The organism is Rhodopseudomonas sp. BR0G17 (assembly GCF_010907025.1).
Lineage (GTDB): Bacteria > Pseudomonadota > Alphaproteobacteria > Rhizobiales > Xanthobacteraceae > Rhodopseudomonas > Rhodopseudomonas palustris_H.
Window position 1 is genome coordinate 1 of the sequence record NZ_QUML01000009.1, and the last position, 170,245, is coordinate 170,245.

Consider the following 170,245-nt stretch of genomic DNA (forward strand, 5'->3'; position numbering starts at 1 on the left):
CCGGGGGGGGGGGGGTCGCTCGCGAAGCGGGCGGGGTGGGGTGGCGACGGGTTCATCCGCAGTGCCCGCGGCTCACCCCACCCCGTCCCGCAGTCCGCTACGCGGCCTGCGTGCCGACCCTCCCCCTCAAGGGGAGGGTGAACGAGGTGCGCGTGGCTCGCGGCCATCCTCATCCCCCCTGCCGCGGCGTCAGGATCTCGATTTCGTCGCCGGCGACGACCGGGGTTTCGTCCCATTTGCCGCGGGGGACGACGTCGTAGTTGAGCGCGACGGCGAAGTGGCCGCCGGTGCAGTCGAGCTCGGCCATCAGCGCGGCGACGCTGGCGGACTGAACCTCGCGCTGTTCGCCGTTGATGGTCACAAGCATCGCATCACCTGATTGTCGATTTCGCCGCGCTCGACATAGGCCACCACTTTCTCGGCCAGCGACGGCGCCATCAGGAAGCCGTGGCGATACAGGCCGTTGGTGGCGACGCGGCGGTTGCCGATGGCGATCCGCGGCAGGTTGTCGGGGAAAGCGGGACGCAGCCCGGCGCCGAGTTCGACGATATGGGCTTCGCCGAACGCCGGATGCACCGCATAGGCGGCGCTGAGCAGTTCCAGCGCCGAGCGCACCATCACCAGCTCGTCTTCGCTCTCGACGGTGGTGGCGCCCAGCATGAAGTGATTGTTCTGGCGCGGGATGACGTAGAGCGGCCAGCGCGGGTGCATCAGCCGCACCGGGCGCGACAGCTGCACCTCGGCGGTCTTGATCACCACCATCTCGCCCTTGACGCCGCGCAGCTCCGGCGCCTTGTCGCGGGCCGCGAGGCCGCGGCAGTCGATCACCAGGCCGTCGAGATCTTCCGGCGTCATTTCCGATTCGAAATGGATGGTGCCGCCGGCCTCGATCAGCCGCTCGTGCAGGCGCGCCAGCACCAGCCGCGGTTCGACATGGCCTTCGTCGGGGAAGAACAGACCTTCGCGGAACCGGCCGGCCAGCGCCGGCTCCAGCTCGGCGATGCCGTCGGCGTCGACGCGCTGATGGCCGGTGGTCATCTTGGCGAAGCGCTCGAAGTCGGCGCGGTCGCGCGGATGCGCCACCACCAGCGAACCGTTGAACACCGCGTCCGGGAATTCCTTGCGCCACATCTCCAGCGAGCGCATGCCGATCTGGCTGACCATCGGCTCGGCGCCTTCGGCCTCGCAATACGGCGCCAGCATGCCGCCCGCCCAATGGCTGGTGGCCTGTGTCATCTCGTTGTCGCCGCGCTCGTACAGACTGACCTTGCGGCCGGCGCGCGCCAGCAGCAGCGCCTGCCAGGCACCGGCGATGCCGGCGCCGATCACCGACACCGGCGCGTCCTTGCGCAGGTCCGGCTTCTCGCTGCGCAGCGCTGCGGCGGTCAGCGCCGAAGAAGCTGAAGCCGAAGCAACTGAAGCCGAAGCAACTGAAGCAAACGCGGAAAGATTGGCGGATTCGGCCCCGCCGCGGCCTTCGACTGTCTGATGCATCCCTGTCCCTTCGCCGGCATGACCCGGATCAGGTTCAAAGGGTCACCGCGGTCTCTGTGCCTCGCGAATCGAAGCGGCGAGCGTGCGGTATCTCAGCTCCTCGTCGGAGCCCCCCTCGGAACGGGCTCAATGTAGGCCGATGCCATGCCGTGTCAACGTGCCTTTGGTGCGATGCTGGTGGGCAAAGCCGCGCACCACGCCGGGTTCCTCGCCGCCGCTGGCGCGCTGCGGTGGGTGTTCCGGTTTACGCCAAATTATCCGCCGGCGTGTTGGATCGCCGCAGCCGCAACCTGCAAGCGAGCGCCGCTGCATGACCATCACCGTCGCCGACGCCAACCAGATCAGCCTCGCCAGGCCGCGGCTGTGGCCGCTGGCGATCGGGCTCGGCGTCTATGCGCTGCTGCTGATCTCCGGCGACCGGCTGCTCAACGATCCCGACACGCTGTGGCAGGTGACGATCGGGCAGTGGATCATCGACCTCCGCGCGGTGCCGTGGACCGACAGCTACTCGTTCACAATGGCGGGCCAGCCGTGGATCTCGACGCAGTGGCTGGCGCAGGTCGCATTCGCGGCGAGCTATCAGCTTGCCGGCTGGGCCGGGCCGGTGGTGATGACGGCGGCCGCGCTCGGCGGCACCTTCTATCTGCTGGCACGGCTGCTTGGCGCGCGGCTGAACGACACCGCCACCCTGATCTTCGCCGCCGCCGCCCTGGCCCTGACCGCCCCGCACATGCTGGCACGGCCGCACGTCCTGGCAATGCCCGTGATGCTGGCTTGGGTCGGCGCATTGGTCGGCGCCGCGGACCGCCGCAGCGTGCCGTCATTGTGGACGCTGCCGTTGATCACGCTATGGGCCAATCTGCACGGCGGCTTCGTATTCGGCATCGCGCTGGTGGCGCCGTTCGCGCTCGATGCGGTGCTGTCCGCGGAGCGACCGCGCCGCGTTGCGTTGCTGCTGCGCTGGGCGCTGTTCGGCGTGCTCGCGCTCGCCGCCGGATGCCTGACGCCTTACAGCTGGGATTCGATCCTGGCGTCGCGCAAGATCCTGTCGCTCGGCGAGGCGCTGAGCCGGATCGGTGAATGGGCGCCGGAGGATTTCTCCAAGATCGACGTGCTCGAGATCACCTTGCTGGGCGGCCTCGGTCTGGCGCTGCTGCGCGGCGTGACGCTGCCGCCGGTGCGGATCCTGATCCTGCTCGGCTTGATCCATATGGCGCTGAGCCACAGCCGCAATCTCGAACTCTTGGCGCTGCTGGCGCCGCTGGTACTCGCCGCGCCGCTGGCCGCTCAATGCGGCGTCGCGGCGCCGGCCGGAAGGCCATCGTCCTCGCGCGGCCTCACCGCCGCGCTGCTGGCGCTGGCGATCGGCGGCACGCTGGCGTTTGCGACCTGGCACAGCTTCGCGCCGCGCTCGCTGTTCGCGCCGCAGGCCGCGGTCGCTGAGCTGAAGCGGCTCGGAGCCAAGCGGGTGTTCAACGACTACAACTTCGGCGGCTATCTGATCGCGAACGGCGTGCCGACATTCATCGACGGCCGCACCGAACTGTTCGGCGAGACGCTGGTGGTCGATCACGACGACGCGGTCCGGCTGCGCGCGCCCGATAAGCTGTTCCGCCTGCTCGATGCTTACGCCGTCGACGCGACGCTGCTGATCCCGGGCAGCCCGGCAGCTAAGCTGCTCGACCGGACCGAGGGCTGGCAGAAGGTCTATGCCGATGACCTCGCGGTGATCCACCAGCGCAAGCCTGGCGCGCCGCCGAGCCCGGCGCCGATGGTCACTCCGCCGCGCTGGTAATTCCCGCCGCTCAGGCCGTGCGGCTCGGGGCCTGACGGGGCAGGGTGATGCGCGCGATCAGGCCGTGCGGCGTGCGGGTGTGCAGCGACAGCTCGCCGCCGTGGCCGCGCGCGATGGCGCGGGCGATCGACAGGCCGAGGCCGAACGACGAGCTATCGTCCATGTTGCGGGCGTCGTCGCCGCGCACGAACGGCTGCATCACGCTGTCCTTGTCGGCATCGGCAATGCCGGGGCCGTCGTCCTCCACCTCGATGACGATCTCGTCCTGATGCAGCTCCAGCCGGATCGTCACCTCGGTGCCGAACCGCACGGCGTTTTCGACCAGGTTGGTGACCGCGCGATGCAGGTCGCCGGGCCGCGCCATTGCCATCGCGTGCTCGGGGCCCTGATACGCGACCTTGGCGCCGATGTCGGCGAACTGATCGGTGATCAGCTGCATCGCGCTGGCCAGGTCGATCAGCGTCGGCGCGTCGCGGGTGGCGCCGTCGCGCAGGAAGGTCAGCACCGCGGTCAGCATCGCGCCCATCTGGTCGAGATCGTGCAGCGTCTGGGTGCGCTGATGATCGTCCTCGATGAATTCGGCGCGCAGCCGCATCCGGGTGATCGGCGTGCGCAGATCATGGCTGATCGCCGCCAGCATCCGGGTGCGATCCTCGATCAGCGTGGTGATGCGCTCGCGCATCCGGTTCAGCGCCCGCGCCAGCGAGCGGATCTCGGCCGGGCCGCGCTCCGGCAGTGGCGCGTCCGAACTATCCAGGCTGAAGGTCTCGGCCGCGGTGGCGAATGCCGACAGCGGCGCCGCCAGCGTACGCGCCGCCCACAGCCCGAGCAGCGCGAGGCTGACCACGCCGATCAGCAGTGACGCCATCCACGGATTGCCCAGCACCGGCCTGTGCCGCTCCGGCGGCAGCCGCGCGCTGATCGCGTCACCTTCGGGCAGGGTGATGACGATCCGGTCGCCGCCGGCGAGATCGACGCGATAGTCCGGCCCGAGATGCCGGCGCAGATAGTCGATCTGGTGCGGCGGCCAGGCGCCGTCATGCGGACGGGCCACGGCCGTGGTGCCGGCGAGTTCGAGTTCCGGGAAGGCGGCTGCGATGGTGACGATCAGCTGCGGGCGGTCCGCCGCCGGCGTGCGCCCGATCAGTTCGGCGAATTCGTAGAGCTGATGCGGCTCCGGCTGCTGCGGCGGTCGCGGCATGTCGGGCCGGTTGGCGAAGAACGCCGCCGCGATGATGATGTGGCTGGCAATGATCGACGCCAGCACCAGGATCGCGATCTGGCCGCGGATGCCTTCCGGCTTCAGGCCGAAGCCGAGCGCCGCCAGCCGCGCGCGCAGGCTCATGCCGTTTCGACCTCCGGCGTGAACACGTAGCCGCCGGCCCGCACCGTCTTGATCAGCGTGGCTTCGCGCGGATCGGGTTCGATCTTGCGGCGGATGCGGCTGATCAGCACGTCGATCGAGCGCTCGAATGCGCCGACGTTGCGGCCGTGGGTGAGATCGAGCAGTGCCTCGCGCGACAGCACCCGGCCGGCGCGCTCGCACAGCACCTGCAGCAGGTCGAACTCGGCGCTGGTCATCGCCACCAGCGCGCCGTCGGGATTGCGCAATTCGCGGCGCCGGCAATCCATCCGCCAGCCGAGGAAGCCGAGCGTGGTGGCGCCGGGGGTGGCGCTGGCGGTGACCGCGCTCGCCTGCCGGCGCAGCACCGAGCGGATCCGCGCCAGCAGTTCGCGCGGATTGAACGGCTTCGGCAAGTAATCGTCGGCGCCCATTTCCAGGCCGAGGATGCGGTCGACATCGTCGCCGCGTGCGGTCAGCATGATGATCGGCAGCGTCGAATTGGCGCGGATCTTCCGGCACAGGCTGAGCCCGTCCTCGCCCGGCAGCATCACGTCGAGCACGACCAGATCGACGCGATGATCGGCGATCCAGCGCTCCATCTCGCGGCCGTCCGCGGCGGTGGCGACGTTGCAATTGTTGGCGCGGAGATACTTGGCGATCAGCGCGCGGGTCTCGCGATCGTCTTCGACGACGAGAATCGATGGTGGTGCGGTGCTCATGGCAGGGGTTTTGCGATGTTTTGCCCGGACTGTAGCAGAGAATCTTGTTTCCGATTGTTTCTACCTGCCGCCCGGCAAAAACCCGCAACTAACTCAAGCCTTTGGCGAAGGTCTTGTTAATCGATTAACCATAGCGTCGGCTTCGATCCAAACCCGGAGCCTGCCCCATGACCGCAATTTCCTCCGCTGCCGCGGGCGGCAGCAGCTATCTCTCACCGCTGCAACTCCTGCAGAAGGAGCTCGCGTCGGAAGTCTCGTCCGGTACCGTGAAATCCAGCGACGCCGACGCGCTGTCGTCGGCGCTGCAAGACATCGACTCGTCGCTGCAGAGCAGCCGCTCCAGCAGCAGCTCGGACTCGCGTCCCACCGACTTGAAATCCAAGATCGACGACCTGATCGCCAGCGAAGTCTCGAGCGGCAAGCTGACCACCGATCAGGCCACTGAGCTGCAGAACGTGTTCAAGAACACTTTCGCCGGTGGGCCGCCTCCGGGCGGCGGTGCCGGCGGTCCGCCGCCGCCGGATGACGGCACCAGCGCGTCGTCGTCTACCACCTCGACGGATTCGTCGTCATCGTCCGACATCAGCGACATTCTGAAGCAGTTCCTGCAACTGCTGCAGGATCAGCAATCGTCGACCGCCAACGCCTACAGCGCCAGCGGCTCGGCGGCATCGTCCGGCTCGTTCACCGCGCTGCTGATCAACTACCAGACCTGATCGTCTCGTCTTCTACCCGACAGTGTGACGCCGTCGGTTCAAGCGCATTCCCTTCCGCTTCGGCGCAAAGGGGATGCGCTCTTTTTGCTGGTGATGTCGGAACGCCGTTACGATGCGTGGACGCGGAACCCACGGAACTCTTCGGAACTCGTGAGCGGTCTGTCGAACTAATCGTTTGGTGCGCCGCAAGGCACTAAAAATAGTTCGATTGCGGGAACGCAGTGTGGAGTCCGCGGTTCTGTAGGCACCATTCACAAGCAAAGAGGGCAAGCCAATGAAAGCCAAGACGATCATCGCCGGTCTGCTGGGGACCACGCTGCTCGCGTCCGCCGCCTACGCGCAGAATCCGGCGCCGGCCGACAACAGCAGCACGATGTCGAAGTCGTCCGCTGCGGCGTCCGATTCGCAGCAGCACATGGGTCAGTGGCGTGCGTCCAAGCTGATCGGCGTCAACGTGTACAACCAGGGCAACGAGAAGCTCGGCGACATCAGCGAACTGCTGATCGACAACCAGGGCCGTATCCAGGGCGTCGTGATCGGCGTCGGCGGCTTCCTCGGCGTCGGCCAGCGTGACGTTGCGGTGACCTTCGACAAGCTGCAGTGGGTCAACACCCCGGTGTCGTCGAACACCGCGATGAACAGCCAGACCACTCCGGCCGGCTCGGGCACCTCGACGGCTTCTCCGGCCGCTGGCACCACCACCGGTGCGGCGACCTCGAGCAGCTCCTCGACCTCGGCGACCGCCAACAACGCCGATCGTTGGTATCCGGACCACGCGGTGCTGAACGCCACCAAGGATCAGCTGAAGTCGATGCCGGAGTTCAAGTACTCCAAGTAAGCGACACGGACCGAAGGTCCCGTCACGCAAACGCCGCCGGTTTTGCCGGCGGCGTTTGTGCGCGTTGTGAGGAAACGGATCAGCGCGGGACTTGCGGCAGCTCCGGCGGCTTCAGACGTGTGACCTTGACCTCGAGGATGCCGTTGGCCTCGGCGGTGATCCGCAGCATGTTGGAGTCGAACACCAGGTCCGACAGCCGCAGGCTGGAGATTTCCGAGGAAATCCGCAGACCGTCCTCGTTGCGCTGATAGGTCGCGATCATATTGCCGACCCGGCGCTGGATGTTGGTCGACTCCGGCTTGAGGTCGATCACCGCCTTGTCGGCGATCGCCTTCTCCAGATACGGCACCGCGGCGCGGGCAGTGTCGCCGAGCAGGCCGAACGCGGCTTCGGATTCGACCGCGAGCTTGATGTCCGACAGCCGCAGCGTCTGGTCTTCCTGATCGAGCGTCGGGCGGCCCCAGATGTGCAGCGTCGCCTCGGTGCCGAAGCCGAAGAAGCTGCGGTTCTCCTTGGCGTCGACCAGCAGCGAGATCAGCAGCCGGTCGCCGCTGGCGGCGAGCTTGGCGCGCTTCACCGTGATCGCGGCGCGGCTGTCGCCCTCCGGGAAGGTCTTGCCGACGAACTGCGCCTCCAGAATGCGGTCGAGCTCCTGGAACGGGATGTCGATCGGCACCGCGACTTTGACCCCGGCGTTGTCCGGCGCGACCATCTGCAGCGCCGGCGGGAACGGGCATTGCGGCTTGGTCGGACCGGCGGTGATGCGGGTGTCGGCGACGATGCCGAGCGTCAGCGTGGCGGCCGCGGCATCGACCTGCGGCTGGGCAGCGAGCGCCCTGGTCGGGCGGATCTCCAGGAAGAAGCCGTTGGGGATGCCGGCACCCTGCAGCGGCACAGAGCGGCACAGCCGATCCCATTCGCGCCGGGCGCTGCGCTCCAGCGCACCGTCGTCGCGGATCTGACGCTCCAGCACGCCGAGCTGATCGGCGATCGCCTTGTCGATCACCGGCTTGACCTGCTGCGGCACGTCGATGCGGACGCCGCCGACCGAGACGCCGGAATCCGACAGCGCCACTTCAGCGTCGAGATGCGGATCGACATGCCAGTTCGGCAGCACCTGCGGCCGCGCACTGATCGCGATCGTGCCCTTGATCTCACCGTTGGCGTTGAACGACTTGATGTTGACGCCGATCTGCTTAGCCATCTTGTTGCCGAGCAGCCGGCCGAGCGTCTCGTCGACCTTGGACTGGGTGTTGGCGGAGAGCGAGCCCTTGGCATTCACCGTGCCGGTGAGCGGCGAGGTGATGGTGAGCTGGTCCTTGGCGCCGCGCACCGTTACGGTGCCGCGCGTCGCGGTCCATTGGATGTCGGCGTTCTGCACATATTGCGATAGCGGATTGTTGGCTTTGCCGGAGAAGGTGCGCGGCGCGACGGCGTCGACCAGGTCGCGGATGGTCCCGAGCGGCACCGACACCGGCACCACCACGGTGGACTGCCGGATCGGCGGCAAGGGTGGCAGCGCCTGCAGGCTCGGCGGCGAGATGGCGCGCGGCGCCAGCCAGTCGAACGCCTTCAGCGTGACCGTGAATGAAATCGCGACGATCGCGAGTGCTACCAATCCAAACTTGACGAAACGCATCGATACCCCGGGGCGAGACGGCCGGGACAATACAGCCCGGGGGCGGGGGGCGCCAGCCGAGCCAGCCCCGCGGGTCGCCAAGCCGTGGAAAGATCCGCGAACCGCCGCGATATCGCCGGCAATGGCGCCGCAGATGCGGCGGAGTGTTGCCGGAAATTACAGCCTGATCGGTCCGTCGGGCTCGCAGCCCAGTGCGCCACCGCGCTGTGCCCACAGATTGCACACCGAATCTGCGCTGACCGGTCCTTCGACCACCAGGCACTGGTCTGGTGCCTGATAGAACCGGCAGGAGCCGCAGCGCCGCCCGGAGGTCGCGGACGCGACGAAGCGGGCATCCTGCTGCGATGATTTCCGCGGGATCACCGCCGAACATCCGGCGGCCGGCTGCGCCCGGCCGGTCGTCGCGACCGTGCAGGTCGCTGCCAGCGTCAGGCCGGCGATGCCGAGCAGGCGCCGGCGCGACACCAGGGCCGCGGAGTCAATCGGCTTGTCCATCACAGTCCCCCTTCGCCGCGGCGTACAGAACGAGACAGGCCGCGATCGGGAGAACTGATAGTTCCGGCGTGCTGACGATTAGCTGACAACGCTCGCGGTAAGCGGCGATGGGATGCCTGACGCAAGAACGCGCGGCCTCCAATGAGATCGCGCGTTTGAATTAACTCATCGCTTACTGCCGTAACAAACTCAGCCGCGGCGTCCGGTGCCGGCATCTGCGGCGCGGCGGTTGTCGGGTAGCACGATCACCTTGGCGCCGACGTTGACCCGCGAATACAGATCCTTGACGTCCTCATTGGTCAGCCGGATGCAGCCAGAGGAGACGTGGGTGCCGATGGTCGACGGCGCGTTGGTGCCGTGGATGCGATACACGGTGCCGCCGAGATACATCGCGCGGGCGCCGAGCGGGTTGCCGGGGCCGCCGGCCATGTGGCGCGGCAGATAGGGCTGGCGGGCGATCATTTCCGGCGGCGGGGTCCAATCCGGCCACTCGGCCTTTCTGGCGACCGCCTTGACGCCCGACCAGGTGAAGCCATCACGGCCGACCCCGATACCGTACCGGATCGCACGCCCGCTGCCGAGCACGTAGTACAGATAGGTGTTCGGCGTATCGACGATGATGGTGCCGGAGGCTTCGCGGGTCTGATAGGCGACGATCTGGCGCTTCAGCCGGGCGGGCAGCTCTGCGACGGTGCCGTCCTCGTCTTCCTGCGGCGCGACTTGGGGCTGCGGTGCGGTCTGTTCGACCGGCGCGTAGGCCAGCGGCTGCATCGCTTCCGGCTGCGGCAGGAAAGGCAGGAACGGGAAGGGTAGCGTCTGCGCCGCATTCGCGGGTGCGGCGATGGCAATGGTCCCGATCGCGACGATGGCGACCGCAGCGGCACGGCTGGTGCGCGGAAAACGGATCATGTCGGGTCCCCCTGTGGGTGCTCTGTTCGTTCGCCTCGACGCCTTTTCGGCGACTTGTTGGCGCAATCACTACTCCACCATCCGTTTCCGGACGTTTTCGCCGACCGATGGATTTGGTTTCGTCGCAGTAGGGATTTGTTTCGCCTGTCCGCCCGGCGGGCTCCTGGAGGCGCGCCGGATCGTTTGATCAAGCGCAATTGAGAAAGCCCGCCTGCCCGATAAGCCAAGGCCCCCGCGCGGTGCGGGCAAGGGTCGGGGGAGTTTGACGACATGGCGACAGTGAAGTTTTTTGGCAACGAGGCGGTGCCGCTCGAGATGCACAAGGTGCGGATCGTGCAGAAACTCAACCTGCCGCCGGTCGAGCGCCGCCTGGAGAAGATCACCGAGGCCGGCAACAACACCTTCCTGCTGAAGAACGACGACGTCTTCCTCGACATGCTGACGGATTCCGGCGTCAACGCGATGAGCGACCGCCAGCAGGCCGCGATGCTGACCGCCGACGACTCCTACGCCGGCAGCGCCACCTACACCCGGCTCGAAGACAAGCTGCGCGACATCTTCGGCATGCACTACTTCCTGCCGACCCATCAGGGCCGCGCCTGCGAACACATCCTCGCCAAGGTGTTCGTCACGCCCGGCAAGGTGGTGCCGATGAACTATCACTTCACCACCACCAAGGCGCACATCGTGCTGCAGGGCGGCACGGTGGAGGAGCTGGTGACCGACGCCGGCCTCGAAGTGACCAGCGCCAACCCGTTTAAGGGCAACATGGACATCGCCAAGCTGCGGGCGGTGATCGAGAAGGTCGGCGCCGCCAATATCGGCTTCGTCCGGATGGAAAGCGGCACCAACCTGATCGGCGGCCAGCCGGTGTCGCTGCAGAACCTCGCCGACGTCAGCAACGTCTGCAAGGAGCACGGCGTTCCGCTGGTGCTCGACGCCAGCCTGCTGGCCGACAATTTGTACTTCAACAAGACCCGCGAGGATCACTGCAAGACGCTGTCGATCCGCGAGATCACCCGCCGCACCGCCGACCTGTGCGACATCATCTACTTCTCGGCGCGCAAGCTCGGCTGCGCCCGCGGCGGCGGCATCTGCATCCGCGACCGCGCGTTGTACGAGAAGATGCGGCCGCTGGTGCCGCTGTATGAAGGCTTCCTCACCTATGGCGGCATGTCGGTGCGCGAAATGGAAGCGCTCACCGTCGGCCTCGAAGAGACCATGGACGAGGAGATGATCAACCAGGGGCCGCAGTTCATCGCCTATATGGTCGACCAGCTGGTCGAGCGTGGCGTTCCGGTGATCACCCCGGCCGGCGGCCTCGGCTGCCACATCGACGCCAAGCGGTTCGTCGACCACATCCCGCAGTCGCAATATCCGGCCGGCGCGCTGGCGGCGGCACTGTACGTCGCCTCCGGCATCCGCGGCATGGAGCGCGGCACGCTGTCCGAACAGCGCGAGCCGGACGGCAGCGAGATCTACGCCAATATGGAGCTGGTGCGCCTCGCGATGCCGCGCCGGGTGTTCACGCTGTCGCAGGTCAAATACGCGGTCGACCGCATCGCCTGGCTGTACGCCAACCGCAAGCTGATCGAGGGCCTTACCTTCGTCGAGGAGCCGGAAGTGCTGCGGTTCTTCTACGGCCTGCTCAAGCCGGTGACCGACTGGCAGAACAAGCTGGTGGCGAAGTTCCGCGAGGACTTTGGCGACAGCCTGTAATCATCGCTGTTACTTAAGTCTTGCAGCACAAACGTCGTCATGCCCGCGCTTGTCGCGGGCATCCACGTCTTGGAGGCCTGTTGGCGAGCAAGGCGTGGATGGCCGGGACGATGCCCGGCCATGACGAGGGCGGCAAATCCACGCTCGATTCCATTCGGTACGACGCCGCGTCTTCGGAACCTGCGATTCCTGAATGCGTTGCTCACGGGGGCAACATCAGGAGGCCAGCATGGCTGCGAAGAAAGCCACCAAGAAGACCACGACGCGCGGACGCAAGCAGGACCGGGCGCGCGTCGCCGCCGGCCAGGACTACGAAGTCCGCTACGAGGCCAACAAGACCGGCCGCTCCGCGCCCGCGGTGAAGAAGGCCGTCAAGAAAGTCGGCAACGCGCGCAAGAAGGTTGAAAAGCGGCTGGCGAAGAAGGGGTGAACCGGTTCGCTCCGATCTCGGACGCGCTCGCTTTGCTCCAGCGCCGTCCACTGACGCGAAGCACTTCCGCAGCGTCCATCGCCCCGCAGCAACCGCCGCGGCGGCGCATGGTTAGACTCAGTTCGACCTTTCCACGTCATTGCGAGCGAAGCGAAGCAATCCAGGCTGCGCATCCTGAGCTGGTTTGCTTCGTCGCTGCGCTCCTCGCAATGACGGGGAGAGGGCAAACGAGAAGAGGGCAATTGTCGATTAATCGGCAACCGGTTCACGAGGTCTGAGGCTTTGCCACTGCTGGATCGCTTGATCGCTTATGGCAGAGGAGCGTGACAAACCAGCCCCCTTGACACGACAACCGTCCCCACCGGCGGCGTTGACTCAGCCCATTATTTCGATAAATCTCGATATATGGAATCAGAGGACGCCATTCTCGCGCTCGGAGCGCTGGCGCAGGGCACGCGGCTGGAGGCGTTTCGGCTGCTGGCGGCGCACGAGCCGGACGGCTTGGCGGCCGGCGCGATCGCCGATGCGTTGGCGGTGCCGCAGAACACGATGTCGTCGCACCTCGCGGTGCTGTCGCGGGCCGGGCTGATCCGGTCGCAGCGGCACAGCCGCTCGGTCGTGTACCGCGCCGACCTCGCGCGGTTTCAAGAGGTCGCGCTGTTCCTGATCAAGGATTGCTGCGGCGGCCGGCCGGAATTGTGCGCGCCGCTGATCGCCGATCTGCAGCCGTGCTGCGCGCCGGCCGCAAAACCCATGCGCGGCAAGGCGCGCGCCAAAAGCTGAGGGAGCCTATGGACGTCGTCATCTATCACAACCCTTCCTGCGGCACCTCGCGCAACACGCTCGGCCTGATCCGCAACGCCGGGATCGAGCCGCACGTGATCGAATATTTGAAGTGTCCGCCGAGCCGGACGCTGCTGAAGCAGCTGATCGCCCGCGCCGGACTGACGCCGCGGCAGGCGCTGCGCGAGAAGGGCACGCCTTATGCGGAGCTGAAGCTCGACGATCCGTCGCTCAGCGACGACGATCTGCTCGACGCCATGATCGCGCATCCGATCCTGATCCAGCGCCCGCTGGTGGTGACGCCGAACGGCGTGCGGCTGTGCCGGCCGTCCGAAGAAGTGCTCGACCTGCTGCCGCCGCAGCAAGGCGAGTTCTTCAAGGAAGATGGCGAGCAGGTGATCGACGCCAGTGGGCGACGGGTGGCGACAGCGTAAGGACTTTCTCCGTCATTGCGAGCGGAGCGAAGCAATCCAGCCCCCCGTGCACCGAGCTGGATTGCTTCGTCGCTTCGCTCCTCGCAATGACGGGGAGGGATCATTCGCACTCAACGCCTCTCGGTTGAAAGGCAAACCCTATGTCCACCTTCGAACGCTATCTCACCCTCTGGGTCGCGCTGTGCATCGTCGTCGGCATCGGGCTCGGGCATTTGATGCCGGGGGCGTTTCAAGTGATCGGGGCGACGGAGATTGCCAAGGTCAACCTGCCGGTGGCGGCGCTGATCTGGCTGATGATCATTCCGATGCTGGTGCGGATCGACTTCGCGGCGCTCGGACGGGTGCGCGAGCACTGGCGCGGCATCGGCGTGACGCTGTTCATCAACTGGGCGGTGAAACCGTTCTCGATGGCGGCGCTGGCGTGGCTGTTCGTCGGTTATCTGTTCAAGCCGTATCTGCCGACCGAGCAGATCAATTCCTACATCGCCGGGCTGATCATTCTCGCTGCCGCGCCCTGCACCGCGATGGTGTTCGTGTGGTCGAACCTGACCAAAGGCGAGCCGCATTTCACCCTGAGCCAGGTGGCGCTCAACGACACCATCATGGTGTTCGCGTTCGCGCCGATCGTCGGCCTGCTGCTCGGCCTGTCGGCCATCACCGTGCCATGGGACACGCTGGTGCTGTCGGTGGTGCTGTACATCGTGGTGCCGGTGCTCATCGCGCAGGGCCTGCGACGTTGGGCGCTGGCGTCAGGCGGTGACGCGCAGCTCCAGCGGCTGCTCGGCGTATTCCAGCCGCTGTCGCTGGTGGCGCTGCTGGCGACGCTGGTGTTGCTATTCGGCTTCCAGGGCGAGCAGATCATCCGGCAGCCGCTGGTGATCGCGCTGCTCGCGGTGCCGATCCTGATCCAGGTGTATTTCAACGCCGGGCTGGCGTACCTGCTCAACCGGCTGTCCGGCGAGCAGCATTGTGTTGCCGGCCCGTCGGCGCTGATCGGCGCCAGCAATTTCTTCGAACTCGCGGTCGCCGCGGCGATCAGCCTGTTCGGCTTCGAATCCGGCGCCGCGCTCGCCACCGTGGTCGGTGTGCTGATCGAGGTGCCGGTGATGCTGACGGTGGTGGCGATCGTCAACCGCTCCAAGCGCTGGTACGAAGCTGCCGCGGGCGCCCCGGTGACGCGGACGCCGGGCTGACGGAGCCCTGATTAAGCTGCTCCGGCCGCAGCACGGAGCGTGGCGCGGGCGACGCCGAACGGCTCGCCCAGCGACAGGCCGCCGTCGATCACCAGCGTCTGACCGGTGATGTAGCCCGCCGCCGGCGAACACAGGAACGCAACCACCTCGGCGATCTCGGCTCCGGTGGCGGCGCGGCCGAGCGGCACCGCGGCTTCGAGGACGGCGCGATTGACCGGATCGTCGCTGAGCTTGGCGCCGACATCGCGATCGACCACGCCGGGCGCCACCGCATTGACCCGCACGCCGCTGCGGCCGAGATGCCAGGCGAGATAGCGGGTGAGTTGTTCGACGCCGGCCTTGGCGACGTGATAGGCGGCGGTCTCATGCGCGACGCTGCGCGCCAGCACCGACGACAGATTGACGATCGCGCCGCGGGCCTGCGTCAGATGCGGCAGCGCCGCCTGCGCGGTGAGCATGTAGCCGCGCAGCATCACCGCTTCGGTCGCATCCCACAGTACGGCGCTCTGTTCGGCGAATGGCGGCCGGGCCCGCTGCGTCGGCGCGGCGTTGTTGACCAGGATATCGAGCCCGCCGATCGCGGTCGCGCTCGCCGCCACCGTTGCGGCGATCGCGGCGTCGTCGCTCATGTCGCCGACGATGAAGCGCGCGTCGCCGCCCGCATCGATGATCGCGCGTGCCGCCGCTTCGCCGGACTCGTGCTTGAGGTTGACCAGCACGACCTGCGCGCCCTGCAGCGCCAGCGTGCGGGCGATCGCAAGGCCGATGCCCTGGGCGGCTCCGGTGACCATCGCGCGTCGGCCGTGCAGGGGCAGGGCGGTGCGATCGCTCATCGCGGCGCCGGCGATGGCGGCCGCGCCGGGCGCAGCTCGATCCGGCTCGCCAGCGCGCGCGGCGCGAACGACAGCGCGTCGATCACTGCCTGCGCGACGTCGTCGGCCGATAGGTGCCAGTCCTGCGGCGGTTCGCCGGCGAAATCGGTGGCGACGCGGCCCGGCATCACGCAACTGACGCGGATGCCGAACGGGTGCAGCTCCTGCAGCAGCGATTCCGACAGGCCGAGCAGGCCGAATTTCGAGGCGCAATACGCCGCGCCGCCGCCATAGGCGTTGACGCTGGAGCGGCTGCCGATGTTGACGATGGCGCCGCCGCCGCGCGCCTTCAGCGCCGGGATCGCGTAGTGGCAGCAATAGAATGCGCCGGTGAGGTTGGTATCGAGGGTGAGCCGCCAGTGCTCGGGCGGAAACGTCTCGACCGGCCCGAGCAGGCCGACCCCGGCGTTGTTGACCAGGATGTCGAGGCCGTCGAACGCGGTGACGGTGTGCTCGACTAATTGCCGCACCGCCGCCTCGTCGCGGACGTCGCAGGCGAGGCCGTGAACCCGGCCGTGCACGCCGTCGCGGAGCGCCGGCAGCGCCTGCGCGATCTCGCTCTCGTCGCGGGCGCAGATCATCACCGATGCGCCGGCCTGCGCCAGCGACCGCGCGATCGCAAAGCCGATCCCCTTGCTGCCGCCGGTGACCAGCGCGGCCTTGCCGGCGAAACTCATGCGTGCACCTGTTGGCGCTGGGGCTGCGGCAACGGCCGCGTCAGACCGCGCGGCATCGGGCCCGTGAACCAGTCCGGCGGCTCCTCGACATGCGCCAGCGCCAGCAGTTCGGGGAATTGCGCGACGCGGTTCTGCCAATAGGCGGACGTCGCGGTGAGCCGCAGGAAGTCGGTGCGATGATGGGCATGGCGCTGCGCGTCGCCGAGCAGGTTATAGGCGTGCGCCAGCGCTGCGGCCATCGAGGCGTCGTAGGGATAGCCATCGTGGATCGCTTCGATCCAGCGCGCCAGCTTGGCGGCATTGCCGCCGGGCCGGAAGTTCGGATTGTCGAGGAAGTTGGCGACCAGGTTGAAGCTGAACCAGATCTCCTTCTGCTGTTCGAGGTCCGGTACGCTGTCGTGGTCGATCTCGAAGATCTCCCAGCCGGTGCGCAGCACGCGGTCGCGCGCGAAGCGGTAGCCGAATTCGCCGCGCTCGGCGGAGCGTCCCGGATTGATGGTCTTGTCGTAGCGCTCTTCCTTAGTGCGCGCGTCGCCGAGCGATTGGAATGCCGAGAACATCTCGGTGCCCTTCAGCGGCTGGCAGATGTAGAAGCTCGCCCAGTCGCTGGCGAGCTCGACCGCCAGATCGTAGCTGTCCATCATCTGCCCGAAGGTTTCGTCGGGGAAGCCGATGATGAAATTGGTCGAGACGAACACCTCCGGATATTTGGCGAACAGCTTGGCGCGGGCGCGGAGCTTTGGCTTGGTGGTCGGCTTCTTGATCGTCTTCAGCATCGCGTCGTTGCCGGATTCGACGCCGATCTTGAAAGCGCGCAGGCCGGACGCCACCATCGCCTGCATCACGTCGTCGTCGATCGCCACCGCGATCAGGCCGTTGCTGGCGGTCCATTCCAGCCCCGGCACCTGCTCGGCGAGGCCCCTGAACAGCGCCAGCGCGCGCTCCCGGTCCCACAGCAGATCGTCGTCGAGCCAGTCGATCGAGCGGATGCCGTGATCGGTGACGAGGTGCTTCACCTCGTCGATCACGTCCTGCACCGTGCGCTGCCGCAGGCCGAAGCCGTTGAAGTTGCGTACCGTGCAGAAGGTGCAGCGGGCCCGGCAGCCGCGTGCGGCCAGCACCGTGGCGAACGGCTTGTCGGCGCCGACATAGCGTGAGAATGCACCGAGCCCGCCGTAGCGGTGATACTCCTCGATCTGGATCGCCGCATAGAACGGCGTGACGTCCCAGTTCACCGGATTATCCGGTGGCGGTGCACCGAGTTCGACGATGGCGCCGGCCTCGGTGAACGCCATGCCGACCGGAACGGCGTCCGGATCGCCGGCCAGCGCGCCGAGATAACCGATCAGTTGCTGTTCGCCTTCGTGGCGGGCAACGATGTCGCACAGTCCGCTCGCCAGGATCTCCCGATAGTCGAACGTCGCCTGCACGCCGCCGCACAGGATCGGCACCTGCGGGAATTCGCTGCGGATCAGATCGATCACTTCGGTGAAGCACGGCTTGGTGGTGCCGAACATGTACGACACGCCGACATGCGGATGGGCGCAAGCCCTGATCGCATCGCGGACCAGATCGCGCCAAAGGCCGTAGTCGAAGGCTTCGTCGTGCGCGGCCTTGAGCAACTGATGATTGATGTCGATCAGGTGGATGCCGAGCGCGGGATCGGCGGCGCGGGCGGCCGCGGCGAGATACAGCAGCCCCACCGGCGGGAAATTGTAGTAGCCGCCGCTGCGGGCGGTGGTGACGTCGAAATAGCTCTGCGGCACCAGCGCCGGCTGGATCAGGATCAGATCGCTCGGCCGCTGCAGCGAGCGAGTTGCGGCGAAGCGGTCGAACTCGACGCGGATCCGGGCGCGATCATCCGACGCGGAACTGATGGTCGAACTGACCTTGGTCATCGATGCGGGCTCGCGCGCTTGCAGGAACGATCGAACGCAAAACAACCACGGACGCCGCCCGCTGATCCAAGCGCGGCGGCGCAAGACGAATCACTCCAATCACTCTCGTATGAGTAGAGGCGTAGCCGCGCCCCCGCGCTGCTCGGGAAACTACGCGGACGCCGGATCGCGGCCGATGAGCGGCGGCGGCCGGGAGCCGCGACCGCCGGCTAGGGGCGAGGGGATTGGCGCTCAGGCGCTGCGCAGATTCAGCCCGGTCGCGTCTTCGAGTTCCGCAATCGCCTGTTCGGCGCTGACGACCTTGATGGTCGCCATTCCCATCTCGCGCGCCGGCTTCAGATTGACGCCGAGGTCGTCGAGATAGACGCAAGCCTTTGGATCGACGCCGAGCGCTTCGATCATCATCTGATAGATCTTCGGATCCGGCTTGCGCAGGCCGATTTTGGCGGATTCGATCACGTGATCGAACAGCGCCATCACCTCGGCGACGTACAGCGTCCGCCCCGAGCTCGAACCGATCGCGTTGGCCGGCAGATTGTTGGTGATGCAGCCGGTCTTGTGGTTCTGCTTGATGGTGCGCAGCGCCGCGACCATCTCGGGCCGCAGCGTGCCGGACAGCAGCGGCAACACGTCGCGGCCGCGGACCTCGGCGCCGAGCGCGCGGGATTCTTCAGCGAACAGCTCGTCGAAGGTGTCGAGATCGATTTCCGCGCGCTCGAATTTGGCCCAGGCATTCTCGAAATGATTGGCGGCGTTGGTGCGGCGGATGATGTCGATCGGCAGCCCGCGCTCGGTCTCGAACCGCGCAAATGCCTCGAACGGCGAGCTCGTGAGCACCCCGCCGAAATCCCAGATCACCGCCTCGATCATCGCGTTCCATCTCCCCGCTGTTGTTTGCCGGAGCGCTATCACGCGCTCGCGGCGGCGACCAGTCTGATCGCCGATTTTGGGTTCCGATAATGGTTCCTATTTGCATCCCAATCCTGAACCTTTAGGCTGTTTCCTGAATCAGGTCGCCAATGACCTGAGAGGTGACGGGGCAGTTGCGTGCAGGTTCGGGGTATTGGTGAGGGGCTGAGGTCGAGCGTCGTAGGCCGGGCACGTCACGCACGAAGACGGCTGCTGCTTTCGTCGCTTCTCGGTTCGACTGCGTTGGTGGCGGTGGCCATGCCCGCGACGGCTCAGCAGGTCTGGGTCGGCGCCGATCAGTTGTACAATACGGCATCGAACTGGAGTGGACCGGCTATCGTTCCGGACTCCAACGACACCGCGGTGTTCCGCAACAACGGCGCGTCGACGTCGCTGGTGCTGTCCGGCAGCACCACGCGCAACCCCGACGGTTTCACGTTCGAAGCCGGAGCGCCCGGCTTCCTCATCGGGGTTCTGTCCGGCGCTCAGCTCAATTTCAACGGCGCCGGCATCGTGAACAATTCCGGCAACGCGCAGCAGCTGATCCTCGGTTCGGGCGGTCAGATCGATTTTCGGGGCAGCAGCACCGCCGCAGACGTCAAGATAACGAATACCGGCGGGACACTGCTCTTCAGCCAGACATCGTCGGGCGGGACGGCGGAAGTCGTCAGTAACGGCGGGAATTTGGCGCTGCGGACCACCACGGGGGCGATCTCGATCGGATCGCTGTCCGGCAGCGGAATCGTGCAGGCGACGGCGGTGGGCGGAGTTCCAGTCCAGGCTCTAACCATCGGCAGCCTGAACACCTCGACGGAATTCTCCGGCACGTTTGTCGATAACGGTGCAAAATTCGCACTGGGCAAGACCGGGACCGGAACGCTGACCCTGACCGGTGACAGTTTCTACACCGGCGGCACCACGATCTCGGACGGAACGCTGCAGCTCGGCAATGGCGGCATCAGCGGCTCGATCACCGGCGACATCACCAACAATGCGACGCTCACCGTCAATCGCGGCAACAGCACCAGCCTCGGCGGCGCGATCTCCGGCACCGGGCAATTGATCAAGCTCGGTGGCGCCATTCTGGCGCTGCTCGGCGACAACACCTACACCGGCGGCACGACGATCTCGGCCGGCACGCTGCGGGTCGGCAACGGTGCCACCGGCGGTTCGATCGTGGGCGACGTCGTCAACAACGGTGTGCTGGAGTTCAATCGGTTCGATTCGATCGGCTTCAACGGTGTGATCTCCGGCACTGGCAGCGTCACCAAGCTCGGCAACAACTCGATGCTGCTGGGCGGGAACAACACCTACACGGGCGGCACGACGATCAGCGGCGGTTATTTGCAGATCGGCACTGGCGGCACTACCGGCTCGATCGTCGGCGATGTCGTCAACAACGGGACGCTGGAATTCGCGCGTTCCGACGCCCATACGTTCAGTGGCGCTATTTCCGGCACCGGCAATCTGATCAGCTTCGGTGGCAGCGCCGGCAGTGGCGTTTTCACGGTGACCGGAACCAATACTTACACCGGGGGCACCACCGTCTCCAGAGGCACATTGCAGATCGGCGACGGCGGCACGTCGGGATCGATCCTCGGCGATGTCATCAACAACGCCACGCTCGCCTTCAATCGTTCCGACGCGACCAGCTTCGGCGGCGCGATCTCGGGTGGCGGCAATCTGATCAAGCGTGGCGCCGGCAACCTGTCGCTGACCGGCGTCAGCAGCTACACCGGCGCCACCACGGTCGAGGCCGGCACGCTCAGCGTCAACGGCTCGATCGCGTCGTCATCGCTGACGACGGTGAATGCCGGCGCAGCACTCGGCGGCAACGGCACGGTCGGCACCACGTTGATCAACGGCGGTGCGCTGGCGCCGGGCAATTCGATCGGCACGCTGAATGTCAGCGGCAACCTGACCTTCACGGCGGAATCGAGCTACATGGTCGAGGTGTCGCCGACCAGCGCCGACCGCGTCAACGTCTCGGGCACGGCGACGCTCGGCGGCGCCACCGTGAACGCGTCTTTCGCCAGCGGCGGCTATGTCGAGCGGCAATACACAATCGTCAATGCGACCGGCGGTGTGGTCGGCACCTTCGGCACGCTGGTCAATACCAATCTGCCGTCCGGCTTCAGATCGAGCCTCGGCTACGACGCCAACAATGCCTATCTCAACCTTGTGCTCGACTATACGTCCGGCCCATCGGGCCCGTCGTCGGGAGTCAACGGCGGCCTCACCGGCAACCAGAGCCAGGTCGCCAACGCACTGAGCACTTACTTCGCGCGCAGCGGCAGCATCCCGATCGTGTTCGGCGCGCTGACGCCGGCCGGGCTCAGCATCGCCTCCGGCGAAACGGCGACCGGCGCGCAGCAGTCGACGTTCAGTGCCATGACCCAGTTCCTGGGCGTGCTGACCGATCCGTCGAGCAACGGCCGCAGCGCCCGGGATGCTGCATCAGGTCCGCTGGCGTATGCTGATCGCTCCGTGCGCGGCTCGGCGTCCGACGCCTACGCGATGATCACCAAGAGCGCTGCGGCGCCGTTCGTGCCGCATTGGAGTGTGTGGGGGGCCGGCTTCGGCGGCGCGCAAACCACCGACGGCAATGCTTCGCTCGGCTCCGCCACCGCAACCAGCCGGCTTGCCGGCATCGCGGCCGGCGCCGATTACTGGCTGTCGCCAGAGACCGTCGCGGGTTTTGCGATGGCCGGCGGCGCCACGCAGTTCAGCCTGGCGGGCGGCCTCGGTTCGGGCACGTCCGACCTGATCCAGGTCGGCGGCTTCATCCGCCACAGTTTCGGTGCGAGCTATCTCACCGCCGCGGCGGCATACGGCTGGCAGGACATCACCACCGAGCGGACCGTCGCGATCGGTGGCCTCAATCAACTGCGCGCCAACTTCAACGCCAACGCTTACTCCGCGCGGGTTGAAGCCGGACATCGCTGGATCGCCCCGGCGATCGGGGGGCTTGGTCTGACGCCGTACGCTGCGGCCCAGGTCACCGCCTTCGATCTGCCGGCCTATGCCGAGCAGGCGGCGGGCGGAACCGGTGTATTCGCGCTCGGCTATGCGGCCAAGACCGTCACCGCGACGCGCAGCGAGTTCGGCCTGCGGACCGACAAGTCGTTCGCGCTCGATAGCGCGCTGCTGACGCTGCGAGGCCGCGCCGCTTGGGCGCACGACTTCGATGTCGATCGGTCGGTGACAGCAACCTTCCAGGCGCTGCCCGGCGCCGGCTTCGTGGTGAACGGCGCGCGGCCGGCGCGGGATGCGGCGCTGACCACGGTGTCGGCGGAAGTGAGCTGGCTGAGCGGCTTCTCGGTCGCCGCCAGCTTCGAAGGCGAGTTCTCCGACGTCACCCGCAGCTACGCCGGCAGGGGACTGCTGCGCTACGCGTGGTGATCGCTCCGGTGAGGGTGGTCGGCCTCGGAACGCGCCTCAATGCATGGTCTTGCTGCTCTTGAGGAACGGCCGGCGGGCGGATTCGTGTTTCTCGTAGAGCTCGAGCCAGCGGCGATCTTCGGGCCGGTACCACTCGTCCCGGGTGACCTGGGGCAGCGGCATGCTCTTGCTGATGATTTCCTCGAGGCGAAAATACTCGGCAGTCTCCTCCGCCGTCAGCCCAATCAGCACGCGGTTGCCTGAATCGTCGAGTTCGTAATCGTCGTCCTTGATCATGCGGTTAGTTGACCAGGCGCGCGCGCGTGGTCAACGCGATTGCGGTTTTAACCTAACCAGTCAACCTTACCGGGCCGGTTCGAACTGGTAATCCTACGAGGTAGGTAGGCATTAACCGCTTCTTGTTCCCTTGCGGGTAGGTGTGGACTGCGGCGGTCTGACCGCGCGCACCTAGAAAAGGGACCGCGGAATGCTCAAATCGATATCGGCCCGGATGATCGTGGCCATCACGCTGGTGGCGATCGGCTCCTGTGTCGTGCTCGCCGGCTTCAGCGTGTGGCGCCAGAAAGCGACGATCGACGTCGCCCTGGAGCGCGAGCTGCGCGCCGATTTTGCCAACATCACCGCGGCGACCGAGGCCGAGACCCGAACTACGCTGGCGCTGAGCGACGTGCTGGCGGCGCTGCCGCCGCTGCGTGAGCTCACCAAGGCGAGCGACCGCGACGGGCTGATGAAGCTGCTCAAGGAAGGCCGCGACCTGACCACACTGCGCGGGCTGTCGCTGTACACGATCCAGGTGCCGCCGGCGACGACGCTGATGCGGATCCACAATCCCAAGACCTTCGGTGACGACGTGTCGACGCGGCGCGCCATGGTGGTGCAAGCGATGACCACCGGCAAGGCAGTCGGTGGCATCGAGCCGGGGCTCGACAATCTCACCGTGTTCGGCACCACCCCGATGGTCGAGGACGGCAAAGTAATCGGCACCGTCGATATCGGTGCGCCGTTCGGCAAGGCGTTTGTCGAGCGGATGAAGGCGCGGTTCGGCGTCGACGTCGCGATCCTGCAGCTGAGCGGCGACAAGACCAACGTGATCGCGTCCAGCGTTGCCAATCCTGTCACCGATCTTGCGACGCTGCGCCGTGCGTTCGGCGGAGACCTGGTGATCGAAAAGGGCGAAGCCGACGGCAAGGCGATCGCCACGACTTTCGGCCCGCTCAAGCGGTTCTCCGGCGAGCCGGTCGCGGTGCTGATGATCATGCGCGATGCCAGCGCCTATGCGGCGCTGGAACGGCAATCGATGCAGTGGCTGGCCTTCGCGGCGATTGCTGCCGTGCTGGTTGCTGCCGCGATTGCCGTGTGGCTCGGCCGCAGCATGGCCAAGCCGATCCAGGCGCTGGGCAATGCGATGCGCGAGATCAGCAGCGGCCGTCACGATGTCGAGGTGCCAGGCCGGGGGCGGAGCGACGAGATCGGCTCGATGGCCAAGGCGGTCGAAGTGTTCAAAGAGGGGCTGATCGAAACCGGCCGGCTACGCGCCGCGCAGGACGAGCAGCGGGTTGCCCACGAAAGCGAGCGACGACAGGCAATGCATGAGCTGGCGGCGCGGTTCGAAACCGGCGTCGGCAGCGTGGTCGAACTGGTCGGTTCGGCCGCGACCGAACTGCGCGGCACCGCGGACTCGATGGTCGGCACCGCGCGGGAATCCGAGCGCCGGCTGGTGGCCGCGACCGCAGCCTCGCAGCAGGCGACCTCGAATGCGCAGGCGGTCGCCGCTGCCGTGGAAGAGCTCGATGCCTCGATCACCGAAATCGGCAATCGGGTCGATCAATCGGCGCGGGTCGCCGGCGAGGCGGCCACGCAGGCCGGCCGCACCAATGAAGAGGTGCGCAGTCTCGCCGAGGCCGCGCAGAAGATCGGCGAGGTGGTGACACTGATCAGCGACATCGCTTCGCAGACCAATCTGCTGGCGCTCAACGCCACCATCGAAGCGGCGCGTGCCGGCGATGCCGGCCGCGGCTTCGCGGTGGTCGCCGCCGAGGTGAAGGCGCTGGCCGAGCAGACCTCGAAGGCGACCGAGGAGATCACCACGCAGATCAACTCGATCCAGCAGGCGACGCAGTCGTCGGTGCAGGCGATCGAAGGCATCACCGGCACGGTGGCGCAGATCAACGAGATCGCCACCGCGATCGCCAGCGCGGTGCGCGAGCAGAGCGCGGCGACGCGCGAGATCGCCCACAACGTTGCCGAGTCCGCGCGCTCCACCACGGAAGTCTCAAGCAACATTTCGGGCGTCAATGAAGCCGCGCGCGAGACCGGCGTTGCGGCGGGGCAAGTGGTCGAGTCCGCGTCGGAATTGTCGCGCAGCGGCGAGGCGCTGAAGACCCAGGTCGACACCTTCCTGCGCGAAGTCCGCGCCGCCTGATCAGGCGACAACGGCGACAGTGAGGCGCTGCGGGACACTGCGTTCCGCGCGCCTCTTATGGTTAAGAAATCCTCGCCCAATACCGTTCAATTCTCTTTAATCAGATTGGTGGACTGTGCGCGCATGACGCGCGGAGTTCGTTTGTATCTCGTCGGCTCCTTCGTCCTTGTCTCTCTTGCGGGTTGCGGTCGCGGTCTGTTTCAGACCGCTGAGCGCGAACCGTGGCGGGCCGAGGCCGAGATCGCGTGCTTGAAATCCGGCGTGGTCCGCGAAGGACCGGATCTGGTCCGGATCGATCCGATCTCAGGCCCTGGTGTGTGCGGTGCCGAGTTTCCGCTGAAGGTGGCGGCGCTCGGTGAAACCGGCGCGATCGGTTTCGCCGACGATCTGCGCCCGCCGGGTGCGATCGGTGGCGGCAATCAAGGCCAGCCGCGCTGGCCGGGCGGCCAGCCACAGCCGAACTACGCGACACCTCAACGTGGCTATGCCGAGCCGCCGGCGCGCGCCCCGAACTACGGCGCGCAGCCGCAGGCCGGCTACGGCGCGCCGCAAGGCGGCTACGGCAAAGCGCCGGTGTCGCTGAACGCGCCGGGCGTGGTGCCGGCTCAGGACGATATCGAACTGCCGCCGGAAGGCGAGCCGTCGGCCGAGCGTCCGCCGGCCGAGAACGTTACCGGCTATCCGCGCGGCGCGGCGCCGCAGGGCAGTTATCCCGGCGAAGCGGAGCGGCCATTGCCGCGGCTGGGACCGGGTCAGCAGGGCGGCATCACCGGATCGGTCGGGCCGGTCGCGATCAAGCCGACCGCGACGCTGGCGTGCCCGATCGTGTCGGCGCTCGATCGCTGGCTGGCGGAGTCGGTGCAGCCCTCGGCGATGCGCTGGTTCGGCGTGCGCGTGGTCGAGATCAAGCAGATCTCGGCGTATTCGTGCCGCGGCATGAACGGCAATCCGAATGCCCACATCTCCGAGCACGCATTCGGCAACGCGCTCGATATCGCCGCTTTCGTGCTGGCCGACGGTCGCCGCATCACCGTGAAGGGCGGCTGGCGCGGATTGCCGGAGGAGCAGGCATTCCTGCACGACGTGCAGAATTCGGCGTGCCAGATGTTCACCACGGTGCTGGCGCCGGGCTCGAACGTCTATCACTACGATCATATTCACGTCGATCTGATGCGCCGGCGTAGCCAGCGCACGATCTGCAAGCCGGCCGCGGTGTCCGGCGAAGTGATCGCGCAGCGGCTGCAGCAGCGTAATCCTTACGCAGGCAGCGCGTCGCCGGGCCCGGGTTGGAGCGGCGTCACCGGCTCGATCGGCCGCAATGCCTCGCGTCACAAGGTCGATCGCGACGACGCCGAGGACGATTAGTCGAACGGCAGTTAGTTCGGGCCGCTAACTTTTGGCGCGCGATAGGCGGCGAGGAACATCGCGGTGGCGCTGTCGACCACGCCCGCAATCCGCGCCGGCGAGGGCGGCTCCGAGGTCTGGAAGATGAACGGCAGAAACAGCGTCGCCTGGCAGGCCTGCATGAATTGCGCGGCGGCGAGTTCGCAGTTGTCGATCTGGAGCGCGCCGGCCGCGACCTGGGCCTGCAGATAGCGCCCGAACCGGCCGATGGTGTTGGCGATCACCCGCTCGTAGTAGCGCCGGCCGATTTCCGGCATCCGCTCGGCGATTGCCATCACGGTGCGGATCGCCGATGCGCCGCGGGGATTGCATATCAGCGCGATATAGGCGTTACCGAACGCGCGCAGCGTCGCCTCGATATCTCTGTCGGCCGCGAACTCGAACGACAGCATACCTTGCGCCAGGCTCTCCTGTTCGACGATCTCGCAGAACAGCGAGTTCTTGTCGGCGAAATAGACGTACAGCGTGCCCTTCGATACGCCCGCGGCGCGGGCGATCTCGCCCATGCTGGCGCCGTCGAAGCCGAACTCCAGGAACACCGCGCGGGCACCGTCGAGGATCTGGCGCCGCTTGGCGCTGTCCTCGTCGCTGTGAATCGCCGCCGCCGATGGGATTGCAACCATTGGTTCAGCCTGTCCTGCAAAATCACGAAGGGTGGAACTAAGGTAGAAACGCACACCTGCTACCCTGATGCCGTGAAGGTAAGTTGACCGAACCGTTCGGTCAATGGTAGATCTGAATGACCTGCTAGGGGTACCAGTCCGGCAGGTCCATTTGTCGTGCGAGCTGAGTTCAGGAGAACCCGATGTCCGGACGCGACCAAGCTGCCCGCGTGCTGCGCTCCGAGCTGGAGAACGGGGAGGCGGTAGCGGCCGCCGGCACGCCCGCGCATCCGGCTGCGCCACACGGTGCGCCGTCGCAGGCCGAGGCGCTGCGCTCGCTGCTGGAAGATCCCTCGACGCTGAAGCTCGCCGATCCGCCGGAGCCCGAAGCGGAGTCGGAGCCAGTGGCGCCGGCCGCGCGTCCGGGCACCGCCGCCAAGCCGCCGAGCAAGAAGAAGTTCGTGCTGATCGGTGTCGGCGTCGCGGCGCTGGCCGCGCTCGGCTACTTCGGCACACAGTACATGCTGGTCGGCCGCTTCATGGTCGGCACCGACGACGCCTATGTTCGCGCCAATAACACTACGCTCGGCGCTCGGGTGTCGGGCCACATCGCCGCGATCCTGCCGCGCGACAATTCCGAAGTGAAGGCCGGCGACGTCGTGTTCCGGATCGACGACGGCGATTACAAGATCGCGGTGGACTCCGCGCGCGCCAAGATCGCCACCCAGGAAGCCACCATCGCCCGGATCGGCCGTCAGGTCGCCGCGCAGCAGAGCGCAGTGGAGCAGGCCCAGGCGCAGCTCGCCTCCGCCGAAGCCGCCGCCAAGCGCGCTGATCTCGATTTCGATCGCCAGCAGGCGCTGAGCACGAAGGGCTTCGCCTCGCGTGCGGTGTTCGAGACCTCGCAGGCGAGCCGCGACCAGAGCGCCGCTTCGGTGCTGGCCGCGAAGGCGGCCTACGACGCGGCCCGCGACAATGTCGAAGTCACCAAGGCGCAGCAGACCGAAGCCCGCGCCCAGCTCACCGAGCTGCAGAGCGCGCTGGCGAAGGCCGAGCGCGATCTCGCTTTCACCAATGTGCGCGCGCCGGTGACCGGCGTGTTCTCCAACCGCCTGGTCAATGTCGGCGACTACATCAACGCCGGCCAGCGGCTGGCCAACATCGTGCCGCTCGACGGCGTTTATATCGATGCCAACTTCAAGGAGACCCAGCTGCGCCGGCTGAAGCCCGGCCAGAAGGTCGACATCTCGGTCGACGCGTTCTCCAGCCGCAAGATTGAAGGCACCGTTGACAGCCTGGCGCCCGCGGCCGGGCAGGTGTTCACCCTGCTGCCGCCCGACAACGCCACCGGCAACTTCACCAAGATCGTGCAGCGCGTTCCGGTGCGGATCCGCGTCCCCGCCGACGTCGCGCGCGAAGGCCTGCTGCGCGCCGGCATGTCGGTCTATGTCGACGTCGATACCCGGACCGGCGACGCCAAGTAATTCCTTTCTGTCAGCCTCATTGCGAGGAGCAAAGCGACCAAGCCATCCAGCCCCGTGCACCGAGTCCTGGATTGCTTTGCTTCGCGCGCAATGACGGAAATTCTTCGATTATTGACGGCCGCTCAGGTCGGGCGCTGAGAACGTAGCAATGTCCGCGACAACCACGGCAGATACACCGATCGCGGCGCCCGCCGAGCCATCCGAACACGTCCCGGCGACGCGACTGATCGCGTTTCTGATCATGGTGTTCGGGATGTTCATGTCGATCCTGGACATCCAGATCGTCTCGGCATCGCTGTCCGAAATCCAGGCCGGTCTGTCGGCGTCTTCATCCGAAGTCTCGTGGGTGCAGACCGCGTATCTGATCGCCGAAGTGATCGCGATCCCGCTGTCCGGCTTTCTGTCGCGCGCGCTCGGCACCCGGAATCTGTTCGCGATCTCGGCCGCCGGCTTCACCTTCGCCAGCCTGATGTGCGGCTTCACCTCGTCGATCGCCGAGATGATTGTGTGGCGTGCGATCCAGGGCTTCCTCGGCGCCGGCATGATCCCGACCGTGTTCGCCTCGGCCTACACGGTGTTTCCGCGCTCAAAGTTCAACATGGTCGGTCCGATCATTGGTCTCGTCGCCACGTTGGCGCCGACCATCGGCCCGACGGTCGGCGGCTACATCACCGACCTGATGTCGTGGCACTGGCTGTTCTTCATCAACATCGTGCCCGGCATCGGCATCACCATCGGCGTGCTGGCGCTGGTCGATTTCGACGAGCCGCATTACGAGCTGCTCGATCATTTCGACTGGTGGGGCCTCGGCTTTATGGCCGGCTTTCTCGGCTCGCTCGAATATGTGCTGGAAGAGGGCCCGCGCAACGACTGGTTCAACGACGAGTCGATCTTCATCTTCGCGATCGTCTGCGCGGTCTCGGCGGTGGCGTTCTTCTGGCGGGTGCTGACTGCGCGCGAGCCGATCGTCGACATCCGCGCCTTCACCGACCGCAATTTCGCGATCGGCTGCATGTTCCAGTTCTGCGTCGGCATCGGGCTGTACGGCCTGACCTACATCTACCCGCGCTATCTCGCCGAAGTGCGCGGCTACAGCGCGCTGATGATCGGCGAGACGATGTTCGTCTCCGGCATCGCGATGTTCTGCACCGCGCCACTCGTCGGCCGGCTGATGGCGCTGGTCGACATGCGGATCCTGATCGCCATCGGCCTGATCCTGTTCGCCGGCGGCACCTGGCAAATGACCTGGATCACGCGCGACTTCGATTTCTACGAGCTGCTGTGGCCGCAGATCTTCCGCGGCGTCGGCATGATGATGGCAATGGTGCCGGTCAACAACATCGCGCTCGGCACGCTGCCGCCGCACCGGGTCAAGAACGCCTCCGGCCTGTTCAACCTGACCCGCAACCTCGGCGGCGCGCTCGGGCTGGCGCTGATCAACACCATCCTCGACAGCCGCACCGACCTGCACATCTCGCGGCTGCACGACAAGGTGAACTGGGGCAACGCCCAGGCGGTCGAGCTGCTCAACACCTTCACCCAGCGCTTCCAGGGCATGGGCGATGCCTCGATGATGGCGCTGAAACAGCTCACCGCCATCGTCCACCGCCAAGCCGTGGTGATGAGCTACGGCGACGCCTTCTTCCTGCTGACGGTGTTCTACCTCGGTCTGACCACGCTGGTGTTCCTGCTCGCCAAGCCGGCCAACCCGATGGCCGGGCCTGGCGGCGGCGGAGGGCATTGAGGCGCTCTGACCCGTGACGCTCTCGGCGCTGTGTGATAAGCTGATCAAATGTCGGAAGATAATCGTCCCCGGGAGCAAACGGCGCAGCAGGAATTCCTTATTGGCGCCGAGCGCTTCGAAAAGATCAGCGCTGTCGAGGGCATCGTCCTCTCTGACGAGATGAAGCGCCGCGCCGACGAGGCCAAGCGTCTCGGGCTTTCTGCGGAACAGCGGATCGAGCGGATCAAGGACGTTTACCGCAAGGGTTAGCATGTACGATGCGGTCTCCGATCCGTATTGCTATCCGGGCACGACGGTTCTGAGGAATCTGCTCGATATTCGCGACCAATCCACTCTGGATCGTTATGAAGCCGAAGTGACTGCAGTGCGGGCGGAGCAGCCGGTTCCGTCTGGGGCGTTCGATGTTGCGCACTACTGCGCCCTTCATCGGCATTTATTCCAGGACGTTTACGATTGGGCCGGGCTTTACCGGACAGTGCGTATCGGTAAGGGTGGCAGTGCTTTCTGCTATCCGGAGTACATTGAGCCGCAGATGGTTCGGCTGTTTTCACGTCTGCAGGCGGATGACTACTTTCGCCATTGCTCACAACGAGACTTCGCCGCTTCCGCAGCTCACTTTCTTGCCGAGCTGAACTCTATCCATCCGTTCAGAGAGGGAAATGGACGGACTCAGCTCGCGTTCTTCATCCATCTTGCCGAAGCCTCCGGACACCCGCTGCACGTCAAGCGAATGGACCCGACGGCCGTCATGGCCGCGATGATCTCGAGCTTTCTTGGTGATGAGAGGCAGCTTCGCGACCTGATCGATACGCTCTTGTGACCTTGCGAAATGGCGAAGGGCCCGACGTTTCCGCCGAGCCCTTCATTCATAGAAGTATCAGCCGGCCTGTAAGCCGGGTTCTGGAGGGCACCGCTTCCTTGCGGAGGCGATACGCGACGGCCATTCCTCTGGGACGCTGTTTGCACAGCGCCTCGAGCAACCTACCCGGACGGCGAGCCTGACATCGCCCTGCGGAGTTATCGCTGCGAGCAGCGAACTATCCGCGATGCCGTCCCTATTCGGTTTTGCTCCCGGTGGGGTTTACCATGCCGTCTCCGTTGCCGGCGACGCGGTGCGCTCTTACCGCACCTTTTCACCCTTACCCGCCGTCGCAGCTTGCGCTGCTATGGCGCGGCAGGCTCGAGAGCTTGTCGCGCCGAAGCCCCGAAGGGGCGTGGGCGGGCGGTTCGTTCTCTGTGGCACTTTCCCTGGGGTCGCCCCCGCCGGACGTTATCCGGCACCGTATGTCGATGGAGCCCGGACTTTCCTCCCCGGCGGCCTTTCGGCGCTTGCCGGAGCGGCCGTCCGGCCGACTGACGCGGCAAGCCATGCGGGCTCGGGCCGCGATCGTCAAGCCGCAAGTGGTGTGGAAGAAGCGCTCAGCCGAGTGCGGCGACAGCGCGGGCCTCGACCGGCAACCGGTCGAGCAGCGCATGCAGCGTCGCCAGCGTCGAAGCGTCGGCGATGCCGTCGACCTTTTCCGGGCGGAAGTGACGCTGGAACGCGGTGACCACGTCGGTGGTGGCGTGGTCGTAGCTGCCGTTGACCGGGACGCGGTAGCCATAGTCGGCCAGCGCCTGCTGCATCAGCCGCACTTCCTCGCCTTCGGTGCCTTGCTTCAGCGCCGGCCCCGGCACAATCCGCGCCGGCTCGACCCACAGGCCGACGCCGGAGGCGGCGAGCGACCGCCACGGAAATTTCTCGCCCGGATCCTTCTTGCGCGCCGGCGCCACGTCGGAGTGGCCGACGACGCGGTGCGGCGGCACATCGCGGCGCAGGATGATGCCGCGGCACAGCGCGATCACCGCCGCGATCTGGCGCAGCGGATAATCCGGATAGCCCCAATCGTGGCCGCGATTGATGATCTCGATGCCGATCGAGCAGGAGTTGATGTCTTCCTCGCCGGCCCAGGAGGCGACGCCGGCGTGCCAGGCGCGCTTGGATTCCGGGACGCATTGCAGGATCCGGCCGTCTTCGAGCACGACGTAATGCGCCGAGACTTCGGTGCCTGCCTTGCACAGCCGGGTCAGCGCGCCTTCGACATCGGGCATGCCGGTGTAGTGCAGGACGATCATGTCCGGACGGCGCGCTTTGTTGCGCTCGCCGTAGTTCGGCGAGGGCAGCACGTCGGACACCATCGACGAGTCGGGCGTGAAGGTCTGCATAGACAGCATGCCCTTGGGCAAAGGGAGGCCGCGTCGACGTTTCGACTCCAGACCAGCGGACGCTAATGAACCTGACAACATCGGATAACTCAATACTGGCAGGACCACGGCGAAGCTGACCGACGCCGACTGCAACATCCGATTTACTATCTGAGTCCCTCGGGTCTCCTGCAACGCGCTGTCTTCACGATTTTGCCATTTTCTGTGGACGAGCGCGGGTTCGCCGTCCTGCAGCGCAGCGAAAATGCCTGCGAGCGCTGCCGCGTTCCTCGGCGCGGGATGACGGGCAGCCGTCAACGGTTTCTTAAGCGTAAGCGCCGTTACTGAGTGGTGAACAGCCGGTGTCAAATTGCCGGCAATATTTCCTGTGACGCCCCATAAGCCGATGGCAATCCATCAGATTCCACGCGGAGAGCCGGGTTCGTCGGTCGCCTTGGTCGGCTGGCGTGGCGCTCCGCCGGCGGAATGGGACGAGGCGAGGCACGATGGGCCGATTGCCCTGCAGCAAGCCGACGATCAGCCGAACCGGTTTCCGCTCCACGCGGGACCGGCGGGGCTTTGCCGCGGCCGGGGCGATCGCATGAAGCCGTCCGACGTGCGCCATATTCCGGTGCTTGGCCCTGAAGCGGTCGGCCTGCTCGCGCCGCGCGACGGCGGCATCTATGTCGACGGCACGTTCGGGGCCGGCGGCTACACACGGCTGATCCTTCAGACCGCCGGCAGCCGCGTGATTGCGATCGACCGCGATCCGACCGCGATTGCCGGGGGCGCCGATCTGGTTGCCGAGTCCGGCGGCCGGCTGACGCTGGTACAGGACCGGTTCTCCAATCTGGCCGACGTCTGCGCCGCGCGGGGCGTCGCGACGGTCGACGGCGTGGTGATGGACATCGGCGTGTCGTCGATGCAGCTCGACCAAGCCGAACGCGGCTTCTCGTTCCGGTTCGACGGCCCGCTCGACATGCGGATGGGGCGCGACGGGCCGAGCGCGGCCGATGTCGTCGCCCGCGCCTCCGAAACCGATCTCGCCAACATCATCTACATCTTCGGCGAGGAGCGGTATTCGCGCCACGTCGCCCGCGCCATCGTGGCGGCGCGGAGCGAAACACCGATCACGACGACCAAGGCGCTCGCCGACATCGTCGCCAAGGTGGTGCGCGCCAAGCCGGGTGAGATCCATCCGGCGACCCGAACGTTCCAGGGGCTGCGGATCTTCGTCAACGAAGAGCTCGACGAGCTCCACCAGGCGCTCGACGCGGCCGAGCGCGTGCTGAAGCCGGGCGGGCGGCTCGCGGTGGTGTCGTTCCATTCGCTTGAAGACCGCATCGTCAAGACCTTCCTGACCGAGCGCAGCAAGACCGGCGGCGGCTCGCGCCACCTGCCGGAAGTCGCGCAGGCGGCGCCGAGCTTCACGCTGCTCAGCAAGCGGCCGATCGTCGCCGGCGATGCCGAGGTCGCCGCCAATCCGCGCGCGCGCTCCGCCAAGCTGCGCGGCGCCGAACGCACCGAAGCCCCCGCGCATGCCGCCGGCGATCTGCCGGGATGGCCGACGCTCGCCAGCGTGATGAGGGACGGGCGATGATGCGGCTCGTGCACGTGCTGGTGATCGGCATGCTGGTGTTCGCAGCGGCCTATGTGTACCGGATCAAGATGGAGTCGACGGTGCGCACCGAGAAGGTGCTGCAGATCCAGGCCGAGCTGCGCAAGGAGCGTGAGGCGATCGCTCGGCTCCGCGCCGAATGGGCCCAACTCGACTCCCCGGGCCGGCTGCAGGGCCTCGCTACCCGCCATCTCAAGCTCAAGCCGGTCGGCGCGCGGCAGTTCGACTCGCTGAAGAACCTGCCCGAGCGGCCACCGGCCGTCGTCGATCCGAGCGCTCCCGATCCGATCGCATCGATGATCGAAAAGATCGATCCCGACATCGTCACCGGCTCGTTGCCGGCTCCGGAGCCTGCCCAGTGACCGATCCCTCGCTGCCGCTCGTCGGCCACCACGTCAAATGGCGCCAACGGCTGATCCGCAGCCTGATCTACGGCAAGGACGTCGATCGCGACGGCAAGGCGCGCGCCCGTGTCGGCCTGGCGATGATCGCGTTTGCGGCGGTGTACGGCATCATCGCGTTCAAGCTGTCGATGATCGCGGTGTTCGGCGACGGCCACGGCGCGCGCCGCACCGGCTCGCAGGATGCGGTCGCCACCGCGCGGCCCGACATCGTCGATCGCAACGGCCAGGTGCTGGCCACCGACGTCAAGACGCCGTCGTTGTTCGGCGAGCCGCGCCGGCTGATCGATCAGGACGAAGCGGTCGAACTGCTCACCGCGACGCTGCCCGACCTCGAAACCCAGGAAGTGCGCGAGCGCCTGGCGTCGAAGAAGGGCTTCGTCTGGTTGAAGCGTGAAATCACGCCGCGCCAGCAGGCCGAGATCAAGAAGCTCGGCATTCCCGGCATCGGCTTCCTGCGTGAGAACAAGCGCGTCTATCCGAACGCCGCCGAGGTCTCGCACCTGATCGGTCTGGTCAACATCGACAACCAGGGCATCGCCGGCATCGAGAAATGGCTCGACAACAACGGCCTTGCCGACCTGCACCGCGCCGGCTTCGCGTCCGACCGGATGCAGCGCCCGATCGAGCTGGCGCTCGACGTCCGTGTCACCCACGCGCTGCGCGACGAGCTGATCAAGGCCAAGGAGAAGTACAGCGCCAAGGCGGCGTCGGGTCTGGTCTCCAACGTCAAGACCGGCGAGATCGTCGCGATGGTGTCGCTGCCGGACTTCGATCCGAACAACCCGCGCGAGGCCAACGACCCCGATCGCATCAACCGGCTGACCACCGGCGTCTATGAAATGGGTTCGACCTTCAAGACGCTGACGCTGGCGATGGCGCTCGATGCCGGCAAGGCGACGCTGCATTCGATGTACGACGCACGCGGGCCGCTGCACTACGGCAAGTTCAAGATCCACGACTCGCACAATATGGGCCGCGCCATCTCGCTCGCGGAAGTGTTCACCTATTCGTCGAACGTCGGCGCGGCGCGCGTGGCGCTGTCGATGGGCGTCGAGGCCCACAAGGCGTTCTTGAAGAAGGTCGGCCAGCTCGACCGTCTGCGCACCGAGCTGCCGGAAAGCGCATCGCCGATCGTGCCGAAGCGCTGGAGCGAACTCAACACCATCACCATCTCGTTCGGCCACGGCGTCGCGGTCGCGCCGCTGCAGGCGGTGATGGGCATCAACGCCATGGTCAATGGCGGCTATCTGATCCCGCCGACCTTCCTGAAGCGCACCGAAGAGGATGCCAAGAAGCTCGGCAAACGGGTGATCAAGACCGAGACCAGCGACAAGATCCGCTACCTGATGCGGCTCAACGCGGAGGTCGGCACCGCCAAGACCGCCGACCAGATCGCCAAGGGCTATTACATCGGCGGCAAGACCGGCACCTCGGAGAAGGTGGTCAACGGCCGCTACGCCAAGAAGCAGGTGCTGAACTCGTTCACCGCGATCCTGCCGGCGGACAATCCGCAATATCAGGTGCTGGTGATGCTGGACGAGCCGAAGGCGCTGCCGGAGACCCACGGCTTCATCACCTCGGGCTGGAACGCCGTGCCGACCGGCGGCAAGGTGATCGAGCGAATCGCCCCGCTGCTCGGAATCGAGCCGCGGTTCGATCTGCCGCCGCCCGACCGCCTTATTCTTGCGTCATCGAGGGCCGCTCAGTAGCCGCGCGGCCTGCCGCGACGGCGCCATCCCCGCCGTTTTGCGCCGCGCGCTGCTTGCGTTAAAAGCCTCGCAGGCGTGAGAACATCTGTCTCGAATCGGACGCCCCAGGACCATGAAGCTTCGCGACCTCTTCAGCGCTGAGGCCGACATCGCCGCGCCGGCGGCCGATCTCGCCATCGGCGGGCTCGCCGTCGACAGCCGCGCGGTGAAGCCGGGCGACCTGTTCTTCGCGCTCGCCGGGGCCAAGACCGACGGGGCGCGGTTCGTCGCGGCGGCGGTCGCCGCCGGCGCGGTGGCGGTGGCCGGCGAACATCGGCCGGACGGCGACCTCGCGGTGCCGTTCGTGCAACTGTCCAATCCCCGCCTGGCGCTGGCGCAGGCCGCGGCGCGGTTCTACCCGCACCAGCCGGAGGTGATCGCGGCGGTCACCGGCACCAGCGGCAAGACCTCGGTCGCGGCGTTCACCCGGCAGATCTGGCAGCGGCTCGGCCATGCCTCCGCCAGCATCGGCACCATCGGTCTCGTCACCCCGACGCGCAGCGTGTACGGCTCGCTGACGACGCCCGACCCAATCGCGCTGCATCGCTCGCTCGATGAGATCGCCCGCGAGGGCATCACCCATCTGGCGCTGGAAGCCTCGTCGCACGGGCTCGATCAGTTTCGGCTCGACGGCGTTCGCGTCGCCGCGGGCGGATTCACCAACCTGTCGCGCGACCACATGGACTATCACCCCACCGTTGCGCACTATCTCAACGCCAAGCTGCGGCTGTTCCGAAATCTGGTGCAGGATGGCGGCGCCGCGGTGATCTCGGCCGACCACGATTGCTCGGCCGAAGTCATCGAGGCGGCGCGTGCGCGCGGCCTGCGGCTGATCACGATCGGCCGCAATGGCGATCCCGGCGCGGGCATCAAGCTGATCGATGCCGCGGTCGAAGGCTTTGCGCAGACGCTCGACGTCGAACATGCGGGGCGGCGCTATAGCATCAAGCTGCCGCTGGTCGGCGAATTCCAGATCGAGAACGCGCTGGTCGCGGCCGGTCTGGTGATCGGCACCGGAGGCGATGCGGCGGCGAGCTTCGCCGCGCTCGAACATCTCGAAGGCGCGCCGGGCCGGCTCGATCTGGTCGGCGCCCACAACGGCGCGCCGGTGTTCGTCGACTACGCGCACAAACCCGACGCACTCGCCAAGACGCTGCAGGCGCTGCGCCCTTACGCGAAACGCAAGCTGGTGGTGGTGTTCGGCGCCGGCGGTGATCGCGACTCCGGCAAGCGGCCGCTGATGGGCGCGATCGCGGCCGAGAACGCCGATGTCGTGATCGTCACCGACGACAATCCGCGCAGCGAAGATCCCGCGACGATCCGCGCCGCCATCCTCGCGGCCGCGCCTGGCGCACGCGAGATCGGCGACCGCGCCGAGGCGATCCGCATCGCGATCAGCGAATTGCAGCCGGGCGATGCGCTGCTGATCGCCGGCAAGGGCCATGAGACCGGGCAGATCGTGGGCGACCGCGTGCTGCATTTCAGCGACCACGACGCCGCGAAAGCGGCGCTATCAGCGAGCGCCGCATGAGCAAACAACCGCTTTGGACCTCCGACGCGATGGCGGAGGCGATGGCCGCGACGCGCAGCGGTACGCTGCCGCGCGACGTGTTCGGGATCTCGATCGACAGCCGCACGCTGGCGCCGGGCGACGCTTACTTCGCCATCAAGGGCGATGTTCATGACGGCCACGACTTCGTCGCCGCGGCGCTGAACGCCGGCGCGGCGCTGGCGGTGGTGGAGAAGGCGCAGCGCGACAAGTTCGCGGCCGACGCGCCGCTTCTCGTCGTTGAAGATGTACTTGAAGGTCTGCGCCGGCTCGGCGTCGCGGCGCGCTCGCGGCTGTCCGCCAAAGTCATCGCGGTGACCGGCTCAGTCGGCAAGACCTCGACCAAGGAAGGCCTGCGCGGCGTGCTCGGCGCCCAGGGTGCGACCCACGCCTCGGTGGCGTCGTTCAACAATCACTGGGGTGTCCCGCTGTCGCTGGCGCGCTGCCCGGCGGACACGCGGTTTGCGGTGTTCGAGATTGGCATGAACCACGCCGGCGAGATCGAGCCGCTGGTCAAGATGGTGCGGCCGCACATCGCGATCATCACCACGGTCGAAGCGGTGCATCTCGAATTCTTCTCCGGCATCGAGGGCATAGCCGATGCCAAGTCGGAGATCTTCACCGGGCTCGAGCCAGGCGGCATCGCGGTCTTGAATCGCGACACGCCGATGTTCGACCGGCTGTGCAGCAATGCGCTGCGCGCCAATGTCGGCCGCATCGTCACCTTCGGCGCCGATCCTGCTGCCGACGCGCGGCTGCTCGACGTCGCGCTGCATGCTGATTGCTCGGCCGTGCATGCCAGCATTCTCGGCCACGACGTCACCTACAAGCTCGGCATGCCGGGCCGGCATATGGCGCTGAATTCGCTGGCGGTGCTGGCCGCCGCGGAGCTGGCCGGCGCCGACCTCGCGCTCGCCGCGCTGGCGCTGTCGCAGGTCGCGCCCGCCGCCGGCCGCGGCGTCCGCAAGCCGCTGCCGGTCGGCTCCGGCGAGGCGACGCTGATCGACGAGAGCTACAACGCCAATCCCGCCTCGATGGCGGCGGCGCTCGGCGTGCTCGGCCGCGCCGAGGTCAGCGGGCAGGGGCGGCGGATCGCCGTGCTGGGCGACATGCTCGAACTTGGCCCGCGCGGCCCGGAGCTGCACCGGGGCCTGGAAGAGGCGGTGCGGGCCCATGGCATCGACCTGGTGTTCTGCTGCGGCCCGTTGATGCGCAATTTGTGGGACGCCCTTTCCTCCGGCAAACGAGGGGGCTATGCAGGCGACGCGGCCGCGCTCGAATCCCAAGTCGTCGCCGCAATCCGAGCCGGCGACGTCGTGATGGTGAAGGGGTCGCTCGGTTCGCGCATGAAAACCATTGTCACCGCGCTCGAGAAGCGCTTCCCCGGCACGACCGCACGCGACGACGCTGCGGTGTAAGGCGGCTTGAATGCTCTATTGGCTGATCGACCTCTCCAGCTCGTTTCCGGCGTTCAACGTCTTCCGTTACATCACTTTCCGCACCGGCGGCGCGATGGTGACCGGGGCGCTGTTCGTGTTCATGTTCGGCCCGTGGATCATCGACAATCTGCGGCTGCGCCAGGGCAAGGGGCAGCCGATCCGCACCGACGGCCCGCAATCCCACCTGATGACCAAGAAGGGTACGCCGACGATGGGCGGCCTGATGATCCTGTCGGGGCTGACGGTCGGCACCGTGCTGTGGGCCAATCCGCTCAATCCCTATGTCTGGATCGTGCTGGCGGTGACGCTCGGCTTCGGCTTCGTCGGCTTCTACGATGACTACATGAAGGTCACCAAGCAGACTCACGCCGGCATCTCCGGCCGCACCCGTCTGCTGATCGAATTCACCATCGCGGGCGCGGCGTGTTTCGCGCTGGTGTGGCTCGGCCGCGCGCCGCTGTCGAGCTCGCTGGTGATTCCGTTCTTCAAGGAAGTGATGCTCAATCTCGGCTGGGCGTTCATCGTGTTCGGCGCCTTCGTGGTGGTCGGCGCCGGCAACGCGGTGAACCTGACCGACGGTCTCGATGGCCTTGCTATCGTGCCGGTGATGATTGCCGCGGCGAGCTTCGGCTTGATCTCGTATCTGGCCGGCAACGCGGTGTTCGCCGAATATTTGCAGATCAACTACGTCGCCGGCACCGGTGAGCTTGCGGTGTTGTGCGGGGCGCTGCTCGGCGCCGGCCTCGGCTTCCTGTGGTTCAACGCGCCGCCGGCCTCGATCTTCATGGGCGACACCGGCTCGCTGGCGCTCGGCGGCATGCTCGGCTCGATCGCGGTCGCGGTAAAGCACGAGATCGTGCTGGCGGTGATCGGCGGCCTGTTCGTGCTCGAAGCGGTGTCGGTGATCGTGCAGGTCGCCTCGTTCAAGCTCACCGGCAAGCGCGTGTTCAAGATGGCGCCGATCCACCACCACTTCGAACAGAAGGGCTGGACCGAGCCGCAGATCGTGATCCGGTTCTGGATCATCGCCGTAATGCTGGCGCTCGCCGGCCTGTCGACGCTGAAGCTGCGGTGACGTTGTTAATGCGATCGAGTAGGTACAGCCTCATCCTGAGGAGCGACCCGCAGGGCCGCGTCTCGAAGGATGTGCCAAATAATCATCCTTCGAGACGCGCGCTGGCGCGCGCTCCTCAGGATGAGGTCGTCCTTGTAGCCGGAGTGTCAGCATGATCCCCGTCACTTCTTTCGCCGGTCAGTCGGTCGCGGTGTTCGGGCTCGGCGGGTCGGGGCTGGCGAGTTGCCATGCGCTGAAGGCTGGCGGCGCCGAAGTGATCGCGTGCGACGACAATCTCGACCGCATGGTCGAGGCGGCGCAGGCCGGCTTCATCACCGCGGATCTGCGCAATCTGCCGTGGACCAATTTCGCCGCATTGGTGCTGACGCCTGGCGTGCCGCTGACGCATCCGGCGCCGCATTGGACGGTGTTGAAGGCGCAGGAGGCCGGCGTCGAAGTGATCGGCGACGTCGAACTGTTCTGCCGCGAGCGCAAGGCGCACGCGCCGCGCGCCCCGTTCGTCGCCATCACCGGCACCAACGGCAAGTCGACCACGACCGCGCTGATCGCGCATCTGATGCGCGAGGCCGGCTGGGACACCCAGCTTGGCGGCAATATCGGCACCGCGATCCTGTCGCTGGAGCCCCCGCAGGAGGGCCGCGTCCACGTGATCGAGATGTCGTCGTATCAGATCGATCTGACGCCGTCGCTCGATCCGACCGTCGGCATCCTGCTCAACGTCACCGAGGATCACATCGATCGCCACGGCACCATCGAGCACTACGCTGCGGTGAAGGAGCGGCTTGTCGCCGGCGTACAGGACGGCGGCACGTCGATCATCGGCGTCGACGATGAGTTCGGCCGCGCCGCGGCGGACCGGATCGAACGCACCGGCAAGCGCGTGGTGCGGATGTCGGTGCAGGGGCCGGTGAACTCCGGCATCACCGCCGATCTGGAAACCATTCGCCGCGTCGAGGGTGGCACATCCGCGGAAGTCGCCAAGCTCGGCGGCATCGGCTCGCTGCGCGGGCTGCATAATGCGCAAAACGCCGCGGCCGCCGCGGCCGCGGTGATGGCGCTCGGCGTCTCGCCGGAAGTGCTGCAGCAGAGCCTGCGCAGCTTCCCCGGCCTCGCGCACCGGATGGAGCAGGTCGGCCGCCAAGTCAGCGAGAAGGGGACGACGCTGTTCGTCAACGACTCCAAGGCCACCAATGCGGATGCGGCCGCGAAGGCGCTATCGTCGTTCGGCGAGATCTTCTGGATCGCCGGCGGCAAGCCGAAGACCGGCGGCATCGAGAGCCTGGCCGAGTATTTCCCGCGTATCCGCAAGGCCTATCTGATCGGCCAGGCCGCGCAGGAATTCGCCGCCACGCTGGAAGGTCGGGTGCCGTACGAGATCAGCGAAACCCTGGAAGTCGCGGTGCCCGCCGCCGCGCGCGATGCCGCAGCATCGGGACAGGCCGAGCCGGTCGTTCTGCTGTCCCCGGCCTGCGCCTCGTTCGACCAGTTCCGCAATTTCGAACTCCGCGGCACCAGGTTCCGCGAACTGGTGACGGCGCTCGACGGTGTGCACCCCATCCCCTGAGGTCATCGCCCGCGCAGGCGGGCGACCCAGTATTCCAGAACGCTTCGATTTCCAGCGATAGGCTCTGGGATACTGGATCCCCGCCTTCGCGGGGATGACAGTGGAGGGGGATGACAGCGGAGTGTGGGATGGGAACGGAGCCGCCGTTCACATCCTCGATTCCGCGCCATCGCATTAACCCCTTGGCAACCACGTGGGCGCACCAATGGGCGACCTCTTTGCCCAGGATCGCCGATGATCTCCCGTGACCAACGCACCCCGTTCAGCGAATGGTGGTGGACCGTCGACCGCGTGCTGCTGGTGGCGCTGATTGCGCTAATGCTGGCGGGCGTGATCCTGTCGCTGGCGGCGTCGCCGCCGGTCGCGACCCGGATCGGGCTTGATCCGTTCCACTTCTTCAACCGTCACGTCCTGTTCCTGGCGCCGTCGCTGATCGTGCTGATCGGGGTGTCGTTCCTGTCGCCACGGCAGATCCGGCGTTCGGCGCTGATCGTGTTCGTGCTGGCGATCGGGCTGATCGTGGCGACGCTGCTGTTCGGGCCGGAAGTGAAGGGCGCCCGGCGCTGGATCACGCTGGTCGGCATCAACATCCAGGCCTCCGAAATCGCCAAGCCGTCGTTCGTGATCCTGGCTGCCTGGCTGTTCTCGGAAGCGGCGCGGCGGCCGGAGATGCCGGCGACGTCGATGGCCATGATGCTGCTGCTGTCGCTGGTGTCGCTGCTGGTGATGGAGCCGGACTTCGGCCAGACCATGCTGGTGCTGATGGTGTGGGGCGCGCTGTTCTTCATCGCCGGCATGCGGATCGTTTGGGTATTCGGCCTCGCCGGCGCGGCAGCGGGCGGCCTGTTCACCGCCTATCTGTTCGTCCCGCACGTTGCCGGCCGCATCAAGCGGTTCATGAATCCGGCCTCGGGCGACACCTTCCAGGTCGACATGGCGAGCGAAGCGTTCAGCAATGGCGGCTGGCTCGGCCTCGGCCCCGGCGAAGGTATCGCCAAGCGCAGCCTGCCGGACAGCCACACCGACTTCGTCTATGCGGTGGCGGCCGAAGAGTTCGGCATCGTGCTGTGCCTGGCGCTGCTCGCGCTGTTCGCCTTCATTGTGCTGCGGACGCTGTCGCGCGCGTATCGCAGCGAGGATCTGTTCTCGCGGTTTGCCGCCTCGGGGCTGGCGATCCTGTTCGGCGTGCAGGCCGCGATCAACATGGCGGTGAACCTGCAACTGATCCCCGCCAAGGGCATGACGCTGCCGTTCATCTCTTATGGCGGCTCGTCGATGGTGTCGCTGGCTTACGGCGTCGGCATGATGCTGGCGCTGACGCGGCAGCGGCCCAAGACCGAAGTCAATGCGATCGAGGCGGCGGGAAGCTACGCGTGAGGCCATGACCGACGCTCCCCTGATCCTGCTCGCCGCCGGCGGCACCGGTGGCCACCTGTTTCCGGCCGAAGCGCTCGGCGTGGTGCTGATCCAGCGTGGCTACCGCGTCCGCCTGGTCACCGATCATCGCGCCACCCGCTACAGCGGGCTGTTCACCGCCGAGATGACCGACGTGGTGCCGAGCGAGACGGTGCGCGGCCGGACGCCGTGGGCGCTGGCGAAGACCGCGCTGAAGCTCGGCTCCGGTGCGCTGCTCGCCTTCAATTTGATCGGGCGGCTCAAGCCGGCCGCAGTGGTCGGGTTTGGCGGCTATCCGACGCTGCCGCCGCTGCTCGCTGCGACCTGGCGCCGAGTGCCGACGCTGATCCACGAGCAGAACGCGGTGATGGGACGCGCCAATCGCTTTCTGGCGCCGCGGGTCGACGCTATCGCCACCGGTTTTCCCGGCCACGAGACCGCCTGGCCGGCGCTCGCCGCGAAGATCTCCAACACCGGTAATCCGATCCGTCCGGCTGTCGCCGACGCCGCGACTGTCGCTTACGACCCGCCGGTCGCCGGCGGTCCGCTACGGGTGCTGGTGTTCGGCGGCAGCCAGGGTGCCCGGGTGATGGCCGACATCGTGCCGCCGGCGCTGGAGAAACTGGATTCGGCGCTGCTGCGCCGGCTGGTGCTGACCCAGCAGGTCCGCGACGAGGACATGGGCCGCGTCCGTGCGGTGTATGACCGACTGCAGCTGAACTGCGAGCTGGCGCCGTTTTTCACCGATCTGCCGCAGCGGCTGGCGTCGAGCCAGCTCGTGGTGTCGCGCTCGGGTGCCGGCACTGTCGCCGAACTCGCGGCCATCGGCCGGCCCGGCATCCTAGTGCCGCTGCCCGGCGCGCTCGACCAGGACCAGTTCGCCAATGCCGGCGTGCTGACCGCGGCGGGCGGTGCGCTGCGCATCGTTCAACCGGATTTTACCCCGGACCGGCTCGCTGCCGAAATCACCGCGCTGGCCGCCGATCCGGCCAAATTGGCCCAAATGGCCGCCGCGGCGCGCCAAATTGGCCGTCTGGATGCCGCAGAACGCCTCGCCGACGTGGTTGGACGGGTCGCGAAGGTCTAAGGCCGGGCGGACGAAAACCTCGCAACGGCGCATTTGCCGGACTTGTCCCGGCCATCCCCGTCTTGCATGAAGTGACCCTGAATCGGAAATGCCCGTGACCATCCGGGCACGACCAGCAACGATAGAGACCCTCCCCATGAGATTGCCGCGCCATATCGGACCTATCCACTTCGTCGGGATCGGCGGTATCGGCATGAGCGGCATCGCCGAGGTGCTGTGCAATCTCGGCTACACCGTGCAGGGCTCCGACGCGTCGGAAAGCGCCAACGTCAACCGGCTGCGCGAGAAGGGCATCCAGATTCACGTCGGTCACCAGGCCGACAACATCAAGGGCGCCGACGTGCTGGTGGTGTCGACCGCGATCAAGCGCGACAACCCGGAACTGCTCGCGGCGCGCGCGCAGCGAATTCCGGTGGTGCGCCGCGCCGAGATGCTGGCGGAGCTGATGCGGCTGAAGAGCTGCGTCGCGATCGCCGGCACCCACGGCAAGACCACCACCACCTCGATGGTGGCGGCGTTGCTCGACGCTGGCGATCTCGATCCGACCGTGATCAATGGCGGCATCATCAACGCCTACGGCACCAATGCGCGGCTCGGCGGTGGCGACTGGATGGTGGTCGAAGCCGACGAGAGCGACGGCACCTTCCTCAAGTTGCCGGCGGATGTGGCGATCGTCACCAACGTCGATCCCGAGCATCTCGATCACTTCAAGACCTTCGATGCGGTGCAGGACGCCTTCCGCAATTTCGTCGAGAACGTGCCGTTCTACGGCTTCGCCGTGATGTGCATCGATCATCCGGTGGTGCAGACGCTGGTCGGCAAGATCGAAGACCGCCGCATCATCACGTACGGCGAGAACCCGCAGGCCGACGCGCGGCTGCTCGATCTCGCGGCCAGCGGCGGCGGCTCGACCTTCAAAGTCGCATTCCGCGATCGCAAGGCCGGCACCGCGCACGAGATCGCGGATCTCAAGCTGCCGATGCCGGGCCGCCACAACGCGCTCAACGCCACCGCGGCGATCGCTGTGGCGCATGAACTTGGTCTGTCCGACGACACCATCCGCAAGGCGCTCGCGGCGTTCGGCGGCGTGCGCCGTCGCTTCACCAAGACTGGCGAATGGAACGGCGTCACCATCATCGACGACTACGGCCACCATCCGGTCGAGATCGCCGCGGTGCTGAAGGCGGCGCGGCAGTCGACCTCGGGCAAGGTCATTGCCGTGGTGCAGCCGCATCGATTCAGCCGGCTGCAATCACTGTTCGAAGAATTCTGCACCTGCTTCAACGACGCGGATGCGGTGATCGTTGCCGACGTCTATCCGGCCGGAGAGGCGCCGATCGAAGGCATCGACCGCGATCACTTCGTGCTCGGCCTGCGCGCCCACGGTCACCGCGACGTCGTCGCGCTGCAGGATTCCGCGTCGCTCGCCGGCGTCGTCGCCGGCCTCGCCCACAGCGGCGACTACGTCGTCTGCTTAGGGGCGGGCAACATCACCCAATGGGCCTACGCACTGCCCGGCGAATTGAAGGCACTGGGTTGATGTTGTTCTGGCCGGACGTTGAATCTTCGTCATGGCCGGGCTTGTCCCGGCCATCCACGCCTTCAACGAACTATCACCGGATACAGATCGTCCCAATCCGGATTGTGAACCTCGATCTTCCGGACTTTCCAGGCGCGCGGCCAATGCTTGATGGTGTGTTCGCGTTGGATGGCCGTGCGGATGTCGTCGAAGCACTCGAAGTACACCAGTCGCTTCAATCCGTAGCGTTTCGTGAATCCGTCGACGACACCGATACGGTGCTCGTACACGCGCTTGACCAGATCGCTGGTGACGCCGACGTACAGGACGCCGTTTGGGCGGTTCGTCATGATGTAAACGTAGCCGCCGGCCATGCCGAAGCTCCGCAAGGCGTGGATGGCCGGGACAAGCCCGGCCATGACGAGTGGAGAGTTTGTTCCGAGAGTGGTTGGGTGATCGTTAGCGGCGATGATAGCACATTTCCCGTTCAATCGTCATGGCCGGGCTCGGCCCGGCCATCCACGTTTGTGGCCGTAAACGTATGAGTTTTCCCGATCTCACGCCCGACCTGAAAGCCGCGATGCCGGAGCTGCGCGGGCGGCTGCTCGGCAACGAGCCGCTGGCGCCGCTGACCTGGTTTCGTGTCGGCGGGCCGGCGCAGGTGCTGTTCACGCCGGCCGACGAGGATGATCTCGGTTACTTCCTGTCACGGCTGCCGGCCGAAATTCCGGTGATGTGCCTCGGGCTCGGCTCCAACCTGATCGTGCGTGACGGCGGGCTGCCGGGCGTCGCGATCCGGCTGTCGCCGCGCGGCTTCGGCGAGCATCGCGTCGAGGGTGAGGTCGTTCATGCCGGAGCCGCCGCGCTCGACAAGCGCGTGGCCGAAACCGCGGCCGCGGCTCAGCTCGGCGGGCTGGAATTCTACTACGGCATTCCCGGCTCGATCGGCGGCGCGCTGCGCATGAACGCAGGCGCCAACGGCCGCGAGACCAAGGACGTGCTGATCGACGCCACCGCGTATGATCGCAGCGGCATGCGCAAACTGTTCGACAACGCCGCGATGCAGTTCTCGTATCGCCACAGCGGTGCTGATCCGGCGCTGATCTTCACCTCGGCGCGGCTGCGCGGCACGCCGGCGACGCCGGATCACATCCGCGCCAAGATGAACGAGGTGCAGGCGCATCGCGAGTTGGCGCAGCCGATCCGCGAGAAGACCGGCGGCTCGACCTTCAAGAATCCGCTAGGCCAGAGCGCGTGGCGCCTGATCGATGCTGCGGGCTGCCGCGGCCTCAGAATCGGCGGCGCGCAGGTATCGGAGATGCACTGCAATTTCCTGATCAATACGGGCGAGGCCACCGCTGCCGATATCGAGACGCTGGGCGAGACCGTGCGCGCTCGCGTCAAGGCGCAGTCCGGCGTCGAGTTGCAGTGGGAGATCAAGCGGATCGGCGTCGCGCCTGGGCAGGGCTGAGCCGGCTGCCGCCCCCGATCAACTCAGCAGAATTGCAAAGCGACGCGATTGCCGCGCCTCATGGTTTTTGAGGTGACGGAGTCGGCGTCGCGTTGGGAGGTAGTTCGGGCGTATCCGGCAGCGACAGCACGTGCTCGAGCGGGATTGCCGACACCTGGAACACGCCGCTGAACGGGTCCTCCTGCAGCGCGATTAGCCCGAGTGCGACGATCGCGCCGGTGGCGAACACCGAAAGCGCCGCCGACATCGCACGCGGCTTATCGAGATGCACCAGCGCGATCGCGATTTGGGTGATCACGCCGAGAAGCAGAACGGAGATCCACTTCAGGTCGCTGGTGCGATCGATCGACAGGCTGATCCGGGTATTGCGTGAGGTGCCGGCCCGCACCGCGGAGCTGAGCAGCGCCACATGCACCGCCGCGCCGGAATCGCGGGTAATCGCCGGTGAGCTGATTTCAGTCAGCATCTGATCGTAGGCGAGGCTGGTACGCGGCGCGGCGAAACCGTTCACCGTCGGCCATTCGTCCTTGAGCACCGACGCCACATAGACTTTCAACGCGACGCGGATGGCTTGCATGTCCGACACCGAGGCAACGCTGAGCGTATAGACGTTCTGCAGTTCGCCGGCCTCGGTCTGCACCGCGCGCGACGCCTGTCGATTGCGTTCGGCGACATCGTAGCCAAGGAAGCCGGTCAGCAATCCGAACAGCACTGCGACCGACGAGAAGAACGGCGCCACCACGCCCTGCAATCGCGCGATCGGTCCGCGCAGCGGCGAGACGAACACCACCACGATCAGCACGGCGGCGACGCCGTAGTACAGCAGCGCCAGCGTCGCGAAGGTTCCAAACGGCGGAAGGTCGAGCCAATCTCGGATCATCTGTTTCTCTTTGTTTCCCCGCAACGGCGCGAAACTGCACCGACGCGGGACCGCCGGAATCACGGTGCAACACCTGCAAACGTGTCCGACTTTGGCGGTTTTCGCCGCCATCGTCCACGGGCGGCGCGCGAGGGTTTTGGCTGCCCTGCACGTATGCTGGTCTAGTGCCACGGTTCCGCCAGACCGCTGCGGCCATGTGCTCAGCGACGGCTGAGGAGACATCCTGCCTTGCATTCGCAATTTGCGCCGCGCCTGCGACAGCTTCGCTGGTACGAGATCGTGCTGATCGCCACTGTCGCAGCGGCGCTGTGCATCTATCTGCCTGTCGTGGTGAAGCGCTCTGCGGTGCAGGGCTTCGGCGACGTGCAGGTGTTCTTCCGCGCGGCGTGGGCGGTGTGGACCGGCTATCCGCTGTATGAAGTCGCCGATCATCACGGCTGGACCTATCACTACCCACCGACCTTCGCGCTGCTGATGGGACCGTTCGCCCATCCGCTCGACGGCTTCCCCAAACCGGAGTGGGCGCTGCCGTTGCCGCTGTCGGTCGCGACTTGGTACATCTTCAGTGCCCTCGCGATGCTGGCCGCCGTCGATCTGTGGGCGCGGGGGCTCGAACGTGCGCTGCCGCCGTCACTCGATCAAACCGGCTGGAGCGCGTGGTGGCTGCTGCGGCTCGGGCCGGTGGTGGCGCTGCTGCCGTTCTTCGGCGACGGACTCGGCCGCGGCCAGCCGAGCGCCGTGGTGCTGCTGACCATGGTGGCATTCCTGGTGCTGTACTTGCGCGGCCGCATTTACCTCGCGGCCTGTGCGCTGGCGCTCGGTTTCACCATCAAGCTGTTTCCGCTGGCGCTGCTGATCTTCCCGGTGCTGCGCCGCGATCTCCGCACCGTGCTCGCCACTTTCGGCTTCAGCGCTGTGTTTCTGTTCGTGGTGCCGACGCTGTGTCTCGGGCCGTCCGAAGTCGTGAAGCTGTATGGTGCGATGTGGACCGAGCATCTCAGCGGCATCTTCACCGGCGTGCCCAATCCTAAGATCGCCGACGAGATCACCTTCACGTCCTACGACATGCTCAGCATCGGCGCGATGCTGGCGCGGATCGCCGCCGGCGGTCTGCCCGAGACCGACACGCTGCCGCGCTTCGCCACCATCGGCCAGCTCGCGTTCGATGCGGTAGTGATCGGCGCGCTGGTGTGGTTCGGCGATGGCCGGTTCTGGCGGCTGAAGGGCCCGCAGCCGCCGCTCGGCCCGTCGCTGCTGATCGGCGGCGCGCTATTGTGTGCGGCGTTGCCGGTGATGCTGTCGGTGTCGCAGCCGAACTACGTGGCGTTCGCCGCACCCTTGGTCGCGTTGGTGCAGCTCGAAGTTTGGCTGCGGCGAGGGCGGGTGTGCCTGGTGCCGGCGCTGATCGCCTGGTCGGGCGTGATGTGGCTCGGCATGATCGCGACCGAAGGCGGGGTGTGGCAGCCGCTGCGGGTAGTCGGTTTGACCACGCCGGCGCTGGTGGTGCTGCTGCTGTGGGGCTTCGCCTCCCTGCGGCGCGCAGCCGCGCCGCCGTAACGCCGCTTCTCCGAATCGGCCAAATCGGCAAAATGACGCCGCGCGCCGGGTCCGCGGGACGCAGCAGCTTTTCTTCGACTTCAACAGGGACCGCGCGGCGGATCGACCGATGCGACACACCATTCTGTTCGGTGGCACCAGCAAAGAGCGGCTGGTGTCGGTCGCCTCGGCGCAGGCGCTGCACAGCGCGTTGCCGGACGCCGATCTGTGGTTTTGGAACGACGACGACCGCGTCCATGCCGTTTCGGCGCAAGCGTTGCTGGCGCACGCCCGGCCGTTCGAAGAGGCGTTCGTGCCGGACGGCGAGGACGTCGGTCCGCTCGAAACCGCGCTCGACCGCGCCGCTGCCGAGCAGCGGCTGCTGGTGCTGGGTCTGCACGGCGGCGCCGCCGAGAACGGCGAGTTGCAGGCGATGTGCGAACTGCGGCGGGTGCCGTTCACCGGCTCGGGTTCGGCGGCGTCGCATCTGGCTTTCGACAAGGTCGCCGCCAAGCACTTCGCGGCGATTGCCGGTGTCCGCACCGTGAGCGGGATCGCGCTCGCCGATGCCGAGGCGGCGCTCGAAACCTACGGCCGGCTGATCGCCAAGCCGGCCTGCGACGGCTCGAGCTATGGACTGTTCTTCGTCAACGCCAAGCAGGACCTGGTCGCGGTGCGCCATGCTGCCAAGACCGAGGATTATCTGATCGAGCCGTTCGTCGCCGGCGTCGAGGCGACCTGCGGCGTGCTCGAAGCCGAAGACGGCTCGCTGCGCGCGCTGCCGCCGATCGAGATCGTGCCGGCCGACGGCGGCTTCGACTACACGGCGAAATATCTCGCCAAATCGACCCAGGAGATCTGCCCCGGCCGGTTCGCTCCCGAGATTGCGGCGGCCATCATGGACTACGCCGTGCGGGCGCACCGGGTGATGTCCTGCCGCGGCTACTCGCGCTCCGACTTCATCGTCGGCAAGGATGGCCCGATCTTCCTGGAGACCAACACGCTGCCCGGCCTCACCAAAGCCTCGCTCTATCCCAAGGCGTTGAACGCGCTGGGAATCCCCTTTGTCGACTTCCTTAACGGGCAGATCGCGCTGGCCGAACGCGCCGTGCGGAGCTGACCGGGACGCCTCCGGGTTCCATCCGGAGGCCTTGGCGGAAAGTCGCGTTTTCGCCGCAAATCCTTCTCCGGACGCAACAAATTCGGGTCTGCGCAGGCCTGCTTTACGATTTGTTTACCAGGAGGGCCGAAGGTTAACGCTGGCGGCGCATCCTGGCGCTCGGCTGTCGTGGCGTAAGCCGGGCGGAGCTCTTTATCCGTTTCGGTTTGCATTTCAGGCAGACGGTCCGGCCCGCAGGGCTGGTCCGGAACCACCGAGAAGTCACCTGCGCCATTGCCCGGAGTAGGCGCGGGCGCAACGTGTAACGAGCTTTTGCAATGGACGGTGGAGGGCGCCTCGCCCGGTCGTCAAGACTGTCGAGGCTTCAGTCTGACCTGAAGGCGGTCGCCCACGCGGTGGCTGCGCTGCTGCGCGAACGCCGTTCGCGCAAGAAGCAGGCGCGGCCGCAACGTTTGGTGCGTCCCGAGCCGTCGCGCGGTGTGATCGCCGTGCTGGAGCGCTGGCTGCCGCGCCGCGTCGGCGTCGCCTTCACCGCGCTGATCCTGCTGGGCAGTGCCGGCATGGGCATCGTCAAGGGCGGTCATGTCGACGAGTTCGTTCAGGCGCTGGACGACACCCGCAACGGCGCCGCCAATCTCGCCGGTTTCCGCATCAAGCAGGTGGCGATCGCCGGCCGCAAGCAGCTCACCCAGGACGAGATCCTGGCGATCGGTGGCATCACCGGCCGGTCGTCGCTGCTGTTTCTTGATGCCGCCGCGGTGCGCGACAAGCTGAAGGCGAACCCGTGGATCGCCGACGCCACCGTGCTGAAGTTCTATCCGGGCGAATTGCAGATCGACATCGTCGAGCGCACCGCCTTCGCGCGCTGGCAGCTCGACGGCCATATGTCGGTGATCGCCGATGACGGCGCGGTGCTCGAGCCATATGTGGCGCGCCGCTTCCTGTCGCTGCCGCTGGTGGTCGGGAAGGGCGCCGGCGAACGAGCCAAGGATTTCATCGCGCTGTTGAAGCGCTATCCGCAGGTGTGGTCGCAGACCCGCGCCGTCGCCCTGGTCGGCGAACGGCGCTGGAACGTCTGGCTCACCAGCGGTCTCGTCATTCGGATGCCCGAGCACGATGTCGGCAACGCGCTGACGATGCTCAGCCAGCTCGATCAGGACGACAAGCTGTTCTCGCGCGACATCACCGCGATCGATATGCGGCTGCCGGACCGTCTGACGGTGCGGCTGTCGGACGCCGCCTTCAAGGCGCGCGAAGAGCTGTTCAGCAAGGACAAGAAGTCCAAAAAGAAGGCTGGTGACGCGTGACCGTCTTCGATCGTACCCAGACGCCGAAGACACGGCCGATTGCGCCGCATCGCACCGCGATGGTGGCGTCGCTCGATATCGGCACCAGCAAGATCGCCTGCATGATCGCACGGCTGAAGCCGTGCCCGCCGCAGGAGGCGCTGCGCGGCCGCACCCATTCGATCGAACTCGTCGGCTACAGCCAAATCCAGTCACGCGGCGTCAAGGCCGGCGCGGTGGTCGACATGGCCGAATGCGAGAAGGCGATCCGCCACGCCGTGGCGCTGGCCGAGCGCATGGCCAAGGTGCGGGTGGAGTCGGTGCTGCTGTCGGTCTCCGCCGGCCGGCTGCAAGGCCAGCTGATCGAAGCGACCTCCGACATCAAGGGCGGTGCCGTCACCGCCGAAGACATCAGCCGCGTCACCTCGACCGGCATGCATCACGCCACCGGCATCGGCCGCGCTGTGCTGCACGCGCTGCCGGTCGGCTACACGCTCGACGGCGTCAAGGGCATCCGCGATCCGCGCGGCATGGTGGCGCGTCAGTTCGGCGTCGACATGAACGTCGTCACCACCGACGCCACCGTCGCCAAGAACCTGATGCTCGCGGTCGAGCGCTGCCACCTCAACGTCGAAGCGATGGCGGCGAGCCCGTATGTCGCCGGGCTGTCGATGCTGACCGACGACGAGGTCGATCTCGGCGCCGCGCTGATCGAAATGGGGGCTGGTACCACGACGATCGCGATCTATTCCGGCGGTCGCTTCGTCCATGCCAGCGGATTTGCGGTCGGCGGGCATCACATCACGATGGATCTCGCCCGTGGACTCGGTGCGTGCATTGCGGATGCCGAGCGAATCAAGACGTTATATGGCACGGTGCTAACTGGCGGTTCCGATGCGCGCGAGTTGATGTCGATCCCGGCCGCCGGGGACGAGCGGGATAGCCCGCAAGTGATCTCCCGCGCCACGATCGCGAACATCATCCGGCATCGGGCCGAGGAGATTTTTGAGATGGTCAGGGACCGGCTGGCGGAGTCGCCGTTTGCGGCAGAGCCCCGGGCGCGTGTGGTGCTGAGCGGCGGTGCGTCGCAGCTCACCGGCGTGCCCGAGCTCGCCACGCGGATTCTCGGCCGCTCGGTCCGGGTTGGCCGTCCGCTCGGCGTCGGCCGTCTGCCGAACGAAGCCAAGAGCGGCTCGTTCGCGGTGCCGACCGGTCTTCTGGTCTATCCGCAGTTCGCTCACCTCGAGCACATCGAACCTCGCCACACCCGCCACATCCGGGCCGACGCCCATGCCGGTTACTTCGGCAAAGTCGGCCGCTGGCTGCGCGAGGGCTTCTGATGACTCTTTTCCGCCCCCTTCCGCTTTCACAGATTGCCCAGGCCATTTGCCGGGGACTTCACGAACCAACGCGCGCGTAATCGAGAGGCAACCATGACCATCAATCTCAATGTCCCGGATATTCGCGAGCTGCGGCCCCGGATCACCGTGTTCGGCGTCGGTGGCGCCGGCGGCAACGCGGTCAACAACATGATCACGGCCGGACTGGATGGCGTGGACTTTGTGGTCGCCAACACCGACGCGCAGGCGTTGACGATGTCGAAGGCCCAGCGGCTGATCCAGATGGGCACCCAGGTCACCCAGGGTCTCGGAGCCGGCTCGCAGCCGGACGTCGGCTCGGCTGCCGCGCAGGAAGTCATCGACGAAATCCGCGACCACCTCTCGGGCGCGAACATGGTTTTCGTCACCGCCGGCATGGGCGGCGGCACCGGCACCGGCGCCGCGCCGGTGATCGCCAAGGCCGCGCGCGAGATGGGTATACTGACCGTCGGTGTGGTGACCAAGCCGTTCCACTTCGAAGGCGCGCGCCGGATGCGCACCGCCGAGACCGGCATCACCGAGCTGCATAAAGTCGTCGACACCCTGCTGATCATCCCGAACCAGAACCTGTTCCGGGTGGCCAACGAGAAGACCACCTTCGCCGACGCGTTCGCGATGGCCGACCAGGTGCTGTATTCGGGCGTCGCCTGCATCACCGACCTGATGGTCAAGGAAGGCCTGATCAACCTCGACTTCGCCGACGTCCGCGCCGTGATGCGCGAGATGGGCAAGGCGATGATGGGCACCGGCGAGGCCACCGGCGAAAAGCGCGCGCTGACCGCCGCCGAAGCCGCGATCGCCAATCCGCTGATCGACGATTCCTCGATGAAGGGCGCCCGCGGTCTCTTGATCTCGATCACCGGCGGCAAGGACCTGACGCTGTTCGAAGTCGACGAAGCCGCCACTCGCATCCGCGAGGAAGTCGATCAGGACGCCAACATCATCGTCGGCGCCACCTTCGACGAGAGCCTCGACGGCATCATCCGCGTGTCGGTGGTCGCCACCGGCATCGAGCAGGCGCAGCTGTCGCGCAATGCCGGCACCCCGGCCGCGGCCGCCGCCGTGAGTGCGGTGGGAAACGATAGCCGCTTGGCTGAGCTGACAGCCAAGCTGCGGGCCGACAATCAGCGGATTGCCGAAGCTGCTGCGATGCGCGCCGCCCAGGCCGCCGCTGCTCCGGCCGCCGCTGTCGTCGACTCGTCTCCGCGCCAGGCCGCCAATGTCGAGCGCGCCGCGCTCGCCGCGATCGCCGCCGCCGTCGGCAACGAGCCGATGCCGCAGGAGGCCCCGGTGCAGCCGGCGTCCTACGGCGACGTCACCGTCCGCCCGATCCCGCAGAAGCCGTCGCTGTTCCCGGATCCGGAACAGTCGCGCGCCGTGTCCGAAGAGCCGCTGGCGCCGGAAGCCTTCGTGCCGCCGGCCGCCGACCGCGCCGCGATGCGCCCGCCGCGGATGCCGCGCTTCGACGAGCTGCCTGTGCCGGCCCAGAACGAAATCCGCCAGGCCCGCGGCGACGGCGAAGAGGATCATCCGCAGAAGAATCGGCTGTCGCTGCTGCAGCGCCTCGCCAACGGCCTCGGCCGCCGCGACGACGAGCCGGCCGAAGCGCCGCAGGTCGCCCGCAACGGCGGTCCGCAGATGCCGCCGCTGCCGGAGCGCCGGCCGCAGCGCAGCGTCGCCGATCAGATGGGTAAGGAGCCGGTGTCCGAGTACGCCAAGCGTCCGGCGCCGCAGGGTCTCGACATGCACGGCCGCCCGGCGCCTGTGGCCCCCGCGCCACAGGGCGACGACCATCTGGATATCCCCGCCTTTCTCCGGCGGCAGGCGACCTGAAACAATGTCTGAAATCTGACCAAGCTCAGGGCCTCGGCGATCCGCCGGGGCCCTTTTTTGTGGCAAGCCGGTATTCTGGCCTTCAAAATCTAAGTCACTGAAAAATCGTCAGTTTACGACTTTAGGCGGAACTGAAACGAAATCGCGCCGATCACGATTGATGTCGAATTCGATCGGCAGGCGGCGGTAATGCGGCGGGTTTGGGGTAACAATCCGTAAAAAAGCGTGAGTTGGCGCGATTTGGGGCAGTGCTATGGTCAATACGGACTTGGGGACGCCTAGAGCGAGTCGCCCGGCCGACAGGACCGGAACGATCTCCGCACTGCGTCAGTGGGACACTTTACTTATGAAGTTCAGCCGGCAAACCACGCTGCGTTCGCAAGCCACGGTGACGGGCGTAGGTGTTCATTCGGGCCGTCCTGTGACTCTGACGTTGGGACCCGCAGATATCGATGCGGGTTTTCTTTTTGTCCGGACCGGACTTGATGGCGCTGATCGCGAGATCAAGGCGACGTCCAAGTCGGTGGTCGCCACCGAGCTGGCCACCGTCCTCGGCGACAGCGACGGTCCGCTGGTCTCCACCGCCGAACACATTCTCTCCGCGCTGCGCGGCATGGGCATCGACAACGCCACGATCGAAGTCGACGGCCCCGAAGTTCCGATCATGGACGGCAGCGCCGCCCCGTTCGTCGCCGCCATCGACCAGGCTGGCCTCCGCGAGCAGGCCGCTCCCCGCAAATACCTTCAGATCCTGAAGCCCGTCTCCGCCGCGATCGGCGAATCCTTCGGCGAGTTCCGGCCCTACGCCGCCGGCTTCCGCGTCGAAGTCGAAATCGACTTTTCCAATCCGCAGATCGGCAAGCAGAAATATGCGCTCGCGGTCGAGCCGGAGATCTTCCGCCGCGAAGTCGCGCGCGCCCGCACCTTCGGCCGCATGAACGACGTCGCCCGGCTGTGGAAGATGGGTTACGCGCTCGGCGCCTCGTTCGAGAACTCGGTGGTGTTCGACGACGACCGTCTGCTCAATCCGGAAGGCCTGCGCTACTCCGACGAATGCGCGCGCCACAAGGCGCTGGACGCGATCGGCGACCTCGCGCTCGCCGGCCTGCCAATCCTCGGCGCCTATCGCTCGGTGCGTGGCGGCCACAAGCTCAACCACACCGTTTTGACCACTCTGTTGGCCGATCGTAGCGCCTGGCGCGTGATCGAAGCCGAGCCGGCGCGTCGTGCGGTGCGCGGCCACGCCGAAGCCGTCACCGGCCTGGTCGGCGGCATGGTGGCTCCGGCCTACGGCCCGGACGTGTCCTGACCGCAACAGCGCGTCAGGCGATTTTCCACATCTTGTGGCCTGTTAACTGATTGGGCTGGCCGCCTTATTCCCGGCGAAATAGCTGCGTACCCGGTTGGTGAAGTCGCCTTTTTCGGCTAAACAGCCGGCGGTTGACTCCACGCTTTCCGGCGCAGGTCGATGGCTCAGGCCACAGCGGTCTGGTCGATTGCCGGGGCACCGTTCTCCATTTGTCGGGTTGGAATTGATGTCGGCACAGCGGATCGCGCTCGGACTGCGGAACGGAGAGACTTCTCGCAGGGGCGATCGCCTGCGGCGCGGGCTGCCGATGATCTTCAGCCTGCTGGCGCTGTCGCTTCCACTGGGCGGCTGCGGCACCGGCGCGTTGTGGGACAAGTTCCTGGCCAAAGACGACAAGATGGTCGATGAGCCGGCGGACAAGCTCTACAACGAGGGCTTGTACCTGATGAATCAGGACAAGGACACTAAGGGCGCCGCGAAGAAGTTCGAAGAGGTCGACCGCCAGCACCCGTATTCGGATTGGGCGCGCAAGTCGCTGCTGATGTCCGCCTACGCGTACTATCAGGCCGGCGACTACGACAGCTGCATCGGCGCCGCCACCCGCTACGTCACGCTGCACCCCGGCAGCTCGGACGCTGCCTATGCGCAGTACCTGATCGCGGCGTCGAATTACGACCAGATCCCGGACATCTCGCGCGACCAGGGCCGCACCGAAAAGGCGATCGCCGCGCTTGAAGAGGTGATCCGCAAATATCCGACCTCCGAATATGCCAACAGCGCCAAGCAGAAGCTGGAAGGCGCCCGCGACCAGCTCGCCGGCAAGGAGATGGATATCGGCCGCTATTACATGAGCAAGCGCGACTACGCCGCGGCGATCAACCGGTTCAAGACCGTGGTGACGCGTTATCAGACCACCCGCCACGTCGAAGAGGCGCTGGCGCGTCTGACCGAGGCCTATATGGCGATCGGCATCGTCGGCGAGGCGCAGACCGCCGCCGCCGTGCTTGGCCACAACTTTCCTGACAGCCGCTGGTACAAAGACGCCTACAATCTTGTAAAGTCGGGGGGACTCGAACCCACCGAGAACAAGGGCTCCTGGATCAGCAAGTCCTTCAAAAAGCTCGGTCTCGGATAGGACCGTCTCCCATGCTTTCGCGCCTTTCGATCCGCGATATCGTGTTGATCGAGCGGCTCGACATCGAATTTTCCCGTGGCCTTGCGGTGCTGACCGGCGAGACCGGTGCCGGCAAGTCGATTCTGCTCGATGCCTTTGCGCTGGCGCTCGGCGGCCGCGGCGATGCCGCGCTGGTCCGCCACGGCGCCGAGCACGGCCAGGTCACCGCCAGCTTCGATGTCGCCAAGACCCATCCGGCGTTCGCGATCCTCAAGGCCAATGGCCTCGACGATCGTGAGGTCGACGAATCCGGCGAATTGATCCTGCGCCGCGTCCAGCTCGCCGACGGCCGCACCCGCGCCTTCATCAACGACCAGTCGGTCAGCGTGCAGACCCTGAAAGCGGTCGGCGCGACGCTGGTCGAAATCCACGGCCAGCATGACGAGCGGGCGCTGGTCGACGCCGCCACTCATCGCCGGCTGCTCGATGCCTTCGCCGGGCTTGAGAAGGACGTTGGCGCGCTGGAGACGCTGTGGGAAGGCCGGCGCACCGCGCGGGCGGCGCTCGACGCCCACCGCGCCGGCATGGAGCGCGCCGCCCGCGAGGCCGACTATCTGCGCCATGCTGCCGATGAGCTGAAGCAGCTCGCGCCGCAGGATGGCGAGGAGACCACGCTGGCCGAGCGCCGCGCCACCATGATGCAGGGCGAGAAGATCGCCGCCGACCTGCGCGAGGCGCAGGAGGCAGTCGGCGGGCCGCATTCGCCGGTCGCCTCGCTGGCTGCCGCGGTGCGCCGGCTGGAGCGCCGCGCCGGCTCCGCGCCGCAACTGGTCGAGCCGGCGGTGAAAGCGATCGACGCCGCCATCAATGCGCTGGAAGAGGCCGACCAGCATCTCAACGCCGCGCTGGCGGCGGCCGATTTCGATCCGTTGGAACTGGAGCGGATCGAGGAGCGGCTGTTCGCGCTGCGCGCCGCCGCCCGCAAGTATTCGACCCCGGTGGATTCGCTCGCCGCGCTCGCGGCGCAATACGTGGCCGACGTTGCGCTGATCGATGCCGGCGCCGATCGGCTGGTGGTGCTGGAGAAGGACGCCGCCGAAGCCGACGCCCGCTACAGCGCCGCAGCCGCGAAGCTGTCGGCGGCTCGGACCAAGGCGGCGGAGAAGCTCAACAAGGCGGTCGGTGCCGAGCTGGCGCCGCTCAAGCTCGAACGCGCCAAGTTCATGACCCAGGTCGAGGCCGATGACGCGGCTCCAGGGCCGCAGGGCATCGACCGCGTCGAGTTCTGGGTGCAGACCAATCCCGGCACGCGCCCCGGCCCCTTGATGAAGGTGGCGTCTGGCGGCGAGCTGTCGCGCTTCCTGCTGGCGCTGAAGGTGGTGCTGTCCGACAAGGGCTCAGCACCGACCCTGGTGTTCGACGAGATCGACACCGGCGTCGGCGGCGCGGTCGCCGATGCGATCGGCGCGCGGCTGGGGCGGCTCGCCTCCAAGGTCCAGGTCATGGCCGTCACCCACGCCCCGCAGGTCGCCGCCCGTGCCGACCAGCATTTGCTGATCTCCAAGGCTGCCCTGGACAAAGGCAAACGCGTCGCCACCCGCGTCGCCGCGCTGGAACAAGACCACCGCCGCGAAGAAATCGCCCGCATGCTGGCCGGCGCCGAGATCACCGCAGAGGCGAGGGCCGCGGCCGACCGGCTGATCAAGGCGGCGGGGTAGGGATTAGATAGGGCACGATGATAGGTGGATTGAACAGAGCCGCAATCGTCAATCAAATTGCCGATGATTGGTTGCTCGTCTTCCCTGATGCTAAGAAAGACCAACTCCGCGCGGCTCTGGAGACGTTCTCCGATGAACATCTCGGGGACGTGTACGCGTTCCATGAAAGAATTGAAAAATTAACGCCGGAAACAAGGCGACGAATTCTGCGTGATCTGCCCAAGAAATACTTGGCGGTGATCGCCAATATGCTTGAGGCCTACACCAAGGAGCTGGAGCGCGCAAAACAAGCTTACTACGTCGCAAATGCTCCTTATATGTCCGATTCTGACTTTGATACTTTGGAGAGAGTCCTTCAGATCACCTTGAAGCAGAAGAAGGACTGGAAAGAATATTTTGCTCGCATAAATAAGGTGGGCGCGGCGCCGGCGCGAGGCTTTGCGAAGGTTCAGCACGTCGAGCCGATGCTGTCGCTCAGCAACGCGTTCACCGATGGTGAGGTTGCCGAATTCGTAGAGCGGGTGCAGCGTTTCCTAAATCTGGAAGACGTCCCTGCGATCGTTGCCGAGCCGAAAATCGACGGCCTGTCATTGTCGCTTCGCTACGAGCACGGCGAATTGGTGCGCGCGGCAACGCGTGGGGATGGCTTCACCGGCGAAGATGTCACCGCCAATGTGCGGACGATCAAGGATATTCCCGACGAGCTCCGAGTGAACCGTCCACCCGCAGCCTGCGAATTGCGTGGTGAAGTCTACATGCTGAAGCAAGATTTTCTCGCCTTGAACAGGAGACAAGAGGAGATCGGGGATGAGCCGTTCGCCAATCCGCGCAACTCCGCCGCCGGCTCGCTGCGGCAGAAGGACGTGGAGGTCACCCGGTCGCGCCCCCTGAAGTTTTTCGCCTATGCGTGGGGTGAGATGAGCGACTATCCTATGGCCGAGCCGACCCAATACGACATGCTCGACTGGCTTCAGCAGGTCGGCTTCACGGTCAACGACAAGATCAAGCGGTGCCACAGCGTCGAGGATGCGCTCGCCTTCTATCGCCGGATCGGCGAGCAGCGTGCGTCGCTGCCTTACGATATCGACGGCGTCGTCTATAAGGTCGACCGGCTCGACTATCAGGAGCGCCTCGGTTTCGTGTCGCGTAGCCCCCGTTGGGCGATCGCGCACAAATTTGCGGCCGAGCAGGCGACGACGGTGCTGGAGAAGATCGACATCCAGGTCGGCCGTACCGGCGCTCTCACTCCGGTGGCACGGCTGCAGCCGGTGACGGTTGGTGGCGTGGTGGTCCAAAACGCGACGCTGCACAACGAGGACTACATCAAGAACCTGGACATTCGCGTGACCGACACTGTCGTGGTGCAGCGGGCAGGTGATGTCATTCCGCAAATCGTTAGCGTTGTGCGCGACAAGCGACCGGAGACAGCAAAGCCATATCGCTTTCCGAGCAAGTGTCCAGTTTGCCATAGCCTAGCAGTGAGGGACGAAGAAGACGGCGAAGCTGTTCGCCGGTGCACGGGCGGACTGATTTGTCCCGCACAAGCAATCGAGCGATTGAAACACTTTGTTTCGAAAGATGCTTTCGATATTGAAGGCTTTGGTGAAACCTATGTCCAGCTTCTGTTTGAGCGGGGTTTGGTCAAGCGTCCTCCGGACATCTTCAGGCTACACACGAAAGTAGATGAGCTTCGATCTGTTCTGTTTCAAAAGCGAGAAGAGTTAGCGCAACAAAGAGAGCGCGAAACCGGACGGAAGAGGAAGAAAACTCGATCTGAAGAGGATCGGAGCTATCAAGAAGTCGACAACTTGCTGGCAGCGATCGAGAGTCGCAGGAGCGTCGATCTTCATCGCTTCATTTATGCTCTTGGGATTCGCCACGTTGGTGATGCAACTGCCAAAGCTCTGGAGAGGCACTTCGAGGACGTTGCGGAGTTCGTTCGGGGTGTTGATGCTGCCCGCCGCGATCGACCTGGGCCAGCTTGGCATGACCTTTCAAACGTAAAGGGCATCGGACCAGTCGCCCTTGGATTTCTCTTGGGAGAGGGATTCGAGGATGGTGCATCCCAGCTTTCGCTAAACTTCGAAACTCCGAGTCGGTCGCGCGAAGGAGGGAAGCTCAACAAGGCTCAAAGAGAGAGCCTGATTGAGCGTTATGGAAGCCCCGAGCGGATTCAGCGTGCGATTGATGCGGCTCGCACACAGCGGCCTGGCGCGGCATATCTTGCTCTGTCCACGGATAGCGATATTGGCGGAGTAGCGACCGATCATCTCATTGAGTTCTTCGATGAGCCCCATAATCGAGATGTCGTTGCACAACTGAATAATGAATTAGTGGTTCGCCGCCGTGATATTGTAGGCAAGGATTTGCCTATGGCGGGCAAGACGATCGTCTTCACCGGAACGCTTGAATTAATGACGAGAAACGAAGCGAAAGCTACGGCAGAGAGGATGGGCGCGAAAGTCGCTAGTTCGGTCTCGGCGAACACCGATTTTGTTGTTGCAGGACCCGGGGCAGGATCAAAACTCAGTTCTGCAGAAAAGCTCGGTGTTAAGGTCCTGAGCGAGGACGATTGGCTAAAGCTGGTGAAATCGTCATAAGGTGAGCGACAGCTTCGTGGGGGCGAGGATGTCGATTGTCGCGATTGATTTTGAAACTGCGAATGAACTGCCGTCCAGCCCTTGCTCAATGGGGCTTGCGTGGATCGATTGTGGAAAGGTCGTTCGACAAGAGTATCGACTGATCCGGCCAAAGCAGATGCGTTTCGGTGTCTATGAGTCGCGCGTCCACGGCCTAGGCCCATCGGATGTCGAGGGCGCACCGGAATTCCCGGAGGTCGTTTCAGAGTTTCTCTCGGATATCGATGGCGGTTGGTTGGTGGCGCACAATGCGCAATTCGATGTCGACGTTCTTTGCTCTACCCTGTCTCTCTACGGTCTAGCAGTTCCGCGTTTCTCATTCGCTTGCAGTTTGACCATAGCGCGAAGGATTTGGCGGCAAGAGAGCTCGTTTGGGTTGGCTGATCTTTGTCGACGAATTGGCTTCTCCTTTCAAAACCATCATGCGGGTGAAGATGCCGTTGCTTGTGCGCAAGTGTTGCTCGCATTGATGTCCAGCGCTCGTGCGACTGATCTGCCTGGGCTCCTTGCTCGATTAGGGATTCAAGCGGGCATCGTTGATGAGATCGGCGTTGTATCGTGCAAGGAGATCGCTCTGCCGATGGGTGGTCCACGTCGGTTGACCGATTATGTTCGACGGTTAACCGAGTATCCCGGCCCTCCAGATCAGTGCCTTGGGTCGAGATTGCGCTTCTTGATGAAGGGTAGTTCTGGAAACTATTACAACATCGAAGAAGTCGATCTCGACGATGGCGTCGGTCTGAAATGTGAATGCATGGGTTGGAAGACGCGGCGACGTTGCAAGCACATTCAGGCTCTGCTGTACGGAGATGTCACTTATCTCGCCTCTGGCAATGAGTGTGACGTCGAGAGGCTTCGACGCAAGATCGATCTGACTGGCGGCATACCTTCGTTATACAGCGAATGGTGTCCGCCATCCGAACGTCCGGTGCGGTTATGCAGCAGCGAAAGCAGAAGAGTGGCGGCGCCGGCTCGTCCTAAGACGACGGTTCCTGCTTTAGCTGAAACTCTAGAGTATCGATCCGACACCGCGATAGCCGGCAAGACAGTTCTGTTTACGGGATCACTGGAGAACTTCACCCGCGGCGAAGCCAAGGCGAAAGCTGGCTCACTAGGTGCGAAGGTGACAACTCTCGTTTCCGACGCGTTAGATTTTGTGATTGCCGGCAAAGATGCTGGCTGGAAGGTTGATAAAGCCCGCGACCTCGGCGTCACCGTGCTGACCGAAGACGAGTGGTTGGCGCTGATTGGCGGATGATCGTCAACATCCCAATCGACATCGCCCGCGCAGGCGGGCTACCCAGTATCCCAGAGCGTTGAGGCGATCCGCCGTCGCCTCCACGAGTCATTCCGGGCGCGCGCAGCGCGAACCCGGAATCTCGCTGAAGTTCGCCGCGTGTCGGATTCCGGGTTCGCTCACTTGCGTGAGCGCCCCGGAATGACTCGTTGGGGCGGTTCGATGTGAACGCGTGAGGCTCTGGCATACTGGATCCTCCGCCTTCGCGGAGGATGACGGTGGAGGAACGTCACTCTACACCAGCGTCTCTTCTTCCGCCTTCTCGATCATTTCCTCGGTCGCGATCAGGTTGCGGCGCGGCACCAGGAAGATCATCGCCGAGGCGCAGGCGAGTGCCGTCCCGAAGATCGCGATGTTGAGCGGCAACGGTGTCGCGAAGTGGCCGCCGAGCCAGGCGCCGGCCTGCGAACACAGCGAGCCGAACCCGAATTGGGTGAAGCCCATCAGTCCGGATGCGGTCCCGGCAGCCTGCGGGCGGATGCTGATCGCGCCGGCGGCAGCATTGGCCATCACCGCGGCGTTGCCGAACATGATGATCATGTGGGTGCCGAACAGCCAGCTCGGCACCTGATTCCAGCCGAGGACGCCCCACGCCAGATTGAGCAGCGCGCCGACGATCTGCAAGCTGAGTCCGAACCAGATCAACCGGTCGAGCGAATGCCGCGGCGAGAATTTCACGCAGAACACGTTGCCCATCAGATAGGCGAAGCCGGAGCTGGCGAACCATGCGCCGTACTCGGCGCTGCTGCGGCCCATCTGCGTCACCACGACGTAGGGACCGCCACCGGCGAAGATGAAGATGATCGCCGACGCAAGCACCTGGCACAGCACGTAGCCGATGAAGGCGCGGCTGCCGAACAGGCTGCGGAGGTCGGTGCGGAAGCCGCCGCGCTGCGCGGCGGGCGTGCTGCTGCGGCGGCTCGTTTCCGGCAGCGCCAGCGTGATCGCGGCGGCGACGACGATCGCCCCGGCGGTGACGGCGTAGAAGATCGCGCGCCAGCCGAGCGCAGTTTCGATCACGCCGCCGGCGAGCGGGCTCAGCATCTGCGCAATCATCATCACGGCGATCACGAGACTGAGCATGCCGCCGACGCGGTCGCGGCTGTAGAGATCGCGGATGATGGCGCGGCTGATCACCATGCCGGAGGCGCCGCCGAGCGCCTGCAGGAAGCGCAGCCCGATCAGTTGCGGCAGCGTCTGCGCGAAGATGCAGCCGATGCTGGCCGCGACCATCAGCGCCAGCCCGCCGAGCAGCACCGGGCGGCGGCCGAAGCGGTCGGACAACGGCCCCATGATCAACTGCGAGCAGGCCAGCCCGACCATGTAGAGCGACACGGTCATCTGCGCGACCGAGATGTCGCTGGAAAAATCGCTCGCCAGCACCGGCAGCGCCGGCACGAAGATGTATAGCGCGATCGGCGCCGCGCCGTTCATCAGCACCAGCAGCAGGAGTAGCAGCTTCGACGGCGGCAGGTCGCGCCGGCTGGCGTCGATCGTTGCGTATCTGCCGACGATTCCGTGCATGCGAGATCGGTTCCCGACGGGCCTGCCAAGGCGAAGGATGTGAGCTGGTGGTTCGACTGTAGCCTGCCAGTGCAATGCTAACAGGCGGTTTTTCGGCATAAGGCTATGCGGAAGGCGGGCGAGGGGCTGCTGGTCGTGGGGCCGCACAGGCCTCGGACCGGTGTCATTCGCGCGCAGACTCTCAACCTGTCATTCCGGGGCGCGTGCGCAGAAAATCTCGCGTGTCATTCCGGGGCGCCGCGCAGCGGCGAACCCGGAATCTCGAGGTTAGTGTGCGCGACGCAGCTCCAGGCCGTGCCCGCTTCAGATTCCGGGTTCGCGAGCTGGCGCTCGCGCCCCGGAATGACTCGGGGAGAGGGAAGTGCTCACCGCTTCACGTGTTCAGGACCCCAGCGGCGCGGTCGCCTGATCGAGCCAGAGTTGGGTGGGGCCGTCGAGGTGGGGACGGACGGTTTCGCGGACGCGGGCGTGGTAGGCGTCGAGCCAGGATCGTTCCTCGGTGCTGAGCATCGCCACCTCGATCAGGCGGCGGTCGATCGGCGCCAGCGTCAGGGCTTCGAAACCGTTCATCGGCTTCTCGGCGCCGTCGATCTGCTTTTCAACTACGAGTTCGAGATTCTCGATCCGGATGCCGAAGCCGTCGGTCTTGTAGTAGCCGGGCTCGTTGGACAGGATCATGCCGCGCTTCAGCGGCGTGGTGCCGAGCTTGGAGATCCGCGCCGGGCCTTCGTGCACCGACAGATAGCTGCCGACGCCGTGGCCGGTGCCGTGCTCGAAATCGATTCCGGCCTGCCACAGGAACTGCCGCGCCAGCGTGTCGAGCTGCGCGCCGGTGGTGCCGTCGGGAAACACCGCGCGGGCGATCGCGAGGTGACCGCGCAGCACGCGGGTGAAGCGGTCGCGCATCTCCGCGGTCGGTTCGCCGACCGCGATGGTGCGGGTGACGTCGGTGGTGCCGTCCTGATACTGCGCGCCGCTATCGATCAGTAAGAGGTCGCCGGGCTGGATGCGGCGGTTGCTCTTGCGGGTGACCCGATAATGCACGATCGCGCCGTTCGGGCCGGTGCCGGAGATGGTCGGGAACGACACGTCCTTCAGCGCGCCGGTGTCGCGGCGGAACGTCTCCAGGGCTTCGACCGCATCGATCTCGGTCAGCGTGCCCTTCGGCGCCTCGGCATCGATGAAGGCGAGGAAGCGCGCCAGCGCCACCGCGTCGCGGCGATGCGCGGCGCGGGTGCCGTCGATCTCGGCCTGGTTCTTCACCGCCTTGAGCAGCGCGACCGGATCGGCGCCGCGCAGCGGCTTGCCGCCGGCCTCCTTGATCAGCCGGGTCAGCGCATCGGCCGCGGTGGCGCTGTCGAGCGCGATGGTGGCGCCGGTCTTGGCGAGCTCGCGGAGCATCGGCGCCAGCTCGGCCGGCTCGGCGACCTCGGCGGTCTGTTCGAGATGGTCGCGCACGCTGTTCGACAGCTTGCGGCCGTCGATGAAGATGGTGGGGCGGCCGTCCTTCGGCAGCAGCGCGTAGGACAGCGGCAGCGGCGTGTGCGAGACGTCGGCGCCGCGGATGTTGAAGGTCCAGGCGACGGCGTGGGAATCCGACAGCACCAGCGCATCGGCCTTCAGCCGGGCCAGCTCCTCGTTGATGCGCCCGAGCTTGCTGGCCTCGCTCTCGCCAGCGAATTCCACGCCGTGGACGGTGACCGGCCCGAGCGGCGGCGCGGGGCGTTCGCTCCACACCGCATCGACCGGATTGCCGTCGACCGCGACCAGCTCGGCGCCGGCTTTGGCGCAGGCGGCCTGCATCCGTTCGACTGCCGAAGAAGTGTGCAGCCACGGATCAAATCCGAGGCGATCACCGGCTTTCAGATGCGTCTCCAGCCAGCGCTCCGGCGGCGGTTCGACCAGCGACTCGATGCACCACGCATTGCCGTCGACCTGTTTGGCGGCCTGCAAGGTGTAGCGGCCGTCGACGAACAGCGCGGCCTGATCGATCAGCACATACGCCAGACCCGCCGATCCGGTGAAGCCGGTGAGCCACGCCAGCCGCTCGTCGGACGGCGGCACATATTCGTTTTGTTGCTGATCGGCGCGGGGAATCGCAAATCCGGTGAGCTTGCGCCGCAGCAGCTCTTCGCGAAACGCCGACAGCCGCGCGGTGAGTGCGACGCCGCTCTCGGGCTCCTCGAAGCTCTGGAAATGCGACTCGAACATAGCGGTCTGCTCCCTCGACACGTTGCGCACGGCTCACGCGATATGCATAAAGTCCAGCTTATGGCACGAGTTATGCTTGATTTATCGAGCCCGCAAGAGACGGGCGAGAGCTCCGCAGTGCCAGCTGCACCACGCTCTGACAACGCGTCCGGGACAATCCCGGGAGTGTCTCAACTCAACGACGAGGTGATACACCATGCCTGCTTTTACGTTTGAGAAGATTTCCCCGCCGGTCCGCCCGGGTGGTACGCCTCCGAACGTCGAGCCCGAGCAGCCGCAGCCGCGTGGTGTGATCGTGCGCATCCTGGACCGTTTCGTCCAGTCGGCGGTCAGGCGCACCGACCCGAACGGCGACGCCCACAGCCGCTTCCCCGACAAGCCCGCGCACTGAGCATCCGCTCAGCAGCGCTCCCCGTCAGAACGTCTTCACCAGCAGCAGGCTGCTCCAGCCTTCGATCACCAGCTGCCTCAGCAGCACGCAGCCGCGCGCCCGATACGCCGCGATCACGCTCTGCGCCTGCGGCTGCAGCAGCCCCGACAGAATCACCAGGGCGCCCGGCGCCAGGTGCTCGCTCATCGGCTGGGCCAGCGCCCGCAGCGGGTTGGCGAGGATGTTTGCCAGCACCAGATCGAACGGCGCGTGGGCGGCGAACACCGGCGAGGCGAAGCCGGTTGCCCATTCGGCTTGAACCAGATTGCCGACGCCATTGAGCCGCGCATTCTCGCGCGCGACCGCGACCGACTGCTTGTCGATGTCGGTGGCGAGCACGGTGTGGCGCAGTGCCTTGGCGGCGGCGATCGCCAGCACGCCGGTGCCGGTGCCGAGGTCGAGCACGCGCTGCGGCGGGCCGGCGCGCAACACCAGATCGAGCAGGGTCAGGCAGCCGCGGGTGGTGCCGTGATGGCCGGTGCCGAACGCGAGCGCCGCTTCGATCTCGATGCCGAGCTTGTTGGCCGGGACACGGTCGCGGTCGTGGCTGCCATGGACGACGAAGCGGCCGGCCGGGACCGGCACCAGCCCTTCCAGGCTCGCTGCGACCCAATCCTTGGCGGCGACGGTTTCGAGGCTGATCGCCTGCGCGGCCTCGGGGCCGGCGGCCTGCGCCACCAGCTCGCGGATATGGTCGAGGTTCGGCTGCTCGCCGAAATGCAGCGCCACTTCCCAGCTGCGGTCTGGCCGCTCGAACGCTGCGATCGCCATCTCGGCCTCGTCGAAGCACTCACCGAGCAGGTCGGTGACGCGGCGGGCGGTGGCCTCGTCGCCGAGTACGAAGCTGGCGCGGACGGTGGGGGCGGGATCAGTCATGGCAGGTCCGAAGGTTGGCAGCGAAAGGGCGCGGCTGAAGTGATCTCTCAACAGATCGTCCACCGCTTCTGCGCCGGAAACGCACAGCTTGTCCATGACTTATGCACAGGGTTGAATCCGCAAGATTCACGGTTCTCCACAGCCTTCGCGCAACTTGTCGCCAGATTCGTGCACAGCGTGACGAACGGCTGCGAAGCCTATGCGCGTGGACAGAAAACGACTCGGAGGTTCTGTTACGCACACGCTTCCCAGGGAGTGGTCCGCCCCAACGGATAGCGGGTGCGAAATAGATGCGCGGAACCAGTTCCGTGCCGGCTGCGTTTCAAGTTTTGGTTGTGAGAGTCCTATTGTCGCCTTGTTCTTTGGCCAATGGGTTCGCGCGCTTGGCCGCAGCTCCAATGACGGCGCCGCCAGCGACGATCCCCAACGACATGAGGTTTGATGAGCAAGGCCAACGAAGTTCTGTGCGCGACCGCCACCCGGCGCCGAAAACTGTCTACGATGGTGTTCGTTTCAGCCTTGCTCGCAACCGTTGGCACGCCCGCGGCTTTCGCCGAAGGGCAGGGCGGCGTGACGCCGGTAGCTTTCCCGGCTGGGCAGACCGCCATTCCGGCGGGCGTCGATTGCGTCACGGTGCGCTACTACGTCAGCGAACACGGCCGGGCCAAGTCGATCGCCTGGGCGCTGAAGAACGGCTACAGCTGGGCGCAGATCGCCGAAGCCAAGCGCTGCCTGCGCGGCTGAAAAACGCCCGCAGCCGCACTGTTCATCTACAAGTTTTCCACAGTTTATCCACAGGCTTATCCCCGAACTTATCCACGGCTTGCGAACAAGCTGCGGTGGTCGTTGAGGATCGCCGCAGCCGCATTGTGGCCGGGAGCGCCGGTGACGCCGCCGCCGGGGTGGGCGCCGCTGCCGCAGTGGTACAGGCCCTTCAGCGGGCCGCGATAGTCGGCATGGCCGAGCAGCGGGCGAGCCGAGAACAGCTGGTTCAGGCTGAGCGCGCCGTGGAAGATGTCGCCGCCGACCAGGCCGAATTCGCGCTCGAGATCGAGCGGCGACAGCACTTGCCGGCCGAGCACGCTGGCGGCGAAGCCGGGGGCGTAGCGGTCGACGGTGGCGATCATCAGGTCGGCGACCTCGTCGCGGTGGGCGTCCCAGGAGGCGCCGTCCGGCAGGTCCGACGCGACGTGCTGGCAGAACAGGCTGGCGACGTGCTGGCCGGTCGGCGCCAGGCTGTCGTCGAGCGTCGACGGGATCAGCATCTCGACCACCGGCTCGCGGCTCCAGCCGTGGGCGAGGGCGTCCTGATATGCGCGGTCCATGTAGGGCAGGCCCGGCGCGATGATGATGCCGGCGGTGAGGTGGTCGCCGTCGCCGGGCAGCGCAGTGAACGACGGCAGCTGCGACAGCGCGACATTCATCCGGAACGTGCCTGAACCGGTCTTCCAGTGCTGCATCCGGCGGCGGACGTCGTCGGGCAGGGCATCTTGCGGCAGCAGGCGGGTGTACAGCAGCTTCGGATTGACGTTGGACGCCACGAACCGCGCCCGCACGCTGCGGCCGTCGTCGAGGGTGACGCCGACCACGCGATCCTTCTCGACCAGCACCTCGCGCACGCCAGCGGAGGTCTCGATCTCCGCGCCAGCGGCCCGCGCAGCCGCAGCCATCGCCTGACTGATCGCGCCCATGCCGCCGAGCGCGTGACCCCAGACGCCCTTCTTGCCGTTCACCTCGCCGAACGCGTGATGCAGCATCACATAGGCCGAGCCGGCAGCATACGGACTGGCGTAGTTGCCGACGATGGCGTCGAAGCCGAACAGCGCCTTGACCAGATCGTGCTCGAATCGCGCGTCGAGCATCTCTCCGGCCGAGCAGGTGAACAGATCGAGCAGCAGCCGCTGCTGCTCCATGGTGAGGGCCCGCAGCCGGTTGGCGGTTCCGAGCGCGTTCAGGCTCTCGCGGATCGCCGGCAAGCCGAACTGCGCCACCACATTGGGCGGGGCGCGCAGCACGAAGTGCCGCAGCACATCGGCGATGATTTCGAGCTCGGCCGCGAACCCGCCGAACGCTGCGGCATCATGCGGGCTGAGCCGCGCCAGCGAGGCGGCGGTGAAGTTGTTGCCGGTGAGCAGATATTGGCCATCCGGTGCGGGCAGGAAGTTCTGCGCTTTGCGCTCGACGATTCTGAGCCCGTGTTGGTGCAGCTTGAGGTCGGCGATCACTTTCGGATTGAGCAGGCTGACCGTGTAGGCCGCGACCGAGTTGCGGAAGCCAGGATGAAACTCCTGTGTCACCGCGGCGCCACCGACCACGCTGCGGCGCTCCACCACCTTCACCTTCAATCCCGCGCGCGCCAGATAGGCCGCGCAGGTGAGGCCGTTGTGACCGGCACCGATGATCAGGACGTCGGGATCGGACATCGGAAGGTTCCCGGACCGGATGTGACAGACACGTTCGCGGCTGGTTTTGCCATTGTTCACAGAGCGACGCTAGGATGCGGCGCGTCACGGGCCTGCCGGAATCCATCGCCATGGCCGACGATGTCCAGCGTCCGCCGCGGCGGACCGCAGCAGGAGACGCCATGACTGAACCGACCCTCGGCGCGAGCCCGAACAGCCCGGCGCGCAACCGGCAGATCCTGATCGTTTATACCACCGCGATCTTCGTCAGCGCGCTGCTGCTGTTTTCAGTGCAGCCGCTGTTCACCAAAATGGTGTTGCCCCGGCTCGGCGGCTCGCCGGCGGTGTGGTCGGTGGCGATGGTGTTCTTCCAGGCGCTGCTGCTGGCCGGCTACGCCTATGCGCACGGGCTGAGCCGGTTTGCCGACCGCCGCGTGTCGGTTGTCGTGCACCTGCTCGTGCTGGTCGGCGCGTTGCTGACGCTGCCGTTGGCGATCGCCGGCGGATGGGGCACGCCGCCCGCGAGCGGTTATGAGCTGTGGCTGCTCGGCCTGTTCGCGGTGTCGATCGGCCTGCCGTTCTTCGCGCTCGCCGCCAATAATCCGCTGCTGCAGGCGTGGTTCGTCCGCACCGGCCATCCCGACGGCCGCGATCCTTACTTCCTCTATGCGGCGTCCAACATCGGCAGCTTCCTGGCGCTATTGTCCTATCCGGTGTTGCTCGAGCCGCTGCTGACGTTGCGGCTGCAGAACCTGATGTGGACCGCCGGCTACGGCGTGCTGATCCTGCTGATCGCTGCCTGTGGCGTGCTGCTGCTGCGCGCACCGGCCGCTGCTGCGGTCGACGTGATTGCCGACGATCAGGACGTCCCGGCGCCGTCGTGGTTGACGGTGGGGCGCTGGGTGTTCCTCGCCGCGGTGCCGTCCGGGCTGCTGATCGCCGTTACGGCGCACATCTCGACCGACGTCGCCGCCGCGCCGCTGCTATGGGTGCTGCCGCTGTCGCTGTACCTGCTCACCTGGGTGCTGGTGTTCCAGTCGCGGCCGCTGCTGCCGCACAAATGGATGCTGGCGCTGCAGCCGATCGCGATCGCGGTGATCGTGGTGTTGCTGGCGTATTCGGCCTCCGAGCACAATCTGTTGCTGACGCTCGGCGGACACCTGGTGTGCTTCTTCATCATCGCGATGGCCTGCCATGGCGAGCTGGCGCGGACCCGGCCGCCGGCGCGATATCTCACCGGCTTCTACGTGGCGCTGTCGTTCGGGGGCATGGTCGGCGGCCTGTTTGCCGGGCTGCTGGCGCCGTACACGTTCTCCTGGATCGCCGAATACCCGATCCTGCTGGCGCTGGCAGTGCTGTGCCGGCCGCAGACGCCGGAATGGCGGCCGCAATGGTCGGCGGCGATCTGGCTACTGATCGCCGCCCTGGCGGTGGTGCTGATCACCTCGGCGTTCACCACCGGCAAGCTGCACGAGTGGTTCGCCACCAACCGCGTGCTGGTGATCGGCGATGTCGTGGGGCTCGGCGTGGTTCTCGCGGTGGTGTTGCGCGCAGCGCCGGCCAAGCTGCTCGCCACGGTCGTGCTGGCTTTGGTGTTGATCCGGCTGTATCCGGCCGACGAGGGGCGGATCGAGACGGTGCGCAGCTTCTTCGGCGTGCACAAGATCCAGGTGACGGCGGACGGCCGCTTCCATGTGCTGTTGCACGGCACCACGATCCACGGTGCCGAGCGCGTGCTGAACGACGATGGCACGCCGGTCACCGGCCGGCCTGAGCCGATCTCGTACTACCACAAGGACGGCGGCATCGGGCAGGCGATCACCGCGCTCCGCGAGCGTAAGGGCGGCCCGATCCGCGTTGCCGTGATCGGGCTCGGCTCCGGCACGCTGACCTGCGCGGCGGCACCGGACGAGCATTGGCGGTTCTTCGAGATCGATCAGTCGATGATCGATACCGCGCGCGACCCGAAATATTTCAGCTTCGTCAGCAAATGCGCGCCGGATCTGCAGCCGGTGGTCGGCGATGCGCGGCTGACCTTTGCGCATGAGCCGGACGGCGCCTACGACCTGATCATCGTCGATGCCTATTCGTCGGACGCGATCCCGATCCATCTCGCCACTCGCGAGGCGATGGCGATCTACAAGGCCAAGCTGGCGCCGCAGGGCGCCGTGCTGATGCACGTCTCCAACCGCCATCTCGAACTGGCAAGCGTGGCGGTCGGCATCGCCGACGCCAACGGTCTGAAGAGCTGGGTCGCGTCGCAGGATGCCGGGCGCGACGCCGAATACATCTTCGCCACCTCGGTGGTGATCTCGGCCCGCGAGGCGGCGGACATTGGTCGGCTCGCCGCCAATGACGACTGGACCCTGACCGCGCCGCGCGACGGCGACCGGGTGTGGACCGACGACTACTCCAACGTGCTCGGCGCGGTGTGGCGCCGGCTGCGCGACGGCGAGGATTAGAGCGCTTCTTCTTGATTGAAGCGAACTTGACCTTTCCAAGCGCACTAAAGCCCTCATCCTGAGGAGCCCGGCAAAGCCGGGCGTCTCGAAGCATGAGGAGCCGCAGGGCTTGCGGCACATGGTTCGAGACGGCGCTTCGCGCTTCCTCACCATGAGGTTCTGCAAGCTGCGACCGCTAGGAAGTGCGGTCCTGATTCCGTCGAAATCAGAAATGCTCTAGGCAAAACAAAACGCGCGGCCCGGGGAGGCCGCGCGTTTCAATCGGGTCAGTCGTGGCTCGGCTCAGTACGCCGAGTAGCCGCCATAGCCGCCGTCATAATAGCCGCGCGGCTGATAATAACGTCGCGGCGCGTAATCCTGGGCGTAGGAGTCGTTCTCGACGTAGCCGTATTGCGGCGGCGCGACGCGGCGATAGCCGGGAGGGGCCGGGTAGCGGCGGTCGGCGTAGCTGCCGTCGGCCGGGTAGATGTAGCCGTCATCGGTGACCTGCGGGCGCACCGCGCGCGGCCGGCTCGGGGCCAAATCGATCGGCTGGCCGTTGGCATCATAGGTCGGAGACGGCAGCGGTTCGGCACGGGCGATGGCATTGCCGCCCTTGCTCTTCAGCCGCGCCAGCGCGACCTGCGACGAGCCGGTCAGCGTCACCGTGGTGTTGAGCACGCCTTCCTTCTCGACCAGCGCGTACAGCGTCGCAGCGTTGTCGCGGGACAGCCGCACGCAGCCGTGTGACACCGGCACGCCGAGCTTGCCGGCCGCGTCGGTGCCATGGATGGCGTGACCCTGCTTGGTGAAGAAGATCGAATGCGGCATCGGCGCATCGTCGAACTCCTTCGAATAATGATCGGCTTCCATCCGGAAGGTCTGGAATTTGCCGTTCGGCGTTTCGTGCGACGGATTGCCGGTCGACACCGGCCAGCGGTATCGCTCGACGCCGTCGACCGCGACGGTGAGCTGCTGATTGTCCTTGTCGACAGTAATGGCGACTTTCGCCTGAGCGGTGCTCGAGACCGCCAGCAGGATCAGGCCGGTCAGAGATACGAGATACGAACGCATTGTGCGGCCTCCTGGCCCGATCCTTTCACTTCCTTGCCCGCCCGATGGTAATATGCATAGCGGCTGCGACAGTTTCCAGTCGCCGCTGTGCCGCAGCGGCAAAACCTTCGGCATCGTTAAGATGGCTTCGGCGACTCCAGCGGCAGCATCAAGACACCACCACGGCGGAATCTCGGCGAAACGGGAACCCGAGGCGCGCGGGCGTGTTAATGTGCTGCAGAGTCCGCGCCCGGCGTTCTGTCGGGCGTTTCAATCCGGAGGGACATCGATGAAGACCACTGCCAAGGCGTTCGCCGTTCGCGCAGAGCGCACCCCGTTCAAAGCACTGTTCGCAGCAGCCGCCCTGGCGCTCGCGGTGCTGGCGATTCCGACCGCGGGTCATTCGCAGGGCATCGTGCGCGGCGCGGAGCAGGGCGCCCGTGAAGGCAATCGCGCGGCCGGACCGATCGGCGGCGCCGTGGGCGGCGCGATTGGTGCCGGCGTCGGCGGCGCGGTGGGTGCGGTGAACGGCGTGCTCGGCCTGCCGAACCACGGCCCGCGCTACCGCTATCACCGCGGCCATCGCTGCAAGGGCTATTACACCCGGAGCGGCAACTTCCGCTGCTATCGCCGCTAAGACGAGCGGCTCATAAACAATCAAGGCGCGGCCATCGGGCCGCGCCTTTTTGTTTACGACGTGTCTGGTGACGAAGCTGCTGCGCTCAGGCCTTCAGGCGATAGCCGGTCTTGAAGATCCACCACACTACCGCGAGGCAGGCGAGCAGGAAGCCGAAGGTGGCGGCGAGGCTGACGGCGACATTGACGTCGGCGATCTCGTAGAAGCTCCAGCGGAAGCCGGAGACCAGATAAACCACCGGGTTGAACAGCGCGATGGTCTGCCAGACCGGCGGTAGCATCGAAATCGAATAGAAGCTGCCGCCCAGGAAGGTGAGCGGCGTGATGATCAAGAGCGGCACCACTTGCAGCTTCTCAAAACCGTCGGCCCAGATGCCGATGATGAAGCCGAGCAGGCTGAACGCCACCGAGGTCAGTACCAGAAACGCGAACATCCAGATGGGATGGGCGATGTGCAGCGGCACGAACAGGCCGGCGGTGGCCAGGATGATCAGGCCGAGGATGATCGACTTGCTGGCCGCGGCGCCGACATAGCCAACCGCGATTTCCAGAAACGACACCGGCGCCGATAGGATCTCATAAATGGTGCCGGTGAATTTCGGGAAATAGATGCCGAACGAGGCGTTGGCGACGCTCTGCGTCAGCACGCTGAGCATGATCAGACCCGGCACGATGAAGCTGCCGTAATTGACGCCTTCGACTTGGTCGATCCGCGAGCCGATCGCGGCGCCGAACACGATGAAATACAGCGAGGTCGACAGCACCGGCGACACGATGCTCTGCATCAGCGTCCGCCAGGTCCGCGCCATTTCGAACAGATAGATCGCGCGGATCGCCCGCAGGTTCATGCTCACGTCCTCACCAGGCTGACGAAGATCTCCTCCAGCGAGCTCTGGCTGGTGTCGAGATCGTGGAAGCGGATGCCGGCGGCGCGGACGTCGCCGAGCAGCGCGGTGATGCCGGTGTGTTCGGCGCGGGTGTCGTAGGTGTAGATCAGCTTGTTGCGGTCGTCCGACAGCGTCAGGCCATAGGCGGCGAGCTGCGGCGGCACCGTGTCGATCGGGGCGTCGAGATGCAGCTTGAGCTGTTTCTTGCCGAGCTTCTGCATCAGCGCCGATTTTTCGTCGACCAGGATCAGCTCTCCGTGGTTGATGACGCCGACGCGGTCGGCCATCTCCTCGGCTTCCTCGATGTAATGCGTGGTCAGGATGATGGTGACGCCGGTCGCCTTCAGCGCGCGCACCACCTCCCACATTCCCTTGCGCAGTTCGACGTCGACGCCTGCGGTCGGCTCGTCGAGAAACAGGATCTGCGGCTCGTGGCTGAGCGCTTTCGCGATCATCACCCGGCGCTTCATGCCGCCCGACAGCGTGATGATCTTGCTGTCCTTGCGGTCCCACAGCGACAGGTCGCGCAGCACTTTCTCGATATGCGCCGGGTTCTTCGGCTTGCCGAACAGCCCGCGGGAAAAACTCACCGTGTCCCACACCGACTCGAACGCGTCGGTGTGCAGCTCCTGCGGCACCAGCCCGATCAGCTCGCGCGCCGCCCGATAGTCGGTGATGATGTCGTAGCCGTCGACCGTCACGCTGCCGCCGGTCGGATTGACCAGCCCGCAGATCGTCCCGATCAGCGTGGTCTTGCCGGCGCCGTTCGGGCCGAGCAGCGCGAAAATCTCGCCGCCCATGATGTCGAGGCTGACCCCGTTCAGCGCCTTGCGCCCGGTGCCGTAGGTCTTGCTCAGATTCTTGACGGAAATGATCGGGGCCATGCGGGCTCGCGAAACTTCGGCGGGGACAGGCGGACCGCAGCCGTGACGTGCGGGCGGCTTACATAAGGACGGCTGAGGATTGGCGCAACCGACAGGACGAACAGGCCGGGGAGGGGAAAATTTCGCGTCGCGGCTTGGTGGCACCGACCCTTGCCACCTCATCGCGTCGTGGCTTCCTGGCACCGAAACCTGACCGCGTCATTGAGAGGAGGCGAAGCCGACGAAGCAATCCAGAGACCCTGTGCGCTGAGTTTCTGGATTGCTTCGCTTCGCTCGCAATGACGGAGAGAGGCGGGTTTTACTCCGCCGCGTCTGCGTCGGCGTCAAATTCGATCAGCGCCACGATCGCGTCTTTGCTAGCTGCGACGAAGGCCGGGTCATTGTTCAGCTCGTCGATCGACCGCGGCGGTTTCAGCGCGATCGCACCATCTGAATCCTCAATCGCATAGGCGAGAAGCTCGGCGGCCTCTTCCTCGGCTTCTTCGATCGTCTCACCGGCGGTGACGACGCCTGGAATGTCGGGAAACGACACGCTGTAGCTACCGTCGGAGTCCTGATGGATCAAGGCGACGTAGTGGACCATCACACCCGCTCCACGAAACTATCGACCACCTTCTTCTCGCCGGCCTTGTCGAACACGATGGTGAGTTTGTTGCCGTCGATCTTGGTGACGTGGCCGTAGCCGAACTTCTGGTGGAAGACGCGATCCTTCGGCGAGAATGCCGACTCTGTGCCGGTGGATTTGGCGACCAGCTCGCCCTCGATGGTGAAGGGGGCGCGGCGGGTGGTCCCGGACGAGTAGGACGAGCCGCTTTCGCCGAAGCCGCCGCTGCGGCCACCGTTACTGCCGCCACCACTGCGACCGCGCTGCGCCTGGGCGCGCTGCCAACCCGGGGGCGAGTAGCTCGAGCCGAACGACTCGACGTTGTCGAACCGCGACGGGCCGTAGCCGCTCATGCCGCCCCAGCCGGAGCCGCCTTTTGACTCGGTGATCTCGACGTTCGCCGCCGGCAGTTCATCGAGGAAGCGCGACGGGATCGTGGTGTTCCAGGTGCCGTGGATGCGGCGGTTGGTGGCGAAGTACAACTTCGCGCGCTTGCGGGCGCGGGTGATGCCGACATGGGCGAGGCGGCGCTCTTCCTCGAGGCCGGCGCGGCCCTGTTCGTCGAGTGCGCGCTGATGCGGAAACAGGCCTTCCTCCCAGCCGGGCAGAAACACGGTCTCGAATTCGAGGCCCTTGGCGGAATGCAGCGTCATCACGCTGACGGCGTCTTCGTCCGCGCCGCCTTCGCGATCCATCACCAGCGAGATGTGCTCTAAGAATCCCTGAAGATTCTCGAACTCTTCCATCGAGCGCACGAGTTCTTTCAGGTTCTCCAGCCGGCCGGCGGCATCGGCGGAGCGGTCCTTCTGCCACATCTCGGTGTAGCCGCTCTCGTCGAGCACGATTTCGGCAAGCTCGGTGTGCGCCAGCGCGTCGCGCTGCACCTGCCAGCGTTCGAAATTCTCGATCAGGCCGCGCAGGCTGCCGCGCGCTTTCAGCTTCAGTTCGTCGGTGTCGATCACCATCCGCGCCGCCTCGAACAACGGAATACGGCGCTTGCGAGCGTGGTCGTGCAGCATCTGCACGGTGGCGTCGCCGAGGCCGCGCTTCGGCACGTTGACGATGCGTTCGAAGGCGAGATCGTCGGCCGGCGAGTTGATCACCCGCAAATACGCCAGCGCGTCGCGGATTTCGGCGCGCTCATAGAACCGCGGGCCGCCGATCACCCGGTAGGGCAGGCCGAGGGTGACGAAGCGGTCTTCGAACTCGCGCATCTGGAACGACGCGCGCACCAGGATGGCGATCTCGTTGAGCGCGTGGCCTTGGCGCTGCAGCTGCTCGATCTCCTCGCCGATCGCGCGGGCTTCTTCTTCCGAATCCCAGGCGCCGGTGACGGTGACCATCTCGCCGTCGACGTCTTCGGTGCGCAGCGTCTTGCCGAGCCGGCCTTCGTTATGGGCGATCAGGTGCGAGGCGGCGGCGAGGATGTGGCCGGTGGAGCGATAGTTGCGCTCGAGGCGAATGACCTTGGCGCCGGGAAAGTCGTGCTCGAACCGCAGGATGTTATCGACCTCGGCGCCGCGCCAGCCATAGATCGACTGATCGTCGTCGCCGACGCAGCAGATGTTTTTGGGGGGCGAGGTTTGGGCAACGACATCGCTGCTACCTCGGTCGTCATCACCGGGCCGACGCGTAGCGTCGAGACCCGGTGATCCATCGTTTTGCGAAGAAGCGATGGATTGCCGGGTCAAGCCCGGCAATGACGATGAGGCAGAAGACGTCTGCGACAGCAGCCGAAGCCAGAGATACTGCGCGACGTTCGTGTCCTGATACTCGTCGACCAGGATGAACTTGAAGCGGGACTGGTAGCTGCGCAGCACGTCGGGATGTTCGCGGAACAGCCGGATGTTTTCCAGCAGCAGATCACCGAAGTCGGCGGCGTTGAGGATCTTCAGCCGCTCTTGGTATTGCGCGTAGAGCTTGCCGCCGCGGCCGTTGCCGAACATTGCGGCTTCGCCGGCCGGCACCTGCGACGGCGTCAGGCCGCGGTTCTTCCAGCCGTCGATCAGTCCGGCCAGCATCCGCGCCGGCCAGCGCTTGTCGTCGATGTTGTCGGCGGCGAGCAGCTGCTTGAGCAGGCGGATCTGGTCGTCGGTGTCGAGCACGGTGAAGTTCGAGGTGAGCTGCACCAGCTCGGCGTGATAGCGCAGGATGCGGCCGCCGATCGAATGGAAGGTGCCGAGCCACGGCATGCCTTCGACCGCCTGGCCGAGCATCTGGCCGAGCCGCAGCTTCATCTCGCGCGCCGCCTTGTTGGTGAAGGTCACCGACAGGATCTCGGCGGGGCGGGCGCGGCCGGTGGAAAGGATGTGAGCGATCCGCGTGGTCAGCACGCGGGTCTTGCCGGTGCCGGCGCCGGCCAGCACCAGCACCGGGCCGTCGAGCGTCTCCACGGCGTCGCGCTGCTCCGGATTGAGGCCGGACAGATAGGCCGGGCCGGCCGCGGCGCGGGCGCGCGCGGCGATGCCGCCGGCGGCGGGCTGATAGCTGGAGAGGTCGAGAGGCTGGCGCTTGGTCGGATCGGTCATGCGAATCGTTTTACCACCCACAGCCGCGCTGCGGGGCTCGAAGGGGAGCCTTTAGAGCAGGATTATCCGCCGATATAGGCGGGGCGGGCCGCTATCGACAGGTTCGACCACGCATCGCAGGCCGGCGCAGCGGCTGGTTAAGGCGATTTCGTTCCTGTTTCTCGCGTGAAAATGACGCCTTGACACACCGAAACCGGCCGGAACTTTCGTTCCAGCCTCGGATTGTTTCGCCAAGCGGCGCAGCCGAAACCGGCGGCGCCTCATCCCAAGAGGCAGCCGCCAGCGGGTGCCTGAAGCGAAACGGAGGTCATCACATGTTGGGTTGGGTCGTGACGTTTCTCGTGGTTGCGCTGATCGCGGGTCTGCTGGGTTTCGGCGGCATCGCCGGTGCGTCGATCGAAATCGCCAAGATCATCTTCTTCATCGCGATCGTGCTGTTCCTGATCTCGGCGGTGGTCAGCATCTTCCGCGGCCGCACACGGGTCTAGGACGCCGGCCGCTTCTTCGAGGGCATCGCGATGCTGCGTCCGATGCCCTCGGGTTGCGGAAGGGCCCGATGAGCTTCTGCCATCCGCGCAATGTTGGCGCGGATGTCGTCCGGAAACGGCGCGACTTTCCGGCTCGCCATATCGACGTGCATCGACATGTTCTCGGATGTCGCCGACAGCCAGCCTTCCTCGGCATGGCGCAATTCTTCGAAGGTGTGGATCCGCTTCTCGTCCGCCGCGACGATGTAAACCGCGACCTGCACCGGGTCGCCGAGATGAACCTCGCGCAAGTAGCGGACGTGAGCTTCGGCAGTGAAGGTCGAGCCGCCGCGCGTGTTCAGATAGTCGACGCCGATCCCGAGCTCGCTCCAGATCTGATCGATCGCGCGGTCGAACAGTACGTTGTAGTAGGCCATGTTGAGGTGGCCGTTATAGTCGATCCAGCCGGGCTCGATCTGCATCACCGACGACAGGAACGGCCCAACTACGGTGCCGACTTCGCTGCTGCGATCTACTTCCAAAGTCAATCGTACCTCCCTTGACCCCTCCGGTATCCTTTGCCACGGTCGCCCCGTTCCGAAGGAGTTTTTATCGTGGGCCTGACCATCACCAACACGCCGAAGCGCGCCGAGCCGCAGGCCGTGGCGAGCGCCATTGAAGCGCTCGCGGCGCGGTTCGGCAACCGCCTCGTCACCTCGCTTGCGGTGCGCGAGCAGCACGGCCACACCACGACCTGGCTGCCGAACCAGCCGCCGGACGCGGTGGTGATGGCGCAGGACACCGCGGACATTCAGGACACGGTGCGGATCTGTGCGCAGCACAAGGTGCCGGTGATCGCGTTCGGCACCGGCACTTCGCTCGAAGGCCATGTCAACGCGCCGGCCGGCGGCGTCTGCATCGATCTCCGCGATATGAACAAGATCCTCGCCGTCCACGCCGAGGACCTCGACTGCGTGATTCAGCCCGGCGTCACCCGCAAGGCGCTGAACGAGAACCTGCGCGACCAGGGCCTGTTCTTCCCGATCGATCCCGGCGCCGATGCCTCGATCGGCGGCATGGCGGCGACCCGCGCCTCCGGCACCAACGCGGTGCGCTACGGCACGATGCGCGACAACATCCTGGCGCTGAAGGTGGTGCGCGGCGACGGTGAGATCATCACCACCGGCACCCGCGCCAAGAAGTCGGCTGCCGGTTACGACCTCACCCACCTGTTCGTCGGCTCGGAAGGCACGCTCGGCATCATCTCCGAACTGACCATCAAGCTGCGCGGCATTCCGGAGACGATCGCCGCAGCCTCGTGCTCGTTCCCGTCGGTCAGCGACGCCTGCCAGGCGGTGATCCTGGCGATCCAGACCGGCATTCCGCTGGCCCGGATCGAGCTGATGAGCGAATCCCAGGTCAAGGCGGTGAACGCCTATTCCAAGCTGACGCTGCCGGAGACGCCGCTGCTGCTGCTCGAATTCCACGGCAGCGAGGTCGAGGTCGGCGAGCAGTCGAAGAATTTCGGCGCCATCGCCAAGGATTGCGGCGGCGGCGACTTCACCTGGACCACCCGCCCGGAAGACCGCAATAAGCTGTGGCAGGCCCGGCACGACGCCTATTGGTCGGTGCGGGCGCTGCGCCAGGGTGACGGTGTCGGCGTCGTCGCCACCGACGTCTGCGTGCCGATCTCGCGGCTGGCTGATTGCGTCGGCGAGACCGAGGCCGATCTCAACCGGCTCGGGCTGCTGGCGCCGATCGTCGGCCATGTCGGCGACGGCAACTTCCACTGCTCGCTGCTGTGCGATGTCAACGACGCCGAAGAGCTGAAGCGCGCCGATGAATTCATGCACCGGCTGGTGGAACGGGCGCAGTCGATGGACGGCACTTGCACCGGCGAGCACGGCATCGGCCAAGGCAAACAGAAGTATCTGCAGGCCGAGCTCGGTCTGGAAGCGCTGCAGGCGATGCGCGCGATCAAGCAGGCGCTTGATCCGCAGAACATCTTCAATCCCGGCAAGATCCTGCCGCAAGGGATTTGAACCACAACAACTTTGAGCCGTATGAATCCGCCGCTTGAAGTTGCTGTGAGTTCGCCACAGTCTGTCGCTAGGCGTTGAAATCACGAAAGAACGACGCCAGCGAGGGGCGTCGCAACGCCCCCGAGGGGAGACCGCGTGCAGACGACGCTGCTCGGCCTGGCTATCGCGCTGATCCTGGCGCTGCTCGCCGCGCTGGTCGGGCCGTATCTGATCGACTGGAACCAGTTTCGCGGGCCGTTCGAGGCCGAAGCGACAAGGCTGCTCGGCGCCCAGGTTCGCGTTGCCGGGCCGCTTGATGCGCGGGTGCTGCCGACGCCGTCGCTGCGGTTGCAGCAGGTGACGGTTGGTGGCGCCAACGACGCCGGCCGGGTCGGAGCCGCCAAGCTCGATGTCCAATTCAGCCTCGGCTCGTTGATGCGCGGCGAGCTGCGCGCCGACGAACTGTCGATCAACGGGCTGTCGCTCGATCTCGGTCTCGATCCGCAGGGCCGGCTCGACTGGCCGGCGGCCGGACTGTCCAATCTCGCCGCGCTCACCGTCGACCGGCTCAACCTCACGGGGCGGATCGCGCTGCACGATGCGGCGAGCCGCAGCAATCTCGAACTCAGCGACATCGCATTCTCAGGCGAGCTGCGGGCGCAAGCCGCGGCGCTGCGCGGCGACGGCAATTTCCTGCTCGGCGGCCAGCGCTATCCGTTTCGGCTGTCGACCAGCCGCGCGGCGGATAGCGACGCGATCCGGCTGCGCGCCGGCATCAGCCAGGGCGCCGGCGGGATCGCGGCCGATCTCGACGGCTTGGTGAGGTTCGAGCAAAGCCGGCCCCGGTTTGACGGCGCAGCTTCGCTGGCGGCGCTCGCGGCTGCGGCGGGAGAGACGCCGCGGACGCCGTGGCGGCTCGCCGCCAAGGTCGAGGCCGATCCGGCGCTGGCGCGGCTGGATCAGGTTGAGGTCTCCTGGGGCGCTGACCGCGCGCTCAAGCTCACCGGCAGCGGCGAAGCGCGGTTCGGCGCGGCGCCGCGCCTCGATGCCAAGTTGTCGGCGCGGCAGCTCGATGCCGACCGGCTGCTGGCAAAACCGGGCGATGCCGCGGCACCGCAGCCCTGGCTGGCGCGGCTGCGCGATCTGGCGGAGTCGTTGCCGCTGCCGCCGTTGCCGGCGCGGGTGTCGCTCGACGCCGACCAGATCATGATCGGCAACCGCCCGGTCACCGATCTGACCGCCGAACTGCGCGGCGATCCGCAGGCCTGGCAGATCGAGCAACTCGAGCTGCGGGCGCCCGGCGGCACGCGGTTGGCGCTGCGCGGCGGCGCCGGGGCCGCCGACGCGGCGATTACCGGCACGCTCGATCTGTTCGCCAGCGATCCGGATTTGCTCGCCGCCTGGCTGCAGGGTCGCACGCCTGTGGCCGGTGGCCTGACCAAGGCGCTGCGGATCGCCGGCGGGGTCCGCGCCGGCTCTGACGCTTGGGTGCTCGATCCGCTGACGGTGCAGAGCGGCGGCGACACGCTGCGCGGCCGCTTCGCCTATCGAGCGCGGCGCGATGATCAAGGCGCGCAGATCGACGCCGAGCTGAAGGGCGACAGCGCCGATCTCGACGCCGCGCTGCAATGGGCACGGACGCTCGCCGGTCCCGAGGGCGGCTGGCCGGAGCAGGCCAGCCTCACGCTCGATCTCGGCAAGCTCAGCGTCGGCGACCAGGTGTGGCAGCCTACAGCGCTGCGGCTGTCGTATGATCCGCACCGGATCGCGGTCGACCGTTTGAAGCTCGGCACCAGCGCCGGATTGCTGCTGGAAGGTGACGGAGCCCTCGATCGCGACAACGCCGCCGGACGATTGAGCCTCACAGCGCGGGCACCGTCGCCGGGGCTGATCGCGGCGGCGATCGATCCGTTCGCGCCGGCCGTTGCGGCCCGGCTGAAGGCATTGCCTGCCGAGGCCGGTGAGGCCCGTGCCAAGCTCACGCTGTCGACCGAGAAATCCGGCGCGGCGCGGGACCATGTCGAGGCCAGCGGCTCGCTCCAACTGACCGCGCCGCAGCTCAGCGGCCGTTTGACAGTGAAGGCGAGCCCGACCGCCGCGGATCTGCGCAAGCTCGATCTCGATGCGCTGGGCCGCAGCGAGCTCAAGCTCGACGGCGATCTGTCGGCGCCCCGCGGCGAGGCGTTGATGACGTTGCTCGGGCTTGACCGCGTGATCGCTGCCGGCGATGGCGTGGCGACGCTGCAAGCCTCGGGCACCGGCAAATGGCGCGGCGCTCTGCGCGGCAAAGCCAAGCTGACAGCAACTCGGCTCGACGCCGAGGTGAACGGCGAGATCGAGCCGTTCGCCGCCGAGCCGAAGGCGGCGCTGTCGCTGAACGCACGCAAGCTGGATCTGGCGCCGCTGCTCGATCTGCCGGCGTCCGCCACGAGCGAGGCGCCGCCGTCGCTGGCGACGCAACTGACGGTCGCCGGCCACAAATGGACCTTCAAGGACATCGACGCCGGCATCGCCGGCTCGCGGCTGCGCGGCCGGCTGGCGTTGACCCGCGGCGAGACAGCCGAACTCGACGGCGAAGCCGGGATCGACACGCTGCCGCTCGGACCGGCACTGCAGCTCGCGCTCGGTGCCGCCGGACGCCCCGCCGACGAGCCGCTCGGGCAGGGCTGGCTGCGCGGCTGGCGGGGCAAGATCGCGTTTCAGGCGGTGCGGGCCGAGCTGCCGGGCGGCAGCGAGCTGCAGCCGCTGCGCGGGGTGATCCGCAGCGACGGGCGGTCGCTGACGCTGGACAGCAGCGGCAAGCTCGGCGGCGGTGACGCCAAGGCGGTGCTGACCGCCAAACCGGTGGACGCCGGGGTGGCGCTCGATGCACAGCTCAGCTTGAAGGATGCCGACGCCGCGGCGCTGCGCGATGGCGCGCTCGCGCTGCCGCCAGGGAAGCTGTCGCTCCAAGCCACGCTGGCGAGCAGCGGCCGCAGCGCCTCGGCGCTCGTCGGCGCGCTGTCCGGCGGCGGTACGGTGACGCTGTCGCAGGCGGCGATCTCGGGGCTTGATCCGAGCGCCTTCGTGGTCGCGATCCGCGCCGCCGATCAGGGCCAGCCGGTCGATGCCGACCATCTGGCGAAGCTGGTCGAGCCGGCGCTGAAGGCCGTGCCGCTGAAAGTCGACAGCGTGCAGCTTCCGATCAGTGTCAGCGACGGCCGCTTCAAGCTGGCGCCGACCACGCTGCAGGCCAAGGACGCCCGCGCAATGGTGTCGGGCGGCTACGACGTGGCGGTGGGACAGGCCGATCTGCGGGTCGCGCTGATCCAGGCCGAGCCGGCCCAGGAGTTGCCGCCGGAGATTCGAATCTTCGCGGCCGGGCCGCCGGACCGGATGGAGTGGTCTGTCGATCTGTCGGGATTGTCGTCGTGGCTGTCGATCCGCCGGATCGATCGTGAGACCCGCAAGCTGCAGATGCTCGAACAGGGAAGCAAACCAGCCGCTGCCGCCGATCCGCAGGCTGCGACTCAGGCGCCCGCCAATGCCGATCGCGCTCCGGCGCAGACCTCGAGCCTGCCGCCGCCCACCGCACCGGCGAAGTCGGACACGGCGCCGCCGGCAACTCGCGCGCCATCGGGCAATCCCCAAGCCGTGCCGAAAACCGTGCCCGAGGCTGCACCACAGCCGGCCGCTCCGGGCATCGGGCAGGGCGCTGCGATCAGCCCGGCACCGCCGGTCACGCCGCCATTGCCGGACGCCGATCCGCGCCGCGTGACACCGAAGCCGCGCGCTCAGCCGCAACGACCGTCACAGCCTCAGCCGCAAACGTCATCTCAGCCGCAAGCATCGACCGCTGCGCCTTCGACATCGCGCGAAAAGCTCGCGCCACTGCCGCCGCCTTTGGAGATCAAACCTGCACCAGGAGACGCGCGCCCGTCACGGCCGCGTCCGCCCCTGATGTTGTCGCCCCCGAATGCGAGGGCGACCGACTGATCAGCGCACCGATCGAACGATCAGTGCGCTGTCAGCGAGCTCTCGGTCTTGGTATCTGCCACTGCCTGCTGCTGCGCCTGCAAGGCGCGGCTGCGGAAGTAGTCGAGCACGAACAGCCGGATCGCCGAGGACAGGTTACCCTGCTGACGATTGCTGTCGATCTCTCCGACGAGCTCGGACAAAGTCATGTCCCGCACGCTGGAGATTTCCTTCATGCCGTTCCAGAACGCTTCTTCGAGGCTGACACTGGTCTTGTGGCCCGCGACCACGATCGACCGTTTCACCACCGGCGATTTCATGACGCGTCCTCGCCACCGATTATGTGTTGATCGAGCAGTTGATTGGCGCGGCTGACATGATGTTGGTCGAGCGCACGCTGCGATTTGGTCCTGCCAAATCGTGCGCGATTGGCATCTGCGAGTTTAGCGGCTGCTTCCCGCTCGGCTCGCTTCTTGAAGCGTTTCAAATTGACCACGTCGGTCATAACGTCACCCATCATCGATTAAATCGGCAACGGGCGTCGCCAGCCAGGCGGGCACGAATGCACGAAGCCATTAGAGGCTCGATCACCATCAAGAACAAAACCATATCGCTGCTTGGATGTGGTTCAACACTTATTCCGTAAATCGAATAAGGCCGCCGAACCACACCGCCGCAAGTGCAAGTTGACCAATCTGGGCGCGCAAGGGATATGATTTACATCAATTTCCGAAAGGGCATTTTTACGACTCTCGGGGCATCCCGCGAGGCTAGCCCGGATGCGTCATTTTGTCCGGCCGCACCAGCCGGTCAAAATCGACCGCACTGATCAGCCCCGAGCGCACCGCTTCCTCCTTCAAGGTCGTACCACGCTGGTGAGCCGCCTTGGCGATCTTGGCGGCGTTGTCGTAGCCGATGGTCGGCGCCAGCGCTGTCACCAGCATCAGTGAGCGCTGCATTAGTTCGCCGATCCGCTGCTCATCGGCGCGGATGCCGTCGACGCAGTTGGTGGTGAACGAACGCGCCGCATCCGCCAGCAGCCCGATCGACTGCAGCATCGCCTGCGCCATCACCGGCTTGTAGACGTTGAGTTCGAAATGACCCTGGCTGCCGGCGACCGTCAGCGTGGTCTGATTGCCGAACACCTGGCAGCACACCATGGTCATCGCCTCGCACTGCGTCGGGTTGACCTTGCCGGGCATGATCGACGAGCCGGGCTCGTTCTCGGGCAGGATCAGTTCGCCGAGGCCGGAGCGCGGCCCGGAGCCGAGCAGGCGGATGTCATTGGCGATCTTGAACAGCGCGGTGGCGGCGGCATTCAGGGCGCCATGCACGAACACGTAGGCGTCGTTGCCGGCGAGCGCTTCGAATTTGTTCGGCGCCGTGACGAACGGCAGCTTGGTAATCGCGGCGGCCCGCTTGGCGAACGCCTTGGCGAATTTCGGATGGGTGTTCAGCCCGGTGCCGACGGCGGTGCCGCCCTGCGCCAGCGGGTACAGCTCCTTCAGCGCCGATTTGATCCGGGCGATGCTGCTGGCGAGCTGCGCCGCGTAGCCCGAGAACTCCTGTCCCAGCGTCAGCGGGGTGGCGTCCTGGGTATGAGTCCGCCCGATCTTGACGATCTTGGCGAACGCCTTCTCCTTCTTGCGCAGCGCGTCGTGCAGCAGCGTCAGCGCCGGGATCAGGTCCGAAGTGATCGCCTGCGCCGCGGCGATGTGCATGGCGGTCGGGAACGAGTCGTTCGACGACTGGCTCATGTTGACGTGATCGTTGGGATGCACCGGCTTCTTCGAACCGCGCTCGCCGCCGAGCAGTTCGTTGGCACGGTTCGCGATCACCTCGTTGAGGTTCATGTTGGTCTGGGTGCCGGAGCCGGTCTGCCACACCACCAGCGGGAAGTGATCGTCATGGGTGCCGTCGATCACTTCGCGTGCGGCACGGACGATCGCGCCGGCGCGGCGGGTGTCGAGTAGGCCGAGTTCCTTGTTGGTCTCGGCCGCGGCCAGCTTGACGATGGCCAGCCCTCGGATGATGCCGATCGGCATCCGCTCGGTGCCGATGCGGAAGTTCTGACGCGAACGCTCGGTCTGCGCGCCCCAGTAACGATCGGCCGCGACATCGATCGGACCGAAGCTGTCGGTCTCGCTTCGGGTCGCAGCAGAACGCGCGGGGCGGGGGGAGCGGGGCGTGCGGGCCATGATCATCGTCCTGGGAGTTGAGGGTCGAAGAGGGGCGTGGCGGCGCAGGCCGGCAACGCCAAGCGCGCCGGAACGATCCAGCGCGCGGAAGACCTGACAAATGCAGAGTCGTTACTTCTTGCGGAAGCGGTCGAGCCGCACCACTTCGGCGCCTTCGCCGGAGTGCGCAGGCTGGTCGTCGGAGGACGCGTCGCTGTCGGTGGTGGAAGTGGACGACGGCAGCGCCACAGGTGCCGGAGCCGCGGTCACCAGTTCGGTGACGTCGTCAGACTCGCCGGTCTCGTCGACCTCATCGGCGGCTTCGAATTGCAGCCCGAACTTCACTGACGGGTCGAAGAAGCTCTTGATCGCGGCGAACGGCACCACCAGCCGCTCCGGAATGCCGCCGAACGACAGCCCGACCTCGAAACGGTCCTCGGTGACGACGAGGTCCCAGAACTGATGCTGCAGCACCACGGTCATTTCTTCCGGATACTGCGCCAGCAGCCGCGGCGACAGCTTCACGCCGTCGCCCTTCGACTGGAAGGTGATGAAGAAGTGATGCTCTCCGGGCAGGCCGTTCTGAGCGACGTCGGTGAGGACGTGGCGAAGAACGCCGCGCAAGGCATCGCGCGCGAGCACGTCATATCGGATGTGGTCGGTGGCCATGTCGTCGTCCCGTCTCGTCGTTCCGTCGCTCGGATGCCTGAAGGCTGGTTCGGCACTGGGGCGGGGCCCGACTCGCGCCGAACATCATGCTACCCCGGCCGCCGCGTATGGTCAGCACCTATCGCGGCAGAATTGTGCGGCGCCGCGCCGGAGAAACCGGCGGTAAGCCATCCTCCAGCCTGCAAAATTCTGAACGAGCAAGGCATGATTAGAATGAGTGGAGGCTTCTGTTGCCAGGTGCCTCCGAACCCCGCCTAACGGAGCTTAACCCGTTAGGGCTTTAAAGTGGTCTTTCAAACTGCCTTACGCAGCCTGAGCAACCGGAGCATAGTTGTCGTTGGCAACTATTGCAGTAGCCCGATAACGGCGGAACAATACCGGGAAAAAGCGAGCCCTTTACGCCCTCGTCGATCCTATTTCGCCCCCGCCGAAACCCGCCTTTCCGAACGAAAAGAGCGGGCTTGGGTGGAGGCGCCGGGTACCGCCCCCGGGTCCGAATGGTTTATTGCGGCGGCCATTTATTTCCATAGTCGGGTTGCCCCGACCCTCCCAATATAGGGGGCAATGTCGGCCGGCGAAAGGGCCTCCCGGCCAAGCACTTGTGGGCGGGCGGCCGGGGCTTCCGAACGGCCGGTCCAGGATCCGGGCAGCTTCGCTGTGTGCGAACAGGGGGACGGCGGAAAAGCCGGTAGTTGTGCTCCTCGCGGCGGTCTAAAGCTTGCGAATGGCTCTTATCGATGCACCCGATCGTGATGCTGGGGGCGCCGCGGCTGCTCCGGCGCCCGGCCTCGGGGAGCTGTTCGTTGCTTTCGCCAAGATGTCGCTGGCGGGGTTCGGCGGCGTGCTGGTGTGGGCGCGGCGGGCGATCGTCGAGCAGCATCGCTGGATGACTGCCGACGAGTTCAATGAGACCTTCGCGCTCTGCCATTTCTTGCCGGGACCGAACATCGTCAACCTGTCGGTGGTGTTTGGATCGAGGTTCCGGGGTATCCCCGGGGCGGTCGCCGCGTTTGCCGGGCTGCTCGGTCCGCCGCTGCTGATCGTGACGCTGCTGGCGGTGCTGTACGCCCATTACGGCGAGCTGGAGACCTTGCGGCGCATCCTGGCCGGGGTGTCCTACGCGGCGATCGGGCTGCTGTTCGCCGTGGTGTTCAAGATGCTGGTGCCACTGCTGCGCAAGCGTGATCCGGTTGCGATCGGTCTGCTGGTCGCGGTGTTCGTCGCGGTCGGCGTGCTGCGGCTGCCGATGCCGTGGGTGCTGGCGGTCGCGGTGCCGTTCAGCATCGCGGCGACCTACCTGCTGCGGAGACGCGCCACATGACCGGGGCGCCTTCGCTCGGCGGGCTCGCCGCGACTTTCAGCACGATGTCGCTGTTCGCGATCGGCGGCGCCAATGCGGCGCTGCCGGAGATCCACCGCGTCGCCGTCACGCTCAACCACTGGCTGACCGAACAGCAATTCGCCGACGCCTTCGCGATCGCCCAGCTGTCGCCCGGGCCCAACGTGCTGATCGTCACGCTGATCGGCTACCAGGCCGCCGGGCTTGCTGGTGCGGTGGTGGCGACTGTCGGGATGTGCGGGCCGAGCGGGGCGCTGGCCTATGTGGTCAGCCGGCTGCTGGGCCGGGCCGGCCAATCGCCATGGCCCGGGATCATCCAGGCGGCGCTGGTGCCGCTGTCGATCGGGCTGATGGCGGCGAGCGGCCTGATCCTGGCGCTGGGTTCCGACCGGTCGGCCGGGGCCGTGATCCTGACCGCGACGGTCGCGGTGCTGGCGGCGGTGACCCGGATCAATCCGCTGTGGCTGTTGCTAGCTGGCGGCGTGTTGGGATTTGCCGGCGTTGTTTGATCCAAGCCGATAGGCCAAAGACAGAAGATGCCGTTCGCGAGGCGGGCGGTGCGCAGTGCGGGGAGGGACCGATGGACGAAGCGCCGAGCGGGTTGCGTGAGCGATCGGTATTTCCGAGCTGGATCCGCGGACCGCAGGATTTCGTCGGCGGGCTGGCGCTGATGGGGGTGGCAGCCTTCGCGCTGTGGGCGGCCAGCGATCTCGGCGGCATGCAGGGCTTTCGCTTTGGCGCCGGCACGGTGCCGCGGCTGCTGGCGGTGCTGCTGCTCGGCCTGGGCGCGGTGGTCGCCGCGACCGGGATCTTCGCTCCAGGGGAGCAACTGGCCAAATTCCATTGGCGCGGGCCGTTGTTCGTCGGCCTCGCGATCCTGTCGTTCGCGGTGACGATCCGGCCGCTCGGCCTGGTGATCGCGGCGTTCTCGAGTTTCCTGATCGCGGCGCTGGGGACGCCGGAAACGCGCTGGGGCGAGACCTTCGTGGTCGGCCTGGTGCTGACCGCGGCCTGCTGCGGGCTGTTCGTATATGGGCTGGCGCTGCCGTTCGCGCTGTGGCCCGCCTTCCTGACGCAGTGAGGCCGGGATGATGGATCTGTTTTCCAATCTCGCGCTCGGCTTCCAGGTCGCCGCGTCGCCGACCAATCTTCTGCTCTGCCTGACCGGAGCGCTGGTCGGCACCCTGATCGGCGTGCTGCCGGGGATCGGCACCATCGCGACGGTCGCCATGCTGCTGCCGATCACCTTTGGCCTGCCGCCGGTCGGCGCGCTGATCATGCTCGCCGGCATCTATTACGGCGCCCAGTACGGCGGCTCGACCACCTCGATCCTGGTCAACATTCCGGGCGAGGCGACCTCGGTGGTGACCACGCTCGACGGCTTCCAGATGGCCAAGCAGGGCCGCGCCGGCCCGGCGCTGGCGATCGCGGCGATCGGCTCGTTCGCCGCCGGCTGCTTCGCCACCGTGCTGATCGCGCTGGTCGGTGAGCCGCTGACCCGGCTGGCGCTGGAGTTCGGGCCGGCCGAGTACTTCTCGCTGATGGTGCTGGGCCTGGTGTTCGCTGTGGTGCTGGCGCGCGGCTCGGTGCTGAAGGCGGTGGCGATGATCGTGTTCGGGCTGCTGCTGTCGACGGTCGGTTCCGACATCGAAACCGGCGTGTCCCGGATGACCTTCGATGTTCCGGAACTGGCCGACGGGCTCGGCTTCGCCACCGTGGCGATGGGGGTGTTCGGTTTCGCCGAGATCATCCGCAACCTCGACTTCGGCGCCGCGACCGACCGCGAGCTGGTGCAGCAGAAGATCACCGGGCTGATGCCGACCCGGAAGGACCTGCGCGACGCCGCGCCGGCGATCGGCCGCGGCACCATCCTCGGTTCGCTCCTCGGTATCCTGCCCGGCGGCGGGGCGGTGATCGCCTCGTTCGCCGCCTATACGCTGGAGAAGAAGATCGCGCGCGACCCGAAACGGTTCGGGCGCGGCGCGATCGAAGGCGTGGCGGCACCGGAAAGTGCCAACAACGCCGCCGCCCAAACCTCGTTCATCCCGTTGCTGACGCTCGGTATTCCGCCGAACGCGGTGATGGCCCTGATGGTCGGTGCGATGACCATCCATAACATCGTGCCCGGGCCTCAAGTGATGAAGAACCAGCCCGAACTAGTCTGGGGCATGATCGCCTCGATGTGGATTGGCAACCTGATGTTGCTGGTGATCAATCTGCCTCTGGTGGGTATTTGGGTGCGGCTGCTCCGCGTTCCGTACCGGCTGATGTTTCCGTCGATCGTGGTGTTCTGCTGCATCGGGATCTACTCGGTGAACAACGCCCCGGTCGATGTCATCCTGGCGGGTGCCTTCGGGCTGATCGGCTACTGGCTGGTGAAGCACGACTTCGAGCCGGCCCCGCTGCTGCTCGGCATGGTGCTGGGTCCGCTGATGGAGGACAATCTGCGGCGCGCGCTGCTGATCTCGCGTGGTGATGCCTCGGTATTCATCACCCGGCCGCTTTCCGCGTCACTGCTGGTCGTCGCCGCCGGCCTGCTTATCCTGGCGGTATTACCTATGCTGCGGCGCAAGCGCGATGAAGTGTTTGTCGAGTCCGAAGGGTAATTTCAGCGCCGCCAATCCCGCATCGCCGCAACGTCGTTTTCGCCGGTTGATCTGATAGCGAGTAATTCGCTATCACCACGTCTTTCCGGCGGAGACGCACAATGAATTTGTTTGACGGAGCGAGCGCAGCGAGGTGCGCTGCGATCGCCCTGATGGCACTCTGGGTGTCGCCCGCCGCGGCCGCCGAGCCGGACCGGTTGGACCAGATCGATTTTCCCGTTCGTACAGTCACCGTCGTGGTTCCGTTCGCCAGGGGCGGACCGACCGATACTGTCACACGGCTGATTACTGCCGAGATGGCGAAGACGCTCGGTCAGCCAATCGAAATCGAGAACATGCTCGGTGCCGGTGGTACGCTGGCGGCGACCCGCGTCGCGCACGCCGCGCCCGACGGCCACACGCTGATCGTCGGACATCTTGGAACTCACGGCGCCGCGGTGGCGCTGTTCCCCAAGCTCGCCTATCGGCCCGACAAGGACTTCTCGCCGGTCGCGCTGCTCACCGAGATGCCGGTCCTGCTCCTGGCCCGCAAGCAGTTCCCGCCGAAGGACCTCAGCGAGTTCGCGTCCTACGTGAAATCGCACACCGACAACCTCAACGTCGCGCATGCCGGCTTCGGCTCGGTGTCGTACGCCTCGTGCCTGCTGCTCAACCGCCTGCTCAAGGTCGATCCGACCGGGGTGCCGTTCAGCGGCACCGGCCCGGCGCTGCAGGCGCTGGCGGAAGGGCAGGTCGACTACATGTGCGACCAGATCGTCAATGCGGTGCCGGCGCTGCGCGAGGGCAAGGTCAAAGCCTATGTGATCGCCTCGTCCGAGCGCGACCCGGTGGTTCCCGACATACCCACCGCCCGCGAAGCCGGGCTGCCCGGCTTCCAGGTCGGCGCCTGGACCGGCTTGTTCGCGCCGCGCGGCACGCCGGAACCGATCGTCGCCAAGATCAATGCGGCGGTCTCCCGCGCCCTCGACCAGTCGGATGTTCGGACCCGGCTGACCGACCTCGGCGCCCTGGTGCCGCGGCCGGAGCAGCGCGCCCCGGTCGTGCTGGCCCAGCTCGTTCAGGACGAGATCAACCGCTGGGAAGAGGTGGTGAAGGGAAACATCCCCTAGCTGCAACCGCCGGGCGGAGGCCGATCACGGGCCTGCGTGTGGAAGGGCGGCGCGGCGGCCTTGCCGTGGCCATCGTCCCGGGCCATTTTCGCAGCCTGTCCGGATTCTCCTTAAAGCCCACGCGCCCGCAGGCCTGAACCGCCGCGTCCGCGGCATTTTCGAGCCACATCGCCGATGATCCAATATCAGGACCTGCTCGAACGCATCTTGAGCGACGGGGCGGAGAAGCACGACCGTACCGGTACCGGCACGCTGTCGGTGTTCGGGCATCAGATGCGGTTCGATCTTGCGGCCGGCTTCCCGATGGTGACCACCAAGCGGCTGCCGCTGAAGGCGATCGTCCACGAGCTGCTGTGGTTCCTGAAGGGCGACACCAACATCAAATATTTGCACGATCACGGCGTCAGGATCTGGGACGAGTGGGCGGACGCCAATGGCGATCTCGGCCCGGTATACGGCGCGCAGTGGCGCTCCTGGCCGACTGCGGACGGCGGCTCGATCGACCAGATCGCCAACGTCGTCGAGATGATCAAACGTAATCCGGATTCACGGCGGCTGATGGTGACGGCGTGGAATCCGGCCGACGTCGAGAAGATGGCGCTGCCGCCGTGCCACTGCCTGTTCCAGTTCTACGTCGCGAACGGCAAGCTGTCCTGCCAGCTGTATCAGCGCTCCGCCGATGTTTTTCTCGGCGTGCCGTTCAACATCGCGTCCTACGCGCTGCTGACCATGATGGTGGCGCAAGTCACCGGTTTGAAGCCGGGCGATTTCGTTCACACCCTCGGCGACGCGCATCTGTATTCCAATCACCTGGAGCAGGCGCGGCTGCAGCTGACCCGCGCGCCGCGCGCGCTGCCGGTGATGACGATCAATCCGGCGGTGAAGGACATCTTCGGCTTCCGCTACCAGGATTTTACCCTGACCGGCTATGATCCGCACCCGCATATCAAGGCCGAGGTGGCGGTGTGAGTAGTAAGGCCGCGGAGGTAGCAGGCCTGTCGATCGTCCTGGTCGTCGCCGTCGCTGACAATGGCGTGATCGGGCAGGGCAACGCGATCCCGTGGCGGCTGAAGTCGGATCTGCAGCGGTTCAAACAGCTCACGCTGAACAAGCCGGTGATCATGGGCCGCAAGACCTATCAGTCGATCGGCCGGCCGTTACCCGGGCGCACCAACATCGTGGTCACGCGCGATGCGGCGTTTACGGCTCCGGGCGTGGTGGTGGCGCCGTCATTCACGGCGGCCGAAGAGGTCGCGCGCGGCGATGCGCTGCGGCGTTTTGCCACCGAGATTGCGGTGATCGGCGGGGCGGAGATCTACACGCAGTGGCTGCCACGCGCCGCGCGGATCGAACTCACCGAAGTGCATGCGCAGCCCGCCGGTGATACCTCGTTTCCGCCGATCAGTCCGGAACAATGGCGTGAAGTGGCACGCGAACGTCATACGGCCGGGCCGCACGACAGCGCTGATTTTTCCTATGTGACGTATCGACGCGAAACCACGTGCTGAGCGGGGGCGCGGCACCGTTTGCAATTGACAAACCTTCGTCAAGGCTTAGCTCGCAACGCGGAATGACGCGCGTTGTGCCCGGGGGGACGGTCCCCTATAAAGCCGGGCAGACTGCGGCCGTTCGGCTGCGAAGGAGATGTTTGAATGCCGTGGAAGAATCAAGGCGGAGGCCCGTGGGGTTCGGGCCCCAAGGGTCCGTGGGGCTCGGGGCCACAATCATCGGGACCGCGGCCGCCTGATCTTGAAGACCTGCTCCGTCGTGGTCAGGACCGGCTGCAACAGATCCTTCCCGGCGGCCATTTCAGCGGGCTCGGTATCGCGGTCGTGCTGCTCGGCGCGCTGGCGATCTGGGGCCTGTCCGGCTTCTTCCGCGTCCAGTCGGAAGAGCTCGGCGTGGTGCTCCGCTTCGGCAAGCACGTCCGCACCGTGCAGCCGGGTCTGAACTATCACCTGCCGTATCCGATCGAGACCGTGCTGCTGCCGAAGGCGCTGCGCGTCAACACGATCAGCATCGGCATGACGCTGATGAACGATCCGGCCCGCCGCGGCGCGACCATGCACGACGTGCCGGAAGAGAGCCTGATGCTGACCGGCGACGAGAACATCGTCGACGTCGACTTCACCGTGCTATGGCGGATCAAGCCCGACGGCGTCGGCGACTACCTGTTCAACATCCAGAGCCCGCAGGGCACGGTGAAGGCGGTGGCCGAGAGCGCGATGCGCGAAGTGATCGGCCGCTCCGACATTCAGCCGATCCTGACCGGCGCCCGCTCCACCATTGAAAACGCCGTGCAGGAACTGATGCAGCGGACGCTCGACAGCTACGGCGCCGGCGTGCTGGTGCAGCAGGTGCAGCTGCAGAAGGTCGACCCGCCGCAGCAGGTGATCGACGCCTTCCGCGACGTGCAGGCCGCGCGCGCCGACCAGGAGCGCATGCAGAACGAAGCGCAGACCTACGCCAACCGCGTCATACCCGACGCCAAGGGCCGCGCTTCGCAGATCATCCAGAACGCCGAAGGCTACAAGGGCCAGGCGGTCGCCGAGGCCAAGGGTCAGAGCGCGCGCTTCCTGGACGTGTACGAGGAATACAAGAAGGCCCCTGCGGTGACCCGCGAACGTATCTATCTTGAAACCATGGAGCGCGTGCTCGGCTCCGCCGACAAGCTGGTCTACGATCCGGGCGCCGGCAATGCGCAAGGCATCGTGCCCTATCTGCCGCTGAACGAACTGACCCGGCGCTCGTCGCCGCCGGCAACCGTGCAGCAGAACCAGCAGCCGATGGGCGGAGGCAACCGATGAAGGCCGGAGTCGCAGGAGTCGTCGCGCTGATCGTGGCGCTGGTCGCGGTCATCGTCGGCTGGTCGTCGCTGTTCACCGTCAATCAGACCGAGCAGGTACTGCTGGTCCGCCTCGGCGAGCCGGTGCGGGTCGTCACCGAGCCGGGCCTGCATTTCAAGGCGCCGTTCATCGATACGGTGATCAGCATCGACAAGCGGATTCTCGACCTCGAGAACCCGTCCCAGGAAGTGATCGCGGCCGACCAGAAGCGGCTCGTGGTGGATGCGTTCGCGCGCTACCGGATCAAGAACGCGCTGCGCTTCTATCAGAGCGTCGGCTCGATCCCGGCCGCCAACGTGCAGCTCACCACGCTGCTCAACGCGTCGCTGCGCCGCGTGCTCGGCGAGGTCACCTTCATCCAGGTGGTGCGCGACGAGCGTGAGGCTCTGATGGGCCGCATCCGTGCTCAGCTCGACAAGGAAGCCGAAGGCTACGGCATCTCGGTGGTCGACGTCCGGATCCGCCGCGCCGATCTGCCCGACCAGAACAGCCAGGCGGTGTATCAGCGGATGCAGACCGAGCGTCAGCGTGAAGCCGCCGAGTTCCGCGCGCAGGGCGGCCAGAAGGCGCAGGAGATCCGCTCCAAGGCCGACCGCGAAGCGACCGTGATCATCGCCGAGGCCAATTCCGAGGCCGAGCAGATCCGAGGTTCGGGCGACGCCGAGCGTAACCGGCTGTTCGCGACGGCGTACTCGAAGGACCCCGAGTTCTTCGCGTTCTACCGGTCGATGACCGCTTACGAGCAGTCGCTGAAGAGCAACGACACCCGCTTCCTGCTGCGGCCTGACTCGGACTTCTTCCGGTTCTTCGGCAGCCCGGACGGGCGGGCGGCCACGAACGGCGCTGCGCCGGCCGCGGCTGCAGCTCCGGCGGCACCTGCCGCACCGCGCTAAACCGGAACCACGATATTGCAACGGGCCGCCCACCAGCGGCCCGTTTGCTTTTGGCCTTACCCTTCGCCTGCTATGGCCGGTTAAGGCTCCGGTCAGAAGGCGCGACAAAACACCCCTGTAGAGCCGCAGTTGGATTTCAATCGGACGCGGAATTGCTCTAGAACAGGCCGATCAACAGCGGCGCGCGCTGAGCTGCGCTGGGACAACAAGGGCCGCGCGCCGGCCGGGAGGAAGCTGTCGCATGAGGTCTTTCGCGTTCGCCGACCTCCTCATCGGCGTGGGATTGCTGTTCGTTCTGGAAGGCCTGATCTTCGCGGCCAGTCCGAATTGGATGCGGCGGGCGATGAAGAGCGCACTGGAAACTCCGGACAACGTGCTGCGTGCGGTCGGCATCGGCTCCGCGGTCGGTGGCCTGCTGCTGATCTGGCTGGTCCGGCACTGAGGCGCGTATCCGGCGTAGTCGCGCCGGTGACGGTGCCGGAATGCTGTCACGACGTTTTCAACCACGACATCGGGTTTGGCGCTGGTTTTCGCCGCAATCAGTGGCGCGGATAGGGTAGCTTCGTTCACCACCGATGCTTGCGCCGGTCCCAGGATCGGGCGCAGTGTTCACGCGACTGCGCTCTCTTTTGCGCACGCCAGGAGATGATTCGACCATGCCCGCTGCGATCGCCTTTAGTTCCCGGATCAGGCCCTTGCGGATCAGGCCGCTGTTCGCCGCGCTGTGCCTCGGCGCGGCGGTGATCGCCGGCCCGGCGCCAGCCTCCGCCCGCGGCCCCGAAGGGATCGCCGATGTCGCCGAGAAGGTGATCGATGCGGTGGTCAACATCTCCACCACGCAGACGGTCGACGCCAAGGGGTCGGGCGAAAGCAAGGGCGGCGCCGCGCCGCAATTGCCGCCGGGCTCGCCGTTCGAGGAGTTCTTCGAGGACTTCTTCAAGAACCGCCGCGGCGAAAAGGGCGGCGGCCCGCGCAAGACCAATTCGCTCGGCTCCGGCTTCATCATCGATCCGGCCGGCGTGGTGGTGACCAACAATCACGTCATCGCCGATTCCGACGAGATCAACGTGATCCTCAACGACGGCACCAAGATCAAGGCGGAGCTGGTCGGCGTCGACAAGAAGACCGACCTTGCGGTGCTGAAGTTCAAGCCGCCGGCGGGCAAGACGCTGACCGCGGTGAAGTTCGGCGACAGCGACAAGCTGCGGCTGGGCGAATGGGTGATTGCGATCGGCAACCCGTTCTCGCTCGGCGGCACCGTGACGGCCGGCATCGTCTCGGCGCGCAACCGCGACATCAACTCCGGCCCCTATGACAGCTACATCCAGACCGACGCCGCGATCAATCGCGGCAACTCCGGCGGTCCGCTGTTCAATCTCGCCGGCGAAGTGATCGGCGTGAACACGCTGATCATCTCGCCGTCGGGAGGCTCGATCGGCATCGGCTTTGCCGTGCCGTCGAAGACCGTGGTGCCGGTGGTCGATCAGCTCCGTCAGTTCGGCGAACTGCGCCGCGGCTGGCTCGGCGTCCGCATTCAGCAGGTCACCGACGAGATCGCCGAAAGCCTGAGCATCAAGCCGGCGCGCGGCGCGCTGGTCGCCGGCGTCGACGACAAGGGCCCGGCCAAGCCGGCCGGCATCGAGCCGGGCGACGTGGTGGTGAAGTTCGACGGCAAGGACATCAAGGAGCCGAAGGACCTGTCGCGCATCGTCGCCGACACCGCGGTCGGCAAGACCGTCGATGTCGTCCTGATCCGCAAGGGCAAGGAAGAGACCAAGCAGGTCACGCTCGGCCGGCTCGACGACGATGCCAAGCCGCAGCCGGCTTCGGCGAAGTCGCAGCCCGAACCGGAAAAGCCGGTGACCCAGAAGGTGCTGGGCCTCGATCTCGCCGCGCTGTCGAAGGATCTCCGCGGTCGCTACAAGATCAAGGACAGCGTCAAGGGCGTGCTGGTGACCGGCGTCGACGATGGCTCTGATGCTGCCGAGAAGCGGCTGTCGGCTGGTGACGTCATCGTCGAGGTGGCCCAGGAGTCGGTCGGCAGTGCCGCCGACATCAAGAAGCGGATCGACCAGCTCAAGAAGGACGGCAAGAAGTCCGTGCTGCTGCTGGTCGCCAATGGCTCCGGCGAGCTGCGCTTCGTCGCGCTTAGCCTGCAATAAGGCACTATGGCCGAACCGGCCCGGACCGCGCCTGCCGTCGACTTCGTCGGCGGCGCGGTCGGCTATCGGTTTCGCACCCAGGCCGGGCGCAGCCACGCGCTGCTCAAGGCCACCGGCGTGTCGCCGACCCGTCCGCTGCATGTGATCGACGCCACCGCCGGCCTCGGCCGCGACGCCTTCCTGCTCGCCTCGATGGGCGCGACGGTGACGCTGATCGAGCGGGTGCCGGAGGTGCACGCGCTGCTGGTTGAAGCGCTCGAAGCCGCACGCAGCGAGAGCGACGAACTCGCAGCGATCATCGGCCGGATGACGCTGCTGCACGGCGACGCCCGGGTGCTGCTGCCGACGCTGCAGGCCGATGCCATCACCATCGATCCGATGCATCCGCCGCGAACCAAGACCGCGCTGGTGAAGCAGGAGATGCGGCTGCTGCGCGATCTGGTCGGCGCCGATCCGGACGTCGGCGAGCTGTTGGCTGCAGCGCTGTCGGCCGACTGCGGCCGCGTGGTGCTGAAATGGCCGCTTCGCGCCGCTGCGCCGCCGGCCGCGCGCAAGCCTTCGCATCAGATCGCCGGCAAGACCGTCCGCTACGACGTCTACGTCCGGCCGCGCGCTCCCTGACCGGCGAGTGCCCGCAGGCTTTCCGAGCCTGCGAAATTCGCATGCAGATGCGTACGGGATCGCACGCCTCAGCGCGGGCGAAGGATGTATGTTTTTCATCAACCGGTGAGCCGTGCGCTCGCCCATAACAGGCGCCTGCAACACGCAGCGTGAACGCGGTCGCAACGCCGCGAGGGAGCGAAGACCGGACAGCATCGCGACAAGACGATGCGGCCGGACCAAGGAGGAAGACCCCGCATGCATTTGTTTCGGCACACACCGATCGCCGCCGCTGCGCTGCTCGCAGTGCTGAGCGCCGGCCCCGCGTTCGCCGGCGGCAGCTACGATCCCGGCGCCAGCGACAGCCTGATCAAGCTCGGCCAGACCATGCCGTATTCGGGACCGGCGTCGGCCTATTCGACGATCGGGCGGGCCGAGGCCGCGTACTTCAAAATGCTGAACGACAAGGGCGGCATCAACGGCCGCAAGGTCGAGCTGCTCAGCCTCGACGATGCCTATTCGCCGTCGAAGACGGTGGAGCAGGTTCGCCGCCTGGTGGAAAGTGACGAAGTGCTGGCGATGTTCTCGATCCTCGGCACCGGCCCGAACATCGCGGTGCAGAAGTATCTCAACATCAAGAAGGTCCCGCAGCTGCTGCCGTTCAGCGGCGCGAGCCGCTGGAACGACGCCGCGCATTTCCCGTGGAGCACAGGCTCGCAGCCGACCTACAAGACCGAGGGCAGGATCTACGCGAAGTGGATTCTCGCCAACAAGCCGAACGCCAAGATCGCGGTGATCACGCCGGCCGAGGAAGCCGGCCGCGACTATCTCGCCGGCTTCAAGGAAGGGCTCGGCGAGCACGTCAACCAGATCGTGTCTGAGGCGGTGTACGAAACCACCGACCCGACCGTCGACTCCCAGATCGTCAAGTTCAAGGCCGCCGGCGCCGACGTGCTGTTCAACGAGTGCACGCCGAAATTCGCCGCGCAGGTGATCAAGAAGGCCGCCGAACTCGGCTGGAAGCCGCAGATCATTCTGCCGGCGGTGTCGAATTCGGTCGGCTCGGTGCTGAAGCCGGCGGGGCTGGAGAACGCGGTCGGCATCGTCACCGGCGCTTACCTGAAGGATCCGGGCGATCCGCGCTGGGCCAACGATCCCGGCATGCAGCAATGGCGCACCTGGATGCAGGCTTACAATCCCGGCGCCGATCCGGCCGACATCTTCAACGTCTCCGGCTACACCTTTGCGCAAATGATGGAGCTGGTGCTGCGCCGTGCCGGCGACGATCTCACCCGGGCTAACCTGATGAAGCAGGTGGAGGCGCTGAACGGCGTCGAGATGCCGATGCTGCTGCCCGGCATCAAGCTGCAGATGTCGCCCGATCAGCGTACGCCGATCCGGCAACTGCAGATGGCGCGCTTCAACGGCACTTCGTGGGAGCTGTTCGGCGACGTGCTGAGCGAGTAGTTGCGCGAGACGCAGGATAGGGGAGGGCGCTTGCCGCTCCCGTCCTGCTGAATGGCGTCGCACTGTCGACGTCGAGTTTTTTCCTTCAACCACATCGTTGAGTCCATGACCGCACCGACCGGGCCGCTCGCCGGCATCCGCATTCTCGATCTCACCAGCGTGCTATTCGGCCCTTATGCGGCGCAGATCCTCGGCGACTGGGGCGCCGATGTCATCAAGATCGAAACCCTCGACGGCGACATGTGGCGCTACACCGGGCTGTTTCGAAACCGCGGCATGAGCGGCCAGTTCATGGCGGTGAACCGCAACAAGCGCAGCCTTGCGCTGGACCTGAAGCATCCCGACGGCAAGGCGGTGCTGCAGCGGCTGATCCCGACCGCCGACGTGCTGCTGACCAACGTCCGCCCCGCTGCGATGGCGCGGCTCGGCTTCGGCTATGACGCCTGTGCGGCGCTCAATCCGCGGCTGATCTATGCGGCGGCGACCGGCTTCGGCCAGGACGGCCCGTGGGCGGCGCGGCCGGCGTTCGACGAGATCATCCAGGCGGCGTCTGGCCTCGCCTCATCGATCGGCTCGGACGACGAGCCGCAATTTGTGCCGAGCCTGGTCGGCGACAAGATCTGCGGCCAGGCGCTGGCCGGCGCGGTGTCGGCGGCGCTGTTCAGCCGCGAGCGCACCGGCAAGGGCCAACTCGTCGAGGTGCCGATGCTGGAGACCATCGCCGGCTTCAACAGCATCGAGATGTTAGGGGGCTACGCGTTCGATCCGCCGATCGGCCCGTCCGGCTACAAGCGGATGAAGGAGCGCAAGCCGGTGCGCACCAAGGACGGCTGGATGACGATGCTGCCGTATTCCGGCGACAACTGGTGCGCGTTCTTCGAGGCGGTCGGTCGCTCCGAACTGATCGACGAGCTCCAGGTCCGCGATCCGGTGGCACGGGCGGAGAACATCGACCGGATCTATGCGGCGATGGCCGAGATCGCGCCGGCCCGCACCACTGCGGAGTGGGAGGAATTGCTGCTGCGCCTCGACGTGCCGCACACGGCGTTTGCCAAGATCAGCGAGCTCGGCGAGCAGGAGCACCTCAAAGCCGTCGGACTGTTCGCCGCGATCGATCACCCCAGCGAAGGCAAGCTCCGCCAGGCCCGCCCGGCGACGCGCTTTTCCGAAGCCCCGCCCAACCTGCACCGCCCATCTCCGCGCCTCGGCGAACACTCCCGCGAGGTGCTGCTGGAGGCCGGCTACCACGCCGACGAGATCGACGCGCTGGTCGGGGCGAAGGCGGTGGGCGAGGGGTGAGGCTGAAGTGGCCACGATAATTTGCGGACGTCGCCCCGAGTTTGGGCGACAGTTCCGCATTTGGTTTCAGCTCAGTCATTGGGTAGGTCCAGTTTTGCGACTTGCTCCTGCAGAGTTTTGGCACAGCAAATGAGAGCGGCCAGCAGATCACCGTCGATCTCCATGCGTCCTTCATACTCGGCGAGATTTCGTTCGTTGTGGGCTTTCAAGAAGGTCTGAATATCGGCGCGCTCGGTGCCGAGCGTATGGACGAGTGTTTGAAATACTGTGATCCGATTCTCCGAGCGATACCCGTGAGCGCGCAGCGCGGCGAGGGCAAGGCGATGCGCTGCGCCGTAGGCGAGATCGAACTGGCTGTCTGGATCGAGGGAGTCATTCTGTGCGTCGGCCAGGCGCACGCGAGCCGATTTCAGCATTCCGTCAAATTCGGCGCGGGAAGCCGGTTCGGCTTTGAGGTTGCCGATGCGGACGAGGTTATCGAGTTCTGCTCTGCCCATGCGTGAAGGTTCTTCTCTGAACCTCGGACGAAAATCTTCGGCTGAATAGCCACCCTGCTGACAAACGATGTTGCGTCGGACGCTTTGCGGCACCAGTCCTGTGGCGTCAGGAAGATCGGGTTGACCTTACGCCCCAGCCTATTCTCGATGGTCTGCGCGGCGCTGTATAGCTCCGAGTAGTCGAGGTTATCGCCGATCACGAGAAGATCGATGTCGCTGTGCGCCGTGTCCGTACCTTTGGCGACCGAGCCGAAAATGAAGGCAGCTTCCACCGTATCTGAGAACCGTTCGAGCGCTTGTCGTACCGGGTCGGCGAGACCAATGGTCTTCTTCACCAGGCCGCACAGCTCCTGAAAAATCGGGGAGTTGGGATCTGCCTGATAGTGCTTCTGATTGCCGATGTGCTTCACGGAGACCAGCCCGCTAAGGCGAAGGCGTGAAAGTTCGCGTTCGACGGCGCCCGTCCCGGAGCGGACACGACGAACGATCTCCGACGTATAGAAGCTGCGGTCCGGCTGACCGAACAGCAGCCCGAGCACGCGCTGCTGCACGGCGGAGAACAGGGCTTCGGAAGGGCTGAGCTCGTTCATGCGTTATTCCACCCAATATGGGAAGCATAGCACCCAAATTGGGAAGGAAAAAGCCGGGCGCGATTGGACAGCGCGAGATCGGGTACATGAAGGCCGGAGTGGTTTTAGACTGGCTGGGGAACCTGGATTCGAACCAAGACAAACAGAGTCAGAGTCTGTTGTGCTACCATTACACCATTCCCCACCGAGAATGCGCTGACGGATCAGGCATTTAGGAGTGATGCACGGGGCACACTCGACACGGTGCCGGGCGCGGCGGGAGTGGCTCGCGACGCGCCTCGGGTGTGCGGGTCTTCTAGCTGCGTCGGCTCCGCCCTGCAAGAGGGTTGCTTGCGACAGATGGGGAGATTGGCCGCGAAGACTGCGGCGACAGACCGGCCAGCACCTTAGGGGCCACGGGTCGACAGCATGCAGCTCGTTGCAGCTGAAATAATGTATGTCTTACCAATAATATACAGGGGTACCGGTCATGGAGGGGGCGATGCGGGTGCCGAAATGGGGCAATAGCCTCGCCGTCAGGCTGCCCAAGGCGCTGGTCGACAAGCTCGAGCTGAAAGGGGGCGATGAGCTGAATGTGGTTGACGTTGTCGAACGAACGCTAGGCCATTGAGGACGCGCTGGCGGTGGCGGGGCCGCCTCTGCCGATCACGCTCGACCTGAATGTTGCTGCCCGCGCGCTCGCTGAGACGTCCAACCTGCCGTTCCGCGACGCGCTGATCGTCGCGGCCGCCCAGGACGCCGGGTGTGATGTGCTGTACAGCGAAGACCTGCAGCACGGCCGCACCTTCGGCGCGCTGCGCGTCGAGAATCCGTTTCTGTAAGGCTCGCAATGAAGTCGGTGGAGCGAGGATAGCCTCGCTCACCTGCGCTCGGCCTCACTCCGCCGCGCGCTGGACGCGGTCGTCTTCGTCCTCGTCGACCGGGATGTGGGTGCGGCCCCAGTTGGTGAGGGCGTTGGAGAGACGGTCGAGATAGAGGTACACCACCGGGGTGGTGAACAGCGTCAGTGCCTGGCTGACCAGCAGGCCGCCGACCATGGCGTAGCCGAGCGGCTGGCGGATCTCCGAGCCAGTGCCGGTGCCGAGCATCAGCGGCACGCCGCCGAGCATCGCCGCCATCGTGGTCATCATGATCGGGCGGAAGCGCAGCAGCGCGGCTTTGCGGATCGCCTGCTCGGGATCGAGATGTTCGTCGCGCTCGGCGGTGATGGCGAAGTCGACCATCATGATGCCGTTCTTCTTCACGATGCCGATCAGCAAGATGATGCCGATCAGCGCGATCAGGCTGAAGTCGAAGCCGAACAGCATCAGCATCGCCAGCGCGCCGACGCCGGCCGACGGCAGGGTCGACAGAATCGTCAGCGGGTGGATGTAGCTCTCGTACAGGATGCCGAGGATCAGATAGACCACCACCAGCGCCGCGACGATCAACAGCGGCACGGTCGATAGCGACTGCTGGAACGCCTGCGCGGTGCCCTGGAAGCTGCCGCTCAGCGTCGGCGGCGCGCCCATCTCGGCCATCGCAGCCTGCACCGCTTCGGTCGCCTGACCGAGCGCGACGCCCTGCGCCAGATTGAAGCTGATCGTGGTGGCGGGGAATTGGCCCTGGTGGCTGATCGACAGCGGCCGCACCGGCACGGTGGTCCACTTCGCGAACGCCGACAGCGGCACCTGATCGCCGGTGGTCGGCGACTTGACGTAGATCTGGTTCAGCGTGTCGAGCCGGCCCTGCAGCTCCGGCAACACCTCCAGGATGATCCGGTAGGTGTTCACCTGGGTGAAGTACTGCGTCACCTGGCGCTGGCCGAACGCGTCGTACAGCGTGTCGTCGATCAGTTGCGGCTTGATGCCGAACCGCGAGGCGGTGTCGCGGTCGATCGTCAGTGTCAGCGTCGTGCCTTCGGTCTGCTGGTCGGTGGCGACGTCGCGCAGTTGCGGCAGCGACTGCATCTTCGCCAGCACCTTCGGCGCCCACTCGTTGAGCTCGGTGAGGTTGGCGTCCTGCAGGGTGTATTCGAACTGGGTGCGGGTCGGCCGGCCGCCGAGCCGGACGTCTTGGGCCGCCTGCATGAACAGCCGCGCGCCTTCGACCTTCTCCAGCTTCGGCCGCAGCCGCGCGATAATCTCCTGGGCGCTGGCCGAGCGTTCGTCGCGCGGCTTCAGCGTGATGAACATCCGGCCGGTGTTGAGTGCGGTGCCGCTGCCGCCGATGAACATCGCGACGCTGTCGACGTCGGGATCGGCCATCACGATTTCGCCGAGCTGTTCCTGGCGTTGCTTCATCCCGGTGAACGAGATGTCCTGCGCGGCTTCGGACGCCGCGGTGATCATGCCGACGTCCTGCTGCGGGAAGAAGCCCTTCGGGATCGCGACGAACAGGTACACCGACAGCCCCACCGTGGCGAAGAACACCATCAGCGTGGTGAAGCGCCAGCGCAGCACCAGATCGAGGCCGCGCTCATAGGCGCGCAGCATCGCCTCGAACGCGCCTTCGATCCACTGATAGATCCTGCCGTGGCGTACTTCGGTGGCCGGCCGCATGAAGCGCGACGCCATCATCGGCGTCAGCGTCAGCGACACCAGCATCGACACCGCGATGGTCATCGCCAGCGTCACGGCGAATTCGCGGAACAGCCGGCCGATGATGCCACCCATGAACAACAGCGGAATCAGCACCGCGACCAGCGAGATCGAGATCGACACGATGGTGAAGCCGATTTCGCGCGCGCCCTTCAGCGCGGCGGTGAACGGCTTCTCGCCTTCTTCGATGTGGCGGGCGATGTTCTCCAGCATCACGATGGCGTCGTCGACCACGAAGCCGACCGAGATCGTCAGCGCCATCAGCGACAGGTTGTCCAGCGTGTAGCCGGCAGCCCACATCAGCGCGCAGGCGCCGAGCAGCGCCAGCGGCACCGTGACGCTGGGAATGATGGTGGCCCAGAAGCTGCGCAGGAACAGGAAGATCACCATCACCACCAGCGCGATGGTCAGCAGCAGGGTGAACTGCACATCCTCGACCGCGGCGCGGATGGTGGTGGTGCGGTCGCTGATCACCTCGACTTTGATGGCCGGCGGAATGCCGGCGACAAGCCGCGGCAGCTCGGCCTTGATGTGGTCGACGGTGTCGATGACGTTGGCGCCGGGCTGCTTGAACACCACCAGGAACACGCCGCGCTTGCCGTTGGCCCAGGCCGCGGTCTTGGCGTCCTCCGGCCCGGTCACCGCGTGGCCGACGTCGCGAATCCGCAGCGGGCCGCCGTTGCGATAGGCGAGGATGACGTCGTTCCAGTCCTTGGACTCGGTGAGCTGGTCGTTGGCGTAGATGGTGTAGCTGCGGTTCGGCGCGTCGAGGGTGCCCTTCGGGCTGTCGACGGTGGTGATCGCGATCTGGGCGCGCACGTCCTCGAGCGACAGCCCCTTGGTCATCAGCTTGGCCGGATCGACCTGGATCCGGATCGCCGGCTTCTGCTGGCCGCCGATGAACACCTGGGCGACGCCGGTGATCTGGCTGATCTGCTGGGCGATCTTGGCGTCGGCGTTGTCGCTGACGGTGGTGAGCGGCAGGGTGTCGGAGGTTGCCGACAGGATCAGGATCGGCGCATCGGCCGGGTTGACCTTGCGATAGGTCGGTGGGTTCGGCAGGTTCTTCGGCAGCTGGCCGCCGGCGGCATTGATCGCCGCCTGAACGTCGTTGGCGGCGGCATCGATGTTGCGGTTGAGGTCGAACTGGATGGTGACCGCGGTCGAGCCCAGCGAGCTCGTCGAGGTCATCTGCGACACGCCGGGGATCTGCGCGAGCTGGCGCTCGAGCGGCGTCGCCACCGACGAGGCCATGGTTTCCGGGCTGGCGCCGGGCAGGCTGGCGGAAATCTGGATAGTGGGGAAGTCGACCTGCGGCAGCGGCGCCACCGGCAGCGCAGGGTAGGCGATCAGGCCGAGGAACAGGATCCCCGCCATCAGCAGCGAGGTCGCGATCGGGTAGCGGATGAACGGCGCCGAGATGCTCCGGTCCATGGCTATTTCCCGGTCGGCTTGGGCTGCGCCGCCGCCGCCGGTTCGTTATCGGCGACCTTGAACGCCAGCGGGGTTCCCGGCTTGACCTTGTACTGGCCGCCAACCACCACCCGGTCGCCGGGCTCGAGGCCGCGCTCGACCACAGTGTTCTGGTCGTTGGCGGGTCCGACCACCAGCTTGCGCAGCTCGGCCTTGTTGTCGGCGTCGACCGCGTAGGCATACAGCCCGTCGGTGCCGTGCTGGACCGCGTCGTTCGGAACCACCACGACGTCCTTCAGGGTCTTCACCAGCAGCCGGGTCTGCACCGACAGGCCGGGCCACAGCGCGTGGTTCTTGTTGGCGAACACCGCTTTGAGCCGCACCGTGCCGCTGTTGCTGTCGACCTGGTTGTTGACCACTGCGAGCGTGCCGTCCTCGGCGAAGGTGGTTTTGGCGTCGGTGGAGAGCGCGATCACCTGGAGCGGGCGGGCGGCGAGGGCGCGGTTGATGTCGAACACGCGCTCTTCCGGCGCCGTGAAGATCACCGCGATCGGCTCGATCTGCGCGATGGTGACGATGCCGGTCTGGCTCGAGGCGTTGACGATGTTGCCCTTGTCAACCTGACGCAGGCCGGTGACGCCGGAGATCGGCGCCTTGATGGTCGCGTAATCGAGCTGGGTCTGGGCATTGGCGATCGCGGCCTCGTCGGCCTCGATCTGCGCGGTGAGCTGCTGGACGTTGGAGCGCTGGGTGTCGGTCTGCTGCTTGGTGGCGAACTCGCCGAGCCGCACCGAGCGGCTGAGGTCGAGCTTGGCGTTGGCGAGATTGGCTTCGTCCTGCGCCTTCTTGGCCTTGGCCTGGTCCAGCGTGGCCTGGAACGGCCGCGGGTCGATCTGCGCCAGCAGGTCGCCGGCCTGGACGATCTGGCCTTCGGTGAAAGCGATGTTGTCGAGCTGGCCATCGACCCTGCTGCGGACCAGGACGGTATTGAAGCCCTGCACGGTGCCGAGCCCGCTCAGATACACCGGGAAGTCGGCCTTCTGCGCGGTCGCCACCGTCACGGGAACCGCCGCGTTACGGCCTGCGCCGGCCTTCGGCGCGGAGGTACCCGATTGCGCCTGCGGGGTGCCGCCCGGCGCCGCGGAGCGGCCGCTCTGGACGCGTTGCCAGCCCCAATAAGAACCGCCCGCTGCAAGCAGCAGGCACACGACAACGAAGGCCCTGCGATAGGCGCCGGGTTTGTTCATGCCCGATCCGATGTTCGGCCGGCGGTGACGGCTTCTGGCGACCGGTTCAGCCCGCGCGGCGGTGATTGCCTGGATTGAGGGGTAACTATAGCGGCAATTGCCGCCAGCACATCACAAACCGCATGACATTGCTAAACTTTCATGGAGCGGCAGGGTTCATCGAGCGGGCGCGAAGTTGGGTTGCGGCAGCGCCATCGATCGCTCGCCGGTCGTGGTGACGGGCAGGGCATGAGCTCCAGTTAAGAACTCTTCCAATTGTCAGTTGCGTGCAGCTCGGCCATACCACGGCGCTCGATGCGGCAGGGGGAATGTGCTGCCGCGCGATCGGAGTACAGAATGGAAGAGCTCAACGGCCGGATGATCGCCTGCCAGATCCTGATCACCGGGCTGATTGCGCGCGTCGCCAATGAGCAGCGCGACCCGCTGCAATTCCTCAGCGAGTTTCGCGACGAGATCCGCGCGGTGGTCCGCGGCATCCGCATCGACGGGATGGTGGATACCGAGCGGGTGCGACTCACGGCGCAGCAAACCGTCGACGAGATGTTCTCGTTGATGAAGCCGCCGAGCCCCGCGGAGTAAGTCAGCCCTCAGGTCTGTATGCGCCTCTCTGCGCGTCCGCACGCGCAGCGTGATGTCCACAGCGATGTTCCATCGCATCGCTCGCTGCTCATGAAACGAGCAACAATCGATCACTTCGAGGTGCCGAAGTACCGAGATGTGCGGCGCTTCCGGATGTTTACGGAGGTCGTTTCTTAGAATGATTTTGATCTTGAACTATTCCATCTTCTCGATCGTGACGCTTCGTTGACCCTCGATACCCCGCTCGATACCACCTTTGTTGCACTTGATTAGCGGCAGCACATCTGGGGGCGTGGGATGAACGGGGCAAAGGCACCGAGGTCGTTGCGGGCGGAAGCAGCGCTTCGGACTTTCAGCGAATTCGACGGCCATCATGGCCGCAAGGTGTCGGCGGTGGCCGGCATGATCGCGGTGGCGTCGATCGGCGGCGCCGAAGCGCAGCAGTCGAGTCTTCCGGCAGTGACCGTCGATGCCCCGGTGGCACGGCCGAAACCGGCTGCGGTGCGCGCAACGCCCGATCAGGTGCGCGCCCGCACCGCGCTGCGCCGGGCGGCGCGCCGCACGCAGCCGACCCCGGTGCAGCCGGTGCCGTTTCCGAATGCCGGCACGCTGTCGGCGGATCGCAACCCCTATGCGGATGCGGCCGCGCCCTACAAAGTCGATCGGCTGTCCGGCACCAAGTTCACCGAGCCGGTGCTCAACACTCCGCGCACCGTGACGGTGCTGACCAAGGAACTGCTCGAAGACAAGAACGCGACCTCGCTGCGCGAAGTGGCGCGTTCCACCGCCGGCGTCACGCTCGGCACCGGGGAGGGCGGCAACGCGTTCGGCGACCGCTTCTTCATCCGTGGCTTCGACGCCCGCAACGACGTGTTCATCGACGGCATCCGCGATCCGGCGATCTCGATCCGCGAGAACTTCTTCACCGAGCAGGTCGAGATCCTGCGCGGTCCGGCCTCGACCATGGCGGGCCGCGGCACCGCCGGCGGCGCCATCAACATCGTCACCAAGCAGGCGACCACCGAAGGCAATTTCACCAAGGCCGAAACCACCTTCGGCTCCGACGCCACCAAGCGCGTCACGGTGGACGTCAACCAGGTGCTGAGCCCGACATTGGCGGTGCGTGTCGACGGCCTGTACCAGGACGCCAAGGTCGCCGGTCGCAACTACGTCACCGACGACCGCTGGGGCACGCTGGCCGCGGTGAAGTGGACGCCGACCGACGCCATCAAGGTCACCGCCAACTACGTCCACACCGATCTCGACGGCCTGCCGGATTTCGGCGTGCCGTACAACACCGCGCTGCGCCGGCCGTCGACCGACGTCAACGTGCCGCGCGAAACCTATTACGGCTTCGTCAATCGCGACTTCCAGAAGGCCAAGCAGGATTTCGGCACGGTCACCGGCGAGTTTGCGATCACGCCGGACCTGACCCTGACCAACCGCTCGCGCGCCGCGCATTCGGTGCTCGACTATATCGGCACGCTGCCGAGCAATCCGACCGCCACCACGGTCTCGCTGGCGTCGCAGAGCCGCTATCAGACCACCGACGTGCTCGCCAACCAGACCGACCTGACCTACAAGTTCGACGTCGGCGGGGTGAAGCACACCATGGTCGGCGGTGCGGAAATCTCGCGCGAAAGCGTGATGCGCGACACTTACGCGGGCCTCACCTCGGAACTCGCCGGCTTCCAGAGCGGCGGCCGCATCACCGTGCCGCTGCTGGCGCCGCCGAACCTGTTCGAGTTCGCCACCCAGCCGCAGCGCGCCTACAACCCGACCTTCATCAATGTCGACACCAAGTCGGCCTATGTGATCGAGACCGCCAACTGGAACGACGTCGTCATCCTCAACGGCGGCCTGCGCTACGACGATTACAATATCACCGGACACACCGCGGCGACCTCCACCGCGGTGCAGTCGGGAATGTGGAACTACAATCTCGGCGCGGTGGTGAAGCCGCTGCCTTACGCCAGCCTGTACGCCGCCTACGCGACCTCGACCAACCCGGTCGGCGCCGAACTCGACGCCTCGGGCACCGCTTACGGCGGCCTCGTCGTCAACAACGCCACCTTCCAGGCGCTGCCGCCGGAAATGAACAAGGCGGCGGAAGTCGGCACCAAATGGGAGCTGTTCGATCGCCGGCTGTTGCTGACCGCATCGCTGTTCGAAACCCAGAAGTCGAACGCCCGCGAGACCGTCGGCAACAACATTCTGTCGACCGGCGTCTATCGGGTTCGCGGTATCGACCTCGAAGCCTCCGGCAAGATCACCGACCGCTGGAGCGTGTTCGGCGGCCTGGTGCTGATGGAAACCAAGGTGCTGCAATCGATCGATCCGAATTCGGTCGGCGCGCAGCTCGCCAACATCGCGCATCAGTCGTTCAACCTGCTCACCAAGTACAAGTTCGACGACCATTGGGAAGTCGGCGGGCAGGCGGTGTACGCCTCCAAGATCTACGGCGGCACCTTCGCGGCGATCAACGGCAACGTGTTGCCCGAGCACTGGCGGTTCGACAGCTTCGTCGAGTTCAAGGTCGACAAGCACATGACCGCCAAGCTGTCGGTCAACAACATCTTCAACACCACCTACTACGACGCGTTCTATCGATCGAATTCGCCGTTCGTGTTCATCGCGCCGGGCCGTTCGGTCTGGCTGACGCTACGCGGCGCGCTGTAAGCGCGTCGCGAGACTGGAGCGGCCATGCTGGTCTGTATTCCCGAGGTTCTGACGAAGTCCGAGGTCGCGGAATTCCGCCGCCTGATGGACGCCGCCGATTGGGAGGATGGCCGCTCCACCGCCGGCGCGCAGTCGGCGTTGGTCAAGCGCAACGAGCAATTGCCGCCGGACAGCGATCTGGCGCGTGCGCTCGGACGGCGGATCGTGTCGGCGCTCACCGGCAATCCGAAGTTTGTCTCCGCCGCGGTGCCGCTGCAGATCTTCCCGCCGCTGTTCAATCGCTACGCGGCGTCGGGCGGCCATCATTTCGGCATCCATGTCGACAATGCGGTGCGCGGTGATCATCTCACCGGTCTGCGTATTCGCACCGATCTGTCGGTCACGTTGTTCTTGGCCGAGCCGGACGAGTACGACGGCGGCGAACTCGTGATCGAAGACACTTACGGCTCGCACGAGGTCAAACTGGCCGCGGGCGATGCCGTGCTGTACCCGTCCACCAGCCTGCACATGGTGACTCCGGTCACGCGCGGCGCACGGGTGGCGTCTTTTTTCTGGCTGCAGAGCATGATACGTGATGCGCAGGCGCGCAGCATGATCTACGATCTCGACAACGCCATTCAGGCCCTGGTCGAGCGGCTGGGACGCGATGACCCTGAAACGGTCAAATTGACCGGTATTTATCACAACCTCATCCGCTACTGGGCCGAAGTATGAACAAGTTGAGCTTCCGATCGATCGGCGTTGCCCTGATCGCACTGTCGCTGTCCGCGCCGCTCGCGCCGTCCGTCGCACAACAGCCGGCATCGCCTCCCGCCGCCACCGCACCGTCGCAACCCGCCGCTCCCGCGCCGGCCGCCACCGCTCCCGCGCCGGCTGCATCACAGGCGCTGCCGGAGGCTGGGCATCAGCCGGGTAGCGTCACGCCCGGCCTGTCCGAGCTGTCGCCGTGGACGATGTTCCTCAACGCCGACATCATCGTCAAAATCGTCATGATCGGTCTGGCGATCTCTTCGGTGATCACCTGGACGATCTTCATCGCCAAGAAGGTCGAGCTCGGCCGCGCTCGTTTCCGGCTGCGCCGCTCGCTGAAGCAGATCGGTGAGTCCCGTTCGCTCGCCGAGGCGCAGATGGCGCTCGGCGACAAGCACAGCGTGCTGTCAATGCTGCTCGCCGCCGCGCTGCGCGAGGCGAAGCTGTCGGCCGGTCTGTCGAGCGATGAAGGCATCAAGGAGCGCGCGGCATCGTCGTTCAGCGAGTATGTGCGCGCCGAAGGCCGTCACATGCGCCGCGGCATGGGCTTCCTCGCCACCATCGGCGCCACCGCACCGTTCATCGGCCTGTTCGGCACGGTGTGGGGCATCATGAACAGCTTCATCGGCATTTCGAAGTCGCAGACCACCAACCTCGCGGTGGTCGCGCCCGGCATCGCCGAAGCGCTGCTCGCCACCGCGATCGGCCTCGTCGCCGCGATCCCGGCGGTGATCATCTACAATCACTTCTCGCGCGAGATCAAAGTCTACCTCGAACTGGTGGCCCGCGCGTCCGGCGCCGCCGGCCGCCTGCTGTCGCGCGATCTCGATCGCAGCCACGGCAGCGCGCATCGCGCCCGCGCGGCGGAGTGAGCGATGGCTGTTTCGCTCGGCAATTCCGACGATCTCGACGACGATTTCGACGAGACCCACGAGATCAACGTCACGCCGTTCATCGACGTGATGCTGGTGCTGCTGATCATCTTCATGGTGGCGGCGCCGCTGTCGACGGTGGACCTTCCGGTCAGCCTGCCGACCTCGAGCGCCACGCCGCAGAAACGGCCGGACAAGCCGACCTATGTCAGCATCAAGTCCGACCTCGCGGTGGCGATCGGCGAGAACCAGGTCAAGCGTGTCGACCTGGTGAAGACGCTCGACACCATGCCGGACATGACCAAGGAACGCTTCATCTTCCTGCGCGCCGACCGCGCGGTGCCGTATGGCGAGCTGATGGACGTGCTGGAGATGCTGCGGGCCGGCGGCTACGCCAAGATCAAGCTGGTGGCGCTGGAAGCGGTGCCCGGCGCCAAGCCGGACGGCAATTAGCCGTCTCGCACGAGGGGAAGAGGCAAAGCCTTTGAAGGCTTCGCCGGCCGGGTTGCTCCGGCCCGCTCGCAAACACAGTTGCACTTTGTTAGAAACGCAATCGCATGACCGACCCTGACCTCAACCGCAATGGCACCTACCGGCTCTGGCTGATGGCCGCCGTCGGCGCCGTGGCGTTGCACGTCGGCGGCGCCGCGCTGGCGCTGGTCAGCATGCCGGAAGATGCCGACGACGACGCGCTCGGCGCGCCGGCGATCGAGGTCGGCGTCGAGATGATGTCGCCGAAGATCGAGGCCTCCGATCTGCCGCCGGGCCCGGACACCGAGGCGTCGATGGCGTCGCCGGCGCTCAACGAGCAGAAGGCCGAGGTCAAGGACTCCGACCTGCCGAAGGACACGCCGCAGGAGACCGAGGAGCCGGACCGCGTCGTCACCACCGAGACGCCGAAGAAGGTCGACGAGGAGCAGAAGGAAAAGGCGCAGCAACAGCAGCAGGCCTCGACCGAGTCGGTCGCCGCTGAAGCCACCGCGATGCCGAGCAACGAGTCCGCCAAGGAAGGTCCGCGCTCGGTCGCGCCCGCGCAGGGCGTCGGCAAGGCCGCCGCCCGCATCCGCGCCACCTGGCAGAAGGAGCTGGTGGCGTATCTCGACAAGCACAAGCGCTACCCGAAGGAGGCCGCGCAGAAGAACGTGCGGATCGTCGTCGGCTTCGAACTCGACCGCGTCGGCCATGTGCTGTCGATGCGGATCGTCGAAGGCTCCGGCGACGCCGCGTTCGATCAGGCCGCGCTCGACATGATCAAGCGCTCCGACCCCGTACCCGCACCCCCGCCGCTGGTCGCCGACGAAGGCCTGACCTTCAGCCTGCCGGTGATCTTCCGGACCAAGGGGAAGGGCTAAGGGAGGCTGCCGGCTCGCTGAGCCCTGTCGGCCATCCGCGGCTGCCTGTCACTGCGACGCTTCCAGCCTGTCGTGTCTTCCACGACATCCTCGCGCCGTCATTCCGGGGCGCGAGCGAAAGCTCGCGAACCCGGAATCTGCTGCAAGCAATGACTAACGACCGTCATCGCCCGCGCAGGCGGGCGAACCCGTATTGCAGAGCCTTCGTGGTTATCATCGACGCCCTGGGATACTGGATCCCCGCCTGCGCGGGGATGACATGGGGGACTCATTCGGGCAGGAGGCAGGGCTTTCTCGCGCTGTCGCCAGTGGCGATGCCCGGAACGACAAACACCACTGCCAAAAGCCGTCATCGCCCGCGCAGGCGGGCGAACCAGTATTGCAGAGTCTTCGTGGTAATCGCCGACGCCCTGGGATACTGGATCCCCGCCTGCGCGGGGATGACATGGGGAGACTCGGTCACGCCGAAGCAAAGCCTCTCGCGGCACAGAACATCTCGGGATTCCGGGTTCGCGCTGCGCGCGCCCCGGAATGACGTTGCGGGGTAAGTGCGCAGCTTAATACGTCGCGCGTCCGCCGGAGATGTCGAACACCGCGCCGGTCGAGAACGCGCAGTCTTCCGACGCCAGCCATGCCACCAGGGCGGCGACTTCTTCGACCAGCACGAAGCGGCCCTTCGGAATCTTCGACAGCATGAAGTCGATATGCTGCTGGGTCATCTGGTCGAAGATCGCGGTGCGCGCCGCGGCTGGCGTCACGGCGTTGACCGAGATGTCGTAGGACGCCAGCTCCTTGCCGAGAGATTTGGTCAGCGCGATCACGCCGGCTTTCGAGGCCGAGTAGTGCGCGGCGTTCGGGTTGCCTTCCTTGCCGGCGATCGAGGCCATGTTGACGATGCGGCCGTATTTATGCGCGATCATCGACGGCACCACAGACTTGCAGCACAGAAACGGGCCGTCGAGGTTCAGCTTCAACACCCGCTGCCACTCGGCGTAGTCGGTCTCCCACACCGTCTTGTTGACGCCGGCGATCCCGGCATTGTTGACTAGAATGTCGATCTTGCCGAACGCCTGCAGCGTCGCGTCACGTGCGCGGTCGACCGCAGCCGGATCGGTGACATCGACCGCGACGGCGATCGTCACGTCGTCGCCGATCTCCTTGGCGGTCCGCTCGGCCAGCGCAAGATCGTGGTCCCACAGCGCCACCTTGGCCCCCGATGCAACGAACCGCTCCGCGATCGCCCGCCCAATCCCCTGCGCCCCGCCGGTGACCACGGCGCAGCGATGGTTGAGGTCGATGGTGTTCATGGCAGTCTCATCCTTGCTGCTCGATCCGGCTCCTCATGGTGAGGAGGCGCGAAGCGCCGTCTCGAACCATGAGGTGGCACGGCCTGGCTCCCTTGGCTCATCCTTCGAGACGGCTGCTGCGCAGCCTCCTCAGGATGAGGCCGCGTAGTCGGCGTGACGTATTCACAACGTCCAACCGCCATCGATGATGTGCGCGACGCCGGTGGTGAAGGCGCTTTCGTCGGAGGCGAGGTACACTGCCAGCGCAGCGATCTCCTCGGCGTTGCCGAGGCGGCCCATCGGTTGGCGCGACACGAACATCTCGCGGCCCTGCGGTCCGAGCGCGGCGGCGCGGCCGAGCATCGAGGGGGTTTCGATCGTACCCGGGCAGATCGCGTTGCAGCGGATGCCGCGGGTGATGAAATCGACCGCGACCGCACGGGTCAGCGCTGCGACGGCAGCTTTTGTTGCGCCATAGACGTAGCGGTTCGGCGCCGCCTTGAACACGCCGGCGGCCGACGAGATGTTGACGATCGAGCCGCGGCCCGCTTCCAACATCGCGGGCAGAAACGCGCGGATGGTGCGGTGCATCGACTTGACGTTGAGGTCGAACGAGAAGTCCCAATCCGTATCCGAACAGTCGAGCACCGTGCCGTGATGCACGAAGCCGGCGGCGTTGAGCAGGATGTCGACGGTGCCGGCCTCTCGGGCGATCGTTTCGACTGCCGCGGTGTCGCGGACGTCGAGCTTCGCGGTCCGCGCGATGCCGTGCTCGGCGAGCGGCGCCAGCCCGGCGTCATCGATATCGGTCGCGAACACCTCGGCGCCCTCGCGCGCAAACGCGATCGCCGATGCCCGCCCGATCCCCGCCGCCGCCGCGGTGACGAACGCGCGTTTGCCTTTCAGGCGGTCGGTCATGCTGTTTCCTCCCGACGACGTCATGGCCGGGCTTGACCCAGCCATCCATCGTTCTTCGTGTGATGATGGATGCGCGGGTCAAGCCCGCGCATGATGATCATAATGGGGCACGTGCCGTGCCCAAGCCGCCCCATCAATGATTATGCCGCGCCACGCCGACAGCACCGGCGATGTTCTGGTAGCGGGTGGCGAACTCCATGCAGGCGCCGGTGGCGTGCTGGCCGACGGTCGAGCGATACAGCTCCTGCCACGGCGTCTGGTGCTTCGGATAGGCGAAGCCACCATGCTCGGCGAGATCGGCGCGGCGCTGCTTCAGTTCCTCGTCCGAGATCAGGATGTCGGCGCTGCCCTTGTTGAGGTCGATGCGGACGCGGTCGCCGGTCTTCAGCAGCGCCAGCCCGCCATTGGCGGCGGCTTCCGGCGTGGCGTTGAGGATCGACGGTGAACCCGAGGTGCCGGACTGGCGGCCGTCGCCGATGCACGGCAGCGAGTGGATGCCGCGTTTGATCAGCGCAGCCGGCGGCTGCATGTTGACCACTTCGGCGCCGCCCGGATAGCCGATCGGCCCGGTGCCGCGCACGAACAGGATGCAGTGCTCGTCGATATCGAGCGCCGGATCGTCGATGCGGTGGTGATAATCCTCCGGCCCTTCGAACACGATGGCGCGGCCCTCGAACGCGTTCGGGTCCTTCGGATTGGACAGATAGCGCTCGCGGAATTCGAGGCTGATCACGCTGGTCTTCATGATCGCGGAATCGAACAGATTGCCGCGCAGCACCAGGAAGCCGGCGTCATGCACCAGCGGCGTGTCGTAACGATGGATCACGTCGCCATCGGGGGCGGGCGCGCCGGCGCAGTTCTCACCCATGGTCTTGCCGTTCACCGTCAGCGCGTCCTGGTGGATCTTGCCGTGGCGCATCAATTCGCCCACCACCGTCGGCACGCCGCCGGCGCGGTGATACTCTTCGCCGAGGTAGAGACCGGCGGGCTGCAGATTGACCAGCAGCGGAATGGCGTGGCCGACGCTCTGCCAGTCGTCGATCGACAGCTCGACGCCGACGTGGCGCGCCAGCGCATTGAGATGGATCGGCGCGTTGGTCGAGCCGCCGATCGCCGAATTGACCACGATGGCGTTCTCGAACGCCTTGCGCGTCAGGATATCGGACGGCTTCAGATCCTCCCACACCATCTCGACCGCGCGCACGCCGGTTTCGTAGGCGATCTGGCCGCGCTCGCGATACGGCGCCGGGATCGCGGCGCAGCCGGGCAGCGACATGCCAAGCGCTTCGGCCAGCGAGTTCATGGTCGAGGCGGTGCCCATGGTGTTGCAGTGCCCAACCGACGGCGCCGACGAGGCCACGATCTCCATGAACTGTTCGTAGTCGATCTCGCCGGCGGCAAGCCGTTCGCGCGACTTCCACACCACGGTGCCGGAGCCGGTGCGCTCGCCATTGTGCCAGCCGTTGAGCATCGGGCCGCCCGACAGCACGATCGCCGGGATGTTGACGGTCGCGGCCGCCATCAGGCAGGCCGGCGTAGTCTTGTCGCAGCCGGTGGTCAGCACCACGCCGTCGAGCGGGTAGCCGAACAGCACTTCGACCAGGCCGAGATACGCAAGATTGCGATCGAGTGCCGCGGTCGGCCGCTTGCCGGTTTCCTGGATCGGATGCACCGGAAACTCCATCGCGATGCCGCCGGCCGCCCGGATGCCTTCGCGGACGCGCTGCGCCAGATCGAGATGGTGCCGATTGCAGGGCGACAGGTCGTTGCCGGTCTGGGCGATGCCGATGATCGGCTTGCCGGACTGCAGTTCCGCGCGGGTCAGTCCGTAGTTCAAATAGCGCTCCAGATAGAGCGCGGTCATTCCCGGATTATGCGGATCGTTGAACCATTCGCTGGACCGGAGTTTGCGCCGGGGGCTGCCGGCATCGTGCTTCGTCATCGTGTCTCCCGCACCGCACACATCCTTGAAGCGGATGTTTTGAGCGCCTTTGCTGAGCATGGAACGGCGCGCATGCTGGCATGTCGCACCGCGCTACGCAATCGGCGTAGTGTGATCACGCCGGACTAATTTGCGAGCGCGACAGCGGCTAAATATTCTGCTAAGAGTTGCGTCAACATAAGTCTCACGCCGGCGGCAACGACCGCAACAAATGGCGGGACATCGGGAGGTGCTGGATGGCGTCGGTGCAGATTCACGACGTGCGTAAGTCTTTCGGCGGCTTCGAAGTATTGCACGGCGTGACTGTTCCCATCGAAGATGGTGAGTTCGTCGTTCTGGTCGGCCCGTCCGGCTGCGGCAAATCCACTTTGCTGCGGATGCTCGCAGGGCTGGAAAAAATCACCGCAGGAACGATCTCGATCGGCGAGCGCGTCGTCAACGACGTGCAGCCGAAGGAGCGGGACATCGCCATGGTGTTCCAGAACTACGCGCTGTACCCGCACATGACCGTCGCCCAGAACATGGGCTTTTCCCTGAAGCTGCGCGGCGCCGATCAGAAGACCATCGACAGCAAAGTGAGGCGCGCTGCCGACATCCTCGATTTGGGCAAATTGCTCGACCGCTATCCGCGCCAGCTCTCCGGCGGCCAACGCCAGCGCGTCGCGATGGGCCGGGCGATCGTGCGCGATCCGCAGGTGTTCCTGTTCGACGAGCCGCTGTCGAACCTCGACGCCAAGCTGCGGGTGGCGATGCGCACCGAGATCAAGGAACTGCACCAGCGGCTGAAGACCACCACGGTTTACGTCACCCACGACCAGATCGAGGCGATGACGATGGCCGACAAGATCGTGGTGATGCAGGACGGTGTGGTCGAGCAGATCGGCGCGCCGCTGGATTTGTACGACCGGCCTGACAACAAGTTCGTGGCCGGCTTCATTGGCTCGCCGGCGATGAACTTCCTCGACGGCACGTTGAATGTGAACGGCGGCCAGCCCTACGTCGAGACCGCCAGCGGCGCCAAGCTCCCGGTGATGGCGGCGCCGGCGAACGGCAACGGCCGCACCGTCTCCTACGGCATTCGTCCCGAGCATCTCGACTTCGCCGACAGCGGCATTGCGGCCGAGGTCGCGGTGGTCGAGCCGACCGGCTCCGAAACCCAGATCGTTGCGCGGGTCGGCGATCAGGAGGTGATCGCGGTGTTCCGCGAACGGCATCCGGTCGCGCCCGGCGATCTGATCCATCTGCAGCCGCGCGCCGACGTCGCGCATCTGTTCGACAAGGAGAGCGGCCGGCGGATCTAGAGCGTGACAGACAAATACAAGAATTGGTCGATCAACGAACCAATGCATAAAGCGGAACATAGGGAGTGAACGACAGATGACGGACTTTACCCTCGATCGCCGCACGTTGTTGAAGGGTGGCGCGATCACGTTGGCCACGGCAGCGACGATGTCCGCCGACCAGTTGCTTGGCTACGCCAAGGCCTGGGCGCAGGCCTCGCCGTGGAAGCCGGAGCCCGGTGCCAAGATCAATCTGCTGCGCTGGAAGCGGTTCGTCGAAGCCGAAGACGTCGCCTTCATGAAGATCGTCGACGCGTTCCAGAAGGCCAACAACGTCACCATCAACGTCTCCAACGAGTCCTATGACGACATCCAGCCCAAGGCGTCGGTCGCCGCCAACACCGGGCAGGGGCTCGACATGGTGTGGGGCCTGTACTCGTTGCCGTTCCTGTTCCCGAACAAGTGCACTGACGTGTCGGACGTCGCCGATTATCTCGCCAAGAAGTGCGGCGGCTGGAGCGACTCCGGCAAGGCCTACGGCATGTTCAACGGCAAGTGGATCGGAATTCCCGTGGCGGCGACCGGCGGCCTCGTCAACTACCGGATCAGCGCGGCCGAGAAGGCCGGCCACAAGGAGTTTCCGAAGGACCTCGCCGGCTTCTCCGATCTGGTGAAGGGCATGAATAAGAACGGCACGCCGGCCGGCATGGCGCTCGGCCACGCTTCGGGCGACGCCAATGGCTGGCTGCACTGGGCGCTGTGGGCGCACGGCGGCGCGCTGATCGACAAGGACAGCAAGGTCGTCGTCAATTCGCCCGAGACCGCGAAGGCGCTCGAATACGTCAAGGGGCTGTACGACAACTTCATCCCCGGCACCGCGTCGTGGAACGATGCCTCCAACAATAAGGCGTTCCTGGCCGGCCAGCTCTATCTCACCACCAACGGCATCTCGATCTACGTCACGGCGAAGAAAGACAACAAGGAGATGGCGGAGGACATCAATCACGCGCATCTGCCCGCCGGGCTCAACGGCAAGACCCGCGAGCTGCATCTCGGTTTCCCGATCCTGATCTACAACTTCACCAAGTTCCCGCAGACCTGCAAGGCGTTCACCGCCTTCATGATGGAGCCGGAGCAGTTCAACCCGTGGGTCGAAGCGGCGCAGGGCTATCTGTCGCCATTCCTGCTCGACTACGAGAAGAACCCGATGTGGACCGCGGACCCCAAGAACACGCCGTATCGCGACGTCGCCCGCACCGCCTCGACGCCGGCCGGCGACGCCCAGATGGGCGAGAACGCGGCGGCGGCGATCGCCGACTTCGTCGTGGTCGACATGTTCGCCAACTACTGCACCGGCCGCGAAGACGTGAAGACCGCCATGAGCAGCGCCGAACGCGCCGCGAAGCGGATCTTCCGGGCTTAGGGCGGTTATCGCTGCGGGAGCCGGCGCCGATTGCGCCGGCATCCGTCCCTCATGGTGAGGAGGCGCGTCAGCGCCGTCTCGAACCATGAGGCCGATGCGCTCGCGGCCATCCTTCGAGACGCCCGGCATCGCCCTTCGGGTTCCGCCGGGCTCCTCAGGATGAGGGCGGTGCAAGTCGCGGCGCGTGGATTTCCAAGGTCGTCATGGCCGGGCTTGTCCCGGCCATCCACGGACGAGGCGCCTGATACGTGGATGCTCGGGACGAGCCAGGGCATGACGGTGAGGAACGACGGGTCGGTCGGAATGAACCAGAAGACGTCAACAGAAAGCAGCGGCCGATGAGCACGATCCAGACAGTCGCGCCGGGGCGGACCGACGGCGGCCCTTCCGCCTGGCAACGCCTGCGCACCAGCCGCAACTTCATTGCGCTGTGGTTCATGCTGCCGGCGGCGGCGTTCCTGATTCTGTTCCTGGCGTATCCGCTGTTTCTCGGCGTCTGGATGAGCTTCACCGACGCGCGGATCGGGCGCGGCGGGGTGTTCATCGGGATCGAGAACTACGAATGGCTTTGGGACGACAGCATCTTCTGGCTGTCGGTGTTCAACACCATTCTGTACACGGTGGTCGCCAGCGCGATCAAATTCGCGGTCGGCCTGTATCTGGCGCTGCTGCTCAACCGGCACATGCCGTTCAAGGCGATCATCCGCGCCGCGGTACTGGTGCCGTTCATCGTGCCGACGGTGCTGTCGGCGATCGCGTTCTGGTGGATCTACGACTCGCAGTTCTCGATCATCTCCTGGTCGCTGATCAAGCTCGGGGTGATCGACCAGAACATCAATTTCCTCGGCGACAGCAACTGGGCGCGCGCATCGGTGATCTTCGCCAATATCTGGCGCGGCGTGCCGTTCGTGGCGATCACGCTGCTGGCCGGCCTGCAGACGGTGTCGCCATCGCTGTATGAGGCGGCGACGCTGGACGGCGCCACCGCGTGGCAGCGCTTTCGCTACATCACCTATCCTTTGCTGACGCCGATCATCGCGGTGGTGATGACGTTCTCGGTGCTGTTCACCTTCACCGACTTCCAACTGATCTGGGCGCTGACCCGCGGCGGCCCGGTCAACGCCACGCATCTGATGGCGACGCTGAGCTATCAGCGCGGCATTCTGTCGGGCCGGCTCGGGGAGGGCGCGGCGATCGCCACCGCCATGATCCCGTTCCTGCTCGCGGCGATCGCGATCTCGTGGTTCGGCATGCAGCGGCGCAAATGGCAGCAGGGGACCGACAATGACTGAGACCACCGCCTCCGATCCCCGGCTCGCCGTCAAAGCCGCCGCCACCGTGGCGCAGAGCGACGACAGCGAGGGCATGAGCTATCTGGAGTCGCTGCCGCGCCGGCTGGTGACACTGTATCTGCCGCTGTTCGTCATCCTCGTCGTGCTGTTGTTCCCGTTCTACTGGATGGGGCTGACGGCGATTAAACCGGACGAGCAGCTGATCGACATGGAGACCTACAACCCGTTCTGGGTGGTGCATCCGACGCTGAAGCACATCCAGAAGCTGCTGTTCGAAACCCAATATCCGCGGTGGTTGTGGAACACGATGTATGTCGCGGCGGCCTCGACCGTGCTGTCGATCGCGGCCAGCGTGCTCGCCGCCTATGCGATCGTGCGGCTGCGCTTCCGCGGTGCCGACACCGTCGGCGGCGCGATCTTCCTGGCGTATCTGGTGCCGCCGTCGATCCTGTTCATTCCGCTCGCCTCGGTGATCCAGGCCTACGGCCTGTTCGACTCGCCGCTGTCGCTGATCCTGGTGTATCCGACGCTGCTGATCCCGTTCTCGACCTGGCTGCTGATGGGCTATTTCAAGACCATCCCGTTCGAGCTCGAGGAATGCGCGCTGATCGACGGCGCCTCGCGCTGGCAGATCCTGATCAAGATCATCATTCCGCTGGCGGTGCCGGGGTTGATTTCGGCCTTCATCTTCTGCTTCACGCTGTGCTGGAACGAATTCATCTACGCGCTGACCTTCCTGCAGTCGACGCCGAACAAGACCGTGCCGGTGGCGATCGTCAACGAGTTCGTCGACGGCGACATCTACAAATGGGGCTCGCTGATGGCCGGCGCCCTGGTCGGCTCGCTGCCGCTCGTCATCCTCTACGCGTTCTTCGTCGAGCATTACGTGTCGGCGATGACCGGGGCGGTGAAGGAATGATTCTGCTCCGTCATTGCGAGCGCAGCGAAGCAATCCAGCTCCGTGCACCGAACTGGATTGCTTCGTCGCGTCGCTCCTCGCAATGACGAAGTGCGGAGATCGCTGAGGCATTGCCGCCCGATCGACCTCATCCTGAGGAGCGCGCTCTTGCGCGCGTCTCGAAGGATGGGCCACACTCGCCTCATGGTTCGAGACGGCGCTTCGCGCCTCCTCACCATGAGGCGCACTGCACGGGGCCTTCGCCCCTCCAATCGACGGAGCTTTCCTTGCACATTCTGATACTCGGCGCCGCCGGCATGGTCGGGCGCAAGCTCACCGAGCGGCTGCTGGCGGACGGGCGGCTCGGCAGCCGCGAGATCACCCGGATGACGCTGCAGGACGTGGTCGCGCCGGTGCGGCCGCCGCATGCCTCGATCGCGATCCAGGTGGTGACCAGCGATCTCGCCGAGCCGGGGCAGGCGGCGGCGCTGGTGGCGCATCGGCCGGAGGTGATCTTCCATCTGGCGGCAATCGTCTCGGGCGAAGCCGAGGCTGATTTCGACAAGGGTTACCGGATCAATCTCGACGGCACCAAGCATCTGATCGATGCGATCCGTGCCGAGGGCGACGACTATCATCCGCGGCTGGTGTTCACCTCGTCGATCGCGGTGTTCGGCGCGCCGTTCCCGGATAAGATCGGCGATGAATTCCTGTCGGCGCCGCTGACCAGCTACGGCACCCAGAAGGCGATCTGCGAACTCCTGATCGCCGACTACACCCGCAAGGGCTTTTTCGACGGCGTCGGCATCCGCCTGCCGACGATCTGCGTCCGACCCGGCAAGCCGAACAAGGCGGCGTCCGGCTTCTTCTCCAACATCATCCGCGAGCCGCTGAATGGCGAGGAGGCGTTGCTGCCGGTGTCGGACGAGGTGATGCACTGGCACGCCTCGCCGCGCTCGGCGGTCGGCTTCTTGATCCACGCCGCCACCATGGACACCGCCGCGATGGGGCCGCGCCGCAGCCTGTCGATGCCCGGGCTGCCCGCCACGGTCGGCGAGCAGATCGCCGCATTGGAGCGCGTTGCCGGCAAAGCTGTGGCCGCCCGGATCAAGTGCGAGCCGGATCCGACCATCATCGGCATTGTCGCCGGCTGGCCGCGCAATTTCTCGACCGACCGCGCGCTGAAGCTCGGCTTCACCACCGCCGAAAAGACCTTCGACGACATCATCCGCATCCATATCGAGGACGAGTTGGGTGGCAAGTTCGTGAAGTAATCGCCTTGCCCCGCACCGTCATTGCGAGGAGCACCCGGATCGGCGCTTCGCGCCGTCCAGGCACAGGCTCCGCGGGAAGCGATCCAGCTCCGTGCACGGTCTCTGGATTGCTTCGCTGCGCTCGCAATGACGCGGATGGGCCGGCGTCCGCCCTTCGTGCCACGCCCGGCCACCATTCCGTGAGCGGGGATGTCTTTATCTGATGGTCATCCTATAATAAATCCAGGTTCGAGTTTCATCGACCTTCGAGGAGAAAACGCCATGACTGCCAGCATCGTTGGATGGGCCCATATGCCGTTCGGCAAGTTCGACGCCGAAACCGTGGAAAGCATGATCGTCCGTGTCGCCACCGAGGCGATCGCCGACGCTGGGATTGCGCCGGGCGACGTCGACGAGATCGTGCTCGGGCATTTCAATGCCGGCTTCTCGCCGCAGGACTTCACCGCCGCGCTGGTGCTGCAGGCCGATCCGGCGCTACGGTTCAAGCCGGCCACCCGGGTGGAGAACGCCTGCGCCACCGGGTCCGCCGCCGTGCATCAGGGCATCCGCGCGATCGAATCCGGCGCCGCCAAGGTCGTGCTGGTGGTCGGCGTCGAGCAGATGACCCGCACCCCGGGGCCTGAGATCGGCAAGAACCTGCTGCGTGCGTCGTACTTGCCGGAAGACGGCGACACCCCGGCCGGGTTTGCCGGCGTGTTCGGCATCATCGCCCAGAAGTACTTCCAGAAATACGGCGACCAGTCCGACGCGCTGGCGATGATCGCCGCCAAGAACCACCACAACGGCGTCGCCAATCCCTATGCGCAGATGCGCAAGGATTTTGGCTTCGAGTTCTGCCGCGCTGAAGGCGAGAAGAACCCGTTCGTCGCCGGCCCGTTGAAGCGCACAGATTGCTCGCTGGTGTCCGACGGCGCCGCGGCGCTGGTGCTGACGTCTGCCGAGAACGCCAAGGCGATGGGCAAGGCGGTGAACATCCGCGCCCGCGCCCATGCGCAGGATTTCCTGCCGATGTCCAAGCGCGACATTCTGCAGTTCGAAGGCTGCACCGTGGCCTGGCAGCGCGCGCTGGAGCAGGCGGGCGTCACGCTGAACGATCTGTCGTTCGTCGAGACCCACGATTGCTTCACCATCGCCGAGCTGATCGAATACGAAGCGATGGGCCTGACGCCGAAGGGGCAGGGCGCCCGCGCGATCAAGGAGGGCTGGACCCAGAAGGACGGCAAGCTGCCGATCAATCCGTCCGGCGGTCTCAAGGCCAAGGGTCATCCGATCGGCGCGACCGGCGTGTCGATGCACGTGCTGAGTGCGATGCAGCTGCTCGGCCAGGCGCCGGAAGGCATGCAGATCAAGGACGCCAAGCTCGCCGGCATCTTCAATATGGGCGGCGCGGCGGTCGCCAATTACGTGTCGGTGCTCGAACCGGCCAAGTAACCAACAGCCGGGGGGCGGGGGATGAATCTGGCGGAATGGCTTGCTGCGAGCGCCCGGCTGCGGCCGGGCGCTCCGGCGCTGCTGACGGGCACCACGGTCGATGCCGACTACGCGACGTTCGCGTCGCGTGCGGCATCGTTCGGCGCGGCGCTGGCGCGCGATTACGGCATCGCGCCCGGCGATCGCGTCGCGTTGTTCGCGCATAATTGCACGCGCTATCTCGAAGCGCTGTACGGCATCTGGTGGGCAGGCGCGGTGGCGATCCCGATCAACGCCAAGCTGCACGGCAAGGAGGTCGCCTGGATCTGCAGCAACGCGGAAGCGAGACTCGCGCTGATCTGCGACGACACCGCCGACACCTTCAACGACGCCTCCTGCGATCTGCCGCCCGGCATGGCGGTGCTGGCGATCGACAGCGACGGCTACGACCGTGCCCGCAGCGGCGAGGGGGCCAAGGCGCCGGTCGCGCGCGACGATCACGATCTCGCCTGGCTGTTCTACACCTCCGGCACCACCGGCCGGCCCAAGGGCGTGATGCTCAGCCACGGCAATCTCGTGGCGATGTCGCTGAGCTATCTGGCCGATGTCGACGCGGTGACGCCGGAGGATGCGGCGCTGTATGCCGCGCCGATCTCGCACGGCGCCGGGCTCTACAACATGATCCACGTCCGGTTCGGCGCGCGGCACGTCGTGCCGGAGTCCGGCGGGTTCGATCCGGACGAGGTGCTGAGTCTCGGCAAGCAGCTCGGCAACGTCGCGATGTTCGCCGCGCCGACCATGATCAAGCGCCTGGTCGAGGCCGCCAAGCGCCGCGGCGAGACCGGCGAGGGGCTGCGCACCATCGTCTATGGCGGCGGACCGATGTATCTCGCCGACATCCGCGAGGCGCTCGGCGTGATGGGCCAGCGGTTCGTGCAGATCTACGGCCAGGGTGAATCGCCGATGACGATCACCTCGCTGAAGCGCGCGCTGCACGCCGACGTCGATCATCCGCGCTATCTGCAGCGGCTCGCTTCGGTCGGCACCGCGCAGAGCGTGGTGTCGGTGCGGATCACCGGCGCGAACGGCGAAGTGCTGCCGCCGGGCGAGACCGGCGAGATCGAGGTCAAGGGCTCAACCGTGATGCTCGGCTATTGGAACAATCCGCAGGCCAATGCCGAGACGCTGAAGGACGGCTGGCTGCGCACCGGCGATGTCGGGCGCTTGGATGACGACGGCTTCCTGACGCTGTCAGACCGCTCCAAGGATGTGATCATCTCCGGCGGCACCAATATCTATCCGCGCGAAGTCGAGGAGGCGCTGCTGACGCATCCGGCTGTGCGCGAGGTTTCGGCGATCGGGGTGGCCGATCCGGAATGGGGCGAGAACGTCGTCGCCTGTGTCGTGCTCGCCGATGGCGTAGCGGCCGACGACGCCACGCTCGACGCCCACTGCCTCGCCACCATCGCCCGCTTCAAGCGCCCCAAGCGCTACGTCTATCTCGACGCGCTGCCGAAGAACAATTACGGCAAAGTGCTGAAGACGGAGCTGCGGAAGATCGTGAAGTAATTCGGCAACAACTTCCGATTCTCCTCGTCATGGCCGGGCGCGTCCCGGCCATCCACGCCTTTGGGGCATCGCGAATTCAAAGGCGTGGATGCCCGGCACAAGGCCGGGCATGACGAACTGATAGGTCCGAGAATGCCAAGGTCGCAAGATGCTGGAGGCAACCCTCCGCCGTCATCGCGAGCCACCGGTTTGGCGCGATATCGACGACGGTCGCCGGTTATCGCATCACCCCCACCATCGCCGGACGATCGTCGCCGTTGATCCAGAGGCCGAAGGTGGTGCCGTCTTCGGTTGCGGCCTCGCGCAGCGATGCAATGCGGCCGAAATACACCGGGCCTTTCAGCCACAGGTCGAGCTGAGTCGGCGGTTCTGGTGTCGGCGCGAGGTGACCGAGGTATTGCGCGGCGATGCGCTGCGGGTGGGCCGAGGCGGCGGCGAAGCCGGTGGCACGGGCGTAGATATCGACGAGGTGCAGCGGATTGTAATCGCCGGTCAGCGCTGCCCAACGCAGCCGCTCGTCGCCAGCGACGGTCCATTGCGTCAGCGGCGGCAGCGACAGCTCGATCGCGGGCGAGGCCATCGGCGCGCCGTCGTCGGCGCCGTGGCTCGCCGGCCCGTCGAAGCGGCCGCGATAGTAGAATGTGGTGATGCTCTGCCACGGGCAATCCTCGCCCTGCATCAGTTGCGCCAGGACGTCGAGCTCGATGCCTTTGTCATGCACCCGCCAGCCGGTCGCCCGCACGATCAGGTCGGACGGCGTGTCGAGCTTGATGGTGCCGCTGCGGATCAGTCGGTTGCGGAGCTGCAGCGCGCGCCAGATCGGCAGCGGCCAGTCCCGGCACATCAGCAGCGCCATCGTCAGCCGGAAGCCGGTGACATGCGGCGCCAGCAGCATCAGGCGGTCGGCGGTCGCCGCATCGTCGCGGCCCGCAGCGCGTTGCAAGGTCGCCAGCGCAGCGGGACTGATCTGATAGCCGCGCCAGATGAAGCTGAAATCCGGGAAGCCGTCTTTCGGATTCCAGCCGCGCGAGGGCGCGAAGGCGTTCAGCATCAGCGCCGGGCCGAATGGCGGCGCGGTGTAGGTTGTATGATGGGTGGTCATCGCCGCTCGTCTCCGCCCCAAACTGCGGGAAGTCAACGGTTCGGCGGCTGCTCGGTCAATGAGGGCGGTCAAAACCTTCCGTGGTGTGGAGTTTGTCCCGCATGGCGCCATGCCGGGCGCCGGCTTGATCTCGGCGAGCCGGTCCCGTTACATCGCCATGACGGCGCCGATCAGAGCGCCGCGAACAAGGGATGCGAAGCGCCGCGATGGGGCCACTGGTGGGCACGACAATCGTCGACATGACGTCGGTGCTGATGGGGCCGTACGCCACCCAGATGCTCGGCGATTACGGCGCCGACGTCATCAAGATCGAATCCCCCGACGGCGACGTCACCCGGCAGATCGGTCCGGCGCGGCATCCCGGCATGGGGCCGGTGTTTCTCAACGCCAACCGCAACAAACGCAGCATCTGCCTCGACCTCAAGCACGACGCCGGCCGCGCCGCCGCGTTGCGGCTGATCGCGCGCGCCGACGTGCTGGTCTATAATGTTCGCCCGCAGGCGATGGCGCGGCTGCGGCTCGGCTATGACGACGTCGCGCCGCTCAATCCGCGGCTGATCTATGCCGGCGTGTTCGGCTTCGGCCAGGATGGGCCGTATGCGGCCAAGCCGGCCTATGACGATCTGATTCAGGGCGCCACTGCGCTGCCGGCGCTGAATGCGCGGATCGGAGACGGGACGCCGCGCTACGTGCCGAATGCGCTGGTCGACCGAATCGTCGGGCTCACCGCGGTCGGCGCGATCTGCGCCTCGCTGGTGCATCGGGATCGCACCGGCAAAGGCCAGCGGCTCGACATCCCGATGTTTGAGACCATGGCGAGTTTCGTGATGGGCGATCACATGGGCGGCCTCACCTATGAGCCGCCGCTCGATCGCGGCGGCTACGCACGGCACCTGTCGCCGGACCGCCGGCCGTATCAGACTGCCGACGGGTACATCTGCGCCATGGTCTATAACGACAAGCAGTGGATCAGCTTCCTCACCGCGGTCGGTCGCGATGACCTGCTGGCTGACGACCGCTACACCAGCTTCGCCCGGCGCGCGGTGAACATCGACGTGGTCTATGCCGAGCTGGCGCGGATCTTCCTGACCAGGACTACGGACGAGTGGGTGACATTGCTCGACGCCGCCGACGTACCGGCGATGCGGATGCACGACCTCGAAAGCATCCTCGACGACCCGCATCTTGTCGCGACCGATTTCTTCCCCGTCGTCGAGCATCCCAGCGAAGGCGCGATCCGCGACATGAAGGTTTCGGCGACGTGGTCGAATACCAAGGTCGAGCGCCAGCGCTTCGCGCCGCGGCTCGGCGAACACGGCGCCGAGGTGCTGCGCGAGGCGGGCTATGGCGCGGACGAAATCGCGGCGCTGGCGGAATGTGGGGCGCTGAAATTGCCGGAAGCGGAGAGTTGATCGATGAATTCGGCGGCCGGGTCTCGCCAACGGTCTCTCGTTCGTCATTCCGGGGCGCCGCGAAGCGGCGAGCCCGGAATCCATAACCACCGTCAGGGGATATGGATTCCGGGCCCGCGCCAAGAGGCGCGTCCCGGAATGACGAACGCGAAGGGATTTGTAACAGGCAGGCGGCGATCATGAGCTACATCACCGGCGTGGGTCTCACGCCGTTCGGCAAGATCGATGGTTCGACCACGCTCAGCCTGATGCGCGATGCGGCGGAGGCGGCGATTGCGGATGCGGGGCTGAAGCGCGGCGACATCGATGGGCTGCTGTGCGGCTATTCGACCACGATGCCGCATATCATGCTGGCGACGGTGTTCGCCGAGCACTTCGGCATCCGGCCGAGCTATTGCCACGCGGTGCAGGTCGGCGGCGCCACCGGCATGGCGATGGCGATGCTGGCGCATCAGCTGGTCGAGAGCGGGGCGGCCAAGAACATCCTGGTCGTCGGCGGTGAGAACCGGCTGAGCGGGCAGAGCCGCGACGCATCGGTGCAGGCGCTGGCGCAGGTCGGTCACCCGGTCTACGAGGTGCCGCTCGGGCCGACCATCCCGGCCTATTATGGCCTGGTGGCATCGCGCTACATGCACGACCACGGCGTCACCGAGGAAGACCTCGCCGAGTTCGCGGTGCTGATGCGCAGCCATGCGATCACTCATCCCGGTGCGCAGTTCCGCGAGCCGATCAGCGTCACCGAGGTGATGGCGTCGAAACCGATCGCCTCGCCGCTGAAGCTGCTCGATTGCTGCCCGGTGTCGGATGGCGGCGCCGCGCTGGTGATCAGCCGCGAGCCGACCACCGAACATCGCATCAAGGTGCGCGGTTGCGGTCAGGCCCATACTCATCAGCACGTCACCGCGATGCCGGCCGAAGGGCCGTCCGGCGCCGAGCAGTCGATCGCGCGGGCCTGGGCGGCGAGCGGCGCTGCGGTGTCCGACGTGAAGTATGCTGCCGTGTATGACAGCTTCACCATCACGCTGTTGATGCTGCTCGAAGACCTCGGGCTCGCAGGCCGAGGTGAAGCGGCGGCGCGGGCGCGGGATGGCTATTTCTCGCGAAATGGCGCGATGCCGCTGAATACCCATGGCGGACTATTGAGCTACGGCCATTGCGGCGTCGGCGGCGCGATGGCGCATCTGGTCGAGACGCATCTACAGATGACCGGCCGGGCCGGTGATCGTCAGGTCCACGATGCCTCGGTGGCGCTGCTGCACGGCGATGGCGGCGTGCTGTCGTCGCATGTCAGCATGATCCTGGAGCGGGTGCGATGAGCGAGATGGCGATGCCCGATTGGACCGGCGGCGAGCCGACGATCACCTATCAGCGCTGCGGCGGCTGCGGCGCGGTGCAGTATTTCCGCCGGGATTTTTGTGCGGCCTGCGGGGGCGAGGAACTGACAACGATGGTGGCGGGCGGCGAGGGCGTGGTGTGCGCCGCGACCCTGGTGCATCGCGCCGCCACCGCCGAGGCGCGGGCGCATGTGCCGTTCAAGATCGTGCTGGTCGATTGCGCCGAGGGATTCCGGATGATGGCGCATGGTGCGAACGATCTGGTGATCGGCGACCGCGTCCGCGCCGGGTACACGAGCTTCACAGGCCAGTTGGTGCCGATGTTCGAGAAGCTGCCGGGCTAATCACCGGACGTGCGGCGGCGGGCGCGGTAGCCCGCCGCGTTTGGACATCTCAGAAATTCAGCCGCACCACACCCGGACGACGCGCTGGGTATTGGGGTCGAGCTCGACATTGCCGCGGTCGGTCCGGTAGTCGCGGGTCAGCACGTCGCCGGTGTGATAGACGCGGAGCACCTTGCCGGTCAGGTCGCATTCCGATGATGTCGCGGTGAAGATCAGCCACGGGATTGGATCGTCGTCGCCGCGAAACAGCGAGATCGCCTGGGCGAGTTCTTCGGCGTCGCCGAAGGTCGCTTCCCGGGTGCTGCTGCGGGCGTGGATGCGGACACCGCGCAGCGCTTTGCCCGGGCCCCAGTAGTCGGCGGGATCGCGCGGGATGGTGGCTTCGCCGACGATGGGTGTGATCACCGGCAGCACGATCCCGGTCGGTGCATCGGCGACGAAATCGAAGTCCTGAATGCCGTCGTCCGGTGGCCGGATGTAGAACCACGGCGACAGCCGCGGTTGCTTCCAGCCGGAGGTCGGCACCGTGCCGTGGGTGACGATGTGAATCTGCGGAGGCTTGGTCTTGACCAAGCTGAGCTCAACCGAAGTGACTTCCAATACACGCTGCATTGCAAAGCTCCTTGGTTTGAAACGCCAGGATGCTCAACCAATGCGAGTGGTGTGTCCAGGGAAATCAACCGGCAGACCGCCGCGGCGTCGGTGCTGTGACCGGCGCTGCGGCGGTAGCTGCTACACGATGGGGCGGGCGAGGCGCTGACCGCCGCCGTCGCCGCGGCGGACGAGCAGCAGCGCGATCGCCAGCGTCGGGATCAGCAGGCACAGCCCGAGCGAGGTGACCTGCACCTGCGACAGCGGATTGATGCCGCCGCCCGGCGTCGCCAGCACGAAGCCGCCGATCACCAACGCGATGCGCAGCGGCCATTCCAGGGCGCCGGCGCGGCGCAGATTGCCGATGCCGACCTGATAGCCCTGGATGCCACCGCAGATGCACAGCGTGCCCCCGGCCGCCAGCGTCAGCAGGCCGAGCGCGGCGAGATAGGGGCTCGGCCCTTGCAGCACCAGCGCCGGGTTCATCACGAAGAAGAACGGGATGAAGTAGATGATGCTGCCCACCCACATCGATTCCCATCCGGTCTTCATTGCCGGTGAGCCGGCGATGCCGGCGGCCGCAAAGGACGCGATGGCCACCGGTGGCGTGATCGACGACAGCATGCCCCAATAGAAGATGAACATGTGCACCGCCATCCGGTTCAGCCCGAGCTTTTCCAGCGCCGGCGCCACCAGGATCGCCAGGAAGATGTAGCAAGCGGTGGTGGTGAGGCCGAGGCCGAGGATCAGGCTGGTGATGGCGCACATCGCCAGCAGCAGGAAGGCGTTGTCGCCGGCCAGCCGCAACAGATCCGCCGCGAGGCTGGAGATCACGCCGGTCATCGAGAATGCGCCGATCAGCAGGCCGCATCCGGCCAGGATGCCGATCAGCTCGACGAAGGTGCGGCCGTTGACCTCCAGGAAGCGCACGATGCTGCCGAGGGTCCAGCGGGTCTCCTTGGAGAAGATCTGGTTGAGCACCAGCAGCAGCGCGGTGGCGTAGAACGGCGCGTGGCTCTCGCGCTTGAAGTACAGCAGCATCACCACCAGCAGGGCGATCACGAAGGCGTAGTACCAGCCTTCCTTCAGCGTCTGCCACAGGCTCGGCAGTTCCGAGCGCGGGATGCCCTCGAGCCCGTGCCGTGCCGCATAGGCGTCGACCTGCATGAACAGGCCGATGTAATACAGCGCCGCCGGCACGATGGCGGCGAGCGCGACCTCGGCATAGGAGACGTTGAGGAACTGCGCGATGACGAAAGCGGTGGCGCCCATCACCGGCGGCGCTAGCACCGCGCCGGTCGAGGCGCAGGCTTCGATCGCCGCCGCATAAGAGGCGCGGAAGCCGCTCTTCTTCATCACCGGGATCGTCATGGTGCCGGCGGTCAGCACGTTGGAAATGATCGAGCCGGACATCATGCCGAGCAGGGCCGAGGCGAAGATGCAGACCTTGGCGGCCCCGCCGCGGAACGTGCCGCAGATCGAGAACGACAGGTTGATGAAGAACTTTCCGGCGCCGGTCAGCATCAGCGCGGTGCCGAACACCAGAAAGCCGATCACGGTGTCGGCGAACGCCTGAATCGGAATGCCGAGCAGGCTCTCGCCGGACAGCACGTGGTAGGCGGTCGCCTGTTCCAGCGTCGACTGCGAGCCGCCGAGCGGGCCGAGCCAGCGCGCACCGGCGAACAATGGATACACCGTGAACGGAAACACGCAGAGCAGCAGACTCCAGCCGCCGGTGCGCCGTAGCGCCTCCATCAGCAGCGCCCACATCACCAGGCCGGCGATGAACACATGTGTCGGCGCGCCGCCGAACTCCCAGCCGGCTTCGGCCGCTTTGCGGATGGAGCCCATCAGCACCAGCGCCGCCACCACGGTCGCGGCGAACAAGGCGATGTCGTACAGCGGCACGCGGTCGAGCCGCGCGGTCGATGTTCCCGGGAAGATCAGGAAGGTGAACGGCAGCATCAGCGCAATCAGGAGATAGAAGTACTCCGTGTTGAGCTGGGTGTAGCCGATGAAGAACCGCAGCGAAAACTGCTGGTTGATGCACAGCAGGATGGTGGCCGCGGCGGCGGCCACCAGCGCCCAGCGCCAGAAGCCGGTCAGGCTCCGGACGCGGGTGACTTCGGCTTCCTGCATGTTGTCGACCGAGTGCGGATCGTCGAGCACGATCCGTTTGGTCGGGCGGGCGGCGGATTCAGCAGCGCGCATGGCAATGTCCCGGCGGTGCGATGCGTTATTCGAACCCGTTCGGCAGGCCGGCCCGCTTCAATGCCGCGGCCCGTGCTGTCATCCAGCCGTCGCGGAATTCCTGATCACCGGACGGCGCCGCGGCTGCGTACTGCTTCCAAGCCGCGGCCAGCACCTCCTGGCGCTTGATCAGCCCGTCATTGTGAGTCTGATCCTCGGCGGTCCACTGGCCGGCTTCCTTCAGCGCCTTCACCGCGCCGGGATGGAACGGCACCACCCATTTCATCGTCTGGGTCTTCACCGCGAGGCCGGTCGCGCCCGGGGCGCTGTCCTTATAGGCGTCGTAGTCGACGATCATCGCCTTGGTGATCGAGTACACCTGATCGGCCGACTGCGTCGCGTACACGGTGGCGATCGGATACGGGTAGTTCGACAGCTCGATCGGCTTGCTCGGCTGGTGCGCGGCGCCGCAGCTCGACATCGCCGGATTGAAGAACGGGGCGACCTTCTTGACGCGTTCCCACGCCGCCTTGTCGGCATGCGGCATCGGCGGCCAGATCAGGCCGCGCGGCGAGTTCTCGGCCTCCTTGGCCGGGCCGGTGATCGTCGTTCCGAACGCGGCGTCGACGTCGTTGTTGACCAGGCCCTTCCACATCGCGCCGTAGCTGGCGAATTCGACGATCTTGACGTCGTCCTTGGTCAGGCCGCCATAGGCCATGATGCCGAGCGCATTCTGGTTGAGCGCCGGCGAGCCGACCACGAAGCCGACGCGCTTGCCGCGCAGGTCCTTGATCTCTTTGACGCCGATGTCGGCGGCGACGCCGAGCGAGGAGCCGTTGCAGTCGACCACGCTGAGCGTGATCTGCAGCGGCTGCGGGCCCCATTCCTTGGCGCCGAATTCGAACACGCCTTCCTGCGCGAAGTAAGTGCCCGATCCCATCCAGGCGAGCTGGGCGCGGCCGTTGCGCAGCGGGGCAAGGCGCGCGACGTCGTTGCCGGCGGGCAGTACGCGGACGTCGGTTCCGTGCTTATCCTTCATCATCTTGCCGACCGCGACCGCGATGTTGAAACCGGCGGTGCCGGTGTCGTACGCGGTGAATGCCATCGTGGTTGGTAGCTTGATGTCGTCAGCACGCGCGGTGGTTGTAGTGATCAGCGCGCAGCCCACGGCGAATGCCGCGAGCGGACCGAAACGTCCCGTCATGTTTCTCTCCCGAGCGCATCCGCTTTGCGGATTGCTTTGTTATCAGGAGAGCATGTCACCGCAGTCGAGTGATGGCAACGCGATGGCCGCGTCGTCTGCACACGACATCGACGCCGCTCGATGCGACATTACGTCCCGACATCGCGCGTGACGTGCACGATGGGTCGGAATACTCGCAAAGCGATTTCAGCTTTCGATCACCGCGACGAGCTGGCCTTCCGCGACGACATCGTCGAGCGCGACGTGCAGCGACTTCAAAGTTCCGTCGGCCGGAGAGGCGACCGGGATTTCCATTTTCATTGCTTCGACAAAGACGATGTCGTCGCCTTCACCGACGCCGTCGCCGATTGACAGCGGCAGCGCACAGACGCGGCCCGCGACTTCGGTGACGATCTTGATCTCGGCCATCGGTGTTCCTCCGGTAGGTTTGTTGTTGTCGGCGCCGGGTTCCGCTGCTGCGGCCGCAGCCAAAAATCTTGCGCCGAGTGGTTACGCGTGGGGCCTTGCGCAGCGTCAAGCGATGTTGTCGGCGCAATTTGCCTGATGTAGCTTTGTCTTCAAGCGGAATTATATTCCGCCTAGCGAAACTAGAAGACGTAACAAGAAACCAAGAACGTAAGATGTGCCGGGTCGGGACGTTGGGCACTCCCGGTGCATCGGGCATCATAACCACGCAGGATAAAAAGACATGGGACGACGCTCAGAACGACTCTGCAGGCAGGGGGATGTGGCCGGTGACGGCGATGTGATTCAGGTGGTGTCGCGCGCGTTCGACGTGCTGCGCTGCTTCGAAGGCCACGACGTCCGGCTCGGCAATCTCGAAATCTCCAACCGCTGCGGCTTGCCGCGCTCGACGGTGTCGCGCCTCACTCACACCCTGACCCGGATGGGCCAGCTGGTGTATCTGCCGCGCGATCAGAAGTATCGCATCGGCCCCTCGGCGGTCGCGATGAGCACGTCGATGACGCGCGGTCTGCAGCTACGCAATTTGATCCGCTCGCGCCTGCAGGAGGTCGCCGACCAGATTCCCGGCACCATCGGCTTCCTGATTCCGGATCGCTTCCATCTGGTCTATCTCGAATTCGCCCGCGCCGCGCACGCGCTCGGCCTGCATTCGACCACCGGCAGCCGCATCTCGATCAGCCGCACCGCGGCCGGTCACGCCTATGCGGCGTCGCTCGACGAGAATGTCGCCGCCGCGCTGGTGACGGAGATCCAGCGTGAAGCACCGGCCGATGCGGCCTTGCTGAGCGAGCGGATCGAAACCGACCGCGCGATGCTGCGCGAGCGCGGCTATGTGGTGTCGTGCGGTCTGTTCAGCCCGCACATCAATGGCATCGCCGTGCCGATCTGGTCGCCGCAGTACCAGACCTACGTGATGGTGACTATCGGCGTGCTGGCCGCGATGTACGACGAACAGCGGCTGCACGACGAAGTCGCGCCGGCGCTGCTCAAGCTCGCCGCGGCGATCGAGCCGCTGGTGCAGAATGCGGATGGCGGCCTGGTGGCGGTGCGCCCGTCCGGAAACAATAACAAGAAGACGATCAGGCCGGAGGGAATGAATGAGTTGGAAGCCGGAGCTCGACGAGCTGGCCCGGCGCGAGAACTTCGCGCGGCAGATGGGCGGCACCGACAAGGTCAAGCGCCAGCATGACCAGGGCCGGCTCACGGTCCGTGAGCGCATCGATCGGCTGAGCGATGCCGGCAGCTTCCACGAGATCGGCGCCGTCGCCGGTCTCGGCGACTACGACGCCAATGGCGAACTGATCAATCTGACCCCGGCGAACTGCGTGTTCGGCCGGGCGAAGATCGACGGCCGCACCGTCGTAGTGGTCGGGGACGACTTCACCGTGCGTGGCGGTTCGGCCGATGCGTCGATCCATGCCAAGCCGCAGATGGCGGAGGAGATGGCGCACGACTATCGCCTGCCGATCATCCGCGTGATCGAAGGATCGGGCGGCGGCGGCTCGGTGAAGACGATCGAGAGCAAGGGCGCCGCCAATCTGCCCGGCGGCGTCGATGGCACCCGCTGGTACTGGTACACGACGGCGAACCTCGCGCAGGTGCCGGTGGTGGCGCTCGGGCTCGGCTCGGTTGCGGGCCTCGGCGCGGCGCGGCTCGCCGCCAGCCACTATTCGATCATGACCCGCAGTTCGGCGATGTTCGTCGCCGGTCCGCCGGTGGTGGCGCGGCTCGGCCAGGATCTCACCAAGCAGGAGCTCGGCGGCGCCGATATCCAGACCCGCGCCGGCGCGATCGATCATGCGGTCGACACCGAGGAAGAAGCCTTCGCCTGCGCGCGGCGCTTCCTGTCGTACTTGCCGTCGTCGGTGCACGAACTGCCGCCGACGCTTGCTTGCGAAGATGATCCGGAACGCTCCGACGAGAAGCTGCTGAAGGCGGTGCCGCGCAATCGCCGGCAGGTCTACAAGATGCGGCCGATCATCGAGTCGGTGGTCGATCAGGGCTCGTTCTTCGAGATCGGCTCGGCATTCGGCCGTTCGATCATCACCGGCCTTGCACGACTCGAGGGGCGGGCGGTGGCAGTGCTGGCCGGCGATCCGTATCACTACGGCGGGTCTTGGACCTCGGACACCTGCCAGAAGGTCATTCGCTTCGTCGATCTCGCCGAGACCTTCCATCTGCCGGTGGTGTATCTGATGGATTGCCCCGGGTTCATGATCGGACTCGAAGCCGAGAAATCGGCGACGATCCGCCACGGCGTCCGTGCGATGACCGCGGTCAATCAGTCGACCGTGCCGTGGTGCACGATCATCGTCCGCAACGCCTTCGGTGTCGCCGGCGTGGTGCACCAGCCGGCCAACCGGTTCTCGATGCGCTATGCGTGGCCGTCGGCGTATTGGGGCTCGCTGCCGCTCGAAGGCGGCATCGAAGCGGCGTATCGCGCCGACCTCGACGCGGCGGAGGATCGCGACGCCAAGATGCGCGAGATCGAGGAGCGGCTGAACAAATTGCGTTCGCCGTTCCGCTCGGCGGAGAAGTTCTGGGTCGAAGAGATCATCGATCCGCGCAAGACGCGTTCGCTGCTCTGCGAATTCGCGCGCCTGGCCGAACCGCTGCGCAAGCCCGGCGTCGCGACCGGCATGCGGATGCGGCCGTAAGTCGAAGCGTCATCGCGAGCGTAGCGAAGCAATCCACGAGCTCGGTACACTGAGCCCTGGATTGCTTGGTCGCTGCGCTCCTCGCAATGACGGCTTTCGATCAGCGGATGCTATGCCACCGCCGGCTTGGCCGCCTTGCCGATCGTCAGCGCGGCTGCGGCGGCGATCACGCACAGGGCGCCGGCGATGAAGAACGCCGGCAGGTAGCTCGCCAGCAGGTCGCGCGACAGGCCGGCGCCGAATGCGGCAGTGGCGGCGCCGAGCTGATGGCCGGCGAAGATCCATCCGAACACCAGGTTGGCGCGCTCCGGGCCGAATTTCTGAGCCGTCAGCCGCACCGTCGGCGGCACGGTGGCGACCCAGTCCAGGCCGTAGAACACCGCGAACAGCGACAGGCCGTAGAACGAGAAGTCTGTGAACGGCAGCGCCAGCAGGCTGAGGCCGCGCAGGCCGTAGTACCAGAACAGCAGCCAGCGATTGTCGTAGCGGTCCGCCAGCCAGCCCGACAAGATGGTGCCGATGAAATCGAACACGCCCATCGCGGCGAGCAGGCCCGCGGCTTGCACCTGCGGGATGTTGAAGTCGGCGCAAAGCGGGATCAAATGAACCTGCACCAGGCCATTGGTCGAGGCGCCGCAGATGAAGAAGGTGCCGAACAGCACCCAGAACACCCGCGTCTTGGCCGCGTCGCGCAGCGCGCCGAGCGCGGCAGCGGCGATCGAGCCCGGCGCAGCCTGCGCCGACAGCGGCACCGGCTCGGTGCTGGTGTCGCCATAGGGCCGCAGCCCGACGTCGCTCGGCCGGTTGCGCATTGCGATCAGCACCGCGACTGCGGCGATGCCGATCAGCGCGCAGACATAAGCCATTGCGATCCGCCAGCCGTAGCGTTCGGTGAGCGAGGCGAGGATCGGGAGGAACACGAGCTGTCCGGTGGCGACGCTCGCGGTCATCATGCCGATCACCAGGCCGCGGCGGGCGACGAACCAGCGCGTCGCCACCGTGGCGCCGAGCACCAGCGCTGTGAGGCCGGTGCCGACACCGACCACCACGCCCCACAGCAGCATCAATTGCCACAGCGACGTCATCGCAAGCGATGCGACCAGCCCGATGGAGACGACCAGCAGCGCGGTCAGCGTCACCTGGCGCAGGCCGAACCGGTTCATCAGCGCTGCGGCGAATGGTGCCATCAACCCGAACAGCACGAAGCGGATCGACAGCGCGGATGAAATATCCGCGGTGCTCCAGCCGAATTCTTGCTGCAACGGAACGATGAACACGCCGGGCGCCCCGACCGCGCCGGCATTAACCAGCGCGGTGAGGAAGGTGACGCCGACCATCACCCAGCCGTAGTGAATGTTGCGGCGGGCCAGCGCGGCGGCGAGGGCGTCGGAGATCATGCGGCGGTCCTGTCGACGAGCGCGCCGGCGGCAACGGCGGCCGGCTGATTGGAAATGATGGCCATCATATAAATTACCGGCGGCAACGCAACTCGGGGATTCCCAAGATCGCGTGAACAGCTCAGCGTTTGCGGTTGATGAAATCCGCCATCAGCGCCTGCGGCTCGCCGGTCAGATACGACTGACCGAACACCTTGACCGAATGCGCAACCGCTTGCGGCAGCGGCATGTCTTCCCACGCCGCCATCAGCGCCTTCTGCGCCCGCATCGCCTGCGGGGCGCCGGCGAGCAGTGCGCCGACCAGATGCTCGACCGCGGCGTCGAGCTCGCCGGGCGGCGCGATCTTGTCGATCAGCCCCCAGGCAAGAGCGGTGTCGGCGTCGATGTTTTCTGCGGCCATCACCAGGAAACGCGCGCGCGACCAGCCGATCAGCCGCGGCAGCAGGGCGGCGTGGATCACCGACGGAATTCCGACGCGCACCTCGGGCATGCCGAATTTGGCATCGTGCGTCGCGACGCGGAAATCGCAGGCGGCGGCGAATTCCAGGCCGCCGCCCAGGCACCAGCCGGGAATCCGCGCGATCACCGGATAGGGCACGGCGCGCGCCGCCTCGCACAGTTCCGCAAGGCCGGTGATGAAGCGCTCGGCGGAACTCTGATCGAGCGTTGCCATCTCGTTGATATCGGCGCCGCCGATCATGCTGCGTTCGCTCTGGCCGGCGACGATCAGCACGCGCAGGCTCTCATCCGCTGCGAGTTGCCGCAATCCGTCCCGGACATCGGTGATCACCGTGGTGTTCAAAATGTTGAGCTTGCCGGCGTTGCAGATGGTGAGGCGCGCGACGCCGCGGGAATCGCGGTCGACGCCGCAATGGGTGTTGAGCATCTGCATGTTGGATCTCGTCAGCGAGGGGCGGGATAGGCGCGGCATCATGCCCGGCAATGCTGGGGGGCTGTCAAGCATCCAGCCGGCGCGCTTGTCGTGCCCCGGGATTTATAATATGAGTATCATCATATAAAAACAGGAGCCCGCCGATGACGATGCTCGATGCCGCTGCGCCGCCCGATCTCTCAGGCTTGTTTGCGGCCGCGCAGCGCCGCAGCCGCACCGTCGATTGGCAGGAGCCGGCGCCGGTCGCACGCGCCGCGATGACGATGTCCGGCCTGGAGGTGATGCAGGCGATCCGCGACGGCCGGTTGCCACCGCCGCCGCTTGCGCGGCTGATCGGCTTCAAGATGGCCGAAGTGCATCCCGGCCGGATCGTGATGCAGCTCGATCCGGACCAGAGCCTGGAGAACACCGCGGGCCTGCTCCACGGCGCGATTGCGGCCGCGCTGCTCGACACCGCGATGGGCTGCGCGATCTCGACGCGCCAGCCGGCAGGGCAGGGCTCTGTGACGATGGATCTGAAACTCAGCTATCTGCGGCCGCTGTCGGTCCGGTCCGGCACGATCATGGCCGAAGGGCGGGTGGTGAAATTCGGCCGGCAGTCGAGCTACACCGAGGGCTTCGTCTATGACGGCACCGGCAAGCTGGCGGTGCACGCCACTGCAACTTTTGCGATGCTCGGGGGACAGCCTGCTGCGGCGCCACATCCGCACGATTCCTGAGGTGAACCGAAACTTGAGGCAGACGCCCGCGTTCGGTGTCATAATATGATCCTGAACATGGCATGGATCGCCGATGCGCTATTCGAAGGAACATAAGCAGGAGACCCACGACCGCATCGTCCGGCGGGCGTCGGTGAAGCTGCGCGAGAAGGGCGCCCACGGCATCGGCGTCGCCGATCTGATGAAGGACGCGGGCCTCACCCACGGTGGGTTCTACGCGCATTTCGCCTCGCGCGAGGCGCTGGTGATCGAGGCCTTCAGCTACGCGATGGACCGCTCCACCGAGCGTTGGCGCAAGCTGGCGGAGGAGCTGCCGCCGGAGCAGCGGCTGACTGCGCTGGTCGACGGTTATCTCAGCGCCAACCACCGCGACGATCCTGGCCGTGGCTGCGCAGTGCCGGCGCTCGGCGCCGAGATTGCGCGTGAGAGCCCCAAGACCCGCAAGGCGTTTGCCGCCAAGCTCGACGACATGATCGCGATGATTGCGGCGCAATATGTCGATGCTCCGCCGAAGACGGCACGCAAGCAGGCGATGGCGACGCTGGCGACCATGATGGGAACGCTGGTGTTGGCGCGGATCGCCGGCAGCGGCGAATTGTCCGACGAAATCCTCGCCGCTGGCCGCGAAGCCGCATTGGCCGAGGCCGGCGCCGCTGCGCCGAAGAAGCCGGCGCGGGTGATCACGGCCAAGCCGAAGAAGGCCGCCGCCAAGCTTGCGACACGGTCGGCCGCGCAAGACTGAAACCTGCTTGCAATCGTCTCCGGCGCGGCCAGCGGTGGCCGCATGCCGCAGCGTGGCCGCTTCCGCATTTCGGCACAGGTGTCGCGCGTCCTGGGCCTTCCCAAACCTGAAAAAATTCTGTTCAAGGGGACGAGAACACAGCCTTTCAGGAGGAAGTCCATGCGCACGGTCGGGCATTTCATCGGCGGCAAAGAGGTCGAGGGCAAGTCGGGGCGTTTCGCCGACGTGTTCGAGCCGATGACCGGCGAGGTGAAGGCCAAAGTCGCCCTCGCCACCAAAGCCGAGCTCCGCGCAGCGGTTGAAAACGCCAAGGCCGCGCAGCCGGAATGGGGCGCCACCAACCCGCAGCGCCGCGCCCGCGTGCTGATGAAGTTCCTCGAATTGGTGCAGCGCGATTACGACAAGCTCGCCGAGCTGCTCGCGCGCGAACACGGCAAGACCATTCCCGACGCCAAGGGCGACATCCAGCGCGGCCTCGAAGTCGCCGAGTTCGCCTGCGGCATTCCGCATCTGATGAAGGGCGAATACACCGAGGGCGCCGGCCCCGGCATCGACATCTATTCGATGCGCCAGCCGCTCGGCGTCGTCGCCGGCATCACTCCGTTCAACTTCCCGGCGATGATCCCGATGTGGAAGTTCGCGCCCGCAATCGCCTGCGGCAACGCGTTCATCCTGAAGCCGTCGGAGCGCGACCCCGGCGTGCCGATGGCGCTGGCAGCGCTGATGCTCGAGGCCGGCCTGCCGCCGGGCATCCTCAACGTCGTCAACGGCGACAAGGAAGCGGTCGACGCCATCCTCGACGATCCGGACATCAAGGCGGTGGGCTTCGTCGGCTCGTCGCCGATCGCGCAGTACATTTATGAGCGCGCCGCGCAGACCGGCAAGCGCGCGCAGTGCTTCGGCGGCGCCAAGAACCACGCCATCATCATGCCGGATGCCGACATCGACCAGACCGTCGACGCGCTGATCGGCGCCGGTTACGGCTCGGCGGGCGAGCGCTGCATGGCGATCTCGGTCGCGGTGCCGGTCGGCAAGGCCACCGCGGACGCGCTGATGAGCAAGCTGATCCCGCGCGTCGAAGCGCTGAAGATCGGCCCATCGACCGATCCGACCGCCGATTACGGCCCGTTGGTGACCAAGGAAGCGCTGGAGCGCGTCAAGAACTACGTCGACATCGGCGTCAAGGAAGGCGCGACGCTCGCGGTCGACGGCCGCGGCTTCAAGATGCAGGGCTACGAGAACGGCTTCTACATGGGCGGCTGTCTGTTCGACAACGTCACCAAGGATATGCGAATCTACAAGGAAGAGATCTTCGGCCCCGTCCTGAGCGTTGTCCGCGCCCACGATTATGCCGAAGCGCTGTCGCTGCCGTCCGACCACGACTACGGCAACGGCGTCGCGATCTTCACCCGCGACGGCGACGCCGCGCGCGACTTTGCGGCGAAAGTGAACGTCGGCATGGTCGGCATCAACGTGCCGATCCCGGTGCCGATCGCCTATTACACTTTCGGCGGCTGGAAGAAGTCCGGCTTCGGCGATCTCAACCAGCACGGCCCGGATTCGATCCGGTTCTACACCAAGACCAAGACCGTCACCTCGCGCTGGCCGTCGGGCGTCAAGGAAGGCGCGGAGTTCTCGATCCCGCTGATGAAGTAAGCGCCGGCTGCCATGCAGTTCGACCTCAACGAAGACCAGCGCGCCATTCGTGACATGGCGCGCGACTTCGCGGCCGAGAAGATCGCGCCGCATGCGCTGAAATGGGATGAAGACAAGCACCTGCCGCTGGACGTGATCCGCGAAGCGGCGGCGCTCGGCATCGGCGGCATCTACATCCGCGAGGATGTCGGCGGCAGCGCGATGACCCGGTTCGACGCGGCGCTGATCTTCGAAGCGCTGGCGACCGGCTGTCCGTCGGTGTCGGCCTTCATCTCCATCCACAACATGGCGGCGTGGATGATCGACAGCTACGGCTCCGACGCGCAGCGTCAGCGCTGGCTGCCGAAGCTGTGCAGCATGGAGCAGGTCGCCAGCTACTGCCTGACCGAGCCGGGCTCAGGTTCGGATGCCGCGGCGCTGCGCACCCGCGCGGTGCGTGACGGCGATCACTATATCCTCAACGGCCAGAAGCAGTTCATCTCCGGCGCCGGCGCCAATGATCTGTACGTCGTGATGGTGCGCACCGGCGGCGATGGCCCCGGCGGCATCTCGACGCTGGTGGTCGAGAAGGACACGCCCGGCCTGTCGTTCGGCGCCAACGAGCGCAAGATGGGTTGGAATGCGCAGCCGACCCGCACCGTGATTTTCGAGAACGCGCGGGTGCCTGTCGCCAACCGGCTCGGCGACGAAGGCATTGGCTTCAAGATCGCGATGGCCGGGCTCGACGGCGGCCGGCTGAACATCGGCGCCTGTTCGCTCGGCGGCGCCCAGGCCGCGCTCGACAAGACGCTCGCTTACATGAAAGAGCGCAAGGCGTTCGGCAAACGGCTCGACGAATTCCAGGCGCTGCAATTCCGGCTTGCCGACATGGCGACCGAATTGGAGGCTTCGCGCACGCTGCTGTGGCGCGCCGCCGCGGCGCTCGACCGCAAGGATGCCGACGCCACCAAGCTGTGCGCGATGGCCAAGCGCTTCGCCACCGACGCCGGCTTTGCGGTCGCCAACGAGGCGCTGCAGCTGCACGGCGGTTACGGCTATCTCGCCGAATACGGCATCGAGAAACTGGTGCGGGATCTGCGCGTGCACCAGATCCTCGAAGGCACTAACGAAATCATGCGGCTGATCGTGTCGCGCAAGCTGCTCGAGGCCAATCGATGAATGGTGCCGTGACCGAACCCGATCTGATCGTCCGGCGCGAAGGCGCCGCCGGTGTGATCCGTCTGAACCGTCCGAAGGCGATCAACGCGCTGACGCTGGAGATGGCCCGTGACCTCGACAACGCGCTCGACGCGTTCGCTGCCGATCCGCAGGTCGCGCTGATCCTGGTCGAAGGCGCCGGTGAGCGCGGGCTGTGCGCCGGCGGCGACATCGTCGGGCTCTACAACAGCGCGCGCGAGGGCGGCGATCTCGGCAAGGTGTTCTGGCGCGAGGAATACATCACCAACGCCAAGATCGCGAAGTACCCGAAGCCCTATGTGGCGTTCATGGACGGCTTGGTGATGGGCGGCGGTGTCGGCATCGCCGGCCACGGCAGCCACCGCATCGTCACCGACAAGACCAAGATCGCGATGCCGGAAGTCGGCATCGGCTTCTTCCCCGATGTCGGCGGCACCTGGCTGCTGACCCGCTCGCCCGGCGAGATCGGCACGTATTTTGGCCTGACCGGCGATATCATGAACGGCGCCGACGCCATCCACGCGGAGTTCGCCGACGCCTATGTGCCGACCGCCAACTGGGCGGCGCTGCGCCAGGCGCTCACCGAGGCGCCGAGCGGAGCATCGGCCGAGCAGGTCAGCGGCATCATCTCGCGCTTTGCGGAGCAGCCGGCCAAGGGGCCCGCCGAGCTGCATCAAGCCGAGATCGACCGCTGGTTCGGGCATGAGACGATCGAACAGATCGTCGCCGCGCTGGAAAGCGATGCATCGGAGTTTGCGCAGGCCGCGTTGAAGACGCTGCGCATCAAATCGCCGACCAGCCTGAAGGTGACACTGAAGCTGCTGCGCGCCGCGCGGCACAGGGCGTCGCTCGAAGAGTGTCTGGTGCACGAATATCGCGCCGCGCTGCAGGTGTTCGTCAGCGACGATTTCGTCGAGGGCGTCCGTGCCGCGGTGATCGACAAGGACCGCCAGCCAAAATGGCGGCCTGCGACGATCGCAGAGGTGACGCCGGAGATCGTGGCGCGCTACTTTGAAGATCGCGGCGACGACGAGCTGAAATTTCCGGGCTGAAGAACCGGGGACAGGCAAGGGGAGGAAGGGGACATGACGGATATCGCATTCATCGGTCTCGGCAATATGGGCGGGCCGATGGCCGGCAATCTCGCCAAGGCCGGCCACAAGGTCGCCGGCTTCGATCTGGTGGCGGCCTCGTGCGAGGCGGCGAAGGCCGAGGGCGTCAGCATCGCGCCGACCGCGATCGATGCGGTGAAGGGCGCGGGCGTCATCGTCACCATGCTGCCGGCCGGCAAGCACGTGCTGGCGGTGTGGAACGAGATCCTGCCACATGCAGCCAAGGGCGCGCTGATCATCGATTGCTCGACCATCGACGTCGAAAGCGCCGTGCAGGCGCATGCGCTCGCTGCCAAGCACGACATCGCCTCTGTCGATGCGCCGGTCTCAGGCGGCACTGGTGGTGCCAAGGGCGCGACGCTGACCTTTATGGCCGGCGGCAGCGAGGCGGCGTTCGCGGCCGCCAAGCCCGTGCTCGAAAAGATGGGCAAGAAGATCGTGCATTGCGGCGGCGCCGGCGCGGGCCAGGCGGCGAAAATCTGCAACAATATGATCCTCGGCATCTCGATGATCGGCGTGTCGGAAGCGTTCACGCTGGCCGAGAAGCTCGGCCTGTCGCATCAGGCGCTGTTCGATGTCGCCTCGACCTCGTCGGGGCAGTGCTGGTCGCTCACCAGCTATTGTCCGGTGCCCGGCCCGGTGCCGGCATCGCCCGCCAACAACAGCTACAAGCCGGGCTTCGCCGCAGCGCTGATGCTGAAGGATCTGAAGCTGTCGCAGGAAGCCGCCAAGGCCGCCGGCGCCTCGACGCCGCTCGGCCAGCACGCCGCCGAGATCTACGCCGCGTTCGAACAGGCCGGACACGGCGGTACGGACTTTTCCGGAATCATCAACTACCTGCGCGAGCAGGGGCGGAAGTAAGCGTTTGATGTTTCGCACCGCGACACCTCCGTAATCGCCGTCATGCGCGGGCTTGACCCGCGCATCCATCGCTCTTCGCAATCCGATGGATTGCCGGGTCTTCGCCGCGCCGAAGGGGCTTCGGCCCCGCAGGCGGGTCAAGCCCGGCAATGACGGGTGAACTGGCGGTGGACGCTGTGCTTCGTGATCGAGGTGTCGCCATGACCACGTTCCAGCAAGCCCGTTCGTTCCTGCTTCAACACCGCACCGACTACGCATCCGCGGTCGCCGGCTTCCGCTGGCCAGATCCGGTGCCGTTCAACTGGGCGCTCGACTGGTTCGACGCCGAACTCGCCAGCCATCCCGACAGCCGCGATCGCGCCGCGCTGTGGATCGTCGATGGCGCCACCGGCAGCGAGATCAAGCCGACCTTCGCGGAGCTGTCGAAGCGCTCCAACCAAGTCGCGAACTATCTGCGCGCCAAGGGTCTGAAGCGCGGCGATCATCTGTTGCTGCTGCTCGGCAACGTCGTGCCGCTGTGGGAGACGATGCTGGCGGCGATCAAGCTCGGCCTCGTCACCATTCCGGCCACCACGCTGCTCACCCCGGAGGAGCTGCGCGACCGGCTCGACCGCGGCCGTGCCAAGGCGGTGGTGGCGGCGCCGGATCAGGTCGGCAAGTTCGCCGGCCTCGGCGGCGGCGATCTGCTCCGCATCGTCGTCGGCGACGCGCAGGACGGCTGGCTCGCTTATGCCGAGACCGCGCAGCAATCCGATGCGTTCACGCCGGACGGGCCGACAAAGGCCGACGATCCGATGCTGCTGTATTTCACCTCCGGCACCACCGCGAAGCCGAAGCTGGTGCGGCACAGCCAGCGCTCCTATCCGGTCGGCGCGCTGTCGACGATGTTCTGGCTCGGGCTGCAGCCGGGCGATGTGCACCTCAACATTTCCTCGCCGGGCTGGGCCAAGCACGCCTGGAGCTGCTTCTTCGCGCCGTGGAACGCCGGCGCCACCGTGTTCGTCGTCAACCAGCCGCGGTTCGATGCCAAGAGCCTGCTCGCCACCATCGGCCGCTGCGGCGTCACCACGCTGTGCGCGCCGCCGACGGTGTGGCGGATGTTCATCCAGGAGAAGCTGGCGGACTATCAGGTCGCCTTGCGTGAAGTCTGCGGCGCCGGCGAGCCGCTGAACCCGGAAGTGATTGATCAGGTCAAGGCGGCCTGGGGCCTCACCATCCGCGACGGCTACGGCCAGACCGAGACCACCGCGATGGTCGGCAATTCGCCGGGCCAGAAGGTCAAGATCGGCTCGATGGGCCGGCCGCTGCCGGGCTACGTGGTCAAGATCACCGATGCCGACGGCCATCCGGCCAAGGAAGGCGAGATCACGCTGGCGCTTGGCGACGCGCGCCCGGCCGGGCTGATGCAGGGCTATCAGGGCGAGGGCGGCAAGCTTTCGGGCGCCGACGGCGAGGTGTATCGCTCCGGCGATGTCGCGTTCGCCGATGAGGATGGCTATCTCACCTTCGTCGGCCGCACCGACGATGTGTTCAAGTCGTCGGACTACCGGATCTCGCCGTTCGAACTCGAGAGCGTGCTGCTGGAGCACGACCTCGTGGCGGAGGCCGCGGTGGTGCCGAGCCCGGATCCGATCAAGCTGGCGATCCCGAAAGCCTATGTGCTGCTCACCGCGAACGCCGAGCGCTCGCGCGACACCGCGCTGTCGATCTTCAGGCACATGCAGGGCCGGCTGGCGCCGTTCAAGCGCATCCGCAAGCTGGAGATCGTCAGCGAACTACCGAAGACGATCTCCGGCAAGATCCGCCGCGTCCAGCTCCGCCGCATCGAGCACGACAACGATCAGGCCGATAGTCTGCGCGGGCTCGCCTTTTCCGAAGACGACTTCCCCGAGCTGAAAGCCGCGCCGGCGAAGGAGGTCTAGTCCGTAGGATGGGTTTCGCCTCCGGTTCAACCCATCCTACGGGCGTCAAGCACGGCGTCATTCCGGGGCGCGCGAAGCGCGAACCCGGAATGTCTCTTTGCAACAAGCTCGGGATTCCGGGTTCGCGAACGTTCGTTCGCGCCCCGGAATGACGTACTTCTAAACCGCGCTTACTTGTACTCGCGCTCGTCCCACCACGGGAAGTAGGGCGGCATGTCGGTGGTGATCTTGTTCTTGAACTGCGCTGGGCGCTTTTCCAGGAACGAGGTGACGCCTTCCTTGACGTCGTCGGAGCGGCCGCGCTCGTAGATGCCGCGGCTGTCGATCTTGTGGGCTTCCATCGGATCGTCGGCGCCCATCATCCGCCACATCATCTGCCGGATCAGCGCCACCGACACCGGTGCGGTCTTGGCGGCGATTTCCTTGGCGAGCGTGCGCGTGGTTTCGAGCAGCTGATCGGCGGGCACGACGCGGCTGACCAGCTTGCCGGCGAGCGCTTCCTGCGCCGGGAAGACGCGCCCCGTGTAGCACCACTCCAACGCCTGGGCGATGCCGACGATGCGCGGCAGGAACCAGCTCGACGCCGCTTCGGGCACGATGCCCCGCTGCGAGAACACGAAGCCGAACCGTGCGGCTTCGGACGCGATGCGGATATCCATCGCCAGCTGCATGGTGACGCCGATGCCGACCGCCGGGCCGTTCACCGCCGCGATCACCGGCTTCAGGCACTTGAAGATCCGCAGCGTCACCTGGCCGCCGCCGTCGCGCACCTGCGGGTCGGAGTAGTCGGTCGAGCCGTCGGCATTGCGGCGCACCGGGCCGCGGCGGGCGTCGCGATCGAAGGTGTCGGCGCCGGAGGAGAGATCCGCGCCGGCGCAGAACGCGCGGCCTTCGCCGGTGACGATGATGGCGCGAATGTTGTCGTCGGCGTCGGCCTTGTCGAACGCCTCGATCAGCTCGTGCTGCATCGTCGGATTGAAGGCGTTGAGCTTGTCCGGTCGGTTCAGCGTGATGGTGAGGATTTGATCGGCCACCTCGTATTTGATGGTCTCGAACGGCATCTGGTTTCCTCCAGCGTGTTTTTGTTTGTACGAGTCATGCGTGGGCTCGGCCCGCGCATCCATCTTTATGAAGGAGATGGATGCGCGGGTCGAGCCCGCGCAATGACATTGTGCTTGGGACGCCGCGTTCGTTAGCGCGGCACGACCGGCCACGGCTTCTGTTCGCCGCGCAGGCCTTCGAATGCCTTCGCCATGCGCAGCACGCCGAGATCGTCGAAACGCTTGCCGACGATCTGCACGCCGATCGGGAAGCCCTTGGCGCTGTAGCCGCCGTTGATCGAAGCGGCGGGATTCTCCGCCATATTCCAGGGCACGGTATAGAGGATGTGATCGAACGGCCGGTCCGGATCATTCCACGGCGAGGCGACGTCGGCGGCGAAGCTCACTACCGGCGCCACCGGCGAGATCAGATAGTCGATGCCGGCGAACAGCTTGGCGCCAAGCGCGCGCACCGCCATGGTCTGATTGAAGCCGCGGACCACGTCGACGCCGCTCAGCCGCGCGCCGGGCTCGGCCCAGCGCACGATGTAGGGCAGCACGCGTGCGCGTTGCTCGTCGGAGAACAGCGCCAGATCGCTCCACATCCGCGCCCGCCAGAAATTGTCGAGCCCGTCCATCATCTCGCGCGTGAAGCCGAGTTCGACCGGCTTGATAATCGCGCCCTGCGCCTCGAATTTGCGCGCCGACTGCGTGACGATGTCGCGCACCTCGTCTTCCAGTTCCATGCCGAAGCCGAGATCGGTGAGCAGGCCGATAGTCTTGCCGCGCAGCGTGGTGTCGAGATCGCTCCAATCGAAATCGTGCGGCGGCAGGCTCATGCCGTCGCGGCTGTCGGGCTGCGACAGCACGCTCATCATCAGCGCGGCGTCGTCGACAGTGCGGGTCATCGGCCCGGCGCAGCGGCCGACATAGGGCGGATCGATCGGCACGCGGCCGAGGCTGGGCTTCAGCGCGAAGATGCCGCACCACGCCGCCGGCAGCCGCACCGAACCGCCGATATCGGTGCCGAGATGCAGCGGCCCGTAGCCGGCCGCGCCCGCAGCGCCAGCGCCGGCGGAAGAGCCGCCGGTGTTCTGCGACACGTCCCACGGATTGCGGGTGACGCCGTGGAAGCTCGACAGGCCCGACGACAGCATGCCGAAATCCGGCATCGTCGTCTTGCTCCACAGAATGCCGCCGGCTTCGCGCAGCCGCGCGGCGGGCGGCGCATCGGCCGCGGCGGGCGTCAGCGGAGTGATCGGCACGCCGAGCGGCACCGGCACGCCTTCGGTGGCGACGTTTTCCTTGATCGTCACCGGCACGCCGTCGAGCAGGCCGAGCGGCTCGCCCTTGGCCCAGCGTGCGGTGGAAGCTTGCGCCGCCTTGCGCGCGGTGTCGGGATCGAATCCGTACAGCGCATTGATATGCGGCTCCCAGCGCCTCGCCTGGGCGATCACCGCCTCCATCACCTCGCTCGGCGAGAACTGCTTGCCGTAATAGCCGGCGAGCAGTTCGGTGGCCGAGAGGTCGTGCAGAGCGGTGGCGGTGGTGGCGAGGCCGTCAGACATGCGTAGCTCCGTCGTGGCCGCCGACCGGCAGCCGGGTTTCGATCAGCCGGGCGAACATGCTGGCGCCAACCGGCAGAATCTTGTCGTCGAGCACGAAGCCCGGGTTATGCAGCGGCACGTTGCCGTCGTGGCCGATCCAGAAATATGCGCCGGGCACCGCCTGCAGCATATCGGCGAAATCCTCGCTGCCCATCTTCGGCGTTTCGCGGGTCTTCACGTTGGCGTCGCCGACGATGCTGCGCGCCACCTCGGCCACGCGCTCGCTGTGCTCGGGCGCGTTCACCAGCACGCTGAAGATGTCGCGGATGTCGACCTTGATGTCCACCTCGAACGCCGCCGCAATGCCGGCCGCGACCGCGTGCATCCGGGTGCGGATCAGGTTGCGGATCTCGTCGGAGAACGCGCGCACCGTGCCGGCGAGCCGCGCTTCGCCGGGGATCACGTTATAGGCCGAGCCGGAATGGATCTGGGTGATCGACAGCACCGCCGACTGCAGCGGATCGACGTTGCGGCTGACGATGGTCTGCAGCGCCTGGCCGAGCGTCATCGCGATCACCACCGGGTCCTTGGAGCGCTCCGGCATCGCGCCGTGGGCGCCGTAGCCCGAGATGGTGATGTCGAAGAAATCGGCGCCGGCCATCGCCGGGCCGGGCCGGATCGCGATCTCGCCATGGCCGAGGTCCGGCGCGTTGTGCAGGCCGTACACTTCGTCGCACGGAAATTTCTCGAACAGGCCGTCCTTCAGCATCGCGCGCGCGCCGCCGAGCCCTTCCTCGGCGGGCTGGAAGATGAAGTGCACGGTGCCGTCGAAATTGCGGGTCTCGGCCAGATAGCGCGCGGTGCCGAGCAGCATGGTGGTGTGCGCATCGTGGCCGCAGCCGTGGAAGCGGCCCGGGATGGTCGAGCGCCACGGCAGGTTGGTGGCTTCGTCCATCGGCAGCGCGTCCATGTCGGCGCGCAGGCCGATGCGGCGGCTGCCGTCGCCTTTGCCCTTCAGCACGCCGACGACGCCGGTGCCGCCGATGCCGCGATGCACCTCGATGCCCCATTGGCCGAGCTTCTCGGCGACGATGCTCGAGGTCCGCACCTCTTCGAAGCCGATCTCGGGATGGGCATGGAGGTCGCGGCGGATCGCGGTCATTTCGTCGGCGAAGGCGTCGATACGGTCGATGGTCGGCATGCGCGGGTCACCTCGGCTGTGGCGGGCTCTATGGGACGTCTCGGGCGGCCTGCATGCAAGGAACGGGCAACAGCGGGGCAGGGCAGAGGAAGAGCGGAATCGGCATCGGCGTGAGAGAGACCGCCGCGCCCGACGCCGCAGGCGCCATGCGTATTCCAGCCGACAATGCGGGGCGATGTCAAAGCGCGCGGACGGCGAAGCCGCAGCTTCACTGCAACCCCGCTTTGCGTTGCGCCGCTGGGTCGATTATGAATGCGGCGCACTGGCGCGGAACTTGGCAAGGTCAAGGCCGCCGAGCCGGACAGCCACCGCCGCAGCCGCCAGTTTTCGGCGGCCTCGCGGTCCGGGATGCGGGCGTGGCGAAATTGGTAGACGCAAGGGACTTAAAATCCCTCGGCTCGAAAGAGCTGTGCCGGTTCGACCCCGGCCGCCCGCACCAAACCATCATGCCACCTGAGCCTCGGGCGATTTGTAATATGATTATATCTATGGCTTCGAAGAAGACATCGCTGAAAACTGGCAAGGCGAGGGCTTCGTGATCGGCAGCGGTCGATACAGGAAGATCAGCGCGGTCGAAGGTATCGAGTACTCGGCCGAAATGAAGGGTAGTAAGGCTGCGGCCAAAAGCGAGGCCCGTAGTCCGGAGCAACGCCGCAACGCGATCATCAAGGCGTACAGCAAAGCGTAGTCTTCGATGTATGACGCCGTGGCCGATCATTACTGCTATCCCGGCACGACGGTCCTGATTATCGCAATTCGAAGCAGGGATCCGCGATGCGCGGGCCGATGAAGAGGCTCAGCCCTGGCTGCGCAATGGAGCTTAGCTCTTATCTCGGTCACCACTGCGATCATACGGACCACATGGGCCGACGATCCCAACCCGCTTCACCATATGCACCACCCGTGCCCGTTGGCCCGCGTCTCCAGCCGCTCCTGCGCGTAGCCGAGCGAGGCGTAGAGCCGGATGTTCTCTTCGAAGCGTTCGTTGGTGTAGAGCCGCAGCGTGGTGCGGCCGGCCTCGGCGGCGATCTGTTCGGCGAGCGCCATCAGGCGGCGGCCGTGGCCGCGTTTCTGGGCGTTAGGTGAGACCGCGACGTTGACGATCAGCAGATCGTCATCGCGCAGTTCGGTCTCGATCAGCGCGGCGAGCTCGCCATCGACCTCCAGCAGGTCGAAGCGATGCTCCCGGATCGCCACCGCGTAGTCGGCGAGCATCGGCAACGGTTTGTAGCCGATCAGCGCCAGCCATTTGCTGTAGGCGCGCATCGTCAGGTCGGTGATTGCCTTGACATCGGCGGGCGTGCCGCGCCGGATCAAATCGGCCATGCGATGCTTTCGTTGCGTGTCGTCCTCAGCCTGCCTTCGCCGCGTCCTCCGCCTTACCGAACACGCGATCCAGCACCGGCAGGATCGAGGCGTCGTCTTCGGCGTTCATGTCTTTCTCGGCGGCGAAATGCCAGTCGCTGTCGCGCGGCACCGGCGTCGAGGCGTCGCCGCGCTGGATCTTGGTCTGCAGGTCCGACAGTGAGCGCGACCAGTAGTGATTGAGCCTGAGCAGATCGAGCACGGGGCGATCGCCCTGGAACGGCCGGCCCATGGTGTCGATGGTTTCGCCCCGCCAGTATTTGTAGAGATGCACGTTGCGGATGGCGCGGATCCAGCGCGGGTTGGCGATGGTCTTGGCCGAGATCTTCGATAGCGGTGAGCGCTTGGTGAAGGCGCGGCTGATCGGCACCGGCGGCCGTTGCTCGTGGCCTGCCGAGCCGAAATACGGCGAGAACACGCCGACCGCGGGCGCGCCGTCGAACCGGCCGAGCACGTCGGTGACCTTGTCGGCGACGGGCGAGAACAGAAACTCGTCGATGTCGATGAACGCCATCCACTTCGCGTCCAGCATGTGATGCTTGATGCAGTGGCGATACGCCGGCAGCTGCCCGACCTCGACCGGCCAATCGGTCAGCGTCACCAGGCCGCGCGCGATCCACGGCGCCAGCACGTCGCGGAAATGATCGGTGCTGAAATTGTTGTAAAGGTAGAAATGACCGACGCCGACCGCCTCGTGGAAACGCAGCCATTCGTCGAGGAACGGCGCCTCTTCGCGGAAGATCGCCACCACGGCCAGCGTCGGCACGTTGCGCTGCGCGACGATGCGGTCGCGTGCCCGCGCCCGCCACACCCAGGGTGCACGCAGCATTTGCTTCAATCCCGACACCGCTCGCTCCTTGGAAAATCCGATCGATATTGCGGCGCGACACTGTTCCAAACCTGCCGGTTTGGCAAGGCAAGCCAGGCGCCGCGGACCGCGCGGTTACTTCACCAGTGTCACAGGTAGTTTGGTCAGGTGGACGACCTTGTTGGCCACCGAGCCGAGTACCAGATTGCCGATCGCGCTACGGCCGCGGGTGCCCATCACGATGCCGCTGCAGTTCAGCTCTTCAGCGCGTTTGACGATGCGCTGCGCGGTGTCGCCGGTGAGCACCTCGGAGGTGAACGGGATATTCGCCGCGTTCAGCTTGGCGATCGCCGGCTGCAGGATGTCGTCGCTGTGCTCGCGCTGCAGCTCCTCCATTTTCTCCTTGGAGACGTACACCGCGATCTCGCCATACAACGCCGGCTCGGGATGGGCGTACACCAGCACCAGCTCGATCGGCACGTTGTCGTGGGCGAGGGCGATCACCCAGTCCAGAGCGCGGCCCGCATTGGCGGAGCCGTCATAGGGGAGGAGGATCTTCTGCATCGGTCGCGTCCTGTTGGCGTTTTCGGGGCGAAGCGGAGACCGGTCGCGTGACGAAAACGCGGCGAAAACAAACGAGGTTTGCGGGGCGCCACCGCGGCCACACTGCGGTCATCACAGCCTGATTTGACCGAAACCTCAACCTGGTTCACACAGCCCCTCACCATGACATCGCAACGCTCGTCCGCCTTCACCGCAGCCCGCGCCGCTGCTGCCGTCACGTTTGCCGCCCTTGGCCTGTCCGGCTGCGCCGGGATGGGCGACAGCGCGCTGTCGCAGGCGTTCGTCGATCCGGCAAAATACGAGCTGTACGACTGCAAGCAGCTCGAGGCGGAGCGCAAATCGCTCGATGCGCAGCTTGCCAAGCTGGACGGCCTGATGCGCAAGGCGCAGACCGGAGCCGCCGGGCCGGTGGTGTCCGAGATCGCCTACCGCAACGACTACATCAACGTGAAGGCGCAATCCCGGCTCGCCGAACAGACCTGGCGGGACAACCACTGCACCCCAACGCCGGAGCCGCCGCCGGCCGCGCCGGCGCCTCAGAAGCGGGCGGGACGCGGCGCGCACTGAAGGGCGTGAAAGCGGGCTTGGCCGTTGCGTGAGAGCGCCCTCAAAGGCGCCAGTCGTAGATCCAGCTCTGACGCGCCAGCAGCCGGTCCGGGCCGAGCGCCCGCATGGCGACATCGCGGGCGATCGCCGCGGCGCCGGGCAGGTGGTAGATCACGCCGTTCTGCCGGGCGAGCTGCTGCACCCGTTTGACCCGGGGCCGGCGCAGCGCCGCGTAGCGATGCAGCGTGGTCGCAACCTCCGCGGCGGTGCCGCTGCTGCCCTCGCCATGGCTAGCGGCGAGACCGGCGGACAGCACGGCGGCGTCCTCGATCGCCATGCCGGCGCCCTGGGCGGCGAATGGCAGCATGCCGTGGGAGGCATCGCCCAACAGGGCGATCGGGCCCTGGTTCCACACTCCGCCGTCCGGCATCGCGAACAGCGCCCAGCGCGTCCAGTTTTCGACGGTTCCGATCAGCGCCTTGGCGGCGCCCGCCCAATGCGCGAAACGCGCAACAATCTCAGTCGGTTCGCCGCGCGCGCTCCAGCCGCGTTGGTTCCATGAGCCATTGACCACCGCCACCAGGTTGATCCGGCGCCCACCTGAGATCGGGTACACCACCAGATGCGCCTCCGGGCCCAGCCACAACTGCACTCCGAGCAGCCTCTCCCCATCCGGCATTGCCTCCGCCGGAATTGTGCCTCGCCAGGCGATCAGGCCGGAAAACAGCGGTTGGATCTTCGGAAATGCCACCCCGCGGACGGCCGACCAGATTCCATCGGCCCCGACCAGCGCCAGCGCCGGTTCCTGACCGCCGCCGGCCGACACGGTGACACCGTTGGCATGGGGCGCGACGTCCTCGACGGCGCAGCCGAGCCGGAGGTCGATCGAGGGATGGGCGGCGACCTTGGCGGCCAGCGCGGCCTGCAGGTCGGCGCGATGCACCACCCAGTAGGGCGCGCCATTGCGGACGGCGACGTTGCCGATCGGCATCCGGACGATTGCCCGGCCCGAGCGGGCGTTGATTGCGGTGACAGCGTCGGGCACCACCGCGCAGGCATCGAGCTGCGGCTGCAGGCCGAGCTCGACCAGAATTCGTGAGGCGTTGGGAGAGAGCTGCAGACCGGCGCCGACTTCGTCGAGGCGCTCGGTGCGCTCTAGTACGATGACTCGGAACCCTTTGGCAGCCAGCGCCAATGCGGCGGTCAGGCCGCCAATTCCGGCTCCCGCGACGATAATGGTTCGGGAGACCGCCACGTTGCGGTCAGCGTCCGATCAGGCGACCTTGTCCTTCAGCACGCATTCCGGCGGACGGGCTTCGCCCGGCTTCAGATCGGCCGCGTAGCGATACAGCGTCGAGCAATATGGGCAGATGATCTCGTTGTCGTTACCGAGGTCGAGAAACACGTGCGGATGATCGAACGGAGGGGCGGCGCCGACGCACATAAATTCCCGCGAACCGATTTCGATCGTCGCAACGCCGGCATCGTTCTGGAAGTGGGGAACCACGTGGTCGGACATTCAGCTCACCTTTGCTGACAGCGGAGGGCAACTAACAGTGCAGCGCACCATACCGGCGCCGCTGCCTGATTCCTAGAGCGGCCGGATAGAGATTGCCCGGTGAAATTCGACACAATCCCGTGGTGTGGGAGAAGCCCTCCTTTCGTCTGATCGGTTGTGTCGAAGTGATGACGCACCATCTCCTAGGGAGAAACACGAGGACCGGATGCGGCTACAACTCGGCGTGGCGAAGTTCTGCCTTGCAATCAGCGCTGTGGCGCTGGTCGCCGCTTGGCCACACGCCCAGTACAGTGCCAAACTGATCACCGCACAGGATGATCCCGCCAGCTTGTCGGATCTGCAGATCGCGGAGGCTTTGCGGCGAGATCAGGGCATGATCTCGCGACAGATCGAGGCTGCACTCGCCGCAGGCGATGCTGATCTCGCGGGCAGCCTGGTCGAACTGGCCGGCGCGCATCGGGTCGCGTTGCCTGACGAACTGACACGGCGCGTCGATGATGCGGTCGCTGCGGATCGTGCATCTGCGCAAGTGGCGACACGTTTCGCGACCGGTCTCGTCACCGGCCAGGCCGACGATCTCGCAGGTCTGTCCGGCACGGTCGCAGGCGATCTCTTCGTGTTCGGCGATATCCGGGACGTGATCCGCGAAGGCAAACATCTGGCGACCGGGGAGGCTGCTGATCATCTGGTGCTCGGGCTCGCCGCCGCGGGCATTGCAGTGACCGCTGCGACTTATGTCAGCGTCGGCGCAGCGGCGCCGGCGCGGGCCGGGCTGACCCTGGTGAAGGATGCGCGCAAGGTCGGACGTATCAGCGAGGGCCTTGCGAAATGGGCCGGTCGTTCGGCTCGCGAAGTGGTCGATGCGCCAGCGCTGCAACGTGCCGTCGCTGATGCGTCGCTGCTTCGCCCGGCGCAGACGCTCGATGCGGTGAGGGCTGCAGTCCGCACCGAGAAAGCCGGCGGTTTGATGCGGTTCGCCAAGGATGTCGGCAAGATCGGCGAGAAGGCCGGCACGCGCGGAGCGTTCGATGCGCTTAAGGTTGCTGAAAATCCGAAGGATGTGGCGCGGGCCGCGAAACTTGCCGAAGCTAAAGGTGGTCAGACCCGTGCGATCATCAAGCTGCTCGGGCGTGGTGCTTTGTTGCTCACGACCGGCCTGTGGAATTTCGCCTCGTGGATCTTCAGTGCGCTGATGATGCTGATCGGCTTCGTCACCTCGCTGAAGGCCGGCACCGAGCGGCTGACGCAACGCTGGCTCGATCGCCGCAAACGCAAGGCGGCCAAACGCGCGCTTGCCGCAACCAAACAGCCGGAGCCGTCGATCGGCGCGGCATCTGCCGGGGCCGAGGCATAGTGCGAGCGGTACAATAATGATAAAGTCCGATGCTGTCGTTACGTTTGCGCGGATCACGGCCATGCTGGTTCGCCGACGCGACGGATCGTGTGGCCCGGCTGCGCCCGCCCCCGGGCCTGACGAAGTAACCCTCCACGCTTATTCCCATTATCAACGACGGATACCTGATGCCGAGCTTTGATCACGCCGGAGTCAACATCGCTTACCTCGACGAAGGCCAGGGCGAGCCCATTTTGCTGATTCACGGCTTCGCCTCGAACAAGAACGTCAACTGGGTGTATCCGTCCTGGCTGTCGGAATTGAAGCGAGCCGGGCGCCGGGTCATCGCGGTCGACAATCGCGGCCACGGCGAGTCCAGCAAGCTGTACGATCCGAACGACTACACGCTCGAGGCGATGGCCTCCGATGCCGTGGCCCTGATGGATCATCTTGGCATCGCGCGCGCCGACGTCATGGGCTATTCGATGGGCGCGCGGATCGGCGCCAATCTCGCTCGGTGGCAGGAGCAGCGGCTCCGCTCGCTCGTGCTCGGCGGTCTCGGCATGGGGCTCCTCAGCAACGAAGGGCGTCCCGGTGAAAACGTCGCGCACGCGCTTGAGGCCGACGCGCTCGACGATGTCACCGATCCGGTTGGTCGCACCTTCCGCGCATTCGCGGATCAGACCCGTTCCGATCGCAAAGCGCTCGCCGCTTGTATGCGCGGATCGCGCGGACTGATGAGCCGCGAGGACGCCGCGCAGATCGCCGTCCCGGTGCTGATCGCGGTCGGCACAGACGACGACGTCGCCGGCTCGGCACACGACCTCGGCGACATCATTCCGGGCTCGGAAGTGCTGGATATCCCGCGCCGCGACCACATGCGCGCGGTCGGCGACAGGGTTTACAAGGAAGGCGTGGTGGATTTCCTGGCGCGGCGGCCGTGACGGCGCCCCGCCGCTCCGGCCTTGATTCCGTCGCCGCAGCCGCCCACTTTGAAAAGGTGATGGGTTCGCTATGATGGCGCTGGCTCTCGGAATATTGGCTGGCTTCAAGGGTTTAACGATTCTTGGCACGTGCCGAGCCGGCTTCGACAGTCGCCGCGACAGCGCCGCGGCTGGCGTGGTATAGTGTTCTGAACGACCGATCGAGAGAGCCGGCATGGTGATGCATCAGATCAATCCGCAGAGTGCGAACGTGACGGCGCTCGATCCGATCTGGGAGCGGGTGCGGAGCGAAGCCGAAGACATCGTTCGGCGCGAGCCCGAACTGGCCTCGTTCATCTTCGCGAGCGTGCTGCATCATGATCGTCTGGAAGACGCGGTGGTGCATCGCGTCGCCGAGCGGCTCGATCATGCGGCGCTGTCCGGTGATCTGATCCGTCAGACCTATGAGGACGCCCTGCGCGATCAGCCGGACATCGGCAACGCGTTTCGCGCCGATATGGTGGCGGTGTTCGATCGCGATCCGGCAACGTCGCGCTTCATCGATCCGCTGCTGTACTACAAGGGCTTCCACGCCATTCAGACGCATCGTTTGGCGCATTGGCTGTTCGGCAAGGGACGCAAGGATTTCGCGCTGTATCTGCAGAGCCGCGCGTCGGCGGTGTTTCAGACCGACATCAATCCGGCGGCGAAGATCGGCCGCGGCATCTTCCTGGATCATGCCACCGGCCTGGTGGTCGGCGAGACCGCAGTGATTGACGACGACGTTTCGATCCTGCACGGCGTCACGCTCGGCGGCACCGGCAAGGAGCACGAGGATCGCCATCCGAAGATCCGGCGCGGCGTGATGATCGGCGCCGGCGCCAAGATTCTCGGCAACATCGAAGTCGGACACTGCGCGCGCATCGCCGCGGGGTCGGTGGTGCTGAAGTCGGTGCCGCACAACATGACCGTCGCCGGTGTGCCGGCCAAGGTGGTAGGGGAGGCCGGCTGCGCCGAGCCGTCACGCACCATGGATCAGATGATCAACGCGATTGGTCTCTGATCGGTCGAATTGCCATCGGCCTCGATTGCGGTTCGCAACTCGCCGCGAGGGGTTGCGGCAGCGGCCGTGAGAAAGTACTGACGGCGACCCCGGCCGTGGCCGGTCGCGCGACGAAACGAATACCGTCGGCGCTGCGCTAGCCATCGCCCAGATGAATTGGAGATTACCGTGGACGTTCAGGAAGTCAGAAAACTCGATGCCTATCTCAAGCGGGTGTTCGGCAATCCGAAAATCCGCGTGGTGCCGCGTCCGAAGAAGGAAGACTCGGCCGAGGTCTATATCGGCGAGGAGTTCATCGGCGTGCTGTTCGTCGACGACGAGGACGACGATCGCTCGTTCCAGTTCCAGATGGCGATCCTGGAAGACGACCTGGCCGACGTCGAGTAACCGGATCTGTCGCCTCAGCCGCGCACATGCATCTGCGCGGCGAGCTGCGAGATCGCATGCGCGACGTTCCGCCACTCCGTCAGCCATTGTCGCGGAAACCTGAAGGTGAGGTCGGCGCCTTCGATCCGCATTTCGCTGAGGCACATTCCCGGCGTTTGCCGATCTCGCGTGCAGCGCGCAGCCAGTTCAGGCTGCTCCGTAGCTACGAACAGATCCTCGTTCGCGTAAGGTGAGCCTTCCAGGAACGGGCGCATTGTCAGCCCATCCGTGGTCTGCGGAGCGACCGGCGCGAGATAGCGGGGATAGATCGTGCGCAGCCGTGTCTCAGGCGCCAGCGTGTCCTGGTGCGCGGCGATCGAGACGAAAATCCGATCAATCGGCTGAAATTCGGCGATTTCCTCTGCCGTCTTATGCGTAGCGCGCTCTGGCGGCAGCAGTGACGGATACAGGAACGCGAGGTCGACGCGCTCCTGCGGCCCGGAGCGGCGTTGATACTTCACCCGAAATGCCTTGGTCGGCACATTGAACAGCGTGTCGCCAATCGTCACCGGGGTGCGATCCGGATCACCGACCGTCTGCACGTGCCAAGTCGGCCACAGCAGATAGGCAACAGCCGCAATCGAAGCCGCGCCGATCGCACCGCCGATCATCAACGGGACGCGGGAATGATTGCGCCGGGCGCGGGAATCGCGCGGACGGCCCGGAAGCGACGATACCAAAGTCATGACAACGCAGACATCCGACACCACGAATCAGTCGGACTATGCCACGCGGCGAATCGGTTCCGAACGGGATTGTGCGGCGCACGTGAGTAATTCTTCTTCGGCGCGTTAACCTTTTCTTAAGGCTGTCGTGGCGCCCGTCGTAGATTTTTGCGACACCTTCAGCCTACCCATCGAGCTGGGAAGCTGCTGATGTCGCCCGATGCGCTCAACAATCTGTTCTCGCTTCTGATCGGCTTTGCCGTCGCCGGCGCGCTGACCAGCGCCTATCAGGCGATGGCGCAGCGCCCCGCCGGCTTCAGTCTGCTGCAACAGGGCGTGGTCCCGCAGAGCTTTGCGGCTCTTCCGTTTCTGATGTTCGCAGCGCCGTTCATCATCATGCGCAACACGCTGACCGGGCCGCGCACCTCCGATCTCCGGCGTGCGCAATTCGTGATGCTGGCGACTCTGCTGGCTGGGTTCTGGAGCCTGATGTCAGGAACGGTGGTTGTGATGGCGTTGCAGGCTCTCGGAGTGTTCACCTGAAAACCATTGCGTCGAGGCCGCTGCATTGTCATGACGGAGCGGACGACAGGAGACAGCGATGGCGATCTACGAACTTGACGGGCAGCGGCCTGATCTTCCGGAAGATGGAAATTACTTCATCGCTGACAGCGCCTCGGTGGTCGGCAAAGTTCGCCTCGGTAGTTCGGTCTCGGTCTGGTTTGGCGCCGTTCTGCGCGGCGACAACGAATGGATCGAGATCGGCGAGGGCTCCAACATTCAGGACGGCACGACCTGCCACACCGATCCGGGCTTTCCCCTCAAGGTCGGCAAAGGCTGCACCATCGGCCACAACGTCATTCTGCACGGCTGCACCATCGAGGACAGCGTTCTAATCGGGATGGGTGCGATCGTGATGAATGGCGCCAAGCTGGCGCGTGGCTGCGTTGTCGGGGCAGGTGCCGTGGTCACCGAAGGCAAGTCGTTTCCAGAGAACTCTCTGATTCTCGGAGCGCCGGCCAAGGTCGCGCGGACGCTTTCCCCCGAACAGGTCCAGGCGATGCTGGCAGGCGCTGGCTTTTATGTCGCCAACGGCCAGCGCTACGCCAAGGGGCTTAAGAAGATCGGGTGAGCAGAGCAGCGGCCCTCGCGGCCGGCTTCCGTCAGGTTCCTTCGGACTCGTTCGCTTCGATTGCGGTCGCGACGCGCTCATGACCGGCCGCCCACAGCGCGTGTTCTTCGCTGCCCTCGTGATAGGGATTGGCTTCGGCGGGAATGTTCTCGCGCGCTGCGCTTTCGCCCAGCGTGAACGGATCCGGGTCGGCGGACATCGGCTGCTCCTTAATGTTTGCGATGCAGAGCCGGCGCTACGCTCTTACGCAGCGCATCCTTCAAGTCGATCGGCACGCCGTGCTTCTTCAGAAGGTCGGCGAACGCCTCGTCGGCGAGCTCTTGGAGTGTCGCCATCCGATCGCGGCCGAGCTGTGTAAGTTTGTCGAACGTGTCGTCGTCAAAGCCGATCGGCTTGCGCATCGCGTAGTCTCCGCGACGACAAGTTCCAAGGCAAGAAAACGTTCCGGAAGACAAAGGGACGGCGCCCGGGATTCGTTAGCAGGCCGGGTAAGACTTGATGAGGTTATCCAAACGCGGAGCAAGCTCGACGCGCTGAATTAAGACCTCCAAAAAGGAAAACCTCCGGCGGGGCATCGCCGGAGGTTCCTTGGAGGTTTACAAGTTGTTTCGGACTTAGAAAGTGCGCTGGACGCGGACTGCGCCCACCACAGTGTCCTGATCCTTGAACTGGTAAACCGCAGTCGGCTTGGTGCCGCCCGGCGAAACCGAACCGGTGAAGCCGGTGTAGTTCTGGTCGAGGCGGGTCCACATCACTTCGCCCGAGAACGTCAGGTTCTTGACCGGGGTCCACGAGGTGCGAGTGCCGATCTGAGCGATGTTGAAGTTCGGGGTGCCGGTGAAGTTACCGCCAACGCGATTGAACAGGGCCGCGGTGTAGAGAGCGCCACCGGTGCTGCCGTAGTCGACCGACGAGTACGAACCGAAGATCGAGGTCGCCCAGTTCGGGTTCCAGTTGTGGTTGAAGGCACCACGGATACCCCAGGCCTTGGTGGTCTCGATGCCGCCACCGTTGACGAACACGCCGTCGACAGCCGTACCGATACCCAGGGTCTGATAGGCAACGCCATCGGCGTTGTTGCCGAAGATCGAGAAGTAGTTCGGGCTGGTGCCGCCGATCACGTAGCGGATCGCGCCATCAGCATAGGTCGCGTCGAGGTTGATCGAGTCGCCCGGGCCGGTCGGCAGGTTCTTGAGCGACAGGGCGGCGAGAACCGCGTAGCCCCACTTGTCGCTCGGATGGCCGGAGGTCTCGTTGCTCGGATCGTAGTAGCTGGCGCGGATCTGATGCGCGGCCGCCGACACCTGGAAGAGGCCCCAGGCCTGGTCGACGCGAACCTTGCCGACGATGTCCGGAATGCTGGTGCCGGCGGTGTAGTTGGTCGCGCCGCTGGCGTAACCGCTGAGCCAGTTGGCTGCTGAGCCGAGGCCCGGGGTCACGTTCAGCACGGTGATGGTCGAGCTCGACGGACCCTGCGCCCAGCGATAGCCCGACTGGTCTTCGAGGCTGATCGAGGCCGACACGCCATTGCCGAATTCAGCAGTGTAGCTGACCTGATTGACGCCGGTCGAGGTATCGTCGCCGCCGAGCAGGTTCGAGCCGATGTTGCCCGGGCTGCCGTTCCACGGGGTCGAGAACTGCGAGACCGCCTTACCGAAGGTGAAGCCGGCGAACTGCACGAACGCGAAGTACACGCCGAGGCTACCGTTGGCGACGGTGTCGCTGCCGGTGGTCCAGGTGAACACCGAGTCGAAGTAGGTGCGAACCACGCCGTATTCGGTCGCGGTGCGGGTGTCGATGTTCAGGTCGGCACGCGAACGATAGATGGTGTTGTTGGCAAGCCGGTTGCCCTGACCAGCGCTGCCGTTCCACGACGGAGTTTCCGTCATGCCGCCGGCGTTAAACGCGTACTCGGCGCGGATGAAGCCGCCGAGCTTGATGCAGGTGTCGGTGCCCGGGATGTAGTAGAAGCCTGCGCCGTAAAGCGAGCACACCTTCACGTATTCGACCGCCTTGGCCTTGAGCGGAAGATCGGCCGCCTGCGCACCAGCGGTGGCGACGAGGAGCGCCGCACCACCGAGCATAAGGCTCTTCGCAAAATTCATCGTAAACCTCCAAGTTTGCCTTCGAAGGGCATGCCGACCGGTGCTGTTTTCCGGTACGAGCCCGCCCGTGAACCCGACTGCTCGATGCCAGAGCGTTGAGCAGTTTGAGCCGGGACGACTTCGAGGTTGCCCCCCTCCGTCAGGGAACTAGATACATAACAAACATAGCTAACGGAAGGATCGAACAAAGGAGCGGGACGTCATCGGACAAAACTGTGGTATTGAGGCAACAGGGTGTCACGATTCTGTCACGTCCAAATTCCGCGATCCGGGCTTGGCTGCGGCCGGCTCTATGCTCGATCGGCAGTTGCGACAGGCTTGAAACGACTTTGTTTTCAGGCCATCGCAGCTGCCGCTGGAGATAGAGACGACCAACGAGCGTACGACTGGGACGAAAAATGGCACCTTTGGTCTCAGCTCAAGTTTGGGTACATAACGCAATCACGGCTGCGCCGCGATTTCGGGTTCGTCCGAGTCGACAAACAAAAAAAGACGTTTCGGGGATGATTCGGAGGGGCGGGAATGCCGCATCGGACTAGGGAGCAGCATCACGACGAAGCCGTTACGCGGCCGTCGTTGGTGAGGCAGCCGCTCCAGGCGGTGGGGGCCGAGGAGCCGCCCGGTGTTTCACAAGCGTGCGCGCACCGAGATTTCGGCGTGTCTCACCAGGTGATTTGGGACTTCGTCTCGATCAGCAACAATCTCGAGGACATGCGCCGCGCGTGGGCAAAGCTGTTCGGAATTAGCGGCTCGCAGTGGCTGATCTTGATGGCGATCGCCGATCTCGACCACGGAAATGGCGTGTCCGTAGGCGACGTGTCACACAAGATCCACGCCGTCTCGACCTTCGTCACAACTCAAACCAAGATCCTGGAGAGGATGGGGCTGCTCAATCGGGTGCCCTCGACGGAAGATGCCCGCGTGGTGCTGATGTCGCTGTCTGATGAAGCGCGCACCAAGATCGACCGTCTATCGCCGCGTTGGGAAGCGCTGCACGCGTATATCTTCAGCGACTTCGACGCCGAGGCGCTCAACGACGTCAAGGCCAAGCTCGAAATGCTGAAGAATAGAACCAAGGAGGCGATGCTGCGGGTTCTGGATGAGGTCTGATGCGGTTGCCTTTTAGGCAGGCGAGCCTAGATCAAACGATATCAACCCGAGTGGCTGTAGCACCAGTCGATTCTGCCTCCTTCGATCGTGGGGGGAGGTTACGCTGTAACCTACAGGAAGAGCTTTTGACGAGGCGGTTTCTCGGAGAGCGTCTTGTGAGTCATTGAAAATCTCTGACGGCCCCTGTGCGAACTTCGGCTTTTTTTGATGCGCAGTTTTGCACCCATCATTCTCAGCGCTTGGAGGGGCCACCGTTCCGCTCCCCCGTCGAGACGTTGATCGCCCGCCAGTCAGATTTGCAGGTGCACAATGGTGCATTAACACGTCGCTTATCGCGAAGATCGAGCTTCGTTCTTCGTGGGAGAATGGAGCTCGGAATGGCAACGAGGTGCCAAACGGTGACGGGATTTGGAGGGGGGCTTATAAGTACAGGTAGCGCGCCGATCCGCTCTTCAGATTATGCCAAAATGAAGAGGCTATTACCGTAAGCGTTGCTGCAGACGATTCGTCTTTTCTGAGGAGCGTACGTCGCAGTTTTGTTCGACTGAATTCAGAGGGGTGCCACGAAGGCTGTTGCGAACAGAGGTGAGCGGTTGTTCAACAATGCTCTTCATTGCCATCGCAACGGCAATCGAGCCGATGATGGCCACCACCTGCGCCCAGAGGCTGCTGACGCTAACGAGGGAATAGACAAGTACCAGCACTGCATAGTGGTTGAGGTATAATGGATAGGTTAGGTCGCCCAATTTGCGGTCCATCTCGGTTATGTGAGGTGGTGCTCGTCTCCAGGTGGCAAGAGCGAGCATGATTAGCGGGATCAGCATCATCGCGCACCACGGGGCGAGGACTTCGGGTGTGAAGAAATTGGCCGTCCAGTTTCCCCAGGCCGAGGGCTGCCCCTGAGTGTATCGGGCAAAATGCATTCCCGCGAGCAAATAACCGGCAACGAGGAACGACCATCCAGCAGCGTTTCGTGGGCGCGTCATTACTGCATAGAATGCTACTCCGAGCACGAAATACGGGACGTGTTGAAATGCATCGTGCAAATGCCTGCCGTGCTCGTGCGTCAGGTGGATCGCGAGTGCGGCCGCTGCGCAAAGAGAGACGTAGGCCGTCAATCCCATGAACCGGCGAAAGGCCGGCCAAGCCGTCATGCAGATAGCGACATAAAGATAGAAGGCGAACTCAACGAAGATCGCCCAAGCGAAACGTACAAAATAGTACCATTCGATCCGTGGTAGAAAGCGGTTGAAGTTCAAGACCGGAACGATCGCTGTGATCTGAACCAGATAGTTGCGCCAGTCGTACATGACGGCGGGTGGCGTTTCATAGTCTGGAAGCTTCAGGATGCCGAAGTGGCTCAGTACGCCATGGACTGCGACGCTAAGGATGGCGGCTGCCCAATAAGCTGGAAAAAGCCGCAGGACCCGATTAGCAAGGAAAGCGCCGGGCCGGCGAGGATAGAATACGTCAATGGCCTCCGCGATGATGAATCCGGAGAGCACAAAAAAGCCCATGACGCCGAAATTGCCGATCCCGATTCTTTGCACGAACGGGGGCGAGCTAGTGCCGAACCAGAGAAACCACGTGTGACTGAGAAGGACGACGGCTGCAAGCATAAACCGAAGGCCGCCAAGCATCCTATACGCAGCCGATATTTGCCCCATGTCGTCCCCGCCTATTGTGAGGCGACGTGATCACACGCGCGAGGCGAATTCAAGTTCGCCGACCTGGAAAAGGCTTCGAGCCTCCACCTACCATGAGAATTATCCACGCACCGTCTCGCGAGCCCCATTTGCCCCCTTGCGGTCGGAACGTAGGTTTCTGCCAGCGACCCGGATAATCAATCTCATCTGCCATCGCGTTTCACTGACTGGGTGCCGAAGGCCACGGATCAATGGCCCCAACAATCTCAGCAGGAGTGAAGGATGTTGGAACAGATCCATCCTTCAGATCTCTGATACGCACGGTCGCTGAAGGTATGTACGATAGCGGCGTGAAGAGCTCGAAAACACCGGCGAAACTACTGTTGATGTGCCCAAACGGGGTGCGGCCAGCCTTGGGGGAGGCTGGCCGCGCACGATCCGGTCTGGGACTGTC

147 protein-coding genes, 2 tRNA genes, 2 other RNA genes, 3 pseudogenes and 1 riboswitch are annotated in these 170,245 nt (G+C 65.8%); of the genes and pseudogenes, 94 read left to right on the forward strand and 60 right to left on the reverse strand.

The annotated features are described in order from the left end of the window. Window positions 1-169: 169 nt before the first annotated feature. Complete coding sequence (thiS, locus tag DY467_RS09220) at window positions 170-367, reverse strand: sulfur carrier protein ThiS (protein ID WP_164635500.1); 198 nt, start codon at window positions 365-367, stop codon at window positions 170-172. Next, window positions 358-1,494 carry an FAD-dependent oxidoreductase gene (locus DY467_RS09225; RefSeq protein WP_246701502.1) on the reverse strand — a complete coding sequence of 379 codons (1,137 nt, stop codon included), beginning with the start codon at window positions 1,492-1,494 and terminating at the stop codon, window positions 358-360. Before DY467_RS09225 ends, thiS begins: the two co-directional genes overlap by 10 nt. Continuing rightward, window positions 1,483-1,620: riboswitch (TPP riboswitch) on the reverse strand. (Overlaps the previous gene by 12 nt.) A gap of 184 nt (window positions 1,621-1,804) precedes the next feature. Between DY467_RS09225 and DY467_RS09230 the strand changes: the two genes are divergently transcribed. After that, window positions 1,805-3,289, forward strand: a complete 1,485-nt coding sequence (locus tag DY467_RS09230) for a hypothetical protein (RefSeq protein ID WP_164635502.1) — start codon at window positions 1,805-1,807, stop codon at window positions 3,287-3,289. A gap of 10 nt (window positions 3,290-3,299) precedes the next feature. Here DY467_RS09230 and DY467_RS09235 read toward each other — a convergent pair whose 3' ends face one another. Both DY467_RS09235 and DY467_RS09240 read right to left on the reverse strand, forming a co-directional pair. Continuing rightward, complete coding sequence (locus tag DY467_RS09235) at window positions 3,300-4,634, reverse strand: ATP-binding protein (RefSeq protein WP_164635504.1); 1,335 nt, start codon at window positions 4,632-4,634, stop codon at window positions 3,300-3,302. Then, window positions 4,631-5,353, reverse strand: a complete 723-nt coding sequence (locus DY467_RS09240; RefSeq protein ID WP_164635505.1) for a response regulator — start codon at window positions 5,351-5,353, stop codon at window positions 4,631-4,633. The genes DY467_RS09235 and DY467_RS09240 overlap by 4 nt, the downstream gene beginning before the upstream one ends. Window positions 5,354-5,520: 167 nt before the next feature. Here DY467_RS09240 and DY467_RS09245 point away from each other — a divergent pair, with 167 nt between their 5' ends. Together DY467_RS09245 and DY467_RS09250 are read left to right on the forward strand one after the other, a co-directional pair. Then, entirely contained in the window at window positions 5,521-6,069 is a 549-nt protein-coding gene (locus DY467_RS09245) for a hypothetical protein (RefSeq protein ID WP_164635507.1), read from the forward strand. Between the two features lie 274 nt (window positions 6,070-6,343). After that, entirely contained in the window at window positions 6,344-6,907 is a 564-nt protein-coding gene (locus DY467_RS09250) for a PRC-barrel domain-containing protein (protein WP_107345333.1), read from the forward strand. 79 nt (window positions 6,908-6,986) lie between these two features. Here the strand turns inward: DY467_RS09250 and DY467_RS09255 are convergent, their stop codons facing one another. From DY467_RS09255 to DY467_RS09265, 3 genes are all read right to left on the reverse strand, one after another. After that, complete coding sequence (locus DY467_RS09255) at window positions 6,987-8,546, reverse strand: DUF4403 family protein (protein WP_107345332.1); 1,560 nt, start codon at window positions 8,544-8,546, stop codon at window positions 6,987-6,989. Between the two features lie 156 nt (window positions 8,547-8,702). After that, on the reverse strand, window positions 8,703-9,041 hold the full coding sequence (locus tag DY467_RS09260; RefSeq protein ID WP_164635509.1) for a hypothetical protein: 339 nt from the start codon (window positions 9,039-9,041) through the stop codon (window positions 8,703-8,705). 189 nt (window positions 9,042-9,230) lie between these two features. Beyond that, entirely contained in the window at window positions 9,231-9,950 is a 720-nt protein-coding gene (locus tag DY467_RS09265) for a L,D-transpeptidase (protein WP_164635511.1), read from the reverse strand. Window positions 9,951-10,220: 270 nt separating this feature from the next. Here DY467_RS09265 and DY467_RS09270 point away from each other — a divergent pair, with 270 nt between their 5' ends. The 5 genes from DY467_RS09270 to arsB all read left to right on the forward strand — a co-directional run bounded on the left by DY467_RS09270 (window position 10,221) and on the right by arsB (window position 14,509). Beyond that, window positions 10,221-11,669 carry a tryptophanase gene (locus DY467_RS09270; RefSeq protein WP_164573776.1) on the forward strand — a complete coding sequence of 483 codons (1,449 nt, stop codon included), beginning with the start codon at window positions 10,221-10,223 and terminating at the stop codon, window positions 11,667-11,669. A 229-nt stretch (window positions 11,670-11,898) separates the two neighbouring features. Next, a complete protein-coding gene (locus DY467_RS09275) occupies window positions 11,899-12,099 on the forward strand; it encodes a DUF3606 domain-containing protein (protein ID WP_164635513.1) in 201 nt (66 codons plus the stop codon). 405 nt (window positions 12,100-12,504) lie between these two features. Further along, the gene (locus tag DY467_RS09280; RefSeq protein ID WP_164635515.1) at window positions 12,505-12,882 is read left to right on the forward strand and encodes an ArsR/SmtB family transcription factor; all 378 of its coding nucleotides are present in this window, start codon (window positions 12,505-12,507) and stop codon (window positions 12,880-12,882) included. An 8-nt stretch (window positions 12,883-12,890) separates the two neighbouring features. Further along, complete coding sequence (gene arsC, locus DY467_RS09285) at window positions 12,891-13,316, forward strand: arsenate reductase (glutaredoxin) (protein ID WP_164635518.1); 426 nt, start codon at window positions 12,891-12,893, stop codon at window positions 13,314-13,316. Between the two features lie 140 nt (window positions 13,317-13,456). Next, entirely contained in the window at window positions 13,457-14,509 is a 1,053-nt protein-coding gene (arsB, locus tag DY467_RS09290) for an ACR3 family arsenite efflux transporter (protein ID WP_164635520.1), read from the forward strand. An 11-nt stretch (window positions 14,510-14,520) separates the two neighbouring features. Here arsB and DY467_RS09295 read toward each other — a convergent pair whose 3' ends face one another. The 4 genes from DY467_RS09295 to DY467_RS09310 all read right to left on the reverse strand — a co-directional run bounded on the left by DY467_RS09295 (window position 14,521) and on the right by DY467_RS09310 (window position 18,826). Continuing rightward, the gene (locus DY467_RS09295; RefSeq protein WP_164635522.1) at window positions 14,521-15,342 is read right to left on the reverse strand and encodes an SDR family NAD(P)-dependent oxidoreductase; all 822 of its coding nucleotides are present in this window, start codon (window positions 15,340-15,342) and stop codon (window positions 14,521-14,523) included. Further along, window positions 15,339-16,058 carry an SDR family oxidoreductase gene (locus DY467_RS09300; RefSeq protein ID WP_164635524.1) on the reverse strand — a complete coding sequence of 240 codons (720 nt, stop codon included), beginning with the start codon at window positions 16,056-16,058 and terminating at the stop codon, window positions 15,339-15,341. The genes DY467_RS09295 and DY467_RS09300 overlap by 4 nt, the downstream gene beginning before the upstream one ends. After that, window positions 16,055-17,956, reverse strand: a complete 1,902-nt coding sequence (locus tag DY467_RS09305) for a B12-binding domain-containing radical SAM protein (protein ID WP_164635526.1) — start codon at window positions 17,954-17,956, stop codon at window positions 16,055-16,057. Before DY467_RS09305 ends, DY467_RS09300 begins: the two co-directional genes overlap by 4 nt. A 231-nt stretch (window positions 17,957-18,187) precedes the next feature. Continuing rightward, the gene (locus DY467_RS09310) at window positions 18,188-18,826 is read right to left on the reverse strand and encodes an HAD-IA family hydrolase (RefSeq protein ID WP_107345321.1); all 639 of its coding nucleotides are present in this window, start codon (window positions 18,824-18,826) and stop codon (window positions 18,188-18,190) included. Window positions 18,827-19,003: 177 nt separating this feature from the next. On the opposite strand from DY467_RS09310, the gene DY467_RS09315 reads away from it, so the two are divergent. Continuing rightward, window positions 19,004-22,267 carry an autotransporter domain-containing protein gene (locus DY467_RS09315; RefSeq protein WP_164635528.1) on the forward strand — a complete coding sequence of 1,088 codons (3,264 nt, stop codon included), beginning with the start codon at window positions 19,004-19,006 and terminating at the stop codon, window positions 22,265-22,267. 36 nt (window positions 22,268-22,303) lie between these two features. Here DY467_RS09315 and DY467_RS09320 read toward each other — a convergent pair whose 3' ends face one another. After that, entirely contained in the window at window positions 22,304-22,543 is a 240-nt protein-coding gene (locus DY467_RS09320; protein ID WP_107345319.1) for a hypothetical protein, read from the reverse strand. A gap of 190 nt (window positions 22,544-22,733) precedes the next feature. On the opposite strand from DY467_RS09320, the gene DY467_RS09325 reads away from it, so the two are divergent. Continuing rightward, entirely contained in the window at window positions 22,734-24,689 is a 1,956-nt protein-coding gene (locus DY467_RS09325) for a methyl-accepting chemotaxis protein (RefSeq protein ID WP_164635530.1), read from the forward strand. A 123-nt stretch (window positions 24,690-24,812) separates the two neighbouring features. Next, window positions 24,813-26,054, forward strand: a complete 1,242-nt coding sequence (locus tag DY467_RS09330) for an extensin-like domain-containing protein (RefSeq protein WP_164635532.1) — start codon at window positions 24,813-24,815, stop codon at window positions 26,052-26,054. A gap of 11 nt (window positions 26,055-26,065) precedes the next feature. On the opposite strand, the gene DY467_RS09335 is transcribed toward DY467_RS09330, so the two are convergent. After that, window positions 26,066-26,716, reverse strand: coding sequence for a TetR/AcrR family transcriptional regulator (locus DY467_RS09335; RefSeq protein ID WP_164635534.1), 651 nt, complete (start codon window positions 26,714-26,716; stop codon window positions 26,066-26,068). A gap of 182 nt (window positions 26,717-26,898) precedes the next feature. On the opposite strand from DY467_RS09335, the gene DY467_RS09340 reads away from it, so the two are divergent. From DY467_RS09340 to DY467_RS09355, 4 genes are all read left to right on the forward strand, one after another. Next, the gene (locus tag DY467_RS09340) at window positions 26,899-28,179 is read left to right on the forward strand and encodes an HlyD family secretion protein (protein ID WP_164635536.1); all 1,281 of its coding nucleotides are present in this window, start codon (window positions 26,899-26,901) and stop codon (window positions 28,177-28,179) included. A gap of 148 nt (window positions 28,180-28,327) precedes the next feature. After that, window positions 28,328-29,923, forward strand: a complete 1,596-nt coding sequence (locus tag DY467_RS09345) for a DHA2 family efflux MFS transporter permease subunit (protein ID WP_107345314.1) — start codon at window positions 28,328-28,330, stop codon at window positions 29,921-29,923. A gap of 48 nt (window positions 29,924-29,971) precedes the next feature. Further along, window positions 29,972-30,172, forward strand: a complete 201-nt coding sequence (locus DY467_RS09350) for a hypothetical protein (RefSeq protein ID WP_164635538.1) — start codon at window positions 29,972-29,974, stop codon at window positions 30,170-30,172. A 1-nt stretch (window position 30,173) separates the two neighbouring features. Then, the gene (locus DY467_RS09355) at window positions 30,174-30,743 is read left to right on the forward strand and encodes a Fic/DOC family protein (RefSeq protein ID WP_164635540.1); all 570 of its coding nucleotides are present in this window, start codon (window positions 30,174-30,176) and stop codon (window positions 30,741-30,743) included. Between the two features lie 53 nt (window positions 30,744-30,796). On the opposite strand, the gene rnpB is transcribed toward DY467_RS09355, so the two are convergent. Beyond that, window positions 30,797-31,280: RNase P RNA component class A (rnpB, locus tag DY467_RS09360), an RNA gene on the reverse strand. Between the two features lie 62 nt (window positions 31,281-31,342). After that, complete coding sequence (locus DY467_RS09365; protein ID WP_107357572.1) at window positions 31,343-32,209, reverse strand: N-acetylmuramoyl-L-alanine amidase; 867 nt, start codon at window positions 32,207-32,209, stop codon at window positions 31,343-31,345. 499 nt (window positions 32,210-32,708) lie between these two features. On the opposite strand from DY467_RS09365, the gene rsmH reads away from it, so the two are divergent. From rsmH to murC, 10 genes are all read left to right on the forward strand, one after another. Beyond that, window positions 32,709-33,707, forward strand: a complete 999-nt coding sequence (rsmH, locus tag DY467_RS09370) for a 16S rRNA (cytosine(1402)-N(4))-methyltransferase RsmH (RefSeq protein ID WP_164635542.1) — start codon at window positions 32,709-32,711, stop codon at window positions 33,705-33,707. Further along, window positions 33,707-34,087 carry a cell division protein FtsL gene (gene ftsL / locus DY467_RS09375; RefSeq protein WP_199851840.1) on the forward strand — a complete coding sequence of 127 codons (381 nt, stop codon included), beginning with the start codon at window positions 33,707-33,709 and terminating at the stop codon, window positions 34,085-34,087. The genes rsmH and ftsL overlap by 1 nt, the downstream gene beginning before the upstream one ends. Next, a complete protein-coding gene (locus DY467_RS09380; RefSeq protein WP_164635544.1) occupies window positions 34,084-35,838 on the forward strand; it encodes a peptidoglycan D,D-transpeptidase FtsI family protein in 1,755 nt (584 codons plus the stop codon). The genes ftsL and DY467_RS09380 overlap by 4 nt, the downstream gene beginning before the upstream one ends. 112 nt (window positions 35,839-35,950) lie before the next feature. Next, window positions 35,951-37,408 carry a UDP-N-acetylmuramoyl-L-alanyl-D-glutamate--2,6-diaminopimelate ligase gene (locus DY467_RS09385; protein ID WP_164635546.1) on the forward strand — a complete coding sequence of 486 codons (1,458 nt, stop codon included), beginning with the start codon at window positions 35,951-35,953 and terminating at the stop codon, window positions 37,406-37,408. Then, on the forward strand, window positions 37,405-38,844 hold the full coding sequence (locus DY467_RS09390) for a UDP-N-acetylmuramoylalanyl-D-glutamyl-2,6-diaminopimelate--D-alanyl-D-alanine ligase (RefSeq protein WP_164635548.1): 1,440 nt from the start codon (window positions 37,405-37,407) through the stop codon (window positions 38,842-38,844). Before DY467_RS09385 ends, DY467_RS09390 begins: the two co-directional genes overlap by 4 nt. A 10-nt stretch (window positions 38,845-38,854) precedes the next feature. Next, on the forward strand, window positions 38,855-39,940 hold the full coding sequence (gene mraY / locus DY467_RS09395; RefSeq protein WP_107345310.1) for a phospho-N-acetylmuramoyl-pentapeptide-transferase: 1,086 nt from the start codon (window positions 38,855-38,857) through the stop codon (window positions 39,938-39,940). A 151-nt stretch (window positions 39,941-40,091) separates the two neighbouring features. Beyond that, window positions 40,092-41,504 (forward strand): UDP-N-acetylmuramoyl-L-alanine--D-glutamate ligase, encoded by a 1,413-nt coding sequence (gene murD / locus DY467_RS09400; protein ID WP_164635550.1) that lies wholly within the window; start codon window positions 40,092-40,094, stop codon window positions 41,502-41,504. A gap of 234 nt (window positions 41,505-41,738) precedes the next feature. Further along, window positions 41,739-42,881 (forward strand): putative lipid II flippase FtsW, encoded by a 1,143-nt coding sequence (gene ftsW / locus DY467_RS09405; protein ID WP_107345308.1) that lies wholly within the window; start codon window positions 41,739-41,741, stop codon window positions 42,879-42,881. A gap of 4 nt (window positions 42,882-42,885) precedes the next feature. Continuing rightward, complete coding sequence (murG, locus tag DY467_RS09410) at window positions 42,886-43,986, forward strand: undecaprenyldiphospho-muramoylpentapeptide beta-N-acetylglucosaminyltransferase (RefSeq protein ID WP_164635553.1); 1,101 nt, start codon at window positions 42,886-42,888, stop codon at window positions 43,984-43,986. A gap of 136 nt (window positions 43,987-44,122) precedes the next feature. Then, window positions 44,123-45,526, forward strand: a complete 1,404-nt coding sequence (gene murC, locus DY467_RS09415; protein ID WP_012496964.1) for a UDP-N-acetylmuramate--L-alanine ligase — start codon at window positions 44,123-44,125, stop codon at window positions 45,524-45,526. 62 nt (window positions 45,527-45,588) lie between these two features. On the opposite strand, the gene DY467_RS09420 is transcribed toward murC, so the two are convergent. Continuing rightward, on the reverse strand, window positions 45,589-45,879 hold the full coding sequence (locus DY467_RS09420) for a GIY-YIG nuclease family protein (RefSeq protein WP_246701504.1): 291 nt from the start codon (window positions 45,877-45,879) through the stop codon (window positions 45,589-45,591). A gap of 167 nt (window positions 45,880-46,046) precedes the next feature. Between DY467_RS09420 and murB the strand changes: the two genes are divergently transcribed. Further along, window positions 46,047-46,976 carry a UDP-N-acetylmuramate dehydrogenase gene (gene murB / locus DY467_RS09425; protein WP_164635557.1) on the forward strand — a complete coding sequence of 310 codons (930 nt, stop codon included), beginning with the start codon at window positions 46,047-46,049 and terminating at the stop codon, window positions 46,974-46,976. Window positions 46,977-47,034: 58 nt separating this feature from the next. On the opposite strand, the gene DY467_RS09430 is transcribed toward murB, so the two are convergent. Next, on the reverse strand, window positions 47,035-47,856 hold the full coding sequence (locus DY467_RS09430) for a bestrophin-like domain (protein WP_164635559.1): 822 nt from the start codon (window positions 47,854-47,856) through the stop codon (window positions 47,035-47,037). Between the two features lie 228 nt (window positions 47,857-48,084). On the opposite strand from DY467_RS09430, the gene DY467_RS09435 reads away from it, so the two are divergent. The 11 genes and pseudogenes from DY467_RS09435 to DY467_RS26500 form a co-directional block, all read left to right on the forward strand. Further along, window positions 48,085-49,413: a glycosyltransferase family 87 protein gene (locus tag DY467_RS09435; protein WP_164635562.1), complete on the forward strand. Its 1,329-nt coding sequence runs from the start codon at window positions 48,085-48,087 to the stop codon at window positions 49,411-49,413. 109 nt (window positions 49,414-49,522) lie between these two features. Further along, window positions 49,523-50,512, forward strand: a complete 990-nt coding sequence (locus tag DY467_RS09440; protein ID WP_164635565.1) for a D-alanine--D-alanine ligase family protein — start codon at window positions 49,523-49,525, stop codon at window positions 50,510-50,512. Window positions 50,513-50,829: 317 nt separating this feature from the next. Next, window positions 50,830-51,819 carry a cell division protein FtsQ/DivIB gene (locus tag DY467_RS09445; RefSeq protein ID WP_107345302.1) on the forward strand — a complete coding sequence of 330 codons (990 nt, stop codon included), beginning with the start codon at window positions 50,830-50,832 and terminating at the stop codon, window positions 51,817-51,819. After that, a complete protein-coding gene (gene ftsA, locus DY467_RS09450) occupies window positions 51,816-53,138 on the forward strand; it encodes a cell division protein FtsA (protein ID WP_107345301.1) in 1,323 nt (440 codons plus the stop codon). Before DY467_RS09445 ends, ftsA begins: the two co-directional genes overlap by 4 nt. 93 nt (window positions 53,139-53,231) lie before the next feature. Then, window positions 53,232-55,010: a cell division protein FtsZ gene (gene ftsZ / locus DY467_RS09455; RefSeq protein ID WP_107356334.1), complete on the forward strand. Its 1,779-nt coding sequence runs from the start codon at window positions 53,232-53,234 to the stop codon at window positions 55,008-55,010. Between the two features lie 346 nt (window positions 55,011-55,356). Further along, a complete protein-coding gene (gene lpxC / locus DY467_RS09460; RefSeq protein WP_107345299.1) occupies window positions 55,357-56,319 on the forward strand; it encodes a UDP-3-O-acyl-N-acetylglucosamine deacetylase in 963 nt (320 codons plus the stop codon). A gap of 226 nt (window positions 56,320-56,545) precedes the next feature. Then, a complete protein-coding gene (locus tag DY467_RS09465; RefSeq protein ID WP_164573044.1) occupies window positions 56,546-57,454 on the forward strand; it encodes an outer membrane protein assembly factor BamD in 909 nt (302 codons plus the stop codon). 11 nt (window positions 57,455-57,465) lie between these two features. Beyond that, complete coding sequence (gene recN, locus DY467_RS09470; RefSeq protein WP_164635567.1) at window positions 57,466-59,151, forward strand: DNA repair protein RecN; 1,686 nt, start codon at window positions 57,466-57,468, stop codon at window positions 59,149-59,151. A gap of 248 nt (window positions 59,152-59,399) precedes the next feature. Next, window positions 59,400-61,751 carry an NAD-dependent DNA ligase LigA gene (gene ligA, locus DY467_RS09475; protein ID WP_502706443.1) on the forward strand — a complete coding sequence of 784 codons (2,352 nt, stop codon included), beginning with the start codon at window positions 59,400-59,402 and terminating at the stop codon, window positions 61,749-61,751. Between the two features lie 28 nt (window positions 61,752-61,779). Further along, window positions 61,780-62,238 (forward strand): annotated as a pseudogene (locus tag DY467_RS26195) (3'-5' exonuclease); the annotation flags it as partial. Between the two features lie 570 nt (window positions 62,239-62,808). Then, a pseudogene (locus DY467_RS26500) lies at window positions 62,809-63,048 on the forward strand (BRCT domain-containing protein); the annotation flags it as partial. 273 nt (window positions 63,049-63,321) lie between these two features. Here the strand turns inward: DY467_RS26500 and DY467_RS09485 are convergent. Both DY467_RS09485 and DY467_RS09490 read right to left on the reverse strand, forming a co-directional pair. Then, window positions 63,322-64,611, reverse strand: coding sequence for a multidrug effflux MFS transporter (locus DY467_RS09485; RefSeq protein WP_164635572.1), 1,290 nt, complete (start codon window positions 64,609-64,611; stop codon window positions 63,322-63,324). A 381-nt stretch (window positions 64,612-64,992) separates the two neighbouring features. Further along, window positions 64,993-66,822 carry an aminopeptidase P family protein gene (locus DY467_RS09490; protein ID WP_164635574.1) on the reverse strand — a complete coding sequence of 610 codons (1,830 nt, stop codon included), beginning with the start codon at window positions 66,820-66,822 and terminating at the stop codon, window positions 64,993-64,995. 196 nt (window positions 66,823-67,018) lie between these two features. Here DY467_RS09490 and DY467_RS09495 point away from each other — a divergent pair, with 196 nt between their 5' ends. Further along, window positions 67,019-67,213: a hypothetical protein gene (locus tag DY467_RS09495; protein WP_107345293.1), complete on the forward strand. Its 195-nt coding sequence runs from the start codon at window positions 67,019-67,021 to the stop codon at window positions 67,211-67,213. Window positions 67,214-67,237: 24 nt separating this feature from the next. Here DY467_RS09495 and DY467_RS09500 read toward each other — a convergent pair whose 3' ends face one another. Continuing rightward, on the reverse strand, window positions 67,238-68,128 hold the full coding sequence (locus DY467_RS09500) for a 50S ribosomal protein L11 methyltransferase (RefSeq protein WP_107346672.1): 891 nt from the start codon (window positions 68,126-68,128) through the stop codon (window positions 67,238-67,240). Between the two features lie 441 nt (window positions 68,129-68,569). Here DY467_RS09500 and DY467_RS09505 point away from each other — a divergent pair, with 441 nt between their 5' ends. Continuing rightward, complete coding sequence (locus DY467_RS09505) at window positions 68,570-68,872, forward strand: hypothetical protein (RefSeq protein WP_164635576.1); 303 nt, start codon at window positions 68,570-68,572, stop codon at window positions 68,870-68,872. Between the two features lie 68 nt (window positions 68,873-68,940). On the opposite strand, the gene DY467_RS09510 is transcribed toward DY467_RS09505, so the two are convergent. Continuing rightward, window positions 68,941-70,551 carry a phytoene desaturase family protein gene (locus DY467_RS09510; protein ID WP_164635578.1) on the reverse strand — a complete coding sequence of 537 codons (1,611 nt, stop codon included), beginning with the start codon at window positions 70,549-70,551 and terminating at the stop codon, window positions 68,941-68,943. Window positions 70,552-70,712: 161 nt separating this feature from the next. Between DY467_RS09510 and DY467_RS09515 the strand changes: the two genes are divergently transcribed. Further along, window positions 70,713-72,992: a spermidine synthase gene (locus DY467_RS09515; RefSeq protein ID WP_164635580.1), complete on the forward strand. Its 2,280-nt coding sequence runs from the start codon at window positions 70,713-70,715 to the stop codon at window positions 72,990-72,992. 282 nt (window positions 72,993-73,274) lie between these two features. Here DY467_RS09515 and DY467_RS09520 read toward each other — a convergent pair whose 3' ends face one another. Beyond that, window positions 73,275-74,045 (reverse strand): L,D-transpeptidase, encoded by a 771-nt coding sequence (locus DY467_RS09520; protein WP_164635581.1) that lies wholly within the window; start codon window positions 74,043-74,045, stop codon window positions 73,275-73,277. Between the two features lie 268 nt (window positions 74,046-74,313). On the opposite strand from DY467_RS09520, the gene DY467_RS09525 reads away from it, so the two are divergent. Next, complete coding sequence (locus DY467_RS09525) at window positions 74,314-74,661, forward strand: hypothetical protein (protein ID WP_164573876.1); 348 nt, start codon at window positions 74,314-74,316, stop codon at window positions 74,659-74,661. An 85-nt stretch (window positions 74,662-74,746) separates the two neighbouring features. On the opposite strand, the gene DY467_RS09530 is transcribed toward DY467_RS09525, so the two are convergent. From DY467_RS09530 to DY467_RS09545, 4 genes are all read right to left on the reverse strand, one after another. After that, entirely contained in the window at window positions 74,747-75,508 is a 762-nt protein-coding gene (locus tag DY467_RS09530) for an ABC transporter permease (RefSeq protein ID WP_164635583.1), read from the reverse strand. Between the two features lie 2 nt (window positions 75,509-75,510). Continuing rightward, on the reverse strand, window positions 75,511-76,431 hold the full coding sequence (locus DY467_RS09535) for an ABC transporter ATP-binding protein (RefSeq protein WP_164635585.1): 921 nt from the start codon (window positions 76,429-76,431) through the stop codon (window positions 75,511-75,513). Window positions 76,432-76,729: 298 nt separating this feature from the next. Further along, the gene (locus tag DY467_RS09540; RefSeq protein WP_164635587.1) at window positions 76,730-77,014 is read right to left on the reverse strand and encodes a type II toxin-antitoxin system HicB family antitoxin; all 285 of its coding nucleotides are present in this window, start codon (window positions 77,012-77,014) and stop codon (window positions 76,730-76,732) included. Continuing rightward, entirely contained in the window at window positions 77,014-79,563 is a 2,550-nt protein-coding gene (locus tag DY467_RS09545; protein WP_164635589.1) for an ATP-dependent helicase, read from the reverse strand. Before DY467_RS09545 ends, DY467_RS09540 begins: the two co-directional genes overlap by 1 nt. 314 nt (window positions 79,564-79,877) lie before the next feature. Here DY467_RS09545 and DY467_RS09550 point away from each other — a divergent pair, with 314 nt between their 5' ends. Then, window positions 79,878-80,051: a DUF1328 domain-containing protein gene (locus DY467_RS09550; RefSeq protein ID WP_107345284.1), complete on the forward strand. Its 174-nt coding sequence runs from the start codon at window positions 79,878-79,880 to the stop codon at window positions 80,049-80,051. Here DY467_RS09550 and DY467_RS09555 read toward each other — a convergent pair. Next, window positions 80,048-80,578, reverse strand: coding sequence for a thioesterase family protein (locus tag DY467_RS09555; RefSeq protein ID WP_164635591.1), 531 nt, complete (start codon window positions 80,576-80,578; stop codon window positions 80,048-80,050). The two genes, DY467_RS09550 and DY467_RS09555, sit on opposite strands and share 4 nt — an antisense overlap. A gap of 66 nt (window positions 80,579-80,644) precedes the next feature. Here DY467_RS09555 and DY467_RS09560 point away from each other — a divergent pair, with 66 nt between their 5' ends. Further along, window positions 80,645-82,072 carry an FAD-binding oxidoreductase gene (locus tag DY467_RS09560; protein ID WP_107345282.1) on the forward strand — a complete coding sequence of 476 codons (1,428 nt, stop codon included), beginning with the start codon at window positions 80,645-80,647 and terminating at the stop codon, window positions 82,070-82,072. Window positions 82,073-82,207: 135 nt separating this feature from the next. Continuing rightward, complete coding sequence (locus DY467_RS09565) at window positions 82,208-86,026, forward strand: AsmA family protein (protein WP_164635593.1); 3,819 nt, start codon at window positions 82,208-82,210, stop codon at window positions 86,024-86,026. Window positions 86,027-86,046: 20 nt separating this feature from the next. Here DY467_RS09565 and DY467_RS09570 read toward each other — a convergent pair whose 3' ends face one another. The 5 genes from DY467_RS09570 to ssrA all read right to left on the reverse strand — a co-directional run bounded on the left by DY467_RS09570 (window position 86,047) and on the right by ssrA (window position 89,435). Beyond that, window positions 86,047-86,325: a ribbon-helix-helix domain-containing protein gene (locus DY467_RS09570; RefSeq protein ID WP_011159041.1), complete on the reverse strand. Its 279-nt coding sequence runs from the start codon at window positions 86,323-86,325 to the stop codon at window positions 86,047-86,049. Continuing rightward, a complete protein-coding gene (locus DY467_RS09575) occupies window positions 86,322-86,510 on the reverse strand; it encodes a DUF4169 family protein (protein WP_107346670.1) in 189 nt (62 codons plus the stop codon). Before DY467_RS09575 ends, DY467_RS09570 begins: the two co-directional genes overlap by 4 nt. A 265-nt stretch (window positions 86,511-86,775) precedes the next feature. Continuing rightward, entirely contained in the window at window positions 86,776-88,203 is a 1,428-nt protein-coding gene (gene fumC / locus DY467_RS09580) for a class II fumarate hydratase (protein ID WP_164635595.1), read from the reverse strand. Between the two features lie 111 nt (window positions 88,204-88,314). After that, window positions 88,315-88,851: an SspB family protein gene (locus DY467_RS09585; protein ID WP_164635597.1), complete on the reverse strand. Its 537-nt coding sequence runs from the start codon at window positions 88,849-88,851 to the stop codon at window positions 88,315-88,317. A 216-nt stretch (window positions 88,852-89,067) separates the two neighbouring features. Further along, window positions 89,068-89,435, reverse strand: a transfer-messenger RNA (tmRNA) gene (gene ssrA, locus DY467_RS09590). Window positions 89,436-89,575: 140 nt separating this feature from the next. Between ssrA and DY467_RS09595 the strand changes: the two genes are divergently transcribed. The 14 genes from DY467_RS09595 to DY467_RS09660 all read left to right on the forward strand — a co-directional run bounded on the left by DY467_RS09595 (window position 89,576) and on the right by DY467_RS09660 (window position 103,172). Then, entirely contained in the window at window positions 89,576-90,172 is a 597-nt protein-coding gene (locus tag DY467_RS09595) for a chromate transporter (RefSeq protein ID WP_164635600.1), read from the forward strand. After that, window positions 90,169-90,699 carry a chromate transporter gene (locus tag DY467_RS09600; RefSeq protein WP_164635602.1) on the forward strand — a complete coding sequence of 177 codons (531 nt, stop codon included), beginning with the start codon at window positions 90,169-90,171 and terminating at the stop codon, window positions 90,697-90,699. The genes DY467_RS09595 and DY467_RS09600 overlap by 4 nt, the downstream gene beginning before the upstream one ends. 71 nt (window positions 90,700-90,770) lie before the next feature. Next, window positions 90,771-91,271: a tripartite tricarboxylate transporter TctB family protein gene (locus DY467_RS09605; protein ID WP_164635604.1), complete on the forward strand. Its 501-nt coding sequence runs from the start codon at window positions 90,771-90,773 to the stop codon at window positions 91,269-91,271. Between the two features lie 7 nt (window positions 91,272-91,278). Further along, the gene (locus DY467_RS09610; RefSeq protein WP_199852151.1) at window positions 91,279-92,796 is read left to right on the forward strand and encodes a tripartite tricarboxylate transporter permease; all 1,518 of its coding nucleotides are present in this window, start codon (window positions 91,279-91,281) and stop codon (window positions 92,794-92,796) included. A gap of 101 nt (window positions 92,797-92,897) precedes the next feature. After that, entirely contained in the window at window positions 92,898-93,905 is a 1,008-nt protein-coding gene (locus tag DY467_RS09615) for a tripartite tricarboxylate transporter substrate-binding protein (protein WP_164635606.1), read from the forward strand. A gap of 174 nt (window positions 93,906-94,079) precedes the next feature. Continuing rightward, window positions 94,080-94,874: a thymidylate synthase gene (locus DY467_RS09620; protein WP_164635608.1), complete on the forward strand. Its 795-nt coding sequence runs from the start codon at window positions 94,080-94,082 to the stop codon at window positions 94,872-94,874. Next, complete coding sequence (locus tag DY467_RS09625; RefSeq protein ID WP_164635610.1) at window positions 94,871-95,413, forward strand: dihydrofolate reductase; 543 nt, start codon at window positions 94,871-94,873, stop codon at window positions 95,411-95,413. The genes DY467_RS09620 and DY467_RS09625 overlap by 4 nt, the downstream gene beginning before the upstream one ends. 144 nt (window positions 95,414-95,557) lie before the next feature. After that, a complete protein-coding gene (gene hflK, locus DY467_RS09630; RefSeq protein ID WP_164635612.1) occupies window positions 95,558-96,712 on the forward strand; it encodes an FtsH protease activity modulator HflK in 1,155 nt (384 codons plus the stop codon). After that, a complete protein-coding gene (gene hflC / locus DY467_RS09635) occupies window positions 96,709-97,644 on the forward strand; it encodes a protease modulator HflC (RefSeq protein WP_107345272.1) in 936 nt (311 codons plus the stop codon). The genes hflK and hflC overlap by 4 nt, the downstream gene beginning before the upstream one ends. A gap of 241 nt (window positions 97,645-97,885) precedes the next feature. Further along, the gene (locus DY467_RS09640) at window positions 97,886-98,086 is read left to right on the forward strand and encodes a DUF2065 domain-containing protein (protein ID WP_107345271.1); all 201 of its coding nucleotides are present in this window, start codon (window positions 97,886-97,888) and stop codon (window positions 98,084-98,086) included. A gap of 214 nt (window positions 98,087-98,300) precedes the next feature. Beyond that, window positions 98,301-99,806 (forward strand): Do family serine endopeptidase, encoded by a 1,506-nt coding sequence (locus tag DY467_RS09645; protein WP_164635614.1) that lies wholly within the window; start codon window positions 98,301-98,303, stop codon window positions 99,804-99,806. Between the two features lie 6 nt (window positions 99,807-99,812). Beyond that, entirely contained in the window at window positions 99,813-100,427 is a 615-nt protein-coding gene (locus tag DY467_RS09650) for a class I SAM-dependent methyltransferase (RefSeq protein ID WP_164635616.1), read from the forward strand. Window positions 100,428-100,664: 237 nt separating this feature from the next. After that, a complete protein-coding gene (locus DY467_RS09655) occupies window positions 100,665-101,873 on the forward strand; it encodes an ABC transporter substrate-binding protein (protein WP_164635618.1) in 1,209 nt (402 codons plus the stop codon). A gap of 105 nt (window positions 101,874-101,978) precedes the next feature. Next, window positions 101,979-103,172: a CaiB/BaiF CoA transferase family protein gene (locus tag DY467_RS09660; RefSeq protein WP_164635620.1), complete on the forward strand. Its 1,194-nt coding sequence runs from the start codon at window positions 101,979-101,981 to the stop codon at window positions 103,170-103,172. Between the two features lie 71 nt (window positions 103,173-103,243). On the opposite strand, the gene DY467_RS09665 is transcribed toward DY467_RS09660, so the two are convergent. The 3 genes from DY467_RS09665 to DY467_RS09675 form a co-directional block, all read right to left on the reverse strand. Further along, the gene (locus DY467_RS09665) at window positions 103,244-103,588 is read right to left on the reverse strand and encodes a hypothetical protein (protein ID WP_246701505.1); all 345 of its coding nucleotides are present in this window, start codon (window positions 103,586-103,588) and stop codon (window positions 103,244-103,246) included. After that, the gene (locus DY467_RS09670; protein WP_164635624.1) at window positions 103,582-104,259 is read right to left on the reverse strand and encodes a nucleotidyltransferase domain-containing protein; all 678 of its coding nucleotides are present in this window, start codon (window positions 104,257-104,259) and stop codon (window positions 103,582-103,584) included. The genes DY467_RS09665 and DY467_RS09670 overlap by 7 nt, the downstream gene beginning before the upstream one ends. Before the next feature lie 110 nt (window positions 104,260-104,369). Beyond that, window positions 104,370-104,443: transfer RNA gene (locus DY467_RS09675), tRNA-Gln, on the reverse strand. 297 nt (window positions 104,444-104,740) lie between these two features. Between DY467_RS09675 and DY467_RS09680 the strand changes: the two are divergent. Further along, window positions 104,741-104,842: pseudogene (locus DY467_RS09680) on the forward strand (AbrB/MazE/SpoVT family DNA-binding domain-containing protein); the annotation flags it as partial. 40 nt (window positions 104,843-104,882) lie between these two features. Next, on the forward strand, window positions 104,883-105,080 hold the full coding sequence (locus DY467_RS09685) for a PIN domain-containing protein (protein ID WP_246701506.1): 198 nt from the start codon (window positions 104,883-104,885) through the stop codon (window positions 105,078-105,080). A gap of 54 nt (window positions 105,081-105,134) precedes the next feature. Here DY467_RS09685 and DY467_RS09690 read toward each other — a convergent pair whose 3' ends face one another. Then, the gene (locus tag DY467_RS09690; RefSeq protein ID WP_164635628.1) at window positions 105,135-108,272 is read right to left on the reverse strand and encodes a multidrug efflux RND transporter permease subunit; all 3,138 of its coding nucleotides are present in this window, start codon (window positions 108,270-108,272) and stop codon (window positions 105,135-105,137) included. Between the two features lie 2 nt (window positions 108,273-108,274). Continuing rightward, on the reverse strand, window positions 108,275-109,498 hold the full coding sequence (locus DY467_RS09695; RefSeq protein ID WP_164635630.1) for an efflux RND transporter periplasmic adaptor subunit: 1,224 nt from the start codon (window positions 109,496-109,498) through the stop codon (window positions 108,275-108,277). A 336-nt stretch (window positions 109,499-109,834) separates the two neighbouring features. Here DY467_RS09695 and DY467_RS09700 point away from each other — a divergent pair, with 336 nt between their 5' ends. From DY467_RS09700 to DY467_RS09725, 6 genes are all read left to right on the forward strand, one after another. Then, window positions 109,835-110,077: a hypothetical protein gene (locus DY467_RS09700; protein WP_011159021.1), complete on the forward strand. Its 243-nt coding sequence runs from the start codon at window positions 109,835-109,837 to the stop codon at window positions 110,075-110,077. A gap of 297 nt (window positions 110,078-110,374) precedes the next feature. Next, window positions 110,375-112,756, forward strand: a complete 2,382-nt coding sequence (locus DY467_RS09705; RefSeq protein WP_164635632.1) for a TonB-dependent receptor — start codon at window positions 110,375-110,377, stop codon at window positions 112,754-112,756. A 24-nt stretch (window positions 112,757-112,780) separates the two neighbouring features. Beyond that, on the forward strand, window positions 112,781-113,470 hold the full coding sequence (locus tag DY467_RS09710; protein WP_164635634.1) for a Fe2+-dependent dioxygenase: 690 nt from the start codon (window positions 112,781-112,783) through the stop codon (window positions 113,468-113,470). Continuing rightward, window positions 113,467-114,378, forward strand: coding sequence for a tonB-system energizer ExbB (gene exbB, locus DY467_RS09715; RefSeq protein WP_107356299.1), 912 nt, complete (start codon window positions 113,467-113,469; stop codon window positions 114,376-114,378). Before DY467_RS09710 ends, exbB begins: the two co-directional genes overlap by 4 nt. Before the next feature lie 3 nt (window positions 114,379-114,381). Next, on the forward strand, window positions 114,382-114,831 hold the full coding sequence (gene exbD / locus DY467_RS09720) for a TonB system transport protein ExbD (RefSeq protein ID WP_107356298.1): 450 nt from the start codon (window positions 114,382-114,384) through the stop codon (window positions 114,829-114,831). A gap of 104 nt (window positions 114,832-114,935) precedes the next feature. Beyond that, window positions 114,936-115,730 (forward strand): energy transducer TonB, encoded by a 795-nt coding sequence (locus tag DY467_RS09725; RefSeq protein WP_107356297.1) that lies wholly within the window; start codon window positions 114,936-114,938, stop codon window positions 115,728-115,730. Window positions 115,731-116,287: 557 nt separating this feature from the next. Here DY467_RS09725 and DY467_RS09730 read toward each other — a convergent pair. From DY467_RS09730 to DY467_RS09740, 3 genes are all read right to left on the reverse strand, one after another. Beyond that, a complete protein-coding gene (locus tag DY467_RS09730) occupies window positions 116,288-117,037 on the reverse strand; it encodes an SDR family oxidoreductase (protein WP_164635636.1) in 750 nt (249 codons plus the stop codon). Between the two features lie 162 nt (window positions 117,038-117,199). Then, the gene (locus DY467_RS09735) at window positions 117,200-117,934 is read right to left on the reverse strand and encodes an SDR family oxidoreductase (RefSeq protein WP_164635638.1); all 735 of its coding nucleotides are present in this window, start codon (window positions 117,932-117,934) and stop codon (window positions 117,200-117,202) included. Between the two features lie 133 nt (window positions 117,935-118,067). Continuing rightward, complete coding sequence (locus DY467_RS09740) at window positions 118,068-119,876, reverse strand: IlvD/Edd family dehydratase (RefSeq protein WP_164635640.1); 1,809 nt, start codon at window positions 119,874-119,876, stop codon at window positions 118,068-118,070. A 236-nt stretch (window positions 119,877-120,112) separates the two neighbouring features. Between DY467_RS09740 and DY467_RS09745 the strand changes: the two genes are divergently transcribed. The 7 genes from DY467_RS09745 (at window position 120,113) to DY467_RS09775 (ending at window position 129,022) form a co-directional block, all read left to right on the forward strand. Further along, window positions 120,113-121,177 carry an ABC transporter ATP-binding protein gene (locus DY467_RS09745; protein ID WP_164635642.1) on the forward strand — a complete coding sequence of 355 codons (1,065 nt, stop codon included), beginning with the start codon at window positions 120,113-120,115 and terminating at the stop codon, window positions 121,175-121,177. A 76-nt stretch (window positions 121,178-121,253) separates the two neighbouring features. After that, window positions 121,254-122,579 carry an ABC transporter substrate-binding protein gene (locus DY467_RS09750; RefSeq protein ID WP_164635644.1) on the forward strand — a complete coding sequence of 442 codons (1,326 nt, stop codon included), beginning with the start codon at window positions 121,254-121,256 and terminating at the stop codon, window positions 122,577-122,579. 338 nt (window positions 122,580-122,917) lie between these two features. Then, window positions 122,918-123,871 (forward strand): carbohydrate ABC transporter permease, encoded by a 954-nt coding sequence (locus DY467_RS09755; RefSeq protein WP_164635646.1) that lies wholly within the window; start codon window positions 122,918-122,920, stop codon window positions 123,869-123,871. Continuing rightward, complete coding sequence (locus DY467_RS09760) at window positions 123,864-124,790, forward strand: carbohydrate ABC transporter permease (RefSeq protein WP_107345251.1); 927 nt, start codon at window positions 123,864-123,866, stop codon at window positions 124,788-124,790. Before DY467_RS09755 ends, DY467_RS09760 begins: the two co-directional genes overlap by 8 nt. 266 nt (window positions 124,791-125,056) lie before the next feature. Continuing rightward, window positions 125,057-126,043 carry a D-erythronate dehydrogenase gene (gene denD / locus DY467_RS09765; RefSeq protein ID WP_164635648.1) on the forward strand — a complete coding sequence of 329 codons (987 nt, stop codon included), beginning with the start codon at window positions 125,057-125,059 and terminating at the stop codon, window positions 126,041-126,043. 261 nt (window positions 126,044-126,304) lie between these two features. Continuing rightward, window positions 126,305-127,474 (forward strand): acetyl-CoA acetyltransferase, encoded by a 1,170-nt coding sequence (locus DY467_RS09770; RefSeq protein WP_107345249.1) that lies wholly within the window; start codon window positions 126,305-126,307, stop codon window positions 127,472-127,474. A gap of 21 nt (window positions 127,475-127,495) precedes the next feature. Next, window positions 127,496-129,022, forward strand: coding sequence for a class I adenylate-forming enzyme family protein (locus DY467_RS09775; RefSeq protein WP_164635650.1), 1,527 nt, complete (start codon window positions 127,496-127,498; stop codon window positions 129,020-129,022). A 217-nt stretch (window positions 129,023-129,239) separates the two neighbouring features. Here the strand turns inward: DY467_RS09775 and DY467_RS09780 are convergent, their stop codons facing one another. Beyond that, window positions 129,240-130,124, reverse strand: a complete 885-nt coding sequence (locus tag DY467_RS09780; protein ID WP_164635652.1) for a hotdog family protein — start codon at window positions 130,122-130,124, stop codon at window positions 129,240-129,242. A gap of 206 nt (window positions 130,125-130,330) precedes the next feature. On the opposite strand from DY467_RS09780, the gene DY467_RS09785 reads away from it, so the two are divergent. The 3 genes from DY467_RS09785 (at window position 130,331) to DY467_RS09795 (ending at window position 133,214) form a co-directional block, all read left to right on the forward strand. Next, entirely contained in the window at window positions 130,331-131,536 is a 1,206-nt protein-coding gene (locus tag DY467_RS09785) for a CaiB/BaiF CoA transferase family protein (RefSeq protein WP_164635654.1), read from the forward strand. Between the two features lie 179 nt (window positions 131,537-131,715). After that, complete coding sequence (locus tag DY467_RS09790) at window positions 131,716-132,852, forward strand: thiolase family protein (RefSeq protein WP_164635656.1); 1,137 nt, start codon at window positions 131,716-131,718, stop codon at window positions 132,850-132,852. After that, entirely contained in the window at window positions 132,849-133,214 is a 366-nt protein-coding gene (locus DY467_RS09795; protein ID WP_164635658.1) for a Zn-ribbon domain-containing OB-fold protein, read from the forward strand. Before DY467_RS09790 ends, DY467_RS09795 begins: the two co-directional genes overlap by 4 nt. Window positions 133,215-133,271: 57 nt before the next feature. On the opposite strand, the gene DY467_RS09800 is transcribed toward DY467_RS09795, so the two are convergent. From DY467_RS09800 to DY467_RS09815, 4 genes are all read right to left on the reverse strand, one after another. Continuing rightward, window positions 133,272-133,826, reverse strand: a complete 555-nt coding sequence (locus tag DY467_RS09800; RefSeq protein ID WP_164573654.1) for a hypothetical protein — start codon at window positions 133,824-133,826, stop codon at window positions 133,272-133,274. Between the two features lie 120 nt (window positions 133,827-133,946). Further along, window positions 133,947-136,016, reverse strand: a complete 2,070-nt coding sequence (locus DY467_RS09805) for a TRAP transporter permease (RefSeq protein ID WP_164635660.1) — start codon at window positions 136,014-136,016, stop codon at window positions 133,947-133,949. 25 nt (window positions 136,017-136,041) lie between these two features. Beyond that, entirely contained in the window at window positions 136,042-137,199 is a 1,158-nt protein-coding gene (locus DY467_RS09810; protein ID WP_164635662.1) for a TAXI family TRAP transporter solute-binding subunit, read from the reverse strand. A gap of 186 nt (window positions 137,200-137,385) precedes the next feature. Then, the gene (locus DY467_RS09815) at window positions 137,386-137,607 is read right to left on the reverse strand and encodes an acyl-CoA carboxylase biotin carboxyl carrier protein subunit (protein WP_011158998.1); all 222 of its coding nucleotides are present in this window, start codon (window positions 137,605-137,607) and stop codon (window positions 137,386-137,388) included. Window positions 137,608-137,887: 280 nt separating this feature from the next. Between DY467_RS09815 and DY467_RS09820 the strand changes: the two genes are divergently transcribed. Beyond that, window positions 137,888-138,853: an IclR family transcriptional regulator gene (locus DY467_RS09820; RefSeq protein ID WP_164635665.1), complete on the forward strand. Its 966-nt coding sequence runs from the start codon at window positions 137,888-137,890 to the stop codon at window positions 138,851-138,853. Further along, window positions 138,762-140,321, forward strand: a complete 1,560-nt coding sequence (locus DY467_RS09825) for an acyl-CoA carboxylase subunit beta (protein ID WP_164635667.1) — start codon at window positions 138,762-138,764, stop codon at window positions 140,319-140,321. Before DY467_RS09820 ends, DY467_RS09825 begins: the two co-directional genes overlap by 92 nt. Window positions 140,322-140,431: 110 nt before the next feature. Here the strand turns inward: DY467_RS09825 and DY467_RS09830 are convergent, their stop codons facing one another. Next, window positions 140,432-141,718 (reverse strand): MFS transporter, encoded by a 1,287-nt coding sequence (locus tag DY467_RS09830; RefSeq protein ID WP_164635669.1) that lies wholly within the window; start codon window positions 141,716-141,718, stop codon window positions 140,432-140,434. Window positions 141,719-141,839: 121 nt separating this feature from the next. Beyond that, window positions 141,840-142,610, reverse strand: coding sequence for an enoyl-CoA hydratase (locus DY467_RS09835; RefSeq protein ID WP_164635671.1), 771 nt, complete (start codon window positions 142,608-142,610; stop codon window positions 141,840-141,842). 143 nt (window positions 142,611-142,753) lie between these two features. Here DY467_RS09835 and DY467_RS09840 point away from each other — a divergent pair, with 143 nt between their 5' ends. The 7 genes from DY467_RS09840 (at window position 142,754) to DY467_RS09870 (ending at window position 150,798) form a co-directional block, all read left to right on the forward strand. After that, the gene (locus DY467_RS09840) at window positions 142,754-143,329 is read left to right on the forward strand and encodes a PaaI family thioesterase (RefSeq protein WP_164635673.1); all 576 of its coding nucleotides are present in this window, start codon (window positions 142,754-142,756) and stop codon (window positions 143,327-143,329) included. 73 nt (window positions 143,330-143,402) lie between these two features. After that, entirely contained in the window at window positions 143,403-144,071 is a 669-nt protein-coding gene (locus DY467_RS09845; RefSeq protein ID WP_164635675.1) for a TetR/AcrR family transcriptional regulator, read from the forward strand. A 159-nt stretch (window positions 144,072-144,230) separates the two neighbouring features. Then, window positions 144,231-145,727, forward strand: a complete 1,497-nt coding sequence (locus DY467_RS09850; RefSeq protein WP_011158992.1) for a CoA-acylating methylmalonate-semialdehyde dehydrogenase — start codon at window positions 144,231-144,233, stop codon at window positions 145,725-145,727. Window positions 145,728-145,739: 12 nt separating this feature from the next. Then, window positions 145,740-146,885 carry an isobutyryl-CoA dehydrogenase gene (locus tag DY467_RS09855; RefSeq protein WP_164635677.1) on the forward strand — a complete coding sequence of 382 codons (1,146 nt, stop codon included), beginning with the start codon at window positions 145,740-145,742 and terminating at the stop codon, window positions 146,883-146,885. Beyond that, window positions 146,882-147,955 (forward strand): enoyl-CoA hydratase/isomerase family protein, encoded by a 1,074-nt coding sequence (locus DY467_RS09860; RefSeq protein WP_164635679.1) that lies wholly within the window; start codon window positions 146,882-146,884, stop codon window positions 147,953-147,955. The genes DY467_RS09855 and DY467_RS09860 overlap by 4 nt, the downstream gene beginning before the upstream one ends. Window positions 147,956-147,988: 33 nt before the next feature. Further along, a complete protein-coding gene (gene mmsB / locus DY467_RS09865) occupies window positions 147,989-148,876 on the forward strand; it encodes a 3-hydroxyisobutyrate dehydrogenase (RefSeq protein WP_164635682.1) in 888 nt (295 codons plus the stop codon). 200 nt (window positions 148,877-149,076) lie between these two features. Beyond that, entirely contained in the window at window positions 149,077-150,798 is a 1,722-nt protein-coding gene (locus tag DY467_RS09870; protein WP_164635684.1) for an AMP-binding protein, read from the forward strand. 170 nt (window positions 150,799-150,968) lie between these two features. Here the strand turns inward: DY467_RS09870 and DY467_RS09875 are convergent, their stop codons facing one another. The 3 genes from DY467_RS09875 to DY467_RS09885 all read right to left on the reverse strand — a co-directional run bounded on the left by DY467_RS09875 (window position 150,969) and on the right by DY467_RS09885 (window position 154,586). Continuing rightward, a complete protein-coding gene (locus tag DY467_RS09875; RefSeq protein ID WP_164635686.1) occupies window positions 150,969-151,859 on the reverse strand; it encodes a crotonase/enoyl-CoA hydratase family protein in 891 nt (296 codons plus the stop codon). Between the two features lie 131 nt (window positions 151,860-151,990). Further along, window positions 151,991-153,406, reverse strand: a complete 1,416-nt coding sequence (locus DY467_RS09880; RefSeq protein ID WP_164635688.1) for an amidase — start codon at window positions 153,404-153,406, stop codon at window positions 151,991-151,993. Continuing rightward, on the reverse strand, window positions 153,399-154,586 hold the full coding sequence (locus DY467_RS09885) for a M20 aminoacylase family protein (RefSeq protein WP_164635690.1): 1,188 nt from the start codon (window positions 154,584-154,586) through the stop codon (window positions 153,399-153,401). The genes DY467_RS09880 and DY467_RS09885 overlap by 8 nt, the downstream gene beginning before the upstream one ends. A gap of 350 nt (window positions 154,587-154,936) precedes the next feature. On the opposite strand from DY467_RS09885, the gene DY467_RS09890 reads away from it, so the two are divergent. Then, window positions 154,937-155,025 (forward strand) — tRNA-Leu (locus tag DY467_RS09890). 446 nt (window positions 155,026-155,471) lie between these two features. Here the strand turns inward: DY467_RS09890 and DY467_RS09895 are convergent. From DY467_RS09895 to DY467_RS09905, 3 genes are all read right to left on the reverse strand, one after another. Then, complete coding sequence (locus DY467_RS09895; protein WP_246701507.1) at window positions 155,472-155,912, reverse strand: GNAT family N-acetyltransferase; 441 nt, start codon at window positions 155,910-155,912, stop codon at window positions 155,472-155,474. A gap of 25 nt (window positions 155,913-155,937) precedes the next feature. Then, window positions 155,938-156,780, reverse strand: coding sequence for a glycosyltransferase family 92 protein (locus tag DY467_RS09900; RefSeq protein WP_205502214.1), 843 nt, complete (start codon window positions 156,778-156,780; stop codon window positions 155,938-155,940). Window positions 156,781-156,894: 114 nt separating this feature from the next. Beyond that, window positions 156,895-157,323: a universal stress protein gene (locus tag DY467_RS09905; protein ID WP_164635695.1), complete on the reverse strand. Its 429-nt coding sequence runs from the start codon at window positions 157,321-157,323 to the stop codon at window positions 156,895-156,897. A 162-nt stretch (window positions 157,324-157,485) separates the two neighbouring features. On the opposite strand from DY467_RS09905, the gene DY467_RS09910 reads away from it, so the two are divergent. Continuing rightward, window positions 157,486-157,890 (forward strand): twin-arginine translocation pathway signal, encoded by a 405-nt coding sequence (locus DY467_RS09910; RefSeq protein ID WP_164635697.1) that lies wholly within the window; start codon window positions 157,486-157,488, stop codon window positions 157,888-157,890. 40 nt (window positions 157,891-157,930) lie between these two features. Here DY467_RS09910 and DY467_RS09915 read toward each other — a convergent pair whose 3' ends face one another. Both DY467_RS09915 and DY467_RS09920 read right to left on the reverse strand, forming a co-directional pair. Beyond that, window positions 157,931-159,124: an FAD-dependent monooxygenase gene (locus DY467_RS09915; RefSeq protein WP_164635699.1), complete on the reverse strand. Its 1,194-nt coding sequence runs from the start codon at window positions 159,122-159,124 to the stop codon at window positions 157,931-157,933. An 18-nt stretch (window positions 159,125-159,142) separates the two neighbouring features. Next, window positions 159,143-159,388 (reverse strand): zinc-finger domain-containing protein, encoded by a 246-nt coding sequence (locus DY467_RS09920; protein ID WP_011158974.1) that lies wholly within the window; start codon window positions 159,386-159,388, stop codon window positions 159,143-159,145. A 205-nt stretch (window positions 159,389-159,593) separates the two neighbouring features. On the opposite strand from DY467_RS09920, the gene DY467_RS09925 reads away from it, so the two are divergent. The 4 genes from DY467_RS09925 to DY467_RS09940 all read left to right on the forward strand — a co-directional run bounded on the left by DY467_RS09925 (window position 159,594) and on the right by DY467_RS09940 (window position 163,094). After that, the gene (locus DY467_RS09925; RefSeq protein ID WP_164635701.1) at window positions 159,594-160,742 is read left to right on the forward strand and encodes a hypothetical protein; all 1,149 of its coding nucleotides are present in this window, start codon (window positions 159,594-159,596) and stop codon (window positions 160,740-160,742) included. Between the two features lie 167 nt (window positions 160,743-160,909). Next, a complete protein-coding gene (locus DY467_RS09930; RefSeq protein ID WP_164635702.1) occupies window positions 160,910-161,665 on the forward strand; it encodes an alpha/beta fold hydrolase in 756 nt (251 codons plus the stop codon). Window positions 161,666-161,879: 214 nt separating this feature from the next. Continuing rightward, complete coding sequence (gene cysE / locus DY467_RS09935) at window positions 161,880-162,707, forward strand: serine O-acetyltransferase (protein WP_107345219.1); 828 nt, start codon at window positions 161,880-161,882, stop codon at window positions 162,705-162,707. Window positions 162,708-162,875: 168 nt separating this feature from the next. Continuing rightward, a complete protein-coding gene (locus DY467_RS09940; RefSeq protein ID WP_012496853.1) occupies window positions 162,876-163,094 on the forward strand; it encodes a DUF3126 family protein in 219 nt (72 codons plus the stop codon). A gap of 14 nt (window positions 163,095-163,108) precedes the next feature. Here the strand turns inward: DY467_RS09940 and DY467_RS09945 are convergent, their stop codons facing one another. Then, entirely contained in the window at window positions 163,109-163,819 is a 711-nt protein-coding gene (locus DY467_RS09945) for a hypothetical protein (RefSeq protein ID WP_164635704.1), read from the reverse strand. Window positions 163,820-164,008: 189 nt separating this feature from the next. Between DY467_RS09945 and DY467_RS09950 the strand changes: the two genes are divergently transcribed. Both DY467_RS09950 and DY467_RS09955 read left to right on the forward strand, forming a co-directional pair. Further along, window positions 164,009-164,341, forward strand: a complete 333-nt coding sequence (locus tag DY467_RS09950; RefSeq protein ID WP_107345217.1) for a DUF6949 family protein — start codon at window positions 164,009-164,011, stop codon at window positions 164,339-164,341. 58 nt (window positions 164,342-164,399) lie between these two features. After that, window positions 164,400-164,930: a gamma carbonic anhydrase family protein gene (locus DY467_RS09955; RefSeq protein ID WP_164635706.1), complete on the forward strand. Its 531-nt coding sequence runs from the start codon at window positions 164,400-164,402 to the stop codon at window positions 164,928-164,930. A gap of 31 nt (window positions 164,931-164,961) precedes the next feature. Here DY467_RS09955 and DY467_RS26205 read toward each other — a convergent pair whose 3' ends face one another. The 3 genes from DY467_RS26205 to DY467_RS09965 all read right to left on the reverse strand — a co-directional run bounded on the left by DY467_RS26205 (window position 164,962) and on the right by DY467_RS09965 (window position 167,035). Next, the gene (locus DY467_RS26205) at window positions 164,962-165,129 is read right to left on the reverse strand and encodes a hypothetical protein (RefSeq protein WP_205502216.1); all 168 of its coding nucleotides are present in this window, start codon (window positions 165,127-165,129) and stop codon (window positions 164,962-164,964) included. Between the two features lie 10 nt (window positions 165,130-165,139). Next, window positions 165,140-165,331: a hypothetical protein gene (locus DY467_RS09960; protein WP_164635708.1), complete on the reverse strand. Its 192-nt coding sequence runs from the start codon at window positions 165,329-165,331 to the stop codon at window positions 165,140-165,142. A 213-nt stretch (window positions 165,332-165,544) separates the two neighbouring features. Then, window positions 165,545-167,035: a porin gene (locus DY467_RS09965; RefSeq protein ID WP_164635710.1), complete on the reverse strand. Its 1,491-nt coding sequence runs from the start codon at window positions 167,033-167,035 to the stop codon at window positions 165,545-165,547. A 522-nt stretch (window positions 167,036-167,557) separates the two neighbouring features. On the opposite strand from DY467_RS09965, the gene DY467_RS09970 reads away from it, so the two are divergent. Beyond that, on the forward strand, window positions 167,558-168,145 hold the full coding sequence (locus DY467_RS09970; protein WP_164635712.1) for a MarR family winged helix-turn-helix transcriptional regulator: 588 nt from the start codon (window positions 167,558-167,560) through the stop codon (window positions 168,143-168,145). 479 nt (window positions 168,146-168,624) lie between these two features. Here DY467_RS09970 and DY467_RS09975 read toward each other — a convergent pair whose 3' ends face one another. Beyond that, complete coding sequence (locus DY467_RS09975; RefSeq protein WP_164635714.1) at window positions 168,625-169,764, reverse strand: acyltransferase family protein; 1,140 nt, start codon at window positions 169,762-169,764, stop codon at window positions 168,625-168,627. Window positions 169,765-170,245: the final 481 nt, after the last annotated feature.

What these genes read in the sequence shown, in the direction of transcription:
- DY467_RS09710 (WP_164635634.1), top strand. Translation starts at nt 112,781, where the DNA reads ATGCTGGTCTGTATTCCCGAGGTTCTGACGAAGTCCGAGGTCGCGGAA.
- hflC (WP_107345272.1), top strand. Translation starts at nt 96,709, where the DNA reads ATGAAGGCCGGAGTCGCAGGAGTCGTCGCGCTGATCGTGGCGCTGGTC.
- DY467_RS09620 (WP_164635608.1), top strand. Translation starts at nt 94,080, where the DNA reads ATGATCCAATATCAGGACCTGCTCGAACGCATCTTGAGCGACGGGGCG.
- DY467_RS09445 (WP_107345302.1), top strand. Translation starts at nt 50,830, where the DNA reads ATGGACGGTGGAGGGCGCCTCGCCCGGTCGTCAAGACTGTCGAGGCTT.
- DY467_RS09440 (WP_164635565.1), top strand. Translation starts at nt 49,523, where the DNA reads ATGCGACACACCATTCTGTTCGGTGGCACCAGCAAAGAGCGGCTGGTG.
- DY467_RS09760 (WP_107345251.1), top strand. Translation starts at nt 123,864, where the DNA reads ATGACTGAGACCACCGCCTCCGATCCCCGGCTCGCCGTCAAAGCCGCC.
- DY467_RS09235 (WP_164635504.1), bottom strand. Translation starts at nt 4,634, where the DNA reads ATGAGCCTGCGCGCGCGGCTGGCGGCGCTCGGCTTCGGCCTGAAGCCG.
- DY467_RS09535 (WP_164635585.1), bottom strand. Translation starts at nt 76,431, where the DNA reads ATGGCCCCGATCATTTCCGTCAAGAATCTGAGCAAGACCTACGGCACC.
- DY467_RS09725 (WP_107356297.1), top strand. Translation starts at nt 114,936, where the DNA reads ATGACCGACCCTGACCTCAACCGCAATGGCACCTACCGGCTCTGGCTG.
- DY467_RS09550 (WP_107345284.1), top strand. Translation starts at nt 79,878, where the DNA reads ATGTTGGGTTGGGTCGTGACGTTTCTCGTGGTTGCGCTGATCGCGGGT.
- DY467_RS09970 (WP_164635712.1), top strand. Translation starts at nt 167,558, where the DNA reads ATGCCGCATCGGACTAGGGAGCAGCATCACGACGAAGCCGTTACGCGG.
- DY467_RS09585 (WP_164635597.1), bottom strand. Translation starts at nt 88,851, where the DNA reads ATGGCCACCGACCACATCCGATATGACGTGCTCGCGCGCGATGCCTTG.
- ftsL (WP_199851840.1), top strand. Translation starts at nt 33,707, where the DNA reads ATGCGGCTCGTGCACGTGCTGGTGATCGGCATGCTGGTGTTCGCAGCG.
- DY467_RS09805 (WP_164635660.1), bottom strand. Translation starts at nt 136,016, where the DNA reads ATGCGCGCTGCTGAATCCGCCGCCCGCCCGACCAAACGGATCGTGCTC.
- DY467_RS09270 (WP_164573776.1), top strand. Translation starts at nt 10,221, where the DNA reads ATGGCGACAGTGAAGTTTTTTGGCAACGAGGCGGTGCCGCTCGAGATG.
- DY467_RS09250 (WP_107345333.1), top strand. Translation starts at nt 6,344, where the DNA reads ATGAAAGCCAAGACGATCATCGCCGGTCTGCTGGGGACCACGCTGCTC.
- DY467_RS09515 (WP_164635580.1), top strand. Translation starts at nt 70,713, where the DNA reads ATGACTGAACCGACCCTCGGCGCGAGCCCGAACAGCCCGGCGCGCAAC.
- DY467_RS09245 (WP_164635507.1), top strand. Translation starts at nt 5,521, where the DNA reads ATGACCGCAATTTCCTCCGCTGCCGCGGGCGGCAGCAGCTATCTCTCA.
- DY467_RS09695 (WP_164635630.1), bottom strand. Translation starts at nt 109,498, where the DNA reads ATGAACAAACCCGGCGCCTATCGCAGGGCCTTCGTTGTCGTGTGCCTG.
- DY467_RS09835 (WP_164635671.1), bottom strand. Translation starts at nt 142,610, where the DNA reads ATGCAGATGCTCAACACCCATTGCGGCGTCGACCGCGATTCCCGCGGC.
- DY467_RS09830 (WP_164635669.1), bottom strand. Translation starts at nt 141,718, where the DNA reads ATGATCTCCGACGCCCTCGCCGCCGCGCTGGCCCGCCGCAACATTCAC.
- DY467_RS09945 (WP_164635704.1), bottom strand. Translation starts at nt 163,819, where the DNA reads ATGACTTTGGTATCGTCGCTTCCGGGCCGTCCGCGCGATTCCCGCGCC.
- DY467_RS09850 (WP_011158992.1), top strand. Translation starts at nt 144,231, where the DNA reads ATGCGCACGGTCGGGCATTTCATCGGCGGCAAAGAGGTCGAGGGCAAG.
- thiS (WP_164635500.1), bottom strand. Translation starts at nt 367, where the DNA reads ATGCTTGTGACCATCAACGGCGAACAGCGCGAGGTTCAGTCCGCCAGC.
- DY467_RS09280 (WP_164635515.1), top strand. Translation starts at nt 12,505, where the DNA reads ATGGAATCAGAGGACGCCATTCTCGCGCTCGGAGCGCTGGCGCAGGGC.
- DY467_RS09610 (WP_199852151.1), top strand. Translation starts at nt 91,279, where the DNA reads ATGATGGATCTGTTTTCCAATCTCGCGCTCGGCTTCCAGGTCGCCGCG.
- DY467_RS09495 (WP_107345293.1), top strand. Translation starts at nt 67,019, where the DNA reads ATGCCTGCTTTTACGTTTGAGAAGATTTCCCCGCCGGTCCGCCCGGGT.
- DY467_RS09825 (WP_164635667.1), top strand. Translation starts at nt 138,762, where the DNA reads ATGAGTTGGAAGCCGGAGCTCGACGAGCTGGCCCGGCGCGAGAACTTC.
- DY467_RS09880 (WP_164635688.1), bottom strand. Translation starts at nt 153,406, where the DNA reads ATGTCTGACGGCCTCGCCACCACCGCCACCGCTCTGCACGACCTCTCG.
- murD (WP_164635550.1), top strand. Translation starts at nt 40,092, where the DNA reads ATGATCCCCGTCACTTCTTTCGCCGGTCAGTCGGTCGCGGTGTTCGGG.
- DY467_RS09795 (WP_164635658.1), top strand. Translation starts at nt 132,849, where the DNA reads ATGAGCGAGATGGCGATGCCCGATTGGACCGGCGGCGAGCCGACGATC.
- mmsB (WP_164635682.1), top strand. Translation starts at nt 147,989, where the DNA reads ATGACGGATATCGCATTCATCGGTCTCGGCAATATGGGCGGGCCGATG.
- DY467_RS09955 (WP_164635706.1), top strand. Translation starts at nt 164,400, where the DNA reads ATGGCGATCTACGAACTTGACGGGCAGCGGCCTGATCTTCCGGAAGAT.
- mraY (WP_107345310.1), top strand. Translation starts at nt 38,855, where the DNA reads ATGCTCTATTGGCTGATCGACCTCTCCAGCTCGTTTCCGGCGTTCAAC.
- ftsW (WP_107345308.1), top strand. Translation starts at nt 41,739, where the DNA reads ATGATCTCCCGTGACCAACGCACCCCGTTCAGCGAATGGTGGTGGACC.
- DY467_RS09750 (WP_164635644.1), top strand. Translation starts at nt 121,254, where the DNA reads ATGACGGACTTTACCCTCGATCGCCGCACGTTGTTGAAGGGTGGCGCG.
- DY467_RS09335 (WP_164635534.1), bottom strand. Translation starts at nt 26,716, where the DNA reads ATGGTTGCAATCCCATCGGCGGCGGCGATTCACAGCGACGAGGACAGC.
- DY467_RS09770 (WP_107345249.1), top strand. Translation starts at nt 126,305, where the DNA reads ATGACTGCCAGCATCGTTGGATGGGCCCATATGCCGTTCGGCAAGTTC.
- DY467_RS09615 (WP_164635606.1), top strand. Translation starts at nt 92,898, where the DNA reads ATGAATTTGTTTGACGGAGCGAGCGCAGCGAGGTGCGCTGCGATCGCC.
- exbB (WP_107356299.1), top strand. Translation starts at nt 113,467, where the DNA reads ATGAACAAGTTGAGCTTCCGATCGATCGGCGTTGCCCTGATCGCACTG.
- DY467_RS09255 (WP_107345332.1), bottom strand. Translation starts at nt 8,546, where the DNA reads ATGCGTTTCGTCAAGTTTGGATTGGTAGCACTCGCGATCGTCGCGATT.
- DY467_RS09960 (WP_164635708.1), bottom strand. Translation starts at nt 165,331, where the DNA reads ATGCGCAAGCCGATCGGCTTTGACGACGACACGTTCGACAAACTTACA.
- DY467_RS09390 (WP_164635548.1), top strand. Translation starts at nt 37,405, where the DNA reads ATGAGCAAACAACCGCTTTGGACCTCCGACGCGATGGCGGAGGCGATG.
- cysE (WP_107345219.1), top strand. Translation starts at nt 161,880, where the DNA reads ATGGTGATGCATCAGATCAATCCGCAGAGTGCGAACGTGACGGCGCTC.
- DY467_RS09870 (WP_164635684.1), top strand. Translation starts at nt 149,077, where the DNA reads ATGACCACGTTCCAGCAAGCCCGTTCGTTCCTGCTTCAACACCGCACC.
- DY467_RS09485 (WP_164635572.1), bottom strand. Translation starts at nt 64,611, where the DNA reads ATGCACGGAATCGTCGGCAGATACGCAACGATCGACGCCAGCCGGCGC.
- DY467_RS09815 (WP_011158998.1), bottom strand. Translation starts at nt 137,607, where the DNA reads ATGGCCGAGATCAAGATCGTCACCGAAGTCGCGGGCCGCGTCTGTGCG.
- lpxC (WP_107345299.1), top strand. Translation starts at nt 55,357, where the DNA reads ATGAAGTTCAGCCGGCAAACCACGCTGCGTTCGCAAGCCACGGTGACG.
- DY467_RS09785 (WP_164635654.1), top strand. Translation starts at nt 130,331, where the DNA reads ATGGGGCCACTGGTGGGCACGACAATCGTCGACATGACGTCGGTGCTG.
- DY467_RS09745 (WP_164635642.1), top strand. Translation starts at nt 120,113, where the DNA reads ATGGCGTCGGTGCAGATTCACGACGTGCGTAAGTCTTTCGGCGGCTTC.
- arsB (WP_164635520.1), top strand. Translation starts at nt 13,457, where the DNA reads ATGTCCACCTTCGAACGCTATCTCACCCTCTGGGTCGCGCTGTGCATC.
- DY467_RS09540 (WP_164635587.1), bottom strand. Translation starts at nt 77,014, where the DNA reads ATGGTCCACTACGTCGCCTTGATCCATCAGGACTCCGACGGTAGCTAC.
- DY467_RS09975 (WP_164635714.1), bottom strand. Translation starts at nt 169,764, where the DNA reads ATGCTTGCAGCCGTCGTCCTTCTCAGTCACACGTGGTTTCTCTGGTTC.
- DY467_RS09740 (WP_164635640.1), bottom strand. Translation starts at nt 119,876, where the DNA reads ATGACGAAGCACGATGCCGGCAGCCCCCGGCGCAAACTCCGGTCCAGC.
- DY467_RS09845 (WP_164635675.1), top strand. Translation starts at nt 143,403, where the DNA reads ATGCGCTATTCGAAGGAACATAAGCAGGAGACCCACGACCGCATCGTC.
- DY467_RS09670 (WP_164635624.1), bottom strand. Translation starts at nt 104,259, where the DNA reads ATGAACGAGCTCAGCCCTTCCGAAGCCCTGTTCTCCGCCGTGCAGCAG.
- DY467_RS09345 (WP_107345314.1), top strand. Translation starts at nt 28,328, where the DNA reads ATGTCCGCGACAACCACGGCAGATACACCGATCGCGGCGCCCGCCGAG.
- DY467_RS09490 (WP_164635574.1), bottom strand. Translation starts at nt 66,822, where the DNA reads ATGTTCGAGTCGCATTTCCAGAGCTTCGAGGAGCCCGAGAGCGGCGTC.
- DY467_RS09885 (WP_164635690.1), bottom strand. Translation starts at nt 154,586, where the DNA reads ATGCCGACCATCGACCGTATCGACGCCTTCGCCGACGAAATGACCGCG.
- DY467_RS09465 (WP_164573044.1), top strand. Translation starts at nt 56,546, where the DNA reads ATGTCGGCACAGCGGATCGCGCTCGGACTGCGGAACGGAGAGACTTCT.
- DY467_RS09705 (WP_164635632.1), top strand. Translation starts at nt 110,375, where the DNA reads ATGAACGGGGCAAAGGCACCGAGGTCGTTGCGGGCGGAAGCAGCGCTT.
- DY467_RS09780 (WP_164635652.1), bottom strand. Translation starts at nt 130,124, where the DNA reads ATGACCACCCATCATACAACCTACACCGCGCCGCCATTCGGCCCGGCG.
- DY467_RS09265 (WP_164635511.1), bottom strand. Translation starts at nt 9,950, where the DNA reads ATGATCCGTTTTCCGCGCACCAGCCGTGCCGCTGCGGTCGCCATCGTC.
- DY467_RS09260 (WP_164635509.1), bottom strand. Translation starts at nt 9,041, where the DNA reads ATGGACAAGCCGATTGACTCCGCGGCCCTGGTGTCGCGCCGGCGCCTG.
- DY467_RS09735 (WP_164635638.1), bottom strand. Translation starts at nt 117,934, where the DNA reads ATGACCGACCGCCTGAAAGGCAAACGCGCGTTCGTCACCGCGGCGGCG.
- DY467_RS09605 (WP_164635604.1), top strand. Translation starts at nt 90,771, where the DNA reads ATGGACGAAGCGCCGAGCGGGTTGCGTGAGCGATCGGTATTTCCGAGC.
- recN (WP_164635567.1), top strand. Translation starts at nt 57,466, where the DNA reads ATGCTTTCGCGCCTTTCGATCCGCGATATCGTGTTGATCGAGCGGCTC.
- murB (WP_164635557.1), top strand. Translation starts at nt 46,047, where the DNA reads ATGAGTTTTCCCGATCTCACGCCCGACCTGAAAGCCGCGATGCCGGAG.
- DY467_RS09895 (WP_246701507.1), bottom strand. Translation starts at nt 155,912, where the DNA reads ATGGCCGATTTGATCCGGCGCGGCACGCCCGCCGATGTCAAGGCAATC.
- DY467_RS09820 (WP_164635665.1), top strand. Translation starts at nt 137,888, where the DNA reads ATGGGACGACGCTCAGAACGACTCTGCAGGCAGGGGGATGTGGCCGGT.
- DY467_RS09385 (WP_164635546.1), top strand. Translation starts at nt 35,951, where the DNA reads ATGAAGCTTCGCGACCTCTTCAGCGCTGAGGCCGACATCGCCGCGCCG.
- DY467_RS09505 (WP_164635576.1), top strand. Translation starts at nt 68,570, where the DNA reads ATGAGCAAGGCCAACGAAGTTCTGTGCGCGACCGCCACCCGGCGCCGA.
- DY467_RS09570 (WP_011159041.1), bottom strand. Translation starts at nt 86,325, where the DNA reads ATGAAATCGCCGGTGGTGAAACGGTCGATCGTGGTCGCGGGCCACAAG.
- DY467_RS09575 (WP_107346670.1), bottom strand. Translation starts at nt 86,510, where the DNA reads ATGACCGACGTGGTCAATTTGAAACGCTTCAAGAAGCGAGCCGAGCGG.
- DY467_RS09365 (WP_107357572.1), bottom strand. Translation starts at nt 32,209, where the DNA reads ATGTTGTCAGGTTCATTAGCGTCCGCTGGTCTGGAGTCGAAACGTCGA.
- DY467_RS09910 (WP_164635697.1), top strand. Translation starts at nt 157,486, where the DNA reads ATGACATCGCAACGCTCGTCCGCCTTCACCGCAGCCCGCGCCGCTGCT.
- DY467_RS09530 (WP_164635583.1), bottom strand. Translation starts at nt 75,508, where the DNA reads ATGAACCTGCGGGCGATCCGCGCGATCTATCTGTTCGAAATGGCGCGG.
- murG (WP_164635553.1), top strand. Translation starts at nt 42,886, where the DNA reads ATGACCGACGCTCCCCTGATCCTGCTCGCCGCCGGCGGCACCGGTGGC.
- DY467_RS09500 (WP_107346672.1), bottom strand. Translation starts at nt 68,128, where the DNA reads ATGACTGATCCCGCCCCCACCGTCCGCGCCAGCTTCGTACTCGGCGAC.
- DY467_RS09920 (WP_011158974.1), bottom strand. Translation starts at nt 159,388, where the DNA reads ATGTCCGACCACGTGGTTCCCCACTTCCAGAACGATGCCGGCGTTGCG.
- murC (WP_012496964.1), top strand. Translation starts at nt 44,123, where the DNA reads ATGAGATTGCCGCGCCATATCGGACCTATCCACTTCGTCGGGATCGGC.
- DY467_RS09930 (WP_164635702.1), top strand. Translation starts at nt 160,910, where the DNA reads ATGCCGAGCTTTGATCACGCCGGAGTCAACATCGCTTACCTCGACGAA.
- DY467_RS09350 (WP_164635538.1), top strand. Translation starts at nt 29,972, where the DNA reads ATGTCGGAAGATAATCGTCCCCGGGAGCAAACGGCGCAGCAGGAATTC.
- DY467_RS09650 (WP_164635616.1), top strand. Translation starts at nt 99,813, where the DNA reads ATGGCCGAACCGGCCCGGACCGCGCCTGCCGTCGACTTCGTCGGCGGC.
- DY467_RS09950 (WP_107345217.1), top strand. Translation starts at nt 164,009, where the DNA reads ATGTCGCCCGATGCGCTCAACAATCTGTTCTCGCTTCTGATCGGCTTT.
- DY467_RS09690 (WP_164635628.1), bottom strand. Translation starts at nt 108,272, where the DNA reads ATGGACCGGAGCATCTCGGCGCCGTTCATCCGCTACCCGATCGCGACC.
- DY467_RS09730 (WP_164635636.1), bottom strand. Translation starts at nt 117,037, where the DNA reads ATGAACACCATCGACCTCAACCATCGCTGCGCCGTGGTCACCGGCGGG.
- DY467_RS09320 (WP_107345319.1), bottom strand. Translation starts at nt 22,543, where the DNA reads ATGATCAAGGACGACGATTACGAACTCGACGATTCAGGCAACCGCGTG.
- DY467_RS09325 (WP_164635530.1), top strand. Translation starts at nt 22,734, where the DNA reads ATGCTCAAATCGATATCGGCCCGGATGATCGTGGCCATCACGCTGGTG.
- DY467_RS09595 (WP_164635600.1), top strand. Translation starts at nt 89,576, where the DNA reads ATGGCTCTTATCGATGCACCCGATCGTGATGCTGGGGGCGCCGCGGCT.
- DY467_RS09640 (WP_107345271.1), top strand. Translation starts at nt 97,886, where the DNA reads ATGAGGTCTTTCGCGTTCGCCGACCTCCTCATCGGCGTGGGATTGCTG.
- DY467_RS09240 (WP_164635505.1), bottom strand. Translation starts at nt 5,353, where the DNA reads ATGAGCACCGCACCACCATCGATTCTCGTCGTCGAAGACGATCGCGAG.
- DY467_RS09790 (WP_164635656.1), top strand. Translation starts at nt 131,716, where the DNA reads ATGAGCTACATCACCGGCGTGGGTCTCACGCCGTTCGGCAAGATCGAT.
- rsmH (WP_164635542.1), top strand. Translation starts at nt 32,709, where the DNA reads ATGAAGCCGTCCGACGTGCGCCATATTCCGGTGCTTGGCCCTGAAGCG.
- DY467_RS09965 (WP_164635710.1), bottom strand. Translation starts at nt 167,035, where the DNA reads ATGAATTTTGCGAAGAGCCTTATGCTCGGTGGTGCGGCGCTCCTCGTC.
- DY467_RS09295 (WP_164635522.1), bottom strand. Translation starts at nt 15,342, where the DNA reads ATGAGCGATCGCACCGCCCTGCCCCTGCACGGCCGACGCGCGATGGTC.
- exbD (WP_107356298.1), top strand. Translation starts at nt 114,382, where the DNA reads ATGGCTGTTTCGCTCGGCAATTCCGACGATCTCGACGACGATTTCGAC.
- DY467_RS09900 (WP_205502214.1), bottom strand. Translation starts at nt 156,780, where the DNA reads ATGCTGCGTGCACCCTGGGTGTGGCGGGCGCGGGCACGCGACCGCATC.
- fumC (WP_164635595.1), bottom strand. Translation starts at nt 88,203, where the DNA reads ATGGCCCGCACGCCCCGCTCCCCCCGCCCCGCGCGTTCTGCTGCGACC.
- DY467_RS09355 (WP_164635540.1), top strand. Translation starts at nt 30,174, where the DNA reads ATGTACGATGCGGTCTCCGATCCGTATTGCTATCCGGGCACGACGGTT.
- DY467_RS09800 (WP_164573654.1), bottom strand. Translation starts at nt 133,826, where the DNA reads ATGCAGCGTGTATTGGAAGTCACTTCGGTTGAGCTCAGCTTGGTCAAG.
- arsC (WP_164635518.1), top strand. Translation starts at nt 12,891, where the DNA reads ATGGACGTCGTCATCTATCACAACCCTTCCTGCGGCACCTCGCGCAAC.
- DY467_RS09905 (WP_164635695.1), bottom strand. Translation starts at nt 157,323, where the DNA reads ATGCAGAAGATCCTCCTCCCCTATGACGGCTCCGCCAATGCGGGCCGC.
- DY467_RS09300 (WP_164635524.1), bottom strand. Translation starts at nt 16,058, where the DNA reads ATGAGTTTCGCCGGCAAGGCCGCGCTGGTCACCGGCGGCAGCAAGGGG.
- DY467_RS09925 (WP_164635701.1), top strand. Translation starts at nt 159,594, where the DNA reads ATGCGGCTACAACTCGGCGTGGCGAAGTTCTGCCTTGCAATCAGCGCT.
- DY467_RS09665 (WP_246701505.1), bottom strand. Translation starts at nt 103,588, where the DNA reads ATGCTGAAATCGGCTCGCGTGCGCCTGGCCGACGCACAGAATGACTCC.
- DY467_RS09645 (WP_164635614.1), top strand. Translation starts at nt 98,301, where the DNA reads ATGCCCGCTGCGATCGCCTTTAGTTCCCGGATCAGGCCCTTGCGGATC.
- DY467_RS09840 (WP_164635673.1), top strand. Translation starts at nt 142,754, where the DNA reads ATGACGATGCTCGATGCCGCTGCGCCGCCCGATCTCTCAGGCTTGTTT.
- DY467_RS09875 (WP_164635686.1), bottom strand. Translation starts at nt 151,859, where the DNA reads ATGCCGTTCGAGACCATCAAATACGAGGTGGCCGATCAAATCCTCACC.
- DY467_RS09430 (WP_164635559.1), bottom strand. Translation starts at nt 47,856, where the DNA reads ATGATCCGAGATTGGCTCGACCTTCCGCCGTTTGGAACCTTCGCGACG.
- DY467_RS09230 (WP_164635502.1), top strand. Translation starts at nt 1,805, where the DNA reads ATGACCATCACCGTCGCCGACGCCAACCAGATCAGCCTCGCCAGGCCG.
- DY467_RS09330 (WP_164635532.1), top strand. Translation starts at nt 24,813, where the DNA reads ATGACGCGCGGAGTTCGTTTGTATCTCGTCGGCTCCTTCGTCCTTGTC.
- DY467_RS09545 (WP_164635589.1), bottom strand. Translation starts at nt 79,563, where the DNA reads ATGACCGATCCGACCAAGCGCCAGCCTCTCGACCTCTCCAGCTATCAG.
- hflK (WP_164635612.1), top strand. Translation starts at nt 95,558, where the DNA reads ATGCCGTGGAAGAATCAAGGCGGAGGCCCGTGGGGTTCGGGCCCCAAG.
- DY467_RS09860 (WP_164635679.1), top strand. Translation starts at nt 146,882, where the DNA reads ATGAATGGTGCCGTGACCGAACCCGATCTGATCGTCCGGCGCGAAGGC.
- DY467_RS09525 (WP_164573876.1), top strand. Translation starts at nt 74,314, where the DNA reads ATGAAGACCACTGCCAAGGCGTTCGCCGTTCGCGCAGAGCGCACCCCG.
- DY467_RS09600 (WP_164635602.1), top strand. Translation starts at nt 90,169, where the DNA reads ATGACCGGGGCGCCTTCGCTCGGCGGGCTCGCCGCGACTTTCAGCACG.
- DY467_RS09225 (WP_246701502.1), bottom strand. Translation starts at nt 1,494, where the DNA reads ATGCATCAGACAGTCGAAGGCCGCGGCGGGGCCGAATCCGCCAATCTT.
- DY467_RS09810 (WP_164635662.1), bottom strand. Translation starts at nt 137,199, where the DNA reads ATGACGGGACGTTTCGGTCCGCTCGCGGCATTCGCCGTGGGCTGCGCG.
- DY467_RS09340 (WP_164635536.1), top strand. Translation starts at nt 26,899, where the DNA reads ATGTCCGGACGCGACCAAGCTGCCCGCGTGCTGCGCTCCGAGCTGGAG.
- DY467_RS09420 (WP_246701504.1), bottom strand. Translation starts at nt 45,879, where the DNA reads ATGGCCGGCGGCTACGTTTACATCATGACGAACCGCCCAAACGGCGTC.
- DY467_RS09305 (WP_164635526.1), bottom strand. Translation starts at nt 17,956, where the DNA reads ATGACCAAGGTCAGTTCGACCATCAGTTCCGCGTCGGATGATCGCGCC.
- DY467_RS09775 (WP_164635650.1), top strand. Translation starts at nt 127,496, where the DNA reads ATGAATCTGGCGGAATGGCTTGCTGCGAGCGCCCGGCTGCGGCCGGGC.
- DY467_RS09520 (WP_164635581.1), bottom strand. Translation starts at nt 74,045, where the DNA reads ATGCGTTCGTATCTCGTATCTCTGACCGGCCTGATCCTGCTGGCGGTC.
- DY467_RS09755 (WP_164635646.1), top strand. Translation starts at nt 122,918, where the DNA reads ATGAGCACGATCCAGACAGTCGCGCCGGGGCGGACCGACGGCGGCCCT.
- DY467_RS09275 (WP_164635513.1), top strand. Translation starts at nt 11,899, where the DNA reads ATGGCTGCGAAGAAAGCCACCAAGAAGACCACGACGCGCGGACGCAAG.
- DY467_RS09700 (WP_011159021.1), top strand. Translation starts at nt 109,835, where the DNA reads ATGGAAGAGCTCAACGGCCGGATGATCGCCTGCCAGATCCTGATCACC.
- DY467_RS09655 (WP_164635618.1), top strand. Translation starts at nt 100,665, where the DNA reads ATGCATTTGTTTCGGCACACACCGATCGCCGCCGCTGCGCTGCTCGCA.
- DY467_RS09310 (WP_107345321.1), bottom strand. Translation starts at nt 18,826, where the DNA reads ATGATCGAGGCGGTGATCTGGGATTTCGGCGGGGTGCTCACGAGCTCG.
- ftsZ (WP_107356334.1), top strand. Translation starts at nt 53,232, where the DNA reads ATGACCATCAATCTCAATGTCCCGGATATTCGCGAGCTGCGGCCCCGG.
- DY467_RS09660 (WP_164635620.1), top strand. Translation starts at nt 101,979, where the DNA reads ATGACCGCACCGACCGGGCCGCTCGCCGGCATCCGCATTCTCGATCTC.
- DY467_RS26205 (WP_205502216.1), bottom strand. Translation starts at nt 165,129, where the DNA reads ATGTCCGCCGACCCGGATCCGTTCACGCTGGGCGAAAGCGCAGCGCGC.
- ligA (WP_502706443.1), top strand. Translation starts at nt 59,400, where the DNA reads ATGCTTGAGGCCTACACCAAGGAGCTGGAGCGCGCAAAACAAGCTTAC.
- DY467_RS09855 (WP_164635677.1), top strand. Translation starts at nt 145,740, where the DNA reads ATGCAGTTCGACCTCAACGAAGACCAGCGCGCCATTCGTGACATGGCG.
- DY467_RS09510 (WP_164635578.1), bottom strand. Translation starts at nt 70,551, where the DNA reads ATGTCCGATCCCGACGTCCTGATCATCGGTGCCGGTCACAACGGCCTC.